Origin of the sequence: Croceicoccus estronivorus (assembly GCF_001625325.1) — a bacterium.
In the GTDB taxonomy this organism is placed as follows: Bacteria; Pseudomonadota; Alphaproteobacteria; order Sphingomonadales; family Sphingomonadaceae; genus Caenibius; species Caenibius estronivorus.
Genome location: NZ_JRQQ01000003.1, coordinates 1 through 230,686, shown reverse-complemented (window position 1 = coordinate 230,686; position 230,686 = coordinate 1). Strand labels below are relative to the sequence as shown.

Here is a 230,686-nt window from a genome sequence, read left to right as displayed (position 1 = left end):
CCCGGTTCGCCATATTCGGCGGCAGCGTTGTGGCGCCCTTGTCAGGCACCGTTGGTTCGGCCGGAGAGTCCACATATTATCCGCGATCGAGCAATTGCCGGTTTGCGATCAGAGCGATCCGCCATCCATATTCGACACCCCGGAAACCACCGGGCAGTCCGCCAAGGTATAATTCGTGCTGCGCGACACGAACCGGGCAGGAACAGCAAACCGGGCCGCCGGGGCCCATGGGACGGATGGGAAAAGCATGGATTTCGAGATCTCCCCCACGCAACAGCAATGGCTGGATCGGGTCAAGGCATTCATGGCCGAACACGTCGTGCCCGCCCGTGGCCGCTATGAAACCGAACTTGCCGAAGGATCGACCCGCTGGAAGGTCTTGCCCGTGATCGAGGAACTGAAAGCCAAGGCCCGGGCGGAAGGCTTGTGGAATCTGTTTCTCCCGCCTTCGGCAGACCATGACAGTGACGACTATCATGGCGCGGGGCTCAGCAATCTCGATTACGCGCTGTGCGCGGAGGAAATGGGCCGCATTCCCTGGGCGTCGGAAGTGTTCAACTGCTCTGCCCCGGACACCGGCAACATGGAAGTGCTCCATCGTTATGGCAGCGATGACCAGAAGGCCCGGTGGCTGCGCCCGCTGATGGACGGTGAAATTCGTTCGGCGTTCGCGATGACGGAACCCGATGTTGCCAGTTCGGACGCCACGAATATCGCGACCCGGATCGAGCGCGATGGCGATCACTATGTCGTGAACGGCAGAAAGTGGTGGATTTCGGGCGCAGGCGATCCACGGTGCGAACTCATGATCGTCGTCGGGCTCAGCAACCCGGACGCAGAGCGTCACCGGCAGCACAGCCAGTTGCTTGTGCCCGTCGGCACCGAAGGTGTGACGATCGGCCGGGCCCTGCCCGTATTCGGTTATGATGACGCACCGCACGGTCATTGCGAGGTCGTTTTCGAGAATGCCCGAGTCCCGGTCGGCAACATGGTGCTGGGCGAAGGGCGCGGGTTCGAAGTGGCCCAGGGGCGGCTCGGGCCGGGCCGCATCCATCACTGCATGCGAGCCATCGGGCTGGCGGAGATGGCACTCGACGAAACTGTGCCTCGCCTGCTCTCCCGAACGGCCTTCGGCAAGCCGCTGTCTGAGCAATCAATCTGGGAGCAACGTATTGCCGAAGCACGCACGCAGATCGAAATGACGCGGCTCCTCTGCCTGAAAGCCGCCGATATGATGGACAAGGTCGGCAACAAGGCCGCCCAGCGCGAAATTGCCATGATAAAGGTGGCAGGGCCAAAGCTTGCCGTGAAAGTTCTGGATGATGCCATTCAGGCCCACGGCGGCGGCGGCGTTAGCGATGGTTTGCCCCTCGCCTCCGCATATGCGCTCGCGCGTACACTAAGGCTGGCTGACGGCCCCGACGAAGTACACAATCGTGCGATCGCGAGACTGGAATACAAGCGCTTCAAGAAGCGCTGACCGGATTCCCCCCCCCGGCCCCCGCTAGGAGGGCCGGGGGGACAGGCAACTAAGCGTTGAGAATCTCGAACGTTTCGCCACGCGCGGCCAGATCCACAAGCAAAGGCGCTGGTTCCCAGGCCCAGCCATGACGGCCAGCCGCATAAGTCCGGATGCTCTCCAGCACGGCGGGCAAGCCGATCACATCAGCATGGAACATCGGCCCACCCCGCTCCCTCGGGAAGCCATAGCCGTACAGATAGATCATATCGACGTCGACCGGACGGTAGGCGATACCCTCCCCAACGATGTGGGCCCCTTCGTTCACCATCGCGAGGACACAACGACTGACAATTTCCTCGTCGCTGATAGTCCGCCGTTCCAACCCGATTTCGGCCGAATACTCGATGATAAGGCGGTCGATTTCCGGATCGGGTTCGGCAGTGCGGCCATCGGGATAGAGGTAAATGCCCTTGCCCGTCTTCTGTCCGAAGCGGCCCATTTCGCAAATGCGGTCAATCACGCCCGAATAAGGGCGGTCGGGCTGCTCAACCGCGCGACGCTTGCGGACGGCCCAGCCGATATCCTGCCCGGCAAGATCCATCGTCCGGCATGGACCCATTGCCATGCCCCATGCCTCCATCGCGGCATCGACCTGCTGCGGCAGCGCACCCTCTTCCAGCAGGAACCATGCTTGGCGCAGATATTCCTCGAAGATGCGATTGCCGATAAACCCGTCGCACACCCCGGCGACAACGCCGACCTTGCCGATCCGCTTGGCGAAATCCATTGCGGTGACCAGCACTTCGGGGGCGGTAGCCTTGCCCCGCACGACTTCAAGCAACCGCATGATGTTCGCTGGGGAGAAGAAATGCAGCCCCACCACGCGAGACGGGTCGCTAACGAACGCCGCGATGGCATCAAGGTCCAGCGTCGAGGTGTTGCTGGCCAGAATGGCCTCCGGCTTGGTGATCCGGTCAAGCGCAGTGAACACTTCTTCCTTTACGCCGATGTCTTCAAACACCGCTTCGATTACGAGGTCCACATCCCCCAGTGCATCGAGGCTGCCAGCCGGGGTAAAAGCGGCCAGCCGCGCATCGGCCTTGTCCTGAGCGATCCGCCCCTTGTCGACGTCGCGTTGAATGGTCTTGGCGATTGTTGCACCGGCCTTTGCCAATGCCTCCTCGCGCAGTTCGACCATTGTCACGGACAGCCCCGCATTAAGCAGCGCGATCGTAATGCCAGTACCCATCAGCCCACCGCCAACGACGCCGACCCGGGCAATGGGCCGCGGCCGCACATCGGAGGAAAGCCCAGGAATACGGGCAACTTTGCGTTCGCCAAAGAACACATGCCGCAGGCCCCGCGACGCTTCCGATGCCATGAGTTCTCCGAACAGCCGCGCTTCGACCGCCAGCCCCGACGCGAGATCATCCGACAGCGCCGCGACGCAATCGACAATGCGCGCCGGTGCCTGGCTCAACGCGCCCGGGCGCAATTTGGCCCGCGCCGCCTCGACAGCCTCCGCCTTGTCCGCCGGGACGGGCAAGGCCCCTGAAGGGCGTACCGGCGGCAATGCCTCGGCCGCAAGAGCAAGTGCGGCTGCCACCACATCGCCTTCCACGACCTTGTCGACGAGACCGATTTCCAATGCCCGCTCGGCAGAAACAGGCTTGCCCGACAGCATCATATCCAAAGCTGCCGCAGCGCCCGTCAGACGCGGCAGGCGTTGGGTTCCCCCGCCGCCCGGCAGAAGCCCCAGAGTGACTTCGGGCATGCCCAGCTTCGTACCTGCCTGCGCAATCCGATAGTGGCCGGCCATCGCCAGTTCCAGCCCGCCGCCCAGTGCGACGCCATGGATCGCCATTATCACCGGCTTGCCGGAATTTTCCACTCCAAGCTGCATGTTCCGAAGGGTATCCAGCGATGCCGGATCACCGTCGAAATCACCGATATCCGCGCCGCCGCAGAACATTCTCCCCTCACCGGCGATGACAATGGCGGCACAGTCCTGATCGGCCTCGGCAGCCGCAAACGCGTCGCCGATCTCAGTGACGAAACCGTTCCCCACCGACAAGGCGTTGACCGGACCGTTCCCGATCCGCAGGACAGTGACGGCACCGGCCGCTTCCTTCGTAACCGACATTCATTTCTCCTCAGAATTGGTGTTCGTTCGCCTGGCCGGACTTTACCAGAAGCCGGCGGATTACAGTGTTCAGGGGCAAGCGCTTCGCCCCCGGATGATCTCCACGGGCCCTTCGGTCAGGAAATTGCGATAAAGGCGTTCGGCCACCCGCCAGCCGGACGGGGTCCGGCGCCAGCGATCGTCATACTGCCCCCAGCAACTGTAGCGCAGGCCTTCGAGGTGTTCCCGGCCGGCATGCACGGCATAGAAATGCGCCTTTGCCGCCGCCTGATCGCCATCCGGTTCGACGCGGATATTGAAGACATTGTGCTGCGTTCCGCCACACAGCGATTGCGGCCCCATATTTCGGTGTAGCCGTTCCACGAGCGGGGCAAGACCCTTTTCCAGAATGCCGTTGGAGCTGCGGTAATCCTGCACCGCATCAGCCATGAACACATCGGCAAGATCGTCGAATGCCTTGGCGTCGATCACCTCGCAATAGCGGAAATAGACCTGCTCGATGGCACGAATATCCCACAGAATATCAAGTCGATCCGTCATGGCCTCCTCTCATGCCGGTCATTGTACGCGAAAGCATGGCAGAGGCCGGGATCGATCACAAAATCGGGATGTTCGGGATCGAACCAGCGGTCGACCTGTCCCCAGTGGCAGGGGGCCATCATGTAGTCCTTTGTCAGGCCTTCCAGACGGTCGAAGCCCTGTTCCCAGACATGACTCCATGCAAATCGCCCACAGCTCTGCGTCACGCGCCCCAGCCGCCAGCCACGTATCGCCGCAATCCGGCGAGGCATGGCCGCGGTTTCCGCTTCGAAAGCCTCAAGACGATCCGCGCTCGCCCGAGGCAAGGCATGGAACAGAGCAGCCCGGTAAACCGGGGAAGCCAGCGGATTGCCTTCGCCGGCCACCATATCGAAAACAGCACCGTCATTGCAGGAAACGGCTGCATCGAGCCGGTCGCCAAGTCCGAAAGACGGATCGGCCGAACCTGCATCCGATACCGTCGTCCTGACAATCAGGTCACCCCCGTTCCGGCCACCAGACAATGATGGGGCAACGAGTGCGCAACTTTCCCGAAGTGATGCAACGATTGCCGCCCGTTCACGAGCCCCCGCCTCATCACGCCAGGTCAACAAGGCCACCAGCTCAGCCACGGGCAAGCACATCGAAACAGGTCTGGTCGGCCATCGTGTCGCGACGGCGCGAGGCAACCCTGCAATCCAGTTCGGCCCACAGTTCATGAACGTCCGGATCGCGGCGGCCAAGATTGTTCTTGGCCCAGAACGCCTCAGCGTCAGCCAGACTCCAGAGAAAGAACAGCCGGTTTGCACCATCGTCCAGCCACAGGGGTGGTGAAACCAGACTATGCACCAATGTCATGCCGCGCGCGATCGCTCCGGGCACGTACCGCTCGTGACAGAACGCATGGAGTGCTTCCCCGTCACCCGGATGCGATTCAAACTGGTCAAGGATGAAAATCATGCCCATCCCTGCTCCAGATCGACAACCAGCTTCCCTCGAACGTGGCCTTCGCGAAGGCGCGCCAGCGCGTTCGCAGCCTCCCGGACAGGCAGCGTTTCGATTGCCGGCAACCGCAGGTCTCCCTCCGCCAGCCTGGCGACAAGAGCATGCAATTGATCCGCCTCCCGCTCGCGATTTGACATTGCAGTGACCATTCGAATGCCGCGCCGTGCGGCCTCCGCTGCTGTAGGGCGGGGTTCATCGGGCACCAATGTTCCGATTGTGACAAAGGCCCCACCATCCCGGACGAGGTCGAGCGGATCGGTCAGGACGCCTTGCCCGACCGTATCGAGCACGACATCGACACCATCCGGAAACATCGTCCACAGGGCCCGTTTCCAGTTTGCCCATCTGTAATCGAGCGGCAATGCTGCGCCCAGATCCGCCAGATAGCCATGATTGCCCACCCGTGCCGTTGCGGCAACGCGCGCGCCTGCCATTACCCCGAGCGAGACTGCGAAACTTCCGGTCCCGCCAGCGCCGCCATTGACGAGAACCGACTGGCCTGGCGCCAGAGCACCCGCACAAAACAGCGCTTCCCAAGCGGTAATTCCGGCAGTCGGCAACGCGGCCGCCTCGATAAAGCCGAGCCCGTCGGGCAAAGGTGACACCAGATGGCCCGGAACGGTAACCAACTCCGCACAGCCGCCGGCCCCACCCCGCCCGACAGCAGTCTTGGCGACCACGCGATCGCCGCTCACAATGCCGCTCACGCCTGCTCCAACGGCCTCGACGACACCCGCCGCATCAAAGCCCAGCGCATAAGGGAATATCGGCGTGAAGACTGGGCTGAGCCATCCTTCGGCCAGCTTCCAGTCGGCAGGGTTGAGCCCCGCTGCATGAACCCGTATCCGCACCTCGCCTTCATTCAGTGCCGGAATGCCCATATCCACGATATGAACACTCTCCATGCCATTGAAACCGGTGATAGCCAGCGCCCTCATCAGTCCTCGCTGACCAGATGCGGCATCAGTTCGGTGCCCGATACCGGCGTCGCTGGATAACGCCATTGCGGCGGCACGGGTGGCGGCAAGGTTTCCCGGCCATCGAGCCCGCGAACGGTCAGGCCTTCGGCTGCGGGATAATGCATGCTGAACGCAGTCAGGCCTGTCCGCTCCGCCGCCGGTCTGTGACATAGCGCAAGGACGGTTTCGGCCAGATATTCCACTCGTTCGGTCGGATAATCGGCAGGCAACAATGCATCCGCACCGGGCGTGCGGATCGCAGTCGATGGGGAGGCCATGTTGACCGCGATATTTTCATCGAGCAACGCAGCGGCCAGTCCCTGCGTGAAGCGCACCAGCCCCGCCTTCAGCGCTGCGTAAACGCAGTCCTGCCCGGCCCGCGATCCGGCAGTAAACGGGATCGCCGGGGGCAACGCGGTAATCGAGCCGATGTTGACGATCCACCCCGCCCCATTGCGCCGCATCACTGGAAGCACGGCCTGGGCAAGCAGGATCGGCGCACGCAGATAGCTGCCCATCATCGCGTCGATTGCAGCGATCGGCAGATCCCCAAACGAGGCATAGTGGGCCGAGCCCGCGTTGTTCACCAGAATGTCGAGCCTGCCGCCCATAGCCTGTACCTGCTCAGGCAAGGCACGCAGGAGGGTATCGTCACTGATATCGGCGGCAATCGGAAAGGCCCGCCCACCCGCAGCCTCGATCAGTGAAACCGTGTTCAGGAGATCGCCTGAAAGACTACGGGCCACCACCGCTACCGTAGCCCCTTCGGCAGACAGCCTCTGGGCTATGGCACGGCCAATCCCCCGGCTCGCCCCGGTGACAAGCGCAACCTTGCCTTGCAAACACCCCGACATCTGCCTCCCTTCGATTCACCGACCGCCATGCTATCGCTACCCGCCTGCGGCGTGGGACATAGTTTCGGCATCACTCGGTTCTCTCCGCGACATGGCGGCGGATCGGGGCATTGAGAAAGGACATTCGAGGCACGTCCCATCCTATTTCGCGACGCAACCGATCACGCGATGGCATCAGGACGCAATCATACGAATAATACACTGATTCTACTTATATTTTTATATCTTCACTTCAGCCATCCATCGCTCCTCTGCTTGTGCCCATTGTCGGCGCGGCGTAGCCAGACCAGAGCAGAATCTGATCAATGCCCATGAGGCAATAATCGCGGCGGGAGAGCCGAATGAACCACGAACAAACGCCTCCTCGAATGAATATCATCGCCCTGTGCGCGTTGATAAGCGGCTCTTTCTTCGTTGGTTCGATGCTGACAATCGTCATCCCGATCCTGCCCGATATCGCGGACGGCCTGTGGGACGGATCGGTTGGCAAACTGCCGGTGCAATTGCTTATCGCCGTGCCGATGGCGGGTCTCGTCTGCGGCGGTCTGCTCTCCACGGTGGTCTTCGCACGCTGGCACGCCAGAACGGTGTTGATCGGCGGGATGATTGTCTTCGGGATTGCGGGTTCGGTCGGGATCTTCGGCAATGCCACGGCATTGGTGGTGTCACGCTTCATCATCGGCGTCTGCTCCGCCTGCATCGCCGCCGCATCGACCAGCCTGATAGGTGAATTCGTAACCGAGGAACGGCGCCCCCGCGTGCTAGGTGCCCAAATGGCTGGCGCGTCAGTGATGGGTGTTCTGGCGATGCTCGCCTCCGGCGCGATCAGCGACGCCTATGGCTGGCGGGCGAGTTTCGCCCTCTTTCCAATGATCGCACTCCTTGGCGTGTCAGGCGCATCGCTGGCGCCGAAAAGTGCGCTGGTGAAGAAGATGCCGCAGGGGCCATCGGGCCCAGGGCTGAGATCGCAATTGCTATCCCTGTGGCCGGTACTGCTGTTTGTCTTCCTGCTGAACACAACCGCATTCACGACCAATTCGCAGGCGACTTTCGTACTCGCCGATCAAGGCATCGGCTCTGCCGGAGGGCGTGCACAGATCATGGGCATCAATCAGGTCATGATCGTAATGGCCGCCATTGCTTTTCCGGTGGTCCGCAAGTGGGTCGGCCAGAAGACAGTGCCGATTGTCGTTCTCTTTCTGATGGGGGGAGGTCTCATCACACTCGGCATCAGTCAGTCGGTAGTGCAGGCGGCAATGGCATTGGGATTGCTCGGAATCGGCAACGGCCTGTTGTTTCCGTTTCAGTCGAGCATGCTTCTGCAACACGCCAGCGCCGAAGCGCGCGGGGCGGGCGCGGGGCTGATGGTGAGCGCACAATTCATCGCCGACGCGATCAATCCGCTGGTGCTCGGCCCGCTCATCCTCTCGATCGGACTGCATGAAACGATCGTGATCGTCGGTATTGCCGCGCTCCTCGCCGCTGGGCTGTGGGGCGGAGGCAGAGGGCTGCGCTGGATAGCCGGCCGGGGCGCGACGCCGCGCGATGCAGTCTGAGACAACAGACTGGTAACACACGGCCGTAGAACACAGGCCACATTGAAAGGTATCACAGACGATGAATGATATTCGCCGGATCGGAAACATGGGCCGCATGAGCAACGCAGTGGTGCACGGCGGCACTGTCTATCTGTCGGGCCAGGTGGCGATCGACAACCGGGGCAAGAGTGCGGAACTGCAAGTCGAAGAAGTCCTTTCGCGGATCGACGCACTGCTTACGGAAGCAGGCAGCGACCGCTCCCGCATGCTCAGCGCGCAGATCTTTGTCGCCGATCTGGCGATTCTTCCCACGCTGAATGCCGCATGGGATCAATGGCTGCCCCAGGGCGCGGCACCGACACGCACGACCATCCAGGCCGTGCTTGCCTCGCCGGCATACCAGCTTGAAATAGCGGTTACGGCCGCGCTCTAGCCGCTTGCGAACTGGCGTGCCGCTGCCTCAGTTCGGTGCAGCAAGGCAAAGGCGCGCCAGTTCGCCAAAGCGCGCCACGCCCTCCGCCGCCTGTTCGGCATCGATCATGGAAAAACTGAGACGGATCGAACGCGCGCAGCCGGGGTCGATCGGATTGGTTTGCGGATGGAACGCCTGGCCCGCGACAACGGAAACCTCCCGTTCCAGAAGCACACGCTCCGCGAATGCGGCTGCATCAAAGCCTTCCGGGAAGGTCACCCACACGTAGAGCCCACCTTCGGGCGAAGTCCACTCGACCCCTGCGGGCATATGCCGGGAGAGCGCAGCCAGCATGGAATCCCGGCGTTCCCGATACGCCTGCCTGACCATCGCGAGATGTTCGTCCAGCCCGCCCTCCAGAACTTCCAACGCCAGCATCTGGTTGAGCGCACTGGTCGCAAGATCCGCCGCCTGCTTTATCAGGACCAGTTTGCGGATCACTTCGGCCGGGCCGGCCAGCCAGCCGATCCGCAATGATGGAGCGATTATCTTGGAAAAGCTGCCCGCATGGAGGAATGGCGATTGCTCCACCCCGCCGCACTGCTGCGCAGCGGTGACGAACAGCGGAGGCAGGGATTCCCCTTCGTAGCGCAGTTGTTCGTAGCACCCGTCTTCAAGCACCGGCATTCCACGCTCTCGCGCAACGTCGATCAGGGACTGCCTATGCTCCGCCGTCATCGACAGACCCGTGGGATTGCAGAATTCCGTGCCGACATAAGCGAACTTCGCATCCCCGGTGTCACGACCGAGCGGGACATAGCGCGGCTCGTAAGCATCGAACGCACGCAGCGCACCGACGAACGCCGGTATTTCCACCATGACCGGATCGCCCGGCGCAAGAAACAACCGCGCCACGAAATCCAACCCTTGCTGTGATCCGTTGGTAATCATCACATTGTCGATGGAACAGGCCGCCCCGCGCCGGGTCTGGTAATCGGCCACCCACTGTCGCAGCGGAGCATGTCCCTCGCTCGGCGCATAGCTCAATGCCTGGCGCGCACGCGCGGAGTCATTCAGGATCGCACTGGCCGCATCAGCCAATGCCGCCTCCGGAAACAGAGCCGGATCGGGCAACCCGCCGCCAAGGTGAATGATGTTGCGCTGCCCGAGCAGTTTCATCTTTTCGCGAATGTCCGAAGCAACGACATTCTTCATCCGCGAGGCATATCGGCCATTCCAATCAATCATCCTCTATCTCCGGATCGGCGCCACTGTCGACGGGCGCTCTATTTTCGCCGTTCCCGACAGGCCCGCATTCGGTCCGTTCCGGGATCGCGTCGATCAAGGGACCATAAATGACAGTGGTGGGCCCGCAATCCGCCAATCGAGCGGATTGGATCGAAAAGCGTCATCGCTTTCATGCCAAGCTGCGATTTGACTGGATCAGCCTGCAAGTCATCCTCATGATGAGCGAAAACCACCAGCTTGGGTGGTCACAAGATATTGAGAGAAAGTGGGGAGAGAATGGCGGGCATTTCAATGGCCGAGGCAGGTACTGCGGAAGCAGAAGAGCCCATGGGGCAAGCCTCCGAGCTTCCCCGGTGGCGGCGTTGGCTGATTATCGCCTTCCTGCTGACCGGCGCGGTGAAGACCACCATGGTATTCACCACAGTGGTACCGGTCCTGCCCCTCATCTCGGACCACTTCAGCGGCAGCGGGGACGATGTCCTCAATGCACAGATCCTGGTTACGATCGGGCCGGTGGGCATCGCCGTATCCGGCATTATCGCAGGCTGGATCGTCAGTCAGGGCAGACTGCGCCTCACGCTCTTCCTCTCGTTGGGAATGTGCTGCCTGACCGGCCTGGCCCAGTTGGTGATCGACAATTTCTATCTCCTGCTGCTCAATCGCTTCTTCCTGGGGCTGGCCGCAGGGTCGAGCGACGTCGCAATAACCAGCATCATGGCAGCCCAGTTTTCGGGCAAGATGCGGTCTCGCCTTATCGGCTTCCGACAGGCTATCGGCTCCGCAGGCACCGTAGGAACGATGCTTCTGGCCGGGTGGCTGGCGGATCATTTTGGCTGGCGAGCCCCGTCATGGATGTTCCTGTTCCCGCTGACGACACTGTTCATCGCGATGATCGCGTTCGACCGGCCTATCGAAGTCATCAAGCGCGCAGTGGCTACGGAGCGGTTTTCACTGCTGCAGCTCTGGCCGATTTTCCTGTTCGTCATGATCATGACCGCAGCCCACACGATGCCATCGTTTCAGATCCCGTTCCTGTTGAGGGAAAACGGCATTACCAGCGCCGTCCTGATTTCGCGGGTGCCGGCGCTTTCCGCCTTCATTTCGATCCTTACCGCGATGGCATTCGGCTTTGTCTACAATGTGACCGGCCGGGGCACGCTGGTCATATCCGCCACCGCCATGGGCATTGGCTTTATCGGCATATCGATGGCTACGACCTATGAGATGATTCTGTTCTGGATCGTTATCGAAGGGATCGGCGCGGGGCTGACCACACCGTTCTTCCTTGCCCGCCTGCTCGATCGCGTGAACGCGGAACAGCGCAGCACTGCCATCGGGTTCAAGATGACGGCAATGTTCCTCGGTCATTTCATCAACCCGCTGGTCGTCGCGCCGCTGCGCCATAACTTCGGCATTCACGGAGCATTCTCGATCATCGGCGGCGTCATGGTGATTGGCGCGAGCCTGTTCCTGGTCCGGATCATACTGACCCGTCACAAGGAAACGATCCTCTAGGAGAGCGACTGTAATCTCATTGCACGGGCAAATGAAAAAGGGGCCGGGCTATCTGAAGCCCGGCCCCTTTTTCGGCCATTATCGGCCAATGGCTATCAGCCCCTGGTCTGCGCCAGAGCCAGTCCAGCAATCCGTTCGAGCTGCTCCACCGCTTCGGCTGCATGCGGCGAACTGGCGTTGCCGCGCAACATACGGCCCTTGATTCCGTGAATGATCGCAGCCAGCCGAAACAGGCTGAAAGCCAGGTAGAAATCCAACCGCTCGATGCCGTCGCGGCCGGTACGGCGGCAATATGCCGCAACGTAGTCCGCTTTGCTCGGGATACCTTGTGCTTTGAGATCCAGCCCCAACAGGCCGGTCGAGAAGCCGGGCGGCATATGGTAAACCATCAGGTGATAGGCGAAGTCCGCAAGCGGATGACCCAGCGTGGAAAGCTCCCAATCGAGCACAGCCAGCACACGCGGTTCCGTCGGATGAAACAGCAGGTTGTCGCAACGATAATCGCCATGAACGATCGCCACGTCGTCACCAGGCGGAATATTCGCCGGCAACCATTCGATCAATTCATCCATCGCGGCCACACGTCCCGCATCGGCGTCGTTGAGATATTGCTGCGACCAACGGCCGATTTGCCGTTCGAAATAATTGCCCGGCCGTCCATAGTCGGCCAGCCCGACGTCCGCCGGACTGATCGTGTGCAACCTTGCGATCACCTCGTTCATCGCGTCGAAATAGGCCGCCCGCTCCTCACGCGGGACTTCGGGGAATGCGGTATCCCAGAATGTCCGGCCCTGCACATGCTCCATCACGTAGAACGGCGTGCCGATCACCTCGCCATCTTCGCACAGACCGAATGGACGCGGCACCGGAAACCCGGTGGGATAGAGGGCGTCGATCAAACGATATTCACGCTCAATCGCATGAGCGCCCTTCAGCAGCGGCCCTGGCGGCTTACGGCGCAGGACATAATTACGCCCTTCCGCCCGTAGCAGATAGGTCGGATTGGACTGCCCGCCGCCAAACTGCTCGACCGCATACAATCCGCCGAAATCCTCGACATTGGTGCGCAGCCACTCTTCCAGACGATGCTGGTCAAAAGCGAACCCTTCCCGGATCGGTCCCGGGCCACGCTCTGCATTAGCCATCGGCTGGCAACCTTGAACGCAGCGCCCGGGCGGCCTGGAACATGGCCGCCTCGTGCTGTGATTGCAGGACTCCGGTTTCGGGGACCATTTCCCCTTCCCGGTCGGACAACTCATCCATCGATGCCAGCAGCCGTTCGGCGGCATCTTCTCCCGAGCCGACGTAAACCCCGCGCGTAAGCGTGATATACGCCCGCTCGAAACTGCCCGCCCCGGCGCACATGATCATGCCGTTAGGAGCCTGAGGCGAAGCCAGCGCGAGTACACCCGCAGACACGCTTTCGGGCGACAGGGCCTCGAAAGTTTCCTCGTCCATGATGTCTTCCGTCATCCGGGTTGCCGCCGATGGCGCGAGGCAATTGACATGAATGCCGTATTTCTGCCCTTCATGGCGCAATGTGTTCATCAGGCCGACCAAGCCGAGCTTGGCCGCACCGTAATGAGACTGGCCGAAATTCCCGTAAAGACCGGATGACGAGGTGGTCATCACCACCCGGCCATAGCGCTGCTCCCGCATGGTTTCCCACACTGCTTTGGTGCAGTTGGTCGATCCCATCAGGTGAACCTCAATCAGTGCACGGAAATCGGCAAGGTCAAGCTTCGCGAATGTACGGTCGCGCAGGATGCCCGCATTGTTTACGAGAATATCGACTCTGCCCCATTTGGCCTTGGCCTGATCGACCATCGCACTGACCTGTTCGAAATCGGTCACGCTGGCGCCGTTGCCGATGGCTTCACCGCCAGCCGCCTCGATTTCGGCGACGACAGCATCGGCCATGGCCGTGCTGCCACCCGTGCCGTCGCGCGCGCCGCCAAGATCGTTGACCACGACCTTCGCCCCCCGGCGTGCAAGCAACAGCGCATGGGCGCGGCCCAATCCTCCCCCGGCGCCGGTGACAATCGCTACCTGCCCCGTCAAATCGATTTGCATAATCCTATCCCCGCTACAGAGCGTTTTCTGGTATTTCCATCAGCAGTTGGCTGCCGGTTTCGACTGGCCGGAGCCAGGCATCTATTTTCGGTATTTCCCTCTCGAAGAAATAGCGGCACGCCCACGGTTTGCCAGCGCGCAGCGCGTCCGCCGGGTCGGCGTCGAGACACAGCAGCGCCCGGTCGAGCCATTGCCAGCCGACGACCACGTGCCCGAAAGCCCGCAGGAAACCGGTTGCATTGGTCGCAGCGGCGACGCTGTCCATCCCGCGCAGCTGCGCAACGACCGTGACGATCCGCCCCCATGCCGCATTGAGCCCCTGCCCCAGATCCGCAAGCGCGGTTCCCGCAGCCCGCGCCGCCACCGCCCGGACACGTTCGTCCAGCATGTCGAATGCGCCTGCCGTATCACGCCGGATCTTGCGCCCGACGAGATCGAGCGCCTGAATGCCGGTCGTCCCCTCGTGAATAGGATTGAGACGGTTATCACGCCACAACTGCTCGACATCGAAATCACGGGTATAGCCGTAGCCGCCGTGGACCTGGATAGCCAGGTCATCGGCGGCCAGCCCCCATTCAGATGGCCAGGTCTTCGCGACCGGGGTCAGCAGCGACAGCAGCGCGTCGTCGGCTTCGTCCTGCTCCGCGGTATCCACCAAGCGGGCGCAATAGAGCACCAATGCGAGAGCGCCTTCGCCATAGCATTTTGCCGCCATGACCATGTCGCGCACATCGGGGTGGCGAATGATCGGGCCGGAGCGTTTGTCCGCCGCCCCCGGGGCGCTGCCCTGCAACCGCTCCTGCGAATAGTGGAGCGCATGGCGATAGCCGCGATAACCCATCGCCGCCGCGCCCAGCCCGACATTGAGCCGTGCCTCGTTCATCATCTGGAACATCTGCGGCAGGCCCTGGCCTGGGGCACCGACCAGCCAGCCGAGCGCGCCCGCGCGCCCATCCGGCTGTTCGGCACCCTCCCCCATGTTGAGCAAACAGTTGGTCGTGCCGCGATAACCCAGCTTGTGGTTAAGCCCGGCAACGGCAATGTCATTGCGTTCTCCCGAAGGCAGAACCTTGGGAACGATGAATAACGAGATACCGCGCGTATCCTGCCCGATCTGCCCGGTTTCGTCAGGAATCTTCGCCAGCACCAGATGGACGATGTTGCCGGAAAGATCGTGGTCACCACCGGAAATCCACATCTTGTTGCCGTGGAGGCGGTAGCGCGCACCCCATTCGTCCTCACCATCCGGCATGGCCCGCGTGGCGACATCCGCCAGGTTGGACCCGGCCTGCGGTTCGGACAGGCACATGGTGCCGAACCATTCCCCCGCAATCTGCGGGCGGGCGAACGTATCCACCTGCGCTTCGGAACCGAAAGTCACGATCAGCCGCGCATTGGCGGTCGTCAGCATGGGATAGGCGGAAACTGCCAGACTGGCGGCAAGGAATTGCGCGAAGGAAGCGCTGGAAAGCAGGGACGGCAGACCAAGTCCGCCCAGTTCTTCCGAGAAGCCGGCGGAAAAGAGGCCCAGCTCCGCATAGCCGCGCAAGGCATGCGCTATCTCGGGCAATGCATGAACCTGACCATTTTCCAGGTATGGTTCACGATTGTCAGACAGCTTGAACAGTGGAAGAAAAGTGTCGGTCGCAACTTTGTGCGAAAGATCCAGAATGGCTTCGGCAGCCTCGCGATCGATATCGCTCCCCTCCGAGGCGAGAAGATCGTCCAGCCGCAGCCAGTCCCACAGCAGAAAGCTCAATTCGTCGGGATTGATCAGAATATCGTTCATCAGCGGCGGGTTGCCGTACTCTCACAAGGGACAAGAGGCAGGACGCTAGGCGAGGCCTCATCGCCCGTCGATTGCCGAAGTCTTATCGAACCGATGATGATACGGCAATTGCCGTCTGGCTCCATCACCTCAACCGTGCAGCGAACAGGGATGCCACAAGGACAAACATGACTCTCCATCCTGATATGCAGGCAATGCTCGACCGGCGTGCCGCACTGAATCTTCCCGGCTTCGCCGAAGGCACGCCTGAGACCGCACGGCAGGCATTTCTCGAAGCGCAGGCTGCCCTGCCAAAGGATCGTGGAGCGGCAGTCCGCTCGATCCGCGACGAAACCGTCGACGGCCCGGCAGGTCCCGTCCCTGTCAGGCGGTATATGCCGCAAGTGGAGCGGCCCGTCGGGCAGATCTTCTATCTCCATGGTGGCGGATGGGTGTTCGGCACGCTGGACGGCTTCGATCCGGCCTGCCGCGAATTGGCGGATGCCAGCGGCTGCGAAGTGATCAGCATCGACTATCGCCTCGCCCCGGAAAGCCGTTTCCCGATTCCGCTCAACGATGGCTGGGCCGTGCTGAGCGCGTTGGCCGAGCCAGCACTGCCGCTGATCGTCGCCGGGGACAGTGCCGGTGGCAATCTGGCGGCTGGGCTGGCGCTTCGCGCACGCGACGAAGGCATGCCGCGCCTCGCCCTGCAGCTCTTGGCATATCCCGTACTCGACCCCGATCTACGCGGTGAATCCCATGAGCGTTATGGCGGAGGCGACTATCTGATCTCAACCGAGGATATGCGCTGGTTCTGGGATCAATACACTGACCCGGCGGACCGCAACCATCCCTATGCCGCGCCTGCGAAATCGGAGGACCTGTCCGGCCTGCCCCGGACGATCCTGCTGGTGGCGGGATGCGATCCCCTGCACGATGAAGGGGTACGCTATGCAGACCGCCTCAAGGCGGCTGGCGTCAAAGTCACCCTCCGCGATCATGCGGACATGGCCCACGGCTTCTTTACACTGGTTGACCTTCTCGAACCGGCCAACGCCGAAATTCGCGTGGTCGGCGCGATGATTGCGAAGGCCCTTGAGGAAGAGATCCAGCCCGATTGACCGGTAGCGGGAGGCGGCGCAAAGCCATGCCTCCCGCACGATGAGGCGGCCGTAACTGCCTCAGGCAGCTTCGACGAGCTGGGCCGATTGCGCGCCTTCGCTCCAGACATCGGATTCCTCGGCAGTATCGACTTCCTCGACGCCTTTCATGCCGATGTGCGCCCGTGCCTCGTCCTTGCTCATACCCAGGATCGGCTCCATCTTGCGCAGGAACCACGGCTCGGATTCCCGGCCGACACGCATGCCATTGGTGATATGGCGGGACATCGCGGGCCAGGTCGAAGGATAATGAATGATTGTGCGCATCAGCGTCGGCAATGCCATGATTGCCAGCAACGTGCTCAGTTCTCCAGCCAGTTCCGGGTCATCGAAATAGGCAAAGTAGGCTTCGATGCGCATGAAAAGCGGGGTCGTTTCGCCCAGGAAATCGAAGCCGGCACCGCCCAGCAGGTGATCGAAATCATGCGTCTGGCCGGTCCTCAGGTCCCAGTAGTCCAGCATGCTGGCCGGGCGCCATTCCGGGTTCATCTCGATACGCGGATCGAGCACGATCTCGAAATTGTTGGCGCTGAGATAATGGTAGTAGATGCCACCCGCCGTGTTCGGGGCATATTGCTTCAGATCTTCGCGCGTATAAGTGGAAATGAACCCCTCTTCGAAGAAGGCTGCCAGTTCAGGCTTGGTCTTGCACTGATCCGCCAACATCTCGTTGATGCGCTTTTCATCGCGAATTTCATAGAGCGCCTGAAACAGCTGCGGCAGCGCATATGTCATCGGAAAGTCGCGGCCGTTGCGGCGCAGGGATTCCTGCATGACATATTCCCGGATCACCGGATGATTCAGGAATTTGGACGAACTGACAAGGCGTGAGGATTCCGTCGGAATATCCTGAAGTCCACGCATGAAATAGGGAATATTATCCTGCATTAAATCCTCCATAGAGCAGTGCCAGCAACCGGTTGGCGCAAGCTGGCCATGTCGGGCAAAGTGGATGTCTGCCGAAAGAATGGGGGGGGAGCGAACGCGAAATCGCTCCCTCGGGTGGGAAAGCCTGTTTCAGCCCCCTTCGACGCTGCCGCCTTGGGAAATAATGTTCGGCATATCCTCTCCTGTTGTATTTTATCGGCAGGGACTCGCACCCGGCAGACCTGAGTATAAAGTTCTGTGATTCCGAATCCACCGAATTGGTCATACAGACCCGCCAGAGACGCAAATTAATGTGCACATGATCTGATCCGGCTTGCATGCACACCGACCTGCGTTTCTATGGCCTTACTTTGCCAGGCGATGAACTGGTTGCCATTGGGGCACGGATTAGGAAGCCGAACTCAATGGACGATAGCCAACGTCATTTATGGGAGAACATGGGAATGGAATGGGAATGCAATTGCCGGCGGCTTGAAGGGAAAGTCGCGATCGTCGCCGGAGCGAGCCGGGGAATTGGCGAAGTGACTGCCAGTCGGCTTGCTGCAGAAGGGGCGGCGGTTGTGGTTGCCGCGCCGGAGCGGGAAAGGGACGCGATCGACGCCGTTGTCGCTTCCATCCGCGATCATGGAGGCGATGCGGCTGGGGCGGTTTTCGATGGGGCTGACGATGCGTCCTTCGCTGCATTATGCGACTTAACGATCAATCAATATGGCGGGCTAGACATCTTTCACGCGAATTTCGCCGATCAGAGCCTGCTGGCAGATGACACCAACATTCTGGACGCGGCACAGGACATTCTCGACCGAACGCTCGATGTAAACCTCAAGGGAATGGCCCGGGCGACCCGCCACGCCCTGCCCCATCTGCTGGCACGGGGCGGCGGCGCCATGATCTACAGTTCGTCTGCCGCCGCGACGATGGGGCAAACCGTGCGCCCGTTCTATTCCATGTCGAAGGCAGGGATCGGCGCGCTTGTCCGGCATGTTGCCAATCGCTGGGGACCAGAAAACATCCGCGCGAATGCCATCTTGCCGGGCTATGTCATGACGCCGGCCATGCAGGTCTCCGTGCCAGAGGAAATGGCTGCCCAATTCCAACGGGAAACGCCTTCAGGCCGACTGGGCCGGTGCGAGGACATTGCGGCAATGGTCGCGATGTTGGGCTCCAGCGACGGCGAATGGATCAATGGCCAGACGATCTCGGTCGATGGCGGCCTGACCATGCGTTGAACGGCCTCCGCGCCCTGTCAGTGCGAACCAGTATCGTGCGGCAGGGCGGGACAAGCATCGACCCGGGCAATCATCCACTGCAAGGTGGCATCATCCATCGGGTTGAAAACCTCGACGCGAAATTCACTTTCGAGATCGGCAAAGAACGTGAAATGGCGGAAACGACACCGCTTCCCGTCCGGCAACCTGTAATCCAGATCACGCGACGTCTTTGACGGCAATTCATACTGTTCCCACAGCTCGCGGAATTCGCTGCTTTCTTCCAGCAAGGTCGTGACCAGATCCTGAAGGTCGGGATCATGCATATTGCGGGCAAAGGCCGTGCGGAACATGGCAACCTGACTGCGGGCGGATTCGATCCAGTCCGGCAAGACCTTGCGCACGGCGTCATCCGTGAACAGCGAAAGCAGCTGGTTGCCGTTGGCGCTGAACTGTTCGAAATTGCCGAAGAAGGCCCTGGCCGCACGATTGCAGGCCACGTAGTCCGCACGAGGTGTCAGGACGAAAGCCGGCGAATAGTGCATCGCATCGATAATCATCTGCACCGAAGGCAGGACTTCGTCCGCGCTCGGATGAATGGGAATCCCGGCCTCATCCAAGCCAAGACGAAGAAGCTGCGTCCGCTCCACCGGAGAGAGGAACAGCACATCGGCGATCTTCCCCAGCAGGCGCGGGGAAGCCGTGACATCCAGCCCCTGCTCCAGTTTGGTGTACCACGACACCGAAACCCCCAGCAGGGTGGCCATTTCCTCTCGCCTGAGGCCATTGGTCCTGCGACGCCCACTACTTAGAATACCGTGGTCTTCCGGGGACAATCTTACGCGCCGCGAACGCAGGAATGTCGCCAGTTCCTTGCGTCTCCATGCTGCGGCGTCGGCCAGCTGCGGATCGATGAGACTGTCACTCTGAGTCATAGGCTGCATTCGCCTACTACACCGCCGTGCCCGAAACATCTACTAAACGGAAGTGAAAGTCCCGGAGTCCAACCGGGACGCCATGGGTGAGGAGCAAACGGATGAGCCATAAGAACGGCCAGAAAGTGGTGAAAATCGGTGGAGCCTCCGGCGCGCTCAACGATAGCGTGATCGCAGTGCCGCAGCTCCTGCGCGTACCGGGCATGAATTACCTGGCCTTCGATTATCTCGGCGAAGGGGCCATGGGCCTGATGCGCCGGTTGAAAGAGGCGGATCCACGTTCCGGTTTTCTCCCGGATTTCGTCAATCTGCACATTGGCCCTTATCTGTCCGAACTGAAAAGCCGCGGGATCAAGGTCATCTCCAACGCCGGGGGGCTGAACCCCGAAGGGCTGGCCGAAATGATCCGCCAGCGCGGACGCGAGATCAATCTCGACATCAAGGTTGCCGTCGTTACCGGCGATGACCTCGACGAGCTGGTGCCGGAATTGCGCGAGAACGGCACGTGCGAAATGTTCGGTGGCGAGCCGTTCCCTGACGGTCCGATCGGCAGCATCAATGCCTACCTCGGGGCCTTTCCCATCGCCGCGGCCCTGGATGCCGGGGCAGACATGGTAATTACGGGGCGCGTGGTGGACAGCGCACTGATCCTCGGCCCGCTGATCCATGAATTTGGCTGGCAGCCCGACGATTTCGACTTGCTGGCGGCCGGTTCGGCTGCCGGACATTTGCTGGAATGCGGCACGCAGGTCACTGGCGGCACATTCACCGACTGGCAGGACGTCCCCGACTGGGCGAATATCGGTTTCCCGGTTGGGGAATGCCACGCCGACGGTACGTGTGTGATTACGAAACCGGATGAGACAGGCGGTCTCGTTTCCGTGGGAACGGTGGCGGAACAGCTGCTTTACGAAGTCAGCGATCCGCAAGCCTACATGCTGCCCGACGTCGTATGCGACTTCAGCACTGTCAAACTCGAACAGATAGGTGAAAACCGGGTCCGCGTTTCCGGAGCGAAGGGGCACCCGCCGACCGATCAGTACAAGGTCTGCGTTACATATGATGCGGGATGGCGCTCCGTCGCTCTGATCCCCATCGTCGGGATCGATGCCGCCGCGAAGGCTCGCAGGACTGGCGAAGCGCTGCTTGAGCGCACATCGAATATTCTGCGGAACCAGAACCAGCCCGATTGGCAGCTGACCCATGTCGAAGTCATCGGTGCAGAGGCAAGCTATGGGGACAAGGCCCGCCCGCTCAATCCCCGCGAGGTGCTGTTGAAGATTGTGGTCGATCATGAGGACCCGGCCTGCGCCGCGATGTTCGGGCGCGAACAGTCCACTGCAATCATGAACATGGCGGTCGGTACATCCATCGCACCGATCGTGGCCGCTCCGCGCGCCTTCCCGCTGACGGAAATGTTCCTGTTCCTGATCGGAAAGGATCGCGTGCAAACGCACGTCACACTGGATGGCAAGCCGATCCCCTTTGAAGAGGCCGATGTGGCGGGGTTCAACCCTGACAGCATCGAACGTCCGGCCACGTCTGCGACAGCCGAGTCTGCCGATACGGAAGTCCCGCTGATCGACCTTGCCTGGGCCCGGAGCGGCGACAAGGGCCGGTTGTTCAACGTCGGCGTCATTGCGCGCAAACCGGAATATCTGCCTTATATTCGCGCGAGCCTGACGGAACAGGCAGTCGCGGATTGGTATCGCGAACAGTTCGACAATCCCGGCAAGGGTCGGGTAGATGCCTACGATGTACCCGGCTGCCATGCGTTGAACTTCGTGGTTCACGATGCGCAGGGCGGTGGCATCAACATGTCGCCACGGTTCGATGCCGCCGCAAAGACGATGGGCCAGCACCTGCTGGAAATGCCTGTCAAAGTCCCGGTTGATCTTGCCCGTTCATTGGCCGGATGATCGCAGGCAGGCCCAAACGACGAAAATGGGAGTGGAAGAAATGCAGGACAACAACGACGTTCCTTACCTGGTGCGCGGCATGCAGGCCGTTACGACCATGAGCAGTACTCTGGTCAGTTCCTCGCCTTATCTGAACGATCCGCGCCTGCGCGACTGGATCGCCACGCACTTTTTGCGGCGTAGCGCCAAGGACCGGCCCACATCGGCGGACGCCTATGCCTTGCATGGCATTCTGCGCGAAGTTCTCGATCTCGACCGGATCGAAACGCTGTTCACCGAACAACGCAAGAAATGGCCCGAACTCGACCAATGGTTCAACGAAGGGTTTTCTTCCACGTTCTCCATCGAAGACCTGCTCGAGTATCCAGAGGACTCGCTCGGCTATACGTTCGGCCGGTACCTCGCCGACAACAACTTCCAGATCGATATCGTGCCGCGTTTCGAGCCTACGTCGCAATTCGAGTATTATTCGCTGCGCAGCGGACAGACACACGATCTGGAACACATTGTCACAGGCGGCAATTTCGACATCCTGGGCGAACTGGTGCCCTATTTCGCCCGCCTGACAAACGTGCCGCGTTTTCTCGATCCGGAACTGGCCGGACTGGTCAACGTCGGGCAGCTTCTCGGCGCCCTGCGGCTCGTTACCCGCACCGGCCTGCATTATCAGGAGTCGTTTCTCTCCGCCCTGACTGCCGCCCAGGCAGGCATGCGTGTCGGCGAACAATCCGGTCCGATCTTCATGGCAAAGTACGAAGACGTGTTTCACCTGCCCATCCCGGCGGCGCGAGAAGCCTTGGGAATCCGGGGCGCCGAACAGATTGACACGGCCAAGGCATCTCTCGTCTGGGAAGAATACGCCTAAGCCGGACATTTACTGCCCACGGCCAATGGACCTGCAACTGGTGCCGGGGGTATTTGGGAAATGGGGAATGGCAGGGCCTACCTGCCATTTTCACTTTTGGGCTCGCCTCAGCCCCATTTCATCGGCCAGCCATCGTCTCCGCTGGCAATCCTCGCCACGATCAAAGCACCGACGCCGGCAGGGGATCGCGGCCGAGGACCATATCGCTGGCCTTTTCAGCGATCATGATGGTCGGGGCATTGGTGTTGCCCGACACGACCTGCGGCATGATCGAGGCGTCGACCACTCTCAGGTTTCGTACCCCGTGGACTTGCAAGGTGGCATCGACCACGCTGTCCTGCCCATTGCCCATGCGGCATGTGCCTGCGGCGTGATGGTCGTTGGTCAGCGCGGAGCGGATATGGGCATCCAGCGCCGCGTCATCGTCAAGATCGCGGATCGGCAGATCCGGTTCAGTGCCATATTCGCGAAAGGCGGGCTGGCGGTATATCTCGACGGCCGCACGAAATGCCGCCCGCATCCGGGCAAGATCGGATGGATCGGCCAGATAGTTGGCGTCGATGAGCGGCAACGCCAGCGGATCGGCGGAGGCAAGGCGCAACCTTCCCCTGCTTTTCGGCACGGTCAATTCGATACGGTTGAGCATTCCGTGTTCCGGCAGGGGATCGCCGGTAACGGGGTCCAGCCGAAGCGGTACGAACTGATACTTGATGTCCGGCACGTCCATTTCCGGCACGGAACGGATCATGCCAACCGCCTCGATGGAACAACCCGCCATGAATCCGCGACGCGCGAAGATGCAGCGCATCATTTCCATTCCGGCGTGTACGGGATTGAGCAATTTGGCTTGGGAAATCGGCGCGGTGCAGGTTGCATGCGCCGTGATGCTGGCATGATCGTGAAGATTGTGGCCTACCCCCGGCAAGTCGACCTGCGTCTTGATATCCAGCGATGAAAGGTGTGCCCCATCGCCAATTCCCGACAGCATCAGGAGATGCGGCGATTGGAAGGCCCCCGCAGACAGGATGACCTCACCAGCCGCATAGGCAGATGTGGTTCCCTCATGGATCAGTTCGATGCCAATCGCCTGCCCCTTGTCCACCATGACGCGCGTAACCTGCGCACCGGTCAGAACGGTCAGGTTCCTGCGTTTACGCGCCGGACGGAGATAGGCTGCGGCGGTACTCCAGCGCCGACCGCGCCAGACAGTCGATTCAGCAGGGCCGAAACCTTCCCGCTGCGCACCGTTTATGTCCTCGTTGTAAGGGTGCCCCGCTTGGACAGCAGACTGAATGAATGCTTGGGCCAGTGGATGTTCGACATTCGAACGCTGGACATGTAACGGGCCGCCCACGCCGTGATAGGGATCTTCGCCACCATCATGGTCCTCAGCGCGTTTGAAATAAGGCAGGACCTCCCGATAGCTCCACCCGGCATTGCCCATCGCGGCCCAGCCGTCGTAATCGGCAGCTGCCCCGCGACAATACAACATGCCGTTCGTTGAACTGGAACCGCCCAGCACTTTGCCCCGCACGTCCCGCAAGACACGGCCATCGACATGGGTCTGGGGGACGGTGGGATAGACCCAGGAAAACTTACCCGGACGATACATGGCAGCGAAAAAGCCCGGCACGTGAATCAAGGGGCTGCGATCCGGCGGCCCTGCCTCCACCAGCAGGACCTCAAGACCGGTGTCATCGCTCAGCCTGTTGGCAAGAACGCACCCGGCAGAACCCGCGCCAACGATGATGACGTCAAAACGCGTGTTGCCAACGGCCACTGCCTCTCTCCCTATATCCCGCGCATCGGCGGACAATGGCTGCTCGGTACCCGACCGTTCGGCATCGGTAAATGACTGTCTCAAACGACAAGCGGGCCCCGGCTCGATACGCCGGGGCCCGCCATGGTCATGCTGCCAACGGATGAAACCGAAACCCGGCAATCACCCCGCTGCAAACATGTGCCTTAGAATTCCAGCTTCACGTCCACGCCATAAGTGCGCGGTTCCGCGAAAACGATACCGGCAAAGCCGAGTGAACCGAAATCGATGCCGGAATAGAGGTAATCCTCATTGGTGATATTCTTACCCCACAAGGCAACAGTCGCACGGGTCGGCCCCATGTCGATCTGCGAAAGCGCCACCCGGGCATCGAAACGCCCGACTGCACCGTCCGAAATATCCCGGTTGAACGGATTCAGACGGTCGAGGGGGTGGAAGTAAATCCGGCTGCGATACGTCCAGTCCAGACGCGCCTGGAACTTGCCGAACGACAGGGGGGTCTCATACTGGATACCCGCATTGGCGGTCGTGCTGGCTGAGTAGTGGAAGCGGGCTTCATCCGCGACGTTGATCAGTTCATCCGTTGCGGAATCGCGAATGATGAAGCTCTGGAACTTCCGGTCCACGTATCCGACCGACGCGTTGAACGTAACGCCACGAACCGGTTCCGCGAGCAGTTCCGCCTCGACGCCCGTATAGGTTGCCTTGCCCGCATTGACCGTGATGCTCGACGCACCGCCGGTGCCGGCGAGGAACTGGCTGACCTGCAGGTCCTTGTAGCGGGAATGGAAACCGGTGAGGTTGAACCGCAGATGGCGATCCAGCAGTTCCGTCTTCAGACCCGCTTCGTACGAGATGATCTTTTCCGGATCGAAGCTGCCACCCACGGACCGCGGATTGAAACCGCCAGCCTTGTAACCGGTCGCCACGCGGGCATAGGCCAGGATGTCATTGCTGAACTTGTAGTCCACGCTGGCCGCCCAGTTAACCTGACTGAACTTCGCGTGAAGATCTCGAACCATCGCCGCGCTCTGATCGAGATGCTTCTTGTCTTCGGTATAACGGATACCGCCAGTGAAGCTCAGCTTGTCAGTGGCATGGAACGTAGCCTGCCCGAACACCGCCATGGATTCCGAAGTGTGGCGATAAGCCAGCTGGGGCGTCAGGTTGACGCCGAACGAATCCGTAGAGAGTTCTCCACCAAGGGGAATCGTGGCAGGTGACGGCAGAACGAGCGTCAGCTGCTGAGGATTGTTCTCTCGCGCTTTCTCCTTGAAGTAGAAGGCACCGAGCACGAATTCGACGTTGTCGCCGGCCTTGCCCAACAGGTTCAGTTCCTGGGAGAACTGCTTCTGCGAACGCACGTTGCTGGCACCGAACAATTCAACTTCGTTGATGCCCTGCGGGATGAAATCGTTCGGCGGTGCGAGGATCGCCGGGCTGACCGTAAAGCCCTGCAGGTTGTCGTTGCCGTCAAGGTCGGTGCGGTCAACGACGTTGTCCCATTTGCGATAGCCAGTCAGCGAACGCAACGTGATGTCATCCGTCACGTCATATTCCACTGTCAGGGTGTGGCCCTGAACCTTGTCTCTCAACTGCCCCTGGTCGAGCTGCAATGTGCTCAGGCGATCGCGTGAATAGTTCAGCGCGGAACCGCCAAGCGCAGGAGAATTCGCGAGGTAGGCCACGATGTCCGGACGAACGGCCGCCAACTGGAACGGCACCGAGTAGCTCTTGCTGTCATTGTAATCGAAAGCGTAATCGATCCTCAGCGGGCCACCCTGATCGAAACGGGCGGCAATGCGGAACGCATCGACGTTGGAAGCACCCGGATCGCGGCGGTTCGGCTGGTTCACGTCGTCTGCGTAACCGTCGCGCTGCTTGTGGAGATAGGAAAACTTGAAGCGCAGGCCACTGTTGCCGACTTCACCCGTATCGATGCTCGTACGGGACTGCATGTAGTCGTAACGGCCATAGCTGAAAGTCTGCGACGCCTTGAAGCTGTCAGCAGGCTTGGCAGTGATGAAGTTGACTGCGCCGCCTGTGGTATTGCGCCCATACAGAGTTCCCTGCGGGCCGCGCAGAACTTCGACACGCTCCAGATCAACGAGGTCGAAGACCGCGCCGGCGGTGCGTCCGATCACCACGCCATCGACATAGATGCCAACCGGGGAGTCCACGGTCAGCACCGGATCGGATTCACCGATACCGCGAATATGCACGGTGATGTTGGTGGTCGATGAAGGCGTGACCGTGGTCGTCAGGTTCGGCGCTGCCGCGCTGATGTCGCTGATGTCGGCGATGCGCCGCGATTCGAGCGTTTCCGCGGTAAGTGCGCTGACGGCGAGCGGCGTATCCTGCAGGTTCTCGCTCCGCTTCTGGGCGGTGACGACGATTTCCTGCAGCCCGCTGTCGCCGCCCTCCTGAGCAGCGGCCGTGCCACCCCACGTAAGCGCAACAGCCGATACACCGGCAAGAGCAGCGCGCATTTTCCAATTATTCATATGGTACTTCATTATCCACCCTGTAACGGTTATTGGTTATAAATATTGTTATTTATCTTATAGTTATTGGAGAAGATCAGCGCGGAGACACTTTGATGCGCGAAATCTTCCCGTTGAACACCGTGCCACCCGGCATTGCGACCACGGTTTCGCCCGTGTCGCGCCCGATATCGAAGGTTTCGCCCAGACCGGCCGTGACGTATGCCGTCCGCCCGATATGCCCGCGGCCAATTTCGGTTCCGTCCAGGCTGATCGTCAACGTGCCGCCCTGGCCGGGAAAACCGCTCAGAGCATAATCATAGGTCAGCGTGTGCGTACCCGCGGGGATGGCCGAATCGGCCTCTACACGGAAAAAGTCTTCCGGCTTTTGCGAGGCGGCATGAACGACGAACGGCTTGCCGTTGTCGAAGCCGAAACTCCAGCCACCGAATTTGCTGCCGCTCGCGATCAACGCACCGCTTGGCCCGCCTTCCGGTATGGTCACGTCAGCCGTGATCGAGAAAGAGCGGAAGTTGATAGGTGGCGCCTTGCTTTGCGCGACACTGATATTCGAACCCCAGTAAACGAAGTCCCGCGGTGAAGGCAGTTTCATTCCCGCGGCGCGCATGATGCCCTGCCGGTCGTCAAGCGGATAAACGTTGTTGGCCTTTGCTTCCTCGTCCCACTCTGCCTGCAACTCGGCCAGCTTTTCGGGGTTGCTCGCTGCAAGATCGTGCGCCTGGCTGAAATCCTTGGTGAGATCGTAGAGTTCCCACTTGTAGTCAGTCGGCAAACCGGCCGATTTGCCCGACTTCCAGGGCAGGCGTCCCGGCGTCGTGCTGGCCATCCAGCCATGATCGTACATCGCGCGATTGCCGATCAACTCGAAGTATTGCCGCACATGCCGTTCGGGCGCTTTCGCGGAATCGAAACTGTACATCAGGCTCACCCCGTCGATCTTCTGCTGGCGGACGCCTTCGACAACGTCAGGCGCCTGCACCCCGACAGCTTCCAGGATAGTCGGCATGATATCGTTAACGTGCGCGAACTGCGTCCGGATGCCGCCCTTGTCCTTGATCTTCGCCGGCCAGGAAATCACCATGCCGTTACGCGTACCGCCCAGATGCGAGCCGACCTGCTTCGTCCACTGGAACGGCGAGTTGGTCGCCCATGCCCAGCCAACGGGAAATACCTGATAGCTGTCGGGCCCGCCCATCTTCGGCATTTCGCTGACCAGCCAGTCAGTGTCTTCCTTCATGCCGTTGGCCAGCGTGCCCAGTTCGTTCATCGAGCCCGTGATGTCGCCCTCGGGGCTGCCGCCGTTATCGCCTTCGATGAAAATGACGAGCGTATTGTCCAACTGCCCCATGCGCTTCAGCTCATTCAGGACCAGGCCGATCTGGTTATCCTGATAGGCAAGCATCCCGGCGAACACTTCCATCATGTGCGCATAGGCCCGGCGCTGATCATCGGTCAGGCTGGACCAGGCGGGAATCCCTTCCGGACGCGGCGTCAACGCCGTGTTCTTCGGCACGATGCCCGCGGCCTTCTGGCGGGCAAGGCTCTCCTCGCGCAACCGGTCCCAGCCCTGATCGAACTTGCCCTTGAACTTTGCGATCCATTCCGGCGGGGCCTGATGCGGCGCATGGGCACTGCCCGGCGCGAGATAGGCAAGGAACGGTTTGTCGGGCGCAGCCGCCTTCTGGCCATGGACCCACTGAATCAGATCTTCAGCCAGATAGTGATCCAGCGTCGTTTCCATCTTGGGAGCCGCCACGGGAGTGGTCCCACGGTAGAGCTTCGGACGCCACTGGTTGGTGTCACCACCGATGAAGCCATAGAAATATTCAAAGCCCAAGCCGGTCGGCCACAAATCGAAGGGCCCCATATTGGAATCGTCCTGCCCCTGCGGGACGTTATGATGTTTGCCGAAGAAGGCCGTGTTGTAGCCATTGAAACGCAGAACGTCGGCCACAGTCGCCGCGGAAGACGGGATCGCTCCCCAGTACCCCGGATAGCCACTTGCCGTATCGGTCACGATACCGCTGCCCACCGCATGATGGTTGCGGCCCGTAAGCAGCGATGCCCGCGTGGGCGAACACATGGCCGTAGTGTGAAAACGCGTATAACGCAGGCCGTTCGCCGCCAATTGATCCAGTGCAGGGGTCGGCACCGGCCCTCCAAAAGTACCGGAGGCGGCGAAGCCCACATCGTCCGTCAGAACCAGCAGAATATTCGGAGCACCTGCAGGCGCCTGAACCGGTTTGGGAAAGGCAGGAGTCGAATCGGCGTAAGTCAGGCCGATCTTGCCTTCAAAAGGCGGCGGCGGGGCTGGCAAGACGACATCGCCACCTTCCGCATGCGCCACGACTGCCACCGAAGACAGCAGGGCGGCACCAGCCACACCAGAAAACACCGCCCTACGCCGCATCAGAAAATCCTCCCCATTCTCGCCGGGAACTATACGGTACAGTTCTTATAGTTGCAACCCGGCAAGGCTTGCGCCAGAAGAGCGTCATGGCCAGACCGTCAGCAGCCCTTGCGCAGAGCGACGATTCCGCAGTGCGGACCCGCCTCCTGAAGGCAGCTCAGGATCAAATTCTTGCGACCGGCTTCTTCGAAGCCAGCCTTGATCAGATCGCGCGCCGCTGCGGTATCAGCAAGCAGACAATCTACACCTGCTTTGATTCCAAGGAGCATCTCTTTCAGGAGGTGCTGAGAATGACAATGGCAGAAGCCAGCGAGTCCAGTGAACTGGATGCGGGCGCGCTCGATTTGAAGGATGCCCTGCGAGCGTATGCGATATGGGTGGAACAGGCGGCCAGCAAACCAAAGAACCTGGAGCTGTACCGCGCGAATATCGCAGCAGCCTCTGCTTTTCCGGAGCTGGCCGCAGACCTTCACCTGCTGCGGCTGGCCTCTTCCAAGGCAGACTTCTTCCTGAAACAGCACCGCGAACGTGACAAGCTGCCCCCCGTTCCCCCAGAAAGGCTGGTGAACTGGCTGGGCGTCCTTGCAATGGGCGGTGCAGCACAACTGCTTGGCTTCATCCCGTCAGAGGAAGAACGCCAGGCACGTCTGGCGGGGATCGTGCAGGCATTCAGCGGCGGCTGGCGGATGCCGGTGGGAAGCATCGCTCTCCCTGACCGGGACACACCCTTCACCACCCCACGTGCCACGATCAAGACGGTTCCCAACGGGCGCTTGTCACCCGAGCGGTGGCAGGATCTGCTGCGGATTGCAGCACGCAGCTTTTGCCAGTCGGGACTGCGTCACACCAGCGTCGAAGAGATCAGCGCTACGGCCGGTATCTCGAAAATGACGATCTATAAGCGGTTCGGTAACAAGCAGGGGCTGTTTGCCGCAGCAATCGAGCAAGCCGTGGCTGACTTGCTGGACGATCGTCAGCCACTCAGGTCACGTGGCGATATTCCAGCCACCCTGGAAACCATTGCACTGGAGCAGGACCGGCGAGCAGCGCGGCCGGAACAGACCCAGTTGCTAAGATTGCTCATCACCGAAGCGCCGGCACAGCCTGACACTGCAAGACACGCATACGAACGCCTGCAGGGCGAGGACAGGGCTGAATTGACCGCGCTGTTGGAAGAATGGCAGGCAGCCGGCCTGATCCACCTCACCAATCCACGCATTGCCGCCACACAGTTCCTCCTTTTGGCGACCCGCGGCAACCGGCGCCTGACGGACACGATCGTCTGGAACGAACAGGATGCGCTAGAACACGCGCGGGACGTCAGGCTGCTTTTCTATCGCTAGCCTGAGCCTGCCCGCCCCGGGCGCGCTTCCCAGCCATGGCAATGAATGGGCGGATTAGGCTACGTCGCTCCGGGCGAATACGTCCCGCAATACCTCAGCCGCTTTGCCGACAGCTTCATCGGCCTCTGCAAGAGTGCCGAACATGCTGACGAAGCCATGAAAGACGCCCGGGTATTCGATATATTCGACCGGCACGCCCGATGCCCGCAGCCGATCCGCATAAGTGTGCCCCTCATCGCGCAAGGGATCGCATTCCGCCGTCATGATCGTGGCGGGAGGCAGGTTTGAAAGGTCCTTTGCACGGGCCGGAGATGCCCATGGGTGCGCACGGTCATCAGCATTCGGCAGATAGGCCGTCAGGCAAAGCTCCGTGAAATCCGCGTCCAGGAAATAACCGTCGCCGAATTCGCGCGACGACGGGAACTCCGTGACCATATCCGCCCCCGGATAGATCAGGATATGGTGGACGATCCGCGGCCCGCCTTCATCGCGAATGCGAGCTGCAACGACAGTGGCGAGCGTCGCGCCGGCACTATCCCCGCCCAGGGCCATCCGTTCCGTATCAAGCCCATGGTCCGCCCCATGCGCTGCAACCCATCGGGCTGCCGCAAGGGCATCGTCAACCGCTGCCGGAAAGACATGTTCCGGCGCCAGACGATAATCGACCGATACCACCGCACATTCACCCAGCCGCGCCAGCCGATGACACAGCCTCTCATGGCTATCGAGCCCGCAGGCGATGTATCCGCCGCCGTGATAGAACACCAGCACCGGTTCAGGCCCGGTCGCCTCCTGACGCCGGTAAATGCGTGCAGGCACGCCGCCCGCATCGATTTCCTGCGTCGAAACACGGTCCTCCGGATCGGCCGGCTGGACCATCTGCGCGCTGTATGCCCGGAACTCCTGCGGAGTCAGCCCGGCCATATCAGGCATGTTGGCAGTCATGTACGCGAGCATGGCGGCGGACGTTTCATTCAACGGCATGGAGCGCATTCCTCGAACAGGCAAAAAACATGGCGGGTCGTGCTCCACCCCCACGGGGCGAAGTACGACCTCATTCGTTCAGGCGACTTTCGCCTTTGCTTCCTTTTCACGGAAGTGAGGAATGATCGTCTCACCCAGATGGCGCAGCGTTTCCATGATCGCTTCGTGCGGGACAGTGCCCATCTGCATGAGCATCAGGCATTCGTCCGCTCCGGCTGCTTCCAGCCGCTCGATATGATTGATCGCATCCTGCGGCGTCCCGTAGGCATGATCGGTGTTGTACATATCCGTCGCCGCCGATGTTACCGGGATCTTCGCCTCGTTGAGGTAGGCCACCATCTCGGCCTCGGCCTGCTTCACTTCTGCGACATGCTGTTCTGCCGGAAGATCCTCCACATCGATTTCCGGCTTCCCGCCGCCACCGTACCAGTGATGGATCGCCTGCGCGAAGAAGCGCTGCCCCCGCAGGCCGATGCGCCGGGCTTCCTCACGATCGTTGCTGACGATAATCGGGCAACCGACCGCAAGATATTCGTTGGGGAAATAGCCGACCTGATCGGCGGGATCACGATTGGCGAAGGCCTCGCGATAGATGCGGTTCAGTTCGGCCGTATCCTCCGGCGTGCTGAAACCCAGGACCATACCGCCAAGGCCGCGAGAACCGGCAACCCGCAGTGATTCCGCCCGGGTCGCCGCCATGAACATCGGCGGGTGTGGATCCTGATAAGGCTTGGGATGAATCGGGCGACGCGGGATCTTTATGTAATCGCCGTCATGTTCGATCTCATCCTCCACCATGATCTTGGGAATGAGATACATGCTTTCGTCGATCATCGGCTGAAGCTCTTGCAGGTCATAGCCGAAAGTGCCCGCTTCCTGCTGGGTACCCCCCTTGCCGATGCCGAAATTGACTCGCCCGCGCGACAAAATGTCGAGAGTGGCGACCCGCTCGGCAACTTTGACCGGGTGGTTCATCGCCGGGGGAAGGCAGATGACGCCATGACCGATGCGAATCCGGTTCGTCTTGCCGGCAACGAACGCCAGAAAGCTCTCCGGAGCAGACATGTGCGCATATTGCGTCAGCGCGTGGTGTTCCACGGCCCACACACCGTCCAGCCCCATTTCTTCGGCGTAAACAGCCTGTTCGACCGCTTCGAAGAACGTCCGCTGTTCCGACTCCCGCGAGGTATCCACCATCTGCGCTTCAAAGCAGACTGAAAACTTCATACGAACCTCTCCCACACATGATTTATCTGGCACTTTTTATATCGCGCTCTAATTTCGAGTCAATCGGAACGCGGTATGGAAAAGGCCGGTCACCGGAACGAGGGATTTGACAATGAAGGTTCGCGCCCACGCAGGAGCAGAACGGAGGAAGCAGACCATTCTGGCCACAGCGCGCGCGATGCTGAATCACGAACCGCTCTCGATGCGACGGCTCGCCGAAGCAGCGGGTGTCAGTCAGGCAACGCCTTACAACCTGTTCGGGACCAAACGGCAGCTGTTCGTGGAACTCTACGCACAGCAGCGCATGACTCTGATCCGCAATCTGGCCGCGAGTGAGCACCCTCATGCCCTGTCGCGCATGTTTCATGCCATCCAGCTGTTTGGAGAGGAATTGAGCGCAGAACCGATGTTCTTTCGGTCGCTGTTCGCGATAATCTACGCCAGCGACCCTGAAGACAAGGCGCAACAATACACCGAACCCGGTGCCGCATTCTGGTTGGATCTGGTGAAGGACATTGTGGCCGAAGGCTTGCTCCACCAATCGGTAAAGCCCGAAGCCTTTGCCACCAACTTCGTCTATCTGCTGAGCGGCGCCACGATCGACTGGGTAAACAACCGCGTCACCATCGAACAATGGAAAGCCGCAGTCGATTACGGCCTGACCCTCTCCGCACTGGCAGTGGCCTCAGACAAGGTCCGCCCCGAACTGGAGGAACGCCTCAAACGCCATGATTGCATGTCTGGCTGAGGCAGGTTGCAAGGCCCAACACACGATTTTCAGCAAAAACCACGGCTTTTCAACTGCCACCGAATAGCTATGTGCAGGAAAATGGCGCCAGCAGAGCAATCAATAAATTGCCATATTATTTTTATAATAAAATCAATATCATAATCCTGAAATTGGTGCCCCAATTTGTATCCCAAGTCAGATACTCTCCGGCCCCCTATTGGACTGCTTATGAGACGTTGTACGACTCTTCGAGCAAGGGCTTGGCCTTCTCGAAATCGGCAAGGGTCGTGATCGTGATTTCCAGGTCGCCGGTTCCGAAGTGCCCGATCGATTTCACGTTGCGGGTGAAGCCCTCCTCCAACTGGATCGAGGTGGGATCGACCTTGACGTAAACGAGCAGCTTGCGCGCCTGATTGCGCAGTTCGACGCTCGCGAAGTTCTTGATGCGCCGAAAGGCAATGTAATACGCGGTCGTCTTCGCTTCGACATCATCGCCCAGCGCCAGCATGAAATCGGCAACCAGATGATAGAGGTCCAGAAGCTCCTGCGGAGCTTCGGCGAGGTGTTCGGTGACCGTTTTGTAATTGGGCTTGGCGCCGGAGCCGGCAGCGGGCGCCACAGGTGCATTGGGTTGCTTGGCGCTGGCCGATGTCAACTGCTCGAGCAGCAGCAGATCGCCCTCGAACCGCCGGTATCGGATAAGGGCGATGTTGCGGTTCATCTGCTTGACCGCATGCTCGTCATACTTGCCGAAATCCCCTGCGATGCAGATCAGCCTCGGGCCGGACCAGTCGACCGCCTTGGCCACGTCCGCGCCGAGCCTTTCGAGAACCAGCCACTCGAAATCCTTGCGATGGCCCATCAGCCAGTCGAGATAATAGAGACCCTGGTTGATGACGTTCTCGTTCGAGGAGCGCTTGTACTCGATCACCACGGGGCTGTTGTTCTCATCGATGCCGAGCGTGTCCATCCGGCCGCCTTCGTTGGTCGAGAACTCGCTGGCGAGGAAGCGCACCCCGATCAGCGCGTCGAGATTTTTCTCGAACACCGTTTGCAGCGACTTTTCGAGCGCCATGGCACCGCCCGCCAACTCGGTGACTTGCGCCGCGCCCAGCCGATAGAGCTTGATGTCGCTCATGCCGCGTACCTCCCATCCTCAAGCCTGCGCGCCATGCCGATTCCCGCAAGCGCCTCCAACACGGGGCGCACGGTCGCGGCGCGCTTGCCCTTGAAGGCACGGGCGACGTCCTGCGGGGCGAGCGGGACGTGCGCGCCGGAAAGGACGGCCTGCACCGCGCTGACCTGTTCGGGCAGCGTACCCGGCCAGGGGATGACGTTGTCGGGCAAAACCACCACCTCTTCGCCCAGATCGAGCGTCTGGGTAACGGGGGCCTGATAATCGGGCGCCTGGAATTCGGGGCGCAGCCAACGGACGAGGCCCTTCGCCTCCTCGGCAGCGCGTTCCTTGTTGAGCGCGACGAGCCGGGTGAGGATCTCCTCGTCCGACAGGTCGGCGGGCCAGCCATAAGCCTCGGCAACCAGTGCATCGATCGCGTCATGATGCTGGCGGATCAGCGTGACGAGCCCGCGATCGTGCATATCGCGCTCGGCCTCCGTCAGCACGCGACCTTCGCGCAAGGCTTCGAGCACGTTGTAGAGCTTGGTGAGCGTCAGGTCCTCGTGTTCGGCGAGCACGCGCTTGCGAAGCGCATCCAGCGCCTCGGCCTCGGTGCGGATGTGGGCCTTAAGCGGTTCGGGGGCATCGGCGGGGAATGGAAAGGGATCGAAGCAGCGCGATTTGCTGTAACGGGGATCGTCGCCCATCCCGAGCCTTCCCCCACTGGCAATGGCCCATGGCACATGGATGCGGCTCGAAAGCACACCAAGGAAGAAGGCATCGTTCAGCGCAACGCAAACCAGCATGTTATCCGGCAGGATCGACATCGGCAGAAACTGGAACGCGCGGTGCTTGGCGGTTTCGATAGTGACGATATAGCGATCCACGCCGCGCAGAGCCTTGCGGAGTTCTGACCTCTGTTCGCCGAACAACCACCAGTTGTCGCGGTAGCTGGCGCGGTTGTTCTGGTCGCGGTGTGGCTTCACCCTTGCCAGCACATGCTGATAGATCGCCGGGTAGCGATCTCGCACATCGACTTCCCCCAAGCCATAAAGGTCGATCACCTTCACGCCGCGCGGACGGGAGGCAAGATCGCGCCCGTTGCGATAATCGAAGATCACGGCATCGGTATCGTCTCCGCCCGTGCGGATGCGGGGATGGCCTTCGCCGGGGCACAAGCCCGCGGCCGCATCAGGCGTCAGGATAAAGCCCTCGCCCATAAGTTGCACGCCGCGAGAAGCCAGCTTTTCGTTCGCCTTCAGCGCCATCGTCGATGTCACATCCGCACCGACCCGCAAGTCACTGCTGATCGCGCCAACCCTCTCGGTGTAAACGAGATGCTCTGGCGCACGGCTTTCATCGACCACGGACCATAGCTGTCCCAAGGCTTTGCCCTTTGCCGCCACCGTCATCGCGATGCGCACGGCGGCTCCGTCCTTCTCATCCACCCAAGGATGATTGGGAATGGCGAACAGCAGACTGACGCGATCCTTGGCGTCCAGGTGCCTCGCGATCACCCGGCGACTGAACACCTGGGTGATGGAATTGGTCGTGACAAAACCGAACCTGCGGGTGCCACCTTTGCGCACGGCCAAGGCAGCCTTGTCCCACCAGTGCATGACGAAGTCCGCACTTTCGGGCACGTCGCAAGTGGCGAACAGTGCCTCGAAATAACCGTCACCCAGCCGCTCGCGCACGTCCTTGCCGCCAATAAACGGCGGATTCCCGACGATGAAATCCGCCTTCGGCCACTTCGCCGCGCGCGGCTTCACATAGCGGTACACCTCAACCCGGGCATCCTCGTCCGGCACCTTGCGGCCGGTAACGGGATGGACCTTCATCGTCTCCCCGTCCCAGCGGGTCACGGGGTGGCCATCCTCATCGCGCTCCAGCACCTTTTCGTCATAGTCGATCAGCGCGTCGCGGTTCTCGATGGTGCGCACGTCGCGCAGGATCGGCTCTGGCGGAGCGCGTTCCGCGCCGTTCACGCGGAAATGCCATTGCAGATAGCCGATCCACAGCACCAGTTGCGCGATCGCGGCGGCGCGCGGGTTGATCTCGATGCCCAGGAAATTCTCGGGCGTGATCGTGTGCCCGGTGATCTCCGCCACGTACTGGTCGTCGCCCAGCTCGACCAGCAGGTCGAGCACTTCACCCTCCAGCTCCTTCATCCGCGCCATGGCGACATAGAGGAAGTTGCCGGTGCCGCAGGCGGGATCGAGCACCCTGGTCTGCGCCAGGCGCGCGTGGAACGCCTCGACATGCGCGCGCGCCTCCCCTGCCTTGCCTTCGTCGATCAGCGTCGCGGCGGCGCCGCGCACCCCGTCCCAGTCGGCGCGCAGCGGCTCCATGATGGTGGGGCCGACCAGCCGCTCGACATAGGCGCGCGGGGTATAGTGTGCGCCCAGCTTGGCGCGCTCCTTCGGGTTGAGCGCGCGTTCCAGCAGAGTGCCGAAGATCGCCGGCTCGACTTCGGTCCAGACGTGCTCGCCTGCCCGGATCAGCACCTCCAATTCCTCGGCATCGATCGGGATCGCGCTGCGGTCCTTGAACAGGTAACCGTTGAACTGCCTGAGCGGCACGCCGAGCGCGGGCGAGAATTCGCCCTTGTCCATCGCCGCCCACAGCGCGGAAAGCTGGTGCTGGAGGTGTTCGGGATGCTCGCGCTGCCCTTTCAGCAAGGTGGTGAAGCTCTTGTTCGGGATCAGCCCCGTATCCTCGGCGAACATCGTGAAGAGCACACGCATGAGGAAACCGCTGGTCGTCTCGGCATTGTAGCCGCGCTTCTCGATCCGGCGCGCGACGGTGGCCAGCAGTTCGGCGATATCGCGGGTGACGCGCGCAGCCTTGGCGGCGGGATCGAGGCTTTTGGGATCGGTCCAGATGGCGCGCAGCCGATCGCGCACATCCTCGTGCCGCAGATCCTCCAGCATGATGCGATAGCGCGCCCGGTCGGGGAACTGGGCATAGGCCTTCCCCGTGCCGGTGAAATCCGCATAGACTTCGATGCAATAGCCGATATCGGCCACAAGCAGGAACGGCGGCCAGCCATGCTCGACCGGCAACGCCTTGGCATAACGCTCGGCCTGCCCCTTGGCCTGGACCATCGCGCGCGCCCAGCCCGGCGTGCCGCGCCTGGCCGTGCCACGCTTCATGCGGGCGCTGGCGGTCTGACCGAAAAGATCGAGGTCATCCTCACCCCGGTCTGCCGCCACGCGGTCGGCATCGCTGCCCTGCTTCGCCTCGAGGATGAAGCTGTCGCGCTTGTAGCAGTCGATCCGGCCGAAGCTCTGCGAGCCGTCGCCATTATCCTGAAAGACGCGGCGTTCGAAGACATAGTCGTTATGTGCATCATCGGCGCGGCTACCGACCGGGGCATCGACGCCTATCAGGTCGCACAAGCCGTTGATGAAGCTCTGCGTATTCGCGAGTTCGGACCCGCCGGTCTCGCGCCAGTGGGCAATAAACCCATCGATCCGCTGCTGTTCGTCTTGATCCCCCTGCATGGTTTCCGTTTAAGCGGCTCGATCCGGACAGGGCAATCGGAAAGCACCGGCATAGGCATCGGAAAAGGTGTGCCTATAGTATTCCGGCACAAGGAAGGCTGCATGGGCAGAAGTCCGGAGCGATGCCAATTTCATGGCAGCCATCGGCCGCAAGTATGACGTCGCGGAACGCGATGCCCAAAACCGCACGCTGGGAAAGCCCGTCGTTCACCGCCGCCGGAAGACACGGAAGTTGAGCCGATCGGTCATGACCGCATCCCGCTCACGGGCGTCGGCCAGCTTTCGACCTTCACACGCATTTGACGTTCTGCCGGACATCAGAGGCTAGCAGCGCGCCGGCAAAATAATGTCCCGAATGGCCGACCCAATAGCGTCATTGCCTTTTGTAATATCTCGTGCGGAATGCCCGCAATCGCGGTTCAATGCCGCCTGACGGCAGACCATTGGCAGCCGCGATATCGATGGATGGTATAGGTAGACCGAGCATCGGAAACTGCACTCTCAGAAACTGGCTTGCCCGAGCCTGCGCGGTTTGGCGAAGGGAAGAGATGTCGAAAGACCACCATCGACGACCAGGGCCTGGCCGTTGATGTAGCTGGCTTCGTCGGAGGCAAGGAACGCAATGGCGCGCGCGATCTCGACCGGTTCGCCGCCGCGCTTGAGCGGATTAAGCTGTCCGATCAAATCTTCACGGCCTTTGGACCGCGCGGCGGTGTAAAGACCCTGTGTCATGCCAGTATCGACCAGTCCGGGACACACCGCATTCACGCGGATACCTGAACCCGTGAGCTGCTGTGCCGCCCCTTGGGCCAGATTGATCACGCCCGCCTTCGACGCCGAATAGGCCAGGCCACCGGCCCCTGCGCGCAGGCCCGCGACCGAGGCGGTGCAGACAATCGCCCCGGTCCGGCCTGCATCGATCATAGCCCGCGCTCCATACTTGATGGCAAGGAACGGCCCGATCAGGTTCACCCGCAAGAGCGTCTGCCAGTCGTCCGCGCTCTGTTCGAAGAGGCCGGCCATGCCGCCGCTGATTCCGGCGTTAGCGCAGATGATATCCAGCCCGCCATGTCGTTCCACAGCGGTGGCCACAATCGCAGCGACCTCCCGCTCGTCGCCAGCGTCTCCCCGGAAGTTCACGATGGACCCGGCACAGGCCGATTCCGTCTCGGCGGCTATATTGAGGTCGACGGCGATCACATCGGCGCCCTCATCAGCGAACAGATGTACGGTCGCCTTTCCAATGCCCGATGCCGCACCCGTTACAAGGACGCTCTTGCCAGCGAAGCGCCCGCTCACAGGATGCCCTTTATCGTGCTGCCGCCATCGATGATGATATTCTGACCGCTCACAAAGGCGCTTGCTTCTGACGCGAGAAAAACCGCAGCGCCTGCGATGTCGCGTGGCTCGCCGATCCGACCGAGCGGCGTCGACTGCTGAAGTTTCGACAGGGCCTCGGGGTCTTCCCACAAGGCGCGCGCGAAATCCGTTCGGATCACTCCGGGCGCTATGGCATTGACGCGGATATTGTGCTGGCCGAATTCAAGAGCGAGGTTGCGAACGAGCTGGAAGTCTGCCGCCTTCGAAATATTGTAGGCGCCTATGACATCCGAACCCATAAGTCCGCCGATCGACGAAACAACGATTATTGAGCCGTCCTGACGTTCGATCATGTCCGGTGCCACCATCTGGATCAGCCAGTGATTGGCCAGAACGTTGTTGTCGAGAACCTTTCGGAATTGCTCGTCGCTGATCCCTCCCATCGGACCATAATAGGGGTTGGTCGCAGCATTGCAGACAAGAATGTCAATTCGACCAAGGCGCCGTCGTGTCTCATCCACCAGCGCCTGGAGCGCGGACTTGTCGGAGATGTTGGCGGCGACTGCAATTGCACGGTGTGCGCCATATTCAGCATTGATGGCGCTGGCGACTTCCTCGCACTTAGACTGCTTCCGGCTGGAGATTACAACACACGCACCTGCTTCGACCAACGCTTCCGCGACGGCTCGTCCGATGCCTCGTGATGAACCGGTTATGAGAGCGACCTTACCGGTCAGATCGAAAAGTTTCATGTGCTTCCCTTCAATTGGTCATGGCCGGCAGATTGGTCTTATCTCCAGGTGTGGCGATCAGAACGCTTCGGCAGGGAGCGCCATAACGGCCGTGCTACCCTCACTGATTGCAGTGGCAAGACTTCGCGTCTGGGGCAGGATGCGTCGTGCGAAGAAGTTGGCCAGAACAATCTTTTCACGGTAGCGCGGAGTTTTCTCCTGTGCAGCTGCCGCTGCCATTCGCGTCCACATCCAGCCCAGGGCGACGAGCGCGAAGAGCCGCAGATATTCGGTCGCTCCGGCATTCGCGGACGAGGCCTCGGCCTGATGGAGCCAGGCAGTCACGTCACGCAGAGTGTTGACGCCGACGCGGGCTGCTTCGGCGATGCCGAGGACCTCGTTGTTTGCGGCAGCTGCATCGATATCAGCAGTCATCCGCTCCAGAAAACTCTCGACGACCGCACCTCCATCGAGGGCCAGCTTGCGGCTCACCAGATCGAGAGCCTGAACTCCATTGGTTCCCTCATAAATCTGGGCGATACGGGCATCCCTTACGAACTGCTCCATACCCCATTCGCGAATATAGCCGTGGCCGCCGAAGACCTGCTGTGCCTGCACCGCACTTTCGAAGCCCAGATCGGTGAATGATGCTTTGATCACGGGAGTTAGCAGCGCGACGAGGTTATCGGCGTTCACGCGCTCCTGCTTGTCTGGATGGCTGCGCGAGCGGTCATGTTGCAGGGCGGTCCAGCCAGCGAGTGCTCGTGCAGCCTCGACAAAGCTACGGATCGAGAGAAGCATACGCCGGACATCTGGATGTTCAATGATCGCGACCGGACCATGGTGACCGTCAGCGCTGCGCCCCTGCAACCGGTCCCTGGCATAGGCCGCCGCCTGTTGATATGCTCCGCCAGCAATGCCGAGCCCCTGAATGCCAACCATGAGCCGTTCAGCGTTCATCATGGTGAACATCGCGTTCAAGCCGCGGTTGGGCTCCCCCACGAGCCAGCCTGTGGCACCGTCATAGTTCATCACACAGGTGGGTTGGGCATGAATGCCCATCTTCTTTTCCAGCGCCCCCACAGACATGGTGTTGCGCAGGGTGAAAGCGCCACTGTCATCGGCTAAAAATTTGGGTACGAGGAAAAGACTGATCCCTTTAATTCCCGGCGGGGCATCGGGCAGCCGTGCAAGTACGAGATGGACTATATTCCCGCCAAAGTCGTGATCGCCCGATGATATGAAGATCTTGGTCCCCGTTATCGCATAGCTGCCGTCAGGGTTGGAAGTGGCGCGGGTCTTGAGGAGTGCGAGGTCGGTTCCGGCATCGCTCTCGGTCAACGCCATTGCCCCTGTCCATGAACCGCTGACGAGATGCGGGAGATAAGTGGCGCGCAGAACCTCGTCGCCATGAGCCGCGATCGCCTCGGACGCTCCTCGCGTCAGGCTAGGAAAGAGCGCGAACGACAGATTCGTCGCGGACATCATTTCATCGAGCCAGAGTTGCAGGACGAAGGGCAGTCCTTGGCCGCCATATTCCGGATCGGCTGACAGTGACGTCCAGCCGCCGGTGGTGAATTTCCGGTAGGCAGCAGCAAAGCCGGGGGGTGTGGTCACAGCGCCGTCCGATAGCCGACTTCCATGCTCGTCCCCCTCGCGATTGAGAGGCTGGAGACATTCGGAGCAGAGCTTTCCGGCTTCTTCGAGCACGGCGGTCGCAAGTTCCGTGTCAACGTCCTTGCCAAGGATCTGCATTTCCGCATCGAAATCGAAGACGTGCTGAAGCAAAAAATGATAGTCGAGGATCGGCGGGCTGTAGATCGCCATATTGGTACTCCGGATGGTGGCCGGCCTGAGCGATGCAAGCGCAGTGGGGTCTCGCTAGCAACACCAAGGGGGGTATTGTTGGCGACCGATATACGCACTGGTGGCGTCTAGTGCGCTGGCTTGGCGCGGCAGATTAAAGGCGTTCTAATTCGGCCCTGGAGGTCAGAAGTGTTTTCGCATCTATGCGTCGAGCCGCAGACTGAGCTTTCGCGAAGAATCAATAGGCAGAGCAGTTTTGTATGTGACCTGCTTCAGCACGACATTAGAGCGGATGCCTGCGACGCCTTCGATCTTGGACAGCTTTCTTGAAATCAGCCACTCGAGTTCATCGACATCCCGGACGACTACTCGAAGAAGAAAATCGCATTCACCTGTCATCCAGTTGCATTCCATGACCTCAGGAAGCATCTCGACGGCTGTCTGGAAATGCTCGAGCGTTGCACGCGGCTGCTTGTCAAGCGACACCTGAATGTAGGCATTGACCTCCAGTCCCATAACCTTCGGGTTCAGAAGCGTTACCCGTCGGGAAATGATGCCGGTCTGTTCCAGCTTTCGTACCCGGGTCAGGCAGGGAGAAGGAGACAGGTTGACCCTGTCCGCCAGCTCCACATTCGTCAGATTTGCCTCCCTTTGCAGCTCATTGAGGATCTTGATGTCTGTTCTGTCGAGCGTGAGCATGTTCATCGTTGCCAGCCTTTCTCCACCTGAAGCGATCCAAACGGCACATCCGGCAGGCAATCGGCATATAATTCCGTGGAACAGTCCATCGCGATTTTCAGCCTTTCGCTTCGTCGGCGTTTTGCCAGAACCACGGCAGAGTATATCCCGGACTGTTCGTGGCAGGATTCATATGATTGCCAATTTATATCGCGAATCTGACAAAATGACGCTATGGCCAAGATGGAAGGAGGCTGGCCGCAATGTCCGAGATGGCGTCGATCACTGGGCACCCCGCCACGAGCAGTGCCGTGAACGCAGAAATCATGAGGCCGTGGAGTGTGGAGGGCCTGCGCGTCAGCTTCGCATCGTTCGACCCTGACGAAATGCCACGGCCGGTGATCTCCACAGAAGTACCGCGCAAGGAGAACGACGACGAGCTTCCGATCCACAAGCACCGCAAAGGCCAGCTCGTGGTGAGCGCCCAAGGCTCGATTGCGTGCAGGACGCTCGATGGCATCCGCATCGTCCCGTCGAACGGGGCGGTATGGGTTCCCGGCGGCGTGGCGCACAGGATATCGATCCCGGATAACGGAAGGTCCTATTGCATGTTCATCGACCCGAAAGTGGCCCCGCTTCCAAACACGTGCGCGACATTCTCCATTAACCCGATGCTGCGCGAGATGATCACGCACATGGCGAAACTGCCCGCGCTCTATCCTCTGGAGAGCCCGACGAGCCGGCTCGCACAAGTCATTCTGGACGAACTGGCCCAGATGAAGGCAGAGCCACTGCACTTTCCCATCACCACGCACCCAAAGGTCCAGTTCATCGCAGCGGCCCTGCTCGAGGCGCCTGACGACCGCAGGACGATTCGGGAATGGGCGGGGAAAGTGGCAACAAGCGAGCGGACATTGGCACGGCTGATCCTGAAGCATACGGGCATGACTTTCGGCCGCTGGCGCCAGCAGCTGCATATCGTCATCGCTGTGCAGAAACTGGGCTCCGGGGCCACCGTACAGGCCATATCGCAGGATCTGGGATATGATTCTCCAAGCGCCTTCACCGCGATGTTCAAGAAATACATGGGCCAGCCTCCCCGCAGATATCTTCAGGATCGTGCCGAGATCGAAGCGGCTTGAATTGGGAGTGGCAATCTCCCGGTGATCGCCCCCTCACGAGATTAGGGTCCTGACAGCCCACGCATTTGGCCTGCTGGAACCGGCGAAAACTGGTCCGGCGCTACTTCCTGCTACTCGCAAGCAACCGCCATTCTCGCACCCGCCCGACTGCGCACTTGCCGCTGCCGAGCAGAGGCTGCGTTCGAAGGGTTTGAAAGACACAACAAAGTTCCGCGTCTCCGGCCCATACCCATTATCTTCGGCAGGTTCTGCCGACAACTTGGTGAGACCATTCACGCATCACAGGAATCGGCGATAAGCCGAAAGGAGCGTTGACGTGTCTATCAAATTTGGGTTCTGGTCTGAGCAGGAAACGCAGGTCGGTCAAAGTTACGCCAGACGGCTGCTTGAGCTCGTTGACGAGGCGGTATTCGCGGAAAAAATGGGTTTCGACCTAGTCGCGTTGTCCGAACAGCATCTCGCCCTGGGCGGTATCTCGAGTTCGGCGCCCGAAGTTGTTTATGGTCACCTCGCAGCCAAGACTTCCCGGATCAAGTTGCGTCCGTCCGTCGTTCTCATGCCGAAAAATTTCAATCATGCGCTGCGCACGGCGGAGCGCGCTGCGGTGACCGACATTCTGTCCCATGGCCGCTTCGAACTCTATTGTGGTCGTGCGAACACTACGATTGCCATGCGTGGCTTCAACGTGGACCCTTCCGAGACACAGGAGCAGATGGAAGAAGGCATGGACCTGATCAGGGAGGCGTTCACGAACGACGTCTTCACATTCAAGGGCAAGCACTATCAGGTTCCCCCGCGCATGCTCGTCCCCAAACCGCTGCAGAAGCCCTATCCGACCATGGGCGTTGCCGCGACGAGCGAGCGCAGCCATGTGTGGGCAGGCCAGCAGGGGCTCGCAGTCATGAGTCACAGCCTTTACAAGGGCTGGGAGGTTCAGGACAAGCTGATCAAGGCCTATAAATCCAGCTGGCAGCGCGATCCGAAAGGGCCTTCGGAGAAGGCGCGTATCGGGATGCCGCTCTTCATCGGGATCGGCAATACGGATCAGGAGGCCTACGACACTTATGCCGGGCCGCTGAAGCACTACGCGCGCATTTCGACCAGCGGTTATCCAAAGCTGGCCCAACTCTCGAAAGACTATGCCTACATGGCCGAGGGCGCAGAGGCGCTGCAGCGTGCGGCCGGCGACTGGGACTATCTGATCAATGAATCGGCCAGCCTTGTATGCGGCAGCCCGGAAACCGTGATCCGTCAGCTGGAGAGATATGTCGACCTCGGGATCGACGAAATCCTCTTCCACCTCGATTCCGTACCCCACAGTGAAATCATGAAGGCGATCGATCTGATCGGGCGCTACGTCATTCCGTATTTCAAGGACCGCAACAACGTCGTGCGCGATTACGACGACGTGCTCGAACAGATCCGAGCCATGCGCGAGCCTACAATCCCTGCCTGATCAGCGTGAAGCATCTGGAGAGTAAAGCTATGAACAACAGCGCCTACGAAGGGTTGCTGGTTGAACGCCGTGATAGTGGCGTGGCGATCATCACCATGAATCGGCCCGAGATCCTCAATGCGATCAGCTGGCCGATGCATTCGGCACTTGAGCAGGCCTTTGTCGATCTCGACAATGATCCCAAGGTCAAGGCCATCGTGCTCACTGGCGCGGGTCGCGGGTTCTGTTCCGGGGGCGATCAGAATTCGCTCGACGATGGTTTGCACGCCATCTCGCCTACCCGTTCAGGCAGGCATCTAATCCGCAACATGCTCGAGCTTGAATCACCTCTGATTGCCGCGGTCAATGGAGTCGCAGTCGGCTTGGGCGCCACCCTCGCCCTTTACTGCGATGTCGTCTTCGCCGATCCCAGCGCCCGCTTTGCCGATACGCATGTGACGGCCGGGGTCGTCGCCGGCGACGGCGGCGCCATCATCTGGCCGATGCTCTTGGGTCCAGTCAGGGCCAAGCACTATCTAATGACCGGCGAATTCATTTCGGCAGAAGAGGCCGTGGCCGCTGGCATGATCAACAAGGTCATCCCGGAGGGCAAGGTTCTCGATCACGCGATCCAATATGCGGAAATGCTGGCCAGCGGGCCGCGAGATGCCATAATCTGGACCAAGTACGCCGTAAACAAGCTCATCAAGGAACAGGTTCACCTTAATCTCGATACCGCGGCCGCGCACGAGATGCTGACGTTCGTCAGTCCGGAGCGGAAGGAAGCGGTGGCGGCGTTCCGTGAAAAACGCAAGCGCTTTGCAGAAGGCGAGAGCTGAAGTGAACAAGGTGCATCCTGCCGCTTTCGACGACGCCACGCTGCCTTCATTGTTGCGGGACCGCCGCGATGCGGTCAGCGACCAAGTTGCATTTTTCCAGAAACGTGCCGGTGAATGGCGTTCTACGACGTGGGGCGACTATGCGGACGAAGTCTCTCGTCTTGCGAGCGCGCTTCTCGATAACGGACTGAGACAAGGTGACTATGTCGCGATCATGGGTGATGTATCACAGGAATGGGCCGTTGCCTTCATGGCGACGGTTTGCGCGGGTGGGGTAGCGGTCGGGATATATTTCACCTCCTCGACGGAGGAGGTGGATTATTATCTTGGAGACTCCGGCGCCAGATTCATGTTCGTCGCCGGGGAGAAGGAGCTCCGCGTCGTTCTTCGCGCCGGTCACGCCGCCGGGCTTGAGAAGATCATCACCTTTGAATCAGGCGTGACATCTGCAGACAACATCGTTTCGCTGCCGGGTTTTCTGGCTTCGGCTTCCAGCTCCTCCACGCTGCTCGATGAGCAGGCGGAGGTGGCAGGACCCGATGACATGGCCTGCATCGTTTATACCTCAGGAACGACCGGCAACCCCAAAGGCGCAATGCTGACCCATCGTTCCCTTATCGAAGGTGTCGCGACCACTCGTTGCTTTTGTCCAGCGCTTTTTACCGAAGCCCAGCGCGTAGTGGTCCACCTTCCCATCTCCCATGTCGTAGGACTTGGGCAAGGGATCGTGCTGCCACTCATCAGCGAGGTCCTTCCCTATTTCGGAGAAACCAGCGCGGATTTCGCCGCGACCATTCGCGAGGTGAAGCCGACTTACTGGATGGTGCCGCCGCGTTTCTATCAACGCTATGCGGCCGAGCTTGCCAGCAAGATCAACGCCTCCAGTCCGGAAAAAAGGAAATCCTACCATCTGGCGATGTCGATCGGTCAAAAGGCACTTGCCGATCGTCAGGCGGCCGGGCCCGGAAGTTCGCTTCTTCAGGCGCTGTTCGAGACGTGCCGCAAGGAGGTTTTCGTGCCGCTGTTGGCAGAGATCGGTCTCGACCAGCTGAAGTATCCCTATACGGCGTCGGCGCCCATGCCGTCCGACGTAATGAAGCTATGGCAGACTTGGGGCTTGAACTTGAAGGAATGCTATGGCCAGACCGAACTGGTCGGCGCGAATGCCGCCCAGCTGAGAGACTGGTCGCAGGCTGGCACGATCGGAGAGGCTATCGCCGATCCGCGCTGGAAAACGAGGGTGGCCGGTGATGGCGAAATGCTGGTCAAGGGGCCAGGTCTCTTCACAGGATATCTGAACAAGCCGGACGACACGCTGGACGCCTTGCATGACGGATGGCTCCATACGGGCGATATCGTGGAGGTGCGGCCCGATGGCCAGCTCGCTCTGATCGACCGGAAAAAGGAGATCATCAATACGTCCGGCGGCAAGTCGATCAGTCCAGCGCAGATCGAGAATGAGCTGCGCCAGAGCCCCTATATTTCCGAAGCGGCGGTGTGCGGTGACGGCCGGAAATATCTCGTTGCGCTGATCGAAGTCGACCGCATCGCGATGATGGATTGGGCAAAGGACCGGGTTAGCACGATCAACAACTATTCAGACCTATGTACGTCAGAGGCTGTTATTCATCTCATCGAAGGCGAGGTCGCGAAAGCCAATCAGAAGCTCGCACAAGTCGAACAGATCAAGGCTTTCCGTATCCTGCATGAAGAACTGACAGTCGAAAATGGTGTAATGACCGCGACACGGAAGAAGCGCCGGAAAAACCTGAACAATCGTTACAAGGAGATGATTGACTCATTGTACGATGATTCAGAGGACGTCCTCATTCGGAAAGCGTTGTCATAGTTCAATGAGCATGCACATGGCAGAGTTCCATTCCAAGCCCCGTGACATCCTTCTGTCGTCCACGACGGAGATAATCGATGAGGCCCGCAACGGCAGGATGTTCATTCTCGTTGATGACGAGGACCGGGAAAATGAGGGAGATCTTGTCATTCCGGCGCAGATGGCAACGCCAACGGCCATCAATTTCATGGCCATGCATGGCAAGGGGCTGATCTGCCTGGCCCTCGACAAAAAGCGGGTCGACCAGCTTGGCCTCGACCTTATGAGCCCGAACAATGGTAGTCGGCACGAGACCGCCTTCACCGTGTCCATCGAGGCGCGTGAGGGCGTATCCACCGGCATTTCGGCGGGGGATCGAGCCCGTACGATCGCGGTGGCTATAGATGGCTCAAAGGGGCCCGAGCACATCGTCACGCCTGGCCATGTCTTTCCCCTGATTGCAAGGCCGGGCGGGGTTCTTGTTCGCGCCGGTCATACCGAGGCAGCGGTCGACGTGGCCAGGCTGGCTGGCCTCAACCCGTCGGGGGTCATTTGCGAGATCATGAAGGATGACGGGACAATGGCCCGCCTGGAAGATCTCATTGCCTTTGCTCAGATCCATGGGCTCAAGATCGGTACGATCCGCGACTTGATCGCTTACCGGCGTCGCCACGACCACGATGTCGAGCGGCTGACCACCGCCAAATTCGAGAGCAAATGGGGCGGGGAATGGACTGCCATTTCATTTCGCAACAAGGCTGTCGAAAGCGAGGCAGTCGCGTTGGTAAAAGGGACCGTCGACCCATGCAAGGCGACATTGGTGCGAATGCATGCGCTCGACATTTTTGCCGATGTCCTGGGTCAGGCGGACGATCGGAGTAGCCTGCTGTCCCGTGCGATGGAGGAGATTGCCTCGAACGGGAATGGCGTCGTTGTGCTGTTCAGCCGCGAGGTGCCGATGTCCCATCTTTTGCGCGTGAAGGCAGGCGAGCCGCTGGCCGACCTGAAGGAACTGCGCGATTACGGTCTCGGTGCGCAAGTGCTCGCCGAACTTGGCATCCACGATATGATCCTTCTTACCAATTCCAGAAATACGCCAATAGCGCTCGAAGGATATGGTTTGAACATTGTCGAGCATAGAGGCATCTAGCGCAATCGGTGAAAATTGAACAATTTCATAGCTGCGTCCTATACCTCGGATCAAGCTTCTGATCGGCGCCTGTCAGAGTAAAGATCCGCCTCTTTATTGCCAGCGCGTGCCTCAAACTTTTGCCTGAGACAGTGCTTCTGCGGGTGATTTCATCGCCGGAAAGACACCGCAATGAATGGCGTTCTGTAAAGCTCGGTTCGATTGTCGTGTAAGGCGGCAGATTGTTCCGCAAATGCCGCCTCACCCCCATAAGATCAGAACCTCATGCCGTGCGATCTGTGTGAATTTTCATGATCGAAAGTTCTTTGGCGCTTGGACCCGAGGTGTGTGTGGCAAGTAACAATTCCATTGCTTCAGAATGTGTCGACCAGTCTGCTTCCAAGGACGTTCTTCGATCGGTTCTCAGAGCTGTTTCGATCGTCGCTACCGGACAGGGTGAGATGAGGCGCGGTCTTACCGTCACTGCGGCGTCTTCTCTGCGCGTCGACCCTACCATGGTCCTTGTCTGCATCAACGGAAACGCGGAAGCCCATGACGTCATTTTGGAAAGCAGGGCCTTCTCGTGGAATGTGCTGTCAGCTGACCAAGTCTCCTTGGCGCAGCGCTTTGCATCGATGGACGGAGTAAGGGTGCGTCGCGCTTCTCATCGGCGGAATGGGGCAACCTCACAACTGGCCGCCCGGTTCTACAGGCCTCGGTGTGCAGCTTTGACTGTCAGGTGCAGAACTCAATCCAAGCAGGGACCTATCCGATAATACTTGGCTCCGTCATTTCTCAAAACGGAAACCCAGGAAAACGACCACTCATATACTATTGCAGAAAATTCTGCACTATTGATTTTCAATTAAATAAATAAAAATAACTTAATAAGTTCGCAGGAAAATCGGCAATTTTTCTTACTCGCAACGCGTATTTGTGAAAAGTTGAAAAATATAGCCGAATAAATGTACGTTTAAGTTTTAGATCTCTGATTATTTTGCAGGACGCCGTTAAATAAGCGTTCCTGTTCGACGAGGAGCGCGACAGAGATCATTGCTTTGCACTATCTGCGATGAAGGGGAGTAACATGAGGAAATATTCAGTCCTGACTTTTTGCCTGTCGACAACGGCGTCGGTCGGAATGCTTGCTTGCGCTGCATCGCCAGCCTGGGCGCAGGAACAGCCAGGTGAACCCAATGCTCAACACAGTGACCCCTCGCCTTCCGGCGAGATTATAGTCTCCGCACGCAAGAGGAACGAGCGCCTTCGTGATGTTCCTGAAACAATCACAGCCTTCTCTTCGGAGGCGTTGACCAAGGCCGGGATCGCAAACGTCGATGACATCGGGCGCCAACTACCAAACGTTGTCCTCAATCGGCGTGGCGACAACGAGCCTAACGCCGTCATCCGTGGCGTCGGCGGTTTTGGCAATACCCAGGGCGTGGGTTTTTATATCGACGACGTTCGCAACGTCACGGATCAATCGGCACGCCTCGTCGATCTGGAACGGGTAGAAGTCCTCAAGGGGCCGCAGGGCACGCTGTATGGGGGCAGCTCGATCGGCGGCGCCATAAAGTTTGTCACCAAGAAGCCGTCGTACGATGGCATCGAGGGGCATGTTACCGTCGAGGGCGGAGGCCAAGAAACCTTGAACCTCGAAGGCGCAGTCAACATCCCCATCACCGATGGCATTGCAGCTATTCGCATCACCGCCTATTCTGACTCGAACGGCGGCTATCTGACCAATCCCTTGATTGTTGATACCCGCCCGGACGAAAGCAAGGAATATGGGGTTCGCGCCACGCTACGCCTTAACCCCGGCGAGGACACGGAAATCCTCACCACTCTTCGTTATATCCGGATGAACAATGGCGGTTACCCATATTATCCGACAAGCGGCCCTTCCGACTATTCATTTGATTCCCCGGGAATAACGAATGGCTTCAACCGCAAGCAAGTTCTGGGCGGCACTGTTTCGATCAATCACGAATTCGAATCAGTTACCCTTACTTCCCTGTCATCGTATACCCGTCGTGAGAACCGTATTCTTTGGGATTTCTCACTTACTGGCGACCCCGAAACGTCGGTTGTTGCATCGCAAGATGACCCGGTCGTATCAAATGTGGTGACGCAGGAGCTGCGCCTCGCATCCAATGGAGACGGTGCGCTCAATTGGTTAGCTGGACTATATTACAGCTCGTACTCGAACTTTGATTTGCTTAGCCAGGTTGACCTGTTCTTTGGCGTGCCCGTAATTGGCGAGCCAAATGTTCCGGACTTCTATGATACCAAAACCATGCAGAGGACATATGCCGGCTTCGCGAATATCGGATATAAAGCAGGCGGGTTCGAAGCCAATGTGGGCGCACGCCTTGACCATTCGACATTCCTAGGCACCGACAACGCCACGGGACAAACTGGCAAGATCAAGAAAACGATCGTTTTGCCGAAGTTGTCATTGGCCTATAAACCTTCAAGTGACCTGATGATCTACGCTTCAGTCGCCAAGGGGTATGAACCAGGAAAAGTTCCGGTTTATGGCGACGGTGCTTTTCAGCCCTATAAGGCTGAAACTTCTCTCAACTATGAAGTTGGTATCAAAGGTGAGACTTTTAATCGGCTTTTCCAATATGAACTGGCAGGGTTCTATATCAAATATAAGGACCGGCAATTTGAAACCCGCGTGAATGAAGACGGCATCATTGTTGAAAAAATCGTAAACGTGGGCGATTCGGAATCCTACGGCGTGGAGTTTTCCGGAACCCTGCGACCAACTGATAGTCTGACCATTTCGGGAAGCGCTGGATATCTTCACTCGACCTGGGAAAAGGGCGTTTACAACTTGGTGGACGTCAGCGGCAACAGGACCCCAAATGCTCCGCGCTTCACCGGAACGCTTAATGCCGATTATTCGCAGCCGGTATCTGATAATCTGAAAATCGGCTTGCGTGCTGACATCACATATAACAGCGGCTTCTATTGGGATATTCCCAACCGAACCCAGCAAGACGACTATAGTCTGGTTGGCTTCAGGCTTTCTCTCGCGGATATCGATGATACCTGGGAGCTTGCCGCACGGTTGGTGAATGCATTCAACGCGAAGTATAATTACGAATACCAGGACCAAATCAATTCAGAGCTCGATCCGGTAACCGGCGCATGCAATCTGTGCAGCAATGCCCGTATCGGTCAACCCCGCCGGTATACGGTATCGTTCTCCTACAAGTTCTGAATTTCAAGGGCGGAGGGGGCATCCGGTGATGCCCCCTCCTGCCGACATGTTCGACTGCCTCAAAAGCAATCCCGTACATATCTACCTGAGTGGATGGGGAATAGAGATGCATCTGATTTCTTCCGGCTTCGCCCGGACTGTGCTTGCGGGCGCCATTTCCACTTATGCTGGCCTTGCCTCGGCGCATGACCTGACCATTTATCCCCAAAGGCAGGCGGATTCAGTCTTGCTGACAATGTTTCTGGGTGATCCAGGTGACTATCAACCGATAGAACAAAGCCAGTTCATCGACCTCAAGTTTTACAAGCCGAAAGCCACTACGCCGGTTGAGATCGGCCCCATCAAGGTTGATGGCAATTGCGCGCGTATCGCCACGAGTTCGGCCGCGTTATCCGATGACGTCGAAGGGACGTATCTCATATCGTCTCATTACGACAACCGATTCGCGGCGTTCGACGCAAATGGCCGTGGCTACGGCACGACAAAGGAGTGGGTGCGCAACAGCACGGACTCCGCGCACTTTATCAAGTTCGCGAAATCGCTTTTCGCCGTTGGACGTTCCGACCGGAGCTATAGCCGTGTACTCGGCGACCGGCTGGAGCTTGTGCCGCTGGCCGACCCGTTCGGAGAGGTCATTCCGGGCAGGACATTGCCCGTCCGAGTTCTTTTCGACCGCCAGCCGCTTGCGAACCACAAGGTGGAAGTCGGAGATGCTGCGGCTGCATCGCTCGGCCAGAATTACCAGACCGATAGCCGCGGCGTAGTTCGGGTGCCCGTCGATCATGACGGATTTTACCGTATCGCCGTCGATATGAGGGCCAAGTCGCATTATCCCGATCTGTACGATTGGGACGATTACACCGCTTCTCTCGTTTTTAGGCGCAAATGACGTGGACTATACTCGAACCTATCGCCGCTACTCGCTCACAGTCCTGTTCCTGATCTACACGCTCAATTTTCTTGATCGGCAAATCGTCAATATTCTTGCGGAGCCGATAAAGCGAGATCTTCATCTTGCCGACTGGCAGCTCGGATCGCTGACCGGCCTGGCCTTTGCGACTTTCTACGCGACCCTTGCACTGCCCATCGCGCGTCTGGCCGAGCGTCATGACCGCGTGAAGATCATCGCGGTCTGCACCATGATCTGGAGCCTTTTCACCGGATTATGCGGCCTTGCCAACAGCTTCCTGCACCTGTTTCTGGCACGAATCGGCGTGGGCGTCGGCGAGGCCGGCTGTACCCCTGCCTCCCATTCCCTGATCAGCGACTATGTCCCTCGGGAGAAGCGGGCATCGGCGATGGCGACCTTTTCCTTGGGCATACCGGCCGGATCACTGATCGGGATGACGATTGGCGGCCTGATCGCGGACAGCTTCGGCTGGCGTGCCGCATTTCTGGTCGTGGGCCTTCCCGGTGTGATTCTGGGCTTGGTCGCCATGTTTACATTGCCCGAGCCCCGGCGCTCGTCGGCCAGCAAAGTCCCAACCGCTTCGTCGCCAAGCCTACGCACGGCCCTGAGCGAGTTGCGTCGGAACCGAACCTATATCTGGCTGACAGCTGCCATGTCGGCCATGGCCTTTGTTACCTATGGCCACTTCGCGTTTCTGGGTTCGTTTTTCCTGCGCAACCACAACAATGGCCTGGTGCATTTCGGGGAGCTGCTGGACAAGGCCCTTGGCCTGTCACTGGGGCCCGTCGGCTTCATGGGGACCGCGCTGGGCCTGATCTTCGGAATATTCGGTGCGGCAGGAACATGGCTTGGTGGCGCATTGACCGATCGGGCGGCGGGTGACGATGCGCGCGCTTATGCGACAGTGCCAGCAATTGCCGCTTTCCTGTTGCCGCTCTCGATGTTCGCGACCTATCTCGCATCCGGTGTGCTGGTGGCCCTGGTTCTCCTGAGCGTACCAATTTTGCTTCAGGCGATTTATTATGGTCCGCTCTTCGCCAGCGTCCAGAGCTTGGTCCAACCGAACAACCGGGCGACAGCGGCCGCGATTTTGCTGTTCTTTGCCAATCTGATCGGCCTGGGTCTGGGCCCGCTCGCTGTCGGTCTGTTGAGCGATCTGTTCGCTACCCACATCGGGAGCGCCAGCGGGTTACGCTGGTCGCTGATTGTCACTTCCTTCGTCTATGTCCTAGCGGCCGGAGCGTTTCTGATGGCACGCCGGACGATTCGCGAGGATATGGTGAGTTGATGGGCCTTTCCCCCGGTTGGCCGGGTGTATTCTGATATCTCAATTGACGGATTGCCCGGCTGAGTAACGCTTCAGTCAGCGTCCGGACGGGCAAAGCCCTCGATCAGAAGCGTTGCGATGCGCTCGATGCAATGTCTGCCGATGGCGACGGTGGAGCCGTGCGGATCCCCCAAAATGCCGTTGGCGCTCACGGCGCGAAGGCCTTCCCGCCACATCAGCTCGAGATCGGATTGCGATAGCAGGCCCAGCTTGCCAGCCTGATAGGCGTGCGGGCGCACCCGATCCGGGTGGATGTCGAGCATTACGGATGTCTCGGCGAGGTCGGCATGGCCGCCGACCTTGACCGGTTCACCACCTGCTTCAGCCACAGCATCCCGCCAGGTTTCGAGCCAAGCGCGGGAGTCCGTGAAAGCCGAAACCCGGCATGACGGGGGCACAGCCGATCGCAACCGGGGCAGCATGTCGGCCAAAGAAGGGCAATTGCCGACATGCGCTGTGAAGATGAGAATTCGTTCGAAGCCATGCCGGGCAAGGCTCGTGCAATAGTCGCGGACGACCATCTCGAATGTCTGCTCCTGCAGCGAGATCGTGCCCGAAAACTCCAGATGATGGGATGAGCAACCGACCCGGATGGTCGGGGCGACCAGGGCCTGTCCAATGCGCTTCGCCAGGAGGATGCCCAGATGGTCGGCATGGTCCGCGTCTACGCTGAGCGGCAGGTGTGCGCCATGCTGCTCCACTGCGCCGCACGGAACGATGACGGTCCGGATACCGCCTTCGACCGCTTTCGCCACCTCAACAGACGTCATGAGCTCAAGGCGAAGGTTCTCGTGTTCTTCTGTCATGCTACTTCGCCTTGCGCCGGAGGAACTGCTCTCTGGCGGCCGCAGTTTCCGACCGGTTCATGTACGCGGCCATATCGTCGATCGTCCGGCTTTCCATCTCGTCGTCGGTCATGCTTTCCGCGTCAGTAAGTGTCCGCTTGATCGCTGCGAAGAGATATACATCCTTGGCGCGGAGTTTTTCCGCCTGCTCCCTCGCGCGATCGTGCAGCTCGCCGAGGCTGACCACCTCGTTGATGAGGCCGATTTCGAGCGCCTTGGCAGCGCCGACAAGTTCGCCGGTGTAGAGCATTTGTTCGGCAACGCGGCGCCCGATGCAGTTCATCGCCCGGCGCATGCCCTTGGCGGCAGGAAGCAGCCCATTGTTGATTTCCGGAAAGCCGAACTGCGCGTTCTCGCTCGCCACGACGTAATCCGAATGGAGGATCAGCTCGATGCCGGCGCCCACCGCATAGCCATTGACCGCACTGATAACGGGTGCGCCGTAGCGCTCCTGCTCGACAAGCAGGCGATGAAAGGCGTGCATCCGCGGGATGGCGATGTCCGGACGCTTCGCGACCTCTCCGATGTCGCCGCCTGCGCAGAAGAAACGCTCACCCGCCCCCGTCAAAACGATGGCGGGAGCGTCGGCTTCGTTGGCGAGTTCGGCGAAGCGGTCGACCAGCTTCCGGAGCAGATCATATGTCAAAGCATTGGCCGGAGGGCGATCAATGGTTAGCCATTCGAGCGTTGGGGTGAGGCGGTCGATTCTCAGCATGGCACATCCTTTTCAGACTTCGCTTTCTAGCTTCTTCCGCGCGACACAATCTGCCGAAGGGCAGTACCGATGAATCCGCCGCGCAGGACGAAATTTCGCGGATCGGTTTCCTGGCAGCTTAGCGTTCGGCAGGTTGGTGGAAGGTACGCCGCACCCCATGCAGGACGTTCCGAATGAACGTAACCAATCGGAGGCATGTGGCCTCTCTCAAGTGGTCACAACACCGCGCAGGCGCCCGCAGATGATCGCCTCTGCCTCGGTCACGATGCGGGTGATGAGTTCCCGACAGGTCGGGATGTCGTGGATCAGGCCCAGCACCTGCCCTGCCCAGACAAGGCCCACCTCCGCATCGCCGGTTTCAAGGGCCTTGCGTCCCAGAGCGCCCGAAACGAGCGGTTGCACGTCGGCGAAAACCGCGCCGGGCATTTCTCCAATCTCGACCACCTTGTCGGACACAGATGATTTGATGACGCGACCCGTGTTCCGAAATGTACGAAAGATCAGATTCGTGGAGCGTTCGTCGCTGTTGACCAGCAACTGCTTGATACTCTCATGGATCGGTGCTTCGACAGTCGCACAGAACCGCGTGCCCATGTTGATCCCATCCGCGCCGAGCGCGAGCGCCGCAACCAGGCCGCGCGCATCGCCGTAGCCGCCGCTCGCAACAATCGGAATCTTCAACTTATCGGCCGCAGCAGGGACAAGCACGAGCGCCGGTATGTCATCTTCACCCGGGTGACCGGCTGCTTCGAATCCGTCGATCGACACCGCGTCGACCCCCATGCGCTCGGCAGACAGTGCATGGCGCACTGCCGTGCACTTGTGAACCACCGTGATTCCGTGCGCCTTGAATTCGTCTACATGCTCCTGCGGCTTGTATCCGGCGGTCTCGACTATCTTCACGCCGCTATCGATGATCGCCTTGCGATAGTCGGCATAGGGCAGAGGCGAGACCGAGGGCAGGATGGTGAGGTTTATGCCGAAGGGCTTGTCGGTCATGTTCCGGCAGCGGTCGATCTCGCGACGCAGGTGGTCGGGGGTGGGTTGAGTGAGTGCTGTCAGGATACCGAGTCCGCCCGCGTTCGACACGGCTGACACGAGCTCGGCACGGCCGACCCATTGCATGCCGCCCTGTATCACGGGATGTTCGATGCCAAACAATTCGGTAATTCGGGTGCGTAGCGCCACCGTCACGGTCCCCCTGAAAATGCTCTAACCCGCCGTCCCGGCGACCGGTCGGTGATCGGCTGAAGGCGACGCGACAAACTGGGCGCGCAGCTTCTTTTTATCGATCTTGCCGACACTGGTTCTCGGGAGTTCCGACACGATGACAAAACGCTCCAGCTTCGCGTAGCGCGTAACCGCACCTTTCGCGATGAGATCCTGTATCGGCGCATTGATCGCCTCGAGCGTGACGCCCTGCCCCACGGCAGGAACAACAACGGCGAGCGGTCGCTCGCCCCACTGATCGTCTGGTACTGCGATTACGGCAACTTCGGAAACGCCGGCCGCACCGGCTATGATGCCTTCAAGCAGGATGGAGTCGATCCACTCGCCGCCGCTCTTGATGATATCCTTCAGGCGGTCGCATATCGTGACATTGCCTTGCCGGTCTATGGTGGCAACGTCCTGTGTGTGAAGCCAGCCGCCGCGCCAGAGCGCCTTGGACCCGGCTTCGTCGCCCACGTAGCAGGGAGTCAGCCAGGGCGCGCGAACCACCAGTTCTCCCCGGGCGCGCCCGTCATTGGGGAGCGTGTTCATATTTTCGTCGACGATCCGGGCTGAGACCAAGGGAATCGGCACGCCTGCGCGGGTCAGGAGATAGCCCTCGTCAGCCGCACCCGCATCGGTTCGCGGTGCGCGACGCGTCACGGTGAGAATGGGCCCGGTTTCGGACATGCCATAGGCACAGACCAGTTCCATCCCCCGCCGGCGCCCTTCTTCGAAAAGGGCTGGCGCCAGGGCGGATCCGCCGATCACCATCATCCATCCCGAAAGGTCGGTATTCGTTTCCTCCGCAGCGGCAAGGATCATCTGGAGTATGGTGGGCACACCGTGGGAATAGGTGACGCCGTGTTGGGTGCGCAGCTTGCAGATCATCGCCGCGTCATAGCGTCCGGGATACACCTGCTTCAGGCCCAGCATCGTCGCGACATAGGGCATGCCCCAGGCATGCACATGGAACATCGGGGTGAGCGGCATGTAAACATCGTCGATGCCAAAGCCCCGGTGCCGCGTGTCTCCCGAATGACCGCACAGGGCCATCGCATGAAGAACCAACTGCCGATGGCTGAAGCAGACTCCCTTGGGGTTGCCTGTTGTGCCGCTCGTGAAGAAGGTGGTCGCTATTGCATTCTCATCGAAATCCCTGAACGGGAAGCCCGCGCTCGCGGCCTCACTCAGCGTTTCATACTCCCCCGCCGCCCATGGCGGCAGTGGCTCGTCGCTTCCGTCCAAAATGGCGACGATCGCGTTCAATCCGGGGACCGCTTTCCGGATATCTTCGACCAGATGGAAGAAGTCCCGATGGACCAGAATGACGCTCGGGTTGGTGTGAACCAGAGTGTAAAGGATTTGCTCGAGAGGCAGGCGGACATTCACCGACTGCAGGACCGCCCCCATCATCGGGACTGCGAAATACGCTTCCAGATATCGATGGCTATCCCAGTCCAGAACCGAGATCGTCGTTCCTTCCTCGCCCCCGAGTGAAGAAAGCAGCGAGGCCAGCCTCCCGACGCGCCGAGCAAACTCCCGGTAGGTGTAGCGAATCTCATCGCGATAGATGATCTCCTGATCCGCCGACGTGATCAGCGCGCGGTCCAGTAGATGGCCGATTGTCAAAGGGTATCGATAAGTCTCTTCAGATCCTTCGGCAAACCGCAAGCCCACATCCATTCTCCGTTCTTTTCACCTGAGCGTTTTCAGCCAGGTCATGTTCGGCCATCCGGATAGTTCTCGGCCCCATCGCAGCACGATGGCGCGTGGCCGGCGAGCGATTACCGAATGATCGATAGGGCGCCCATCGACACGCTGCCGCAATGGAATCCCGAGGAACTGAAGCGAATAGCTGCTGGCCTGAAGGTAGTGCGCACACCGGAAAGTTTCGTTTCAAAAGTGACACGCAAAGCCAGCGATTAAAGCATGATGTAGTGCGTGAGATGGTTTTGCCGGAACGCAATGCCGAATTGCCGGCATCATCTAGATATTTGGCTTGATCGTCTCCAGCGTGACGAACGTCGGTCAGGAGTTTGCAACGACGCAATCCGGGTTGGCGATGTCCGACGGAAGCGCAGTCCGATACACCACCTGCCGCAGACCAAAGCTCGTTGTGACCTGGGAAACGCCAGCAATCCGGGTAAGTTTGTGCCTGAGAAAATGTTCGAAATCGTTGAGAGAGCGAACCAGCACCCGTAGATGGTAATCAGCATCTCCTGACATCAAATAGCATTCCATGACTTCGGCGATCTCTGAAATCTCCTGCTCGAATATGGCGAGATGCTTGTCATCCTGGCTGTCGAGCCGAACGCGAACAAATGCCGTCACTGCCAGACCCAGGGTTTCGGGGTCGACAAGGGCGACATAGCGCGAAATCACGCCACGATCCTCAAGCTGGCGCAGCCGCCGAAGACAGGGGGAGGGTGAGAGACCCACCTTGTCGGAAAGCTCCTGATTGGACATGCGCCCATTTGCCTGAAGTTCGGACAGGATTCGCAAATCTAGTGCGTCTAAACTTAAGTCCAGCATTTTCTGTCTCATAGATCCAAGATAGTGGCATAATCTGCCGATATTCTGTCATCCTGCACAGGTCTTTGCAAGGACATGTCCGTCAAGCGGGCTGTAGATCGGTGCCTGTTCCAGGATAGGATACCGACAATGGCCTCGACCACCTCACGCTCCCGGCAGGACGTCATCAGCGCGCTGGAGCACCTCGACACGCAGCTTCTCTGGCTGTCTTCATGGATGATCCATAACGCCAACCATATTCGGCCGAAACGCGACGGGCTGAAGGTTGGTGGTCATCAAGCCAGCTGTGCCTCGATAACGGCAATCATGGCTGCGCTCTATTTCCATGCCCTGCGCCCGCAAGACAAAGTTTCTGTAAAACCTCACGCTGGCCCGATCCTGCACGCCATCCACTATCTGCTCGGCAATCAGTCGCGTGACCTGATGGAACGGTTTCGCGGTCTGGGCGGTGTTCAGAGCTACCCCTCACGCACAAAAGACCGGATACCGGTCGATTTTTCGACCGGCTCGGTTGGCCTGGGCGTGGCCGTCACTGCCTTCACAAGCCTCGTTCAGGATTACCTGATCTCTCACGGTCAGGTGAAGGTGGAGGATTCCGGACGAATGATTGCCCTAATGGGCGACGCGGAACTCGACGAAGGCAATATCTACGAATGCCTGATCGAGGGCTACAAGCATGACCTGCGCAACTGTTGGTGGATCGTCGACTACAATCGACAGTCACTCGACGCGACAACGGCCGACCGCATGTTCAGGCGTTTCGACGACATATTCGAGACCTGCGGGTGGCGAGTCGTCACGCTCAAATATGGCAAGCGTCAGCGTGAGGCATTCAAGAAGCCGGGCGGTCAGGCTCTGGAAGGATGGATCGATAGCTGCCCCAATGCCGACTTCGCCGCGTTGACCTATCAGGGCGGCCCCGCGTGGCGAGCGCGGCTTCATGCCGATCTTGGCGCCAAGGCACAGACCCGCAAACTGATCGACAGCTATGACGACGAGGGCCTTGCGCGCCTTATGACCAATCTGGGCGGTCATTGTGTCGAAACGCTGATCGATGCCTTTGACGCTGCTCAGGACGAGGTTCCGACACTTTTCATCGCCTATACCGTGAAGGGCCATGGCCTGCCGCTCGCAGGTCACAAGGACAATCATTCAGGCATGATGAACCCGTCCCAGATGGAGCAATTTCGTGCCGGTCTTGGCATTGCCGAGGGTCAGGAATGGGAAAAATGGGCGGGCCTGGGCGACAATGTGGCCGCGGATCTTCAGACCTTCATAGAAGCCAGCCCGATTGCATGCTCTCGCCCGGAAGCGCAGGCGCCCACAGTGGCCGTGCCCCCGCGCCTGCCCGTGCCGGACGGCACAGAGCAGTCGACCCAGGCCGCTTTCGGACGTATTCTCCTCGACCTTGCGAAATCCGGCGAGGAAATGGCCGATCGCATCGTCACGACCGCGCCGGACGTCACCCAGACCACCAATCTCGGCGGATTCGTCAATCAAAGGGGCCTGTTCCGTCGCCAGGAACTGGCGGACGTCTTCCACAACGCCAAGATCCCCTCGGCGCAGCGTTGGTCGCAGCATGCTGCCGGCCAGCACATCGAGCTAGGTATTGCGGAAAACAATTTCTTCATCGCGCTGACATCGCTCGGCCTTGCCGCGCCGCATTTCGGGACCCGGCTGCTTCCCGTGGGAACGGTCTACGATCCGTTCATCGCGCGCGGTCTCGATGCGCTGAACTATGGTTGTTACTCGGACGCGCGCTTCCTGCTCGTCGGCACGCCCTCCGGCATCTCGCTTGCGGCCGAAGGTGGAGCTCACCAGTCGATCAACACTCCGCTGATCGGCATGGGCCAACCGAACCTGGCCTATTTTGAACCTGCCTTCGCGGATGAACTGGCCGCGATGATGCGCTGGGCCTTCGAGCATATGCAAAAGCCCGATGGCAGCTCGGTCTATCTACGCCTGACGACTCGGGCGATATCGCAGGTCGTCCGGGATGACGGAGCTTGGGAAGCCGATGCGCTGAAAGGCGGCTATTGGCTGCGTAAGCCCTCCCAGGGAGCAGAGGCAGCCATCGTCTTCACTGGCGTCGTGGCGCCTGAAGCCCTTGCGGCATGGGAGCAGCTCGCCGAGGATATGCCGGGCCTTGGCCTGCTCAACGTAACGTCACCCGATCTGCTGCATCGCGATTGGTCAGCGCAGCGTGCTGCACGCTGGAATGGAGTGGCATCAAAGCCCTCCCACGCGGAGACTTTGCTATCCGATCTGGCACCTGGCGCGGGACTTGTGACTGTACTCGACGGTTCGCCGGGCGCTTTGTCATGGCTCGGCGGCGTCATGGGCATGCGCGTCAGCCCGCTCGGCACCGACCGCTTTGGCCAGACCGGCGACTTGCCCGATCTTTACCGGACTTATCGTCTCGACAGCGAAGCCATCGTCGATGCGGCGGCCGAACTCTATCTGGGAAACTGACATGAGCATTGAACTCAAAATGCCGGCGCTGTCGCCAACCATGGAGAAGGGTACGCTCGCCCGCTGGCTGGTGACGGAGGGTGACTTGGTGAAATCCGGCGATCTCGTCGCAGAGGTCGAAACCGATAAGGCGACGATGGAAGTAGAGGCGACCGATGCAGGACGCGTCGAGCAACTCGTGATCGCTGCGGGGTCAGAAGACGTGCCAGTAGGTACCGTAATCGCGCTTCTGGTGGACACAGATGCGATGGCGAATCCTGGCCCAAGCGTTTACGATAATGCTTCTGTCATTGATAAATCCGCCGCTACTGCGACGGAGGCTCCCGCGGTGGAGCCATCACGCTCTATACGCTCGCAGCCTGTATTGCTTGAGACTCATAGCCCTAGCCCTAGCCCTAGCCCTAGAAAGTCGCCGGCCGATCGCATCAAGGTGAGCCCGCTCGCTCAACGTATCGCGGACGCCAAAGGCATCGACCTGTCGGCCATCACCGGCACTGGTCCGAACGGGCGAATTACCCGGGCAGACCTCGGATTGTCGCCGGCTTTCGAGCCTGACCCCATTCCGGTCCATTCGGCTTCTGTTTCGACGATCGAGCCAATCGCGCCTCCGCCCGCCGGTGTCCCGGTGGAGACCGTCGGGCTCTCCGGCATGCGCAGGACGATTGCCCGCCGCCTCACCCAGTCTAAACAGACCGTTCCGCATTTCTATCTGACAGCGCGTTGCAACCTCGATCCCCTGCTTAAACTGCGAGCAGAACTCAATGCGAGTCTTGCCGCGCAGGATGCAAAGCTCAGTGTGAATGATATGCTGATAAAGGCGCTGGCCCTCGCGCTCGGCGAAGTGCCCGATGCCAATGTCCAGTTCGGCGGCGACGAGCTGCACCGCTTTGGCCGGGCAGACATCTCCATGGCGGTTGCGCTCGACGGAGGTCTGGTAACTCCGGTCATCAAGGACGCGGGCACGCTCTCATTGTCTGCCATCTCCCGCTCCAGTAAGGAGATGGCCGCGAAGGCGCGTGATGGCAAGCTGCTGCCCGAGGATTATCAGGGAGGGACGGCGTCGATCTCCAACCTCGGCATGTACGGGATCGACGAGATGTTCCCTGTGATCAACCCGCCGCAGGCGCTCATCCTCGGTGTCGGTGCAGGGGTAGAGCAGCCGTGGAAGGTCGACGGCCATATCGCTCTCGCGACCATCATGGCGGCAACCGCGAGTTTCGACCATCGCGCCATCGACGGTGCGACCGCCGCGCAGTTCATGCAGGCCTTGCGCGAGCTGATCGATGTTCCGCTCCGGCTCGTCGCGTAAGCAAGTTGTCAGTGCAGGGCGGCAATCCGTGTGCACTTACCTCGTCTTTCGCGAAGCCCATGCGGCGCAGGGCGGCATTCAGCGTATTTTCGCTCATCGAGCGTCGGCTGGTGTGGAACGCTGGGAAAACCAGTCCGCTCGGCCCGGTCATTGATCTCAATTCTTTGAATAGCGCGACGATCTGCCGAGACAGCAGAACCGAATGCGGACGCCGCGCCTTTATCTTTCCCTCCGGCACTCGCCAGACAGCTGGATCGAGATCGATCTCGTTCCACTCCGCATGGCGCAATTCACCCGGTCGTACGAAGACATGTGACCCGATCCGCAAGGCCAGATTCGTGACCGGCTGGCCGAAATAATCATCGATCGCCCGAAGCAACTCGCCAAGCTTCGGCCCTTCCTGAATGGCGGCGTAATGGCGCGCCTTAGGCGCAATCAATGCGCCCTTCAGCAGATCGGCGGGGTCTTGCTTCGTCCGGGCCGTAGCAACAGCATAGCGGAACACGCGACTGCCGAAACTCCGCGTTTTCTTTGCGGTCTCGTAATTGCCTCTTGCTTCCAACCTCTTGAGGGCAGCCAAGAGCATCTGCGGGTCCACCTCACTGATTGGCAAGTTTCCGATGGTTGGTTTCAAGAGGGAAAGGAACCAGCGCACCTTCACTACTGTCGGCTGGGCTCGCCCGTCCTTCTTCATCTTGGTGAGGTATTCTTCGGCAATGCGCTCAAAGCTGTTTTCCGCACTGACCTTGGCCGCCGCCTTCTCCCGCTTTCTTCTCAGCCCCGGGTCGAGACCTTGCTCGATCAATGCGCGGGCCGCATCGCACCGCTTCCTGGCCTCAGCCAGCGAGACCTCGGGATATGACCTGAGCGCCAGCCGTTTCTCTTTGCCAGCAAAGCGATACTTGAGCCGCCAGAGCTTCGAGCCACTGGGAACTGCTTCAATGTAGAGGCCTTTGCCGTCAGCTTTCTTGAAGGACTTTTCCGTGGCTCAAATCGCCCGGATTTGCGTGTCCTTGAGTGGCATCTGGGGCACCGCCTTTCGCTGAAATGCCCCCAAGCATCAGGTTTGCCCCCAAACATGCCCCCAAATCGCGCGGACTGGTGAGGAACAACTGCGATCACTCAGCAGCTTTGATGGACAGTAAATGGCAGATTTCTGCGGCTTTCTTGATCCATCTAGGGTTATCGGGGGAAAAGCAAATGGTGCCAGAAGAGCTTTCTAGCTGGGCGCCTAAACGGTTGATTTTCTAGCTAAATCATCAACTTAAAAGATCGCCAAGAGCATCTTTAGCACGATCCGACAGCGTGGAAAAGGCTGGATACTTGTGGACGGTTCGCACGAAACGACGGGACAGCCAGCGCTTCAGCTTCTTGCCAAGGAATCTCGCGCCTAGTTTCTTCGCGGGACGATCTCATATTCCAAATCGTGCAAACGAAACCGCTTTGGCTGCTCCTCTTGATGATGGCGGACGGGTGCTCCGACGACGTGCTCACGCAGGATCGCGAAAAGACCGTTCATGGACCTGAGATTGCCCTGCCGTGCGATCATCACCTTTCCAGCGTTGTAGAACTGCATCCAAGTGGCATACGCCACATTCTCGTCTATGACTGCTCCGGCCAGTGGGTAGGCGTGGTGCCTGGCGACAATGAGTTTCCTGACCCTAGATATCTTGGCGCCTCGCGGGAGGCGAAAGGCATTCCGTAGGATGGTCTCATCGGCTGTACCGAGCCAGTCCGCCACAACGTCGAGCCATCCGATGCACTCTCGCAGAAATCGTGGCATTCTCGAATTTTTTGTCTTGAGATCTGGCCCGGGTGTATCCTGGTGCTTGAGCTGAAACAGCATCAGGTCGCCGTAGATGGGGTCGAAGGCAACCAAATCTACGTCTGTCAGCACCCTGCCTCGATGCCGAAGCTTTATGTTGGTGCGGCAGATCACGTCCGGAAAGATGGACTGAAAAAATTCTGTCAGCGCACGCTGAAGTGACGCTTCGCGACCTCTCTGGTTGGATGAATAGTCGGACTGAAAATTCCTTCTAAGGGAATCGAGCAGGAACTCCATTTGACGTGCTCGGCCACTCACCAGCTTCACGATCGAGGTTGATGCGAACTCGACTATTACGGGCAGAGGAGCGTGTGGTCTCGAAGCGACTCCGACATTCTGCCGAGTAAGCGTCACCGTCCTGAACAGTTGCTCAGCTTCACATCGAGAGGTCGGGGTGTAGTGGACAAATCTCTCACCGAACTCCTCCAGAGCACGCCAGAGATCGTCGATGAATTCCTCACGGTCCGCCGATATCGTCAGCACGTTACCCCTTGGGATGTCAGGGTATTTCACGTTCATTGCTGCCGCAAATCGTTCATGTTTTAGAGCAAATGACACAACAATTGCAGCACTCATCAGGTATTTTAGGTAGGTGATTCCGCCAAATTTTTTCAATTCATTGAATGAATCGAATTGAGGAGTTTCGGCGATTTGCCCCCAAGCGATGGTGAAAAATATGTCATCGAGAAATGGATCTGCGTTGTAGCCCATGAACAGATCGCGCCAGACGTAGACATTTTCGAGGCATGATTCCTGAATTTTTTCAGATCTTATTTTACCTTCCGGGGTTTCAAACAAATTGCGCTCAAGCTCAGTCTGCAAGATACCACGATAATGTTCTTCAACCCCCCTCTCGTGAGCCTGCGCGTCGATAACCCTAGGAGGAAACTCAAAGCGATAGAGCTTCGGATCAACCTTCGTGATCGTTGACAGGCCAGACCAGGTCAGCTCGACAACGCGCCTTCCGTGTTCGATGAATCCCAGCATCGTGGCCAGATCAGCAACCCGTCGTGCGAGGTCTTCGGATCGTGGCATCGTGATCGCCGGAAAGGGAAAGTCCGAGTGCAGGCTGAGCATGAGGATAACCAGCCGCCTGAGCCCCATCGATAGAAAATAAAATGAATGCGACAATTCCTCTTCGAGGCCGTTCTCCGCAATGAACGTTTCGTGAAGATCGAGCTCTTTCAGTGCGCCAGCGAGAAGGATGCCCCGATGGTCACGCGCGAGCTGCTGTGAGATTCTGCTCTCCTCTTCGGAGAGGCCCTGCAAGAACTCAACGATCCAAGCCTTCTCATCAGCTGAAAGTACTACGGGTTCGCCAAGTTGAGCCATATTCGCAGCACCAGTAAAGTTGTCGGGGAGCCTTGCTGAAACGCAGGAGCTTTGGGAGCGTAATCGTGATGGAGAATCTGCGCGACTTCTATGATCGGCTCAATGAGGCGGAGCGGCAACTTTCTGTGGAGGTTGCGGCCGACCGAGTGGGCCTCCTCATGCGAATTGCCATCAATGAGCTCGATCTCGATTTCGAAGGCTTCCATCGAGGAACCGCGTCCGATGAGGCGGATCAGGAACGGTCATATATCATCCGCGTTGGCGTTGTGCGGATACTCAAGCTGGCGATGGAGGCGCATCGCGATTTTGAAGCGCCCGCCATAACAATTCAGCGCGATCTCAGATATTCGGGCCCTGTCCTGCAGCTGATCGCCATGGCCGGGACGATCGAACATGGTCGTCGCGTGGCGCAGAGCTTGTCTGCCGTCGGAGGACGCATTGAGAAACTGGAAGACCGCTTTCGGATAACTCTCCCTTCGAAGCTGCCTGATCTCGAACTGCACGAGCGCGAGCTGGAGCGGCTCCATGTCGGAAATCATCGCTCGTTTCTCTCCGAGGGCTACGAGGCGATCATCGGCGAGAAGATCGGTGACGAGGTCAGGACGCTGCTGACCGATCTCGTCTACCCATTCCGGACGCACTTCATCGGCTACGAGGCTGACCCGACGCTGGACTTTTACTTTTTCGGTCATGCCTACACCGACATGCTGCTCGCGAAGGGCTACGACACATTCCACTTCTCGACGACGTTTGGCGGCATCACGTTCTCGAATTTCAAGCTCGCAGCAACCTTCATCGTATCGGTCGGGATGAAGCATCGCGCGTTCGTTCGAGCGCTCATGGAGAAAGTGCCGTCGATCCGGGTCGAGGATGTGCTCACGGTGTCGGTCGAGACACCGGGATTTCTCGAGGGTCTACGCGACTTCCTCAACGAGTATGGCCAGCAGTTCACCGGACATGTGCCGGTCACCGATGAAGATGTCCGCATGGTATTCGACGTGCTGTCGATCAGCAGGCGCAACCTTGCCCTGCTCGAACGGCCGGGCGCACCGATCCCGCCACTGATCCAGTGTTCCGATGGCCACGTCATACGGCCGTTGGCCGGCGCGACCAGCGACGAGGTCATGCTCTTCCTGCTCAACGCGCTGCAGCACAATTTTCCGAAGGATTACGATCGCGCGCAGCGCGCGCGCGAAGGCGTCATGCAGAGGGCACTGGAAAAGGCTGTCCGCGAGACGCTTCCCGAGCTGGAGTATCGAGGAAACATCAAGTTGAGGCAGAACGGAAAGGTACTGACCGACCTTGACCTAGTGATCGTCGAGCCGTCGTCCGATCGTGTCGTCCTCGTCCAGCTGAAGCACCAGGACCCCTACGGCGCTGACCTTGCGACGATGCTGGCACGAACCGGTCGGCTCAATCAGCAGGTCGGCGACTGGCTCCGCAAGGTCCGATCATGGCTCTCGGCCGCAAGCCCGTCCGCGGTTCGAGCAACTCTTCGCCTTCCTTCCGGGTCGTCGACCCCAAAAGTCAGCCTGCTGGTCCTGACGCGGCATTATGCGCACTCGCTCCGCAAGGTGGTCGACGGCGACGATGCCATGTTCGCGAACTGGAACCAGCTCACGACCGCGAGTCTGCAGGAGCCCGGGTCTGGTGCACATGGATTGGATGACCTTCTGGAGAAGCTGAAGGGTCTCAGTGTCCCCGAAGAGGTCGAATATCTGCCCGAACCTTCGAGCAGCTGGGGTGTCGGAAGCCTCCGCTTCACCATCGAACAGGAACGGGATTGAGTCATTCGTCGAAGGAAGGTCGGGCTGCCGGGCGCAGGTCAGTCACGGTACCGGAGACCGCGGGCGGCCAAACGGGGGGCGCACTACGACGTGGTCGACAGCCTCTGACAGGAAGGGCCGACAAGCGCCCAGGCGGCTTCGACGACTTCCTCGAAGGCCAGTTCCTTCAGATCAAGCGATGCAGCGTACGCACGCCATTGCGCTCGTTTGGCATCGTCACCGATCACGGCATCGGACAGCCCGAGCGGTCGTTCCGCCGGGACGGCAGTTCCACGTCGCTCAAAGGTGGCTCGGATCGCTGCATCCAGCTCGTCAGGGGCTATTTCCAGCGCCCGGGGGATCGCCCAGAGGTCGAAATAGTCCTTCATCCGACCGTTGGCGATGCCGAGTGCTACCATCACCTGAAACTTCTCGGCGATGACCGATGCAGGCGGATAGATCCTGATTTCCGGCTCATCCATGCCCAGCATCGAAGGATAGGCCATGGTCCGGGCAGCGTCGGCGAGCGCATCACCGAAGCCGATGTCGATCGTGACGGGTACCCGGCTCCTTTCAAGATAGGCGTCGGCACGCAGTCGCACGCCACCATATTCCATCTCGTCCCTTATGATGGCCGTCCTCAGGCTTCCCATGTCGAAGGCAAGTCCGTCGTCAGTTTCGATCGACAGGACTCCGGCAAATACCTCGCGCAGGTGGTCAGGGTCGGAGTCCCCGTGACCCAGAAAGTCCGCATCTCTCGTCTCGCGCGAGCTGCTTTCGATCCAGAGTGTGACAAGCATGCCTCCCTTCAGAATGAAGGAACCTCGATGTTCCGATATGGAAAGGCGATAGAGCAGCCGCTCGAGGGCATAGCGGACGAGCACCACTTCATAGGCTCGCCCTTCGGCGCGGGCGAGATTCAGCAGCCGCTGCTTGACCGAGGCTGCTATGTTCACCGGCGCCCTAGCCATTGGACGTGAGTGCCTCGAGATAGGGACGCATGATGTTCCATGCGTCGCCCGCCATTGCCGCTTCTGCGATCGATGCCGGTGTTGCCTTGCGCTGATCCAGCGTGGCACGGAGTGCTTCCACCGCCACGGATCGATCGACCAGCTTTCGATTTCGGAAGACGTCTGCGAGGGTCTTCGGAATCGAATAGATCGGAACGCTGGTCCCCGAGATCGTGTGGTACTCGATCCCCTGCTGCATGTATTTGTCCCGGAACTCGACGATGCGGATAGGCGGATAGGACGAAGCGGACGGGCTCCAGTCCTTCACGCTGACCGCCATCCAGACCTTGCGTGGCATCTGATCGGTCAGCTCGTGATATGCCAGCGCAGAGACCATCGCCACGACGCCACGAGGGACCTTCTTCGCCGCCTCTGCCAGTGCCTGATGGGTGTCGATATCGCTGTCCGGTCGCTGATAGAGGCCGCGCGAGATGCGGATCAGTTCACCGGCCGCAACGGCGCGGGAAATGGTCTTGGGATCGATACCCTTGCTGCGAAGCTCGTATGCCCGCACGATCGGCTGCTGCATCAGCAGCTGGGCAAGCAGGGTGCGCTGAGGGCGCTGCGTTTCGTTCATCGGTCACATAACCTGGGTCTGACTGACTTGAGACCCAGGTTATGTGACGTAGCTGCCGTCACATAACCTGGGTTTGTCTGAGATGAGGCCCAGGTTATGTGACATATGCGGATGTTTCAATCGCTTGTTACTCTTGGCCGAACCAGCGCGCTCTCGTAGGCGACATCGTCCGACCGAAGCCACGTCACGATGTCCTCCAGTGTCGACGCCGCATAGGGCTGGCGAAGCCCGCATTCCCAGATGATGGCGGTCCGCCACTCCATCGAATGCAACGTCTCGACGACGGTCCGGTCCCGTTCGACATTGCGCTCGAACTTGCTGCGCCAGAATTCGACATTGCTGGCCGGTGTCGTGCACCAGTGACAACCCTCATGGCGATGCCAGAAGCAGCCGTGCATGAAGATCGCAGCGCGCCGGGAGGCAAACACGATATCGGGCCGCCCGGGAAGCTTCGCCGCGTGCAGCCTATATCTGAACCCGGCACGATGGAGCGCCTTGCGCAGAAAGGTCTCCGGACGCGTGTCCGTGCCGCGGATGCCAGACATCATGCGCGATCGCGTCGCTGCATCGACTACGTCGACCATGGAGAGCGGCCTGTCATTTCGCGTCGATGATGGTAATCATCATCCCTTTGCCTGACCTATAGAAAGCGTGCGAGTCTTGCCAAGATATTCGGTAGTCGACATTTTTGCAGGCCCGGGGGGACTGGCCGAGGGATTTTCGAGCGTTCCCGGTGCCGGCGACGAGCATGCCTTCAGCATCGCCCTGTCGATCGAGAAGGAAACATCGGCGCACGAGACGTTACGCCTCCGCAGCTTCCTGCGACAGTTCGACGAAGTGCTTCCCGCTGTCTACTACGACTTCATCAACGGGAAGATCGCGGAGCCTGACTGGGCTTCGCTGTATCCGGATGAGTGGACGGCTGCGGAAAAGGAAGCCTGGAAGCTCGAACTCGGTAACGAGGACCCTGCAGAACGGCTTGACGCGCGACTGGACGCGATTCGCGAAGAGAGCGGTGGCAATGTCATCTTGATCGGCGGGCCGCCATGTCAGGCTTACTCGCTCGCCGGCCGTTCACGTAACGCAGGCAAGGAGGGCTACGTAGCGCTCGAGGACAACAGGCATTTCCTCTACCAGGAATATATCCGGATCCTAGACCGCCTGAACCCTGCCGCCTTCGTCATGGAAAACGTGAAGGGAATGCTGTCGTCCTCGGTGGACGGTGAAAACCGCATCTTCGATCAGGTCCTCCGCGACCTCCGAGGAGAACGCGAAGGCGGGCGAAAATATCGGCTGATCGCACTTGATCCGCGCCGTCGACAGCAGCTTGATCTTGGCCGCTTCGAGCCGCGCGCGCCCGACTTCATAGTACGTGCCGAGGACTTCGGCGTGCCCCAGGCGCGCCATCGCGTGATAGTGGTCGGACTGCGCTCTGACCTCGCTGAAGACCTGCCGGATCGGGCGCTGGCTGATCTCATGATCCGACACAATCTGAAGACGACAGTCGGCCATGCCCTGTCCGGCATGCCCCGACTGCGAAGCGGCCTGAGCCAGGAGGCAGATGGACCTGACGCCTGGCGCGCTATCGTGCTCACGGCGATGGCCTTTGTAGCCGAGCTGGAGACCAATCTGACGGATGAACAGCACGCTGCCTTCGCCGAACGGGCCAGCGAGTATCACCGCCGCTTTGCGGCGCTGAACGATGTCCCAGGTCGCGAAGGATTTGGTGTCGGGATTTCTGAAAACTGTCCGGCGGATTTGCGGGACTGGCTGACCGATGCGAAGCTGGAAACGCTCCCGAACCATGCGACGCGGAGCCACATGGGTAGCGATCTTGCGCGCTACTTCTTTGCTGCCGTTTTTGCCGAGGTCACAGGCAAATCACCGAAGGCGTCAGACTTTCCGGAGGAGCTGGCGCCGGCGCACGAAAACTGGACATCCGGCAAATTCGCCGACCGATTCAGGGTCCAGCTTGCCACCGGCCCGTCGACAACGGTGACGAGCCACATTTCCAAGGATGGGCACTATTTCATCCATCCCGATCCGCTTCAGTGCCGAAGCCTGACAGTCAGGGAAGCTGCGCGACTGCAGACCTTCCCTGACAACTATCTGTTCAAGGGAAATCGCACGCAGCAGTACACCCAAGTGGGAAATGCCGTGCCACCTCTACTCGCGCGCTGGATCGGCGAGGCTCTGTACGCGATTCTGACCGCCGACCGTGACGAAGTCATGGATGTTGCTGACGAACCACTTCTTACATCGACTGGCTGAGCCCACATCGCCATCCGTCAACGCCGCCAGCGGCCCGCAAGTAGTTCGATCTGCTAGAATAGACTTGTCGCTTCGGTAGTCGCTGTGCACAACGGGAACGAGAGAGGACTCGAACTTTCAGGCTGGGGGACTTCGTGGCATCGGCGACACAGACAGAGGCATTTGCCAGACAGCTGCGTGCGCGCCTCGCAACGGCGGTCGACGTCGATGACGCCGCTCGTCTCGTCCGGGCGGATCTCGAGCCGATCCTTGGCGCCTTCTCGTCCGAGCAGGAGGAAGACTTTGCCGCCGCGATAGAAAGTGTCAGGGCCACGATCCGTCCCATCGAAATCCTTCGCGTCAATTCAATGTTCCGCGTGCGTCAGCAGTGGTATCGTGGTCCCGCAGAGGGCGACCGGCACTGGCCGGCGCTGCGTTCCTACCTCGTGGATTCCAAAGGCTGGTCTGCCGAGACAGTCGACGAGCGGATTGGCGTCGCTTCCAACGAGATCGTCTCGCTGCTCGAAAATCCTGCAACTGAGAGCTTTGCCTGCCGGGGTCTCGTAATCGGTCATGTCCAGTCGGGCAAGACAGCGAACATGACGGCGGTCATCGCCAAGGCGGTCGACGCCGGCTACAACTTGGTGATCATTCTAGCCGGTCTGACGAACAAGCTGCGCCGCCAAACGCAGAGCCGGATGCGCAAGGATCTAGTCGATCGGCTCCGCGACCGATGGGAACTCCGGACCAGCGAGGACGATCAGGGCGATTTCAGAATGCCGCCGAACGGCGGCTTTCCTGCGCCAGCCGAAGGCGTCGTCCAGCTCGCCGTCGTCAAGAAGAACGTGGCTCCGCTCGGTCAGCTTCTCGCAACGCTCGACCGTACCTTGCCGGCCGTGCTGCGCCGGCTCCGTGTTCTCATCATCGACGACGAATGCGATCAGGCCAGCGTCAACACCGCCTCGGGTGAGTATGACATGACCCGGATCAACGAAAATATCCGGTTAATCCTGAAGAAGTTTCCAGCGAACTCCTATGTCGGATACACTGCGACGCCCTTCGCGAATGTTCTGATCAACCCGTTTCCCACAAACGGCGGAGAGCTGGACGATCTCTATCCGAAGGACTTCATCACTGCTCTACCGACGCCGGATGGCTATTTTGGCACGGAACGGCTGTTCGGCCGGCCGCCTGCCGATGCCGACGCGCCCCTGCCGGAGGAAGAGGGGCTCGACATGATCCGCGACATTGCGGAAGACGACACTGCGCTGCTTCAGCCGCCGAGCCGGGCGGAAAAGGACGCCTTTCAGCCGCGTATGCCTTCCTCGCTCGAGGACGCGGTCCTCTATTTTCTCGCTTCATGTGCTGCGCGCCGCTTCCGGGGCCAGGCCGACAGTCACATGTCGATGCTGATCCACACTTCCGCCTATGTGATCATGCATGATCGGCTGGCGACGCTGGTCAAGGCTTGGCTGGAGGTGATCGGCGACCAGCTGACGGATTCCTCGTCGGCGCTGTGCCAGCGGATGCTCGCCTTCTGGGACGCCGAGCAGCTCAGAATTCCCGCGGGTGTTTGCCGCCATCCGCATGTCACGTCCGAGCAGCTGCTTCCGTTTGTGCCGGCGGTGCTCGAAGCGCTCGAAGTGCCCGTCGAGAATGGCGTCAGCGAGGATCGTATCGACTATGACGGGGCCCCGAAGACCTACATCGTCGTCGGAGGATCGATCCTTGCTCGTGGCCTGACGATCGAAGGTCTGTGCGTCAGCTATTTCCTTCGCACCTCCAGCCAGTACGACACGCTGCTGCAGATGGGCCGATGGTTCGGATATCGTCCCGACTACGAGGACATGCCGCGGATCTGGATGACCGAAGCGCTGTCGACTGCGTTCCGGTCACTTGCCCTGATCGAGGCGGAAATTCGGGATGATGTCGCCGAATATGCCATTCGCCACAACACGCCGATGGAATTCGCGGTCCGCGTGCGATCCATCCCCGGCATGGCCATCACCGCCGCAAGCAAGATGAGAGCGGCAGTGCTGACCGACGTGAGCTACGCCGGAAAGCACGTACAGACGATCCGCTTCGACCATCATGATCGTCGGATCGTCCAGACGAACTGGACCGCGGCTGCACATCTCATGACCCAAGCGATTGACCTGGGTCTTCGAGCTGTTGATCCGACGCGTGTCCTCTTCGAGCGCGTTCCCGGCAGGCTGATCGTTCAGTTCCTGCGCGCCTACTCTGTTCAGGCGTCGCACCGCGAACTTTCCGCGGACTTTCTGCTCGGCTATCTCGAGGCGTCCGGCGACAGTCAGAGGACCTGGAGCGTAGGGGTGGTGGAACCGCGTGTCGGCCCTGCTTCTGCCGAGCCTCTTGGCAGTCTGGGGCCGGTCAGACTGTCGACGAGAAGTCGGCTCAACCGGCCGGAAGACTTTGCCGACATCAAGGCGTTGATGTCCAAGCGCGATGTCTTGTTCGACTGCGGCGCGGCCGGGGATGGCATTCCGAACTCGGACTGGAGCGGACTCAAGACAGGACGTGCCGGGATTGTCGGGTCCGTTCCGATGCTGCTGCTCTATCCGATCGATCGAGCGTCGCAGCCCCGACCCGGCTCGACCGAGCGCTCTTCCCTCGATGCCGTCGGCGACCTCGTAGGCTTCGGGATCGTCTTCCCCGGCAGAGCCGAAGGAGCCGGCGGATACTTCAGCGTTCTCCTGGAGCCGCCCTCTGCAGATGATCTCGAGGAGATTGAGGACGAGATCGCCGAGCAGCTCGAGGCCGGACGTGCCCGCTGAGGAGACGGCCGATCATTGGGAGATGCTCCGCCGCGGCGGACAAGCGTCCACGGCGCTCGAGATACCGAGCATCGACACGGGGATCGAGACTGGATCAGGTTCGGTGCGTCTTGCTCTCGGCAGCGAGGGACAGCTCAGACTGCTGCTTCCCGTCCGGCAGAGCGAGAGGATTACAGAAACGCCGTCCAGCGAAACTCTTGGCATCGGCGTCGCGACATATGCCCTCGGCGGCACGCCTATCCGCTATCTAGACATGACATGCCTGATCGGCGCCCTCGACGGTGTGTTTGCCGATGTAGCTGACGAGATCATGGACCGGATCATCGGCGGAGCGTCCCCCGTCGAGGCGTGCCGCACCACGATCGAGGATTTCCGCTCTCTCCTTATCGCGCCTGAAGTGAAAGTGAGCATTCAGGAAATCCGGGGCCTGGTCGGAGAGCTGCTGATGCTGCGCAAGCTGCTCGGCCTGGATTCGAGGGCTTGGAAGCTCTGGCGTGGTCCGCTTCGCGAGCGCCACGATTTCCGCGGTGGAACCGTTGCGACAGAAGTGAAGACGACCAGCCGATCAGCTACGCAAAGTGTGACGATTTCGGCTGTGGACCAGCTTCTGCCTCCGGTTGGAGGCTCCCTGACGCTTGCGGTGTTTCAGCTGGCGGAAACGACAGGTGGAGACATCTCGGTCGCGAGGATTGCAGCCGATGTCATGCGCGCTGCCTCTGACAGGCAGGAAGTCGCGCGCCTCGTCTCGAGCTATGGCTGTGCCGATCCTGAATCCCGGGAATGGAACCGGTGCCGGTTTCGACTGGAAGAAGAAGACCACTATCTGATCGACGCTCAGTTTCCCCGGGTCATTCCCGAAAGCTTTGCGGGCGGTGTCGTCCCGAGCGGCGTCGAACAAATCTCCTATGTCGTGAACCTTGGCACGGCGGAACATTGCCGTCTGAGCAACCAGGGCGTCGAAGCCCTAAATGCGGAGCTGGTCGCATGCCTCGACCACCTCTGACGCTTCACTCCGAAGCCTATTCGGCATCCGGCAACCTAGCAGCCGACGGCTATCTCAAGCTCCTTGGCGCACCATCCATCGACCTTGTGCAGACGGTCGTGCGAGAGGCAGTCCAGAACAGCTGTGATGCGGCGCTTTCCGACGGTGGCGCTGAGGTTCATTTCCGCGTCAGAGTCCTCCAGTCGTCCGAACTCGATGCGCTCCGCGAAACACTGCTGGCCGATCGGCCGCGCGACGAAAGCGCTGCGGAGCCGCTCGAAGCCTTTCTAACGAAGCCCACTCCGCATGTTCTGGAAATATGTGATTTCGGGACCGTCGGACTTGCAGGCCCCACGCGTGCGGATGTGGCAGCGACGAAGGACGAGCCTACCGACTTTGTCGACTTTCTGAGGAATGTCGGTTCCCCGCGAAACACGACGCATGGAGGCGGGACCTACGGTTACGGGAAGACCTCTCTGTATCTTGCCAGCCGCTGCTCGACGATCGTCATCGACAGTCAGACGACTCATGCTGGAGCACCTCGGCGGCGAGTCATTGCGGCGCAGCTGGGTTCGGCGTTCAGCGCAACTGATGCTGACGGCACTCGCCGCCGCTTTACCGGACGACACTGGTGGGGCCAGGCGTCGGGTGATGGCGAATACGTCGATCCGGTCGAGGAGGAGGAAGCGGTCGAGCTCGCGGACGCGCTCGGCTTCCCGGCGAGATCGCCGGAGCACAGCGGTACATCGATCATGATCCTCGATCCGCAGTTCGTGGAAGAGGACCGCGAGCGTGCAGTCGACCTGATCGAGGAGGCCCTGCTCTGGTTCTTCTGGCCTCGACTGCTCGAGGGTACGCCCGAGAACAGGATGATGCACTTTCGGATCTTCGTAGACGGCGAGGAGCGATTACTTCCTCGCCCTGAGGATTTCCCGCCGCTCGATCTCTTCGCTCGCGCGATGAAGGGGCTGCGCTCTGATCCGCCTGGCGGAGATGTCGTGCGATCTCTTCGCCCGAAGCGCGATCTGGGGCGCCTGAACTTTGCTCGCGGTCTTCGTGCCGAGCGCGTGGCGCCTGCGGGTCGCGAGGGCAGTCTCTTTCCCGAGCGATCGGCCGCGATCGCCGTGATGCGCCCGGTCGAGCTGGTCGTCCGATATTTTACGGGGACGCAGATTGCGGACGATCGCTTCGAATGGGGCGGTGTGTTTGTCGCGTCCGATGACGATACCGTCGAGGAGGCCTTCGCCAAGGCAGAGCCTCCGGCTCATGATGACTGGCAATACGAGGCACTCTCCGACAAGGCTGCTCGCAGCATCGTCAAGATAGCGGTGGATCGCATTCGTGCAGCCGTGCTGGAATATGCAAACCCGGTATCGGCGCCGGCGCCGGACGGAGAGAGAGGACCGTCGCTGGCCAGCGTTGCAGGACTGTTCGGCAGAGCACTGGAGGGTGATGGCGAAGGAGCCGGCCCGCGTCGCGACCCACCTGGGCGCGGTGGCGGCGGCCGCACGGGACCGTCCGTTACGCGACCTGCCTTCGTTCGACTCGAGCTCGGCGAAACCGGGCCTGTCGCTGTTTTCGAACTCGTCGTACGCGGCGAAGGGCCGGCCCTCTCGCTCCACCTGGATCCACTATTGGTCATGGATGGCGGAACGGCATCCGAATCCTCGACTGCCGAGCGGCCGACTATCATGCGCGTTGTCGATGAACATGGAGAGGCGTTGGCGGTCGACCGCACCGTTGCCCTTGGGGGCCGTCGGGGCAGGTTCCAAGTGTCGGTTCGCATGCCGGAAGACTGTGCGGTTACGATGACCGCGCGCATAAGCTCTGACGAGGTTGGCTGATGGGGAGGATCGCATTTCCGTTTCTGACCCTCGACCATACCGCGATAAGCCCCGAACCCTGGGTGTTGCTCGAGGATGGCGTGGAAACGCCGATCGCCGACGCTTGGCTGCCCGACTGGGACGCTGCAAGGGATCTTCGCCTACGACGCATCGTGACCGCGGATCTCGCTCGCGCCGCTGAGCTGCTCTCGATGTCGATTGACGATGGGACGCTCGAGCTCGTCGTCAGGATTGGAACCGGCATTGGCAATATGCCGCGACGAATAATTGCAACCTCGAACCTGCCATTGAAGCGGATGGAGCCGACGGTTGTCGTCGACGTGCTTGTGTCCGGCCGTAGTCTTTCTCAGAGACTGCTCGTCGATACTCTCGTCCTCCTGCGCCAGCCGCACGATGGTTCGCCACTGTCGCCCGACCGTGCCGGGTCGAAGCTCTGGTCAGATCAGCTGGATCTGCGGCTGGAAGGCGAGGAACCGCGCTTCCCGATGGAGGCTGTCAGCTTTCTCGAACGCTTTCCGGGGCGTCCGGAGGCTTACGCGCCGTGGCTACTGCACTGGACGCCCGGCAACTTGCATCGCGACTTCGGTGGAAGTGTTCGACTGTATCTCAACAGCGACCGCGCCGATGTGACTGGTCGCCTGCTGGCCGGCGATCGCGCCACTACCCAGGTGGTCCTTGCGGATGTCATGACCCAGATCATTTCTGCCTCGCTGCGTCAGAGCGACTTCGAGCGGCTCGCCGCGGATTCCGATCCCTGCTCGATTGCCGGACGGGCGGCCCACTGGATTGACCTCGCCTTCCCCGGCCAAGATGTTGCCGCAGTCCGCAGCATGATCGACCTCCGCCCGTCGACATTCCACGCCGGTATTCTCGCCATAGCCGACATCGTCAGTCTGGAGGACAGCGCGTGATCGTGCAGTTGTTCCCCCGGCTCGATCGTCTCGCTGTCGACGCGCTCTTGGCCAACCGTGCCGACGACACGAGGTATCCTGAGCCAGTTGTCGACGCCGACAGCTTTCCCGTCGAAACCCGCTACGCTGCGAGCGGCGGTAGTCCGATCAGGCATGACGTCCTCGTCGATCTTCGCGCTGGCCTCCAGAAGATCGCAGCAGACTGCGGATTCCCGGATCGAGGAAGCGCAGTTGATCGCGCGCGGTTCGATGAGCGCGCGTCGGCCTTTCTTGCCCAGCGGGACGAGCTCGACAGCGGCGAGGCCCTGCGCGACGACGTATGGGCGTTTCTGGCCTGTGTACTTCTTTCCGATCTGGTGGCTTGGCGATTTTCGGATCGGCCGGCAGAGCGTTTCCACGGAGGTGTGCGCAATACGTTCCAGCGGCTGTGGATGCGGGGGCGAATCCTGGATCGAGGTGCCTCGGCAGAAGCACGATGGGAGCTGCTCGGCACGCTCACTGAAGACGCGCTGGTCCAGATCACGGAACGCCCGTCGGTCGGAAACGACGCCCGACTCGCACGAGCGCTGGCCGAGGGTTGGCTGCGTGCTTCGAAGCGGCTCGGGCGTTCGGCAATGGAAGATGCCATGCGCGAGGCTGTTATTCGTCTGAGGCTTCGTAATCAGGTTCAGCTCCTGTCTGAACTCGATGATCGGGAACTTGAAAATGCGGTCGACGGGTTCTTTGCGCAGTCGCCCGCAGTTGGTGAGCCACCGCATCGATCGTGGACAGACCGTTTACTGGGCCGCGGCAGATGAAAGGGCGGCAGGGTGGATGGCGGCCCTCATGACTTCGCCCAGAGCTTGGTCGTTTCTCACGGTTGAAGGTGCTCGCCAATACGGCGGCAATGCGGGCTACGCCGACAAGCCTTCCGCCATGTATAGGTACGACAGTGACGTCGCCAACCACCGCAGTGTGCGCAGCGGTGACGTCGCGGTAATTCGTTCGCGCGTCGCGGTTCTTGGCATCGCTACGATCGAGAATGTGGTTGAAGGCACGGGGCCGAAGGCTCGTCAGCGTTGCCCGACATGCAGCGCTGTCAACGTCAAAGCTCGTACGACGCAGAGCCCTCGTTGGCGGTGCACGTCCGGACACCTTTTCGACGAACCAGTCGAGGATGTCGTGCAGGTGACGACTTTCGAGGCGCACTACGGAGCTACGTTCACGCAGTGCCCGTCGGACATCACACTCGACGTGCTGAACGGCGCTGTCATGCGTCCGAACGACCAGATGTCAATCAAGGAGATCGACCTTGCGCGCCTTGAGGCGTTCCTGCTGTCCAGTCCCGCCGCGACTGCGATTGTCCGTAACCACGTGCGCAGGCTTTCGATCGTAGCGACGGGAGGCACAGACCGTCAGCGCTCGGGTTCGATCATCGAAGAGCGGCGGCGTGTCCTGAAGGAAATCGCGCTTCGTCGCGGTCAAGTCCGATTTCGAAAGCGTCTGATCCGACGGTACGGTGCTTCCTGTCAGGTCAGCGGCTGTGCGTTCCCCGGACTGCTGGAGGCCGCGCACGTCAACCCCTATGCGCTGTCAAACGACAATAGCGAGGAAAATGGTCTGCTCCTGAGGAGCGACCTGCACACCCTTTTCGATCTCGGGCTGCTTGGCATCGATCCGAGATCGATGAAGATTACTGTCCACCCTCAGGCCAGACTTGCCGGATATGAACAGTTCGATGGAGCAACGCTGCTGCTCAACGGGACTTCGGGCCCTGATCCGCAAGCGCTCGAAGAGCGATGGACTTTCTATCAGGGCCAGCTGATTTCGGGAGGTAGCACTGATTAGCGGCCTTCTCACTGTTCATCCGCCCGCGCCGAGTTTTGGCAGCTCTACCGATGGGTTACACACCACGTGACAACCAGAGGAGGCCGAGAGGACTGAAGCGATGGCGTTACTTCCAAAAAAGTTCACCGTCAGTACGGTCGCAGCCACCTGGCCTGGCAAGAAGCTTCCACCGCGGTTCCCGGTTCACCCTCGAACCTATGAAAGCGACATGGCCGAGGTTCTGCTGCTGATCGGACGTCTGACGACACCGGTACTCGCATCGGGGGCTTCGCTTGCAGAATTCTGGGCGTACGCACGCTATATCTTTGCTTGGCGCAACGAGCATCAGCTAACCCTGTCCCCAGAGTTTGCCGAGCTCGATGCACATCAGAAAACAATACTCAGCGACGACATCGGGATGGGGCTGCCGATTCACTGGATCAGCAGGCGCATGAACCTGATCGGCATCTGCGACGGCCGCTACTTCATTGAACGCTATCTGGCGACCTATGGCGGGACATATACGGGGAAAGCCGCCAAACGAGGTCCAGGGAAGGCACCCGATTTCATCTGTGTCAGCCGAAACGGCAAGTTTCACGTCGTCGAATGCAAAGGTACACAGACCTCGACCGCCTACCGTGACGAACAGCTTGGCCTGCCAACCAACAAAGGGCTTCGGGGCGGCAGAGCACAGAAACGAACCGTTACATTTCCAACCCATGTTGCCGGAGAAAGGCTCGCCTGCGGTACCTTCATCTCGAGCGATCTCAATGAGCATTCGTCATTGAAAATCATCGATCCGGAGGAGCCGCCCCTGCTGGAAGTCGGCGACGAAAATGCACCGATGGCATTTGACCCCATTGCTCGAGGCACACTGGCACAGATGTTCCGCGCCTCCGGGTTTCCAATGACCGCAAATCTTGCGGCCTTTCCTGAAGGCCGGCCGCGTGGGATCGAAGGTGAGAGATACGTATTCGCACCGATCGAAGAGCGAGCCGAGCGATTTCAGGAGGCACGCGAGGAAATGGTGGGACGGCCCCGCGCCGAGGATCTCACAAGCGATCGCGGCCCCCTTATTGGACGGCGCACCGTGATCGAATTGCCGGCCCCGCTCCTTCTCAATGACAAGCTCGTCCGCCGCCTAGAGCTCCGGCAGGGGATTAGCCCCGAACTTTTATCTGATGACGCCGTAACGCTGATGGAAGAGCGTATAATCGAGCGAAAGGAAGACCCCGGCATTCTCGCTCCGACAAAGTTCGAGAGCGATACGGACGAGGTGGTAATGAATGTCGGAAAGCTGTTCCGAAGCGAGCTGAAGCTTCTTTATTGAATGCTGTGGGGAGCAGCCAAACGACGGTTCGGTCATCCTCGCGCTCCCTCCTTCCTGGCTTCAGTTCTAGCTGATCGACGGGCCCGATCGTTCGCGACCAAATTGCCAACTGACGCCGTCCGTGCGCATGATCCCCGACGCGGCCTTGCCGATGTTGCGTTCGAGTACATCACGCCAAGGCACGAGCGTGAAGTCGCGCGACCGTTCGACCAGCGCATAGCTACCGCTTTCGAGATCCACGCGGCGGGCGATCACGCCTTCGACTCGTTCGCCAATCCGGGCGGGCTCGAACCGCTTGCCGAACTGCTCGGAAAGTCGGACGCCGGCGCTGTCCAGTTCGCGTTGCCGCAGGTTCTCCAAAGCGTGGGCGCGCAGGTGGAAACTTTGACCATCGCCGTCTGCTAGTTGCTGTTCGATCAGCCACTGACGCCGCGCTGCCAATGCGCTGCGCATCTCGCGTCCGAAACCAGCATCGCGCGCTGCACTGGGTGCGCTGGAAGCCAGTTCGTGATCGAGCCAAGTCGGTGCTTCGATTGCGGTCAGATCTCCGACGGGCCGGGACGAGAGGATCGACAGCGCAATTGGGCGGTCGCGCTGCTGCCGTTGGGCGAAGGCTTCCGCCCGGGCTAGATGGTCGCTCGGGATGGTCCAGCTGCCGTCCGCCTGCCGCTCCGGGCCCGCGCCCACCCGCCGCATGGCTTCCAGCCGTCGCACATGGCTCGTGGCATAGGCTTCGCTTGCCTGCGCATCATGCGCCAGATGGAGGTCAACTGAGTAGTGCCCGCCATTGGCCCGGGCGACTGCGTGGATGGTGCGATCGGCTTGGGTCACCTCGGTCTGCCTTGTCGCAACCCGGACTGTCGCGCCCTCGGGCACAGATGGGGTCGCATCCCCTCGCCCGATATCGACGTAGTGGACGCGGCCATCAATGCCGTCGATCATCATGTAGTGCCGATCGCGGTGCTCGTCAGAGATGCCCCGGCTGATCACGCGTCCCACGACGGGCTCGCGGAGCTGCGACGAGATCACCTGCTCGACACCGGCCCGGTTGAGCCGGCGCTGGGTGAGTTCGCGCTGCATGAGGCGGATGATGTCACCGCGCTCTCCCATCCGCCGCAGCGTATCCTCAAGCCCGTCAGCAAGCCGATAGCGGCCCTCACCGATGTCATCCGCCAAGTCCATGGCTTTCAGCTTGCGCAGCCGGCCTACCGCGATCGAATGCTGGAAGGAATCATTGTCCGCCGGCGACACTGTTCGGTCGCTATCCATTCTCCGCAGCAGGCGCCGGTCGATCGTGGTCAGCCTTTCCTGATCGACATCGTGGCGCAGGCGCGCCTCGATCTCGCGATCGGTGCGAGGCCCAAGGTCGAGCGTCACCAACTCGGACGCGCGCTCGCGCAGCCCGTGCGAAATATACTCACGCGCTATGATGAGATTGTCGCCGCGATCATCCACCCCGCGCAGGACGATATGGGTGTGCGGACGCTCGGTGTTGAAATGGTCAACCGCGACCCAATCCAACTTGGTACCGAGATCGTGCTCGACCTGCATCATTAGCCGCCGGACGTAGGGCTTGAGATCGGGATATTCGGCGCCGTCCTCGGCCGAGACGATGAACCGGAACTGGTGCCGATCACCGGCGGTGCGCTTGAGGAAATCGTCGCCGTCGGCGCGGTCGGTTTCCGGGCCGTAGAGTTCCCCCGGCAGGCCCTCGCGCGTCACCCCGTCGCGCTGGATGTAGCGCATGTGGGCGCGGGCGACCTGACCGGCCTTGCCTTGCAGGCGGATCAGGTTCGCCTTGACCACCGCCCGGCGCCCCCGAAAGCCGGCCAGCCGGTCACGGCTGGAAAGCAGACGCCCGATGCTCGCGCCGCGCCCGATCCGGCTGCCATCGAACCGGCGCGACCGGACGCCTGTCTTGGTGCCCGCGAGCCGGGCCGCGGCAACGATGCGGCCGCCATATTTGACGACGCGCTTGCCGTCCTTGCCGCGCTTCTGGCCGAGCTTCGGTGTAAAGTCGTCGTCAGACATGACCAAGGCCTAAGGTCTCGCGATTTCGAACAGAAAATGGCGGATTTCCTCCATTCGCGCGTATCATGTCTCGCGCCGAAGCTCGCCTGTCTCGTAAGAAAAGGATGTGCAGACAAAGGCTTGCGGCATGCCGAGAGACACTGCCTTTATCTTGTTTCCTCTCTCTTCCCTCCTCGCCATCATTTTGGTTCAAAAAATGGGGAGAGACGAACGCCTTCCGACGCCGCCTCTCCCCGCGGACCTTGCTGTGATCAGTGCGCATTGAGCATTGCATCCCGCGCGCCGATCAACGAGTTGAACAGACGGCATCCAATCATCCCATGGGCCTGGCCATCGCCATTCACGAGCACGGTGGCGCAGAACCATTTGCCGTCCAGTCGTCCAAAAATCGCGACCCGATCCAGTTCGAATTCCTCGTCGTCAGGCCTTTCGTAGGCGCCGATCCAGCGCTCCTCGACCCGTGCATCCCAGCAGAAATCCGCTTCCTCGGCCGCCAGAAACCGATGTGCCAATTCTTCCCCGGCACCGCGCCCGAACTCCAGTTCAAGGCCAGATAACAGCGCCGCCATCACGCGATCCACGACATTAGCCGACGCCGTCCCGATGCTCTGATCCATGCTCATTGTGACCTCCAACGCTACCGTCCTCACCATCGAGAACGGCGTCCGAGGGACAGGTGGCGGAGCGGCTGTCAGGGTCGCGGAGCGAAGCGAAGCGCCGCCAAGCGGACGTGGGGGGAGCCGATTTTCGAAGAAAATCGGGGGGTACCCGCGGGCCTTGAGAGCCGCTCCGCCACCTGTCATGCTGGGTCTGTAGAGACGAGCTTCCTTCCTCCCAGCCACGCACGACATCACCGTCAATCCGCATTAGACAGCGCGACGAACAGCGTCGATGTCGTTGTGTCAGAAGAAGTATCGGGCACGTTGCGCCGTACCGCGAAGATCGACTGTTGCGGTGCGGGCCTGGCAGTCATGATCATGCTTTTCGCTGGCGAGGGAGCCATCGCAGCGAGGTAGCCCACCGTCTCGCTCGGAAGTGCGCGACGCCCCGACAGATGCTCGGCGTAGCGCCCGGGACCGGCATTATAGGCCGCGAACATGCTCGGATAGCCAAAGCGATCGTACATCAGTCGCAGGTAGAACGTGCCGGCGAGGATATTATCGCGGGGATCATCCGGGTTGCTACCGAGACCTAGCCGCATGCGCATGTCGGCCCAGGTCGCGGGCATAAGTTGCATGAGCCCCATGGCGCCTGCAGACGAACGGATGGGGCGGCCTTTCCATTGGGTTTTGCCGCCGCTCTCGGCGCGCATGACGCGCTCGATCCATTCGCTGGGGATACCGAAGCGCAGCGATGCCTCGCGGATAAATGGCTGCCAGGTTGCCACCGATTCAGCGTGGGCGGGCGTCGCACAGGCGATTGCCAGTGCGATGGCGGAGCGCTTCACCGGCGCCACAGCAGCTTTGCCTTTCCGATGACGTCGGCGCCTTCGGTGGGGCCGAAGTAGCGACCGTCGAATGAGGACGGATTGTCCATCAGCAGGAAAAGCTGGCGCCCGCGCAGGACAAGGCAGCCAGTCCACGATGGCATGGACCGTCCCGTTGCATCGGCTTCCCGGCGCTCGGCAGCCCATCGCCCGTTGATGAAGATGTGGCTCCCGAGTGCGCAGATCTCGTCGCCGGCATAGGCTGCGACACGCTTCACGAGCGGTACGTTCAACGGCAGGTAGCGGCGAGAAGCAGCGAGATGCCGATAGCGCTGCGGGACGCGTGCGATTGCCATGTCGCCAGGCTCGAGCATGGCTCCCGGCTCCACGAAATAGAGGCCGACCGGCGCGCTGGCGCTGGCATTCCAGACGAGACGTGGGGTCGGTGGAAGCATGGCCGAGAGGAGCACCATTCCGATCCCCGCACTCACCGCGAGGACATGGCGCCGAAGCCGACTGCGCTGCGTTTTTCGAGTGCGCAAAGCTTCGCCCCACGCCAGGAGGGGTGCGACATCCGACCGGTTGCGGTGCCCGCTCACCGGTCGATTTCCCGCGCGCTATGCTCGCTCGACCACGTGTCGAGGTCATCGATATGATACTGCACGAAGCGGCTATGGCGGCGGAAGACGGGCCCCTTTCCAGCCCGGCGCAGGCGTTTCAGGAGTCGGCTCGACATCTTGAGATAGGCAGCCGCCTGGTCGGTATTAAGGAAGGGCGAGCCGCGCTTGGCGTGGTTCGCCCGCGTGATTTCGTCGTCGGTGTTCATGGAAAGTCAATATCCTTGCAGCCGCGACCGCCCCGTGCGGTCGCGGCACCCGGCTTGCCGGGCAGGACACCGCCTGATCAGTGTCGAATTCGCGGTTGCGGCTTTCGACACCGTTGAAGGGAGCCCCGCGCCTTGCCGGCGCGGGGCCGAGGCTCACCGGGACCAGATGAGCTTGTGCTCGCCATTGTCGCCCTGGGTGAGGGTCGCGTAAATCGGTGCGGGGAAGGACGGATCGTCGAGTTTGAGGCTGAGGTATTCCGCTCCGGTCTCGCGCGCCGCCTTGGTCCAGCCCGCGCCGAACTCGACGCCGCCAGCGTTGACGCGGTGGTCCGGCGCCTTGTCGTGCTCGCGTTCGACGGGCCGGATCGTGGCCTTGACGCGGAGTGTCAGGGTGCGGATTTCGCCGTTGTAGACGCCGTCTTCGTTGCGGATGAAGCTGCCGATTTGTGCCATGATAACCTCCATGTTCGTGTGTCGATGCCGCCCCATGCGGCCTCGATGCGGTTGTCAGGCCGCGGGCCGGACGACGCGCACCTTCAGGCCGCAGCGAAGCGGAGGACGGCCCGAGCCGGGCTTCTTGCCTCGCGAGGAAGGCGCGGGCACCGCGCCGGGGAAGAAGGTCGGCGAAGCCGTTGCGCGGCGGAGGAAGGCTTGTGGCAGACCGCTATCGATCAAGGCCGCCGGGGTTGCATCACCCGAAAGGAGGGTGGCCGAAGCACACGGATCGTCACGCTTCGCTGCGAAAATGGGGGGTGCGATGGCGACCGTGATGGACCGTCCACGTCTCGCATTGGCCTTCCGTCCGGTGTGGGCTAGACCGCCGGCAAGGAGTTGTGATGACGGTTCTGGATCAGGTTCGCCGGTTGCTTGAGCGGCTGTCGCCGGACCCGATCTGCAGCGGAAAAAAGATCGCCATCCGGAAGCGCTGATCGCGTGGAATCTGGCTGGCCAGGACGACAGAGGAGTAACCGTGGCCGACGAGATGTCGTTCGACGAACAACTGAGGCTCGAGCGGAAGGGTGCCGATGCGGGGCTCAATCCGATGTTCGGTGAATGGCAGCACCGCTTCGACTTCCCGCCTGTGCCCTATGGGAACGGTGCCGTCCAGCGCGGCGAATTTCGCGCCGCCATCCAGGCGGAGCTCAAGAACCGCTGGCTCTATTCCAACGAAATCCATCTCGAAATCACGCTGCATGTAGATGTCCAGACGACGCTGGAAACCGACGAGGCCGCCGATCTCGACAATTATGCCAAGGCGATACTGGACGGTCTGAAGGGGCCGAACGGGATCATGATCGACGATACCCAGGTCCAGGCGCTGACGATCAGCTGGATCGACGGCTACGGACCGCCGGCCTTCACGATTGCCGCCAAGGGCTCGCCTGACGACTTCGTGCTGAAGCCGCAGGAATTCTACGAGATGCCGGATGGCCTCTGGTATCCGCACGGTCGCTATCTGTGGAGCCAGGGCGGCAGCGAACCCTGCGACGACTTCAACCACTTCGCTGGCCTCTCCATCATGGAACTGATGAGCTCGACGAGGCGAAGAGCGCGGGCCGAGATGCGCAAGGGCGGCGCCGACAGGCTCCGGGCCTATCAGCAGGCGATGTATCTTTCGAACAGCGCGCGGGGTTTCCATCGCAGCCGGATCGAGGACGGGTTTCCGATGCATGGAAGGCGAGAATGGCAGGCGGAGCGCGCCCGCTGGGCCGAAGCTGACCCGGAGCGCTCGACCATGATTGAGGAGTCGCTGCGGGGCATCCGTGATGGCCACGAAAGATTGATCGAGACCATGGCGAAGCTCGGATGAATTCCGCGCGCCGACGCCGGAACGGCGGAGGCGCGCCGATTTTTTCGGGTCCGGTAAACGGGCGGGCCAGAGCCCGCCCGTCTCATGTCATGCAGCCTCGGCGAATGGTACTTCCATGGTTCCAGCGTCCGGCTGCACCACCTGATCGCGCGCCGCCATCATCTTGTCGTGGGCCGCGACGGTGCCGACGCCACCTCGTTTCGTATAGGCGCTTGGCGGGAACTGCATCCATCGCGGCACCCAGTTCTCGACCTTTTCGCGTCCGTCATTGCCCGCCAAATGGTCGGCAATGATGCGCTTCAAGGTCTTTGCCTTCTCGCCAGAATTGGCGCTGGCGACCGTCTCACCGGCCACTTCGCCGACCATTCGTCCCAGCACCTCGCGGTCGCGCAGCAACGAGAACATGGCATCATCGGCTTGCCACCACTCGGCCATGGCGATCCCGATTTCGCTGCCAACCGCCTCGACTGCGGCGCTTCCGGCAGCAAGAGTCTCGCCGATGACAACGGCGATGATGCGGGTCACATCCTCATCGGTCAGTGCAATCAGGCGAAGGAATACCCCCACGACGCCATAGTCGTCGCCATTGCCGCCGGTAACGCTCGGCTCCTCGGACGAAAAGCCGAGCAGGTCGAGCGCGGCGCGCCGATGTTGGTCGAAGACGGCCTCGCCGCGGCAGGTCTCGATGCTTTCGCGCACCTCGTCATTGCGCGTCGATTGTGGCTCGGGACGCACGGTCCATAGCTGCGACCCGACGATTGCATGGGCCACCATGAGCCGCAATGCGACGCCGGGATGGTCGAGCATGGCGGCGCGCACGGCGGCATGGCGATGCAGGTCGACATAGGTCTGGAGTGTCGAAGTCAGTTCAGGGCGTTGCGGCTTCTGCCCTTCGGGCGCTTCACCACATGCTGCGCGCCGGGCTTCCTTGCGGGTGACATAGCCCTCATGGAACGTCACTTCCCCGGTGCCGCGCACATCGACATAGACGCGCCCGCCCTTGCGCTTCGGAGCCTTTTCATACTCCCAGGAATGGAAGTGGTCCGATGGTGGAACGATGACGACATCGCTCCAGCCTTGCTCCAGATAGGCAGAGCGCGCGGCCTCGATGGCCGCATTCTGCGCGGTCCAGAATGCGTCGGGATCAGCGAAATAGCGGTCCTCGCCGAACAGGTCGGCGATGGTCGCTCCGGAGAAATCGCCAAGGTTGAACAGCGCGAACCGGGCGGGGATCGACTGCCCCCCGAACAGCCATGCCTTCAACTGGTGCCCGGTCGGCACATAGCTGTCAGGATCGTCGTAGAGCGCCAGCCATGCCTTTTGCTGGCTCTTGCTGGCAAGGGTCAGGTGGCGGACGGTGGCGCGATCGATCTTCTCCGAGCGGTAGAGGTCGCGGATACGCGGCAACAGGTTGCCCAGCGCAAGGACACGGCGGATGGTAATGTCGGGCAGGCCGAAGGTTGCCGCGATCTCGTCCACCTCTCGGCCTTCCTTGACCAGCCGGGTAAAGCTTTCCCACTGGCGAACCTCGTCCGCATCGAGCCGCGCCATGTTCTCGATCATCGAGGCCTCGATGGCGGCGGCATCGTCGCCTGCCTCAAGGATGCCGCAAGGCAGCAGCAGGCTTTCAGGATCGACTTCGCCCGCCACGCGCCGCTCATTGGCGACAACAAGGCTGGCATGAAATCGGCGGCTTCCGGCAACGATGCCGAAGCAGCCATCGGCATTTGCAGGGCGAACCAGCAGGGTCTGGATGACACCGCGCGCGCGGATGGTCGGCAGGATATCCGACATGTCGGGTGCCTGCCTGCCGTGGCGCATGTTCGTCCGGTCAACGAAGAGCTTGTCGAGGGGGATATATTCGAGTTTCATGGAAATCACCTTTCAAAGGTGCCGGTCCCGTCGTTCGTGCAAGTCTGGCGGGATCGGCTTTTGATGGCGGCGAGACGCGCCGCCTCGCGTCATTCCGCCGTCAAGCTGGCGGAATCTCTGGAGCCGTGCCGCTGGAGGCAACACGGCGGAACAGGGCCTCGGCGTGGATGATCGAACCGGCGCGGCGCGACCAATCGGCCCAGGCCGAAAGCGGGTGCGATGTCCGGAACCCGAGGTCGCGCTCGATGGCGAGGCCGAACGGCAGCCGGACGGAGGCAATCTCCGACAGGCTGAACCAGCCAAGCTCGGGGCACCCAAAGCCCAGATCAGCAAGGCCGAACAGCGCGTCGCCGTCCTCGGCAAGCTCGGTCGCGAGCCAGGTCGCCGCGCCCACGGGATTGAACAGCTTGATCACGGGCAAGGGATCGAACCGTTCGCCGCGCGTCTCCACTACGTGTCGATTGGCGTAGTTGTCGCGCAGGGCCTGTTGGAGCTCTGGGGTGAGGAGGATCATGCCGCGATCCTCCCCTCGGTTTGCGCGGCACATGCCTCGCGATGGCGAGACAACAGCCAGTCGGCGGCCTTGCTTGCGGCGCTTGCCGCCCGGAAAATCGCGCGATTGTCCTCCCGCAGGACTTCAAGCCATGCGCCGATATAGTCGGCATGGCGTACGGTCGGGGTGATGCCGAGCGCGGCGCAGAGGAAGGCCGATCCCATTTCCGCGACCAGTTCCTCGCGGGCGTAGTCTTTCGATCCGAAGGCGTTGACGAGGTTGCGCCCCAGCCGGTTCGGGTGCCCGGTGGCGTGGGTCAGTTCGTGAAGGCAGGTCCGGTAGTAGTTGACCTGCTGGAAGAAGGCGGGCTGCGGCGGGACCTGCACATAGTCGAGCGAGGGCACGTAGAAGGCCTTGTCCCCGCCGATCCGGAAATCGACGCCCGAGGCTGCGATCACCTCCTCGGCCAGCGGCACGACCTCACGTTCGGGCAGCGGCGCCGGGTCTGAGGCAAGGCCTTCGCGCAAGCCTTCGCACTGCGCGACATTGAAGACGGTGAACCGCTTGAGGAATGGCACCGCCTTGGCCTCGCCCCCATCACGTTCGGCCCGCTGCTTTTCGGCCTCGGGGGTGAAGCGGTCGGCATAGACGACGCACTGCCCCCGCTCGCCCTTGCGGACGCAGCCGCCTGCTTCCTGAGCTTGCCGGAAGGTCAGCCACGATTGCGACGGCCAGCCGTTCTCGATGACCGCGCCCCACAGGATCAGGATGTTCACGCCCGAATAGGGACGCGCGGTCAGTGCATTGCGCGGCAGGCCGGGACCGATCCCGCCGGTCGTGCCCCAAGGCTGGACCCATGGCAGGCGTCCGGCCTCAAGCTCGAACAAGATCCGCTGGGTCACCTCGTCATAGAGATTGCCCCGGCTTTCCTCCCTTTCCTTCGCAACCTCCCGGCTGGCGCTACGCTTGATATTCCTCGGCATGGCTTGTCCTCCACTCAGCCCAAAAAAAGCCCCATGGCTTTCCCGCAGAGGCGGGGGTGGGCGGCAAGCCGCGACCAAGAGGCCCGGCTCCAGCGGCCAGCGCACCGCAGGGCGAAAGGAACTGGAGCACCCCGAGCAAAAGCGAAGGGGTTGCGCTGGCCGCGACGGGCCTAGCCGGAAGCGCCGCCCGCACCCGCCGATACGGGAAGGCCACCAGCTACGCCGCCGCGCCAAGCGGCGACCATCAGCCGGTCGCTAGACCGGCCCACGCCAGGGATCGAAGCCGAATGGACGAGACGCCAAGGCGGCTCGGCGGCACAGCCGCGAGAGCGCGGTCGTGCGCGCAGCGCTCGAGGCGCACGCTATCTCGCTTCTGCGACCAGGATCAGTCGGTTGATGTTCCGAAGGCCTCAATTGCCTGGCGGAGGCCGTCGCCTATGATCCATCTCGCTCGCTCAAGATGAGAATGCCAGCATTGCTCGGACCCCTTCTCGTCGGGATCCAGCCGCATCAGTCGCGTTGTAACTTCGCGCCAATGCATCCCGGTTGCTGCCGCATCGATTAGCGCCGCATAGAGGGCGAGATGTTCCTGATCATACGGCGTTACATCGCCGGTGGGAGCTACGGACTGGAGCACGATATGCCATTTGGACTTATATAAAGGTCGTTATGACCTATATATAAAGTGGTCAGGGGAGGCGCAAGCGGGCTCAAACTCCGCTATGTCGAGCCGAGAAACGCTTGCCCGAAATTTGCGCATATTGAGGGTTGCAAGAGGACTGTCGCAGGAGGCTTTGGCTGATGGTGCGACAATTGCGCGCAGCTATGTGAGCGCGTTGGAGCGCGGGCAATCTAGTGCAAGCGTCGATCGTCTCGATAGGCTCGCCAGAGAACTCGGTGTAGAAACTTACGTTCTGCTGATGAAGGACCTGCCTCCCGAGGCGCTGAAGGCGTAAATACGACGAGCACTGGGATGCCATCCTAGTCACCCCAGTAGCTTCCGATAGCCGCCCGCCGCCATGTCGCGGGCCATGGCGATCAGTCGCCTGCACTGGGACTTGAGGGCCTCTCCCGCCCATTCGTCCCGGACCCGCTCAAGGCCGAAGAGCATCACGCCGACGTCCCGAATGCTTGCACCTGCGACGAGCGCGTCATGGACGCGCAAGGCCAGCACCTGCCGCCGCATGCGCTGGCTGGCATGCGGGACTTCCATGAGATGCCCAGTGCGCTGGAAATCCAGGAACCGGCGAAGCGGGGCCAGCGTAGGCTCAAGGTCCACGACCCGGGACAGGTCGTGCATCAAGGATACAGGCCCTTCCAGCAACGAACCGCCCGCTACGTCGAGGCGAATGCCGCCAGCGCCAGAGCCAAGCAGGACATGCTGGCGGTTCCCCCCGCGGACGACCGTAGCCCTGACCTCACTGCGGACGAGATCAAACGGCTCGGTCTGCCGGTCCATAACCGGCACGGCCACTACTTGGAGGACAGAGGCATCCACCGCAGCGCTCCACAGGACCGGGGCCTCCATCCATCCCAGGCTGGCATCGGGCGTGGCCAGGCAGCCCCAGCGCGCAATGCAGTCGGCGGACGCGGACTCAAGGAACGTCACGTTGCCAAGGGCAACGGCAGAAGTGCCGGCAACCGAATGGTAGGCGGGATCCCGCCGCAGCCATTCCCAGGCAAGCCCCGCTGGACCGGCGTGGTCAAGGTAGCGATAGGATGCGGCGGCTGGCCAGGCATCTGGCAAGGCCGCCGGCATCGCGCGTTACCCGAGCCCGGTCCGGCCTCAGCCCATCTCGCCCATTTGGCCGCGAACGAAGGCGGCGACGGCGGCCTCCTGGTCGGGCCGCAAGGCATCGACGGCCGGCAGGCAGTCCGGCAGGTCGCCGCGCAGCAAGATCGAGGGACATTGCCCCTCGACGTTTCCGAGGTTCGGTCGGTGCTGGGCGTAGCCAACTAGTGCCGCGAGCTCGGGCGAAAATCCCCGGGCAATGGCTGGCGGATAGACGAGCCACTGCAGCTCGAAGGGCTTCAGCCAGCCAAGGCAGTAACTGACGATAATGCCGCGCCGCGGCGCCAGGCTGCTGTTCCTGCCGCCGCCGTGCAGGGTCGAGCCCAGGAAGACCAAGGCATCGCCTGGCGACAGGCGGGGCACGATTGCTTCCGCCTCGTCCAGGTCGACGAGGTCCGGATCGACGTGGCTGCCCGGCCAGAGCCGGGTCCCGCCGTTCTCCCGGGTGAAGGGATCGAGCGGCCACATCACGTTGACGAGATATTCGAGCGTGCCCTTGGGCCTGGCCCACATGTCCTGGTCGCGATGCGGCAGTTGCGGTAGCGCGCCCGGATGGATCTCGATTGCCTGGGTGAGGTTCAAGGCGATCCTGTCGCACCAGGGCAGGAGTGCGGATTCGGCAATAGCAAGAATACGCTGGTGCATAACCAGCCTCGCCACGTCGGGCGAGCGGCGCAGCAAGGCCCCGAACCGCTTGGTACGGGCGCCGTAGAAGCCGCCTTGGCACAGCGGCGTCGCTCCAAAGCGGGAATCCAGTCCGGCATTGATGCCCGCGACCAGCGCCGGATCGACGGCACGCTCGAGGATGCAATAGCCATCGCGCGCCAGCGCAGCGCTCTCCCGGTCGATGCGCGCGCTCATGCCGCCACCGCCTGGGCCGTGCCCACGTAGGTGCCCGACCAGCGCAGCCGATCAGGCGCATCCTGCCCCACATGGGCGGCGAAGGCGCCGACCAGGCCGCCGTCGATGCGCACCGCCGGGCCAAGGGGCTCGGCCGCCCAGCCCATGGCGAGGACTTCCTTGCGGAAGGCATCGGGCAGGACGCCGGTCAGGCAGGTGATCCCGCGCTGCAGCGCGAAGTCGACCATAGCGGAGATCAGGCGGTTGCGAAGCTCGCGTCGCCGCACGGCGCCATGGCGCTGGGGCAGGCACAGCCGCGTGCTTTCCCAGATGGTCGGCCCGACCGGAACGCCGAAGGGGCAGAGATGGGCGAAGATGTCGCGCAGCATGTGCGGGCGCGTGGATGGCATCAGCCGGATCGAGGCGTCGTGTTCGCCGTTCGCATCTGCGCAGATGATGTAGACCGTGCCGGAGGTATCGAACTGGTCGACTTCGAACAGGCCATCGACGACGGGCACGTCCCATCCGAAAAGGTCGACGAACAGGCGCTTGCGATCGGCGAACATGGTTTCAAGGAGCTGGCGGCTCCCCGGCGCGAGGTGGTTATCAACGATGTGGATCATGTGGTTCTCCCGGTTTGCGGACAGCCGCAAGGGAAGCACCGGGACGGCCTCGAAACAGGCCGAGTGATTACTCGGGTTGACGAGCCACGAGTTCGTCGAGCCCGATTTCGCCGGCGAAGATTGCGCTCACGACGAGTTCGGTGCGGCCATGGGCGCCGAAGAGCTCGCGCGCCTCGGTCATGTAGCCATCGACGGTGCGCGGGGTGAGCGAGAGGGTTCGCGCGATTTCCTTGTTGGACATGCCGCGTCCGGCAAGGATCACGCAGTCGCGCGGACGGGGATGGAGGCGCGGCGTCGGGCGTGGCTGGCGCTGCCCGATGACCAGGCGGCGTGCTGCCTGGAAAGCAAAAATACCGATCATCTGGACGGGGCCGAGCAGGCGAACTGCGCGCTTCGGCGATTTGATCCCGGCGAAGGTGCACGAGCCCATGCAGTCCCCGAGCAGCACGGACGGCACGGTGATACCTTCGTTCAGCCCTTCGGCCTGGCCTGCCTCGAGACAGCGGCGGTCTTGGCGGTCGAGGTGGATGATCCGCTCGAGCTCTGACCAGAGAAATGCGCCGTCGGCGAAGGCACAGGCCCGGATGACCGGATCGCGGCGATACCGTCCCTCCTCAATGATCCGGGCAGCAATTGCCGCGGGATAGTGGCGGACATCGACCCGGCCTTGGGGCGAGCCGCGCAGGTCGGCGTGATGGATGAGCGCGTAGTAACGAAAGCCCAGGTCGGCGGTGACCGCCTCCATCAGCAGGGCAAGGTCGCCGGGCGACGCTGCCGCCCGGGCGGAGCGAATGAAGGCGTCCGCCAGGGCTACGCTTGGCGCCAGCCGCGACCGCCATCGGTCGGCAGGCATTCTCGGTTTTTCCTCTCCCGCCGGGCCAACCCGGCAACCAGACCTTTTCCTTTGAAAGCTCGCATATGACCATGGTTCGCCATGGCCCTGAGTCACTGGTTGGTGGGGCCCCTATCCAGCCACCTACTTAATTGGCGATCGACCGCTGCTGGTGCGTATCAACGGGATGCCGGGCTACCCTGGCCACGAACATGCTGGATGAATTGCCATGCCGTCCGCCCCGATCGCGATCCCCTTGCAAGGGCCCATTCCCTAGCCGCCTGGGCGAGATCCGCGCGGTCGATGCCGATACCCAGCCGATCCGCATAGGATGCCACGATGTCGAGATATTCGGTCTCCACCATCGCGTGGAAACCCAGCCAAAGGCCGAAGCGGTCCGACAGCGAGACTTTCTCCTCGATCGCCTCCCCCGGATGGATAGCCGTCGCGCGTTCGTTTTCGACGATGTCGCGGGCGAGAAGGTGCCGGCGATTGGACGTCGCATATATGATCACGTTTGACGGGCGCCCCGCTATGCCGCCGTCGAGAAGCGCTTTCAGCGACTTATAGTCTCCTTCCCCATGGTCGAACGAGAGATCGTCGCAGAAGAGGATGAAGCGCCTGTCATGCTCGCCAGCCAGAATCGCCAGCAGCTTGCCCAGGCTGCCAATGTCTTCCCGCTGCACTTCGACCAGCGCGACAGGCGCCGTTTGGCCATCCAGTGCGCGATTGACTTCGGCATGGACCGCCTTGACCAACGAACTCTTTCCGGTGCCGCGAGCCCCCCATAGCAAGGCATTGTTGGCCGGCTGCCCCTCGGCGAATGCCCGCGTATTGGCGAGCAGTGCGTCACGCTGGCGCTCAATGCCTCTTAAAAGGTCGAGGTCAACGCGCGCGATGGTGGCGACAGGATCCAGCGCGAGGGCGTCCGCGCGCCATACATAGCCTTCAGCCTCGGGCGCGATTGCGACACTGCGCGGAGGTGGCGCAAGCCGCTCGAGAGCCTCGACCAGACGGACGAGGAGATCCTGATTGGCAACATTGTTCATCGGGCTTCTCCCCAGCTTCCAGCCGGCTCCCTTGCGAGAGGGCGAGAAAAGACTTGTGCGCAGGCCACGCCGGCGAGGATCGTTACTCCACCGAGAATATGGTAGAGCCGTATTGGTTCGCCTAGCAGCAGGAAGGCAAACGCCGCGGTAAAGACCGGCAATAGATTCATGAAGATCGAGCACCGGCTGGGGCCAAGCTTCTCCACGCCCCTGATCCAGAGAAAGGGCAGGAGAACGGAAGCGAAGGCACCAGCATAGCCGATGAGCGGCAAGGTGCGCGCATCCAACTGGCGAAGCTCGGGTGGCGTTGCGAGGAATGCGGGAAACATGATCGCGAGAGCGCACAGGGCCTGGCCATAGGTCGATTGCCAGCCCGGCAGGCCGACATTCCACCTCTTGAGAAGGATGCCGTAAAGCGCATAGATCGTCGCCGCGATCAGCATCAGGAGATCGCCTGCATGAACGCCGTTCCTGAAAATCTGTCCGGGCTCCCCACCGCTGACGAGGTACAGGATGCCTCCGAGCGACAGGATGCCTCCAAACACAAGACCTGTGGTCGGCGCCTCCCCGAGGATTGGGATGCTGAGCGCCACCGTCAGCAGAGGTACCAGCGCCGTGAAAACGGCCATGTTGGTAGCGCTGGTCGTTTCGGCAGCGAGGTAGGATAGGCTCTGGAACAGGCACATGGCCAGGAACCCGAGAACGGCCAGCTGCCCGAAATGGCGCCAGAAGACGGCGCGGTTGCGCCATGTGGGTGCAGCAACAAAGGAACTGAGAAGTATTACGGCCAGCGCCAGTCGGTAGAAGGTTATCGCCTGGGGCCCGATGACATGGGCCGAAAGCCGCGAGACGACGACATTTCCCGCCCAGAGCAGGATGGCCAGTGTCGGATAGATAAAGGAAAGATGCCGCATGGAGGCTCCAAGGTTTGGTCCTCCAACTTTGTAGGTGCTTCCGGGATCGGCAGTATCACGATATAGCGACACAATGTATAGCCAAAGCGACAATCTCAATCGCTTGCTGGAGCAGCATGAGCAAAGCGAGCGAGCGGTATCGGCACTTGTGGCTGATTACCCGGACGGAGCCAGTACCGGCGAGCATGCGCATGCTCGCGCGCAGCTGCTCTATGCCATTTCCGGCGTCATGGTTGTGCGATCGGCCACGGGGCATTGGGTGGTCCCGCCCACACGCGCCGTCTGGCTGCAACCGAACGTGGTCCACGAAGTACGCATGTGCGGGCCGGTACAGATGCGCACCGTCTTCGTCGCCAGCGATGCGCATGACGAACTGCCGCGCTCGAGCTGCGTCGTTTCGGTGGCGCCGTTGCTGCGGGAATTGATCGTCGCAGCCTGCAAGGTCCCCCTGAATTATCCCGAAGATTCCCGGGATGACCGGTTGATGTTGCTTCTGCTTGATGAGCTCCGGACCACATCGACCTTGCCGCTTCATCTGCCGCTTCCCGCCCATCCGGGCATCGGGAAGGTCTGCCAGTTGCTGATGGAGGACCCCGCCGACGGTCAAGCGACTGAACGTTGGGCGCGACTGGCGGGCATGACGACCCGCACGTTCCAGCGGACCTTCATGCGGGAGACGGGCGTCACCTTCGGACAATGGCGGCAGCAGGTACGCCTGCTGGCCGCCCTTGAGCGTCTGGCTCGGGGAGAGCGGATCATCGATGTCGCCTTCGACAGCGGATATTCAAGCCAGAGCGCGTTTACCGCCATGTTCCGACGGCAATTCGGAGTGCCGCCCAGCGCGTTCTACGAGTAGCCTGCCTGTCGCAGGTCTCTTCGGCACTCGGCCATCGCGCTAGACATCCTGCTGCCTCGCGAGAGCGGACGCCGACCAAGTCAGGCCGGCGCGGTCCTAGGTCGCAGCGCGCCTTCTGCTGCTGGCGAACTTCAGGTCGATAAAATTGCATGACACCAGAACGGCACCTCGCGGCACTCGCTGGTGACTGATGCCGGGAGGCGGTTAGCCCGATGCTTGGGGCTGCCCGCCACCGAATGAGTCGGCGGCGGGCGGAGGCCCGCATGACCCCGACCAAGCTGCTCATAGGACAGATCCTTGTCGTGCTCGCGATCATCGTCGCAGGCATCTGGTCTGCCACCCAATGGGCGGCGGCAGCCCTCGCATACCAGCCGCAGCTTGGCGGACCCTGGCTCCTTTTCCTCGGAATTCCGGTCTATCGACCCTGGTCGATCTTCGTCTGGTGGTTCCAGTTCGACGCCTATGCGCCGGTCATCTTCGACGAGGCTGGTGCAATCGCGGCGGCAGGTGGCCTCGTCGGCTGCGGAGCTGCCATCTTCGGATCGGTCTGGCGCGCGCGCCAGTCGGGCAATGTAACGACCTACGGCTCGGCGCGCTGGGCTGGCCTGCGGGATATTGCCGCCGCCGGCCTGCTGGACGAGCGCGGCGTGATCCTTGGCCGGCTTGGTGCGCGCTACCTGCGCCACGACGGTCCCGAGCACATCATGGCATTCGCGCCGACCCGTTCGGGCAAGGGCGTGGGCCTCGTCGTACCCACGCTGCTCGGCTGGACCGGTTCGGCCGTGATCCACGACATCAAGGGCGAGAACTGGCAGCTGACCGCCGGCTGGCGCCAGCGCTTCTCCCACTGCCTCCTGTTCAACCCGACCGATGCCCGCTCGGCCCGCTACAACCCGTTGCTCGAGGTCCGCCGCGGCATCGACGAGGTTCGCGACGTCCAGAACATCGCCGATATCCTGGTCGATCCCGAAGGCGCGCTCGAGCGGCGCAACCACTGGGAAAAGACCAGCCATTCGCTGCTCGTGGGCGCGATCCTTCATGTCCTCTATGCGGAGGAGGAGAAGACGCTCGCCCGGGTCGCCACCTTCCTTTCGGACCCCCAGCGCCCGTTCACCGCGACCTTGCGGCGCATGATGGCCACCAACCACCTTGGCAGCGAAGCCGCGCCGCGCGTGCACCCGGTCGTCGCCTCGGCCGCGCGCGAGCTCCTCAATAAGAGCGAGAATGAGCGCTCGGGCGTCCTCTCGACCGCCATGTCCTTTCTCGGGCTTTACCGCGATCCGACCGTCGCCGCCGTGACGAGCGCCTCGGACTGGCGGATCGCCGACCTCGTCGAGGCCAGGAATCCGGTCTCGTTGTACCTTGTCGTGCCTCCGTCGGACATCAGCCGCACCAAGCCGCTGGTGCGGCTCATCCTCAACCAGATCGGCCGCCGGCTGACCGAGGAGCTGCAGGCGGAGGTCGCCGCGGGCCAGGCCACCATGCGCGGCAACCGTCATCGGCTTCTCATGATGCTCGACGAATTCCCCGCGCTGGGCCGCCTCGACTTCTTCGAGACGAGCCTCGCCTTTCTCGCCGGCTACGGGGTGCGCGCATTCCTCATCGCTCAGAGCCTCAACCAGATCGAGAAAGCCTATGGCGAGCACAACGCCATCCTCGACAACTGCCATGTCCGCATTGCCTTCGCCAGCAATGACGAGCGCACGGCGAAGCGCATCTCGGATGCCCTTGGCACTGCCACCGAGCAGCGGGCCATGCGCAACTATGCCGGTCACCGCCTCGCACCTTGGCTCGCCCACGTCATGGTCAGCCGCCAGGAGACCGCCCGCGCGCTGCTGACACCTGGCGAGGTCATGCAGCTCAGCCACAAGGACGAACTCGTGCTGGTCTCGGGCCATCCGCCAGTGCGCGCCAGCAAGCTGCGCTACTATGAGGACAGTCGCCTTGCCGCCCGCGTGCTGCCTGCACCCGCGCTGGCTCCTGGCGCGTACCAGGACCTCCCGCCGCAGCGCGCCGACGACTGGGCTGGCCAGGTCCGCAGCGCTGACGAACGGCTCGGCGGCCGCCTCGACCTTGATGACGGCGCCGATGCCGGCGGGCTCGAGCAGGCTCGCCACCCCGCGCACGAGATCGAGGTCGTCGCATTACCGGACGCAGAGCTCGCCGATCCCCTCGGCCTGGCCGACGACGATGGTGACCAGGCCGCCGAGCGCCGCGCCATGGACCGGGTCCAGGCGCTCGGAGCGGCGCGAGCCATCTATGCGCTCGATGCCGGGACGCCGCGTCCCGACGACCTCCAGCTGGATTTTTGATCATGGAGAAGGTTCGGCACCAGCTCTTCCTTCCGAGGCCGCTCAGCGACAGGCTCGAGGCGCTGGCCGCGAAGCCCGGAGCGACCAAGTCGGCTATCCTGGTCGATGCCTTGACCGCGTGGCTCAATCGCCGCGGCGCGTCCGAGCTCGAGGAACGCTTCTCGATCCGGCTGGACCGTCTGACCCGGGCGATCGGCCGGGTCGACCGGGACACCTATGTTATCCTCGAGACGCTGGCCCTTTTCATCCGCTTCGAGCTCGCGATCCAGACACCGCTTGCCGAGAATGACCAGGCTGGTCGCGCGCTGGGCGCCAAGCGCTTCGAGGCCTTCGTCAACCAGGTGGGCCGCCAGATCGCGACCGGTCGTCGGACGCTGGGATCGGAGGCGGGCGAGTGGGCGCGCTGAATGATCCCGCGACGCTTTCGAGCGTGCGACGCCGCGCGATGCTCAGGACCGCGATGGGTCCGGAGATCGCCTCGGCGCTCGCCGATCCCCGGACCCAGGAGATCATGGTTAACCCGGACGGCGCCTTGCGGCTGGACCGCCTTGGCGAAGGGCGCATCGACACAGGCGTGCGGATCCCACCCGCGCAAGTCGAGCGCATCATCCGCCTCGTCGCCAGCCATGCCCGCGCCGAGATCCATGGCGACAGGCCGGTGATCTCGGCGGAGCTGCCGCCCCATGCCGAAAGGCGTGCCGGCGAACGCTTCGAAGGCGTGCTGCCGCCTGTTTCCGAGGCTCCATGCTTTTCCATTCGCAAGCCTGCCGAGCGGTTGCACCTGCTCGACGACTATGTCGCCGAGGGCATCATGCCGGCTGAGGCCGCAAGGCTGCTGCGCGCGGCGGTGGCCGACCGGCTCAACATCCTCGTCGCCGGCGGCACCAGTTCGGGCAAGACGACGCTCGCCAATGCGCTCCTAGCCGAGATGGCCAGTGTCGATGCCCGCGTCATCCTCATCGAGGACACCCGGGAACTGCAATGCCCCCTGCCTGATACGGTCGCGCTGCGGACCAGGGCGGGCGCCGCGTCGATGACCGACCTCGTGCGCTCGACGATGCGCCTGAGGCCCGACCGGATCGTGGTTGGCGAAGTGCGCGGACCAGAGGCGCTCGACATGTTGAAGGCGTGGAACACCGGGCACCCTGGCGGCATCGCCACGGTGCACGCCAACTCGGCCCGCGCTGCGCTCACCCGGATCGAACAGCTCGTCCAGGAAGTCGTGGTCACCGTGCCGCGGCAGCTCATCGCCGAGGCCATCGACATCATCGTCTTCATCGCTGGTCGCGGCGCTGGCCGCCGGGTGGCCGCGGTCGTGCGGGTCGCCGGGTTGGACCCTCGCACCGGTGCCTACGACCTTGCCGATCTTCTCAATCCCCAATCCGAAGGAGATGCTTCATGACCAAGCCCACCCGTTTCCCGATGCCGTCCGCGCTGGCTGCGGTTGCTGCCCTCGCCACGTCCCTTATGGTCTCGGCGCAGGCGCATGCGGCGGGTTCCGGCATGCCATGGGAAGAGCCGTTGCAGCAGGTGCTGGAGTCGGTGCAGGGCCCCGTCGCGAAGATCGTTGCGGTGATCATCATCATCGTCACCGGTCTCACGCTTGCTTTCGGCGAGACGGCCGGCGGCTTCCGCCGCCTGATCCAGATCGTCTTCGGCCTGTCGATCGCCTTTGCCGCGTCGAGCTTCTTCCTCTCCTTCTTCAGCTTCGGCGGAGGGGCCCTCATCGCATGAGCGGCATCGTCCACCATTCTGCCGGCGGCCACGTCGAGGGCTTCGAGGCGCCAATCCATCGCTCGCTTGGCAGCCCGATCCTGCTCGGCGGCGCCCCGCGCGGCATCGCCATCGTCAACGGTACGCTCGCTGCGGCCGTCGGGCTGGGCCTCCAGCAATGGCTGGCCGGCCTGGTGCTCTGGGCCGCGGGGCACAGCCTCGCCGTCCTCGCCGCCCGGCGTGATCCCGACTTCGCCCCGGTGCTCGTCCGACACCTGCGGCAGAAAGGCTACCTCGCATGCTGAACCTTGCCGAATATCGGCCGCGCGCCGACCGGCTGGCCGATCACTTGCCGTGGGCGGCCCTGGTCGGGCCTGGCATCGTGCTCAACAAGGACGGAAGCTTCCAGCGCACGCTCGCCTTTCGCGGTCCAGACCTTGAGTCCGCCACCGAGGCTGAACTGATCGCCGCCTGCGCGCGTGCAAACAATGTCCTCAAGCGCCTTGGCAGTGGCTGGGCGATGTTCTTCGATGCCGAGCGGGTGGCCGCGCCCGGCTATCCCGCAAGTCGGTTCCCGGATCCGGCCAGCGCTCTTGTTGATCGCGAGCGCCGCGCTGCGTTCGAGGCGGAGGGCGTGCATTTCGAGAGCCGCTACCACCTGACCCTCCAATGGCTACCTGCCGCCGATGCCATGGATAGTGCCGGGCGCAGGCTCGTCGACCGGCCACATGCCGACGGGGCAAGGGACTGGCGCGGGGCGCTGTCGGGCTTCGCGGCCGAGACCGACCGCGTGGCAGACCTCCTGTCGGGTTTCATGCCCGAAGTTCGTGCACTGGACGACAGCGAGACGCTGACCTTCCTCCACGGGTGCATTTCGGAAAAGCGGCATCCGGTCTCCGTGCCAGAAACGCCGGTCTACCTCGACGCGCTGCTGGTCGATACGCCGCTGACCGGTGGGCTCGAGCCGATGCTCGGGGCAAGCCACATGCGAACGCTGAGCGTGCTCGGCTTCCCGAACATGAGCCGGCCGGGCATCCTTGACGCGCTCAATCACCTTGGCCTGCCTTATCGCTGGGTCACGCGCTTCATCGCGATCGACAAGGCAGAGGCAACCAGGACGCTGACCGGAATTCGCCGGCAGTGGTTCAACAAGCGCAAGTCGGTCAGCGCCCTGCTGCGCGAGGTCCTCTACAACCAGCCGACGCAGTTGCTCGACAGCGATGCGGATAACAAGGTCGTCGATGCAGACGAAGCCCTTCAGGTGCTCGGGCAGGACCATGTCGCATTCGGCTACCTGACCACGACGATCACGGTAAGCGACCGGGACCGGGGCGCAGTCGAGGAGAAGCTCCGCGCCGTCGAGCGCATCGTCAATGGCCTTGGCTTCACGACCATTCGTGAAGGCGTGAATGCCGTCGAGGCGTGGCTCTCCTCGCTTCCCGGCCAGTCCTACGCCAACGTCCGGCAACCGCTTGTCCATACGCTCAACCTTGCGCACCTCATGCCGCTTTCGAGCACCTGGGCTGGCCCTCGCCGGAACGATCATCTCGACGGGCCGCCCCTGCTCCTCGCCAGCACGGCGGGCTCGACGCCGTTCCGCATGTCAACGCACGTCGGGGATGTCGGCCATATGCTGGTCGTGGGGCCCACCGGAGCTGGCAAGTCCGTGCTCCTCGCCACCCTTGCGCTTCAGTTCCGGCGCTACGAGGGCGCGCAGGTCTATATCTTCGACAAGGGCTTTTCCGCTCGCGCCGCCGTTCTTGCCTGCGGCGGCATGCACCATGCCCTGGGCAGCGACGAGGGCAAGGCGCTCGCCTTCCAGCCGTTGGCCGGAATCGACCGGCCCCTCGATCGCAGTTGGGCAGCGGAATGGATCGCGGCCCTGCTCGAGCACGAGAAGGTCGCGGTCACCCCGGACGTAAAGGACATGCTGTGGTCGGCGCTGGGCAGTCTCGCCACCGCACCGGCTGAGCAGCGGACGATGACCGGCCTCGCGCTGCTGCTCCAATCCAATGCCCTGCGCACGGCCTTGCAACCCTACACGCTGGACGGCCCCTATGGGCGTCTGCTCGATGCCGCCGAGCAGGGCCTCGAGCTTGCCGACATGCAATGCTTCGAGACGGAGGCCTTGATGGGCCAGGCCGGCGTGGTCGCGCCGGTGCTGTCCTATCTCTTCCACCGCCTCGAGGAGCGGTTCGACGGCCGCCCGACGCTGCTCATCCTCGACGAGGCCTGGATATTCCTCGACCATCCACTGTTCGCAGCCCGGATCCGGGAATGGCTCAAGGTCCTGCGCAAGAAGAACGTCTCGGTGGTCTTCGCCACGCAGAGCCTTGCCGATATCGCGGGGTCGTCGATCGCACCCGCCATCATCGAAAGCTGCCCGCAACGCATCCTGCTCCCCAACGACCGGGCGATCGAACCGCAATCCCGGAGCATCTACGAGCAATTCGGCCTCAATGACCGGCAGGTCGAGCTGGTCGCGAGGGCAACGCCCAAGCGCCAGTACTACCTCCAGTCTGCCCGTGGGAACCGCCTGTTCGAGCTGGGGCTCGGCCCTGTGGCGCTTGCATTCTGCGCTGCCTCTTATCCCGCGACCCAAGCCCGCATCGACGCGCTGCTAGAGGCGGGCGGCGCTGACCACTTCGCGGCCCGCTTCCTACGCACCGCTGGCCTCGACTGGGCGGCTGACCTCCTGGCCCAGGCACCCGAATCCTTGTCCCCCGAAGAAGGAGAATCCTGATGCGAATCCCTGCCCCCGCCCATGCCGTCGCATGCAGCCTTGCCCTGGCATCGGTCTCCGTCACGGGCGCCATACTCGGCCTGCCCGCAGCGCCCGCCCAGGCACAGATCTCGGTCTTCGACCCGAGCAACTACGCCCAGAACATCCTGACGGCTGCGCGCACTCTCCAGCAGGTCAACCAGCAGATCAGGCAACTCCAGAACGAGGCGCAGATGCTGGTCAACATGGGCAAGAACCTCTCCCGGATCGATTTTCCCCAGCTCGACGCCCTTCAGCAGAAGCTCGCCCAGATCGATCGCCTCATGGGCCAGGCCCAGGGTATCGATTTTCGGGTCGACCAGCTCGACGACCGGTTCCGATCGCTGTTTCCGCAGGACTTTGCGACAGCCCTTCGAACCGACCAGCGCGTGCAGGGCGCCCGCGGCCGGCTCGAGGCCAGCATGGATGCCTTTCGCCAGACGATGACGGTCCAGGCGCAGGTCGTCGAGAACGTGCGGGACGACACCCAGGCGCTCGCCGACATCGTCTCGCGGAGCCAGGGCGCCGAGGGCTCACTGCAGGCGCAGCAGGCGACTAACCAGTTGCTCGCCCTGACGGCAAAGCAGCAGTTCCAGATCCAGCAGATGATGGCCGCCCAGTTCCGGGCCGAGGCCCAGGAACAGGCCCGCCGGGCGACGCAAGGGGCCGAGGCGCGCGCCGCAACGAAGAAGTTCCTCGGTTCCGGGTCGGCCTACACGCCGCAGTAGCCCCACGCGGCAGAAAGCCGACCCGGCCATGGCGGCAAGGCGAGCCTCCCGCGCCTGCCGCCGCCCGCGGGGCGTGGCCACCCCCAGTCACGCCCCGCGGCATCCAATCCATCCAGGAAGACCACGCCCGTGAACGACCTCAATGTCATCGACCGCTTCATGCAGTCGTTCATCACCTACATCGACAGCGGGTTCGGGCTGCTCGGCCCGGACGTGGCCTTCCTGACGTCCGTGCTCATCGGCATCGATATCACGCTCGCCGGGCTGTTCTGGGCGATGGGCGGCGAGGACAATGTCATCGGCCGCTTCCTCCGCAAGATCCTCTACATCGGCACGTTCGCATTCATCCTGAACAGCTTCTCCACGCTCGCCGACATCATCTTCCGGTCTTTCGCGCAGGCAGGGCTCACCGCTGGCGGGGGCACGCTCGTTGCCGGTGACTTGCTCAAGCCGGGGCGGCTCGCAGGGACCGGGTTCGAAGCAGCCTGGCCGCTGCTCAACCAGGCAAGCGAGATGGTCGGTTTCACAACCTTCTTCGACAATTTCCTGACGATCATGGTGCTGCTGTTCGCGTGGGCCCTGGTGATCATCGCCTTCTTCATACTCGCGGTGCAGATGTTCGTCACGATCATCGAGTTCAAGCTGACGAGCCTTGCTGGCTTCATCCTCGTGCCGTTCGCCCTTTGGAATCGAACCAGCTTCCTCGCCGAGCGCGTTCTCGGCAACGTGGTCTCCTCGGGCATCAAGGTGATGGTGCTCGCGGTGATCGTCGGCATCGGATCCAATTTCTTCGCCGAGTTCACGGCTGCCCTCCAGGGCCAGGAGCCAGACATTGGTCAGGCCATGAGCCTTGTGCTGGCGAGCCTGTCCCTGTTCGGCCTCGGAATCTTCGGCCCCTCGATCGCAAGCGGCCTTGTCTCGGGCGCTCCCCAGCTTGGCGCTGGTGCAGCCTTCGGCACGGCGGCTGGGGCGGCGGGCATCACCATGGTGGCAGGCGGCGCGGCCGTGGGCGGTGCGCGCGCGCTCGGCGGGGCAGCGCTGGGAGCGGTCCGTTCCGGCACGGCCATGGGTTCGGCAGCAAGCACGGCCTATGGCCTTGGCCAGGAGGCGGCGGGCAACTCCTCGGTTAGCGCTGGCCTTGCGGGGGTAGGGAGAGCCGCAGGCAATGCAGTTCGGGCCAAGGCATCGGATGCACTGGGCCTCGGCGAAGCTGCGTCGAACGGACGCCAGGCCGCCTGGAATGCGCTCCACGACACGAAAACGAACCCTGCACAGGCCCAGGCAGGAGGCGACAACGAGGCGGCGCCCGCCTGGGCGCGCGCCATGCGGGCCGAGCAGTCCTCGCGGCATCGCCGGCAGCTGGCCCTTCATGCCCTTCAACAGGGCGACCGAGGCGGCGGAGCCGCCACGCCCGACATCAAGGAAAGGAACGACTAGGCCATGATCTTCAAGCGCAGCGTCCAGCGCTATGGACGCACCCCAATTCCGGAGACGCCATACCAGCGTGCGGGCCAGGTCTGGGATGACCGGATCGGCTCGGCCCGGGTGCAGGCACGCAACTGGCGCCTCGCGGCCTTCGTGAGCCTCGGCCTCGCCGCAAGCCTGTCGGGCGGACTTGTCTGGCAGTCCCTGCAGAGCCGGGTGGTACCCTATGTGGTCGAAGTCGATCGACTGGGCGAAGCCCGCGCCGTTAGCGAGGCGTCGGCCGGCTACCAGCCAACCGATCCGCAGATCGCCTGGCACCTTGGCCGCTTCATCACGAACGTACGCTCGGCGTCGCTCGACCCTGTCCTGATGAAGCGGGGTTGGCTCGAGGCCTACGATTTTGCGACACGGCGCGGGGCCCAGTTCCTGGGCGACTACGCCCGCAGCAATGATCCGTTCGCACGTATTGGCGAGCGAACGGTATCGGTCCAGGTCACCAGCGTCGTGCGGGCTTCCGACACATCGTTCCAGGTCAAGTGGACCGAGACCGTGTTCGAGCGCGGTTCACGGGCCGGGAGCAGCCGTTGGACGGCCATCCTCACCATCGTGGCCAAGCCCCCCGTCGATGCCGACACGCTCCGCCGCAATCCGCTCGGCATCTACGTCGACGCGATCGACTGGAGCCGCGAGCTCGATGGCGACCCGCAATCCCCATCACCTTCGAGGCCAGTTCCAATGGCCACGCCAGCCTCGAACCTGCCGCTCGGCTCGCCGCTCGATCCCGGCCTAGCGGCACCTGCCACCCAGAACGCCAAGGAGGTCCAGCCATGATCATCCGCTCCATGCTTTTCCCCATTGTCGCGCTTGCCTGCGTACCGGCCCAGGCCCACGAAGGTGCATCGCCCCTGCGCCGAGTGGCCGTCGCCAATCGCAGCGCAACCGAGCAACCGGCGGCGCAGGGATTCATCAACGCAACGCAGGTCTATGCCTTTTCCGAGGGGATGATCTTCCAAGGCTACACCGCGCCAGGTGCAGTGACCGACATCGCATTGCAGCCGGGCGAGGCCCTCGTGGCCGTGGCGAGCGGTGACACGGCGCGCTGGGTTATCGGCGATACGACCAGCGGGAGCGGCGATACCCGGCGAACGCACATCCTTGTAAAGCCGTTCAACGCTGGGCTCATCACCAACCTCGTCATTACCACCGACCGGCGGACGTACCACCTGCGCCTCGCCAGCACGGCACGAACGCCAATGGCGGCGATAAGCTGGACCTATCCCCAGGACGAACTGCTTGCGCTCAAGCGGCAGGCGGAAGCTGCCCGGTCCGCGACGCCGGTCGCAGCGGGCCTCGATGTGGACCAGTTGCGCTTCGACTATGCCTTGTCAGGGGACCGTCCTGCATGGCGACCGCTGCGTGCGTTCGACGACGGACAGAAGACATATATCGAGTTTCCCTCCGGCCTGTCGCAGGGCGAGGCGCCGCCATTGTTCGTGCTTGGGGCCGACGGAAAGGCCGAACTCGCCAACTACCGGGTGCGCGAGCGCTACTACATCATCGACCGACTGTTCGATGCGGCCGAGCTGCGGCTCGGTCTCAAGAAGCAGCAGGTCGTCCGGATCACCCGCGGGGCCCGGGCGAAGCATCGGAGGGGCGCATGACGGCCGAAAACGCCGGGCAGCCGGCTACGCCAGCCGCCAAGGTCGATCCCGAGACGCTGGTCCTGCGTGCGAGTCCCGCACGGGCCATCCGGTTTCGGCGGGGTGCGATCATTGGCATTGCCGCACTGGGCTCAGCCAGCCTGATGGGCATTGCCTGGATGGCGCTAAAGCCCCAAATCTTCCACCGGCAAGCCCAGGAAAGCGAGTTGGCGCAGCCGTTGGGCAAGACCTCGACCGACGCACTTGCGGCCTTGCCGTCAAGCTACGGCGATGCTCCAAGGCTGGGGCCGCCATTGCCAGGCGACCTTGGCCGACCGATCCTGCGCGCGCAGCAGCAACAGCTCTCGCCGGTGGACGGCGCTGCGACCGCCCGGACAGGCGCCGACACTGCCGAGGCAGAGAGGATGGCGCGCCTCGCGGAGTTCAAGGCTGCGCGTCAGTCGGGGCTCATGGTCCAGACGAGGCCTGGCGATTCCGCGCCATCGGCAACCGAAGCCAACTCGGCCGGCCAACCGCTCGTCCCGGCAGCAGCGGCGGCCCCGCAGGATCGCAAGACGGCATTCGCCGAGCGGGCGGACCCGGGGGGCGATGCCAATCCGCACGTGCTGATGGCCCCGGCTTCTCCCTACATGCTGTCCGCGGGAAGCGTCATCGCGGCCAGCCTCATCACGGGTATCAATTCGGACCTGCCAGGCCTGGTCACTGCCCAGGTCACACAGAACGTGTTCGATAGCGCAACCGGTCGTTTCCTGCTGGTGCCGCAAGGAGCCCGGCTGGTCGGCAAGTATGACAGCGTCGTCGCCTTCGGCCAGCGCCGCGCGCTGGTAATCTGGCAAAGGATCATCTTGCCCGACGGCAGCTCGCTGCGCCTCGACAACATGCCTGCGACCGATCCGTCGGGCTATGCGGGTCTCGCGGACAAGGTCGATTTCCATAGCTGGGCACTGCTCAAGGGCGTCGCCATGGCGACCTTGCTTGGGGTGGGTTCGGAACTGTCGATCAAGGGCGAGAGCGACCTCGTCCAGGCGATCCGCGAGTCCACGCATCAGAACGTATCGCGCGCTGGCGACCAGTTGACGTCCCGAAACCTCGACGTCCAGCCGACCATCACGATCCGCCCTGGTGCACTAGTACGGCTGCTGGTGAGCCGGGACCTCATCCTCGCGCCCTGGCGCGACAATATCGGAGGATAGCCATGGCCGAACTGAAGCTTGCCAAACTGCCGGACCGCACGCCGGTGAAGCTTGCGATTACCATCACGCCCGACCTGCAAGGCGCTTTGCGTGAATATGCCGCCATCTATGCGGCGGCCTATGGCAGCGAAGAGCCCATCGCCGAGCTGATTCCGGCGATGCTGGCGTCCTTCCTCGAGAGCGACCGGGTTTTCGTCCGGGCTCGCGAGGCAGCGCAGAGGGGGCGTACATGATGGACCACATGGCAGAGCAGGCATTGCAGCCGCTGACGGTCCGTGTCGCCACGGCGGTGCGCATCACGGGTCTCAGTCGCTCGCGGATCTACGAATTGATCCAGTCCGGGGACCTTGAAACCATCAAGGTCGGGCGAGCGACGTTGATCCAGTTCCAGAGCCTTAGGAAGCTGACCCAGACCTAGCCGACGAAGCGACGGGGCCTTGGTCTTCGACAAATGCTATGCGCTGAGCCGTTGGATCGGCATCCGTCTCATGAGCAGTGTTCGGCTCCAGCCAAATTTTGCTTCTGCGGCATTTGGTCCATCCTAGGCGCGCCAAATCACGCATTATCGAAATCGGATTGGAAGGCTGAATGCCGCAATCGGCAGATAATGCTGGCCTCGTTAGGTCTGACGGCGATGGACCAGAGCTGGTCGTTCGTACCATCTCTGGATAAAGTCCTGTCCGGCATGACGCCGCGGATGTCATTTGATGGAGATGTGACAGAACGTGCCGTGCTTATGCCGGAGAATACTCAAATCTGACAGCCGGCAGGCGGATACTTCCACCCATCTTCCTTCCCAGCGCCCAGCTGGTGCCGTTGCTTCATGCCTTCGATGTCGTCGATCTCGAAAAAGGAAATTGTTGCCTGGGGCTGACCATGGGTGTGGAACACTTGGCGTTGATAGGCTTCCCCCTTCGGTACGTGGGCATTGCTGCCCCCATAAGCTCCGTTGTTCGCGATCAGCACTAGCTGGAACATGTGATAGTGTAGCGCCTGAGCCATCTGATCGAAGGTGCCGACGTCCAGGTTCAGCGCTGGGATTGCAAACACGTCCGAGCGATCACGAAGATCGCTCGCTAACTTCAGGTCAGTTGCGTCGTAACAGATGGACGCCGTTAGCCACAGCGCGTCATTCGCCGGATTGTTTGACCATTCATACCCCACGAGCCACTGGCACGGGCGGAATCCGGTGATCAGTTCGACCGGTTTGACGTATTTCTGCTCCATTGGGGAGAGGTGCTGCTTTCCCTGCCGCCTAATCACCGTTTGCAGGCCCATACCTTGCACCATCCTCGGGATAATCCATAGGGCCGAATTGATCAGCGGCTGTCCCGGGACGACTTGTTCATAGGCCATGCCGACCAGAATCGCGGTCTTGAACGCCCGCGCGAACGGCACGAGGTGGGTGGCAACGTCATCTGGGTGGACAGACAGTTCCGGCAAGATAAGCCAGTCGAGACGCTTGCTTGCTGGTTTATGGGTCTCGCGTAGATCCAGCATCTTCTCGACCGCGGCCAACGCAGTGGACAGATGTTTACGGTGTTTTCGTCGAAGCGCCGGCGAGTTCATCTCCAGATCGGCGGCCGAGAAATCCTCGGCTTCTGGCATGACCGACTGGACGACGCACGCCCGAAGCGGGCGGCCCTTTGATGTGGTGCCTGGTATCGGCGCATCAACCTTGAGCATCAAGGTGCCTGTTGCCGGGCCGATTGCCGCGTCGGCTTCGACGAGCGCAGCGCGGATTCGAGCGGCCGTTTCAGCTAGCGACAATTGGTCAACATCCGGGCTGCTTGTACGGCAGCCGGGCCAGATGAGCAGATCGAAGAGGAGATCCTGAGTGGACTGCGAGATAGGAAGCCAGTCGTCCCCGAAGGCCTCATGCCCATTGTAGAAGCCGTATTGCCGCTGAAACCAGTGACCCCTCGTGGGCCGGTAGATGGGCTCGCCTTCCTTCCAAGATGGCGACCTGACCGGGAGGCTGAAGTCTATTCTGGCCGTGAGGATGAAGCGAAGGAGATAACCGAGCTGAAAGCGCCAGCGTTGAGATTCCGGCGCCCAAGAGGGGGCGGTATAAATAGAGCGGTAGGTCGGCGTGGTCTGTGCCGCTCTGAAGATTACCTGCTCGACGCGGACATAGTTTCCTACCTGCCGCACAGCTATCTGCGTCGTCGAAGGCGTCACGACTTCAGGCAAATTCCCTTGCTCGATATGCGCGATGAATTTCTCTGCGAAGCTAAGGACGCCAATCTCATTTCGCAGCGGATTCAGGGGGCCCTTGTCCTGTACATAGGATTGTAGTGAGTGCATTTCCGTCGAGTTAGACCATTCGGCGATCCCCAGATCCTCCGCGATGCCCGCCGGAACGGTGAGTTTTCGGTCGACCGCGCGAAAGAGGTCGCGGGCGAATTCGATGTCTCGAGCAGCCACCTCCGCGAACCGCTCTGGCGTCAGCATCCGACCGACTAGGTTCACGGCTTGGTCCTTCGAAAGAAACGACCTACGGCTAACCACCGCGGCTATTGCAAATTCACGGTCAGACGAGATGTCGCGCTCTCCTGTCAGAAATGAAAGAAAGCGCCAATAGGATCGATTGGTCCGTGGAGCCCCTTGGGCTTGGATAGCCCGGGGGTCATGGACCGCGATGTATAGCAGTGCCTGTTGCGCGAGATACCACGGGACGCGTTCGGCCGCGCCCGTGGCCACTCGGATCGCAGCATCCAGAAGCAGAGATCTGTAGGCCGTGAGGTTGATCCCAGCGGGAAGGCACTCTGGATCGTCGATGAAGCCCGTCTCGGTCGCCCCGGCTCGAAATATCTCGGCGAGGCAGTAGTACGCGACTTGTCGGCTGGTCACCGCCCTGATTTGACCGCAAAGATAGGGCTCGAAGAGCTTCAGTACCTCCTCGAGCAGTTGGCGGGACGGCCAGAGGTCGAGCGCGACGCGCAGTAGCCGCACGTTGGAAGGATCGCGTATCCACCGCTCGATTAAGACGAGCGCGAAGGCACGTGCTTCTTCGTCCAGTTCCGACTGCGAGAGCCGGGTGCGACGAAAGGTTTCCTCCCCGAATTCAGCGATTTCCATGTAAGGTCGATCGTCGAGGAGCGGCCTGAGTGAGCGAAAGGTTTTTCTGAATCGACCAGCAGCGAAACGACCGACAGTCTCGTCCTTGACATCAGGCACCGCTCTTAGGCCCGGAGGGGTCGATGTTCCTTCGGCCTCGTTGATCGTTAGCTGGGACCGGACGAGAGCTTCGATCGCCTGGATCACCTCCTCGCCACCGCCCGCATCGAACCCGCCGGAAATCGCAGTCTGGATTCGCTCCATTTTTCGGGATTGGCGGACTAGCGGCATCTGCTCGCCGCCCACGGACGCGGTCGACGTCTTCTCCGGAGCAAATTCCAAGCCCGGACAGATCCCCGTCAGGACTTGCCCAAGCCACGCCATTACGCGCGCCTGAGCTTCTTTCGGATCAACCCCTGGTGCCGTGGTGATGGTCAGCCTGATGTCATCGACGTATCGACAGGCATCCCGGAGCCACACACCATTGGTGACCTCTCGGCCGATCTGGCTAATGACGGTCCGATCAAAATCCAGCAACACGACGTTCGAAAAGAAGCCTGCTGCAACCAAGCCTTGGGGAAGAGCGACGCCATCGAACTCGGGAATGCCTGCACGCTGCTTGAAGCGGGCGAATTGACGCTCGTCCTTTTCCTCCCAGGACCAATTGAGAACATTGCCTGCTAGGTCGAAGAACGCCCCGTCGTCATCGGGCGTCTGGAGTAAGCGCACCTTGGAGAGGAGCAAGTCTGGTGTCACTCGGTCGTAGAACTGTTTGAGGTCAGTCTGAACGATTAAGACTCGGTCATCCGCGCTAAGTGCTGCGGAGACTGCCTCTGGCCGTTGGAGAAAGGACCGATAATCTTGGAAATAGGCTCGGTAAAGTTTGGAGGAGCCCCAGCGGTGGATGAGACCGCCTCCTTCTCCAGCCCTATCGCAGAAGAGACGGTTTCCGTAGGACATGACCGACCTGCGCACATCGGGGGATTCGAAGCTGCCAGTTGGGTCGCCTTGCGCACTTTCGACTCTTTCGCTGAGGCAGAGCATGAGAGCCGTGGCCGCGACCTGATCGGATAGAGCGACGTGAGCAAGCGGTCGGATCTTGGTGGGGCCCGATTTTTCAGGCCTCCAGAGCCCTTCGGCGTCAACTTGCCAGCGTTGGCTCTTCGGCGCGGGAACTAGCTTCAGTTCCTCGGTTTCATATTGACCCGAACGCAATCGCTGCGAGAGTCGAGAGATGAACCTCGGAAGATCGGCAGCTGTGCGGTCCAACTCCAGAGTATCGGAGAACCAGTTGTGGTACCTGATGTACGACGCGGTCTTCTTCCATGCCTGAACGAGCACGTATTCTTGGGAAACCTGGTCCAGCGTTGGGATCAGCCGTTGCACTTGCTCACCTGTTCTATGCCCTGCGCGCCCCAGCGTGAGGGTTCACTGGTCGGACCAGCACCTCTTACCGTGGTATATCGCGCCGAACCGCGAGGCGAGCGTTTGTGTCGACAAGTTGCAAATAGTTGTCGCTCGCCGAGAACGACGGCTTTGTCCCGAGGCTGTGTAAAAACGCCGGAATATGCTATGGTTCTCTCGCGTTTCGGGAGGCTTTGGAATGGGTCGTTTCATCCAAGGTGAAGACCGCCGGCAGGATTATCTGCTGCCTGCATCGCTCGATGATTACGTGTCGGCAGATAACCCGGTTCGAGCGGTCGAGGCGTTCATCGATGCGCTGGATCTGAAGGCGCTGGAGTTCGGGGGAATGACGCCGGCCGAGACCGGCCGTCCCGCCTACCATCCGGCGACGATGCTCAAAATCTACCTTTATGGCTATCTGAATCGGACCCAGTCGAGCCGGCGGCTCGAGCGTGAAGCACAGCGCAACGTGGAATTGATGTGGCTGACCGGGCGATTGGCGCCCGACTTCAAAACGATCGCCAACTTCCGCCAGGCCAATGGCGCTGCGATCCGGGGCGTGTGTAGCCAGTTCATTGTTTTGTGCCGGCAATTGGGACTGTTCACGCGGGCGGTTGTCGCGATCGACGGCAGCAAGATGAAGGCGTTCAACAACCGCGACAAGAATTACACCGCTGCAAAGGTCGCCTCGCGGATGAAGCAGGTGCAGGACAATATCGATCGGTATCTCGACGCGCTTGATCGTACCGATCGCGAGGAAAGCGACATTGCCGAGCCGAAGGCGAAGCGATTGACGGAGAAGATCGCCCGGCTGCGTGCGCAAATGCGCGATCTTGCCGCGCGTGAAGAGGAAGTTCGCAATGCGCCGGATCAGCAGGTGTCGCTGACCGATCCCGACGCACGCGCCATGACGAGTGCGGGCCGCGGCACGAGCATTGTCGGCTATAATCTGCAGGCGGCCGTCGATGCCGAGCACCACCTCATTGTCGCGCACGAACTGCTGAACATCGGCAATGACCGCGGCCAGCTTTCCTCCATGGCGGCGCAAGCTAAGACAGCTATGGGCGTCGAGGCTTTGGATGCCATTGCCGACAAAGGCTATTTTAAGGGCGAGGATATCCGGACCTGCGAGAGCATAGGCGTCACCGCCTTTGTGCCCAGACCGCTGACCTCCGGGGCAAAGGCACAAGGCCGCTTTGGCAAACCGGACTTCATCTATCTGGAGCAGGAAAACGCCTATCGATGCCCCGCTGGCGAAGATCTGACCTATCGTTACACGTCGATCGAGGACGGCCTGACGACACATAGTTACTGGAGCTCGAACTGCCAGACGTGCGCGCTCCATGACCAATGCACGACCGGCAAGGAACGGCGGGTCAGAAGATGGGAACATGAAGCAGTCGTCGAAGCGATGGAGCGGCGCCTGGATCGTGCGCCAGAGGCGATGCGGATCCGTCGACAGACGGTGGAGCATCCGTTCGGCACGCTGAAATCCTGGATGGGCTCGACGCACTTTCAAATGAAGACACTCAAGCACGTCAGAACGGAGGCCAGCCTCCATATCCTCGCTTATAACTTCAAAAGACTGGTCGCCATCCTCGGCGTCCCGGCGATGATCGCGGCAATCAGGGCCTGAGAGTTAACACCCAACCTTCGCGTCGCTCCAAAATCCTGTGGCATATTCCGCAAACACGTTTTTACACGGCCTGTCCCACAATCAGTCGTTAGCCTTGATGCGGACCATTGAACGCGCTGGCGGTCAGCGACCGCCAGCGCGTGGCGGTGTGTGATTTAGGACGCGCGTCGTGCCGCCGGGAAGGTGGGCCGGAGAATTTTGCCGCCGTCGCGCAGTTCGTCGAGATAGTCCGACCAGCGCTGCATCATCTGCACACGCTCGTCCCAATATTCACCGCGGGCGTAGGCCCGCCGCACTTGGTTGGTATCGACATGCGCGAGTTGCCGCTCGATCGCGTCGGGGTTCCATTCGCCCATCTCATTGAGAAGGGTGGCGGCCATTGCCCGGAAGCCATGCGCCGTCATCTCGTTTGTGGTGTAGCCGAGCCGACGCAAACCTTGGTTTACCGCATTCTCGGACATCGCCTTTCGTGGCCTGCCCAGGCAGGGGAAAAGATATTTCCACCAATGCGTGTGCTCGTGCAGTTCCTTCAGCATCGCGATCACCTGTCGTGACAGTGGCACACGGTGGGGCCTGCGCATTTTCATCCGTTCGGCGGGGATGAACCAGATGGCTTCATCGAAGTCGATGTCGGACCATTCGGCCTGCCTGAGCTCGCCAGGGCGCAGTAGAACGTGCGGAGACAGGCGCATGGCCATTACCGTCACCTTGTGCCCGGTATATCCGTCGATGGCCCGCAATAGGGCCCCCACTTCGGAGGGCTTGGTGATGGCGGCGAAGTGCTTGACCTTCGGCGCGGCGATTGCCCCCCGCAAATCGGCTGCGACATCCTTGTCGCATCGCACTGTCGCGACGCCATAGCGGAAGACGCGGCTCAGGACGCTCCGCATGCGCCGAGCGCTTTCATAGGCTCCGGTAGCCTCGACCTTGCGCAAGACGGCGAGCGCTTCATGCGGTGTGATTTGCGCGATGGGGATGGTGCCGATCACTGGGTACGCCTTGGCGAGCAGCCAGCGGATCTTGTCGACGGTCACCGGCGCGAGGCCGTCCCGCTCGCATTTGACGAGCCATTCCTGCGCGACCGCCTCGAAGGTATTTGCCGCAGCATATTTGGCAGCGATCCGCGCGCGCTTCTTTTCAAGCGCAGGATCAATCCCCTCAGCAATCTTCTTCTTGGCTTCGTCGCGCCGTACACGCGCCTCCGCGAGGCTTATGGTTGGCCACCCTCCGAGATGAAGCTTCTTCTGTTTGTCCAGAAAACGGTAGTTGAAGCGCCATAGCTTCGAGCCGTTGGGCTGGATGACGAGGTAGAGGCCCTGAGAATCGGAAAGGTTCCAAGCCTTCGCTTTCGGCTTGGCGGCATTGATCTGGATGTAGGTCAGCATGGTCGTTTTCCCAGCAAGGCCGGGTCGATCCGAGGGCAACAAAAAGAGCAACAATTTGTGGTCGCTGCTGTTGCCCTTAGCCGGATTTCGCCGGACGGTGTCTGGCGATTCTGGGTCAAGAAATGCTGTAAAACCAGCCGCTTACTGGACGTCTCTGGACGTCGCCAGAGACAGTAGTGGTGCCCAGAAGAGGACTCGAACCTCCACGCCCTTGCGAGCGCCAGCACCTGAAGCTGGTGCGTCTACCAATTCCGCCATCTGGGCACGGGCCGCGCAGTCATCGGATGCTGTGCGGCGGGTAGGGGCGGGCCGATAGCGCCCATCCGGTACGCTTGTCAACGCTTCTCGCACGCAAGGCGAAAACACTGTGCAAGGCACGCCTTGCGATGTGCCGCAGCTTGCGGCATGGCGGTGCCCTACTCTACAACTTCGATCACAGGCTGGACCTGCATAACTATGGCAAAGACGGACCCGCTGGACGGCAAACTGGTAGTGCTTCTGGGTGGCAGCGGCATGCTCGGTTCGCATGTCGCTCAAGAACTGTTGGCTCGTGGCGCAAGGCTGCGCATCGCTTCACGCCATCCCGAACGCGGTTTCCGCCTGAAACCTCTCGCCAAGCTGGGACAGATTCAATTTGTCCGGTGCGATGTGGCCAAACCGGCCAGCATCTTCCCGCTAATGAACGGAGCAGACGCCGCCGTTTACCTGGCAGGCACTTTTGACGGCGATCTCGACGCCGTTCACGCTCATGGTGCAGGAAACGCAGCACAAGCGGCAGCGCAAGCCGGTGCAGGCGCATTCGTTCATATTTCGGCGATCGGTGCGGATGGCGAATCGGACGTCCGCTATGCCCGGACCAAAGCCGATGGCGAAAAGGCCGTGCGCGCGGCCTTCCCCAAGGCAACCATCCTGCGTCCTTCCATCCTGTTCGGGGAGGACGATCATTTCATCAACATGTTCGCCGGATTGATTGCGGCCCTGCCCGTCATGCCCGTTTTTGCCCCCACCGCGAAAATCCAGCCCCTGCATGTGGACGATGCGGCCCGGGCGATAGTTGAAGCCCTGGTCGATCCGACCAAACATGGCAGCAAGACCTACGAAATTGCCGGGCCCGAAGCGTATGATATGGCGAAGCTGAACCGGATGATCGCGTCCTCACAAGGGCGCGAACGCATGTTCATGGAATTGCCCGATGCCGTGTCAGGCGCAATCGCGGCGTTGACCGGCTGGCTGCCAGGCGCACCGCTGAGTACCGATCAGTGGAAGCTGCTGAAGGCCGGGAATGTACCGTCAGGCCAGTTGCCAGGCCTGCAGGCGCTGGGCATTGCCCCGCGCCCGCTGGAATTGTTCCTTGATCGCTGGATGCTACGCTACCGCAAGCACGGTCGCTTCGGAACCAGCACCAACGCCGCCTGATCCGGTTATTCGACCGGTTCGACCAGCAACACCGCCCCGTCACTGCCAGTGATGCGGACCCGCACGCCAGGGGCCGCATCCGGACCGCGAGCCAGCCACTCGCTGTCGCCATGGCGAATCCGGCCGCTTCCGCCGACGATAGCCTGTGTCACGACGGCGGTTTCTCCGGCCAGCCTCGCACCGCGGTGGTTCATTTTCGGGTCGGCTTCTTCCACCGGATTGGCCCGCAGGTAATTGCGCCCGGTGAAAACGGCCAGAATTGCCAAAAGCGCGAAGATCACGATCTGGATCGGCAACCCGATGGGCAAGAGCCATGCCACAACGCCAGTGACGAGCGCCGCCCCGGCAAGCCAGATAAGGAACACGCCGGGAACGGCCATTTCCGCTGCCGCAAGTATCAGGCCAATCGCCAGCCACGCCCAATGGGGGTCGAGGTTGTCGAGCCCGTCCATCACTGCCCTCCGGCCGTGGGCGGCACGGTCGACCGGGGTGTAACCGTCCTGCGCGGAGCCGTGGGACGGGCACCGCCGTTACCATCGCCATCGCCCAATGCATCCTTGACCAGCTCTCCGATGCCGCCGAGCGTGCCGATGAGATTGCTTGCTTCGACCGGGAAGAGGATCGTCTTGGCATTCGGCGATGTGGCGAACTTGCCGACCGCCTCGGTGTATTTCTGCGCGACGAAGTAGTTGATTGCCTGCGCACCGGATTCGGCAATCGCGTGGCTGACCATTTCAGTCGCACGCGCTTCCGCTTCGGCTTCACGTTCGCGCGCCTCGGCATCGCGGAAGGCAGATTCACGACGCCCTTCCGCCGCGAGAATTTGCGACTGCTTCAACCCTTCCGCGCGCAGAATTTGCGAGGCGCGTTCGCCCTCTGCCTCAAGGATTTCGGCACGCTTCAGGCGCTCCGCCTTCATTTGGCGCGCCATCGCTTCGGATATGTCCAGCGGGGGGCGAATGTCCTTGATTTCGACACGCGTGATCTTGACGCCCCAGGGCGAGGTCGCATGATCGACCACCGAAAGCAGCCGGGCATTGATCTCGTCACGCTTGGACAGCGTCTCGTCGAGATCCATCGAACCCATCACCGTACGCAGGTTCGTGGTCGTGAGCGCCATGATCGAAGCGTAGAGATTATGTACTTCGTATGCCGCCTTGCCTGCGTCGAGCACCTGGAAGAACACCACCGCATCGACACCGACCATCGCGTTGTCCTTGGTGATGATTTCCTGGCCGGGGATGTCGAGCACCTGCTCCATCACGTTCACCTTTTGCCCGACCCGGTCGATGAAAGGGATAATGAGGTGCAGACCGGGCTGAGCAGCGAGCGTGAACTTGCCGAGCCTCTCGATCGTGTAAACGTAACCCTGCCGGACAACCCGCACGCCCATCAGCAGGAAAATCACGACAACGAAGACAAGCGCTACTAGAAACCCACCCATCGGGCCCTCCCAAGAAAAATCAAGGCCGCGGTGCGACCAACCGATGGTAGCCGGGCATTGCAGTTCCGGAAACCACTATTCAGTAAAATCGGTCATGGGCCAAAATGCTTGCAAATTTATGGAAATTTCCCTGTACCTCTGAAAAACGCCTGTCGGAGGGAAGGATAGATAGTGGCCAGTTTTGTCCTGATACATGGTGCCTTCCATGGCGGTTGGTGCTTCGACCCAGTAGTGGAAATCCTGCGAGAACAGGGTCACGAGGTCGTTGCGCCGGATCTGCCCGGAATGGGCGGTGACGAGCAGGCCTTGCGAGAGGCCAGCCTGGACGCATGGGCCGATTTTACCGCGGATCTCTGCCGTGATCTCCGTTCGCGGGCTGATGGGCCCGTGATTCTGGCCGGGCACAGCCGCGGCGGCCTCGTCATCAGCGCAACTGCGGAAAAATATCCCGACGCCATGTCCGGTCTCGTCTATATCGCCGCCCTGATGTGTCCCGACGAGAACGGCCTTGAGGCATTTCACGCAGCGGCACCGGGGCATGACGATATACTGGCTGCAATGCAGCCGGAGGCCAATGGCGCCGGACTTGCCTTTGCACCCGACTTCGCGCCTGAAGCCTTCTACCACAGGAGTCCGGCCAATCTTGCTGAGGCAGCAGTCAGCAAGCTGGTCACGGAACCTGCGGCCACGCTGGCATCGAACGTTCCCGTAACGGCAGATCGCTGGGGACGTATTCCGCGGACCTATATCGAATGTACGGACGACAGGACGCTCGACATCGCATTTCAGCGCGCGATGATCGGGCTGTCACCGGGCACACAGGTCGTCACTCTGGATGCCGATCACAGCCCCTTTTATTCCGCAACCGAAGAGCTGGCGGAAGCGCTGCTATCGCTGGCCTAAAGCCACACTAGCGGCGGGAAAGAGCGGCTTCGCTTTCCTGCATCAGTTGCGCGATAATATCCGCGACGGGTTCTTCCTTGCTCACCATGCCGACCGACTGGCCCGCCATGAGCGAGCCATTCTCGACATCGCCGTCGATCACCGCCCGTCGCAGCGCTCCGGCCCAATAGTGCTCAATCTCCAGCTGCGCCTCACCCATTTCCACTTTGCCGCTGTCGAGCAATTGGGCAACTTCGCGTTGCTTGGCAGTGAAAAGCTCCGTCCCGCTGTTCTTGAGCGCCCTTACGGGGATCACGGGCAAGCGCGGATCGACCTGGACACTTGCCACTGCGTCGCGGGCATTGGCGCGAAAAAATGCCTTCTTGAAATCGGGATGGGCAATCGATTCCGTCGCGCAGGCGAAGCGAGTGCCCAGTTGCACACCGGCAGCCCCCATTTCGAGATAGCCGGCCATCGCCTCACCCCGTCCGATACCGCCGGCCACGAACACGATATAGTCTTCCGCCAAAGCAGGGAGAAATTCCTGCGCCAGCACACTGGTCGCAACCGGGCCGATGTGCCCCCCTGCTTCCATCCCTTCGATGACCAACGCATCGCCGCCGGACCGAAGCAATTTCTTCGCCAGCGCCAGCGTCGGCGCGAACACGATCACTTTCGCGCCAAAGGCCTTGATCGCTTCCACACTGCCCTTGGGCGGAATACCGCCTGCCAGCACGACATGGCCAACGGCATGCCTTGCACAAACGTCGATCAGATCGAACAGTTGCGGGTGCATGGTAATGAGATTCACACCGAAGGGCTTGTCCGTCAGCGCTTTCGTTCCGGCGATTTCCGCATCCAGCAGTTCCGGCGTCATCGCCCCACAGGCAATGACCCCGAAGCCCCCGGCATTGGAAATTGCCGAGACGAGATTGCGTTCCGAGACCCAACTCATCGCGCCGCAAAGGATCGCATGTTCGCTGCCGAGGAATTCGGCGCCACGGCGCATCAGGGTGGAAGTCTTGGGATGGACGCTCATCGGGGCTCCGGTGCTTGGCAATTTTCAGGGCAGGACGCCTTAGATGCCCATCTGCCGCCCGACAAGCAACGACCGCGCCATGATGACGCTTTTCTGCGGGCGTACACGCGGCGGTAAAGAATCCTCTTTAACAACCCCAAGGCACATAGCCCGCTTCATTTAATCGCAAAACTCGATGATAGTGAAATACATAATCGGTTTAGACGATTTTTGTTTGAAGGGTAGTGTCTCAGGCAGGGCTCAACTGGATCGTTTGATCCTGCCGATCGAGCGAAGGAGGAGATGTTATGAACGCCGAAAGCAAATGCCCGGTCATGCACGGGGCAGCCACATCCATGAGCACGTCGAACATGGAATGGTGGCCCAATGCGCTGAACTTCGACATTCTGCACCAGCACGATGCCAAGACCAATCCGATGGGGCCGGACTTCAACTATCGTGAAGAGGTCAAGACACTCGATTTCGAGGCGCTCCGGAAAGACATGGTCGACCTCATGACCGACAGCCAGGAATGGTGGCCAGCTGACTGGGGGCACTATGGCGGCTTGATGATCCGCATGTCCTGGCACGCCGCGGGTTCCTATCGCGTGGCCGATGGCCGCGGTGGCGGCGGCACTGGCAACCAGCGTTTCGCTCCGCTCAATTCCTGGCCCGATAACGTCAGCCTGGACAAGGCCCGCCGTCTCCTGTGGCCGATCAAGAAGAAATACGGCAACAAGGTCAGCTGGGCGGATCTCATCATCATGGCCGGCACGATCGCCTACGAAACCATGGGCCTCAAGACCTTTGGCTTCGGCTTTGGCCGCGAGGACATCTGGCATCCCGAAATCGACACCTACTGGGGGTCGGAAAAGGAATGGCTGGGCAAGGACCGCTACACCGACAGCAATGATGAGGGCTCGCTGGAGAACCCCCTGGCCGCGGTGCAAATGGGCCTGATCTACGTCAATCCCGAAGGGGTCGACGGCAAGTCCGATCCGCTGAAGACGGCGGAGGCCGTGCGCGTGACTTTCGAACGCATGGCCATGAACGACGAGGAGACGGTTGCCCTGACCGCTGGCGGTCACACGGTCGGCAAGTGCCACGGGAACGGCAACGCCGAACTGCTCGGCCCCGATCCCGAAGGCGCCCCGGTGGAAAACCAGGGCTTCGGCTGGAAGAACCCCAACGGCAAGGGCCTGGGGCGCGATACCATCACCAGCGGGATCGAAGGCGCCTGGACGACCCACCCCACCGTATTCGACAACGGCTATTTCTATCTGCTTTTCAATTACGATTGGGAGCTGAAGAAAAGCCCTGCCGGGGCCAATCAGTGGGAACCGATCAACATCAAGGAGGAAGACAAGCCCGTTGATGTCGAAGATCCGTCGATCCGCTACAATCCGATCATGACCGATGCCGATATGGCGATGGTCAAGGATCCGATCTATCGGAAGATCTCGGAGCGGTTCTATAGCGACCCGGAATATTTCCGCGAAGTCTTCGCGAGAGCCTGGTTCAAGCTGACCCACCGCGACATGGGGCCGAAGGCCCGCTACATCGGGCCCGACGTTCCGGCAGAGGATCTGCTCTGGCAGGATCCGGTTCCGGCAGGCAATGCCTCGTATGATGTCGATGCAGTCAAGGCCAAGATCGCCGCCAGCGGACTCTCCATCGCGGAGATGGTCTCTACCGCATGGGACAGCGCACGGACCTATCGGCAATCGGACATGCGGGGCGGCGCCAACGGTGCACGTATCCGGCTCGCCCCGATGAAGGATTGGGAGGGTAACGAACCCGAACGCCTTGCCAAAGTACTGTCCGTACTCGAACCGATCGCGGCGGCGGCCGGTGCCAGCGTAGCGGACGTTCTCGTGCTGGCCGGCAACGTCGGTGTCGAACAGGCGGCCAAGGCTGCGGGCTTCGATGTGACCGTACCTTTCGCGCCAGGCCGGGGCGACGCCACGGACGAGCAAACCGACGCCGAAAGCTTCGAGCCGCTGGAGCCGATCCACGACGGTTACCGCAACTGGCTGAAGAAGGATTACGTCGTCAGCCCGGCCGAGCTGATGCTCGACCGCACCCAGCTGATGGGTCTGACCGCACCGGAAATGACTGTTCTGGTCGGTGGCATGCGGGTCCTCGGCGCCAACCATGGCGGTACTGCACATGGCGTGTTCACCGACCGGAAGGGGGCATTGACGACGGACTTCTTCGTCAATCTCACCGATATGGCGAACGTCTGGCAACCGTCAGGCAGCGGGCTTTACGAGATCCGGGATCGCAAGACCGGCGCAGTCAAATGGACTGCAACCGAGCTTGATCTCACTTTCGGGTCGAACTCGATCTTGCGGGCCTATGCCGAGGTCTATGCCCAGGACGACAACAAGGAGAAGTTCGTGAAGGACTTCATCGCCGCCTGGACCAAGGTCATGAACGCCGACCGTTTCGACCTCGACTGAAACCCGGCGAATTAAGCCGCGAACGAAAAGGCCTCCCCCTGCACTGGCAGGGGGAGGCCTTGCTATCTATCGGTCAGGCATGAGCCCCGGAGGTTTCACCCTTGTTCCATGTGATAATTCGAAGGGCCGAAATAGGCGTCCATCCTGCGGATGAGGCCGTCATCACCAAATTCCATCACGTCGAGCGTTTCGACCCGCATCACCGTTTCGTGATTGTGAGTGCGCACGATCAGGGCCCCGGCGGCGAGATGACCAGCGATGCGCACCGCGCCTTCCAGCTTCATTTCCATGCCGCCTCCCATCGAGTCGAAGGCGGATTGGTACCAGGCACGGATGTTTTCCCGCCCCTCTACCGCTGGTGACGTAACCGGATCGCGAACCACCGCGTCTTCGGCATAAAGAGCCGCGATCCCATCGGTATCGCCCACCGTAAACAGTGCTGCGTAGCGTTCGAACACGCGACGGATGTGGTCCGCAGAGGGGCCGCCAACCTGTTCCTTGAGCTGCTGGCGCGCACTATCGGGAAGTTCAGTCATGCTCTCTCTCCACTTCTGATCCGCCCGTATCGGGTCAGATATACCCCCGGCGTACGTCCGTTTCAGCCTGCGTCGGTTGCGTCCAGCCCATAGGCGGTGTGCAACACGCGAACGGCCAGTTCCGTTTCATCGGCGTCGATCAGCACCGACACCTTGATCTCGCTGGTCGAGATAGCCTGGATGTTGATGCGACGATCGGCCAGAGTCTTGAACATCGTCGCTGCGATGCCCGCATGACTGCGCATACCAACGCCGACGACACTGATCTTGGTCACCTTGCTGTCGGTGATCATGCGATAGAAACCGATGGTTTCCTTCTGCTCTTCGAGCAAGGCCTGCGTCCGGTCGAGATCGGCCTGCGTGACCGTGAAAGTCACATCCGTCTCGCCCTTATCCTTGGCGACGTTCTGGATAATCATGTCGACATTGATGTTGGCTGCGGCCAGCGGACCGAAAATGCTCGCCACCGCGCCGGGCCGGTCGGCCACACGTGTAAGAGTAACCTTCGCCTCGTTCTTGTCGGCGGCGATGCCGGTGATCAGCTGGTGCTCCATTTCAAGTCCTTCCAGTTCCTCGTCGCTCACGATCATCGTGCCCGGCAGGTCGTCTGCCAGCGGGGCATCATCGTCGACAAAGGATGACAAAACCTGCACCCGCACGCCTTCCTTCATCGCGAGGCTGACGGAGCGCGTCTGCAGAACCTTTGAGCCGACCGAGGCCAGCTCCAACATTTCCTCGTACGTAACGCTGGGCAGCTTCCGCGCCTTGGCGACGATGCGAGGATCGGTGGTGTAAACCCCGTCCACGTCGGTGTAGATGTCGCACCGGTCGGCCTTCACTGCCGCCGCGACGGCAACTGCCGACGTATCCGACCCGCCGCGACCCAGCGTCGTCACCCGTCCAGCGGGATCCAGACCCTGGAACCCCGGGATCACCGCGATTTCGCCTGCCTGCATCGAAGCCACCAGCGCATCGGAATCGATATCCTCGATCCGCGCCTTCGCATGGGCATCGTCCGTCTTGATCGGCAACTGCCACCCAAGCCAGCTGCGGGCCTTGCAGCCCATCGCCTGCAGGGTCAGCGCCAGAAGGCCCGACGTGACCTGTTCGCCCGCAGCGACGACCACGTCGTATTCAGCCGGATCGTAAAGAGCGTTGGCTTCACGGCAGAAACCGACCAGACGATCCGTTTCCCCGGCCATCGCCGAAACGACCACTGCCACTTCATGCCCGGCCGCCTGCTGGCGGCGAACGATGTTGGCGACACGGCGGATCCGCTCTGTCCCCGCCATCGAAGTACCGCCGAATTTCATTACAATGCGAGCCAAGCTCAAAGCTCCTGCTGCTGGAATCAGGTTCGGCGCGCTGTTAGGGGTGTGGCATGACGATTGCAACTCCCGGCACAAATGCCGACCTCGCAGACCAGGCAACTATTCGCCCCGAAGAAGCCGCCCACTTCGGGCGGCTGGCTGCCGACTGGTGGGACCCGGATGGGTCTTCCGCCATGCTCCACAAGCTCAATCCCGTTCGGCTTGCCTTCCTGCGCGATGCAGTGAACGCCCACTGGGGGAAAGACCCGCAATCGCTGAAACCGCTGGCTGGCAAATCCGCACTCGACGTCGGCTGCGGCGCAGGCCTGCTGGCGGAACCGCTCGCTCGGCTGGGGGCAAGCGTCACAGGGGTGGATGCAGCAGCGGAAAACATCGCCGCCGCCCGCGAACATGCCGCAGGGTCGGGCCTTGCCATCGACTATCGCGACGGCGAGTTGGAAGCGCTGGGTCTCGGGGCATTCGATCTCGTCACCGCGATGGAAGTGGTCGAACATGTCGCAGACAAGCAGGCCTTCATCCACGGACTGGCCCGTCACCTTGCGCCCGGTGGCCTGATGCTGCTCTCCAGCCCCAACCGCACACCGCAATCACGCCTGCTGATGGTACAACTGGCCGAAGGGCTCGGTGCAATTCCCAAGGGCACGCACAACTGGGACGATTTCATCACACCGCCAGAATTGCATGATTTACTGGCCGATGCCGGGCTGAAAATGGGCGATCCGTGCGGAATCGCCTATTCACCTGCGAAAGGCCTGCACCTGTCGAACAATCTCGCGCTCAACTTTATCGTAACCGCACGCCAGGCCTAGACCCGGCGTTCTTCCGGATCGTCATCCGCAGGCAGTTCAGGGTCCAGCGCTGCGATCATCGGCGTAGTGCGGGGTAGTATCTGGAAGGAATGCTGCTCCTCGCCCGGGACCGGCAGAGCCACGAACTGACGCCAGATACCAAATGCGAAAGCCAGCGCCGCGACTGCTCCGATGAACAGGTAGAGCCCACCCGGACCGGCGACAGTCATCGCAAGGGCGCTGGCAAGCGGCCCCACGGCCGCCCCCGCCGAATATGTCAGGATCAGTCCCCCGGTCGCGCCGGTGCGTTCATTCGCGGCAAGGTGATCGTTCGTATGGGCCACGCACAAGGGATAGAGCGCAAAGGCAAAGCCGCCGAACAGCACGCCAAGAAACGTGAAAATGCCCGGATCAGTCACGAGGGTCATCGCCCCGCATATCAAGGCAGTCAGAGCGAAGCAGATGACGATAACCATGCGCCGGTCGAACCGGTCCGACAGCCGACCCAGCGGCCATTGCAGAATTACGCCTCCGGCAATCACGCTGGCGATCAGGCTGGCAATCGCGAGATTGGACATGCCTATGCGCTGCGCATGAATGGCTGCCATCGCATAAAATGCCCCCAGCATGAGCCCGGTAGCCATTGCGCCGACAAGGCCCAATGGCGAGGCCGCATATAACCGGCGAAGCGCGAACGGCTGCTGATCCTCCGTCGCGGGCGCGACCATGCGTGTCAGCGCGACCGGAATCACGGTAAGCGACAGGATCAGCGAGGCGATGACGAAAGGCAGCCTGGGATTGCCCATTTCCACGCTGAGCAATAGCTGGCTGAGCGCCTGCCCGCCGTACAGCGCCATCATATAGAAAGCGAGAGTGCCCCCCCGGCGTTCCGTTTCCGCCTGATCGTTGAGCCAGCTTTCCAGGCACACGAATACGCCGGCGACACAGAAGCCATCGACGAAGCGGAGCACGATCCACAAGGGAATCGCCTGAACGATCGAATAGGCAAGTGCGCTGGCGGAGAACAGCGAAACGAAGACGGCAAAGGCCCGGATATGCCCAACACGGCCCACCAGCCGCAAAATGACGACGGAACCCACCGTGAGGCCGACGAAATAGCTGGTGCCGACCAGGCCGATCAGCGGTGTCGCATAACCAGCGTGATCGAGCCGGACGCCCAGCACCGCAGGCAGGGCCCCGCTGCCGGACATGAACATGAATATGGCGACGAGTAAGGTAACAACGGGAAACAAAGCACGCATCAATCGGTTCAGCGCCGCAAGGCGCCTGCTACTCCTTTCACTATGGATATGCCGGAATTGGCTGCCCGGCATTTAGACCAGTTTGCCGCAAGCAACTCAAGGGCACCCTGGCAAAAGCGTGTGTAATCAGTGCGTTTACCCTTACGATGCGCTGTTTTCAGAGATTGCGTTGCAATGCAGCAAAGAATTAACTCTCATCCCGTTATGGAGATTCCACACTCCCAGAGGATGGAAGAATGACAGCCAACACTGCCCCATCGGTCACATACACGCCTGCGAGCTTTGGAGATCTCGAAACGCTGCGTGCTGCGAAGGAGGCCGCCGACCGTGCCGAACGGCGTCTGCGCGAAGCAATCGACGTCCTGCCCGAAGGCATCGTGTTTCTCGACCCCGAAGGACGCTACATCCTCTGGAACCAGAAGTACGCGGAAATATACGCAAAATCCGCGGATCTGCTGGAACCTGGCGCCAGACTGGCGGATACCCTGCGGATTGGCGTGGAACGCGGCGACTATCCCGAAGCGGCGGGATGCGAGGAAGAATGGCTTTCCCATCGTCTTTCGCTGATGGAAAACCCCGGCGTGCGCCACGAACAGCGGCTGTCCAACGGGCGCTGCATCATGATCGAGGAGCGCAAGACTCACGACGGCGGCACCATCGGGCTGAGAGTGGACATAACCGACCTCAAGGATCGCGAGGAATCCTTCCGCCTGCTCTTCGAAGGCAATCCCGTTCCGCTGCTGGTCTATGATCCCCGGCGCGAGTGCATCCAGGCCGCGAATGACGCCGCGCTCGAACATTTCGGTTATGCGAAGGACGAAATGGAAGGCCTGCCTGCCAGTCGCCTGTTCGCGGACGACGAATGGCAGGAAGCACGGACGGTCCTGGCGACGAACTGTTCCGAGAAAGATCGTTTCTGGCGGCAGCGCAACAAGGAGGGTAGCCGTCTGGAATCCGTCCTGTTCACGCGGCAATCCGTGCTTTCAGGCGAAAAGGCGACGATAATTTCCGTGTTCGACGTGACGGAGCGTCGCCGCGTGGAAGCCCGCATGGCCCATATGGCCCGGCATGACGAATTGACCGGACTGGCCAACCGAGCCCATTGCCGGGAACGGCTCTATGACCTGCTCGTGCAGGAAGAGAAACCGGAAGATCTCACGATCTCCCTGGTCGATCTGGACCACTTCAAGGCCGTCAACGATACTTATGGCCACCTGGTCGGCGACGCCCTCCTCGCCGAGGCGGCCCGACGCATGATGGCCCAGATCCCGAAGCGGGCCCTGCTTTGCCGGATCGGAGGAGATGAATTCGCCATCATCTTCCGCAACGCCAGCCATGATCAGGTCGAACTGGTGGCCAAATCCATCATCACCGCGCTGTCGACCCCGTTCTTCATCGGGGATCATTCGCTGCATATCGGGGCCACCATCGGCAGCGCCAGTTCGATGCGCGACAGTGCCGATCCGGAAACCCTGCTGCGGTATGCCGATCTGGCCCTTTACGCTGCCAAGGCCACCAAGCGCGGCACCTATCGCCGCTTCGAACTGGCCATGGACACGGCCGCCCAGCAAAGGTCCAAGCTGGAAAACGATTTCCGGGACGCTGTGCAGAAAGGCACGCTGCAGGTTCACTACCAGCCGATGATCAATCTGTCCGGCGGAGAGCTGGAAGGATACGAAGCCTTGCTGAGATGGACCCATCCCGAATGGGGTGCCATTTCGCCGGAAGTGTTCATCCCGCTGGCGGAAGACCTCGGGCTGATCGAAAACCTCGGACAATTCGTCCTGCGCACAGCCTGCATGGAAGCGACCAAATGGGGCGATGACATCCTGCTGTCAGTCAATGTTTCCCCCCTGCAATTCCGTAGCGGCAACTTGCTCAATTCCGTCCTGCAGGCCCTGTCCGGTTCAGGCCTCAGGGCCGAGCGGCTCGAACTGGAGATCACCGAAGCCGTCCTCATGGACCGCAACCCGCAAACGCTCTCGGTCATCCGAAGCCTGCGCATGCTGGGGGTCGGGCTGTCGATGGACGATTTCGGCACGGGATACAGTTCCTTGCGCTACCTGCTCAGCTACCCCTTCACCAAGATCAAGATCGACAAGTCCTTTATCATGAGCCTCGATGAAGAGAGCAACTCCCGCGCAGTCATCCGGGCAGTGATCGGTCTCGGCAGCAGTCTCGGCATGAAAGTGACCGCCGAAGGGATCGAGCACGAGGCGATCCGCGATTATCTGAGAGACGAAGGCTGCGCGCAGGGTCAGGGCTATCTCTTCGGCGAAGCCCGGCCTGCCCACGAACTCGAAACGAAGATCGAACAGCGGCGTATTGCCTAGCACATCCGCCCCCCCGGCCTTGCGCCCCGCTCAGGGCGCGCAGGGCCGGAGACGCCTCCATCAGCACACATCGATCCTGCCGCTCGCATGGGGATGCCACCGGAACAGTGCCCTTCCCGGTCGATGCGCCCTGCCGGAATCGGCGAGGAAGCCGAGACGTTCAAGCAGCGCCCGTGACCGGACGTTGCCTGGCAGGCATTCCGCCAGGATGAGCCGGTCCGGATAACGCAGGGCCAGCATGGCTACGACCGCACGAACGGCCTCGTCGGCAAGCCCCTGTCCCCGTGCCGCAGCGGCAAACCAGTAACCGATCTCCACCGCGCGCGCGCCTCTTGCGTGAATGCCGACCACGCCGTGCAGACGCGCCAGATCCTTGTCCCACACGCCAAGAAAGCGATTGTCCGGGTTCATCCCCGCAATCAGCGTTTCGGCTTCGGCCAATGTGAACGGTTCGGGCAGGAAATGGACCCGGGCAGTCACCGACGCGTCGGTTATCGCCGCCAGGGCCCCGGCATGATGCGGTTGCAAAGGGCTGATGCGACAGCGCGCGGTACGTATATCGTCGAAAGGATGAGTCATGATGGTCTCTTCAAGAGGCCGCCGTGACAAGTGACAATGCTGAAAAATGACAATGCGCACCGAACACGGCGGCATTTGTCACGAATGATGACGACTTGCCGCTCCTTAAAAGGAACGCCAATAAAACGAGCGGAACGTGTTTACGGTGTCAGTCATCGCGGCACCCATTGGCACATTTGCAGGCGGCAGGCAATCGCCTGCACGCCGGGACAGCAGAAGCGTATCAACCCAGGGCAGCCGCCCATTCCGCTTCCTTGAAACCGACCAGCAGTCCGTCAGGATATTCGACCACCGGCCGTTTGATGGCAGACGTATGCTCGGCCATCAGCTTCACGGCCTTGTCTGCGTCGATCCCTTCCTTGTCCGCATCCGGTAGCTTGCGGAACGTCGTTCCCCGGCGATTGAGAATTTCTTCCCAGCCCTTTGCCCCAACCCAGGCCTCCAGCTTCCCAGCATCGGCACCTTCCTTCTTGTAGTCATGAAAGCGGTAACCGATTCCCTGCTCATCAAGCCATTTGCGCGCCTTTTTCACTGTGTCGCAATTGGGAATGCCGTAAAGGGTAATGCTCACCTGGTTCTCCTATCTCACCGTTCCGAGATGGGCGTCGGCAATCGCGACGGCAAGGGCATCCGCAGCGTCCGCCCCGGCAATCGCCGCCCCCGGCAACAGGATTTTCAGCATCGCCTGAACCTGCGCCTTTTCCGCAGCGCCCGTTCCCACCACTGATTTCTTCACGCTGCGTGGTGAATGTTCATGCACAAGCAGGGATGCACGCCCACAGGCGGCCAATACGGCCCCGCGCGCCTGGGCCAGCTTGAGTGTCGACTGCGGGTTCTTGTTGACGAAGACTTCCTCGACCGCAGCGCGATCTGGTTCGTACTGCCCGATCACCGCGTAAACCGCATCCAACAGATGCAGCAGGCGTTCGGGCAACGACGCCTTCGCATCGGTGGCCACCTGCCCATTGGCGATGTGCGACAGCCGCGCGCCCTCGCTGCGGATAATACCCCAGCCGGTGCAGGACAACGAAGGGTCGAGGCCGAGGATAATCATCGCCCCGGCCTAGCGGGATAGATCCCGCAGCGAAAGGGAAACGATCAGCGGTGGTGAGGCCGCGCGTGCATATCCGGCCGTTGCACGTTCCAGACCAGCCCGAGTTTTTCCAAGGCATAGATGACCCATGCGCTGGCATCGATTTCGTACCACCTGACACTGGTCGAAACACCGCGTGGGTGGGCGTGGTGGTTGTTGTGCCACCCCTCGCCCAGCGTGAGATAGCCGAGAAACAGGTTGTTGCGCGCTTGGTCCAGATCCTTGAAGTTCTGATAGCCATAACGGTGGCCGAAGCTGTTGACTGCCGCGATCATGTGAAGCGCCAGCGCCAGGCGGAGAAAGCCTGCGACCATGATCGTGCCCAGTACGGCGCCCGGTCCACCGAACGCCAGACCCCACAGCCCCGGCGCGATGACGGCCGACACCGCGAACCAGAAGTAGCGCGTCTTGTGCGCCCATTCGATCACCGGATCGCCGACGATCCCTTTTCCGTACATGTCGGGATTGGTGGTCGCTTCGCCGTAAGCCCAGCCGAGATGGGCATGCTTGAGACCTTTCCGCCCCGCAAGCGGGCGGCCATAATCATCCACATAGGGGCTGTGGATGTCACCGGGCTGATCCGACAGCGTATGGTGGCGGCGATGGTCCATGCACCAGCGCTTGAGCGATCCGTACACACCCATTTGTGCCAGGGCCCCGAACGCATAGCGCATCGGCTTCGACGTCTCGAACGCCTTGTGCGTGAAATAGCGGTGATAGCCGATCGACATGCCCAGAATATTGAGCACGTAGAAGAACGCGAATCCGGACCACTCGACCCAGCTTGTCGGCTGAAGCACGATATAAGCAAGCGCGGCCAATGCCCCCCCTTGCTTGATCGCCGCATAGACGAGGTGTTCACGCCGCCGCTCCGCCGCTTCGGGCCCGCCGAAACGGACCGCGGAACGCCAACGCTCGATAATCAGGTCTTCGTAGGTTTTCCCACGTGCCGGACGGGCGACGACATCCGCGTCCCTGCCGGGAACGAGCGGCACATCCGCACGCCCAACCGCGTCCTGCACGGGATCATCAATCAGCTTCGTTTCCATTGCCTGCACCCCCAAGAGCCGGGTCAAGCAATAAAGCTACACGAAATATTAACTATGGTAAAAGGCTAAAACCCTAAGGTGTAATAGTTAACGAGCCGAGCCCTCCGGTGTGCGCGCAAGCCCTGGCCAGGCAGGTCAGGCCCAACAGCAATTGCGCCGGAAAGGCAGAAGCCCCCGGCGCAATTGCAATTCAGCGTTAAAATATCGGCGCAAACCGGCCTACGTCAGCCCCGGCCATCCAGCCGGGCACGTATCCGCGATGCAGGCTTAGCCCAGATTCGCCATCACTTCGTCAGAGACATCGTAATTGCCCCACACGGTCTGCACATCGTCATCGTCGTCGAGCGCATCGATCAGCTTGAACAGGGTCTGCGCCTCTTTTTCAGCGACATCGACTGTCAGATTCGGTTTCCAAGCCAGCTTCACACTCTCAGCCTCGCCCAGCGCCTTTTCCAACGCGCTGGCGACTTCGTGAAGAGCTTCCATCTCGGTCCAGATCGTGTGGCCGTCTTCCGTGCTTTCCACATCGTCGGCCCCGGCTTCGATGGCCGCTTCGAGGACTTTCTCCTCATCCCCTGCGCTGACGGGATATTCGATCAGTCCCTTACGCTCGAAACCGTGACTCACCGCCCCGGATGCCCCGAGATTACCACCGTTCTTGGAAAAGGCCGTACGAACATTGGTAGCCGTGCGATTGCGGTTGTCCGTCAGTGCCTCGACAATCAGAGCGACGCCGCCCGGTCCGTATCCTTCGTAGCGCACTTCTTCGTAATCGTCGCCTTCGTTGGCAGACGCCTTGTCGATTGCGCGCTGGATATTGTCCTTGGGCATCGATTGCGCCTTGGCATTGTTGACTGCCAGGCGCAGGCGCGGATTCATATCCGGATCGGGTGCCCCCATTTTCGCCGCAACGGTGATTTCGCGGCTGAGCTTGGAAAACATGGCCGAGCGCTTTTTATCCTGCGCGCCCTTGCGATGCATGATGTTCTTGAATTTGGAATGGCCTGCCATGGCTCTCGTCTTTGTCTCTAGCTTTGGAAAATCGATGGGCGCCCTTACACCGGGCAGGCGCATGAGGGCAACCGCCGCCGCGAGAGCGCACGAATCGACTTCGTTGCCCGGCGCGATTTACACGATGACGGCGGTCCCGCTGGCGCTGACCATCAGCATCGAACCGTTCTGGCCCAGCACTTCATAATCGAGATCGACCCCGATTACGGCATTGCCACCCATCTCAGCCGTTCTCATGCGCATTTCACCAATCGCCTGCTCCCTCGCCCGCGCAAGGACATCCTCATACTTGCCCGAACGCCCACCGACGATGTCGGTTATCGAAGCGAAGAGATCGCGAAAGAGATTGGCGCCGACGATCACCTCACCCGTCACAATACCGAGATATTGCCTGACCGGCCGCCCTTCGACCGATGGGGTCGTGGTCACGATCAGTTCGCTTCCGTTCCTGTCCCAGGGATTGGCCATTGCAAGCTGCTCCGTTTCGTCTGGGGGACAGGGCTATCTCCCCGTCCCCGGGAGGTGGGCAAGATCAGCCGAGGCCGAGCGCTGACTTGTAGGTATCGAGGATCGCTTCCATTTCAGCCCGGTCATCGGGCTTCATCTTCCGCAACCGGACGATCTGACGCATGATCTTGACATCATAGCCAACGGCCTTCGCCTCGGCATAGACGTCGCGGATATCGTCAGCGATGCCTTTCTTTTCTTCTTCGAGGCGTTCGACGCGCTCGATCAGGAGGCGCAGGCGGTCATCGGTGGCTTCGGCCATCGGGAAATGCTCCGGTCAGTTGAGAATCACGAGATCAGGCTGATAGCGATGCCAGCGCCACTGGTGAAGGCGGTGTCGCGCCTTATCCCATATCCACGTTCTTCTTCAGGCTTTCCTCCATCCGCGCGACCTGTTCCGGGCTTGCCTCGCTCTGGTATCTGTCCTTCCATTCTCCGGCCGGCATGCCGTGGATCACTGCGCGAGCCGTTGCCTTGTCCAGCCCCGCTCCCGCTTCGTTGATCCAGTCGGCCAGGCAATTGCGGCAAAATCCGGCCAGCCCCATCAGGTCGATATTCTGCGCATCGTGGCGCATACGCAAATGCCGCACCAAGTGCCGGAAGGCAGTGGCGGCCACGTCATCGGGCAGCTGGTCCAGCGGGTCGATTTTATTCGTCATAATTTTATACCTATTCCTCTCTGTCCTTGAGTTGCCGCAAAGCTGTGCCATAGCGCACGGCCATGGCAAAACTCGAACCACGCGGCCGCAAGGTCAAGATTCTCGCAACGGTCGGTCCGGCCAGCCGCGAGCCCGAAATGCTCCGCAAGCTGTTGCTCGCCGGGGCTGACGCCTTTCGTATCAACATGAGCCACGGCGATCAGGCGACTCATGCGGAAACGATTGCCGCTATCCGCGCGCTGGAAAAGGAATTTCATCGGCCGATCGCAATCCTGTGCGACCTGCAAGGCCCCAAGCTACGCGTCGGAACATTCAAGGACGGGCAGGCGGTAATCCGTCACAGCGCCCATTTCACGCTCGACCGCAATCCCGAACCCGGCGATGAGAATCGCGTCTGCCTGCCGCACCCGGAATTGTTCGAGTTGCTCGACAAGGGGCAACGGCTGCTGATCAATGACGGCAAGATCCGTCTGCGCGTCATCAGGGCCGATTCCGATGCGATCCTCTGTTCGGCGGAAGTCGGCGGCGTGATTTCCGACCGCAAGGGCGTGAACATTCCCGACGCGGAAGTGCCAATCCCTGCCTTGACGGAAAAGGACCGCAAAGACCTGGCCTTTGCAGTCCAACATCGTGCGGACTGCATCGCCCTGTCGTTTGTCCAGCGGCCGGAAGACCTTGCCGAAGCGAGGCGGTTGATGGGTGGCTACGGCGCGCTCTGCGCCAAGATCGAAAAGCCTCAGGCGGTGCAGCGTCTTTCCGAGATCATCGAATTGTCGGACGCCGTGATGGTGGCCCGCGGCGATCTGGGCGTAGAACTAAACCCGGAAGAAGTGCCTCCGCTGCAAAAGCGGATCGTCAATGCCGCGCGCACGCAAGGCAAACCGGTGATCGTGGCAACGCAAATGCTCGAATCGATGATCGAAAGCCCTGCCCCGACACGCGCCGAAGTCTCCGACGTGGCCAACGCCGTCTATGACGGAGCCGACGCCGTGATGCTTTCGGCTGAAACCGCGGCAGGCAGCTGGCCGGAGGAAGCCGTTGCGATCATGCATCGTATCGCCAGCGAAGTGGAACGCGATCCTGGCTACAAGGCCCGCGTGCATTTCCTTGAAACGATGCCCGATCCCACCACTGCCGACGCTCTCAGCCATGCCTGCATGACGATTGCGGAAAACATGCCCATTACCGCAGTGGTCGTGTTTACCGGTTCGGGTTCGACCGCCCGCCGTGTGGCCCGCGAACGCCCCGGCGTGCCCGTCCTCGTGCTGACACCCTCGATCGAGACCGCACGGCGCATGTGTCTCGTCTGGGGCGCACAGGCCGTACCCACGCGCGATATCGGCAGTTTCGAGGAAATGATCGCCAAGGGCAAACGCATGGCCTTACGTCATGGGTTCGGCAAGGCCGGGTCGAAACTGATTGCTCTGGCCGGCGTGCCTTTCGGCACACCGGGATCGACCAACCTGCTGCATATCGTCACCCTTTCGGGCCACGAACTGGACCGGAAAAAGGCTTGATCAGCCCGCCGCCCGTTCCAACCGGGCGCGGGCTTCGCTCTCCCCTATAAGCGGCAGCAAAGCCGCCATGTCGGGCCCGTGATCGCGCCCCGTAAGTGCCTGACGGAGCGGCAGGAACAAGGCCTTGCCCTTGCGCCCCGTTGCCTCTTTCAGGGCGCCGGTCAAACTGCGCCACGGATCTTCGCTCCATGCGAGCGACTGCGCCGCCTGTCCGAGATAGACTTGCGTTTCGGCGTCGAAATCGGGCTGAGCAATCGGACCGGTTACTACCTCCCACCAGTCTGCCGCTTCAGCAACGTGGGCCAGGTTGGGACGGATGGCTTCCCAACCCGCTTCGTCCATCCCCGAGGGAAGGCGGCCTTTCACTTTGGCAAATGGCAGTTGGTGGACCACTGCGGCATTCAACCGTTCCAGCTCCGCCTCGTCGAAACGAGCCGGGGCCCGTCCGAATGTCAAAAGATCGAAGCCCGCAATCAACAGCGTGGGATCGACGACAGGTTCGACCGGCTGCGACGTGCCCAGCCGCGCCAGCAGTGCAACGAGTGCTTCCGGTTCGATACCCTGTTCGCGCAATGCATGCGCACCGAGGGCACCGAGGCGTTTCGACAACTTCCCTTCACTACCGACCAGCAACGCTTCATGCGCGAAGCGGGGAGGTTTCGCCTGAAGCGCCGTAAACATCTGGATTTGCACGGCAGTGTTCGAGACGTGATCTTCGCCGCGGAGGACATCCGTCACACCCATTTCGACATCGTCGACTGCACTCGGCAACATGTAGAGCCATGAGCCGTCGGCCCGGCGGATGACCGGATCGGACAGTTGCGCCGCATCGAATTGCTGCGGGCCGCGAATGCCGTCCTCCCAGGTGATCGGTTCTTCCCGGTCCAGTTTGAAGCGCCAGTGCGGGGCGACGCCTTCTGCGGCTTTCTCTGCATGGTCCGCTTCCGTCAGAGCCAGGGCGGAACGATCGTAAATTGGCGGCAACCCCCGCCCGAGGAGGATCTTGCGTTTGAGGTCCAGTTCCTGCGCGGTTTCATAACAGCGATAGATCCGCCCGGCGTCGGCCAATCTGGCGAATGCCGCCTCGTAATGCGTGAAACGTTGCGACTGCCGTTCTTCGCCGTCCGGCTCGATCCCCAGCCATGCGAGATCTTCGCGGATCGCATCGACGTATTCTTCGCGGCTGCGTTCGCTATCGGTATCGTCGATCCGCAGGAGGAAACGCCCGCCCTGCTTTTTCGCAAGCAACCAGTTGTGGAGCGCGGTACGAATATTGCCGACGTGGAGCCGCCCGGTGGGCGACGGAGCGAAACGGGTAATGACTGTCATGGCTCTGCCGTTAAAGCATCGTGTGAAAAAGTGGGATCCCGTTTTTCAAAAACGGCAATCACCCGTCATTTCGTCCAGGCACGGCTTCCCACCGTGCCGTGTAACGGCATCCTAGCCGCTGCGAAACTTGTGCGTGATCGGATAACGCCGGTCACGCCCGAAATTCCGCGCGCCCAGCTTCACTCCCGGCGGAGCCTGGCGCCGCTTGTATTCAGCAAGATGCAGCAGCCGTTCGATCCGCACCACCGTGTCCCGATCATGCCCTTCCGCGACAATCTGTTCCACGCTTTTTTCATGATCCACCAGACCCAGCAGAATGTCGTCCAGCACAGGATAGGGCGGCAGGGAATCCTCATCCTTCTGATCCGGCCGCAATTCGGCGCTGGGCGGTTTATCCAGGATATTCTGGGGAATCACCTCCCCGCCCGGCCCCATGCCGATCTTTGACTTGTGCTTGTTGCGCCAGTCGGAAACGGCAAACACCGTCATCTTGTAGGCATCCTTCAGCGGGTTATAGCCACCTGCCATATCGCCATAGATCGTGGCGTAGCCGACGCTCATCTCGCTCTTGTTGCCGGTGGTCATCAGCATCGGCCCGAACTTGTTCGACAATGCCATCAAAGTCACACCGCGAATGCGCGATTGAATGTTTTCTTCCGTAAGCCCCGCTTCCGTTTCGGCAAACTCGCCCGCCAGCATCGCGTCGAACCCATCCACCGCAGGTTGGATCGGGATAGTCGAATAACGGCAACCAAGCGCTTCGGCACAGGCCTTCGCATCGTCCAGGCTCGACTGGCTCGTATAGCGGCTGGGCAACATGACGCACCACACGCGGTCAGCCCCCAGGGCATCGACCGCAATGGCCGCGCAGGCCGCCGAATCGATCCCGCCCGACAGGCCGAGTACCACGCCGGGAAAGCCGTTCTTGTTGACGTAATCACGCAGGGAAAGGACCATCGCGCAATAGACATCCTCCGGATGGTCGGCGAGCGGTTCAATCGTTCCCCGGTCACAGTTCCAGCCGCGTGCGGTGCGGGTCCAGTTCGTGCGCGTTTCGCGCACTTCCCAGTCGGCCAGTTGGACAGCCAGCCGCCCATCTCCATTGACCACGAAGCTGGCACCGTCAAACACCAGTTCGTCCTGCCCGCCGACGCGATTGAGATAGGCGAGCGGCAAACCGGTATCCGCAGCCCGGCGTTTGGCCACGCCTTCGATCCGCAGGACATCCTTTTCGATTTCATACGGGCTGCCGTTGATGCAGACGAACAATCCTGCTCCGAAGTCGGCCAGATGACGGCATACGTCCGGATGCCAGATATCCTCGCAGATAGGCAGGCCGAGCATCGCACCGCGGAACAGCACCGGTTCCGGCAAGGGGCCGGGAGCGAACAGGCGCTTTTCATCGAATGTACCGTAATTCGGCAGTTCGTGCTTGAAACGCACGGCAGTGACCTTGCCGCCATCCAGCACTGCCACCCCATTGTGCAATGCGCCATCGCGTACGAACACGCTGCCCACCAGCATGCCGGGCCCACCGTCATTGGTGACTTGCGCCAACTGTTCCAGTTCGGCCTGCGCCCGTTCGATCAGCGACGGCTTGAGGATCAGATCCTCCGCCGGATAACCGATCAATTGCATTTCGGGGAAGGCGACAAGGTCAACCTTGCCGGCGCGAGCCCGCATGGCCAGCATTTCGCTGGCGTTGCCAGCAATGTCACCCACGGACTGGTTTACCTGGGCGAGCGTGATCGAGAGTGTATCGGTCATTCTGCTCGTCTAGGAGGCGCTGCCCCGGTGGGGAAGGAAAAAACGGGGCTCAGGCCATCATCCTGGCATTCCCATGCTTGCGGGTGCTGCCCATGCCGCTTGCAGTTTCGGTTTCACTTTCATAGAGAGGCTGTCTGTCATCTGGGGAGTAGCCAGCCGCCGACAGGCGGGCCTGCATGTCAACATACTTGGCCGAGAGGTCATGGCATACAGGGAGCGGGACACCGTTCGGGCGAGACCAATGGCGTTGCACCTCCGCCTGGCTGGGCGGGAGGGGCGATGTCATTGTCTTGTTGTTCGCCCGGCCCGGAGTATCATTTCATGGAAGCCCTGCTCACCTCCACAGCGGTGGTCGCGCTCGCCGAAATCGGCGACAAGACCCAATTGCTGGCCATCGTGCTGGCAACCCGGTTCAAGCGGCCTGTGCCCATCATCTTCGGCATCTTCGGCGCGACACTGGCCAATCACTTCCTCGCTGCACTGGTCGGTGCGCAGGCGGCATCGCTGATTGATGGCCAGTGGTTTCGCTATCTCGTGGCGATCTCTTTCATTCTCATGGCAGGCTGGACACTGATTCCCGACAAGCTGAAGGAAGACGAACAAAAGCCATCCCGCTTTGGCGCCTTCGTCACCACCCTGATCGCATTCTTCTTTATCGAGATGGGCGACAAGACGCAGATCGCAACCATCGCTCTGGGTGCGCAGTTCCACAGTGTGCTTGCGGTCATGACGGGAACCACCATCGGCATGATGATCGCAAACGTGCCTGCGGTGTTCCTTGGCAACGAACTGATCAAACGTGTCCCGCTGACCACGGTCAGAATCGTGACCGCATTGCTGTTCCTCGCCATCGGGCTGTGGCTGCTCCTGCAAACTGCCGGAATTATCTAGGATAAGCCAGGTCCCGGTATGTCCGGGGCGACATCGGTCGAGCCTAACAGAAACCCCGCCGAAAGCCATGCTTCCGGCGGGGTCTGCATATCAGCTATGAGCTGGCGAAAGTGACGGGAACCTTATTCCTCGCCGCTTTCCTCCACCGAACTGTCGCCATCCTTGACCAGATAATCGCCGGCATCCGCATCGAGACCGTGGGTTTCCCCCTCGACACTGGCGATCGGATCGTTGCCCATCGCCACTTCCGGCCCCTGAGCCAGTTCCGCCTCATGCTCTTGCGCGGCGGTTTCCGGCGCAATCAGCGATTCCTGCAGCTTGCGGTACTGCGCACGCAGTGCCGCATCGCGGCTGGAAGCAGCAACGCGAACGCGATTCATCGCCGCACCCGTACCTGCCGGAATCAGACGACCGACGATCACGTTCTCCTTGAGACCGATCAGGGAGTCGCGCTTGCCCTCGACCGCAGCCTGGGTCAGCACGCGAGTGGTCTCCTGGAACGATGCCGCCGAAATGAAGGAACGGGTCTGCAAGCTCGCCTTGGTAATACCAAGCAGCACGGGATTGCCCTGTGCCGGTGCCTGGTTCTTGTTGAGCTTGGCGTTGATCTCGTTCATTTCCTCCAGATCGACCTGCTCGCCCGGCAACAGCGTGGTGTCGCCACCATCGGTGATCTCAACCTTCTGCAGCATCTGGCGAACGATCACTTCGATGTGCTTGTCGTTGATCTTCACGCCCTGCAAGCGGTAGACTTCCTGGATTTCCGCGACGAGATATTCCGCCAGAGCAGCAACGCCGAGAACTTCCAGAATATCATGCGGATCAGGTGAGCCCGCGACCAGCTGGTCACCGCGCTTCACATAGTCGCCTTCCTGAACGTCGATCACCTTGGCCTTGGGGATCAGGTACTCGACCGGATCGCCTTCTTCCGGAATGATCGCGATCTTGCGCTTGGCCTTGTAATCGCGAACGAATTCCACCCGGCCGCTGATCTTGGCGATGATCGCATTGTCCTTCGGCTTGCGGGCCTCGAACAATTCGGCAACGCGCGGCAGACCACCGGTAATGTCGCGGGTCTTGGCGGCTTCGCGCGAAGCACGGGCAAGGATGTCACCTGCTTCGACCTGCTGCCCATCCTCGACCGACAGCGTCGTGCCCGGCGCCAGCATGTAGCGGGCTGCTTCCGTTTCGTCCGAACCTTCATTGAGAAGGGTCAGGCGCGGACGCAGGTCTTCCTTCTTCGACCGGCCAGCGGAACGGTATTCGGTAACGACGCGCTGGGCGATGCCAGTCGCTTCGTCGATCCGTTCTTCCAGCGTCTTGCCGTCGCTCAGATCCTGATAACGAACGATACCGGACTGTTCCGTGATGATCGGCAAAGTGAACGGGTCCCACTCGGCCAGACGGTCGCCCGCCTTCACTTCGCCACCGCTCTCGAACATCAGAACAGTACCGTAGGGCACCTTGTGGATTTCGCGCTCACGCCCTTCGGCGTCGATCACCGCGATTTCGCCGTTACGAGCCAGCGAGAGACGGCGGCCACGCTTGTCAGTGATCGTCGGCATATCGCGCAACTCGATCGTACCGGTCGAAATCGCTTCGAGGTGCGAGGTTTCGTTGACCTGCGCAGCGCCGCCGATGTGGAAGGTACGCATCGTCAGCTGCGTGCCCGGTTCACCGATCGACTGGGCGGCGATAACGCCAACCGCTTCACCGATATTCACCGGCGTACCACGGGCGAGATCGCGCCCATAGCAAGTCGCGCAGACGCCCTGCTCCGCTTCGCAGACCAGCGGGCTGCGGATCTTCGCAGACTGCACTTCTGCTTCCTCGATCGCCTTGACCATCGGTTCGTCGATCAGAGTACCGGCTTCGACAATAACTTCGCCGGTCTTGGCGTTGACGAGATCCTCTGCCGTGGTGCGGCCGAGAATACGTTCGCCCAGCGAGGCGATGGTCGAACCACCCTGCACGATGGCGCGCATTTCGAGGCTGTTCGTCGTCTTGCAGTCCGTTTCGACAATGACGCAATCCTGCGACACGTCGACCAGACGGCGGGTCAGATAACCGGAGTTCGCCGTCTTCAACGCGGTATCGGCCAGACCCTTACGAGCGCCGTGAGTCGAGTTGAAGTATTCAAGAACGGTCAGACCTTCCTTGAAGTTCGAGATGATCGGCGTTTCGATGATCTCGCCCGACGGCTTGGCCATGAGGCCGCGCATACCCGCCAGCTGCTTCATCTGTGCCGGGCTACCACGAGCGCCGGAGTGGCTCATCATGTAGATCGAGTTGATCGGCGCCAGACGGCCCGTTTCCGGGTCCTTCGGCGTCGCCTTGATCTCGTCCATCATGGCCGCGGCAACCTGGTCACCGCAACGGCTCCAGGCGTCAATCACCTTATTGTACTTTTCCTGCTGGGTGATCAGACCGTCCTGATACTGCTGCTCATAATCGGCAACCAGCGCCTTGGTCTGATCGACCATCTCGATCTTGCTGTCGGGGATGATCATGTCGTCCTTGCCGAACGAAATACCCGCGCGGCAAGCATGACGGAAGCCGAGCGCCATGATCGCGTCAGCAAACAGCACCGTGTCCTTCTGGCCGGTGTGGCGATAGACTTCGTCGATCACGTCGCCGATGTCCTTCTTGGTCAGAAGGCGGTTGACAACGTCGAACGGCACTTTGTGGTTCTTGGGCAGGCATTCGCCGATCAGCATGCGGCCCGGCGTGGTTTCGTAACGAACCATCCGTTCCACACCGTCCTCACCCGTCTGCGGCACACGGCTGACGATCTTGGAGTGCAGCGTCACCGCACCGACATGAAGCGCCTGGTGCACTTCCGCCATATCCGCCAGCAACATGCCTTCGCCGGGTTCGCCTTCGCGATCCATCGAGAGGTAATAGAGGCCCAGCACCATGTCCTGCGACGGAACGATGATCGGCTTGCCGTTGGCAGGCGAAAGGATGTTGTTGGTCGACATCATCAGCACGCGCGCTTCGAGCTGGGCCTCGAGGCTCAGCGGCACGTGGACGGCCATCTGGTCACCGTCGAAGTCGGCATTGAAAGCCGAGCAGACGAGGGGGTGCAGCTGAATCGCCTTACCTTCGATGAGGACCGGCTCGAAGGCCTGGATGCCCAGACGGTGCAGCGTCGGCGCACGGTTCAGAAGAACCGGGTGCTCGCGGATCACCTCATCCAGGATGTCCCAGACTTCCTTGCGTTCCTTCTCGACCCACTTCTTGGCCTGCTTGAGAGTCATGGACAGACCCTTGGCGTCGAGGCGGGCGTAGATGAACGGCTTGAACAGTTCGAGCGCCATCTTCTTCGGCAACCCGCACTGATGCAGCTTGAGTTCCGGGCCGGTCACGATGACCGAACGGCCCGAATAGTCGACGCGCTTACCCAGAAGGTTCTGGCGGAAGCGGCCCTGCTTGCCCTTGAGCATGTCGGACAGCGACTTGAGCGGACGCTTGTTGGCGCCGGTGATGACACGGCCACGGCGACCGTTGTCGAACAGCGCGTCAACAGCTTCCTGCAGCATGCGCTTTTCGTTGCGCACGATGATGTCCGGTGCGCGCAATTCCATCAGGCGCTTGAGACGGTTGTTACGGTTGATGACGCGGCGATAGAGATCGTTGAGATCCGATGTCGCGAAACGGCCGCCGTCCAGCGGCACCAGCGGACGCAGTTCCGGCGGAATGACCGGCACGACTTCGAGGATCATCCATTCCGGGCGGTTGCCCGAATCGATGAAGCTTTCGACGACCTTCAGACGCTTGATGATCTTCTTCGGCTTGAGCGTGGACTTGGTTTCCTCAAGCTCCTTGAGCAGGTCCACACGTTCCTGTTCAAGATCGAGGTCCATCAGCATGATCTTGACCGCTTCGGCGCCGATCCCGGCGCTGAATGCGTCTTCGCCATACTCGTCCTGCGCATCGAGCAGTTCGTCTTCGGTGAGGAGCTGGAACTTCTCCAGCGGGGTCAGGCCCGGCTCCGTGACGATGTAGCTTTCGAAGTAGAGCACGCGCTCAAGCTGCTTGAGCTGCATGTCGAGCAACAGGCCGATGCGCGAAGGCAGCGACTTGAGGAACCAGATGTGCGCGACCGGCGCAGCCAGTTCGATGTGGCCCATACGCTCACGGCGCACCTTGGTGACGGTGACTTCGACGCCGCACTTTTCGCAGACGACGCCCTTGTACTTCATGCGCTTGTACTTGCCGCACAGGCACTCGTAGTCCTTCACAGGACCGAAGATGCGGGCACAGAACAGGCCATCGCGCTCCGGCTTGAAGGTCCGGTAGTTGATCGTTTCCGGCTTCTTGATCTCGCCAAAAGACCAGGAGCGGATCCGCTCCGGGCTGGCAATACCGATCTGGATTTGATCGAAGGTTTCCGGCTTTGCGATCTGGTTGGTGAATTTTGTCAGGTCGTTCATTTTTTCACATCCCTAAACGGGTGAAATCGTCGTGGTGAAGAAGGAAGCGGGCGATCTGCGGACCGCCCGGCTGATCCTTATTCCGCCGCCTCCGGCCATTCGCCTTCGCCATCCTCATCATCTTCCAACGACGAGAGTTCGACATTGAGGCCGAGGCTGCGCATTTCCTTCACAAGCACGTTGAAGCTCTCCGGAATACCGGCCTCGAAGGTGTCGTCACCCTTGACGATCGCTTCATAGACCTTCGTACGGCCGACAACGTCGTCCGACTTGACCGTGAGCATTTCCTGCAAGGTGTACGCTGCGCCGTAAGCCTGAAGTGCCCAGACTTCCATTTCCCCGAAGCGCTGGCCACCGAACTGCGCCTTACCACCCAGCGGCTGCTGGGTAACGAGCGAGTACGGGCCGATCGACCGGGCGTGGATCTTGTCGTCCACCAGGTGGTGCAGTTTCAGAACGTATTTGCAGCCAACCGTCACCTTGCGGTCGAATGCCTCGCCGGTACGACCGTCGAACAGCGTAACCTGCCCGGATTCATCGAGCCCGGCCAGGCGCAACATGGCTGTCACATCGGCTTCCACCGCGCCGTCGAACACCGGAGAACCCATCGGCACGCCGTTCTTGAGGTTGCCTGCCAGTTCGACCACTTCTTCGGTCGTGCGGCTGTCGATCTCGGCGTGGTACTGCTCGCCATAGATTTCCTTGAGCTTCTCGCGAACGGCATCCGGCGGAGCACCGGCTTCCGGGTTAGGATTGGCTTCACGCCATTCCTCGAGCGCTTTCGTCACCTGCTGGCCCAGACCGCGCGCGGCCCAGCCCAGGTGGGTTTCAAAGATCTGCCCGACGTTCATGCGCGATGGCACGCCCAGCGGGTTGAGCACGAAGTCCACCGGAGTACCGTCTTCGAGGAAGGGCATGTCTTCCTGCGGCAGGATGCGGCTGATGATGCCCTTGTTGCCGTGACGGCCGGCCATCTTGTCGCCCGGCTGCAGCTTGCGCTTCACCGCGACGAACACCTTGACCATCTTGAGCACGCCGGGGGCGAGTTCGTCGCCGCGTTCGAGCTTTTCCTTGCGGTCCTCGAACTTCTCCTGAATGCCTTTTACGGCTTCGTCGTACTGGCCCTTGAGAGCTTCGAGCTGCCCCTGAACCCTGTCATCCGCAACCGCGAACTTGAACCATTCGTGGCGCTCGACTTCTTCCAGCAGATCCCCGGTGATTTCCACACCCTTCTTGACGCCCTTCGGCGCGGCCGAAGCAACCTGACCGGTCAGCATCTCACGCAAACGGTTGTACGTTGCGCGATTGAGGATCGCCCGTTCGTCTTCGCTATCCTTCTTGAGGCGTTCGATTTCCTCGTTCTGGATCGCCCGGGTACGATCGTCGATTTCGATACCGTGGCGGTTGAATACGCGCACTTCCACGATCGTGCCGGCAACACCCGGAGGCAGGCGAAGCGAAGTGTCACGCACGTCGCTGGCCTTTTCACCGAAGATGGCGCGCAGCAGCTTTTCTTCCGGCGTCATCGGGCTTTCGCCCTTCGGAGTGATCTTGCCGACCAGAATGTCGCCCGGATGCACTTCCGCACCGATATAGACGATGCCCGCCTCGTCGAGGTTGCGCAGCGCTTCCTCACCGACGTTGGGAATGTCACGGGTGATGTCTTCCGGCCCGAGCTTGGTATCGCGAGCCATGACTTCGAACTCCTCGATATGGATCGAGGTGAAGACGTCTTCCTTCACGATCCGTTCGGAGATCAGGATCGAGTCTTCGTAGTTGTAGCCATTCCAGGGCATGAACGCGACGAGCACGTTGCGGCCCAGCGCCAGCTCACCAAGATCGGTCGATGGACCATCGGCAAGAATATCGCCAGGGTTGATCGCATCGCCAACCTTCACCAGCGGACGCTGGTTGATGCAGGTATCCTGGTTGGAACGCTGGAACTTCTGCAGGGTGTAGATATCGACGCCCGACTGTCCGGCTTCGATATCGCCCGATGCACGGATCACGATACGGGTCGCATCGACCTGATCGACGATGCCGCCACGCAAAGCCGTAATCGCGGCGCCGGAATCGCGGGCCACGGTTTCTTCCATACCGGTGCCGACAAAAGGCGCTTCCGCCTTCACCAGCGGCACAGCCTGACGCTGCATGTTCGATCCCATCAGCGCGCGGTTCGCGTCGTCGTTTTCCAGGAACGGAATCAGCGAAGCGGCCACAGAGACGAGCTGCTTGGGGCTGACGTCCATCAGGGTGACCTGCTCACGCGGGACCATGACGAACTCACCCGCTTCACGCGCGGAAACGAGATCTTCCACGAAGCCGCCATCGTCGTTGAGCTCAGCCGAGGCCTGGGCGACCGTGTGCTTCTGCTCTTCCATCGCGGAAAGGTAAACGACTTCGCCGGTCACCTTGCCGTCCAGCACCTTGCGGTACGGCGTTTCGATGAAACCGTATTTGTTCACCCGGCTGAACGAGGCCAGCGAGTTGATCAGGCCGATGTTCGGCCCTTCCGGCGTTTCAATCGGACAGATACGGCCATAGTGCGTCGGGTGAACGTCGCGAACCTCGAAGCCGGCGCGCTCACGAGTAAGACCGCCCGGCCCGAGCGCCGAAACACGGCGCTTGTGCGTCACTTCCGACAGCGGGTTGGTCTGGTCCATGAACTGCGAAAGCTGCGACGATCCGAAAAATTCACGGACAGCGGCAACAGCCGGCTTGGCGTTGATCAGGTCGTTCGGCATGACCGTGGACACGTCCACGCTGCTCATCCGTTCCTTCACTGCGCGTTCCATGCGCAGCAGGCCGACGCGGTACTGGTTTTCCAGCAGCTCGCCCACTGAACGGACACGACGGTTGCCGAGGTTGTCGATGTCATCGACTTCGCCCTTGCCGTCCTTGAGATCAACCAGTTCCTTGACCACGGCGAGAATATCCTCGGTCCGCAGGGTCGTAATGGAATCGTCGGCATCAAGGCCCAGACGCATGTTCAGTTTCACGCGACCCACGGCCGACAGGTCATAACGGTCGGCATCGAAGAACAGGCCCTGGAACAGCGCTTCGGCCGTTTCCTTCGTCGGCGGTTCACCGGGGCGCATGACCTTGTAGATCGCTTCCAGCCCTTCATCACGATTTTCGGCCTTGTCGACCTTCATCGTGTTCCGGATCCACGGACCGGTATTGACGTGGTCGATATCGAGCAGCTCAAGCGCGTCGATACCTGCGTTGTCCAATGCTTCCAGATTTTCCGGAGTCACTTCATCGCCGGCTTCGATCCAGATGCGGCCGGTCGATTCATCGATCATGTCGTTCGCCGCATAGCGACCGAAGATTTCCTCGGTCGGGATCAGCAGCGTGGTCAGGCCATCCTTGCCCGCCTTGTTGGCCGCACGCGGAGAAATTTTCTGCCCGGCGGGGAAGATCACTTCACCCGACACGGCATCGACGATGTCGAACGCAGGCTTCTGGCCACGCCATGCTTCCACTACAAACGGGAGCTTCCAGCCTTCGCCACCCCGACCGGCGGCCCGTTCCCACGTAACCGTCTGATAGAAGTGATGGAGGATTTCCTCGCTGTTCAGACCAAGGGCATAAAGCAGCGCAGTGACCGGCAGCTTACGCTTGCGGTCGATACGGACATTGACGATGTCCTTCGCGTCGAACTCGAAGTCGAGCCACGAACCGCGATAAGGGATCACGCGGGCGGCGAAGAGATATTTACCCGACGAGTGGGTCTTGCCGCGGTCATGGTCGAACAGCACACCCGGCGAACGGTGCATCTGCGACACGATCACGCGTTCAGTGCCATTGATGATGAACGTGCCGTTCTCCGTCATGAGCGGCATGTCGCCCATGTAGACATCCTGCTCCTTGATATCGAGCACGGAGCGGGTTTCCGTTTCCTGATCGACCTCGAACACGATCAGGCGCAAGGTCACCTTCATCGGAGCCGCATAGGTGATGCCACGCTGACGACATTCGATCGTGTCGTACTTGGGATCTTCAAGCTCGTAATGGACGAAGTCCAGCTCGGCAGTGCCGGCGAAATCACGGACAGGGAAGACCGAACGCAGCGTCTTCTCAAGACCGGAGACATATCCTGTCGACGGATCGGAACGCAGGAACTGTTCGTAACTTTCGCGCTGCACCTCGATCAGGTTCGGCATCTGCACCACTTCGTGGATGTCGCCGAAAATCTTGCGGATACGCTTCTTCGCAGTACCGGAAATGGCCGGAGCTTTCGCCTTGGTCGCCATGAATAATCTCGCCTTGCTTCAAATATCTGGAGCAGCGCATCAAACGACAAAAGCCACAGGATCACATGATCCCGCGGCTAACAGCGTCGCCTGATTCATTACCCTTCCCACTATTCGACCGGCCAACCGCGCTATTTCTGGCCATTTCCCGTGGAGACAGGGTTGGATTTGTCCAACTAGGCTTCGCCCTTCCGGTTGTCAAGGAATACGCCTTTCACGGCGCCGGGCCTATCGACCGGCGCTGAAATGCCCGCAAGGCCGTCTTTGTCACGTAATACACCGATTCTTGCAAAGTCTCCGACCAGGAATGCAGCGAAACGTGGCATTGCCTGCTTCAACCCGCGATTGATCGTCAGAATCGTAGCGCAAACCAGAATTGGCGCACCAATCCAGTACAAGGGGTAAGGGAACGGTTCGCCCATCATCTGATAGGCAATATATGTCGCGAGAAGAACCGGCCCATGCGAAAGGAAGAGGAAGAAACTGTCGCTGCCCCGGCGCTTCAGCCAATTGCCGACTGCAGAGCCCGTGAGCGGGGCGGCGGCCACCCATACCAGCGGCGGTGAAAGCAGCCGGAACCACTCGACATTTTCGATACCTCGAAGCGCGATGACAGCAGAAGCCGCGATCAGGGCAGAGAGAGCGAGCGGCCACAATCTGTCCATCCGGTCGAGTTTCCAGTGATACACGGCAGCCATTCCCCCGACATAGAAGCAAACGGGCATTGTGCTCCGCAGGATCAGCAAACCGTCCCAGTCGTTCAGGAATATCGCCGCGACTGCCAGCAAGCCGATCCATGGCGCCTTCCGGATCAGCCAGAGGAAGATCGGAGAGAGCAGGAAGATGACGAACAGGTCCCGCAAGAAATCCAGCGGATAGTTCACCGGCGCATTCGTCAAGGCCAGGGCCGCGTCTGCGAACACTTTCAGATCGAATGGAACCAGTTCCAGCCGGAAATCATGGCCTAAAAGCCCCGCACGCTGAATCAGATAGAGCAGGGCCGCAAGCGGCACGTTCCACAACAGGAAAGGAAACAGGATACGCCGGGCCTTGCCTGCCACTGTCCGCCGGTAGTCGAACCGGGCCGCATCGCAAAACAGCAGATAGCCCGAAATGCAGGTCAACACCGGAACCGTGGCCCTGAACAGACCACGGGAGACGCCATACTTGAACAGATTGAAGGGGTCGTGCCCAATATCCGAGGCCATCAGCGCCGGCGGCACGTGCAACAGGACGATGCCGAAAATCAGCAGCGTCCGCAAAATCTCCATGCGCTCGCTTATGCGTTGATCAATCTGCTTCATCGTCCGGCGCGCTAACGACTTTTGATAAAATTGTGGTGAACAGCCAACCGACGAGTTGTCGCTGGGCGAAGCGATCCATAGCCAGCCCGCCTGCCCGGAATGCTTGACTTCGCAAGCCGTTTACGTCAATGGCCCGGCCGACCGAACAGTGTGCGATACATCACACGCCGTGCGGTCATCCGTCCGAGACAGTCGGTGAGGGCAATTTGGCCTTCTTAATTTCCGGCCTAGACGGGGAAAAGAGATTTTCATGGGTTGCCCCGGTGGCACCCGTAATCGCGCCGTTGGCGCTCCTCCTTCCCCTTCAACGGACTCGCCCGTGTCGTTTTCGGCTTGCGCCGATGCGGCAAGGACAAACGTAGCCGGTCGTCCGGCCCGAAATCCGGGCGGCCATAGTGAAGGAGTACGGCATGGATCGTTCGCAGAAAACCGAATCGGTCGCCCAGCTCAATGCAACTTTCAACGAGGCCGGCGTGGTGGTTGTCACCCGTAACCTCGGCTTGTCCGTGGCCCAGTCCACCGACCTGCGTTCGAAGATGCGTGATGCCGGCGCGTCCTACAAGGTTGCGAAGAACAGCCTCGCCAAGCTCGCCCTGAAGGACACTCAGTACGAAGGCCTCGAAGAATACCTCTTCGGCCCGACCGCGCTCGCCTATTCGGTGGACCCGGTTGCGGCGGCCAAGGCTGCAGTGGAATTCACCAAGACCAACGACAAACTCGAAATCGTCGGTGGTTCCATGGGTGGGCAGATGCTCGACGAAACCGGAATCAAGGCACTCGCCTCGATGCCGTCGCTCGACGAGCTGCGTGGCAAGCTGGTGGGTCTGATCAACGCCCCGGCGACGAAGGTCGCTCAGGTCGTCAATGCACCCGCAGCAAAGCTCGCCCGCGTCTTCGGTGCCTATGGCGCCAAGGAAGCGGCGTAAGCAGTTTTACGCAAACGCGAATTTTGGGGCGCCAGAATCCCTCTGGGCCTCAGCCAGTTATTTTTGGAGTGTTGAACAATGGCCGATATCGCCAAGCTTGTTGAAGACCTTTCCGCCCTGACCGTCCTTGAGGCGGCTGAACTCGCCAAGGCCCTGGAAGAAGCATGGGGCGTCAGCGCCGCTGCTGCCGTGGCCGTGGCCGCCCCTGCTGCTGGTGGTGACGCCGGTGGCGCCGCTGCTGAAGAGCAGACCGAATTCGACGTCATCCTGACCGGTGACGGCGGCAAGAAGATCCAGGTCATCAAGGAAGTCCGCGCCATCACCGGCCTGGGCCTGACCGAAGCCAAGGGTCTCGTCGAAGGCGCGCCGAAGCCGCTCAAGGAAGGCGTCAGCAAGGCTGAAGCCGAAGAAATCAAGGGCAAGATCGAAGCCGCTGGCGGCACCGTCGAGCTCAAGTAATCCGCTTCACCGGATTATTCGATCTTCTTACGAGAGATCAAACGAAGGGCGGCCCCGCAAGGAGCCGCCCTTTTCTTGTGTCTGCCAGAAAGACTCAGATCGTTTTCAGATAGGCAATCACCGCCTGGCGCTTCGCTTCGTCCTTCAAACCCGGAAAGATCATCTTGGTGCCGGGGATCGTTTCGCGCGGAGCCTGAAGATACGTGTCGAGCGTGGCCTCGTCCCAGACCAGACCCGATTCCTTCATCGCGGCACTGAAATTGTAGCCCGCAACGTCGCCAGCCTTGGTCCCGAAGATGCCCGCCAGGCTCGGCCCCACCATCTGCCTGCCCGGTTCCACCGAGTGACAGCTACGGCATTGCGCGAATGCCGGTGGCGGTTGAGTCGCGGCCACTTTCGGAGCCGCCTGTTCTGCTGAGGCCGTCTCCGATCCGCCTGCTTGCGCGGACACGTCCGCCGGTTCTTCAGCCGTTTCGCCAATAGCGGTAGCCGTATCCGCCGTGGGCTCTGCGTTTTCGGAAGCTGCCGGTTCCTGCCGGCTTTCCCCACCTCCGCAGCCAGCCAGCACGAGAGGAAGAAGGGCCAACCAGGGCGCCCGACGCCAGTTCCGACTCACGTTCATGTTATCCTGCCTTTCCATTTGCACCGGAGCGGCCCTTCCTAACCCGTCAGGACCACTGCGACCATCCGTGCGGTAGCCCAACCGCGTGACGAGCCGCAATCCCGGTCGGCACATACGATGCCGCAAAAAAATGTGCTGCCCGTCTCTTGACGCTGCCTGGCACCCCTACCATATGCCCGCCGCTGGCACTCTCATGTCGAGAGTGCCAAGATCAGATCAACCCAATTGGAAGAGGTCAGACACATGGCATTCCGTCCGTTGCACGACCGCGTTCTTGTCCGTCGCATCGAAGCCGAGGAAAAGACCGCCGGCGGCATCATCATCCCCGACAGCGCAAAGGAAAAGCCGAGCGAAGGCGAAATCGTCGCCGTTGGTTCGGGCGCCCGTTCGGAAGACGGCAAGGTTACCCCACTGGACGTCAAGGCTGGCGACCGCGTGCTGTTCGGCAAATGGTCCGGCACCGAGGTCAAGGTCGATGGCGAAGACCTGCTGATCATGAAGGAAAGCGACATTCTGGGCGTGATCGCCTGATCGCACCCGACGCTTTCTCCCATTCAGGAATTTTCTAGAGAGGAATACTCACAATGGCTGCCAAGGACGTGAAATTTTCGCGCGACGCACGCGAACGCATCCTCGCCGGTGTCGATACACTGGCCAATGCCGTAAAGGTCACGCTGGGCCCCAAGGGCCGCAATGTCGTGATCGACAAGAGCTTCGGCGCTCCCCGCATCACCAAGGACGGCGTAACTGTCGCCAAGGAAATCGAACTCAAGGACAAGTTCGAGAACATGGGCGCCCAGATGCTGCGCGAAGTCGCCAGCAAGGCTAACGACGCGGCAGGCGACGGCACCACCACTGCCACCGTTCTTGCTCAGGCGATCGTCCGCGAAGGCATGAAGTCCGTCGCCGCCGGTATGAACCCGATGGATCTGAAGCGCGGTATCGATCTGGCTGTCGGCAAGGTCGTCGAAAACCTCAAGGGCCGTTCGAAGGACGTTTCCGGTTCCTCCGAAATCGCCCAGGTCGGCATCATCTCCGCCAACGGCGACCGTGAAGTCGGCGAAAAGATTGCCGAAGCCATGGACAAGGTCGGCAAGGAAGGCGTGATCACCGTGGAAGAGGCCAAGGGCCTCGAATTCGAACTCGATGTCGTTGAAGGCATGCAGTTCGACCGCGGCTACCTGTCGCCCTATTTCGTGACCAACCCCGAAAAGATGACCGTGGAACTCGAGGATCCCTACATCCTGATCCACGAGAAGAAGCTGTCGAACCTGCAGTCGATGCTGCCGATTCTCGAAGCAGTGGTGCAGAGCGGCCGTCCGCTGCTGATCATCGCGGAAGATATCGAAGGCGAAGCGCTGGCCACTCTGGTGGTCAACAAGCTGCGTGGCGGCCTCAAGATCGCTGCCGTCAAGGCTCCGGGCTTCGGCGACCGCCGCAAGGCCATGCTGCAGGACATCTCGATCCTGTCCGCCGGTGAGATGATCAGCGAAGATCTCGGCATCAAGCTGGAAAGCGTTACGCTGAACATGCTTGGCCAGGCCAAGAAGGTCACCATCGACAAGGACAACACGACCATCGTCGATGGCGCCGGTTCGGCTGACGACATCAAGGCACGGGTCGAACAGATCCGCTCCCAGATCGAAACCACCACCAGCGACTACGACCGCGAAAAGCTGCAGGAACGTCTTGCGAAGCTCGCAGGCGGCGTTGCAGTCATCAAGGTTGGCGGCGCTTCGGAAGTGGAAGTGAAGGAACGCAAGGACCGCGTCGACGACGCCCTGCACGCGACCCGCGCCGCAGTGGAAGAAGGCATTGTCCCGGGCGGCGGCACGGCTCTGCTCTATGCCACCAAGGCTCTCGAAGGCGTGAAGGGTGAAAATGACGACCAGACTCGCGGTGTCGACATCGTGCGTCAGGCGATCATGGCCCCGGTTCGCCAGATTGCGACCAACGCCGGCTTCGACGGCGCTGTCGTGTCGGGCAACCTGCTGCGTGAAGACGACGAAACGCAGGGCTTCAATGCCGCGACCGACGTTTATGAAAACCTCGTTGCCGCTGGCGTTATCGACCCGACCAAGGTCGTCCGCACCGCTCTGCAGGATGCAGCTTCGGTTGCCGGCCTGCTGATCACCACCGAAGCGGCAATCGCTGAGAAGCCGGAAGACAAGCCGGCTGCTCCGCCGATGCCTGACATGGGTGGCATGGGCGGCATGGGTTTCTAAACCCCTCGTCCTGACGATACCGAAAACGGGGCCGGAAGAGCGATCTTCCGGCCCTTTTTCATACCTGCAACACAGGTGCCTTTCCGCCCACTCCCCCCACCCTGCAGCACAATTGGAACTACAGGCAGTGGGCTTGCCCCGTGCAAAATGCTAATAAGGGTGCATGGCAAGCGGTCATATAAATGACTCCGCAGGGCCTGATCGCCCTGTCTCCCACCGGGCTGCTCCGAAAGCCCGAAAGCGCCAGACCCCGGTAGTCCGCATGGGGAAAATTTTGCGCAGGCCCGTCAATCGTTGGCTGGCAAAGCAATCCATGATCGCGGATACCCCCTTCGTCGATCCCGCCGCCATCGAGGGCCTTGGCGATTTGCAACGGCACTGGCGGGTCATCCAGACTGAGGCCATGCACCTGATCGACACAAGAGAGGTGATCCCGCCACTTGGCGAAATCTCGCCCGATCACCGCAGGATTGCCCGCACAGCCGCCTGGAAGAGCTTTTTCTTCCAGGGCTACGGCTTCCGGTCGGATGCCAACTGTGCCCGCTGCCCCCACACGGCGGAGTTGATCGATCGGGTTCCCGGAGTGGTCGTGGCTTTCTTTTCCATCATGGAACCTGGAACGCATGTCCCCCTACACCGGGGCCTCACTAAAGCCTGGCTTAATTGCCACCTGCCGCTGATGGTACCTGACAGCGATAAACGCTGCGAAATCGAAGTGGCCGGGACGGGCGCACAGTGGCGCGAGGGGAAATGGCTGGTCTTTGACGAAACCTATCCGCACGAGGTGTGGAACGATACCGACCAGTTGCGCGTCGTGCTGTTTTTGCAGGTTCGGCGCCCCATGCGGCCAGCCGGGCGTCTCGCAAGCCAATTGATCTACCAGGGTGTCCGTATGTCGAGCTTCGTGCAGGATGCCCGCCGCGCAATTGGGGCGCGATAGCCCGCACCGACAGGCAGGGATGGACCGCAGCGGCTCAATTCCCGCAAGAAATCAGTTACATCTGACGGACATACCGCTCGGTTCACCGCATTCGCACGACCACCTGATTGGCCCCGGCTTGTCTAAAACACGCGGTTGGCGTTATGTTTCCGCTAACCAAGGACGGGTAGGATAGGCATATGATGCGCAAGACAATCGGACGATTGGTAATGGCGCTGGGCCTTGGCATGTTGGCCGCCCAGCCGCTGCAGGCAAACCCTCAGGACTATGGCGCCAGCTTCGATGCGGTGCTCGGAACCGAGTTCCGCGTCCCCAAGGATTTCAACGAAGGCTATGCAAATCCGTTCGAGGCGCAGATTGCGCGCCTTGCCAACGGAGCGCAGGGAAGGATCGGGGTCGCGGCAGTCGATCTCTCCGACGGCCACGAAGTTGCCATTCTGGGGGATCAGCGCTTCCCCATGGCGAGCACCAGCAAAATCGCGATTGCCGCCACTTTTCTGGATGGCGTGGACAACGGGCGCTGGAGCCTGACAAGCGAATATCCGCTGCTGATCCCGGTACGGTCTCAACCCTTTTCAAGCGCAACCGCCCCGGTTCGCAAAGGGGCCTATTTGCCCGCCCACGATCTGATCGAGCGGATGATCACGCGGAGCGACAATAATGCGACAGACGCACTGCTGGCCGTCATCGGCGGGCCGGAAGCGGTCAATCGCTGGGTCCGCAAGGCAGGCATCAAGGATTTCCGGATCGACCGCGATATTGCCACGCTGGTCCGCGATGACGGCGAATTCGATCCCGCATCGCATATCGATCCGCGCGACAGCGCAACGCCCCATGCCATGGTCCAGTTGCTGAGCGGATTGTACAAGGGCCGCTGGCTGAGCCAGGCAAGCCGTGACGTCCTGATCGGGGCGATGGAACGGTGCATTACCGGCAAGCGGCGCATCCGCGCCCTGTTGCCGGAAGACGTTCAGGTTGCCCACAAGACCGGATCGCTGAACAACACATCCAGCGACATCGGTATTATCAAGACATCGGACGGGCGGGCCTATGCTGTCGCCATCTATGTCACGGGGCAAGGGACCCGCCTCGCTCGTGAACATCGCATCGCAGAAATCGCGAAGGCTATATATGACGGTTACACGCAGCTGGCTGCGAACGACAACACCCACTGGGTGAACGCGCGCTACTGACGGGTAAGGAGAAGCGGTTTCGCGGGTCCTACCGCGTCACCGCTACCTGTTTGTTAGGCGATTGTGACCGCGATCCGCAGCAGCCGGCTTGCAACCGGTACCATGTGTTAGAGATACGAATCAGGCAGATACAAAAAGGGCGCGACCATCAGGTCGCGCCCTTTCCGTTTCCGAATGGATCAGAAGATCACTCGGCCGCCGGAGCGTCAGCAGCCGGAGCTTCAGCCGGAGCAGCAGCGTCAGCGGCAGCGTCGGTGGCTTCAGCAGCGGCGTCAGTAGCGTCAGCAGCGGCGTCGGTCGCGGTGTCAGCAGCAGCTTCCGCGTCGGCCATTGCCGAGTCAGCGGTATCAGCAGCAGCTTCTTCGGTCTTTTCCGAGCAAGCCGCGAGAGTCAGAGCACCAGCGGCAGCGGCGGCAGCGAGAACGATCTTGCGCATGTATAGCAATCCTTGAACAGCGAGTGGAATACGCAGGCCTTATCGAGCCATACGTAAAGCCTCCCCCCTAGGGCAGACTTCGCGCGCACAAATAATCGTCATTGAGAGACGATGCAAGCGTGTTCGCGGTACGGCACTTTTTCACACCGGACCACATCGCCTCGTTCGCCAATGGCCTTGGCGCAGGATTACGACATTTTAATGACATCATCCCGAACGAACTGAAACCGGCTGACCGATGGCCAAGGCGCTGCTACGAAGCCGCATGGCCGACAAGCAACATCTCTACATCATCGACGGTTCCGCCTACATTTTCCGGGCCTATCACCGGCTTCCACCCCTTACCAACCCGGAGGGCACGCCTGTTGGTGCGGTCTATGGATACACGTCCATGCTGTGGAAACTGGCGAAGGATCTGCATGAGGCGGACGGCCCCACGCATCTGGCCGTGATTCTCGACAAATCGGGCACTTCGTTCCGCAACGAACTTTATGAACATTACAAGGCCAACCGCCCGCCCCCACCCGAAGATCTGGTTCCGCAGTTCCCCCTGATTCGCGATGCGACCAAGGCATTCAGCCTGCCCTGCATCGAGGAAGAGGGGCTGGAAGCCGACGATCTGATCGCATCCTACGCGCGCGAAGCCGCCCGTAATGGCTGGGATGTCACCATTGTGTCGTCCGACAAGGACCTGATGCAGCTCATCGGCGATAGCGACGGCGGCGGCCATATCGACATGCTGGATACGATGAAAAACCAGCGAATCGACGTACCTGAAGTGATGGAGAAATTCGGCGTCCCGCCCGAAAAGGTCGGCGATGTCCTCGCGCTGATGGGCGATTCGGTCGACAATATTCCCGGCATCCGGGGAATCGGCCCCAAGACGGCAACCAAGCTGATCCAGGAATACGGCGACCTCGAAAGCACCCTGGCCGCGGCGGAAGGCATGAAACCCTCCAAGATGCGGGAAAGGCTGATCGATGAGGCAGAAATGGCGCGTCTCAGCCGCGTTCTGGTGGAGCTGAGGCAGGACTGCGATCTTCCCTTGTCGCTGGAGAGCTTCAAATTGGGCGAAATCCCGCCCGATCCGCTCGCGGCCTTTCTCAAGCACCATGGTTTTTCCAGCCTGCTTCGGCGGCTGGACACAACGGCAGGCAAGGCGCCCTCTTCGAATCAGTCCGATTCGGCGGCAACCGGAAATGCCGGGAAACCATCCTCCGGCGCGTCGCAAGGCAGCCGGCAGGACTTGCCGGAAATGCCGCCAGTCGATCGAACGGCTTATCGCTGCGTCCAGACCCTGTCCGACCTTGAAGACTGGATTTCCCGCGCATTCAATGCACGCGCAGTCGCTGTCGATACGGAAACCAGCGCGCTTGACGCTATTCAGGCCGATCTCGTCGGCGTGAGCCTTGCTCTCGGGCCGAACGAAGCCTGCTATATACCTTTGGGCCATGGCGGCTCGGACATGTTTGCCGAAAAGCCTCAGCAAGTCCCTCTGGATGAGGCTATCGCCAGGCTCAAGCCTCTACTCGAAAGCGAGGCCGTCCTGAAAATCGGGCAAAATGTGAAATACGACATCAATGTGCTGGCCCGACATGGCATTGCCATGGGCCCGGTCGACGACACCATGGTGATGAGCTTCGATCTGGACGCGGGCCGTGCGGAAGATGGCATCGGCGGCCACGGCATGGACGAACTTGCCGAACGGCATCTCGGCCACACCACGATCAAGTTCAAGGAAGTCTGTGGAACCGGCAAGGCTGCGATACCTTTTGGCGAGGTTCAGCTGGACAAGGCAACCGAATACGCTGCCGAAGATGCCGACATCACCTGGCGGCTCCACCGCATCCTGCGTGACCGGATCGCGCAGGAGGGCGGCACCCGGATCTACGAACGGGTCGACCGCCCGCTGATCCCGGTGGTCGCCCAGATGGAGCGGCACGGAATCAAGGTTGATCGCGAACAGCTCGCGCGTCTATCGACCGAGTTTGCCGACCGCCTCGGCGCACTGGAACAGGAGATTCACGGCCTTGCCGGCCAGGAATTCACCATCGGCAGCCCCAAGCAGCTGGGAGAGATCCTGTTCGACAAGCTGGGCTACAAGGGCGGGCGCAAGGGCAAGAGCGGCCAATATTCCACTGACCAGTCGATGCTGGAAAAGCTGGCCGGTCAGGGGGCGGAAATCGCCACCAAAGTGCTCGACTGGCGCCAGTTGGCAAAGCTGAAGTCGACCTATACCGACGCCTTGCAAGCTGCGATCAATCCGCAAACCGGGCGAGTACACACCAGCTACAGTCTGGTCGGTGCCCAGACAGGGCGGCTTTCGTCGACCGACCCCAATTTGCAGAACATTCCGGCCCGCACGGAAATCGGCCGCCGGATACGGGAGGCTTTCGTCGCGGAAGAGGGCAATATCCTGCTTGCCGCAGACTACAGCCAGATCGAATTGCGACTGGCTGCGGAACTCGCCAATGTCCCGGCATTGAAGGATGCCTTCGCCAAAGGTGAGGATATTCACGCCCGCACGGCTGAGGAGATGTTCGGCCATGTGGATCGCGACACGCGCGCGCGGGCCAAGACGATCAATTTCGCGATCCTCTATGGCATCTCGCGCTGGGGACTGGCTGGAAGGCTCGGCGTCGATGCCGACGAAGCGCAAGCGATGATCGACCGCTATTTCGAACGCTTTCCCGGCATTCAACGCTACATCGTGACCACGCTGGAACAGGTGCGGGAACGCGGCTATTCGGAAACGGTCTTTGGCCGCAAGACATGGTTTCCCCGCATCAACTCGAAAAACCAGGCCGAAAGGCAGGGCAGCGAACGGGCTGCGATCAACGCACCGCTGCAGGGCGCTTGCGCCGATATCATCAAACGCGCGATGATTCGCATGATGCCCGAACTCGATGCGGCAGGCCTTGGCCATGTCCGCATGCTGCTGCAGGTGCACGACGAACTTGTCTTCGAAGTTCCCGAGAAGGACGTCGAAGCGGCCTCAGCCGTAATTGAACGAGTGATGGACGATGCCGCCGGGCCGGCTGTAACACTGGAAGTGCCGTTGGGCGTTGCCATCGGCACCGGAGTAAACTGGGATGCCGCCCATTGAATCATCTCAACCCAGCGCTGTAACCAGCGTCCCCGCCACTGTGGGCCAACGGATCGCCGCAGCTTTTCGGACGCTGTCGGGGCGGCCGGGCAGCGCGCCCCTGCCGCAGCTCGTCCTGTTCGCCCTGATCGGGATTTCCCTCGTCGCGGCGGTCATCCTGATCATCTCGACCATCGATGCCGAACGTGACCAACGCGCGCAGGCCAGCAAGACCAGCGAGATCCTGCTGGAATTGCGTAATGTCGGCCACGCCGCGATCAATGCCGAAACGGGCGAACGCGGCTATTTCATCACGCTCGACAAGCGGTACCTCGCCCCATACCGGCTCGGACACGAACAGTATCGTCCCGCTCTCGACCGCTTGAGACAGTTGATCGACGGCCAGGCCACGGAACGGCAGAAGGAACTGCTGACCGAAATCGACCAGCTCACATCGGCAAAGTTCGCGGAGATCGACGATTCGGTCGGGATGATCGAACGTGGAGAACTGGCCGACGCACAGGCCCGCTTCCTGAGCGACGAAGGTCAGGAGGTGATGGACAGGCTGCGCCGCGCGCTGGGTGAGATGGAGCGCATCGAACAGAACGTGCTGGCAGAGGCAACGACCCGCTCAGCCGTGGCAGAGGCCCGCGTTCTGCCTATGCTGCTGCTGCTGCTGGTAATGCTGCTGGGCGCTCTCGCGCTTGGGTGGCGGCAGGCTGTTCAGGCCGCGCGAGCTGAGGCTGCAGAAGCGCATGCCGCCGATCTGGCTGAAGCACGCGACCGCGCAGACCTGCTGGCAAAGGAACTCAATCATCGGGTGAAGAACCTGTTCGCAGTCATTCTTGCCATCGTGAGGTTGAGCGTTCGCAGTGCGCCCCAGGCAAAGCCTGTGATCGAGAGTATTGCCGATCGCATACAGGCTCTGCTGATCGCGCACGAAGTCACCCAGGGGAACACGACCAGCCGCAAGGCGGCGGATCTTTCCGATCTGATCGAAACGACGCTGGCCCCTCACCGGTCCGAACACACCGGCTGCTCGATCGCAGGGCCGACTGTGCCATTGCCGCCCGCCAAGGTGCAGCCGCTGGGTCTCGTCCTCCACGAACTGGCCACCAATGCCGTCAAATACGGCGCGTGGAGCCAGGATGGGACATTGAAGATCGCATGGACTCTCGACGAGCAAGGGCAACACCTCTCGCTCGAATGGGAGGAGCACTGCCCACAGGGCTGCGCCCCAAGCGAACGGAAGGGTTTCGGCAGCATGCTGATGGACAGTTCCGCCCGGCAATTGCAGGGATCAATCGAGCGGACTTTCACGCCCAACGGTTGCCAGGTCTCGATTGCTTTCCCTCTGGACTGACGTTTCGGCCCCTTGCACCTGCAGGTTGGGGCCCATACTCTCTCGCGATGGCCGATTTTCTCCACGAATTGTCATCGCGAATGTCCAGCTCCATTGAAATGCTGTGGTGGGCAGCGGTGACTCTCGCCATTGCCATACTGGCCGCATTGGTGCTCCACCGGATCGTCTTTCGCATCCTGCGCCGGATCGCCAAGGCCAGCGACAATGCAGCCGACGACATCGTTACTGCCAGACTGGCACGCCCCACGCGCTATGCACTGGTGGCTCTGGCCATCGTGCTTGCCGCGCGCGAGACGCCGGCCCTCGAACACGTCTGGCAACGTGTCGCCGGGTTCATCATGCCTGCATTGGTCGGCTGGATCGCGCTCGCGATCCTGCATGCGCTGGTCAAGACGGTGGAACTGCACAACGACATCAGCGTGCCGGACAATCGTAATGCGCGCAGGCGGCGCACACGGCTGGCCATTCTCTCACGCATTGCCAGCTTCGTGATCATCTTCGTCACCGTCGGGCTGATGCTGCTTTCCATACCGGGCGTGCGCGATATCGGTGTTACTCTGGTGGCGTCGGCCGGCCTTGCCGGTCTGGCGGTCGGCGCCGCAGCCCAGCCCGCGCTCAAGTCGCTGATCGCGGGGTTCCAGATGGCCCTGACCGAGCCGATCAGTATCGACGACGTCGTGATTATCGACGGGGAATGGGGCCGGATCGAGGATATTCGCACAACTTATGTTATCGTGCGGACGTGGGACGAACGGCGACTGGTCGTGCCGACACCCAAGTTCCTCGAAGAAACTTTCCAGAACTGGACCCGGGAAGGTGCCGCCTTGCTGGCCCCGGTGCTGCTCTACCTTGATCCGATGACCGATATCGCCCCCTTGCGCACGGAATTCGAGCGGCAGGTGAAGGCTCACGAGTTATGGGATGGCCGCGTGCAGGTATTGCAGGTGACGGACGCCACAGCGACTTCGATCGAAGTCCGGCTGTTGATGAGCGCGAAGGACGCCTCGCAGGCGTTCGATCTGCGTTGCGACATTCGCGAAGCCATGCTGGCGTGGGTGCGTGAAAATCAGCCAGGGGCCATTGTGCGTCAGCGGTTTGAGGCTAACGGCCTGCCCGCTCTCACGCCAGCCACCGACGCCTGATCACCCCTGCCCGATAGTGACGGCTGCCCCACACCCGGATGGATCGCCCGGATGTGGGAACAGTGGTCAGTCGTGCTTCTTTTCCCGTGTCGGTTCGACCATGCCATCGTAGATGAACCCGATCGGACGGACTTCGGCCGCACGTTTCTTCAATTCGCCTTTCATCTTGGCATATTCGGTTTCCATTGCCGCCGTCACAGTCGCGCGTGAATCCTCCAGCGCCTGGGCGAAATCGCCCGCCGTGACAGTATCGGCATTCTCCCCGGACCGGCGGATGGCGACAAGGCCAGCGCGGCGCACCACATCTTCCAGATCCGCGCCGGTAAACCGTTCCGTCTGCGCGGCAATCGCGGCCAGATCGACATCGTCCGCCAACGGCATGTCGCGCGTATGGATCTTGAGGATATGGACCCGGCCGCCTTCATCCGGCGTACCGACATAGACCAGTTCATCAAAGCGGCCTGGGCGCAGCAACGCCGGATCGACCAGAGTGGGCCGGTTCGTGGCACCAATCACGACAACGGACTGGAGATCTTCCAACCCATCCATTTCGGCAAGGATCGTATTGACGACGCGAGCCGTAACCTGCGGTTCTGCGTCGCCCGAACCACGCGCCGGAACGAGGCTGTCGATCTCGTCGATGAACACGACGCAAGGGGCAACCTGCCGCGCGCGCGCAAACAGACGGCTGATCTGCTGTTCGCTTTCACCGTACCACTTGCTGAGCAGGTCGGAACTCTTGATCGAAATGAAGTTGGCTTCCGCCTCCTTCGCGACAGCTTTGGCCAGCAGGGTCTTGCCCGTACCCGGCGGGCCATAGAGCAGAAAGCCCTTGGCCGGACGGATACCGAGCCGGCGGAACGCCTGCGGATTGCGCAGCGGCAATTCGACGCCTTCCTTCAGCTTGTCCTGCGCTTCGCCCAGTCCGCCAATATCGGACCAGCCGACGTGAGGCTCCTCCACCATCACCTCGCGCATGGCGCTCGGCTGGACACGCTTGAGCGCGGCGACGAAATCGTCCCGTTCCACGCATAGTTCATCCAGCACTTCGGGCGGAATGGTCCGTTCGTCCAGGTCAAGCTTGGGCATGATTCGCCGCACCGCATCGATCGCGGCCTCGCGCGTCAGGGCCGCAATATCGGCCCCGACGAAGCCGTGCGTAGTGCGCGCCAGTTCCTTGAGATCCACTCCGACGCCCAGCGGCATGCCACGCGTGTGAATCGCAAGAATTTCACGCCTGCCGGATTCGTCCGGCACGCCAATCACGATTTCGCGGTCGAACCGGCCCGGCCGGCGCAAGGCTTCATCAATCGCATCCGGCCGATTGGTTGCCGCAATCACGACCAGATTGGTACGGGCGTCGAGCCCGTCCATCAAAGTGAGCAGTTGCGCGACAAGGCGCTTTTCCGCTTCGCCGGGGACCTGGCTGCGTTTCGGCGCGATCGAATCGATTTCATCGATGAAGACGATGGACGGCGCGACTCGTGCCGCTTCCTCGAACACTTCCCGCAGGCGCTTTTCACTCTCACCATATCCGGAACCCATGATTTCGGGCCCGTTGATAGTGAAGAACTCCGCATCGCTTTCATTCGCGACAGCCTGCGCCAGCCGCGTCTTGCCCGTGCCTGGCGGGCCATGCAGCAGAACGCCCTTCGGCGGATCGACACCCAGCCGGGTGAACAGCTCCGGATAGCGCAGCGGCAATTCGACCATTTCGCGCAACTGGCGAATCGTCTCTCCCATGCCGCCGACGTCGTCGTAATTGACCGTTCCACGCCCGTCGCGCGGCTCCTCGAACTCGGCACGGAGCTCGACTTCGGTATTTTCGTCGATGTGAACGATGCCCTTCGGGGCAGTCGATACGACCTGCAGGCGAATCTGCGTCAATGCGTAGGCGGGGGCATTGAACATGCGCCGCACTTCCTGAGGCATGTCAGTGACCGGCTGTTGCCCGGTAGTCGCGACAAGGTCCCCCGCAACCAGCGGCTTGCGGAAGAAATTTCGCTTCAACGCATGGGTTGGCCCCTGCAAGCGCATTTCCCGCTGGGCCGGAGCGAATACAACCCGTGTTGCGGGGCGCGATTCGCCCTTGCGAATCTTGACGTGTTCGCCCGAACCGATTTCGGCGTTGCCCCTTTGCAAGCCATCCAGCCGGACGACATCCAGATCCTGGTCCTCTTGATAGGCAGGAATTGCAATGGCCGCGGTGGACCGCTTTCCCGAAATTTCGACAACATCGCCTTCGGTGATGCCGAGGGCGGCAAAGGCTGATTTCGGCATGCGGGCAATGCCCTGGCCGCTTTCCTCCTGCCGCGCTGCGGCAACTTGCAGCCTTACCGATTTGTCCTTAACCGCCGCTTCCGCATCAGCCATGACGCGTTCTCCTGTCCTCGTTGTTCAGCGAAGCTAGGTACGCACATGGAGGATTGCAAACGAACGGCGGAGGAGATGTTCTGCGCACGGGCGGAATTGTGCCTTGCGGCAAAGTGCCGAAAGGGCAAAAAAAGGGCCCGGTCGTTGCCAACCGGGCCTTGGAAGTTTTGGGAGAGGATGCCTGAAAGGCACTGTCTTTATGGCTCTGAGCTTGTTTTTTCGCAAGTGCGAAAACCTCATCCAATGTTGCAAATTTTGCAATTACGATTTTTTGCATTGATTCTAATTGATTTTTTTAAATTTCATTTCGCATTTGCACACCTGAATCGCACCATAAGCGCTCAAATGCCGTATAAATTGCTGCATCGCACAATTGGGTGGCAGGCACGAAATGCCTCCCGGCTTACCAAAACCTTCCCGCAGGATGACAGCCTCGTCCCAAGCGGTTATGTGCATTGCAACATCCCGCCCATTCCATCGGAAAGGATACGATGAACAAACTTTATCCCAGCGCAGAGGCTGCATTGGATGGATTGCTCACTGACGGCATGTTGATTGCCGCCGGGGGATTCGGTCTGTGCGGTATCCCCGAACGCCTGCTCGACGCAGTCCGCGACAGTGGGGTGAAGGATCTGACTTTCGCTTCCAACAATGCCGGCATCGACAACGAAGGCATCGGCAAGCTGCTGCGCACACGCCAGGTGAAGAAGATGATCGCCAGCTATGTGGGGGAGAACAAGGAATTCGAACGCCAGTTTCTCTCCGGCGAACTCGAAGTGGAATTCTGCCCCCAGGGCACACTGGCCGAACGCATGCGCGCCGGCGGGGCGGGCATTCCGGGTTTCTACACCAAGACCGGCGTCGGTACCGCTGTGGCCGAAGGCAAGGAAGTGAAAGTCTTCGACGGAGAGGAATATATCCTCGAACGCGGAATTTTCGCCGACCTCAGTCTCGTGAAGGCGTGGAAGGCCGATGAAACCGGCAATCTCGTGTTCCGCAAGACGGCGCGCAATTTCAATCTCCCCGCCGCCACCTGCGGCAAGGCCTGTGTGGTCGAAGTGGAAGAAATCGTGCCCAAGGGCTCCCTGGATCCCGACTGCATCCACCTGCCGGGTGTCTATGTCCAGCGCATGATCGTTGGCGCGCCTTACGACAAAAAGATCGAATTCGTTACCACCCGCACGAGGGAGGCTGCCTGATGACCGCTCACGACCACCTCGCCAAGGGCTGGACCCGCGACCAGATGGCCGCTCGCGCCGCGCGCGAACTGCAGGATGGCTTCTACGTCAATCTCGGCATCGGCATTCCGACGCTAGTGGCCAATCACGTGCCGGAAGGTATCGAGGTCACGCTGCAGTCGGAAAACGGGATGCTCGGCATCGGCCCGTTCCCCTATGAAGGCGAAGAAGACGCCGATCTGATCAATGCCGGCAAGCAGACCATCAGCGAGCTGGCCCATTCGGCCTATTTCGACAGCGCACAGAGCTTCGCCATGATTCGCGGTGGGCATATCGACCTGACCGTGCTGGGCGCAATGGAAGTGTCGGAGGGCGGCGACATCGCCAACTGGATGATTCCGGGCAAGATGATCAAGGGCATGGGCGGGGCGATGGACCTCGTCGCCGGGGTCAAGAAAATCATCGTGGTGATGGAACATGTGTCCAAGAACGGCGACCCCAAGTTCATCCCGGCCTGCACCCTGCCGCTGACCGGCCGCAACGTGGTCGACATGATCGTGACTGACCTCGCCGTCTTCCAGCGCCCCGACCACACTGCACCGTTCAAACTGATCGAGCTTGCACCCGGCGTCACCAGGGACGAAGTTAGAGAGAAGACCACGGCCCAATACATCGAATAGGGCCGCCAGATATCAATCGGGAGAGAGAAACATGGCCACTGATATCACTGCAATTCCGCTGACCCGCCTCGACGGCAGCGGCGACAGCCTTGCCAACCATTCGGGCAAGGTCCTGCTCGTCGTGAATGTCGCCTCGCAATGCGGCCTTACGCCCCAATATGAAGGGCTGGAAAAACTGTTCGGCCAGTACAAGGACAAGGGTTTCGAAGTGCTGGGCTTCCCGGCGAACGACTTCGGCGCCCAGGAACCCGGCTCGAACGAGGAAATCGCCCAGTTCTGTTCTGCAAACTATGGCGTCACTTTTCCCATGTTCAGCAAAGCCGACGTTACCGGCGACGCCAAGCAGCCGCTCTATGCCGCGCTGACCGAAGCGATGCCTGACAAGGAAGGCGATGCGGAAAGCTTCCGCGAACGGCTGCGGGGCTTTGGCATGACGCCGACGCAGGACCCCGACGTCTTGTGGAACTTCGAGAAGTTCCTCGTCGGCAAGGATGGTGCGGTCGTAGCACGCTTCGCCCCGACCGTCGCGCCGGATGATCCGATGCTGGTTTCCGCCGTGGAAAAGGCATTGGCCCAGTGATGTTCTGCTGACGCCTCGTCGTGTGACGGTGGGGCGTCAGCGTTTTGCGAAGGCAAGCAAACTGGCCGATACTTCCGCCCATGCATTGCTTGCGCAGATACGACGGTCGCTCCACGGCGCGGTGGACGTACACCCGCAGACAATCGAATGCGCCCCTCCGCAGAAAGGAGCCTATTTGCTCCTGATGCGGTTCGAAGCGCCCGCAGTCTTTTCGCACAAGCGCGCCGCAACCACCCTTCCTGCCGGCTGGTATGCCTATTGCGGCAGCGCCTATGGTCCCGGAGGGATAAGAGCGCGGCTACGCCGCCATTTCCGGCGCGACAAGACCTTGCACTGGCATGTCGATCACCTCACCGTTCTGGCAGAGCCAATCGAGGCACTGGCCATCGCCCAGGGTTCCGAATGCGCAATCGCCGCACACCTTACCCGGACACGGCTGTTCGGGCCGGCATTGCCGGGCTTCGGCAGTAGTGATTGTACAACCTGCCCGTCGCATCTCCTGCGCTGGCAAAGCTGACCACCCGGCACCACAACAAAAGGCGCGACGGGTCAGCGCTTCGTCAGCCCAGTGCCGCTTTCAATGCATCGCCGAGATCGGTCCGTTCCCAGGGGAACGTATCGCCTTCGGGCTTGCGCCCGAAATGGCCGTAAGCGGCCGTCGTGCGATAGATCGGCTTATTCAGGCCCAGACCTTCACGAATACCGCGGGGGGTCAGCCCACCAAGTTTGTCCTTGGCGACCGCGGCAACCGCCTGTTCGAGTTGCTCGTCAGGAACCGAGCCCGTGCCATGGGTGTCGACATACAAAGACAGCGGTTCCGACACCCCGATCGCATAAGCGACCTGTATCGTGCACCGTTTCGCAAGGCCCGCCGCGACAATATTCTTTGCCAGATAGCGGGTTACATAGGCGGCGGAACGATCGACCTTCGTCGGGTCCTTGCCTGAGAAAGCCCCGCCGCCATGGGGCGATGCGCCGCCATAGGTGTCGACGATGATCTTGCGCCCCGTCAGCCCGGCATCTCCATCCGGACCGCCAATCTCGAAAGTCCCGGTCGGATTGATGTGATAGACCGTTTCGTCCGAAAGCAGCTCCGCCGGCAGAATGTCGGCCACGACCTGCTTCACGTAGGCCTTGAGCTCGGCTTCCTTTTCCCCATCGTCATATTCCGGCGCATGCTGAGTCGAAACGACAATCGCGGTCGCGGCGACCGGCTGGCCATTTTCAAACCGCAAGGTTACCTGGCTCTTGGCGTCAGGTTCAAGGAAGGACACTTTCGCAGCGTGCCGGTCGGCGGACAATCGCTGCAGGATCTTGTGGCTGTAATCCAGAGTCGCAGGCATCAGGTCTGGTGTTTCGTCACATGCGAAACCGAACATGATCCCCTGGTCTCCAGCCCCTTCGTCCTTGTTTCCGCTCGAATCGACGCCCTGGGCAATATGAGCGGACTGGCCGTGCAGGTAATTGGAAAATTCCAGCGTTTTCCAATGGAAACCGTCCTGCTCGTAACCGATGTCCTTCACCACGGCGCGAACGGTCTCTTCAATCTCTTCTTGCGCACCGGGTGCCCAGAAGCCGTTGGCTTCCCATTCCGGCTTGTCTTCGTCGTACATCGGCTTGCAGCGAATCTCGCCGGCCAGCACAACCCGGTTGGTGGTGGTCAGCGTTTCGCAAGCGACGCGGGATTCCGGATCCTTGCTGAGCATGAGATCCACAATGGCATCGGAAATCTGGTCGGAAACCTTGTCCGGATGGCCTTCAGAAACGCTTTCGGAAGTAAACAGGTAATTGGCGCGCATGCGGCGTCGGTCCTTCCCCAAACTCTGGGATGAAATCTGGTTCGCGCGGTCTAGCCGCGCCCGATTCGTCTGGCAACCAGCGCGATGAGCAGCAGGGCGATTGCCCACCCAAGCGCCAGCCTGTTCCCCCACTGTGCGAACAGTGTCGGCGGGAGTGCCTCCGGTACGTATGTGTCGATCCGCTCGGCCCGGTGCCTGGGGACATGGTGGCGCACGATCCCGTGCGCATCGATCACCGCACTGATGCCGGTGGTGGTGGCGCGCAGGACCGGCAAGCCTTCCTCGATCGCCCTCAGGCGCGCCTGCGCGAGATGTTGGGGCGGGCCCCAGCTTCCGAACCAGCCATCGTTCGACGGGTTGAAGATATAGTCCGGGCGGGCCGCGGGATCGGTCACTTCACCCGAAAACGTGATTTCGTAACAGATCTGAATCCCCGCCTTGCCCCAACGGCCAAGGTCGAGTGTCCGCGGCCCCGGACCCGGCCAGAAATCAAGTGCCCCTGCGACCAGACGAGTCGCCCCCAGCGGTTCGAGCAACCACCGCAGGGCGAGATATTCACCGAACGGCACCAGATGCGCCTTCGCATAGCCGGCCCGAATGTGCCCTTGCCCGTCGATCGCCGTCACCACGTTACGTGCTCCGGCAACTTGCCCGTCAGCGATTTCGAGATCGACCGCGCCCGTCATAAGCAGGCTCTGCGGCCCGATCACCCGGCCGATACGGGCACGGGCATAGGCAGGATCGCCACCTGCCGTCATCTGTTGATAGAAACGCTGGGGATATCCGTCGCGCAAGTAATCCGGCACTCCGGATTCGGGCCACAGGACCAGCCGGGTCGCATCCCGGCGTTCAGGTATGCTCAAGCTGGCAATGCGGGCGAATTGCGCTTCGAAACGGCGCGGATCGTTCAGCTCCTCCTGCCGGACATCGGGCTGCACCAGCGTCAGCGCGAGCTTGCCGGGCCGCTCCGCCGGAGCCGGCAGAAACCAGCCCGCGATCACGACCGCCACCGCGGCGGCAAGGGGCAGCAGTTGCTTGCGCGCCGCCAACACCGCCCCGCCTGCCGCAATCAGGGCCGCCATACCCGAAAGCGCGTAAGTACCGAGCCAGGGAGCGAGAAACGCCAGCCCTTGCGAATCAAAGTTGCCCAACAGAACCACGCCCAACGGGTTCCATGCGTAACCGGTAAAGACCCAGCCGCGCAGCCATTCGGCAACGATCCAGCAGCCGGCGAAAGCAAACGCCAGCGACCAGCCGCCACTCTTGCCCGCAATCGCTTTGGCGGCGGCGGCAGCAAGCCCCGGATAGACCGCGAGATAGAGCGCCAGCAATGGAACAGCCAGCCAGCCCAGCAGAGCAGGCATTTCGGCCTGGTAGGTAAAGGCCGTCGCGATCCAGTTGTTGCCAAGAGTGAAATGCGTCCAGCCGAACAGCCAGCCGAGCGTCCATGCATCGCGAATCCGGCCGGTTCCCGCGATCAGCAGGAACAGGACGCCGACCGCAATCAATGTCAGCGGCCAGAGTGCGAGAGGTTGGAAACCCGTTGCGGAAATGGCGCCGAGCAGCAGCGCCAGCCAACGTGGGTGACGTGCAAGTCGTTCGGGAAGAAGGCTGGCCGCACCCATCGCACGACATGTGCCGCGCGATGGAGAGCAGTGCAAGCCGATTAGCCGCAGTTTCGACTACACCGGGCCAAATAGGCACGCGCGCATCGGGAGAACCCCGTTTGCCGCACCGGTGTAACGAACGTCAGCTAACCTTCTGCAGCGTTTCGTCGTCGCCCTTGGGGCTGCTGTCCTTCGCCGCGTCATCCTTGGCGGCCGGCTTGGCGCGCGTGGTCCGGCGACGGCGGGGTGCAGGGGCCGGTGCCTCTTCCGCTTCATCGCTGCTCGAACCGATGGACGGCGGCAGCACGGCCGGATCGAGGCTCGGCTCTGCGCTGCGGCGAGATTTCCTGCCGCTTTCAGCGCTATCGCCGTCGTTGCTCTCGTCCTCGCTGGCTTCCTGCCGGGGCTTGCGTGGACGGCGCGTGGCGGGCCGTTCGCGATTACCGCGCGTGAAGGGATTTGGCTGCGGTTCGTATTCGCTGCCGCCTTCCTGCCGCTCGCTCTCGCTATCCGTATTGCTATTGCTGTCGTCGGACTGCGTCTCTTCGCGTTCCTGGCGGCGGCCACGGCCACGATCAGACGAACGGCTGGAGAAATCCTCGTCATTGTCTTCGTTGTCGCCGGACTGCTCGCGCTGTTCGTCACGGCGGGCACGCTGTTCGTCCTGACGGGCCTTGGTATCCGCTATCACCCGGAAGTAGTGATCCGCGAACTGCAGATAATATTCCATCTGGACGCGGTCGCCGTTGAGCGAGGCATCGTGGGCCAGCTTCTTGTATTTTTCCAGCAGTTGCGGTGCATTGCCCCGCGCCCGGCTGTCGATACGGTTGATCTGGTTGCCGCCCTGCGGACGATTGTTGCCACGGCCCCTGCGGCGATTGCTGCGATTGTTGTTCAAGGGAAATATCATCCTCAATCGTGACCGGGAGGGCGCCCCGCACCCATTTGGTCGCATAATCCCGTCCATGCGAAGGACTTGCCGAATGCATGGTCCCTCCATCTGCATGACTGCATGACCTTCAGGCCCTGCGAGCATGTGCAAATTTTGGAGCGCGACCTGCCAGTCGGGAATTTTCATCCGACCGGCGGTCTCGGCGTGGTTAGCGAGGTTGCCCCGCCTTGCCAAGCCCAAATCGTAACACCAATACGCGCGGCCTGCCTCCAAGGTCATGTTGCAGCCGGGCGTCGAAACCTGCCGCTTCGGCAATGGCCCGCACATCATCGGCCTGCGCGGCGCCGATCTCCACCAGTACCACACCGCTCTCGTCCAGCATGGCAGGCAACTGCGCCAGCAGCACACGATAGGCCGCCAGTCCGTCCGGCCCGGCAAACAGCGCCCCTGCCGGTTCATAGTCGCGCACAGAGCGCGAAAGGCACGCGTCCATCTCGACATAGGGGGGATTGGCAAGGATCAGCCCGAATGGGCCGAGCCCGTCACTCCAGCCAGGCATGTCCCAATCCCGCCGCAGCATCCGCACCCGGTGCGCGAGCCCCAGCCGCGCCGCGTTCGCCGCCGCAACAGCCAGCGCGCCCAGCGACCGGTCGATCCCGACGCCGTTCAGATCCGGTCTTTCCGCCAGCACCGACAACACCAACGCGCCGGAGCCCGTTCCGCAATCGAGCACTCTGCGGGCATCCGGCGCTTCGCCCAATGCCGTTTCGACCAGCACTTCGCTGTCTCCGCGCGGAATCAGCACTTCCGGCGTCACGAGAAAGTCCCGCCCGTAAAATTCCTGATGCCCGACCACATAGGCGACCGGTTCATGCCGCATACGCCGGGCAACGAAGTCTGCGAAACAGTCGGGGACCCCGTCGCCCATATGCCGCAACAGCAAGTCGGAGCGGGAAACCCCCAGCGCGCCGGCCATCATCACTTCGGCGTCGAGCCGTGCCGTGTCGGAAACAGCCGCCAACGCGCCCGCCGCATCGCGCAGGGCCCGCGCCACCTGCATGTCAGTCCCCCATAGCCGCGAGACGCTTGGCCTCGTCCTCGGCGATCAGCGCGTCGATCAATTCGCCCAGTCCGGGTCCCTCGAGAATTTCCGGCAGTTTGTGCAGAGTCAGTCCGATCCGGTGATCGGTCACGCGGCCTTGCGGGAAATTGTAGGTTCTGATGCGTTCCGACCGGTCGCCCGATCCGACCATGGCCTTGCGCGCTTCCGCTTCCGCACCATGCGCTTCGGCGCGCTTGAGATCGAACAACCGCGTGCGCAGCACTTGCATAGCCTTGGCGCGGTTCTTGTGCTGGCTACGCTCGTCCTGCTGGATGACGACCAACCCTGTCGGCAAGTGCGTGATGCGCACGGCCGAATCGGTCGTGTTGACGTGCTGACCGCCGGCGCCGCTGGCACGATAGATGTCGATCTTGAGATCCTTGTCGTCGATCTGGACATCGACTTCGTCCGGTTCGGGCAACACGGCAACTGTCGCGGCAGAGGTGTGTATGCGCCCGCCGCTTTCCGTCACCGGCACCCGCTGCACCCGGTGGACGCCGCTCTCGAACTTGAGCTTCGCGAACACGCCCTGCCCCGTAATGTTGGCGACCACTTCCTTGAAACCGCCAATGTCGGAAGCATTGGCGCTGATCATCTCGACACGCCAGCCCTGCTCCGCTGCGTAGCGTTCGTACATGCGGAACAGGTCGGCCGCGAACAGTGCCGCTTCGTCCCCGCCCGTTCCGGCGCGAATTTCCAGCATCGCAGGGCGACTGTCCGCCGAATCGCGCGGCAACATGGCCAATGCCAGCCGCCGTTCCGCTTCGGGAAGTTGCTTGCGCAGCCGGGCCGCTTCCTCTTCGGCCAGCGCTCTCATCTCCGGATCGCTGTCGTCCAGCGCGGCAAGTTCAGCCAGTTCCCCGCGCATTTCGCGCACTTCTTCCGCCACTTTGGCAACGGGTTCCAGTTCGGCGTAATCGCGACTGACGGCGACGAAAGCTTCCCCTTCCAGAGTGCCGGATGCCAGCCGCGCTTCCAGTTCCGCAAAACGCGCGGCCAATTGGGCCAGGCGCTCGTCAGGGATGATCATGCGCTACCTGCGAAGAATGCTTCGAACACCGCGTTCAGCGCTGCCGCCTTGGCCGTATTCTCATTCAACAGCTTGAGGCTGCGCGACTCTGTGCCATCGCGCACATCCAGCGAAACGATCGCTTCCGGCCCCGCCTTGCGCGCCCGGTCAAACCGCTTGCGCGGACTGCCGGTGGCGTAAAGCTCCGATACGATCCCCGCACGACGAAACGCGGTGACGAGGCCCTCTGCCGCCAGTTCCTGCTCCCGATGTTCGGCAACGACCGCGACTTCCAACGGCGCTTCGCCCGTGTCGTCGAGCAGCATGGCCAGCCGCTCTATCCCTGCGGCCCAGCCGACGGCTGGCGTGTGCGGCCCGCCCAATGCCTCGATCAGCCCGTCGTAACGACCACCGCCGAGAACGGTGCCTTGCGCACCGAGCCGGTCCGTCACGAATTCGAATGCGGTATGGCGGTAATAATCCAGGCCACGCACCAGCGAAGGTGCCCGCGTCCAAGCCACGCCTGCGACCTGCAATCCGTCGGTGACCTTGCCGAAAAAGTCCTGCGCTTCGCCGGAGAGAAAATCGTCGATCTTCGGCGCGTCCGCAGTGAACGGCTTGTCGCGCGGATCCTTGGAATCAAGAATGCGCAGCGGGTTGCGCTCCAGCCGGTCCTGGCTGTCTTCGGACAAGGAAGCTTTGTGGTCCTGGAAATATTCCACCAGCGCATCGCGCCATGCCTCACGGCTCAAGGCATCGCCCAGCGTATTGAGCTGCAGTGTCACCCCATCGGCCACGCCCAGCTCTTTCAGCAACTGGTCCGCCATGACCAGCAGTTCGACATCGGCCTGAGGCTCGGCAGCGCCGATCACTTCCGCGTCGATCTGGTGGAACTGGCGGTAGCGCCCCTTTTGCGGACGCTCATAACGGAACAACGGCCCGTGAGTCGCGACTTTCAGCGGCGCGTATTGCTGCCAGCCGTCAGTAAGGAAGGCGCGCGCGATACCGGCGGTGAATTCCGGCCGCAGCGTCAAGGAGTCCCCGCCGCGATCTTCGAACGAATACATTTCTTTCGAAACCACGTCGGTCGTTTCCCCCAGCGAGCGGGAGAAGACCGCGGTCTTTTCAAACACCGGCATTTCCACCCGGCGGAAACGATAGAGCCTGCGAATGCGTTCGAATGTTTCCACCACGCGTGCGAAGGCTTCGGCTTCTGCGCCAAAAATATCCTGCGTGCCGCGGATGGCCTGGGGTGTCTCTTTCGCCATGGGCCGCGCTTAGAGCGTGATTACCGTAAATTGAAGCGGGGAATGGTCATTTTACGATGCGAATTGGGCTCTGCCCGCCACGCAGAATGTCGGCGGCGCCACGAAAATGTCCCGCCACGCCCGCCAGGAGTGGCGCAAACGACCCGCCTGGCCATTTTTTGTGCGTCGCACCAAGGTCTATATTGGCGAAGGCGATTCCTGCCGCTAGAGGCTCGCGTCATGCAAATCGACAAGATCCCTACGGGTGACAATCCGCCCGAGAGCCTCAACGTCATCATCGAGGTGCCGACCGGTGGCGAACCCGTGAAATACGAGTTCGACAAGGCGTCGGGCGCCCTGTTCGTCGACCGCATCCTCCACACCCCGATGCGTTACCCGGCGAATTACGGTTTCGTCCCGCATACGCTGTCGCCCGACGGCGACCCGCTGGACGCGCTGGTTGTGGCCCGCTCCCCCTTCATTCCGGGTTGCGTCGTTCGTGCCCGGCCGATCGGCGTGCTCAATCTGGAAGACGAACACGGCGGAGACGAGAAGCTGATCTGCGTCCCCGTGGACACGACTTTCCCCTATTACACCGATGTCGGTGAACATAAGGATCTGCCCTCGATCGTGCTTCAGCAGATCGAGCACTTCTTTACCCATTACAAGGACCTGGAAGCCGAAAAGTGGGTCCGTATCGGCCAGTGGGGCGATGCGGCTGAAGCGCGGCAGGTGGTCGTGGAAGCAATCGAACGCGCAAAGGCCGCGAAAGCCTGAACAGTCATTCCACCGGGCGGGAAGGATCGAGCAGATCCTTTTCCCCGGCAGGGGTCGACCTTTCCTGATCGACCATCCGCGCCACTTCGTTTTCCGGCCGGGTATCCGATGCCGTACCCGCATCCGCCCGACGGCGACGGGGCGGCGCAACAGGTGGTTTTTCGCTCGCCTGTTCCCCCTGCCCCTGAGGCAGCAGAGGGAAACCGGCATCGAACCGCAACCGGTATATCGGTTCCGGCAATGCGAATCCCGCTTCCTCCAACGCATCCTTCACGGCCGGAATCGCGCGGCTTCGCGCCTTGTAGAAATCGGTTTCCCGCTGGTCGATCCACGCCAGGAAGCGAAGCACGATATTCGAATCCCCAACCTGATCGACCCGCCCCGTTGGTTCCGGCTCTTTCAGAACGTAGGGCAACCCGCGCAGAACCTCGACCCCCACCCGCGTGGCCTCGGTCGGATCATCATCCGCATCCACGCCCAGTTCGAACGTAAACTGACGCTGCGGATTGCGCGTGTAGTTGAGAATCACCGCCTTGAAGACAGCGGAATTGGGGATCCGCAAATGGTTGCCGTCCATTGTCATCAGAATGGTCGCACGGCTGGTCAAACGGATCACACGGCCTTCGTGACTGTCGATCACCACATGGTCGTTGGGCCGAAATGGCTGACGCAAGGACAGCATCAGCGAAGCAACATAGTTTTCAATCGTGTCGCGCATCGCAAAGCCCAGAGCGATGCCAATCACGCCGGCACCGCCCAGAACCGCGCCGAGGAGCGCGCTCGCCCCCAACATATCGAGAGCAATCACCAGCCCGCCGACAATGAACACGAAGCGAATCGCACTGGCGATCAGTTCCGCCAGGAAGGAATTGCGCGCCAGCCGCTGCCAGACCCCTGCGGGGGCCGCGATCAGATAACCCAGCGCGGCAACGGCCAATGCCAGAGCCGCCGCCGCGCCCAGCAACGGCAGCATCGACACCACTGCATCGACTTTCGCCTTCAGCTTGGTCAGGCCATCGAGCCCGTCATTGACGGATACCTTGCGTTCGATCTCGTTCCGGACCGTCACCACCCCGCTGACGCGCGCGGCGATCGCCTCCGCACGGGCGCTCGCCCCGGTCTCCGAAACGGTTCCCGACAGCGTGACCACGCCAGCCCGCGCGCCGACCACGACATTTTCGAGGCCCGGGAGTTCGGAAAATATCCCCCGTATCCGCGCCGCGATCCGCGCGTCGGCACCGGCATCGCTGCTGGTGTCGATCTCTTGCGCGGGCTGTCCGGCCTGCGCTGGGACGGTATCGGCGGGATTGGGGAGAATGGCCGCAGCAGGCGCCAGCGGGACCAGCAGGCACAATCCCGCCAGCAAGGGCAAAATCCGCGACCGGGCCTCAAACCACGCCAAAAGCTCAATCTCCCGCTACGGTCATCCCGTCGATTCGCAGCGTCGGCACATTGATGCCACGATGCATTTCCAGATCGTTCGCAGGCACCAGCGCCGCGAACATGTCCACCAGATTGCCGGCAATCGTGAATTCCGCAACCGGCCCGGCCAGCGCGCCGTCGACAATCCGGTAGCCCGATGCGCCCCGGCTGTAATCGCCAGTCACGGCATTGACGCCATGGCCGAACAATTCCGTCACCAGAACGCCTTCGCCGATGTCGGCCATCAATTCCTCGGGCGTCACCGAACCGGCTGCCAGATGGACGTTGCTGGCCGATACGCCCGGCGCACCGCCCCCGCCGCGCGACGCGTGGCCGGTAGGCGCAATTCCCAGTTGCCGGGCAGAGGCGCTGTCGGCCAGCCATCCGGTCACCTTGCCTCCTTCGACCAGAGCGCGCGGGGCAGTGGCCAAGCCTTCCCCATCGAACGGGCGTGACCGCAGGCCGCGCACACGATGCGGCTCTTCCAGAATATGCACGGACGAATCGAACAGCGCCGTATCCAGCCGGTCGAGCAGGAAACTGGCGCGACGGGCAATTGCCGGGCCTGCCATGGCGCCGATCAGATGGCCGATCAGGCCATTGCCCACGCGCGGATCGAACACCAGCGGCATGACCTTGCTCGGCAAGCGGCCCGGCCCGAGACGAGCAACCGCCCGCTCCCCAGCCAGACGGCCGATATCGGCAGGTGAGATCAGATCCCCGGCGTGGCGTGCCTGCCGCCAGGCATAGTCGCGCTGCATCCCGCTGCCCGTGCCCGCAACCACGCTGGCACTGAGGCTGTGAGTCGTCGCGCCATAACCGCCGGAAAATCCATGGCTGGTGGCCAGTGCAACGATCGAGCGTCCGAACCCGGCACTGCCACCTTCGCTGTTGGTCACTCCGTCGACCGCACGGGCGGCATCTTCCGCTTCCTCGGCCATGGCGCGCAACTGTTGCGGGCTCGGTTCGGCCGGATCTTCCATGTCGAGATCGGGGAAAGGCCCACGCGTGAGCAGCTCTTCGGGGGCCAGGCCGGCGAACCTGTCTTCCGGAGCGGCTTTGGCCATGGCAACGGCACGCTCGGCCAATTCGGCCAGCGCATCGTCGGAAAGGTCGGTGGCATGGATCGAGGCAGAACGCTGTCCGACGAAAACGCGCAGGCCCGCCGATTCACTTTCTGACCGCTCGACATCTTCGAGCGCGCCGAGCCGGACATGCACACTTTCCGACATATCGCCGATCGCAACGGCATCGGCAGCATCGGCGCCGAACCGCCGCGCGAGCGCAATCAGCGTGGCGCAGCGCTCTTCAGCGCGGGACAAATCAAACATGGAGGGCCTTTCGCAACGGAATTTGCGTCAAGCCGTCGCGCGATCAGATCAAGGCGTCAAGGACCTTGAGCAGCAATGTAAGGACGAACGGCAGGCCGATAGCCAGCGTCCAGATCAGCCGACGGTCACGGCGAAAGGCGGGTTCGAGGGCAGGATTGGCAGCTTCGTCACAGCTCAGCCGTTCCCATCTTTTTTCCAGAGCGCTGAAGCCGGGAAGAACCGCGCCGACCAACAGCGCAAGACCGAGATAAGGAAGAATGGAACCGCCCGGCCCCTTGAGCACGGCAACTGTCATGAAAATCTGGAGACTGGTATAAACCCACAGCGCATAGGCGACATTGTCGCTCATCCAGCGGCGCCAATCACAGGGTTTCCCTTCCCTGCCGGAAATCATGCCGGATCTCGACCAGCCCGTTTTGGGCGCGGCTTCTGCCATCCAACCTCTCCATGTTTTACGGGACTTTCAGCCCTTCGTTATCTTGCAGACTATATCCGCCTTCGCCCGGCAATCAAGCCCGCTAACGATATCTTGATCCGCGCCCGGATAAGGGTGCGAACATGACAGTCATGCACAAAGCCTGCCAATTGTCTGAAGCTGGGGCTTTTCTGCCGGGCCGCACATGGTAAAGCGTGAGATCATGAACGTACTGGACGATCCCGGCATGGCCGAATCCGCCGAACATGCCCACGACGTTCCTGCGACTCCGCAGGGCGGACTGGAAGTAATCTCCATTGCCAAGAGCTATGACAAGCGGGCGGTTCTGACCGATATCTCGCTTTCTGTCGGCAAGGGCGAAGTGCTCGGCCTGCTCGGCCCGAATGGTGCGGGCAAGACGACCTGCTTCTATTCGATCATGGGGCTGGTGCGACCCGATTCGGGGCGAATCCTGATGGACGGCGTCGATGTCACGCGATTGCCGATGTATCGTCGGGCGATTCTGGGCATTGGCTATCTGCCGCAGGAAACATCCATCTTTCGCGGCATGACTGTCGAACAGAATATCAATTGCGTGCTCGAAATGGTCGAGCCGGACGATACCGTGCGCAGCGCGGAACTGGAACGGCTGCTGGGCGAATTCGGTCTGGCGCATCTGCGCGACAGCCCGGCCATGGCGCTTTCCGGCGGGGAACGCCGGCGGTGCGAAATCGCCCGGGCACTGGCGGCCAAGCCGTCGATCATGCTGCTGGACGAACCTTTCGCCGGGATCGACCCGCTTTCGATTCAGGACATTCGCCATCTCGTCATCGATCTGAAAGAGCGTGGCATCGGCGTGCTGATTACCGACCATAACGTGCGCGAAACGCTCGACATCGTCGACCGCGCCTGCATCATCTATGGCGGGCAGGTGCTGTTCGCCGGCAGCCCGGAAGCGCTCGTCGCCGACGAGAACGTGCGCCGCCTCTATCTGGGTGAGAACTTCACGTTATGACTGCCGGGCCTCTTGCGACATTGTCGCCAGGGGCCATGGCTGGTGGCCGTAAGCGGCCCGAACTCCTCCGGCAGGGGGGCTGTCGCTGATGGCCCTGGGGCCCCGCCTCGATATTCGGCAGACGCAGCAACTGGTGATGACGCCCCAGTTGCAGCAGGCGATCAAGCTGCTCGCGCTGTCCAATCTCGAAATCGAAACCTTCATTGGCGAGGCTCTGGAAGCCAACCCACTGCTCGACATCGGCGGCGAAGCGGAAACAGTCGCTCCGGACACGGAAGAAAGCCCCGCACGGGAAGAGGGCGCAGTCGACCGGATGATCGGCGAAGGTCAGGGAGAAGCCGACCAGCCGCTCGATATCGATCCCGCGGCGATCGACCGCGATCGCGATACCGGTGACGGATCGTTGTTCGGCACCGACACCGGAGGGAATTTCGAAGGCGGCGGCGAAGCACCTCAGATCGAGGAGCATGGCGGCGAGGAAGCCAGCCTGGTGGAACACCTCGTGGCGCAGATCGGGGCGGCCGCACCCGATGAACGTCTGGCCTTCGTCGCGGCCCACATCGCCGGCCTGCTCGACGAGGCCGGTTATCTGCCCGTACCCTTGCGCGAAGTGGCAAACGACCTCGGCGTCACTCTTGCCGACGCGGAAGCCGCGCTGGCCGTGGTCCAGTCACTCGATCCGACAGGTGTCGGCGCGCGCGGCCTGAGCGAATGCCTCGCCCTTCAGGCGAAAGAGGCCGACCGCTACGATCCCTGCATGGCGCGATTGATCGACAATCTCGATCTTCTGGCCAAGGGCAATATCAAACAGCTCAAACGTATTTGCAGTGTCGATGACGAAGATTTCGCCGACATGATGGCGGAATTGCGCGGCTATGACCCGAAGCCCGGATTGCGGTTCGGCAATAGCGGCGGCAACCGGGCGATCGTGCCGGACATCCTGCTGCGCGCCAGGGCGGATGGCGGATGGGACATTGCCCTCAATCAGGCCACTCTGCCCCGGCTGGTGGTCAATCGCAGCTATTATCTCGAACTGCGCAAGGCCTGTGACGACAAGGAAGCCCGCAGTTGGTTGAGCGAGAAGCTGACCGACGCCAACTGGCTGATAAAGGCGCTGGACCAGCGCCAGAAGACGATCCTGAAAGTCACTGCCGAAATCGTGAAACAGCAGGACGGCTTTTTCCGCCACGGAGTGTCCGAACTTCGGCCGCTGACTCTCAAGGCAGTGGCCGAAGCGATCGACATGCATGAATCGACCGTCAGCCGGGTGACCGCGAACAAGTACCTGCATTGCGAACGAGGAACGTTCGAACTGAAGTATTTCTTCACCAGCGGAATCGCGTCCGCCGATGGGGGCGAGGCCATTTCCGCCGAAGCCGTGAAGGCACAGATCAAGGCCCTGACCGAAGCGGAAGATCCCAAGGCGATCCTTTCCGACGATGCACTGGTCGAACTGCTCCGCCAGAAAGGCTTCGATCTCGCCCGCCGGACAGTGGCCAAATATCGCGAAGCCATCGGCATTGGCAGCTCCGTGCAGCGCCGCCGGCAAAAGGCTCTGGAAGCCGTCCGCTAACAAGGTTTACGCAGGGTCGTTGGACACCGGGCCATGTGGGGCAATCGGGGCTGCGTCACTAACCAGGATAGTCGCGAATCTTAATCGCGCCGGTTGAACGAAATACGCAGAATCCCGCTAGGCGCGCGGCACGAATCTCTCCTCCCAGACCTCGCGACTCACGGTTGGAGGCCGGTTTACGACAAATTAACCTTTTCTGTTCAGAAGTTCCGTGGTTAATATTGGTCAACATCCCTTACGGGGAAGTTACCGACCAGCACACGGGGCAACGAGGGGGGACCACCCATGCGCGTTCTGTTGATTGAAGACGAGCCGACAACGGCCAAGGCCATCGAGCTGATGCTCACGACCGAAGGGTTCAACGTCTATTCGACGGACCTGGGCGAGGAGGGTCTCGATCTTGGCAAGCTGTACGATTACGACATCATCCTGCTCGACCTGAACCTGCCGGACATGCATGGCTATGACGTGCTCAAGAAGCTTCGCGTGGCCAAGGTCCAGACTCCGGTCCTGATCCTGTCCGGGATCGCGGAAATGGATTCGAAGGTCCGCAGCTTCGGCTTCGGCGCCGACGATTACGTGACCAAGCCGTTCCACCGTGATGAGCTGATCGCCCGTATCCACGCCGTGGTGCGCCGGTCCAAAGGGCATTCGCAATCGGTCATCCGCACCGGCAAGCTGGCAGTCAATCTCGATGCCAAGACGGTCGAGGTCGATGGTGCGCGCGTTCACCTGACCGGCAAGGAATACGCCATGCTGGAGCTGCTTTCGCTCCGCAAGGGGACGACGCTGACCAAGGAAATGTTCCTCAACCACCTTTACGGCGGGATGGACGAACCGGAACTGAAGATCATCGACGTCTTCATCTGCAAGCTGCGCAAGAAACTGTCGCTGGCTTGCGATGGCGAAAACTACATCGAAACGGTATGGGGCCGCGGCTACGTGTTGCGCGATCCGGAAGACAAAGCGGCAGAAGCCGCCTGATCTCCTGAGTTTTAAAGGCGTCCGTGCGGCCAACCGGGCCGCAGCCGTCCATGCCGTCTGGCGGGTGGGACACAGACGCACTGCTGACTACACGCCGCGCGCGGACCAAGGGCGCGACCGGGGTATGGAACCCCATGCTTGAGGCGAAAGCAAAACACTTCTAAGCGCCCCGGCCATGACCGCATACAAACCCGGCGACCCCACTACGCTCAACCGTCTCTACGGGCGCTCCCAGGGGCGTAAACTGCGCAAGGGCCAGCAAGACCTGGTCGACAGATTGCTGCCGCAGATCAGCGTACCCGAAGAAGGCGCCGTCACCGCACGGGCGCTATTCGGGCAGGATGCGCCGCTTCATTTCGAAATCGGTTTCGGCGCCGGCGAACACCTTGCCTACCGGGCCGATATGCTGCCCGATCATGCTTTCATCGGCTGCGAACCTTTCGTGAATGGCGTAGTCGGGGCCCTTGCCCACGTGCGCGACATGGCGCTGACCAATGTCCGCCTGCACATGGGCGATGCGCTGGAAGTGCTGACGCGCATACCCGACGGGGCGCTGTCGTTCGTCTATCTGCTTCACCCCGATCCCTGGCCCAAGGCGCGCCATGCCAAGCGCCGGATGATGAACGACGGGCCGATCAACATGATCGCCGCCAAACTGAAACCGGGCGGGGAATTTCGCTTCGGAACGGACCACCCGGTCTATCTGCGCCACGCGCTGATGGTAATGCGCCGTCACACGGACCAGTTCGAATGGCTCGTCGAAGGCCCGGCAAGCTGGCAAAACCGCCCGGGAGGCTGGCCAGAAACCCGGTATGAAGCCAAGGCGCGGCAACTCGGCCATGAAGTCTGGTATTTTCGCTTCCGCCGCCGCTAAAGTTCCTCTTCGCGCCCCTTTCCAAAAACTGCCTTCCTTGCCGCCCCTTCACACGGCAACGGGCAGTCATGCATTTCGGGACATTTGACATTGCCGCCCTGCTGCCGTTCATCGCGGTAGGCTTTGCCGCGCAATTGGTGGATGGCGCACTGGGCATGGCCTTCGGGGTCATTTCCAACGCATTGATGGTGGGTGTCCTGGGCGTCCCCCCGGCGCTCGCTTCCCAGCGGGTCCATGTCGTCGAATGCTTCACCACCGCGACTTCGGGCATCAGCCACCTGTTGCACGGGAACATCGACCGCAGGCTGTTTTTCCGCCTGCTCCTGCCCGGCCTCGCCGGGGGGATTGCCGGAGCCTATCTGCTGAGTTCCCTCGACGCGAGCATTATCAAGCCGGTCGTGCTGGCCTATCTTTCAGGCATCGGGCTGTACCTGCTGTGGCGCGGGCTCGGCCATCCGCCCAAGCCACGGGATGCGAAATATGTCGCGCCGCTGGGGCTGGTGGGCGGCTTCCTCGACGCGGCAGGCGGTGGCGGCTGGGGCCCGGTCGTCAGTTCCAACCTGCTGGTTCAGGGCGCCGAACCGCGCAAGGTCGTGGGCACTGTCAACTCGGTCGAATTTTTCCTGACCATCGCCGTGTCGGCGACATTCATCTGGCACCTCGGTATCGCGGACCTTGCGGGTGCGACGCTCGGCTTCCTCATCGGCGGGGTCGCCGCCGCGCCGTTCGGTGCATTCGCCGCCAAGCATTTTCCCGCGAAATTAATGCTGATCCTGGTCGGAATCGTGCTGACGATTACCAGTACATATGGCGTCTATGCGGCAGTGACCGGCTGACTAATGCGGAACATGTAGCGGGACCATGGGTTGTTTTTCCTGAGAAACGGAAAGGATAACCAATGGCACGCAACCTTATCGCGGCCCTTGCACTGGGCCTGTTTTCGCTGACGGTGACCGCCTGCAACACGGTGGAAGGCGCAGGAGAAGATCTCCAGTCCGTATCCCGCGACGTTGACGACGCGACCTGACGCGGAGCCGGCCGGGCAGGCGCATCCCATGGATGCCCCCACCCGGCCAGCTGATTTCCGACTAGCCTACCACCCCGGCGGCGGCGAGCACGGCAAGCTGCAACAGGTCGGGCGCGATGGATGTCATCGGCGCGATCTGCACCGGCTTTTCCATTCCGATCAGCATCGGCCCGATCGTGGCGTTGCCGCCCAGTTCACGTAGCAATTTGGCCGAAACGTTGGCCGATTGCAGGCCGGGCATAATCAGCACGTTCGCCGGCTGCGACAGACGGCTGAACGGATAGTTGGCCATGACCTTGGGGTTTAGTGCGGCATCGGGCGCCACTTCGCCTTCATATTCGAAACCGGGCTTTTCCGCGTCGAGGATAGCGACCGCTTCGCGAATCGGTTCGAGCCACTTGCCCGACGGATTGCCGAACGTCGAAAAGCTCAGAAACGCCACGCGCGGCTCATGGCCCAGACGGCGGGCCACCGCTGCGGTTTCCTTCGCGATATGCGCCAGTTCCGCCGCACTCGGCCGTTCGTTGATGGTCGTGTCCGCCAGGAACACGGTATAATCCTTGCCGATCATCAGGTGGATGCCGAACGGCACCTGCCCCTGTTTCGGATCGATCACCATCTGCACTTCGCGCATGGTCTGGGCAAAGGGCCGGGTCACGCCGGAGATCATTGCGTCGCCATGGCCGAGAGCAACCAGCAGCGAGGCGAAAATGTTCCGTTCCTGGTTGACCATCCGGCGCACGTCGCGTTCCATGTAACCGCGCCGCTGAAGCCGCTTGTAGAGATAGTCGACCATTTCCGGGACGTAGATCGACGTCGCCGAATTCTGGATCTCGTAGCTTTCGGGATCCTCGATCCCCAATTCCACCAGCTTGTCCAACACGGCCTGCGTCCGCCCGACGAGAACGGGCGTGCCATAGCCGAAATCGCGGAACTGGATCGCGGCGCGCAGGACGACTTCGTCTTCCGCCTCCGCAAAAACGACCCGCTTGGGGTTGCGCTTCAGTTCCTCGAATACCTGCGACAGAACACTCGTGGTCGGGTTCAACCGCACTTTCAGCGCATGGCGATAGGCATCGAAATCCTTGATCGGGCTCTGCGCCACGCCGGAATCCATCGCCGCCTTGGCGACTGCAGACGACACCCGCTCTATCAGGCGCGGATCGAACGGTGCCGGAATGATATATTCCGTACCGAACTGCTGGTTCTTGCCATAGGCGGCAGCCACTTCTTCCGGCACGCGTTCGCGGGCCAGTGCAGCAATCGCTTCGGCAGCGGCAATCTTCATCTCTTCATTGATCGCGGTCGCCTGAACGTCCAGCGCGCCACGGAAGATGAACGGGAAGCCCAGCACATTGTTGACCTGGTTCGGATAGTCCGACCGACCGGTAGCGATGATCGCATCAGGCCGCACTGCCCTGGCTTCCGGCGGTGTGATTTCCGGATCGGGATTGGCCATGGCGAAAATGATCGGCTTGGGCGCCATCTTCTTGACCATCGGTTGCGTCAGCGCACCCTTGACCGACAGGCCGAGGAACACATCGGCCCCTTCGATCGCCTCTTCAAGCGTGCGTGCATCGGTATGCGCCGCATGGGCCGACTTGAACTGATCGACATTGTCGCGACCGATGTAGATCACGCCCTTGCTGTCGCACATGACGACATTGTCGTGACGCACGCCGAGCGACTTGATGAGCGACGTACAGGCAATGGCCGAGGCACCCGCCCCATTCACCACGACCTTGACTTCGTCCATCTTGCGCCCGGTCAGGTGGCAGGCATTGATGAGACCGGCTGCGGCAATGATCGCCGTGCCGTGCTGGTCATCGTGCATGACCGGGATTTTCATCCGTTCGCGCAGGGCCTGCTCGATGATGAAGCATTCCGGAGCCTTGATATCCTCCAGATTGATCCCTCCGAATGTCGGCTCCATCAAGGCGACGGCATTGATGAACGCTTCGGGATCTTCGGTCGCCAGCTCAATATCCATCGAGTCGACATCGGCAAAGCGCTTGAACAGAACGGCCTTGCCTTCCATCACCGGCTTGGACGCCAATGCCCCCAGGTTGCCCATGCCGAGAATGGCCGTGCCATTGGAAATGACAGCGACGAGATTGGAGCGGGCCGTATAGATGGCCGCCTTTGCCGGGTCTTTCGCGATGGCTTCAACGGGGGCCGCAACACCCGGAGAATAAGCCAGGCTCAGATCGCGCTGTGTCGCCATCGGCTTGGATGCGACGATCTCGATCTTACCGGGCCGGATCGTCTCGTGGTAGAAAAGCGCCTCGCGCTCCGAAAAACTCACTTTGTTGCCGTCGCCGGACAAGGGCAGTCTCCTTTCGTTGTTCAGCCGATAACCGCAGAACGGCAAAAGGGATAGGGGAAAGCTGCGTAGCGACGCTTCCCGAATCATGTGAGGGACAGCTACCGGGAGAAAATGGCTGGCAAAGCATCACCGATGATGGCGCAATATCACGTTCTGAAGGAACGTGCCGACGATTGCCTGCTGTTCTATCGCATGGGCGATTTCTTCGAATTGTTCTTCGACGATGCCCGTGCCGCGGCCCAGATCCTCGACATCGCGCTGACCAGCCGGGGCGAACACGATGGCAAGCCGATCCCGATGTGCGGCGTGCCGGTCCATTCCGCCGAAAACTATCTCGCGCGGCTGATAAAGGCCGGTTGCCGCGTGGCCATCGCGGAACAGGTCGAAACGCCTGAGGAAGCGAAGAAGCGTGGCGGATCGAAAGCCCTCGTCGCGCGCGACATCGTCCGCTTCGTCACCGCGGGGACGCTGACCGAGGAAGCCCTGCTGGAACCGCGCCGCGCGAATGTTCTGGCCGCAGTATGCGAAGTGCGCGGCACTGTCGGGATTGCCGCATGCGACATTTCAACCGGGCGGATGGAGCTGGAAGAATGCGCGCCTGAACGCATGGGCGCAGCGCTCGCCCGGCTGGGGGCGAGCGAGCTGGTCGGGCCCGAGGACTGGAACGAGGCGCCCGACAACCTCATCGCCCGCCCGCGCACCGATTTCGCCAGCGAGGAAGGGGAAACGCGCCTCAAGACCATCCATGGCGTTGCGACGTTGGACGGGTTCGGCCATTTTTCGCGCCCGATGCTGGCCGCGGCAGGCGGGCTTGTCGCCTATCTCGACCATGTCGGCTGCGGCAAGCTGCCCCTGCTGCTGCCCCCGGTCGAACGGGCCGGCGATGCCCGGCTGGCGATGGACGAGGCGACACGCGGCAGTCTGGAGATTCTCGAATCCCAGCAGGGCGGCCGCAAGGGCAGCCTGATTGCCGCAGTCGACCGCTGCGTGACCGGCGCTGGCGCGCGATTGCTGGCGGACGACCTGTCCGCCCCGCTGACCGATGCCGACGCGATCCACGCCCGGCTGGCGTTCGTCGGCTGGCTGCACGAGGACCCGTTGCTACGGGCCGACTTGCGATCCGTGTTGCGTGCCCTGCCCGACATCGGCCGCGCGCTGGGCCGCGTCGTTGCCGGACGCGGCAGCCCGCGCGATCTCGGCCAGATCCGGGACGGCCTGTCCGAAGCACGGCGCATTCGCGATCACTTGCAGGGCAAACCCGATCTGCCGCGATTGCTCGAAGGACTGATGCCCGCATTGGGCGGCCATGGTGCGCTGGTCGATCTCTATACCCGTGCGCTGGTTGCATCCCCGCCCACGGAACGTAGCCAGGGCGGCTTCATCGCCGAAGGGTACGACGCATCGCTGGACGAATTGCGGCGGACCTCGGGCAATGCCCGGCGCGCCATCGCCGCGTTGGAAGCGAAATATCGCGAAGAGACCGGGATCGCCGCGCTAAAAATCAAGCATAACGGCGTGCTGGGGTATTTCATCGAAGTGCCCGCCAGACATGCCGATGCGCTGATGGCCCCCGACAGCGGGTTCACTCATCGCCAGACCATGGCTGGCGCCGTGCGTTTCAACTCGCTGGTCCTGCATGAGGAGGCAAGCCGCATCGCCGAGGCAGGCGGCCATGCACTGGCCGCGGAAGAAGCCCATTTCGAGGAACTGATCGCCCAAGCGGTAGCCGAACGGCACGGCATCGCCGCCACTGCCGACGCCCTTGCCCGGATCGACGTGGCCGCCGGATTGGCGGAACGCGCGGCGGAAGGCGGATGGGCCCGTCCCGACATTGTCGAGGACCGCAGCCTGCAAATCGAAGGCGGGCGGCATCCGGTTGTGGAAGATGCGCTGGCAGTCACCGGCGATCGCTTCGTTGCCAATGACTGCCTGCTTGCTCCGTCCGACCGGCTGTGGCTGATCGGCGGGCCGAACATGGGCGGCAAATCGACGTTCCTGCGGCAGAACGCCCTGATCGTGCTGCTCGCCCAAGCGGGGAGCTACGTACCCGCCACGCGCGCCTCCATCGGGCTGGTCGACCGATTGTTCAGCCGCGTCGGCGCGGCCGACAACCTTGCCCGCGGACGCTCCACGTTCATGGTCGAAATGGTCGAAACGGCGGCAATTCTGTCGCAGGCGACAGAGCGGAGCTTCGTCATCCTCGACGAAGTGGGGCGCGGCACCTCGACTTACGACGGGCTGGCGCTGGCCTGGGCCGTGGTGGAGGCGGTGCACGAAACCATCCGCTGCCGCTGCCTCTTCGCCACGCACTATCACGAACTGGCCCGACTGGCCGAGAGCTGCGACGCGCTTTCGCTCCACCATGTTCGCGCGCGGGAATGGAAAGGCAATCTCGTGCTCCTGCACGAACTGGCGGAAGGCCCCGCCGACCGCAGCTACGGCCTGGCAGTCGCGCGGCTGGCCGGCGTCCCGCCGCCCGTTATCGCGCGCGCCAAGACCGTGCTCGACCGGCTGGAAAAAGGCCGTGCCGAAACCGGCGGACTGGCCGCTGGCCTTGGCGAATTGCCACTGTTCGCCGCCGCGGCGGAGGCCGAAGCCGAACAGAACGACGCCTTGCACCAGCGATTGCGGGACCTAGATATCGACGCGCTGTCCCCACGCGAAGCGCTGGATCTGCTGTATGATTTGAAACGCGAGGCCGGGACGGACGTTTAACCGGGCAGGAGGCACGCCTATGGCCGATACGGACAATGACGATCCCCTGGCGGAAGCACGCACCGACCTTGCCGAAGACCGCACGGTACAGGCCACTGAACGAACTTTTGCCGGTTGGCTGCGAACGGCCTTTGCCGCAATCGGCATCGGCCTGGCCTTTCGCGCGGTGTTCGGCGATTTCGATCCGCCGTGGCTCGCGCGGGCGATCGCCACCTTGTTCGTGCTGTTGGGCGCGGCAATCGCCTACACTGCCGAACAGCGCGCATGCCGCAGTTTCAACCGGCTGAAGGCGCATCGCGTGGCGCCGCCGGACCTGCCCAATATCCGCTGGGTCAGCCTGTCGATCATCACCGGCGCCTTGCTGCTGGTGGCGGGATTCTGGATCCTGAACGACCGGGTTCTGGCTGGCTGAAAAACACGCCGGTCAGGCCACGGACCGTTAACCCCCGCCGGCTATAGCAGGCGGCCATGTACCGGAAACTGTTCACCGACTGGCGGATCGCGCTGGCATTCGTGGCCGTGACCGCCATTTCCGCGGTCCTGTTCGTGGGAACCGAGGAAGACGGCGGCGCGCTGACTCAGGCGACGCAGCAGGTTCACGGCCAGAAGCAGGATTTTCAGCGCAAGATCGATTCCGTCAACAACGGCCCGGAAGTCTATCCGGAACCGGAAACCAGCGAATTCATGCCGGACGAGGAATTGCTGGACGATGCCTCCGGCTTCGATCCCTCGCCTCGAGACGAAGCCCCGATGATGGGTGACGGGAACGACGGGAATCCGCCGGGTTTCGAACCGCGGCCGCCGGATGCCGATTACGACAACTATTAACGGGTCGGAACCGGCTCCGGGCCGGAATAGTCGTAGAAGCCGCGTCCGCTCTTGCGGCCAAGCCAGCCTGCTTCGACGTATTTGCGAAGGATCGGTGCGGGGCGGTACTTCGGATCGCCTGTGCTCTCGAACAGGACGTTGACGATTTCCAGACAGGTATCGAGCCCGATGAAGTCCGCCAATTCGAGCGGCCCCATCGGGTGATTGAGCCCGAGACGGCAGCCCCGGTCGATATCCACCACATTGCCGGTGCCGTCGCCAAGAACGAAGGCTGCCTCATTCAACATCGGGACGAGGATGCGGTTGACGACAAAACCCGGTTCATCGCCCGCTTCGACCACGGTCTTGCCGATCTGGGCGGCAAACGCCTTAACTTTTTCAATCGTCGCGGCACTGGTCGCGAGGCCGGGGATCACTTCCACCAGCTTCATCACCGGCACCGGGTTGAAGAAGTGGACCCCGATGAAACGCGTGGGATCCGGGCTCCCCGCCGCCATCCGGGTGATCGGAATGGAACTGGTGTTGCTGGCCAAAATCGCATCGGCGGACAGCACGTCGCCGACAGCTGCGAAAATCTTGCGCTTGATCTCTTCCCGTTCGGTCGCGGCTTCGATCACGAGGTCGGCGTCCGCCATCGGAGCGTAATCGGCAATCGTCACGATCCGGCCCAGCGCAGCCTGCGCATCGGCGGCGGCGATCTTTTCCTTTTCGACCAGCCGGCCCAACTGCTTCTCGATCCGGGCCTTGGCCTTGTTTGCAATGGCGATGTCGACATCGCACAGGACGACATCCAGACCCGCCTGAGCGACAGTCTGGGCAATCCCGGTACCCATCAGTCCCGCACCGATTACCGCGATTTTCTGCATGGCCGACTCCTTCGCAATTGCAGCAACGCGCGCTGCCTAGCGCCGCGAACAGGGGTTGGCTAGAGGATCGTCGCGTCTATCGGGATATCTGCCGGAATCGCCAGTCGCAGGCAGCCGGGCCGCCTGCCTAGCGGTTCTGCCCCGGAACCCACAGGACATCGCCACCCGCCGCCGCATTGACTGCGCGGGACAGCACGAAAAGGTAGTCCGACAGGCGGTTGATATAGGCCAGAGCTGCCGGATTGACCGCTTCCTCCGCCGCCAGTGCCGTCATGCACCGCTCTGCCCGGCGGGCCACGGCCCGGGCCAGATGGATGCGCGCGGCGGCTTCGCTGCCACCGGGCAGGATGAAGCTGGTCAACGGGGCCAGCCCGTCGTTCACACCGTCGATGGCCTGTTCCAGCCAGTCGACCTGTGCCTGCACGATCCGCAGGACCATTTCCGAAGGGGCGAAATCGTCCGGCCCGCTGGCCGGTGTGGCGAGATCGGCGCCGAGATCGAACAAGTCGTTCTGAATGCGGGTCAGCGCCCCGGCATGGTCATCGTCGCCAAGCGCGGAAACGGCCAGACCAATCGCACTGTTCGCTTCGTCCACCGTGCCGATGGCTTCCATCCGTGCGGCATGCTTTGCGCAACGCGAACCATCGACCAGCCCGGTCGTACCGCCGTCACCCGTACGGGTGTAGATCTTGTTGAGTTTTACCACTGGAAGGAATCAGCGTGCGACAGCGAGAATGATCGCGACCACGACAATCGCCAGCGCCTGATACTTGATGCGGGCGAACATCATCTGGTTCTGTTTGATCTGCATCTCGGTCGCGCCGCTGCCCGGATCGCGGTCCAGATCGGTTTTCGTGCTCTGGATGAATGCCACGATCCCGCGAACCAGCGATACGACCACCATCACCATCAACACGATCAGCAGGGGAATGAGAATATAGTTCATGCCAATTATCCTACGCCTTCGCCGAGCGAAATACCAGCGGGGAAGTCGCCGGCCCGCAGCGCCGCAGCCAACGCCAGCCCGTCTTCCCCGGCCGTCCGCCTGTCTTCCAGCGACGGAGAGCCACGTCGCTTGGCCAGCTTGCGGCCCTGCGCGTCGACCAGCAGCAGGTGATGGTGCCAGCGCGGCACCGGCAGGCCCAGCAAGGCCTGCAACAGGCGGTGGATATGCGTCGCGGCGAACAGGTCCATGCCGCGGGTGACCAGCGTCACGCCATCCGCCGCATCATCCAGCGTCGCGGCGAGATGATAGCTGGCGGGCGCTTCCTTGCGCAGGATCACCACATCACCGAACAGATCCGGCCGTGCGGTTTGCGGGCCGGCCAGCGCATCCTCCCAGACAAGCGCACCGGTATGCGCCAGCGCACGGTCCACATCCAGCCGCCAGGCAACCTCGCCTTCCACCGGTTCGACACGCCGGCCACGGCAGGTCCCCGGATAGATTGGCCCGTCCGGCCCCATCTTACTGGCCGCAGCGGCAATCTCGGCGCGCGTACAGCGGCAGGGATAAAGCAGACCCATTGCCTTCAACCGTTCCCCCGCCGCCGCGTAACGGTCCAGATTCGCAGATTGCGCCGATTCAGCATCCCATTGCAGACCCAGCCATTGCAGGTCGGCCCGAAACGCCTCGGCCAGTTCCGGGCGCGATCGCGCACCGTCGATATCCTCGATCCGCAACAGAAACTGCCCGCCCGCCTCGCGCGCCAGATCGTGCGCGACCACAGCCGCATAGGCATGGCCGAGATGCAGCGGGCCATTCGGGCTGGGGGCGAAACGCGTGCGGATCGTCATTCGGGGCACCTTCGCGGCGCCAGCATGCGAATCGTGAAAATCCCTGTGGATTCAGTTTGTGTCACAGACTTGACGCCTTTTGCTGCAAATGCTCCCATGACGTCATCGGGGAGGGCATTCAATGTTCAAGGCCGAACTGATTGAAAGGGTGGCACGCTTCCGCAGCGCGGATGACGATCCGTTGCGCGATCCAGCCAGTTGCCCTGCACTTATTCTCAATGCCGACTACACGCCCCTGTCCTATTACCCGCTGAGCCTCTGGCCGTGGCAAACGGCGGTCAAGGCGGTTTTCCTCGAACGGGTGGACATTCTCGCCACGTATGAGCGAGCGGTGCATTCCCCCTCTCTCGATATGAAGATTCCGTCAGTCATCGCACTGCGGCAATTTGTAAAGCCAAGCGAATTTCCTGCTTTCACCCGCTTCAACGTGTTCCTGCGCGACCGTTTTTGCTGCCAGTATTGCGGATCGCCCAAGCATCTGACTTTCGACCATGTCGTGCCCCGCCGCCTGGGTGGGCGGACAACGTGGGAAAACGTCGCCACTGCCTGTGCCCCGTGCAATCTGCGCAAGGGCGGACGCACACCGGAACAGGCAAAAATGCCTCTGGCCGTTCCACCGATTCGCCCCACCAACTGGCAATTGCAGGAACGCGGCCGCGCATTTCCGCCCAATTATCTCCACGAAACCTGGCGCGACTGGCTTTACTGGGACGTCGAACTGGAAGCCTGATCCCTTTCGTGGAGCTTCTGCATTTCCTGCATTTCCGGCGCGGCTTTTAGCTGTCGATTACCCGGCTGGCGGGATGATGCTTGTCGAGATGGCGCTTCACGATCCTGAGATTGCGGGAATTGGAACGGAACAGGAAGTCGAACAGATCGCCCGCCAGCGGCACGGCTCCCAGCACGGTATCGACGGCAATGTTGCCCGCCATACGCCACAGTTTCCATTTCGACAGGCCGAGATTCCGCGCTTCCCAGACGATATAGGCACCCATCGCGGCGCCGATCACGTCACCTGCCACCGGCACCAGCCCGATAATGGCATCCAGACCGATCGGGCGGTTGATGCCGGGAACGACGAAGCTGCGCTCCATCACTTTTTCCATCGCTTCGATCCGCTGGCGGACCGAATGCGGGTCGCTGCCGATCGGGATCTGCATCCCCATCCTTGCGGGGCGGGCCGCACGGGCGGCATCGCGTTGCTGCATCCGGGTCTCCTTTCCCCCGGTTGGGGGGAAACTCTATCTGGGGGCGAGCGCCAGCGCGGACAAGGGGTGCATGCCCCAGATGTTGGGTTCGAACCCCTTCACGTTGCCGCGCACCAGCGACCAGCGCAGCGGCGCACCGAACGGGATATAGACATTGGCCGACGCCAGTTCCGCTTCCGCCTCGGCCCGCAAGGCAGCGGCACTTGCCGCATCCGGCGCCGTCAGCGATTCACGCACCCGCGTATCGGCAACCGATGAGCACAGCCCCAGCTTCAACGAACAATTGAACTGGTTGAGGAACCAGCTTGCCCCGGCATAGCGGGCTTCGCGGTCGATCATCGCAAGCTGCGCCTTTTCATCCGGCCCGACCCGTTTCGCGACAATCCCAGCCGCAGCCAGATCCCCTTTCAGACCTGCGAAGATCAGGTCCGCACCGGGGCCCTGAGGCATCGCGATGGTCAGCGACACGGCCTCTCCGCCGTTGTCAGCCTGCCAGGCCCGCACCCGCCGCGCGGCTTCGGCCTGGCGCTGTTCGATCGACAACCCTTCCCAGCGTTCGCCGTTGGTCCCGAGATCGCCCGGCATATCGGGCGCGACTATGCGCGTCGTTGCCTGCCAGCCGCTGACATTGAATGGCTTCACCAGCGCTTCCCGGTCGATCGCCATGGAGACGGCTTCGCGCCTCGACGGTTCGGCCAGAAATCCGTCGCCGGAGCGGACCTGCAGCCCGAACAGGCCATAGACCCGGTCCATCCTGACCGTCCCGCGCGACAACGGCCCCGTATCGGCCAGCGGCAGATCCTCGACATGGCCGCCCAGGACGACATCGACCCCGCCATCGTCGAACAGCGCGATGGCTTGCCGCGCGGGCAAAGCATGCACTTCGAGCTGGCGCACGCCTTCGGCCCATCCTTCGACAGCCGGCAGACCGCGCTTGTCCGGGGCCACCGGGGTCAGCCGGGCAACGCCGCCGTCCTGTTCGAATGCCAGCAGCCCGCTGCCCTTGCCCTTGCGGTACAGCGCGAGCTCCGGCTGGGCGAGCACTTGCAGCAGGTCCGGCATCGGGCTGGACAGGCGGATTTCCACCACGCGCCCGGCCATCGCCCTGATTTCCGCGATCCCGGCAAGATCAAGCCCGAGCGAAGTCCCGCGCAGGCCACGCAAGGTGCGGCGCAACGCATCGCGAACGCTTTCCCCGGTCAGTTCGCTGCCATCCGGCCAGGTGCCTTCACGCATCCGGAAGATGTAGCTTTTGCCGTCGTCCGTCACGATCCAGCGGTCGGCCAGCGCTGGCGTGACCTGCCCCGCTGCATCGAAGCTGACCAGCCCGTCCACTGTCGCCGCGCGCAATTGTTGCGCTGCGGGGGAAAGCCGCACGCCCTTCTGGAACATTTCCTCGGGCGTGCCGATCAACGCGATGCCGAGAGTGCCGCTGTCGCCCGTCCAGCCGCACGCGGTGGCCAGCAATGCCAGCGCAAGGATGCTACGGGACTGGAGGGAACGGCGCGCCATCGAAATTGCCTAAGCCGTAAACAGCCGGGCAGCAAGCAGAGGCCAGACGCCGTCCGCCCGACAGGCCATCAAATCTTGCGCAGCTTGTCCGGCGATGGCGGATTGAACACCTGCATCGGCGTGCGCGTATAGCGAGGGGCATGATCGTCCGACGATCCCGACACCGGCAGGCGAACCCGCTTCGCGTCGATTTCGTCGCTGAAGGCAATCCCGAAACGGTTGTCCTGCACCCAGGCGACCGAACCTTCGACCCAGCCGACATTCCGCAATTCCACCGAGACGAGCAGGCCGCGTTTCGCGCGGACATCGCCTTCGGCCATCATCCCGCGGGCGGACAGGTTGCGCACCTTGACGCGGCGCGGCTGCGTATCGCCTTCCAGCTGCACATTGGCCAGCAGGAACAAGCTGTCTCGCGGTATCTGGCGGGTGTCGACGCTGCTCATTGGTCCAGTTGCGATTGTGGTACGGTTATCCCCGTGCCTCCCGGCACGCGGAGCCCCGGATATATTCCGGGGGAGGTAAACAAACCTTCAACCAATCCGCCCGAAGCAGATGGCTCAGTCGTCCCGCGACACTTTCTCGCGCCGCTCATGGGCTTCCTGCGCCTCGACCGTCATCGTGGCGATCGGGCGGGCAATCAGCCGCCTGATACCGATGGGATCGCCGGTGACCTCGCAATAGCCGTATTCACCCTCTTCGATCCGGCGCAGGGCCGAATCGATCTTGGCAATCAGCTTACGCTGCCGGTCGCGCGTGCGCAGTTCGATCCCCCAGTCCGTCTCGCTCGACGCCCGGTCGTTCAGATCGGCTTCGCGAATCGGCCCATCCTGCAACGACTGAAGCGTGCCGGCGGACGCCGACAGGATCAGTTTCTTCCATTCTGACAGCAGCCGGCGGAAATAATCCTGCTGCGACTGGGACATATAGTCTTCGTCTTCGCCCGGCAAATAGTCCCCGCCGATAGCGCGACGCGCCTTGGCAAGGATGTCGATATCGTCACTCAGTACCGTAACCATACGGACCTCCGCATCCAAATCATCCTCCAACCCGGCGCGATTTTCCTGCGCCACCTCGAGTTTTCCCGATGGTGCGGCCGGTCCGGTTGAAGGCGCCTATAGGGATGCGCCAATTCCCGCACAAGCGCCATTCTCGCCGTTGTCTTATCCCAAGCTGATTAAGCGTGGCCGAACGCCCACCGCCCTGCCCGGCAAATCCCGAAATGGCCCCATTTTGCATCGTTAACTCTTTATTGACCATAAATGAGGAAGTTCGTGGTCAGGCGGACTGGCTCCGCCGGAACAGGGGACTGACCATGAAATTGGTAATCGACAACCAGATGGCCGACATGGCCGCAGCGGGCGGAATGCAAACCAGCCCATTCGTCGCCGACTGCCTCGCCGCGGCGGGCCAGGGCGACATCGCCGCCTACTTCGATCTCGGGGTGGCCTTTTCGACCGGCAGCCACGGTGCCGCCGTGGACCTGATCGAGGCACACAAATGGTTCAACCTCGCCGCTGCGAAAGGGCACGAGGAAGCATCGTGGGTCCGGGCCGACCTCGCTGACGAGATGACCGCACGGGAAGTGGCCGAGGCCCAGCGCCGCGCCCGCGAATGGCTCCGTCATACCGGCCTGAAAGCCGCCTGACCGGCCTCATCCATCCGGCACTTCCGCCAGGGTTCATCCTTTGCGGAACGGGGTGTGCCGGCCGAGATGAAGCTGATCCAGAGTAATCCCTTCGCGTTCCCGTTCGAGATAGTCGGCCACCGCCTCGCGGAAGCCCGGATCGACGATCCAGTGCGCCGACCACGTCTTGACCGGTTCGTACCCGCGAGCGAGCTTGTGCCCGCCCTGCGCCCCCGCCTCCACGCGTTTCAGGCCCAACCGGATCGCCGCGTCGATCGCCTGATAATAGCATAGCTCGAAGTGGAGGAACGGCTTGTCCCGCGTACAGCCCCAATAGCGGCCGTACAGCGCCTCTTCCCCAATGAAATTCAACGCGCCTGCGATCGGTTCGCCCGCCTCGTTGCCTTCCTCATACGCCAGCACCAGCAGAATGCGGTCGGCCATCCGTTCGCCCAGCAGCGTGAACGCCTCGCGCGTCAGATAGGGCCTCCCCCATTTGCGCGCGCCGGTATCCTGATAGAATACCCAGAACGCATCCCAATGTTCGGGGCGAATATCCGCGCCTGTCAGGTTGCGAATGACCACACCGTCCTGCGCGGCGGCCCGTTCCTTGCGAATCGCCTTGCGCTTGCGCGAGGCGAGTTCGGTCAGAAAATCGTCGAACGCGGCGTAACCGCGGTTTTCCCAGTGAAACTGGATGTCGCTGCGCATCAGCCAGCCGGCCCGCTCGAACAGGGGGACCTGTTCCGGTTCGATGAATGTCGCATGCGCAGACGATAGCCCCTGGGCGGCGCAGACATTCTCCGCCGCCTGCAGCAGTGCCGCTGCCAGCCCTTCGTCATGGGCCAGCAGCCGCGGCCCGGTGGCAGGGGTGAACGGCACCGCAATCTGCAGCTTGGGGTAATAGTTGCGCCCGGCGCGATGCCACGCATCGGCCCAGGCGTGGTCGAACACATATTCGCCCTGGCTGTGCCCCTTGAGATAGGCCGGCATCGCGGCCAGCAGCGCGCCGTCCGGCCCTTCGATCCCCAGCGGCGCAGGCGCCCAGCCGCTGCCCGGCCCGACACTGCCCGATTCCTCCAGCGCCAGCAGGAAAGCGTGGCTGACGAAGGGATTGCCCGGCCCGGCCAGAGCATCCCATTCCCCGGCATCGAGCGATCCGACCGAGCCGAACATGCGGATGGTCAAAGGATCGCGATCGCTCACGCTGCGCCCTCCAGCCCTGCCCCCTCGGCAATCGGCGCATCGGCATAGTCACCGGCGCGGCCCGCCAGTTCGGCATTGCGAACCGTCCAGGTCAGCACCGGCAGGCCCCGCTTGCGCTGCGCCTCCGGAAAGGCACTGGGCAAATCGCGCACGTCGTAGGCGAGAAAGTCCGGTTGCGCATGCCACAGCGCCAGCCGCCTGCGCAGCCGCCCGCCCACCGTCCGGGCATTTTCCTCGGTCATGACAAGGCCACGCACCGTGTGTGGGGAATGAATCGCGAACCAGCGCGAAACGCGTGGGTCGAAGCTCATTACCGCATGGGGCCCGCGATACCCCTCCAATACCCGGCGCACGGCAAGGCACAGGGCGTTGACGTGACGGTCGCCGCGCGATTTCACTTCGATCAGGATCGGAACCTTACCGCGCACCAGGGCAAGTGTCTGGGACAGCGTGGGGATTGTCTCCTCGCTCCCGCTCAAGACGATCTTGCCCAGTTCCGCTGCGGAGAGATCCCCGACAGGGCCACTGGCCCCGGTCAGCCGTTCAAGTTCCCAATCGTGGAACACCATGGCGTGCCCGTCGCCGCTGCGCTGGACATCGCATTCGATGCCAAACCCTTTGGCCACAGCCGCTGCAAACGCGCCGCGTGAATTTTCCGGCAGGCCCGCGCCATGCAGGCCGCGATGGGCATAAGTATGCCGGGCCAGCCATGCGACCTTGGCAGGCGGCGGTGCCGGAGCCCGCCAGTGGTCAATCGCCGCGAATAGCAAGGACCGCATCCACCTCGACCGCCGCCCCGAGCGGGAGCACCGGCACGCCCACCGCGCTGCGGGCATGGCGGCCGATATCGCCGAACACTTCGGCCATGAGTTCGGACGCCCCGTTGGCGACCTTTGGCTGATCGGTGAAAGCGCCGGTCGAATTGACGAAAGCCCCCAGCTTCACCACCCGCTCGACCCGGTCGAGCGAACCGAGCGCCGCCTTGACCTGCGCCAGGATCATCAGCCCACAGGCCCGCGCAGCGGCAGTGCCCTGTTCCAGCGAGACATCCTCGCCCAGCCGCCCGGTCACGAGTTGCCCGTCAATGAAGGGCAATTGCCCCGAAACGTGCGCCAGCCCGCCATGGACCACGACCGGGACATAGGCGGCCACCGGGGCGGCGGGTTCGGGAAGGACGATGCCGAGTTCGGCGAGTTTGCTGTCGATGCTCATGGCGTTGTCCCATGCAATTTTTCGCGCAGCCATGGCAAGGCTTCTTCCCACCGGTCGATTCGCGCATGGGCATGGCCCTGGACATGCGCACAGGGCATGTGCGGTGCGACAGTCGGCTCGCCCACCATGTGCAGCCGCACCACTCCCGGCACTTCCCCGGCCGCCGATTCGTGATGCTGCGCCAGATCGTCGATGAAGGCCGTCCGGGTCGGGCTGTATTCCTCTATGATCGCGCGCAGGGCGGGACCTTTCGGACCCTGATTGGTGAAAACCCGCGCATGGATACCGTGGTCGGCAAGCTGGCGGATGCGGTCTTCCCGCCGATGATCGGGCAGATTGGTGAGAATCACCACATCGGCATCCTGTGCCAGCGCGTTCAGCGCCTCGACCGCGCCTTCGATCGCCGTCTGGCGGTGCATTTCATTGTCGAAGAACTGGTTGAACAGCGGCCAGATATCTTCCAGCTCCAGCTTGCGGCCATCCTTGTGGCGCATGGAATTGGCGAAATCATGCCCTTCCAGCCGGAACTCGATATCGAGATCCTCGTCCAGCCATTGGCGGAAATGGGCGATCATGTGCAGCAGCACTTCATCGCAATCGGATACCAGCAACGGGCGGCTCATCGGGCCAGCTCCCTTCCGGCCAAGGCCAGTGTTTCCGGCTGAACCCCCAGGGTTTCCGCGGCTGCCACCAGATCGGGTTCGTGCGCGGCAAGGAAATCCATCACTGCCCCCAGTACTGCGGAATCGCCCAGCCCGCCGCGCAGGGCATCGGGCGTGAGGCCGGTCAACGCGAGCAACCGGTCCGCCCGCGCCTCATCGGACAATATCCAGCCCAGCGCCGCCAATGCCAGCGCCTGCGGGTCCGCCGCGCCATGTTGCTTATCGTAAATGATTTGTCACCGCCTTTCAGGACACGTAAACCGCCTGCGACGCTCCCGACATGGGGGCGGGAAGCGACAGGGGCAAGATGATGAAACGTATCCTCGTTGTCGAGGACAACGATCTCAACAGGAAATTGTTCTGCGACGTACTCGCCGCCAACGGTTTTTCTGTCGAGCCCGTAGCCGACGGGGAAACCGCCCTGCCGCGTGCGCGCGATTTCGTGCCCAATCTCGTCATCATGGACATCCAGCTGCCGAATGTTTCCGGGCTCGACCTGATTTCCGAAATGAAGCGCGACACCGCCTTGCGCAACACCCCGGTGCTGGCCGTGACCGCCTATGCCGGCAAGGGAGACGAAGAGCGGATACGCGAAGCCGGGGCCGAAGGATACCTGGCCAAACCGGTGTCGATCGGCCCGTTCATGACGGCTGTCCGCGGGCTGCTGGAAGGGCGCGGACAGGAAGCCGCCGCTTGACAATTCGCGCACATCGCCCCTTTTGCGCCGCATTCACCTGTTTCATAGCCATCGCGTCGTTTTCGCCGTCAAACCGGCTCCCACTTTTCGGGACGATGCTTTAGGAGCCCTCCGCATGGACCGTGCCCAGACCGACACCCGCATCCGCGGCCTGATCGAACCCTTCAACAAGAAGGGAGTCGCGATTGACGACACCACCACTTTTGCCGGCGATCTCGAATTCGACAGCCTGACGGTGATGGATTTCGTCGCCGCGATCGAAGATGAATTCGACATCATCATCAGCATGAACCAGCAGGCCGAAATCGAAAATTATGGCCAGCTGGTCGACGCCGTATGCAAGTTGCAGGGCGACTGACCGGGAAATGACCGACCTCTTTTCGAAATTCGACCCGTTGATCCAGCAGCGCGAAACCCTGCTGGCCAGCGGGGTGGAAGACCCGTTCAATCTGGTGATGGAGAAAGTCCTCTCCCCCACGCGGGCGATCTGCAACGGGCGCGAGACGATTCTGCTCGGCACCTACAATTACATGGGCATGACGTTCGACCCGGACGTAATCCAGGCGGGCAAGGATGCGCTGGACAACTTCGGCTCCGGCACCACCGGCAGCCGCGTGCTCAACGGGACCTATCAGGGCCACCGTGAAGTGGAAGACGCGCTGAAGGAATTCTACGCCATGGATCATGCCATGGTGTTTTCCACCGGTTACCAGGCGAATCTGGGGATCATTTCCACCATCGCCGGCAAGGACGATTACATCGTTCTCGACATCGACAGCCATGCGTCCATCTGGGACGGCTGCTCCCTCGGCAACGCGCAGATCGTGCCGTTCAAGCACAACGACATCGAAGCCATGGAAAAGCGGCTGCGCCGGATCCCCGAAGGCGCGGGCAAGCTGGTCGTGCTGGAAGGCGTCTATTCGATGATGGGTGACATTGCTCCGTTGAAGGACATGATCGCCGTGGCGAAGGCAAACGGCGCGATGGTGCTGGTGGACGAAGCGCACTCGATGGGTTTCATCGGGCCCAACGGCCGCGGCGTCGCAGAGGATCAGGGCGTGCTCGATCAGGTCGATTTCGTGATCGGCACCTTTTCGAAAAGCGTGGGGACCGTCGGCGGCTTCTGCGTCTCGAACCATCCGAAATTCGAAATCATGCGGCTGGTCTGCCGCCCCTACGTCTTTACTGCCAGCCTGCCGCCCAGCGTGGTCGCCACGGCCGCCACCTCGATTCGCAAGCTGATGCACGGCAGCAACAAGCGCGCCCACTTGTGGGAAAACTCGCGCACGCTGCACGCCGGATTGAAAGCGCTCGGTTTCCAGCTCGGGACCGACGTGCCGCAAAGCGCCATCATCGCGGTCATCATGCCGGATCTGGAACGCGGCGCGGGAATGTGGGAAGCCCTGCTGAGAGAGGGGCTTTACGTCAATCTTGCCCGGCCCCCGGCCACGCCCGCGAATATGACGCTGCTGCGCTGTTCGCTCTGTGCCGAACATTCGTCCGAACAGGTGCAGACGATTCTCGCCATGTTCGAACGCGCCGGGAAAGCCACAGGGATCATCTGATCCGGGAACATTCGCTGGTCTGACGCATCTCTTTCCATGACAGAAGGAGACACGACCATGGCGATCACAAAGACCGGCAGTGCAACTTACGAAGGGCTCGGCAAGGGCGGGGCAGGCCACGTTTCCACCGGGTCCGGCGTGCTGTCCGATCAGCCCTATGGCTTCAAGACACGGTTCGAGGACGGTGCCGGGACCAACCCGGAAGAACTGGTCGCTGCCGCCCATGCGAGCTGTTTCACCATGGCGCTGTCCTTCGCGCTGGAACGCGCGGGGTTTACTGACGGAAGGCTGGAAACCAAGGCGAAAGTGACGCTGGACAAGGATGGGGACGGCTTTTCCGTCACCCGGTCCGACCTGACCCTGACCGCGAAAGTACCGGGCATCGAGCGCGCGAAATTCGACGAAATCGCCAGTGGAGCCAAGGCAAATTGCCCGATTTCCAAGCTGCTGAATGCCGAAATTTCGCTGGAAATCGCCTCATTCGAAGGGTGATTAATCCCCGTCCGGCCGCCGTGCGCAGCCGTTCAGGAAACGGTCCACCCGGTACTGCGCCATCACGGCGATTTCCGAAGGCTCCGGCGCTGTCTCGTTATAGGCGAGCGCCTGATCGGTATAGAAGACCATCTGGAAGAACGTGACCGCGTCCCGCTCGTCCACGGTCCCCAGTTCGCCCGCGTCGGCCCTTGCCTGCAGGTAAGCGGTCAGCGGGCGAACGCCGCTGTCGCGATAGGCGGCGATGAAATCGCGCATCACTTCGGGCCGCTCGAAACCTGCCGCGATCATCAGTCTGGCCACCTGATAGAACGGCAGCCCACCTGCGAAGGGGCGATACATCGCCTGGATATAGGATTGCGCGAATTGCGTCAGCATTTCCCGCGCCGGCCGCGCAGGATCGAGCGCCACACCGCAGGCTGAAATCATGTGATCGGCGGCATGGGCCATCACGGCGTCCAGCAATCCGGCCTTGTCGCCGGTCATGCGGTACACGCTCGCCTTGCCCACCCCCGCCGCCAGAGCGATTTCCTCGACCGTCGCCGCTTCGAAACTGCGTTCGATGAAAATGCGGGTCGCATGGTGGATCACCCGCATGCGCCGTGGCTCGTCGAGAATTTCCGGTCCTGCCAAACCTTCCCTCCCTGCGGCGCGGGGCGGACCCGCCGGTTCCCGTGGGCTGTGCCAGCCCATCCGGCCCGCTAACCATGCATCCGAGGATAGCTATGGAGGAGAGGGCAATGAACATGCAAGCCGAACGGGTCCGCATCGCCGCATTCGATGCGAGCGACGATGCCAGCGCCATTTCCAACCGTATTCTGGCCGATGGGGCGGTGATCGTCCGCAATGTGCTGGGCCGCGAGACGATCGACGCTTTCAACCGGGAAATAGACAGCTGTCTCGACTGTCTCGACGCGCACGACGCGTCCGCCCGCACATACATGAACGACGCGGTGACTCAGTTCTTCGGGCCGCAGACCCGGCATCTGGCCGGAATGGCGGGCAAGTCCGCCGTGTTCCGCCGCGACGTGCTGTGCCACCCGGTACTGATGGGCCAGTGCGAACGGCTGCTGCGCCCCAACTGCGCCACCTATCAGCTCAATTTCGCAGATGTGATGGATCGCGGCCCCGGCGCGAAAGCGCAGATCTTCCACCGTGACGACGGGATATGGCCCTATCTGCCCCGGCTCGATTTCCCGCTGGAATTCGCCACCATGATCGCGCTGGGCCCGTTCACGCCGGAAATGGGCGCGACATTGATCGTGCCGGGCAGCCACACCTGGGACAAGGACCGCCAGCCCTGCCCGGAAGAGGTCGTGGCCGCCGAACTCGAACCAGGTGACGCCGTGTTCTATCTCGGATCGACTTTGCATGCGGGCGGGGAAAACCGGACCGACCTGCGCCGCCGCGGCATGCATCTCAGCTATTGCCTCGGCTGGCTGCGCAGCGAGGACAACAATTATCTCAGCACCCCGCTGGAACTGGCGCGGACATTGCCGCGCGAACAGCAGGCGATCCTGGGTTACGCGCTGCATGACGGGATCGAAGTGAACGGCGGGTTCCTGGGTGCCGTGGACTGGCGCAATCCGCTGGACCTGATCGAGGAAGGATTGCTTTAGCCGCGGGCACGCCCCGGCGCGCGGCTTGCGTCAGCGCAACGATTCCATCGTTGCCGTCTCGCACTTGTCGCGCGCCTTTTCCCCGCCGCCGCCGAGCAGCGAAATCGCCAGGAAACCGCCAACCAGGAGAACGACGAAACCGGCAGTCACAAGGCCAAGGTACTTGTCGATGATCGCCTTGATCCGCACCCCGAACAGGCGGAACAGCACGCCTACCGCCATGAAGGTCATGCCCCGCCCGACAATGCTGGCGAGCAGGAACGGGATCAGGGCCATTTCGATGAACCCGGCCGTGATCGTCAGCAGCTTGAACGGCACCGGCGTCGCCCCGGCGAGCAGCACCACTTCCCAGTCGTATTCCTTGAGATAACACGCCGCCTTGGGGAAGCTGTCCGTCAGGCCCAGCCCGGATATGATCGCCGCGCCCAGCGATTCGTACAGGAAATAGCCGATCGCGTAACCGAACAGCCCGCCCATCACCGATGCGACAGTGAGAATCAGGGCGAAGCGGACGGCCTTTTTCGGTTCGGCAAGGCACATCAGGCCCAGCAGCGGGTGCGGTGGAATGGGGAAGAAGCTCGATTCGGCAAAGCCGATCAGGGCCAGCCACCATTCCGCATGGGGGTGGGCCGCCTTGGCCATGGTCCATTCGTACAACCGCCGCAACCAACCCATGCCTTGTCCAACTCCACAATCGTCATTGCGGGCGGCCGGGACAGGCCGCGCGGCAATCCAGTAATGGGTCTGCGGCCCTGCAACGCCGCGCCGCTTCGCCCCGCGCGATACCGGCGCGAAGGTTCCCTGCCCTCTAATTCAGCCCCGCCCGGCCCGCAACCGGAAAGCATTTAACCTATTTGGCACTTTTATATTGACATCGTAACGCTATTTGGTTAGTGAAGCAGAACATCGCGATAAAGCGAGTCGGGCTGCAAACGCCCCTTCCCCCTCAAAGGACATCCACCATGACCCAACCGCCATCCGGCGCGGCCTCTGCGCGCCGTCGATCCCGCACGCCCAGAGACTGGCGCGACACTTTCATCGCCGCATTGGGCGAAACCTCCAACGTGGCCGCCGCCGCACGGGCCGCGCGGATCAGCACTGGCTGGGTTTACAAGATCCGGCGCGAGGACGCGGAGTTCAGGCGGCGCTGGTTCACTGCCCTGTGCGAAGGGTACGACAATCTCGAAATGGACCTGCTCTGCTGGTTGCGCACCGGCAGGTTGGGGGAATCGGGCGCTGGCGGCGCCGAGCGCAAGTTCGATGCCGCCACGGCCCTGCGCGTGCTGGCCGCGCACCGGGAGGCGGTGGGCAAGGAACGCGGCCGTCAGTCGATGGAAAGCGAGGCAGAGATCATCGCCTCGATCAATGCCAGGATCGACGCCATGCGATCCCGCGAGCAGGCAGCCGCCCGCCTGCTGACGGATGGCCGCGCCAGCGGGACCGGTACCCATGCCGGCCGATGATGAACGCGCCGGATGGTTCACCACGCTCGATTCGCCGCAGCAGGCCGATTTCCTCGCCACGCTGGATACCGCCCAGTGCGACGCGATACGGTGGCACTGGGAACAATGGGCCAGGCCCGAGCAATTGCCGCCTGCCGGTGCGTGGCGCACCTGGCTCGTCTGTGCCGGGCGCGGGTTCGGCAAGACCCGCAGCGGCGCGGAATGGGTCCGCCAGATCGCCCGCGCCTGCCCCACCGCGCGCATTGCGCTGGTCGCCGCTTCGCTGGCGGAAGCGCGCGCTGTCATGGTGGAAGGCGAAAGCGGCATTCTCGCCTGTTGTTCCCCTGCCTCCCGCCCGCTGTTCGAACCATCCCTGAAACGGCTGACATGGCCCAATGGCGCACAGGCCTTCCTCTATTCCGCGGCAGAGCCGGAGAGCCTCCGCGGGCCGCAGCACAGCCACGCGTGGTGCGACGAAATCGGCAAATGGGACATGGCCGGAAACCGCGCGATGCGCGCGTGGGACAATCTCCAGCTCGGCCTGCGACTGGGCGACGATCCACGCGCCGCCGCCACTACGACTCCGCGCGCCACGCCGTTGCTGCACCGGCTGCTGGCAGGTGAGAAGGATGGCGAAACCGCCGTCTGCCGTGGTTCGACTTTTGCCAATCGGGCCAATCTGCCCACGCCGTTCCTCGCCGCGATGCAATGTGAATTCGACGGCACCGCTCTCGGGCGGCAGGAACTGGGCGGCGAGCTGCTGACCGATATCGAAGGCGCGCTATGGACCCGCGCCTTGCTCGAACGCTGCCGGGAAGCCGCCTCACCCCCGCCCGCGCGGCGGGTGGTGGTCGCGGTCGACCCACCGGCCAGCGCGCATGGCGACGAATGCGGCATCGTCGCGGTCGCACTGGGCGAGGACGGCATAGGCCGCGTGATGGCCGATGCCTCCGTCGACAAGGCAGGCCCCGAACGGTGGGCCCGCGCGGTCGCGGCCACTGCCGCGGCATGGCAAGCCGATCGCGTGGTGGCGGAAGCCAATCAGGGCGGGGCGATGGTCGAATCCGTGCTACGCGCCGCCGATTGCGCGATGCCCGTCCGGCTGGTCCATGCCAGCAGGGGCAAGGCCGCTCGTGCAGAGCCTGTCGCCGCGCTCTACGAATCCGGGCGCGTGCGGCACTGCGGGCTGTTTCCCCGGCTGGAGGACCAGCTCTGCGGGATCATGGCCGGCGGGGCCTATCACGGGCCGGGCCACAGCCCCGACCGGGCCGACGCCCTGGTATGGGCAATGACCGAACTGATGCTTTCCCGGCGCAGCGAACCGCGCGTGATGCGGATGTAACGCCGCCCTCCAACCGAACCGTACATTTTTGAAAGGAACCCCATGTCCTTCCTCTCCACCCTTGCCTCCGCCTTCAAGGGCGGCGGGGGCGATCGCGTGCCGTTGGCCCGCGGTTTCGTCTCACCCTGGCAATATGCGCACGATCCCGGCCCCTCGTTTCCCCCATACGAATATTGCCGGTCGGTCACGCGGGCCTTCATCGACAATCCGGTCGCCCAGCGGGCCGTCCGGCTGGTGGCCGAAGGGGTCGCCAGCGCGCCTCTGGCGTCCGGCGATGCCGACCTGCTCACGCTGGTCGGGGCCAGCAGCGCGGGGCAGTCGCTGCTGGAAACGCTGGCAGCGCAGTTGCTGCTGCACGGCAATGGCTTCGTCCAGATCATGAAGGACGGACGCGGCAGGCCGGTCGAACTGTTTGCCCTGCGGCCGGAACGGGTCGCGATCCAGCCCGGCCCAGACGGATGGCCCGCCGCGTTCCGCTATCGCGTGGGCGAGCACACGGTGACTCTGCCGCTGGAGGATGAAGACGGATGGCCCGGTGTCATCCACCTGAAAGGCTTCCACCCGGCGGACGACCATTATGGCGCCGGATGCCTTGCCGCTGCCGAACAGGCCGTGGCGATCCACAACGCCGCAAGCGCGTGGAACCGGTCCTTGCTGGAAAACGCGGCGCGGCCATCCGGCGCGCTGGTTTACGACACCGGCGACGGTGGGACGCTGTCCCCCGATCAGTTCGCCCGCCTGCGCCACGAACTGGCCGATGCCTTTGCCGGGCAGCCCAACGCCGGCAGGCCCATGCTGCTGGAAGGCGGGCTGACCTGGCAATCGCTGTCGCTAAGCCCGGCGGACATGGACTTCGCCGAACTGAAAGCCGCCGCCGCGCGGGACATTGCGCTTGCATTCGGGGTGCCGCCGATGCTGCTCGGTCTGCCGGGGGACAACACCTACGCCAATTATCGCGAGGCGAACCGCGCGCTCTGGCGCCTGACGCTGCTGCCGCTGGCAGGCAAGATCCTCGGCGCCTTGCGCGAAGGGCTCGCCCCCTGGTTTCCCGATGCGCGGATCGCGGTCGATCTCGACCGGGTTCCCGCACTGGCCGAAGACCGTGAACGGCTGTGGACGCAAATATCCGCCGCCGATTTCCTCGATCCTAATGAAAAACGCGCCCTGTTGGGCCTCACCCCGAAAGGAGACACGTAATGAACGGAGAAGACATGCTCGCGCGGCTGGTCGCGCAGGCGCAGGCCGATGGCGGCGATCTCGTCACGCTGCGCGCCGTGGTCGAAGAAGCCAGCGAACTGGGTGCCGCGCGCACGTTGGCTCGGCTGGGCCTGGCCGACGCGGACGCACAGCAGGACATCGACGAGTTGCGCGAACTGTTACAGGCTTGGCGCGATGCCAAGGCCAGCGCATGGCGCGCGGCAGTGGACTGGACCGTGCGCGGCCTGCTCGCCCTCCTGCTGATCGGTATCGTGTTTCGCATCGCACCCGGCGGGATATGGCGATGACTGGCACGCACCGGGATACCGCCTGCACGCCGTTGCGGCTTGCCGGATATGCGGCGCTGTTCGGTATAAGGGACGGCGGCGGCGATACGATCCGCAAGGGCGCTTTCGCCCGGACTCTGCGCGAACGGGCCACTGGGCGGCTGGGCCCCCTGCCCCTGTTCTGGCAGCATCGGCCCGGCTGTCGGATCGGCTGGGTCGAACATGCTGGCGAAGATGCGCGCGGGTTGCAGGTCATCGCCCGGATCGACCAGCCCGCCAGCCGCGCCGCCGCCGCCCTGCATCGGCGGACTATCTGCGGGCTGAGCTTCGGCTATCGCGTGTGCCGCCACTGGCCGGTGCCGCGCGGGCGCTTGCTGGAAGATCTCGAACTATTCGAAATCAGCCTTGTCACGCATCCGATGCAGCATGGCGCGCGCGTCCACCTCGTCCGCTGAATCCCTGCCCCACTCATTCACCGAAAGCCGCCGCTCCGGCGGCTTTTTTCGTGCCCGATCCCCTCAAGACCAATCCCCCCTCAAGAAAGGTGACTGCCCGATGGATATGGAACTGGAAAACGAAACCGAAGTCCTCGCCGCATCGTTCGACATCGTCGCGCGGCAGGATACGGCCGAAAAGGCCATCACTGTCCTGCGTTCTGACGTTGACGAAGTGAAGGCCCGGCTCGACCGCGTCAGCCGCGCCGCCGCCCGGCCCGTGCTGGGCGGCCTGCACGGCAGCGTCGAAGTGAAAGGCTTCGTCGATGGCTATTTGCGCCAGGGCCGCGAGAGTGAAGTGAAATCGCTCAACGGCGCAGCACCGGGCGATGGCGGTTATGCCGTCCCGCGCGAAATCGACGCCCTGATCGCCAGCGAGATGAAGCAGATCAGCCCGATCCGCAATCTCGCCCAGGTGGTTCAGGTGGGCAGCGCAGGCTATCGCAAGCTGGTCGCCACTGGCGGCACCGCTTCCGGCTGGGTCAGCGAAACGGCGGCCCGTCCTGAAACCGGCACGCCGCAATTCGCGGAAGTGTCACCGCCTTCCGGCGAACTCTACGCCAATCCGGCGGCCAGTCAGGCGATGCTGGACGATGCGGCATTCGATCTCGAAAGCTGGCTGGCCAGCGAAGTGGCGATGGAGTTCGCCCGCGCCGAAGGGGCTGCCTTCATCAACGGCACCGGTGTCAATCAGCCACTCGGCTTTCTGAACGCGCCCCGTTCTCTCGCAAGTGACGCGACACGCCCGTTCGGCACACTGCAATATGTGGCGAGCAGCGATGCGAACACGCTCGGCACGATGATGGAAATCGTGCTGATCGACCTCGTCCACACGATGAAGGCCGGGCACCGCCAGGGGGCAAGCTGGGTCATGAATTCCGCCACTCTGGCCGAAGTGCGCAAGCTCAAGACCGCGGACGGCGCTTTCCTGTGGCAACCGGGGCTTGTCGAAGGCCAGCCGGACCGGCTGCTGGGCTATCCGGTGGTCGAAGCGGAAGACATGCCCGATATCGCCGCAGGCAATGTTCCGATCGCCTTCGGCAATTTCCGGGCCGGCTATCTGATCGCGGAACGCAGCGCGACCACGATCCTGCGCGACCCGTTCACCAACAAGCCGTTCGTCCATTTCTATGCCACCCGCCGCGTCGGCGGGCAGGTGCTGGACAGCACGGCGATCAAGCTGCTGCAGATCGAAGAGGAAGCATAAGCGCGCGGGCAGCGCACGCGCCCCGTCGCGTGTGCTGCCTCGCACCGCCCCCCACGAACCCACCGCAAAGGAAACCCCCGATGCAGCGGACGATCCTCTCGCCTGCCACATTGCCTCCAGCCGCGCTTGACGAACTGAAAGACTGGCTGGCCATCACGACAACCGCCGAAGACCCGCCGCTGGAACGGCTGCTGCACGCATCGCTCGACCTGTGCGAGGGCTTTACCGGACAGATGCCTCTGGAAACCGCCTGCGAGGAAATTCTGCCTGCCAGCGGCAACTGGCAGGGGCTCGCCACCTCCCCGGTGCAGGCAATCACCGCTGTCGAGGCGATTGCACCGGACGGAACGCGCAGCCCTCTCGCGCCGGAACGCATGGCCATCGACCTCGATTTCGCAGGCGGCGCACGCGTGCGCGTGGCCCGATCGCCGGCACTGGTCCGCATCGCAGTGCGCTTCATTGGCGGCATCGCACCTGACTGGGCCACTCTGCCCGCTGCCCTGCGCCACGGTATCGTCCGCCTCGCCGCAGAGCTTTACCGCGACCGCACCAGTGCCGGTGGCCCACACACACCGCCTGCCGCCGTCACCGCCCTCTGGCGGCCATGGTGCAAGACGAGGCTCGTATGATCACGGCCAAAGTGCGCCACACGGCAAACCTCGCTGCCCACCTTTCCAGGCAGGCGGGCCGTCTGGCGGCCGCCCATGCCGAGGAACGGCTGCGCGCGAACCGCGACGACCCCGGCCGCTGGCGTATCGCGCACTTGCTCTGGCCGCTTCAAACGAAAGGCCGATAGCCATGGAAACCGCTCTGCGCGCCGCCCTGATCCGCTGGCTCGCCAGTGATCCCGCATTGGCCGCGATCAATGTCGTGGCCGAGGAAAGCCCGATCCGCGCGCCCGTTCCCTGGCTGGGCATCGCAGCCAGTACGAGTACCGACTGGAGCACCAAGGACCGCATCGGACGCGAAATCCGTGTGGCTTTGGAACTCCACACACGGGGCGACGACCCGGCCAGCGCCGCATCGCTTGTCCGCACGCTGGAAGGCCGGATTGCATCCCTGCCTGCAGCCCAGCCGGAATTCACTGTCGTCACCGCGCAATTCCTGCGCGCCCGCGCCGAACAGCGCCCCCGCAACACGCGGGCGATGCTGGTCGAATACCGTTTCCGGGTGCTCGCCAACTGACCCGGATTTCCTCATTTTCAGGAGCCTATCATGACCGCCCAGAAAGGCAGTGCCTTCCTTCTCAAGATCGGGAACGGCGATGCGCCACCCGCCTACGATACCGTCGCCGGACTGCGCACGACCCAGATGTCGATCAACGGCGACACAGTGGTCGTCACCAACAAGGGGTCCGGCGGCTGGCGCGAACTCCTGTCCGGTGCGGGAACCCGATCGGTCAGCGTCAATGCCGCCGGGATATTCCTCGGCAGCACGGCGGAAGAGACGATTCGCGCCAACGCACTGTCCGGCGCACTGGGCGACTACGAACTCGCGTTCGAAGGCGGCGAGAAATTGCGCGGCCGGTTCCTGGTTCAGCGGCTCGACTATGCCGGGGATTTCAATGGCGAACGAACCTACGCCATAGTGCTCGAAAGCTCCGGCCCGGTGGTGCCCGCGTGATGGCCGGCAGCGCCAATCCGCTGCGCGGCGAAGCCTCGCTTGCCATTGTGGGCCACCCCCACCGGCTGCGCCCCAGCTTCACCGCACTGGTCGCGGCGGAGGAGGAACTCGGTCCGCTATTCGCCCTGGTAGAACGGGCGGGCGACGGCCGGTTGCGGCTGAATGAAATGGCCTGCCTGTTCTGGCACTGCCTTGTCCCGCCCCACGCCTTAACCCGCGAACAGGTGGGCGAAGCGGTGGTCGCGGCAGGTCTGGCCGGATGCGCCGCCCCCTTGCGCATATTGCTGGGCCAGATCCTGCAAGGGCGGGAATGATGCAACCGGCGGCGCGCGGCACGTTTGCCTCCGGGGCTTTGCGGTTGGCTGGCATGGCCATGCGCATGCTCGGCTGGCGACCAGACGATTTCTGGAATGCCACACCGGCGGAACTGGCCGCAATCCTCATCCCCGACGGCAATACGCACGTCCCGCCGCTCGGTCGGGCGGAGCTAGAGCGCATGATGGAGCAAGAGCATGAACGACGATCCGATTGACACCCTGCTGGTCGATGTCCGCGCCGGCACGCAGGGTTTCTCCGCCGATATCGAGCAGATGCGGCAGAACCTCGACAACTCGCTGGTCGATGGCTTCGCCAGGGCCGGGACAGTGCTCGAACACGGGCTGCTCTCCGCCGTGCGGCGCGGCAGCCTCGGCTTCGATGACCTGAAACGGATCGCACTGCGAACGATGGACGAGATTGCCGCACAGGCGGCACAAGGCGGCGCAGGAATGCCGTTCATGTCATCCAGCATGGCACCGGGCGGGCTGGGCGCAACGCTGGGCAGCGCCCTGGGCTCGGTGTTCGGCCTGCCCGGCAGGGCAACCGGCGGCCCTGTCGCACCGGGGCGCGGCTATCTCGTCGGGGAGCGCGGACCCGAGCTGTTCGTGCCGACCTCTGCCGGAAGAGTGGAAAGCGGCCTGTCCGGCAGCGGGACCGCCCCGCGCGAAGTGCGTGTGGCGATCCAGCTTGCACAGCCGAAGGGCGCATCTGCCCCTGTGGCCCTGCAACGATCCGCCCGGCAAGTGGCCAGTACGGTCAGACGGGCGCTGATCGCCGGATAGCGGCAGCGACCAAACTCCCCACCAACTTCGCACAAGGCAACCGGGACATTCGCCAACCGCGACTTCCCGGCAATCCGAAGGACACCGATATGGCATTCTGGCTCGCCCGAAAGCGTGAAGGGCAGGATTCCGACTGGATCCAGCGCTTCGACCCGCGTTTCTGGACCGTCAATTTCCCTCGCCCGATGATGGCCTGCGTCACGGCTACGGGGCCGGATTCCCTGCGCGTCGATGCCGAATTCCACCGGCAGAGCGATCTGGCCGGGCTGATCTGGGAAAGCGAGGACAGGCACGATCATCCCCTGCTCGCCTATGCTACCGACCGCGACTATTCCCGCACGGTCCTGCGGTTTCACTGGAAGTCGGCCGGGCTCTTGCCGCTCGACGCACCGGATGGCCCGGCCCTGACCATTGAGGGTCGCGATGCGCACGGCGTACCGGCGAGCTGGTACGTGCGCTTATGGAACTATGCCGAAGGCACGCCCGAAGAGGCGGACATCGCGATCCCCTTTTCCGGTATCGTTTCCGGATGGTCATCCAGCGATCCGGGGGCCACCGCAGTGCATCCGGCGGATATCGACCGCATGTTCATCTCCCTCACGCCGCCGGGATTTCAGCCCGGCAACGATAACCCGCTTCCGGCGCGGGCCGATGGATGGGTCGAGCTGACCGGCATGATCTGCGAGGGGTATCGCCCCATGCTGGAAGTGGGGGACGTCTTGCTGCCCCCGCACGGGCTGCACGCCGCAACGGCGTATGACGACAGCTATCACCTCTCGCCGCACAGGGTGCTCCGCAATATGCGCGGCCTCGGTTATCGCGGACGGATCGCGCACTATCTGGGCATGAGCCATTTCCCCCGGCTCGTGCCCGATGGGGAGACGATGCTGGCCGATCCCGCAGGCACTGTCTGCGGCCCGGCGCAAGCATGGCACACCGCGTTCTTCGCCGCCTGCGCGGCAATGGGCTATGAAGCGATCGCCTCCCTTTCCTACGAATTGCTGGCCGCACACTGCCCCGCAGACTGGCAGCAGCGCGCCTTCGACGGGGAACCCGCGCGCACGGGATGGGACCCACCATCGGCTCTGTTGTCGCCAGCCCATGCCGGGGCGATGGGCTGGCTACGCTCGGTCGCGGCGCAGTTCGTCACCATGCAGGAACAGGCGGGTTTGCCGGTCCTGTTCCAGATCGGGGAGCCATGGTGGTGGACAATGCCTGACGGGCGCATCTGCCTGTATGACGATGCAGCGCGGGCCCTGTTCGGGGGCCACCCTCCCCCGATTCCCGACCTGCGAAAAACTCTGGGCATGGCACAGCGTGGCTTGCTGGACGAAGCCGGGGCGCTGCTCGCACAATCGACAGCAGATCTTGCCGCGGCGGTTCGCGCAGCGGCCACTGGCCCCGCAGAAGTGATGCTGCTGCTGTTCACGCCAACCGTGCTCGACCCCGCGATGCCGGAACTGCACCGGGCCAACATGCCATCCGGCTGGGCCTGGCCCGCATTCGACCGGCTGCAACTGGAAGATTACGACTGGCTGACGGCAGGGGCGGACGGCCTGCGGCGCGCGGCCTATGCCACGGTCGGGCAGCGGCTCGGCTATCCGGCCGACCGGCAGGACTATTTGGCGGGTTTCGTGCCTGACACGGCAGATGCCACAGACTTCTGGCCAAAAATCGATGCAGCACTGGATGAAGCGGCGGCACGCGGCGTGACGCAACGCTTCGTCTGGGCCCTGCCGCAGATCACGCGCGACGGCTACACCCGCCTCCCCCCTGTCAAGGATGATGCCATGCAGGCTTTCGACGACGTTCCCTATCCGCTGGCGCTGGGCCGCGATGCATCGGTCATGCCTGAATTTTCCACCTCCGTCGCCGTGACCTCATCCGGCCATGAACGGCGCGGCAGCCTGTGGGCCGATGCCCGGCTGCGCTTCGATGTCGGGCCGGGTATCCGTTCGGAGGAAGAGCTGGGCACGCTGATCGCGTTCTTTCGCGCCCGGCGCGGGGCCGCGCGCGGATTTCGCCTGACCGATCCGTTCGACTTCAGCTCCAACGGGATGACAGGAGCGCCAACCCTGTTCGACCAGCCACTCGGCACGGGCGACGGGCACCGCACCGTATTCCAGCTCACCAAGCACTATGGCGAGGGCCCAGAGCCGCAGGTCCGCACGATCACCCGCCCGCGCCCCGGCACTCTGCTGATCGGCATCGACGGCACGGCCAGTACCGGCTGGACTCTCGGCACCAAGGGCCAGGTGATTTTCGACAGCGCACCAGCCGCCGGAGCGCACATTCGCGCCGGCTTCCTGTTCGACGTGCCGGTGCGTTTCGCGGAAGACAGGCTCGACGTATCGGGCGCGAATTTCCTCGCAGGCGAAGCGCCCAGCGTGCCGCTGATCGAAGTGCGGGAGGCATCATGAGCCGGGTATTCTTCGCCCGGGAACTGGAAGCCACCGCGACGTTCTGGCGCATCCACCGCCGCGACGGCGTAACGCTGGGTTTTACCAGCCATGATCGCGACCTCTGGTTCGATGGCGTGCTGCATCGTGCCGCCCCCGGCATGGTTCCTTCCGCAATCCGCCGTTCAGCGGGGATCGAAGCGGATACTGCGGACGTCCGGGGAGTGCTCGCGCATGATGCGATTGCTGCCGACGCTCTGGCCGAAGGGCGCTTCGACGGGGCGGGCGTAGCCATTGGCGTGGTCGATTGGGAATCCTGCGAGAATGCGATCCTCTATCGCGGCGCGATCGGTGCGGTGGACCAGGAAGCCAATGCATTTTCCGCTGAATTGCGCTCCGCCAAGGCCGCACTCGAAACAGACCCGGTGCCGCGAACCAGCCCGACATGCCGGGCCGCATTCTGTGGCCCCGGTTGTACACTGCCTGCCAGCCGTTTCACCCACGATGGTACGGTCAGTCAGATCGATTTCGACGGGAATTCCATCGCCTTGACCGGCGCGACCCCTGCCAGCCGGTTTCGTGACGGATCGCTGCGCTGGCTCGATGGGCCGCAAGCGGGCCTCGCCATGGAAATAACCGGCGTGACGGGCGCATCGCTTGTGCTCGACACACAGCTTGACCCCGCGCTTCAGGTCGGGGCCCGCGCACTTGTGCGCGAAGGGTGCGACCATACCATCGGCACCTGTCATGACCGCTTCGGCAATGCGGTCAATTTCCAGGGCGAGCCCTTCCTGCCGGGGAACGATCTCCTCGCCCGCTATCCGGCGCCACAAGCATGAACGATCCGGGTTTCTCCCTGGCAATGGCGGCGAAGCGTCTGGTGGGCACGCCTTTCCGGTTGCATGGCCGCGATCCGGCCACCGGGCTCGATTGCCTCGGGGTGGTCTTCGCCGCGCTGCAAGCCTGCGGCCATGCCACGCCGCCGCCATTCGCCTATGCCCTGCGCAATCGCGATATTTCACCCATGCTCGACCAGGCCCGCGCAATCGGGCTGGAGGCGGCGGACGGCCCCATGCAGGCGGGCGATATTGTGATGGCCACCACTGGCGCGGCTCAGTTCCATGTTCTGATTGCGGTTACCGCCCAGCGTTTCGTCCATGCCCACGCCGGACTGCGCCGTACGGTCGCAACGCCCGCTCCCTTGCCCTGGCCGACGCTGCGCCACTGGCGGCTCTCCCCCGACATCTGAGGAAAGACACATGGCAACTCTCGTTTTCACGGCTGCGGGCACTGCGTTCGGCGGCCCGCTGGGCGGCGTGATCGGCGGCCTCGCCGGGCGGCAGGTCGATGCCGCGCTGTTCGGGCCAGCTTCCCGCCATGGCCCTCGCCTCGACGATCTGAGAATTTCCACCTCCAGCTACGGCAACGCGATCCCCCGCCATTTCGGAGCCGTCCGCATGCCCGGCACAGTGATCTGGGCAACCGATCTGGTCGAACACAGCCAATCGCAAAGCGGCGGCAAGGGTAGCCCGTCCGCGACGACTTACAGCTACAGCGTATCGCTGGCCGTGGCGCTGGCCAGCCGCCCGATCCTGCGCATTGGGAAGATCTGGGCGGATGGCAATCTGCTGCGCGGCGAAGAAAGTGATCTCAAGGCCGGAGGGCAGTTGCGCGTCTATTCCGGCCATGGCGACCATGGGCCGGACCCCTTGCTCGCCTCTGCCGAAGGGGCCGGCTGCCCCGCCTTTCGCGGCTTGGCCTACGCCGTGTTCGAGGATCTCGACCTGTCTGGCTTCGGCAACCGCATTCCGGCCTTGAGTTTCGAAATCCTCGCGGATGAGGGGCCACTGACGCTCGCCCCCATGCTGGCTGGCGCGGTCGATCCAAGCAGCATTGCCCGCCCGCTGCCCGGCCTTGCGGGATTCAGCTGCGCAGGGGGACCACTGACAGACGTTCTCGCCACCATTGATGCAGCCTACCCTCTCGCGTGCGATGCCAGTGGGCAGCAATTGCGCATTTTCGATGCCGAAGCGCGGCCTGCCAATGCACCGCTTCTTCCCGAGCCCACGGTGACAGAGGAAGAGGGAAGCTTCGGTCAGGCCAATGGCCGGAAACTGCAACGTCAGGCAGGGGATGGCAACGTGCCCATGGCCATACGCTATTTCGATAGCGCGCGAGATTACCTGACCGGTATGCAACGCGCAGACGGGCGCGCCCGGTCGGGCCGCGAACTGGTCATGGAATTCCCCGGTACGCTCAAGGCTGCGGACGCGCGCCGTCTGGCCAACGAATCGGCCAGCCGCGCGGCCCGCTCCCGCGAAACGATGGCCTGGCGCGTGGCGGAACTCGATCCCGCAGTTGGTCCAGGCAGCGTGGTCCGCGTGCCAGGCCACTCAGGATATTGGCGAATAACAGGCTGGGAATGGCGCACTGATGGCATCGAACTGGAACTGATGCGCCTGCCGCATGGGTCCGCCCGCAAGCAGGCGACGGAGCCGGGACGAAACAATCCCGCGCAAGATCTTCCCGCAGGGACGAGCGAACTGGTGGCATTCGATTTGCCATGGGACGGTTTGGGCACTGGCGACATGCCCCATATTCATGCAGCACTTTCCTCCCCCTCCCCCGGCTGGGCCGGCGCACAAATCCTCGTCGAACGGAGCGGTTCGTTCATCCCGCTGGGCAGCAGCCGCAAACGTGCATTAATCGGTCAGACCTTGACCGCGCTTCCACCGGCGCCCGCAATTATCCTCGATCGGCAAGCTCGCGTCACGGTTCGGCTGACCGCAGCAGACCTGGCACTCGATTCGGTCACTCTGGAACAGCTTGCTGGCGGGGCCAATTGCGCGCTGATCGGCACCGAATTGCTCCAGTTTGCCAGCGCCACTGCGCTCGGCAATGGCGAATGGTTGCTGGAAGGCCTGTTGCGTGGCCGCGGCGGGACTGAATGGGCCGCTCTCACAGGGCAGAGCGCCGGATCGCATTTCGTCCTGCTCGATCACCGGCTGACGCCGCTCGATCTGCTGCAATCGGATGCCACACCGGAAACCGTGATCGCGGCAATCGGGCTTGGTGACAGTGAGCCGGTCACCACGACACTCGTGAATGCCGGGCTCGGGCAACGTCCGCTGACGCCAGTCCATCCCCGCTGCTTGCACCGGCCCGACGGGGAAATGATTCTGACATGGGTCCGTCGGGCACGCGGTGCATGGGAGTGGCGCGACGAAGTGGATGTCCCACTCAACGAGGACGACGAAGCCTACGCCGTGGGGCTGGGGCCAGTCGATAACCCGATCATGCGTTGGGAAACCACCCAGCCACGCCTGGCGATTGGTCCGCCGACTGCCGCGGCCATTGCACTCGATCATGCGGGGCAACCGCTCTGGGTCCGCCATACCGGTCGCTTCGCGCAATCCGATCCCTTGCTCATCACCATCATCTGAGGATCTGCCATGCCTGCACCGATCAGCTTCCTGTCCGCCAGCCCCCGCTTCGGCCTTCCGCTACTGTTCGCCGGACAGTCGCAGAAAGAGTTCACTGTGAACGAGGGTTTCGCATTGACCGATGCCCTGCTCCACCTCGCTGTAGAGGGGGAGGCCAGCGATCCACCGAACGATCCGGCGGATGGCGATTGCTGGTTGATCGACACGGCGGCGACCGGCGACTGGACAGGACGCGACGGCATGATCGCCTGCCATCAAGCGGGCACTTGGCTGTTTGTTGCCCCGCGCGATGGGATGCGGGCCTTCGACCGGGCAACAGGGCAGGATCGGCGCTATGCCGGTGGATGGCAGATTGCCTCCCCGATTCCCGCACCTGCGGGCGGCGCGACTGTCGATACCGAGGCCCGCGCTGCGATAGGGGCCATGCTACAGGCGCTTGGAACGGCAGGCGTGCTGCCGTCCGACTGAATGCGATCAGGCCGAAGCGGCCAGCATATCCATGAGTTCGCGAATCGGGCTTACGTCGTAACCACCTGCTGCTGCGGCGGCGGCGATTTCGTCCACTTTGCGGCCCTTGCTGGCCTGGGCTAGAGACCACAGTAGCGTGGAACGCGTGCCGGACCGGCAATAGGCCAGAATCGGACCGTCGGCTTTCGCCAATGCGGCCGCCATGGCCTTGACCTGCCCTTCGCTAAAACCGGCATGTGTCACCGGAATTGCGAGATAATCCATGCCAGCGGCACGGGCGGCGGCCTCAATCTCCGGTCCCGGTGTCTGGTCGGGCGATTCGCCTTCGGGCCGGTTGTTGATGACCAGCGTCACCCCGAGTTCTTTCGCGTGCGCGATATCGGCCAGGTCGATTTGCGGGCTGGCGAAGATGCCATCCTCAAGCTTGCGGAAATCGCTCATTGCACAGTCTCTCCTTCCACGCCCGCACGTCTTGCCCGGCGATTGCGGCCAACCATGTTGAGCATTTCAACCGCCACGGAAAAGCCCATGGCCGCATAGATATAACCCTTCGGCACGTGAAAGCCGAAACCATCGGCAATCAGGACCAGGCCAATCATCACCAGAAAGGCCAGCGCCAGCATGACCAGCGTCGGATTCTTTTCGATGAACCGGGCCAGTGGATCCGCCGCCACGAGCATCAGCGAAACCGTAATGATGACCGCCGTGACCATAATCGGCACATGGTCCGTCATCCCCACCGCAGTGAGGATCGAATCGATCGAAAAAACAAGATCGAGTGCCACGATCTGCGCGATCGCCGCCGAGAATGTGATCTGCGCAACGCCTTTCTTGGGATCGAGCAAAGTGCCGCTCGCCGGTTCGGGATCGATGTTGTGGTGAATTTCCTTGGTCGCTTTCCACAACAGGAAAAACCCGCCAGCCAGCAGAATCAGATCGCGCCCGGAAAACGCCGTCTCGAAACTCGGTTCACCATGGGGACCAGTGGCCCCCTGTATTCCAAAGTCGAACAGCGGGGTCTGCAATGTGACGATCCAGCCGATCAGCATCAGCAGGCCGATCCGCATGACAAGCGCCAGACTCAGCCCGATCCGCCGCGCCATCGCCTGTTCGCTGGGCGGCAGCTTGTTCGACAGGATCGCGATGAAAACGAGATTGTCGATCCCCAGCACCACCTCGAGGACGATGAGAGTCAAGAGAGCCGCCCAAGCGGCAGGGTCTGACAGAAGGGCAAGAATTTCCATGCGGTCTCTCTGCCCAAGCATGCCCCGCCAAGCAAGCGAGCATAGGTCCTGACGCTCGATTGGGCTGTAATTTTTCGAAGCGGAGGTGCATTGTTGTGAAGTTACAACAAGACATCTTTTGAAATCATTCGCGCATACACCGATTCTGCGTTATGACTGGCGTCATACGTTAGAAGGTCGGCAGCTATTTCTGCTGTCTGCTTTCATATCCGGCGCGATTCGTCCGCGCTGCCGGGTGATGATTTTGGGCGAAACGAAGGTACGTTAAGCTTTATGGGTTTTGATAGAGGGCGTCGCGGCCGGGGACGCGACAAGCGCGACGGTTTTGGAGAAGACGGTTTCGATCCCTTCGCCGGCGGCGATAATTTTGGTGGTCGTGATCGTTTCGGCGGCGGTGACCGATTTGGTGGTGGCGACCGCTTCGGTGGTGGTGACCGATTTGGTGGTGGCGACCGCTTCGGCGGCGGCGGCCCCCGTGGCGGCGGTGGCGGTGGCGCCCCGCGCGGCGGCGGTATGCCTGCCCAGGTCGTTGGCACCGGCCGGGGAACGGTGAAATTTTTCAATTCGAACAAGGGCTTCGGCTTCATTCAGCGCGAAGATGGCGGTGAAGATGTGTTCGTGCACATCAGTGCCGTCGAACGCGCCGGACTGGAAGGTCTGGCCGAAGGGCAGGGTCTCGAATTCAATCTGGTCGATCGTGGCGGAAAAATCTCTGCCGCCGATCTTCAGGTCGTAGGGGATGTCATCCCGGTCCCGCAGAAGGCAGCCGCACCGCAGCGTGAACTCACCGGCGAAAAGGCAACTGGCACGGTAAAGTTCTTCAACTCGATGAAGGGCTTTGGATTCATCACACGTGATGACGGTCAGCCCGACGCCTTTGTGCACATCAGCGCTGTCGAACGTTCCGGCCTGCGGGAGATCAACGAAGGCGACCGACTCGAATTCGACCTTGAGGTCGATCGACGCGGAAAGCATTCGGCTGTCAACCTGGTGCCGCTCAACGGCTGATCTGCCAGGCCGCCGGACAAACAACCTCCAGTCCGGAAGAATTGACCGGCGGCCCGCAGAGTCATAAATGAACTTTTACGGCGGCCCTTCGCAGGGCCGCCTTTGTCTTTTTGGCGCGGCCTTCCTTTTTGCCGCTTTCCTTTCAGGGAGTCCCCTTCGATGGCGATTGACCCGCTGATGCCTGTATATCCCCGGTGCGACGTGCGGCCGGTGCGTGGCGAACATTGTCACCTCATCAGCGAGGATGGGCGCCGCTTTCTGGACTTCGCCGCAGGCATTGCCGTCAATATCCTGGGCCATTCCCATCCCGGCCTGATTCGCGCCATTCAGGAACAGGCCGCCACATTGATGCATGTGTCGAACCTCTATGGCAGCCCGCAGGGTGAACGGCTCGCTCAACGACTGGTCGATCTGACTTTCGCGGATACGGTATTTTTCACCAATTCAGGTGCCGAAGCCGTGGAATGCGCGATCAAGACGGCGCGTGCCTACCATCAGTATGAGGGCAACGAGGAACGCTTCGAACTCATCACGTTCAGCAACGCCTTCCATGGGCGGACGATGGGCACGATCAGCGCATCCAATCAGGAAAAGATGCACAAGGGCTTCCGGCCTCTGCTGCCCGGCTTCAAATACGTCGAATTCAATGACCTTGCAGCGGCAAAGGCTGCAATAGGTCCGCACACTGCCGGTTTTCTCGTGGAACCGATCCAGGGCGAAGGCGGTATTCGCGCGGCCACGGATGAATTCATGCTTGGGCTGCGTGCACTGGCGGATGAGTTGGACCTTCTCCTTATACTCGACGAAGTGCAGACCGGCGTAGCCCGGACCGGCAATTTCTACGCCTATGAGCAATACGGGATCGAACCCGATATTCTCGCGACCGCCAAGGGCATTGGGGGCGGCTTTCCGCTCGGCGCATGTCTCGCCACGGAAAAGGCCGCACGGGGCATGGTCCCCGGCACTCATGGATCGACCTATGGCGGCAACCCCCTCGCGATGGCGGCTGGCAACGCGGTCCTCGATGCGGTCGCCAATGAGGAGTTCCTCGCATCCGTCCGCGAGAAGGGTGAGCGCATCCGGACCGGATTGGAACAATTCATCGGCAATTATCCCGACCTGTTCGAACTGGTCCGGGGCAGCGGCCTGATGCTCGGCCTCAAGATGAAAACGGAAAGCCGGCCCTTCGTCGCCCACTTGCGCGACAATCATGGCCTCCTGGCCGTTTCGGCCGGAGACAATACGATTCGGCTCATTCCGCCGCTGGTCATCGGTGACGCGGAAATCGACGAATTCTTTGACAAGCTTTCCGCCGGCGCCGCGAGTTACGCAGTGACGGAGGCAGCCTGATGCCCCGGAATTTCCTCGATCTTTCAGATGCCGGTGGCGACGCGATCGCCGCGATGATCAACGACGCAATGGACCGCAAGGCGGCGCGCGCCGATCGCCCCAAAGGCGCTGCGGACAATGACGCGCCGTTGGCAGGCCGTGTGCTCGCCATGATCTTCGAGAAGAATTCGACTCGTACGCGAGTCAGCTTCGACATGGCCATGCGCCAGCTCGGCGGCAGCGCTATCGTCATGGAGTCCGGCACCACTCAATTGGGTCGAGGCGAATCGCTGGCCGACACGGCGCGGGTATTGAGCCGTATGGTCGATGCCATCATGATCCGCACGGACGACCATGGCAAAGTAGAGGAAATGGCGCGGCATGCCACTGTCCCCGTTATCAACGGTCTGACCGACCGCTCCCACCCCTGCCAGATCGTTGCCGACCTGCTGACGATCGTGGAGCACGGCAAGCCTTTGCCGGGGCTGGAAGTCGCCTGGGTAGGTGACGGCAACAATGTCTTGAGCTCGATCCTGGAAGCTGCCGGACTTATGAAGTTCAATGTCCGCGCGGGCACGCCTGAAGGTTATGAGCCGGAACCGGAATTCGTGCAGATGGCTCGCGCCGGGGGCGCGAACGTCACTTTGACTCACGACGCCGTCGAAGCGGTAAAAGGTGCCGATGTCGTCGTCACCGATACGTGGGTTTCAATGGGCCAGGAACACGCGGTAGGCAAGTTGGCCGCTATGGCCCCGTTTCAGGTAAACGACGCGCTGATGTCGCATGCCAAGCCCGATGCCATGTTTCTCCATTGCTTGCCCGCCCACATCGGCGACGAAGTAACCGAAAGCGTATTCGAAAGCGCACAATCGGCAGTGTTCGACGAAGCTGAAAATCGCATCCATGGGCAGAAATCTGTGCTGCTCTGGTGCTTTGGCGCGATCTGATAGCTCCGACGACCTTCTCATTCAGCTTCATGCCCCCATATAGTCGGCAATGACGGAACAACTCGAAGAGACCTACAGTGACAGGCTTCTCGCCTTCACGTTGCCGGAACGCGACGTGCGCGGACGCGTTGTCCGGCTTGATGGCGTGCTGGAAACCATTCTTTCGGCACATGACTATCCCGACCCGATAAGAGATCTCCTCGCCGAAGCCTTGGTCTTCGCCGCGCTGGCGGGCGGTCTGCTCAAAGGGGAAGGTAGCCAGCTTACCATTCAGGCACAGACCGACGAAGGTATCGTCCAGCTACTGGTCTGCGACTACCGCGACGGTGAATTGCGGGGATATGTCCAGTTCGATGAGGACCGGCTGGGTCAGGCCGGTAACGATACCTCGCTGGAGACTCTGTTCGGCAAAGGCTTCCTTGCGGTCACTTTCGATCTCGCAACGAATGGGCAGCGTTACCAGGGTATCGTTCCCCTGGAAGGCAACTCGATCACGGCTGCTTTCGAAGCCTATTTCGGACAGTCCGAACAAGTGCCCACTCTGATCCGTGTAAGTGTGGACAGCAATTCCGGGCGCCCCACGGCCGGCGGTATCCTGCTGCAACATCTTGCGGAAGGCGAAGAGGGGCGCGAACGGCTACATGTGCGAATGGACCATCCCGAATGGGAACATATTGCCATCATTGCCGACACGGTGAGGCCGGATGAGCTCGTGGATCAGTCTCTTTCGCTGGAGGCGTTACTGTGGCGCCTGTTCCACGAGGAAAACGAAATACGCGTAGAACAGGGCGCTCCCTTGACCCGTGGCTGCCGTTGCACCACCGTTCATTTTGAAACGGTTCTTGCGCGCTTCCCCTCGGAAGAAAGGGCGAAGATGCGCAATGATGACGGCGTTATCATGGTCGATTGCGCATTCTGTTCACGCCTGTTCCCCATTCAGGATTGATGCAGCTCATCGCTTGTATGGTGCGACTTATCGTGCAAAATAGAGGAGGTCGCTCGGGTCGCTACCGGAGTTATCCGAATGCGAATATTAGGTAAAATCGATCGAAACTGGATGCCGCGAATTGCAGCAGCACTTCTTTGCATCTTCAGTATTCCCGCTTTGGCGCAGCAGCCAGAGCTGGCCGCGCTCGACAAACTCAAGCCGGGCAACTGGGAGATTCGTTTCCGCTCCGACAATACGCGGCAACGGATATGCCTGCGTGATGGTCGCGAACTGATTCAATTGCGGCATACGGCTTCCGGATGCAGCCGCTTCGTTGTCGAAGACACCGCTGATCGCGTCACAGTGCAGTACACTTGTCGCGGGCATGGTTATGGCCGAACCCATATCCGGCGTGAATCTGCCCAAATCGCGCAGATCGAAAGCCAGGGAATTGTTGATGGCCTCCCCTTCCAGTTTTCCGCTGAAGCCCGATGGGTCGGTCGTTGTGGCGGGTAATGCGCGCTTGAAAGGCGGCCTCCGCCTATGTAGCGGCATGCCATGAGCACACGCGAAACGACCGGGAGACAAGCAGTCGTCTTACTATCGGGCGGGCTGGATTCGATGGTTTCCGGGGGCCTTGCCCGGGAACAGGGTTACTGCGTCAATGCCCTTACCATCGACTACAACCAGCGCCACCGGCGCGAGATCGATGCTGCCCGGGAGATTGCCCGGATTCTCGATGCTGAACGCCATGTCATTCTGCCATTGGATCTCCGTAAATTCGGCGGTTCCGCGCTGACTGACGACATTCCCGTACCGAAGGATGGTGTCGGCGCGGATATCCCGGTCACCTACGTGCCCGCTCGCAATCTAGTGTTCCTGTCGCTTACCTTGGCATGGGCGGAAGTGATCGGCGCCAGCGATATCTTCATTGGTGTGAACGCACTCGACTATTCCGGCTACCCTGATTGTCGACCGGAATTTATCGCTAGTTTTGCGGAAACCGCACGGCTGGCAACCAAGGCGGGAGCGGAAGGTTCTCCTTTCACGATCCACGCCCCTCTGCAGCATCTCGGGAAAGCCGATATTGCGCGCGAGGCGGCCCGGCTCGGCCTCGATCCCGGTCTCAGCTGGTCGTGCTATGATCCGCTTGAGGACGGCAGAGCATGTGGTGCCTGTGACAGCTGCCGCCTCCGCAGGGCCGGCTTCGCACAAGCGGGGCTAGAGGATCCCACACCTTACGCCGTGTGATCCTCTTCCCAGCGACAGGGGGGATCAGATACGTTTGAACACACCGCATGCGATACGACCGCCAGCGTTGCCCGCAGGATCAGACATGTAATCGTCGGGCCCGGCATGAACCACAATCGCGGTCCCGTCTGCATCGAACATGTCACTCATCAAGGAAGCCGGTTCACCATTCAACGGAACGGTCATGCTGGCCGTTCCGTCGGCTGCAACGTTCATGTTGGGCAAATCGCCGAGATGGCGGCCTTTCGGGTTTTCCATCCCATGCTCTTTGTGCGCGGGATTCAGATGCCCCCCCGCTGACTTGAAGTCAGGTGCCTCACACTTGCCGACGGTATGGAGATGAGTGCCGTGCAGGCCTGGTGAGATACCCGTCAATGCGATCTTGAGGGATAGGGTATCCCCTTGCCCGACCAGTTCAGCTGTTCCCGCTGGTTGCCCACTTCCCGACAGGATCGTTGCGGAAGCAATGCGCTCCACCGGCAACTCACCTACGGACGCACATGCGGCAAGCGCAATCGGCATCATCGCGACGAATGCTTTACGGATCATCAAGCTTCTCCCTTTTTGCTAATGCTTTCTTCAACGCAAAAGGGGCCGGATTGCTCCAGCCCCGATTGGATGTCCCGCTATTTCTTTCCGGCGATTGCATCCACCAGCGGTTGAAGGCCAGGGCCATACTTCTTCCACCGTTCGACGGAGGTCTTGTATATTGGCTTGCGAACCTGAGCCACGCTGGCAGTTTTGACCGGGCGCTTCGACTTGTGAAAGGCCAGACAGGCTTCGTCCCAATCGAGACCGATGAAATCGATCAGTTCACGGGCACTGGTTTCCGTTTCGGCGACGACCTGCTCATATTCGACGACCTTGATGGTTCCCTTGGGCAGCACCTTCTCCCAATGTTTCATCAAGGCGTCGTATTGGCGATAGTAACGCCCCAGTTCGCCGAGATCATAGCTATGGGGCATGTCGTCCTTGAACAGCTTGGTGAAGCCCGACAGACAGGTATCGACCGGATCGCGGCGCGTGTTGATGAATTTCGCGTTGGGGAACAGCAGGTGCAGTACTCCAACGAAGAAATAGTTGGTCAGCAGCTTGTCAGTGACACGCTTGGCACCGTCAGCCGACGCAGTGAGAGCTCGGAGATAATCGTCGCCGAGAATCTCGAACTGCTTTGGAGACAATTCGCTGACCATGTCAGGGTAACGCGAAAGCGCGGGGAAGCGATCACGTAAGCGGTGTAGCGCATGGGAGAAGTATTTGACCTCGCCAGCACCATATATGTCTTTGTGACTGGAAATAATTTGCTCGACCAGAGTTGACCCTGACCGCGGCATACCGATTATGAACAAAGGACGTTCATCGGAAATCCCTTCAAACGGCCGATCCTTGAAGACCTTGGCCGGAAACGCTTTCTTGATGGATGAGAAGAACGCAAACGTGTCCTTTTCGACATAGTTTAGCTGAGCCCGCTTCATCTGGCCGCCGGTGATGTAATGTTCCAGCGCCTTTTCATGCTGGCCATTGTCGTCAAGCGCCTTGGCATATGCGAAATGGAGCGGCAACAAACTGCCCATCCGTTGATCTTCGACAGTTTCCATGATGGTTTCCATCTTGCCGAAGAGTTCTTTTTCCTTCGAGAAATCGACGAGATCATTCAGGTTTGCGTATGCTCCGTACATGGAGCCGTTGATCTCGAGCCCTTTGAGAAGCTGTTCACGCGCCTCGTCCAGTCGACCTACAGACTTAAGCGCAATACCATAATAATTCCTCGCTTCCGGCGCATCGGGACGCAACTCGACCGCCTTGCCGAGCAATTCGATGGCTTCATCGTATTTATCCATCTCATGCTTGACTGTGCCGAGCACTGTCAGGGCCTCGGAGTTTTGAGGATCTTGGGCAAGGACGAACTGGCAGGCCTGCTCCGCTGCGGTCGTGTTGCCACGGCGTGACTGAATACGGGCCGTCAATAGAAGGCTGCGCGCATTCTTCGGCTCTACCTTCAATGCTTCCGAGAGCTGCCTCAGCGCATCGACATCCCTGTTTTCGGCGTGATAAATCGCTGCAAGGTTATTGTATGCTTCCACATAGCGAGGGTTCTGCTGAATTGCCTTACGAAGCGCATGCTCGGCCTGTTCGGGCTTATGCAGTTCTCGAAGCAACGTACCCAGATTATTGTAAGCTTCCGGATATATTTCGCGCAGTCCAAGTGCATGCTGATAAGCATCCGCTGCAGCTTCGAGTTTAGCGACTTTTCTCAGCGCGTTTCCAAGATTATTGTAAGCTTCCGGAAAACGCGGGTTTGCCTCTATAGCCTTGCGATAGCATTTGATGGCCTCATCGTAATTCCGGCCTTCAAAGCGAACGATGCCAAGGTTGTTGTTAGCCTGGGCATTTTTGGGGTCGAGTTCGATCGCCTGCTGGAGAGAAATCGTCGCATCCGCCAGGTTGCCATCCTGACGATAGATCTCGCCCAAATTGGAATGATAGCCCGCAACCTTGGCGTTGGATTTGATCGCTCGCTTGAGCGCCGCAATGCCCTCTTGGCGTTTCCCCATCGCCGCTAGCGACACCCCCAGAATGCTATGCGCATCAGACAGAGATGGTTTGTGTTTGAGCAGCTGATTGCAAACATTCACCGCTTGTCCATAGCGATGGCGGCCATAGAGCTTGCCCGCGATTGCCAAAGCATCCTGTTCCGTCATCCGGAGGCTGCCATTTTGCACCTTCGCGATCATTTCGTCGAAACGGGCATCATCCTTCGTTTGCTGCATAGCGGCACTTCCATTGATTTATCTGCGTGTGGGAGGCGGACAATAAAACGCCGTCGGGGTCAAGAGGCCCGTGCAGCTTTATCGCCACACACCCTTGGTTCATTGTGGTTTGTTGGTTTAATTTTGCGGTAGCGAACGACAAAGGGG

At 61.7% G+C, this 230,686-nt stretch carries 210 protein-coding genes, 1 tRNA gene, 2 pseudogenes and 1 riboswitch; of the genes and pseudogenes, 110 read left to right on the top strand and 103 right to left on the bottom strand.

Going from position 1 to position 230,686, the window contains the following annotated elements; genetic code table 11:
- Positions 1-247 precede the first annotated feature (247 nt).
- The gene (locus tag MB02_RS07375; protein ID WP_067534774.1) at positions 248-1,480 is read left to right on the top strand and encodes an acyl-CoA dehydrogenase family protein; all 1,233 of its coding nucleotides are present in this window, start codon (positions 248-250) and stop codon (positions 1,478-1,480) included.
- 49 nt (positions 1,481-1,529) lie between these two features.
- Here MB02_RS07375 and MB02_RS07370 read toward each other — a convergent pair whose 3' ends face one another.
- From MB02_RS07370 to MB02_RS07345, 6 genes are all read right to left on the bottom strand, one after another.
- Positions 1,530-3,605 carry a 3-hydroxyacyl-CoA dehydrogenase NAD-binding domain-containing protein gene (locus MB02_RS07370; protein ID WP_067534771.1) on the bottom strand — a complete coding sequence of 692 codons (2,076 nt, stop codon included), beginning with the start codon at positions 3,603-3,605 and terminating at the stop codon, positions 1,530-1,532.
- A gap of 69 nt (positions 3,606-3,674) precedes the next feature.
- Positions 3,675-4,145 (bottom strand): nuclear transport factor 2 family protein, encoded by a 471-nt coding sequence (locus MB02_RS07365; protein ID WP_067534768.1) that lies wholly within the window; start codon positions 4,143-4,145, stop codon positions 3,675-3,677.
- Positions 4,142-4,756, bottom strand: coding sequence for a Dabb family protein (locus MB02_RS07360; RefSeq protein WP_082826032.1), 615 nt, complete (start codon positions 4,754-4,756; stop codon positions 4,142-4,144). The genes MB02_RS07365 and MB02_RS07360 overlap by 4 nt, the downstream gene beginning before the upstream one ends.
- Complete coding sequence (locus MB02_RS17790) at positions 4,749-5,084, bottom strand: hypothetical protein (protein WP_170304667.1); 336 nt, start codon at positions 5,082-5,084, stop codon at positions 4,749-4,751. Before MB02_RS17790 ends, MB02_RS07360 begins: the two co-directional genes overlap by 8 nt.
- Positions 5,081-6,067: an NADP-dependent oxidoreductase gene (locus MB02_RS07350; RefSeq protein WP_067534761.1), complete on the bottom strand. Its 987-nt coding sequence runs from the start codon at positions 6,065-6,067 to the stop codon at positions 5,081-5,083. Before MB02_RS07350 ends, MB02_RS17790 begins: the two co-directional genes overlap by 4 nt.
- Positions 6,067-6,942, bottom strand: a complete 876-nt coding sequence (locus tag MB02_RS07345; RefSeq protein ID WP_067534758.1) for an SDR family NAD(P)-dependent oxidoreductase — start codon at positions 6,940-6,942, stop codon at positions 6,067-6,069. Before MB02_RS07345 ends, MB02_RS07350 begins: the two co-directional genes overlap by 1 nt.
- Before the next feature lie 341 nt (positions 6,943-7,283).
- Between MB02_RS07345 and MB02_RS07340 the strand changes: the two genes are divergently transcribed.
- Both MB02_RS07340 and MB02_RS07335 read left to right on the top strand, forming a co-directional pair.
- A complete protein-coding gene (locus tag MB02_RS07340) occupies positions 7,284-8,498 on the top strand; it encodes an MFS transporter (protein ID WP_067534755.1) in 1,215 nt (404 codons plus the stop codon).
- Positions 8,499-8,559: 61 nt separating this feature from the next.
- Complete coding sequence (locus tag MB02_RS07335) at positions 8,560-8,913, top strand: RidA family protein (protein ID WP_067534752.1); 354 nt, start codon at positions 8,560-8,562, stop codon at positions 8,911-8,913.
- 27 nt (positions 8,914-8,940) lie between these two features.
- Here the strand turns inward: MB02_RS07335 and MB02_RS07330 are convergent, their stop codons facing one another.
- Positions 8,941-10,140: an aminotransferase-like domain-containing protein gene (locus tag MB02_RS07330; RefSeq protein ID WP_067534749.1), complete on the bottom strand. Its 1,200-nt coding sequence runs from the start codon at positions 10,138-10,140 to the stop codon at positions 8,941-8,943.
- Positions 10,141-10,416: 276 nt separating this feature from the next.
- Here MB02_RS07330 and MB02_RS07325 point away from each other — a divergent pair, with 276 nt between their 5' ends.
- On the top strand, positions 10,417-11,655 hold the full coding sequence (locus MB02_RS07325) for an MFS transporter (protein WP_067534746.1): 1,239 nt from the start codon (positions 10,417-10,419) through the stop codon (positions 11,653-11,655).
- A 95-nt stretch (positions 11,656-11,750) separates the two neighbouring features.
- On the opposite strand, the gene MB02_RS07320 is transcribed toward MB02_RS07325, so the two are convergent.
- From MB02_RS07320 to MB02_RS07310, 3 genes are read right to left on the bottom strand one after another with little or no spacing between them, the layout of a single operon-like run.
- A complete protein-coding gene (locus tag MB02_RS07320) occupies positions 11,751-12,800 on the bottom strand; it encodes a phosphotransferase family protein (RefSeq protein ID WP_067534743.1) in 1,050 nt (349 codons plus the stop codon).
- Positions 12,793-13,728 carry an SDR family NAD(P)-dependent oxidoreductase gene (locus tag MB02_RS07315; protein ID WP_067534740.1) on the bottom strand — a complete coding sequence of 312 codons (936 nt, stop codon included), beginning with the start codon at positions 13,726-13,728 and terminating at the stop codon, positions 12,793-12,795. The genes MB02_RS07320 and MB02_RS07315 overlap by 8 nt, the downstream gene beginning before the upstream one ends.
- Positions 13,729-13,741: 13 nt before the next feature.
- On the bottom strand, positions 13,742-15,517 hold the full coding sequence (locus MB02_RS07310) for an acyl-CoA dehydrogenase (protein ID WP_067534737.1): 1,776 nt from the start codon (positions 15,515-15,517) through the stop codon (positions 13,742-13,744).
- A gap of 167 nt (positions 15,518-15,684) precedes the next feature.
- On the opposite strand from MB02_RS07310, the gene MB02_RS07305 reads away from it, so the two are divergent.
- Positions 15,685-16,617, top strand: a complete 933-nt coding sequence (locus MB02_RS07305; RefSeq protein WP_067534734.1) for an alpha/beta hydrolase — start codon at positions 15,685-15,687, stop codon at positions 16,615-16,617.
- Between the two features lie 60 nt (positions 16,618-16,677).
- Here the strand turns inward: MB02_RS07305 and MB02_RS07300 are convergent, their stop codons facing one another.
- The gene (locus MB02_RS07300) at positions 16,678-17,544 is read right to left on the bottom strand and encodes a hypothetical protein (protein WP_067535072.1); all 867 of its coding nucleotides are present in this window, start codon (positions 17,542-17,544) and stop codon (positions 16,678-16,680) included.
- A 404-nt stretch (positions 17,545-17,948) separates the two neighbouring features.
- On the opposite strand from MB02_RS07300, the gene MB02_RS07295 reads away from it, so the two are divergent.
- Positions 17,949-18,773, top strand: coding sequence for an SDR family NAD(P)-dependent oxidoreductase (locus MB02_RS07295; RefSeq protein ID WP_206598576.1), 825 nt, complete (start codon positions 17,949-17,951; stop codon positions 18,771-18,773).
- 17 nt (positions 18,774-18,790) lie between these two features.
- Here the strand turns inward: MB02_RS07295 and MB02_RS07290 are convergent, their stop codons facing one another.
- The gene (locus MB02_RS07290) at positions 18,791-19,687 is read right to left on the bottom strand and encodes a helix-turn-helix transcriptional regulator (RefSeq protein WP_067534731.1); all 897 of its coding nucleotides are present in this window, start codon (positions 19,685-19,687) and stop codon (positions 18,791-18,793) included.
- Between the two features lie 101 nt (positions 19,688-19,788).
- Here MB02_RS07290 and MB02_RS07285 point away from each other — a divergent pair, with 101 nt between their 5' ends.
- Both MB02_RS07285 and MB02_RS07280 read left to right on the top strand, forming a co-directional pair.
- Positions 19,789-21,606 (top strand): acyclic terpene utilization AtuA family protein, encoded by a 1,818-nt coding sequence (locus tag MB02_RS07285; RefSeq protein WP_067534728.1) that lies wholly within the window; start codon positions 19,789-19,791, stop codon positions 21,604-21,606.
- A 40-nt stretch (positions 21,607-21,646) separates the two neighbouring features.
- The gene (locus MB02_RS07280) at positions 21,647-22,471 is read left to right on the top strand and encodes a Coq4 family protein (RefSeq protein ID WP_067535065.1); all 825 of its coding nucleotides are present in this window, start codon (positions 21,647-21,649) and stop codon (positions 22,469-22,471) included.
- 160 nt (positions 22,472-22,631) lie between these two features.
- On the opposite strand, the gene MB02_RS07275 is transcribed toward MB02_RS07280, so the two are convergent.
- From MB02_RS07275 to MB02_RS07265, 3 genes are all read right to left on the bottom strand, one after another.
- Positions 22,632-24,251: a GMC family oxidoreductase gene (locus MB02_RS07275; protein WP_067534725.1), complete on the bottom strand. Its 1,620-nt coding sequence runs from the start codon at positions 24,249-24,251 to the stop codon at positions 22,632-22,634.
- Between the two features lie 185 nt (positions 24,252-24,436).
- Positions 24,437-26,755: a TonB-dependent receptor gene (locus MB02_RS07270; protein ID WP_067535062.1), complete on the bottom strand. Its 2,319-nt coding sequence runs from the start codon at positions 26,753-26,755 to the stop codon at positions 24,437-24,439.
- A gap of 76 nt (positions 26,756-26,831) precedes the next feature.
- Positions 26,832-29,165 (bottom strand): arylsulfatase, encoded by a 2,334-nt coding sequence (locus MB02_RS07265; RefSeq protein ID WP_067534722.1) that lies wholly within the window; start codon positions 29,163-29,165, stop codon positions 26,832-26,834.
- An 86-nt stretch (positions 29,166-29,251) separates the two neighbouring features.
- On the opposite strand from MB02_RS07265, the gene MB02_RS07260 reads away from it, so the two are divergent.
- A complete protein-coding gene (locus MB02_RS07260) occupies positions 29,252-30,508 on the top strand; it encodes a TetR/AcrR family transcriptional regulator (RefSeq protein WP_067534719.1) in 1,257 nt (418 codons plus the stop codon).
- Positions 30,509-30,562: 54 nt separating this feature from the next.
- On the opposite strand, the gene MB02_RS07255 is transcribed toward MB02_RS07260, so the two are convergent.
- The gene (locus MB02_RS07255; RefSeq protein WP_067534716.1) at positions 30,563-31,492 is read right to left on the bottom strand and encodes an alpha/beta hydrolase; all 930 of its coding nucleotides are present in this window, start codon (positions 31,490-31,492) and stop codon (positions 30,563-30,565) included.
- A 78-nt stretch (positions 31,493-31,570) separates the two neighbouring features.
- A complete protein-coding gene (locus MB02_RS07250; protein ID WP_067534713.1) occupies positions 31,571-32,719 on the bottom strand; it encodes an LLM class flavin-dependent oxidoreductase in 1,149 nt (382 codons plus the stop codon).
- Between the two features lie 112 nt (positions 32,720-32,831).
- On the opposite strand from MB02_RS07250, the gene MB02_RS07245 reads away from it, so the two are divergent.
- Positions 32,832-33,467, top strand: coding sequence for a TetR/AcrR family transcriptional regulator (locus MB02_RS07245; protein WP_067534710.1), 636 nt, complete (start codon positions 32,832-32,834; stop codon positions 33,465-33,467).
- A gap of 208 nt (positions 33,468-33,675) precedes the next feature.
- Here MB02_RS07245 and MB02_RS07240 read toward each other — a convergent pair whose 3' ends face one another.
- The 6 genes from MB02_RS07240 to MB02_RS07210 all read right to left on the bottom strand — a co-directional run bounded on the left by MB02_RS07240 (position 33,676) and on the right by MB02_RS07210 (position 42,634).
- Positions 33,676-34,587, bottom strand: a complete 912-nt coding sequence (locus MB02_RS07240) for a DUF5655 domain-containing protein (RefSeq protein WP_067534706.1) — start codon at positions 34,585-34,587, stop codon at positions 33,676-33,678.
- Positions 34,584-38,072: a class I SAM-dependent DNA methyltransferase gene (locus MB02_RS07235; RefSeq protein ID WP_067534703.1), complete on the bottom strand. Its 3,489-nt coding sequence runs from the start codon at positions 38,070-38,072 to the stop codon at positions 34,584-34,586. Before MB02_RS07235 ends, MB02_RS07240 begins: the two co-directional genes overlap by 4 nt.
- 501 nt (positions 38,073-38,573) lie before the next feature.
- Entirely contained in the window at positions 38,574-39,371 is a 798-nt protein-coding gene (locus MB02_RS07225) for an SDR family NAD(P)-dependent oxidoreductase (protein WP_067534697.1), read from the bottom strand.
- On the bottom strand, positions 39,368-40,144 hold the full coding sequence (locus MB02_RS07220; RefSeq protein WP_067534694.1) for an SDR family NAD(P)-dependent oxidoreductase: 777 nt from the start codon (positions 40,142-40,144) through the stop codon (positions 39,368-39,370). Before MB02_RS07220 ends, MB02_RS07225 begins: the two co-directional genes overlap by 4 nt.
- 57 nt (positions 40,145-40,201) lie before the next feature.
- Positions 40,202-41,950, bottom strand: a complete 1,749-nt coding sequence (locus tag MB02_RS07215) for an acyl-CoA dehydrogenase C-terminal domain-containing protein (protein ID WP_067534691.1) — start codon at positions 41,948-41,950, stop codon at positions 40,202-40,204.
- Between the two features lie 180 nt (positions 41,951-42,130).
- A complete protein-coding gene (locus tag MB02_RS07210) occupies positions 42,131-42,634 on the bottom strand; it encodes an Lrp/AsnC family transcriptional regulator (RefSeq protein ID WP_067534688.1) in 504 nt (167 codons plus the stop codon).
- Positions 42,635-42,870: 236 nt separating this feature from the next.
- On the opposite strand from MB02_RS07210, the gene MB02_RS07205 reads away from it, so the two are divergent.
- The 10 genes and pseudogenes from MB02_RS07205 to MB02_RS07170 all read left to right on the top strand — a co-directional run bounded on the left by MB02_RS07205 (position 42,871) and on the right by MB02_RS07170 (position 54,410).
- Complete coding sequence (locus MB02_RS07205) at positions 42,871-43,749, top strand: AraC family transcriptional regulator (protein WP_082826029.1); 879 nt, start codon at positions 42,871-42,873, stop codon at positions 43,747-43,749.
- A gap of 316 nt (positions 43,750-44,065) precedes the next feature.
- Complete coding sequence (locus tag MB02_RS07200) at positions 44,066-45,205, top strand: LLM class flavin-dependent oxidoreductase (RefSeq protein WP_067534685.1); 1,140 nt, start codon at positions 44,066-44,068, stop codon at positions 45,203-45,205.
- Between the two features lie 29 nt (positions 45,206-45,234).
- Entirely contained in the window at positions 45,235-46,023 is a 789-nt protein-coding gene (locus MB02_RS07195; RefSeq protein WP_067534682.1) for an enoyl-CoA hydratase/isomerase family protein, read from the top strand.
- A gap of 1 nt (position 46,024) precedes the next feature.
- A complete protein-coding gene (locus tag MB02_RS07190) occupies positions 46,025-47,872 on the top strand; it encodes an AMP-dependent synthetase/ligase (protein ID WP_067534679.1) in 1,848 nt (615 codons plus the stop codon).
- A 16-nt stretch (positions 47,873-47,888) separates the two neighbouring features.
- Positions 47,889-49,001, top strand: a complete 1,113-nt coding sequence (ribB, locus tag MB02_RS07185) for a 3,4-dihydroxy-2-butanone-4-phosphate synthase (protein ID WP_235829452.1) — start codon at positions 47,889-47,891, stop codon at positions 48,999-49,001.
- Positions 49,002-49,291: 290 nt separating this feature from the next.
- Positions 49,292-49,630: pseudogene (locus MB02_RS18180) on the top strand (flavin reductase family protein); the annotation flags it as partial.
- Entirely contained in the window at positions 49,612-49,857 is a 246-nt protein-coding gene (locus MB02_RS18175) for a flavin reductase family protein (RefSeq protein ID WP_407919333.1), read from the top strand. The pseudogene MB02_RS18180 and the gene MB02_RS18175, both read left to right, overlap by 19 nt.
- A 210-nt stretch (positions 49,858-50,067) precedes the next feature.
- Entirely contained in the window at positions 50,068-52,212 is a 2,145-nt protein-coding gene (locus tag MB02_RS17955) for a TonB-dependent receptor (protein WP_067534676.1), read from the top strand.
- A gap of 28 nt (positions 52,213-52,240) precedes the next feature.
- Positions 52,241-53,101 carry a DUF4198 domain-containing protein gene (locus tag MB02_RS07175; RefSeq protein ID WP_067534673.1) on the top strand — a complete coding sequence of 287 codons (861 nt, stop codon included), beginning with the start codon at positions 52,241-52,243 and terminating at the stop codon, positions 53,099-53,101.
- A gap of 1 nt (position 53,102) precedes the next feature.
- Positions 53,103-54,410: a spinster family MFS transporter gene (locus tag MB02_RS07170; RefSeq protein ID WP_067534670.1), complete on the top strand. Its 1,308-nt coding sequence runs from the start codon at positions 53,103-53,105 to the stop codon at positions 54,408-54,410.
- A 71-nt stretch (positions 54,411-54,481) separates the two neighbouring features.
- Here MB02_RS07170 and MB02_RS07165 read toward each other — a convergent pair whose 3' ends face one another.
- From MB02_RS07165 to MB02_RS07150, 4 genes are all read right to left on the bottom strand, one after another.
- On the bottom strand, positions 54,482-55,255 hold the full coding sequence (locus MB02_RS07165) for a creatininase family protein (protein WP_067534667.1): 774 nt from the start codon (positions 55,253-55,255) through the stop codon (positions 54,482-54,484).
- Between the two features lies 1 nt (position 55,256).
- Positions 55,257-56,009, bottom strand: coding sequence for an enoyl-CoA hydratase/isomerase family protein (locus tag MB02_RS07160; protein ID WP_067534664.1), 753 nt, complete (start codon positions 56,007-56,009; stop codon positions 55,257-55,259).
- Between the two features lie 207 nt (positions 56,010-56,216).
- Complete coding sequence (locus MB02_RS07155) at positions 56,217-57,197, bottom strand: NAD(P)H-dependent flavin oxidoreductase (RefSeq protein WP_067534661.1); 981 nt, start codon at positions 57,195-57,197, stop codon at positions 56,217-56,219.
- Between the two features lie 24 nt (positions 57,198-57,221).
- Positions 57,222-58,904, bottom strand: coding sequence for a long-chain-fatty-acid--CoA ligase (locus MB02_RS07150; RefSeq protein ID WP_067534658.1), 1,683 nt, complete (start codon positions 58,902-58,904; stop codon positions 57,222-57,224).
- 108 nt (positions 58,905-59,012) lie between these two features.
- On the opposite strand from MB02_RS07150, the gene MB02_RS18060 reads away from it, so the two are divergent.
- Entirely contained in the window at positions 59,013-59,147 is a 135-nt protein-coding gene (locus MB02_RS18060) for a hypothetical protein (RefSeq protein ID WP_268872956.1), read from the top strand.
- A 102-nt stretch (positions 59,148-59,249) separates the two neighbouring features.
- Here MB02_RS18060 and MB02_RS07145 read toward each other — a convergent pair whose 3' ends face one another.
- Complete coding sequence (locus MB02_RS07145) at positions 59,250-59,753, bottom strand: Lrp/AsnC family transcriptional regulator (protein ID WP_082826051.1); 504 nt, start codon at positions 59,751-59,753, stop codon at positions 59,250-59,252.
- Positions 59,754-59,882: 129 nt separating this feature from the next.
- Between MB02_RS07145 and MB02_RS07140 the strand changes: the two genes are divergently transcribed.
- On the top strand, positions 59,883-62,225 hold the full coding sequence (locus MB02_RS07140) for a transketolase (protein ID WP_067534655.1): 2,343 nt from the start codon (positions 59,883-59,885) through the stop codon (positions 62,223-62,225).
- A 1-nt stretch (position 62,226) separates the two neighbouring features.
- A complete protein-coding gene (locus MB02_RS07135; protein WP_067534651.1) occupies positions 62,227-63,534 on the top strand; it encodes a pyruvate dehydrogenase complex dihydrolipoamide acetyltransferase in 1,308 nt (435 codons plus the stop codon).
- Here the strand turns inward: MB02_RS07135 and MB02_RS07130 are convergent.
- From MB02_RS07130 to MB02_RS07125, 3 genes and pseudogenes are all read right to left on the bottom strand, one after another.
- Positions 63,482-64,252 (bottom strand): tyrosine-type recombinase/integrase, encoded by a 771-nt coding sequence (locus MB02_RS07130; RefSeq protein WP_407919332.1) that lies wholly within the window; start codon positions 64,250-64,252, stop codon positions 63,482-63,484. The two genes, MB02_RS07135 and MB02_RS07130, sit on opposite strands and share 53 nt — an antisense overlap.
- 54 nt (positions 64,253-64,306) lie before the next feature.
- Positions 64,307-64,501, bottom strand: a pseudogene (locus MB02_RS17950) (Arm DNA-binding domain-containing protein); the annotation flags it as partial.
- Between the two features lie 423 nt (positions 64,502-64,924).
- Positions 64,925-66,691: a hypothetical protein gene (locus tag MB02_RS07125; protein ID WP_067534645.1), complete on the bottom strand. Its 1,767-nt coding sequence runs from the start codon at positions 66,689-66,691 to the stop codon at positions 64,925-64,927.
- 65 nt (positions 66,692-66,756) lie between these two features.
- Between MB02_RS07125 and MB02_RS07120 the strand changes: the two genes are divergently transcribed.
- Entirely contained in the window at positions 66,757-68,478 is a 1,722-nt protein-coding gene (locus MB02_RS07120) for a hypothetical protein (RefSeq protein ID WP_156495445.1), read from the top strand.
- A gap of 83 nt (positions 68,479-68,561) precedes the next feature.
- On the opposite strand, the gene MB02_RS07115 is transcribed toward MB02_RS07120, so the two are convergent.
- The 3 genes from MB02_RS07115 to MB02_RS07105 form a co-directional block, all read right to left on the bottom strand.
- Positions 68,562-69,413, bottom strand: coding sequence for a nucleotidyl transferase AbiEii/AbiGii toxin family protein (locus tag MB02_RS07115; RefSeq protein ID WP_206598574.1), 852 nt, complete (start codon positions 69,411-69,413; stop codon positions 68,562-68,564).
- Between the two features lie 7 nt (positions 69,414-69,420).
- Entirely contained in the window at positions 69,421-70,044 is a 624-nt protein-coding gene (locus MB02_RS07110) for a type IV toxin-antitoxin system AbiEi family antitoxin domain-containing protein (RefSeq protein WP_067534636.1), read from the bottom strand.
- A 116-nt stretch (positions 70,045-70,160) separates the two neighbouring features.
- Positions 70,161-70,592, bottom strand: a complete 432-nt coding sequence (locus MB02_RS07105; protein ID WP_235829451.1) for a very short patch repair endonuclease — start codon at positions 70,590-70,592, stop codon at positions 70,161-70,163.
- A gap of 112 nt (positions 70,593-70,704) precedes the next feature.
- Between MB02_RS07105 and MB02_RS07100 the strand changes: the two genes are divergently transcribed.
- From MB02_RS07100 to MB02_RS07065, 8 genes are all read left to right on the top strand, one after another.
- Positions 70,705-72,315, top strand: a complete 1,611-nt coding sequence (locus MB02_RS07100) for a DNA cytosine methyltransferase (RefSeq protein WP_067534630.1) — start codon at positions 70,705-70,707, stop codon at positions 72,313-72,315.
- 134 nt (positions 72,316-72,449) lie between these two features.
- On the top strand, positions 72,450-75,089 hold the full coding sequence (locus MB02_RS07095) for a Z1 domain-containing protein (protein ID WP_067534627.1): 2,640 nt from the start codon (positions 72,450-72,452) through the stop codon (positions 75,087-75,089).
- Positions 75,079-76,092: a PD-(D/E)XK motif protein gene (locus MB02_RS07090; protein WP_067534624.1), complete on the top strand. Its 1,014-nt coding sequence runs from the start codon at positions 75,079-75,081 to the stop codon at positions 76,090-76,092. Before MB02_RS07095 ends, MB02_RS07090 begins: the two co-directional genes overlap by 11 nt.
- Positions 76,074-77,915, top strand: a complete 1,842-nt coding sequence (locus MB02_RS07085) for a hypothetical protein (RefSeq protein ID WP_067534620.1) — start codon at positions 76,074-76,076, stop codon at positions 77,913-77,915. Before MB02_RS07090 ends, MB02_RS07085 begins: the two co-directional genes overlap by 19 nt.
- Positions 77,915-78,826: a hypothetical protein gene (locus tag MB02_RS07080; RefSeq protein ID WP_067534617.1), complete on the top strand. Its 912-nt coding sequence runs from the start codon at positions 77,915-77,917 to the stop codon at positions 78,824-78,826. The genes MB02_RS07085 and MB02_RS07080 overlap by 1 nt, the downstream gene beginning before the upstream one ends.
- A complete protein-coding gene (locus MB02_RS07075; RefSeq protein WP_067534614.1) occupies positions 78,823-79,623 on the top strand; it encodes a DUF6339 family protein in 801 nt (266 codons plus the stop codon). The genes MB02_RS07080 and MB02_RS07075 overlap by 4 nt, the downstream gene beginning before the upstream one ends.
- Before the next feature lie 28 nt (positions 79,624-79,651).
- Positions 79,652-80,653: an HNH endonuclease gene (locus MB02_RS07070; RefSeq protein WP_170304664.1), complete on the top strand. Its 1,002-nt coding sequence runs from the start codon at positions 79,652-79,654 to the stop codon at positions 80,651-80,653.
- 208 nt (positions 80,654-80,861) lie between these two features.
- Positions 80,862-81,962: a hypothetical protein gene (locus tag MB02_RS07065; protein ID WP_170304663.1), complete on the top strand. Its 1,101-nt coding sequence runs from the start codon at positions 80,862-80,864 to the stop codon at positions 81,960-81,962.
- 66 nt (positions 81,963-82,028) lie between these two features.
- On the opposite strand, the gene rlxS is transcribed toward MB02_RS07065, so the two are convergent.
- The 6 genes from rlxS to MB02_RS07035 all read right to left on the bottom strand — a co-directional run bounded on the left by rlxS (position 82,029) and on the right by MB02_RS07035 (position 86,698).
- On the bottom strand, positions 82,029-83,993 hold the full coding sequence (gene rlxS / locus MB02_RS07060; RefSeq protein ID WP_067534608.1) for a relaxase/mobilization nuclease RlxS: 1,965 nt from the start codon (positions 83,991-83,993) through the stop codon (positions 82,029-82,031).
- Between the two features lie 251 nt (positions 83,994-84,244).
- On the bottom strand, positions 84,245-84,616 hold the full coding sequence (locus MB02_RS07055) for a hypothetical protein (RefSeq protein ID WP_235829450.1): 372 nt from the start codon (positions 84,614-84,616) through the stop codon (positions 84,245-84,247).
- Between the two features lie 233 nt (positions 84,617-84,849).
- Entirely contained in the window at positions 84,850-85,449 is a 600-nt protein-coding gene (locus MB02_RS07050; protein WP_067534602.1) for a lytic transglycosylase domain-containing protein, read from the bottom strand.
- The gene (locus tag MB02_RS07045) at positions 85,437-86,018 is read right to left on the bottom strand and encodes a S26 family signal peptidase (protein WP_067534599.1); all 582 of its coding nucleotides are present in this window, start codon (positions 86,016-86,018) and stop codon (positions 85,437-85,439) included. Before MB02_RS07045 ends, MB02_RS07050 begins: the two co-directional genes overlap by 13 nt.
- On the bottom strand, positions 86,015-86,245 hold the full coding sequence (locus MB02_RS07040) for a helix-turn-helix domain-containing protein (protein ID WP_067534596.1): 231 nt from the start codon (positions 86,243-86,245) through the stop codon (positions 86,015-86,017). Before MB02_RS07040 ends, MB02_RS07045 begins: the two co-directional genes overlap by 4 nt.
- Before the next feature lie 153 nt (positions 86,246-86,398).
- Complete coding sequence (locus MB02_RS07035; protein WP_067535048.1) at positions 86,399-86,698, bottom strand: DUF736 domain-containing protein; 300 nt, start codon at positions 86,696-86,698, stop codon at positions 86,399-86,401.
- A 517-nt stretch (positions 86,699-87,215) separates the two neighbouring features.
- On the opposite strand from MB02_RS07035, the gene MB02_RS07030 reads away from it, so the two are divergent.
- Positions 87,216-88,055, top strand: a complete 840-nt coding sequence (locus MB02_RS07030; protein WP_067534593.1) for a RusA family crossover junction endodeoxyribonuclease — start codon at positions 87,216-87,218, stop codon at positions 88,053-88,055.
- An 87-nt stretch (positions 88,056-88,142) separates the two neighbouring features.
- On the opposite strand, the gene MB02_RS07025 is transcribed toward MB02_RS07030, so the two are convergent.
- The 3 genes from MB02_RS07025 to MB02_RS07015 all read right to left on the bottom strand — a co-directional run bounded on the left by MB02_RS07025 (position 88,143) and on the right by MB02_RS07015 (position 91,403).
- Entirely contained in the window at positions 88,143-89,927 is a 1,785-nt protein-coding gene (locus MB02_RS07025; protein WP_067534590.1) for a ParB/RepB/Spo0J family partition protein, read from the bottom strand.
- Between the two features lie 100 nt (positions 89,928-90,027).
- Entirely contained in the window at positions 90,028-90,441 is a 414-nt protein-coding gene (locus tag MB02_RS07020) for a DUF2958 domain-containing protein (protein WP_067534587.1), read from the bottom strand.
- Positions 90,438-91,403, bottom strand: coding sequence for an ArdC family protein (locus MB02_RS07015; protein WP_067534584.1), 966 nt, complete (start codon positions 91,401-91,403; stop codon positions 90,438-90,440). Before MB02_RS07015 ends, MB02_RS07020 begins: the two co-directional genes overlap by 4 nt.
- A 722-nt stretch (positions 91,404-92,125) precedes the next feature.
- Here MB02_RS07015 and MB02_RS07005 point away from each other — a divergent pair.
- Positions 92,126-92,359 carry a helix-turn-helix domain-containing protein gene (locus tag MB02_RS07005; protein WP_067534578.1) on the top strand — a complete coding sequence of 78 codons (234 nt, stop codon included), beginning with the start codon at positions 92,126-92,128 and terminating at the stop codon, positions 92,357-92,359.
- A 29-nt stretch (positions 92,360-92,388) separates the two neighbouring features.
- Here the strand turns inward: MB02_RS07005 and MB02_RS07000 are convergent, their stop codons facing one another.
- From MB02_RS07000 to MB02_RS06975, 6 genes are all read right to left on the bottom strand, one after another.
- Positions 92,389-93,162: a DUF2285 domain-containing protein gene (locus MB02_RS07000; protein ID WP_067534575.1), complete on the bottom strand. Its 774-nt coding sequence runs from the start codon at positions 93,160-93,162 to the stop codon at positions 92,389-92,391.
- Positions 93,163-93,189: 27 nt separating this feature from the next.
- Positions 93,190-94,056 (bottom strand): phytanoyl-CoA dioxygenase family protein, encoded by an 867-nt coding sequence (locus MB02_RS06995; RefSeq protein ID WP_067534572.1) that lies wholly within the window; start codon positions 94,054-94,056, stop codon positions 93,190-93,192.
- Complete coding sequence (locus MB02_RS06990; protein WP_067534570.1) at positions 94,053-94,658, bottom strand: acyl-homoserine-lactone synthase; 606 nt, start codon at positions 94,656-94,658, stop codon at positions 94,053-94,055. The genes MB02_RS06995 and MB02_RS06990 overlap by 4 nt, the downstream gene beginning before the upstream one ends.
- 67 nt (positions 94,659-94,725) lie before the next feature.
- On the bottom strand, positions 94,726-95,511 hold the full coding sequence (locus MB02_RS06985; RefSeq protein WP_235829448.1) for a LuxR family transcriptional regulator: 786 nt from the start codon (positions 95,509-95,511) through the stop codon (positions 94,726-94,728).
- 158 nt (positions 95,512-95,669) lie between these two features.
- A complete protein-coding gene (locus tag MB02_RS06980) occupies positions 95,670-96,539 on the bottom strand; it encodes an ATP-binding protein (RefSeq protein WP_067534567.1) in 870 nt (289 codons plus the stop codon).
- A complete protein-coding gene (locus tag MB02_RS06975) occupies positions 96,536-97,453 on the bottom strand; it encodes a DMT family transporter (protein ID WP_067534564.1) in 918 nt (305 codons plus the stop codon). Before MB02_RS06975 ends, MB02_RS06980 begins: the two co-directional genes overlap by 4 nt.
- Positions 97,454-97,526: 73 nt before the next feature.
- Here MB02_RS06975 and MB02_RS06970 point away from each other — a divergent pair, with 73 nt between their 5' ends.
- From MB02_RS06970 to MB02_RS06905, 14 genes are all read left to right on the top strand, one after another.
- Positions 97,527-98,309 (top strand): AraC family transcriptional regulator, encoded by a 783-nt coding sequence (locus MB02_RS06970; RefSeq protein WP_067534561.1) that lies wholly within the window; start codon positions 97,527-97,529, stop codon positions 98,307-98,309.
- Positions 98,310-98,572: 263 nt separating this feature from the next.
- Entirely contained in the window at positions 98,573-100,621 is a 2,049-nt protein-coding gene (locus MB02_RS06965; protein WP_067535042.1) for a conjugal transfer protein TraG, read from the top strand.
- 2 nt (positions 100,622-100,623) lie between these two features.
- The gene (locus tag MB02_RS06960; RefSeq protein WP_170304662.1) at positions 100,624-101,028 is read left to right on the top strand and encodes a CopG family transcriptional regulator; all 405 of its coding nucleotides are present in this window, start codon (positions 100,624-100,626) and stop codon (positions 101,026-101,028) included.
- Between the two features lie 38 nt (positions 101,029-101,066).
- Positions 101,067-102,023, top strand: a complete 957-nt coding sequence (trbB, locus tag MB02_RS06955) for a P-type conjugative transfer ATPase TrbB (protein WP_067534557.1) — start codon at positions 101,067-101,069, stop codon at positions 102,021-102,023.
- Positions 102,024-102,043: 20 nt separating this feature from the next.
- Positions 102,044-102,355 carry a TrbC/VirB2 family protein gene (locus tag MB02_RS06950; protein WP_067535036.1) on the top strand — a complete coding sequence of 104 codons (312 nt, stop codon included), beginning with the start codon at positions 102,044-102,046 and terminating at the stop codon, positions 102,353-102,355.
- Positions 102,352-102,639 (top strand): VirB3 family type IV secretion system protein, encoded by a 288-nt coding sequence (locus MB02_RS06945; RefSeq protein WP_067534554.1) that lies wholly within the window; start codon positions 102,352-102,354, stop codon positions 102,637-102,639. Before MB02_RS06950 ends, MB02_RS06945 begins: the two co-directional genes overlap by 4 nt.
- Positions 102,633-105,077, top strand: coding sequence for a conjugal transfer protein TrbE (trbE, locus tag MB02_RS06940; protein WP_067534551.1), 2,445 nt, complete (start codon positions 102,633-102,635; stop codon positions 105,075-105,077). The genes MB02_RS06945 and trbE overlap by 7 nt, the downstream gene beginning before the upstream one ends.
- The gene (gene trbJ, locus MB02_RS06935; protein ID WP_067534548.1) at positions 105,077-105,823 is read left to right on the top strand and encodes a P-type conjugative transfer protein TrbJ; all 747 of its coding nucleotides are present in this window, start codon (positions 105,077-105,079) and stop codon (positions 105,821-105,823) included. The genes trbE and trbJ overlap by 1 nt, the downstream gene beginning before the upstream one ends.
- A 129-nt stretch (positions 105,824-105,952) precedes the next feature.
- Positions 105,953-107,260, top strand: a complete 1,308-nt coding sequence (gene trbL, locus MB02_RS06930; RefSeq protein ID WP_067534545.1) for a P-type conjugative transfer protein TrbL — start codon at positions 105,953-105,955, stop codon at positions 107,258-107,260.
- A gap of 3 nt (positions 107,261-107,263) precedes the next feature.
- Positions 107,264-108,079: a conjugal transfer protein TrbF gene (trbF, locus tag MB02_RS06925; RefSeq protein WP_067534542.1), complete on the top strand. Its 816-nt coding sequence runs from the start codon at positions 107,264-107,266 to the stop codon at positions 108,077-108,079.
- Complete coding sequence (trbG, locus tag MB02_RS06920; protein WP_170304661.1) at positions 108,076-108,909, top strand: P-type conjugative transfer protein TrbG; 834 nt, start codon at positions 108,076-108,078, stop codon at positions 108,907-108,909. The genes trbF and trbG overlap by 4 nt, the downstream gene beginning before the upstream one ends.
- On the top strand, positions 108,906-110,102 hold the full coding sequence (locus MB02_RS06915; protein ID WP_067534539.1) for a TrbI/VirB10 family protein: 1,197 nt from the start codon (positions 108,906-108,908) through the stop codon (positions 110,100-110,102). The genes trbG and MB02_RS06915 overlap by 4 nt, the downstream gene beginning before the upstream one ends.
- A gap of 2 nt (positions 110,103-110,104) precedes the next feature.
- Complete coding sequence (locus tag MB02_RS06910) at positions 110,105-110,335, top strand: DUF2274 domain-containing protein (RefSeq protein WP_067534536.1); 231 nt, start codon at positions 110,105-110,107, stop codon at positions 110,333-110,335.
- Complete coding sequence (locus MB02_RS06905) at positions 110,332-110,520, top strand: helix-turn-helix domain-containing protein (RefSeq protein ID WP_067534533.1); 189 nt, start codon at positions 110,332-110,334, stop codon at positions 110,518-110,520. The genes MB02_RS06910 and MB02_RS06905 overlap by 4 nt, the downstream gene beginning before the upstream one ends.
- Positions 110,521-110,852: 332 nt before the next feature.
- On the opposite strand, the gene MB02_RS06900 is transcribed toward MB02_RS06905, so the two are convergent.
- On the bottom strand, positions 110,853-114,548 hold the full coding sequence (locus MB02_RS06900; RefSeq protein WP_156495443.1) for an RNA-directed DNA polymerase: 3,696 nt from the start codon (positions 114,546-114,548) through the stop codon (positions 110,853-110,855).
- Positions 114,549-114,765: 217 nt separating this feature from the next.
- Between MB02_RS06900 and MB02_RS06895 the strand changes: the two genes are divergently transcribed.
- Entirely contained in the window at positions 114,766-116,202 is a 1,437-nt protein-coding gene (locus MB02_RS06895; protein WP_067534527.1) for an IS1182 family transposase, read from the top strand.
- A gap of 155 nt (positions 116,203-116,357) precedes the next feature.
- On the opposite strand, the gene MB02_RS06890 is transcribed toward MB02_RS06895, so the two are convergent.
- Complete coding sequence (locus MB02_RS06890; RefSeq protein ID WP_067534524.1) at positions 116,358-117,587, bottom strand: tyrosine-type recombinase/integrase; 1,230 nt, start codon at positions 117,585-117,587, stop codon at positions 116,358-116,360.
- Positions 117,588-117,764: 177 nt separating this feature from the next.
- A tRNA-Leu gene (locus MB02_RS06885) sits at positions 117,765-117,851 on the bottom strand.
- 192 nt (positions 117,852-118,043) lie between these two features.
- Between MB02_RS06885 and MB02_RS06880 the strand changes: the two genes are divergently transcribed.
- Positions 118,044-119,003, top strand: coding sequence for a complex I NDUFA9 subunit family protein (locus MB02_RS06880; RefSeq protein WP_170304660.1), 960 nt, complete (start codon positions 118,044-118,046; stop codon positions 119,001-119,003).
- 5 nt (positions 119,004-119,008) lie between these two features.
- On the opposite strand, the gene MB02_RS06875 is transcribed toward MB02_RS06880, so the two are convergent.
- Both MB02_RS06875 and MB02_RS06870 read right to left on the bottom strand, forming a co-directional pair.
- Positions 119,009-119,455: an NfeD family protein gene (locus MB02_RS06875; RefSeq protein WP_067534521.1), complete on the bottom strand. Its 447-nt coding sequence runs from the start codon at positions 119,453-119,455 to the stop codon at positions 119,009-119,011.
- On the bottom strand, positions 119,455-120,447 hold the full coding sequence (locus MB02_RS06870; RefSeq protein ID WP_067534518.1) for an SPFH domain-containing protein: 993 nt from the start codon (positions 120,445-120,447) through the stop codon (positions 119,455-119,457). The genes MB02_RS06875 and MB02_RS06870 overlap by 1 nt, the downstream gene beginning before the upstream one ends.
- Before the next feature lie 171 nt (positions 120,448-120,618).
- Here MB02_RS06870 and MB02_RS06865 point away from each other — a divergent pair, with 171 nt between their 5' ends.
- The gene (locus tag MB02_RS06865) at positions 120,619-121,350 is read left to right on the top strand and encodes an alpha/beta fold hydrolase (RefSeq protein WP_170304659.1); all 732 of its coding nucleotides are present in this window, start codon (positions 120,619-120,621) and stop codon (positions 121,348-121,350) included.
- 7 nt (positions 121,351-121,357) lie between these two features.
- On the opposite strand, the gene MB02_RS06860 is transcribed toward MB02_RS06865, so the two are convergent.
- Positions 121,358-122,368: an NAD(P)H-dependent flavin oxidoreductase gene (locus MB02_RS06860; RefSeq protein ID WP_067534512.1), complete on the bottom strand. Its 1,011-nt coding sequence runs from the start codon at positions 122,366-122,368 to the stop codon at positions 121,358-121,360.
- A gap of 287 nt (positions 122,369-122,655) precedes the next feature.
- On the opposite strand from MB02_RS06860, the gene katG reads away from it, so the two are divergent.
- Positions 122,656-124,809, top strand: a complete 2,154-nt coding sequence (gene katG / locus MB02_RS06855; protein ID WP_067534509.1) for a catalase/peroxidase HPI — start codon at positions 122,656-122,658, stop codon at positions 124,807-124,809.
- Positions 124,810-124,904: 95 nt separating this feature from the next.
- Here the strand turns inward: katG and MB02_RS06850 are convergent, their stop codons facing one another.
- On the bottom strand, positions 124,905-125,345 hold the full coding sequence (locus tag MB02_RS06850) for a nuclear transport factor 2 family protein (protein ID WP_082826023.1): 441 nt from the start codon (positions 125,343-125,345) through the stop codon (positions 124,905-124,907).
- 62 nt (positions 125,346-125,407) lie between these two features.
- The gene (locus MB02_RS06845; RefSeq protein ID WP_067535023.1) at positions 125,408-126,673 is read right to left on the bottom strand and encodes an aspartate kinase; all 1,266 of its coding nucleotides are present in this window, start codon (positions 126,671-126,673) and stop codon (positions 125,408-125,410) included.
- Positions 126,674-126,726: 53 nt separating this feature from the next.
- On the opposite strand from MB02_RS06845, the gene ubiG reads away from it, so the two are divergent.
- Positions 126,727-127,485: a bifunctional 2-polyprenyl-6-hydroxyphenol methylase/3-demethylubiquinol 3-O-methyltransferase UbiG gene (ubiG, locus tag MB02_RS06840; protein WP_067534506.1), complete on the top strand. Its 759-nt coding sequence runs from the start codon at positions 126,727-126,729 to the stop codon at positions 127,483-127,485.
- Here ubiG and MB02_RS06835 read toward each other — a convergent pair.
- Positions 127,482-128,729: an MFS transporter gene (locus tag MB02_RS06835; RefSeq protein ID WP_067535020.1), complete on the bottom strand. Its 1,248-nt coding sequence runs from the start codon at positions 128,727-128,729 to the stop codon at positions 127,482-127,484. The two genes, ubiG and MB02_RS06835, sit on opposite strands and share 4 nt — an antisense overlap.
- A gap of 233 nt (positions 128,730-128,962) precedes the next feature.
- Between MB02_RS06835 and MB02_RS06830 the strand changes: the two genes are divergently transcribed.
- Positions 128,963-131,059 (top strand): putative bifunctional diguanylate cyclase/phosphodiesterase, encoded by a 2,097-nt coding sequence (locus MB02_RS06830; RefSeq protein WP_067534503.1) that lies wholly within the window; start codon positions 128,963-128,965, stop codon positions 131,057-131,059.
- A gap of 60 nt (positions 131,060-131,119) precedes the next feature.
- Here the strand turns inward: MB02_RS06830 and MB02_RS06825 are convergent, their stop codons facing one another.
- From MB02_RS06825 to MB02_RS06790, 8 genes are all read right to left on the bottom strand, one after another.
- Positions 131,120-131,638, bottom strand: a complete 519-nt coding sequence (locus MB02_RS06825) for a GNAT family N-acetyltransferase (protein ID WP_082826049.1) — start codon at positions 131,636-131,638, stop codon at positions 131,120-131,122.
- Positions 131,639-131,861: 223 nt separating this feature from the next.
- On the bottom strand, positions 131,862-132,209 hold the full coding sequence (locus MB02_RS06820; RefSeq protein ID WP_067534499.1) for an ArsC family reductase: 348 nt from the start codon (positions 132,207-132,209) through the stop codon (positions 131,862-131,864).
- Positions 132,210-132,218: 9 nt separating this feature from the next.
- On the bottom strand, positions 132,219-132,692 hold the full coding sequence (ruvC, locus tag MB02_RS06815; protein ID WP_067534496.1) for a crossover junction endodeoxyribonuclease RuvC: 474 nt from the start codon (positions 132,690-132,692) through the stop codon (positions 132,219-132,221).
- Between the two features lie 44 nt (positions 132,693-132,736).
- On the bottom strand, positions 132,737-133,780 hold the full coding sequence (locus tag MB02_RS06810) for an acyl-CoA desaturase (RefSeq protein ID WP_170304658.1): 1,044 nt from the start codon (positions 133,778-133,780) through the stop codon (positions 132,737-132,739).
- A 267-nt stretch (positions 133,781-134,047) separates the two neighbouring features.
- Complete coding sequence (locus MB02_RS06805; RefSeq protein WP_067534490.1) at positions 134,048-134,791, bottom strand: YebC/PmpR family DNA-binding transcriptional regulator; 744 nt, start codon at positions 134,789-134,791, stop codon at positions 134,048-134,050.
- Positions 134,792-134,908: 117 nt separating this feature from the next.
- The gene (locus MB02_RS06800; protein ID WP_170304657.1) at positions 134,909-135,259 is read right to left on the bottom strand and encodes a heavy metal-binding domain-containing protein; all 351 of its coding nucleotides are present in this window, start codon (positions 135,257-135,259) and stop codon (positions 134,909-134,911) included.
- A gap of 64 nt (positions 135,260-135,323) precedes the next feature.
- A complete protein-coding gene (locus MB02_RS06795) occupies positions 135,324-135,560 on the bottom strand; it encodes a DUF2312 domain-containing protein (RefSeq protein ID WP_067534487.1) in 237 nt (78 codons plus the stop codon).
- An 82-nt stretch (positions 135,561-135,642) separates the two neighbouring features.
- Positions 135,643-135,957, bottom strand: coding sequence for a DUF1244 domain-containing protein (locus MB02_RS06790; RefSeq protein ID WP_067534484.1), 315 nt, complete (start codon positions 135,955-135,957; stop codon positions 135,643-135,645).
- A gap of 62 nt (positions 135,958-136,019) precedes the next feature.
- Between MB02_RS06790 and pyk the strand changes: the two genes are divergently transcribed.
- Entirely contained in the window at positions 136,020-137,474 is a 1,455-nt protein-coding gene (gene pyk / locus MB02_RS06785) for a pyruvate kinase (RefSeq protein WP_067534481.1), read from the top strand.
- On the opposite strand, the gene gltX is transcribed toward pyk, so the two are convergent.
- A complete protein-coding gene (gene gltX, locus MB02_RS06780; protein ID WP_067534478.1) occupies positions 137,475-138,803 on the bottom strand; it encodes a glutamate--tRNA ligase in 1,329 nt (442 codons plus the stop codon). It abuts the gene before it with no gap.
- Positions 138,804-138,914: 111 nt separating this feature from the next.
- Entirely contained in the window at positions 138,915-140,570 is a 1,656-nt protein-coding gene (locus tag MB02_RS06775) for an NAD+ synthase (protein WP_067534476.1), read from the bottom strand.
- A 130-nt stretch (positions 140,571-140,700) separates the two neighbouring features.
- Positions 140,701-140,879: riboswitch (yybP-ykoY riboswitch) on the top strand.
- 12 nt (positions 140,880-140,891) lie between these two features.
- Here MB02_RS06775 and MB02_RS06770 point away from each other — a divergent pair.
- Complete coding sequence (locus MB02_RS06770; protein ID WP_067534473.1) at positions 140,892-141,461, top strand: TMEM165/GDT1 family protein; 570 nt, start codon at positions 140,892-140,894, stop codon at positions 141,459-141,461.
- 122 nt (positions 141,462-141,583) lie between these two features.
- Here the strand turns inward: MB02_RS06770 and rpoC are convergent, their stop codons facing one another.
- The 3 genes from rpoC to MB02_RS06755 form a co-directional block, all read right to left on the bottom strand.
- Positions 141,584-145,897: a DNA-directed RNA polymerase subunit beta' gene (gene rpoC / locus MB02_RS06765; protein WP_067534470.1), complete on the bottom strand. Its 4,314-nt coding sequence runs from the start codon at positions 145,895-145,897 to the stop codon at positions 141,584-141,586.
- 77 nt (positions 145,898-145,974) lie between these two features.
- Positions 145,975-150,153 carry a DNA-directed RNA polymerase subunit beta gene (gene rpoB, locus MB02_RS06760; protein ID WP_067534467.1) on the bottom strand — a complete coding sequence of 1,393 codons (4,179 nt, stop codon included), beginning with the start codon at positions 150,151-150,153 and terminating at the stop codon, positions 145,975-145,977.
- 176 nt (positions 150,154-150,329) lie between these two features.
- Positions 150,330-151,424 carry an acyltransferase family protein gene (locus MB02_RS06755; RefSeq protein ID WP_170304656.1) on the bottom strand — a complete coding sequence of 365 codons (1,095 nt, stop codon included), beginning with the start codon at positions 151,422-151,424 and terminating at the stop codon, positions 150,330-150,332.
- Positions 151,425-151,867: 443 nt separating this feature from the next.
- On the opposite strand from MB02_RS06755, the gene rplJ reads away from it, so the two are divergent.
- Positions 151,868-152,383, top strand: a complete 516-nt coding sequence (rplJ, locus tag MB02_RS06750) for a 50S ribosomal protein L10 (protein ID WP_067534461.1) — start codon at positions 151,868-151,870, stop codon at positions 152,381-152,383.
- A gap of 78 nt (positions 152,384-152,461) precedes the next feature.
- On the top strand, positions 152,462-152,842 hold the full coding sequence (rplL, locus tag MB02_RS06745) for a 50S ribosomal protein L7/L12 (RefSeq protein ID WP_067534458.1): 381 nt from the start codon (positions 152,462-152,464) through the stop codon (positions 152,840-152,842).
- Positions 152,843-152,936: 94 nt separating this feature from the next.
- On the opposite strand, the gene MB02_RS17420 is transcribed toward rplL, so the two are convergent.
- On the bottom strand, positions 152,937-153,464 hold the full coding sequence (locus MB02_RS17420; RefSeq protein WP_170304655.1) for a c-type cytochrome: 528 nt from the start codon (positions 153,462-153,464) through the stop codon (positions 152,937-152,939).
- A gap of 243 nt (positions 153,465-153,707) precedes the next feature.
- Here MB02_RS17420 and groES point away from each other — a divergent pair, with 243 nt between their 5' ends.
- The 4 genes from groES to bla all read left to right on the top strand — a co-directional run bounded on the left by groES (position 153,708) and on the right by bla (position 157,822).
- The gene (gene groES, locus MB02_RS06735; RefSeq protein ID WP_067534455.1) at positions 153,708-153,995 is read left to right on the top strand and encodes a co-chaperone GroES; all 288 of its coding nucleotides are present in this window, start codon (positions 153,708-153,710) and stop codon (positions 153,993-153,995) included.
- Positions 153,996-154,048: 53 nt separating this feature from the next.
- Positions 154,049-155,689: a chaperonin GroEL gene (gene groL, locus MB02_RS06730; protein ID WP_067534452.1), complete on the top strand. Its 1,641-nt coding sequence runs from the start codon at positions 154,049-154,051 to the stop codon at positions 155,687-155,689.
- 313 nt (positions 155,690-156,002) lie between these two features.
- Positions 156,003-156,629 carry an aspartyl/asparaginyl beta-hydroxylase domain-containing protein gene (locus tag MB02_RS06725; RefSeq protein ID WP_170304654.1) on the top strand — a complete coding sequence of 209 codons (627 nt, stop codon included), beginning with the start codon at positions 156,003-156,005 and terminating at the stop codon, positions 156,627-156,629.
- 179 nt (positions 156,630-156,808) lie between these two features.
- Positions 156,809-157,822, top strand: a complete 1,014-nt coding sequence (bla, locus tag MB02_RS06720) for a class A beta-lactamase (RefSeq protein WP_067534446.1) — start codon at positions 156,809-156,811, stop codon at positions 157,820-157,822.
- Positions 157,823-158,009: 187 nt separating this feature from the next.
- Here bla and MB02_RS06715 read toward each other — a convergent pair whose 3' ends face one another.
- Complete coding sequence (locus MB02_RS06715; RefSeq protein ID WP_067534443.1) at positions 158,010-158,258, bottom strand: hypothetical protein; 249 nt, start codon at positions 158,256-158,258, stop codon at positions 158,010-158,012.
- 265 nt (positions 158,259-158,523) lie between these two features.
- On the opposite strand from MB02_RS06715, the gene polA reads away from it, so the two are divergent.
- The 3 genes from polA to MB02_RS06700 all read left to right on the top strand — a co-directional run bounded on the left by polA (position 158,524) and on the right by MB02_RS06700 (position 163,848).
- A complete protein-coding gene (gene polA, locus MB02_RS06710) occupies positions 158,524-161,364 on the top strand; it encodes a DNA polymerase I (RefSeq protein WP_067535010.1) in 2,841 nt (946 codons plus the stop codon).
- Entirely contained in the window at positions 161,351-162,706 is a 1,356-nt protein-coding gene (locus MB02_RS06705) for a sensor histidine kinase (protein WP_082826021.1), read from the top strand. Before polA ends, MB02_RS06705 begins: the two co-directional genes overlap by 14 nt.
- Positions 162,707-162,786: 80 nt before the next feature.
- Positions 162,787-163,848, top strand: a complete 1,062-nt coding sequence (locus tag MB02_RS06700; RefSeq protein WP_067535004.1) for a mechanosensitive ion channel family protein — start codon at positions 162,787-162,789, stop codon at positions 163,846-163,848.
- 66 nt (positions 163,849-163,914) lie between these two features.
- Here the strand turns inward: MB02_RS06700 and MB02_RS06695 are convergent, their stop codons facing one another.
- On the bottom strand, positions 163,915-166,221 hold the full coding sequence (locus tag MB02_RS06695; protein ID WP_067534440.1) for a CDC48 family AAA ATPase: 2,307 nt from the start codon (positions 166,219-166,221) through the stop codon (positions 163,915-163,917).
- A 491-nt stretch (positions 166,222-166,712) separates the two neighbouring features.
- Between MB02_RS06695 and MB02_RS06690 the strand changes: the two genes are divergently transcribed.
- From MB02_RS06690 to MB02_RS17650, 4 genes are all read left to right on the top strand, one after another.
- Positions 166,713-167,420 carry a CoA transferase subunit A gene (locus MB02_RS06690; RefSeq protein WP_067534437.1) on the top strand — a complete coding sequence of 236 codons (708 nt, stop codon included), beginning with the start codon at positions 166,713-166,715 and terminating at the stop codon, positions 167,418-167,420.
- The gene (locus tag MB02_RS06685; protein WP_067534434.1) at positions 167,420-168,079 is read left to right on the top strand and encodes a CoA transferase subunit B; all 660 of its coding nucleotides are present in this window, start codon (positions 167,420-167,422) and stop codon (positions 168,077-168,079) included. Before MB02_RS06690 ends, MB02_RS06685 begins: the two co-directional genes overlap by 1 nt.
- Before the next feature lie 31 nt (positions 168,080-168,110).
- Entirely contained in the window at positions 168,111-168,659 is a 549-nt protein-coding gene (locus MB02_RS06680; protein WP_067534431.1) for a glutathione peroxidase, read from the top strand.
- 184 nt (positions 168,660-168,843) lie between these two features.
- Positions 168,844-169,176, top strand: a complete 333-nt coding sequence (locus tag MB02_RS17650; protein ID WP_082826047.1) for a DUF123 domain-containing protein — start codon at positions 168,844-168,846, stop codon at positions 169,174-169,176.
- Positions 169,177-169,219: 43 nt separating this feature from the next.
- Here MB02_RS17650 and metK read toward each other — a convergent pair whose 3' ends face one another.
- The 6 genes from metK to hisS form a co-directional block, all read right to left on the bottom strand.
- Positions 169,220-170,458, bottom strand: a complete 1,239-nt coding sequence (metK, locus tag MB02_RS06670; RefSeq protein WP_067534428.1) for a methionine adenosyltransferase — start codon at positions 170,456-170,458, stop codon at positions 169,220-169,222.
- Between the two features lie 50 nt (positions 170,459-170,508).
- Positions 170,509-172,083 (bottom strand): apolipoprotein N-acyltransferase, encoded by a 1,575-nt coding sequence (gene lnt, locus MB02_RS06665; protein WP_082826020.1) that lies wholly within the window; start codon positions 172,081-172,083, stop codon positions 170,509-170,511.
- Positions 172,084-172,207: 124 nt separating this feature from the next.
- Positions 172,208-172,963 carry a DUF4167 domain-containing protein gene (locus MB02_RS06660; RefSeq protein ID WP_235829447.1) on the bottom strand — a complete coding sequence of 252 codons (756 nt, stop codon included), beginning with the start codon at positions 172,961-172,963 and terminating at the stop codon, positions 172,208-172,210.
- Between the two features lie 202 nt (positions 172,964-173,165).
- Entirely contained in the window at positions 173,166-174,017 is an 852-nt protein-coding gene (prmC, locus tag MB02_RS06655; protein WP_067534425.1) for a peptide chain release factor N(5)-glutamine methyltransferase, read from the bottom strand.
- Position 174,018: 1 nt separating this feature from the next.
- Positions 174,019-175,089 (bottom strand): peptide chain release factor 1, encoded by a 1,071-nt coding sequence (gene prfA / locus MB02_RS06650; RefSeq protein ID WP_067534421.1) that lies wholly within the window; start codon positions 175,087-175,089, stop codon positions 174,019-174,021.
- Positions 175,086-176,336: a histidine--tRNA ligase gene (hisS, locus tag MB02_RS06645; RefSeq protein WP_067534418.1), complete on the bottom strand. Its 1,251-nt coding sequence runs from the start codon at positions 176,334-176,336 to the stop codon at positions 175,086-175,088. The genes prfA and hisS overlap by 4 nt, the downstream gene beginning before the upstream one ends.
- Positions 176,337-176,555: 219 nt before the next feature.
- Between hisS and ppa the strand changes: the two genes are divergently transcribed.
- Positions 176,556-177,092, top strand: a complete 537-nt coding sequence (gene ppa, locus MB02_RS06640; RefSeq protein ID WP_067534415.1) for an inorganic diphosphatase — start codon at positions 176,556-176,558, stop codon at positions 177,090-177,092.
- Positions 177,093-177,096: 4 nt separating this feature from the next.
- On the opposite strand, the gene MB02_RS06635 is transcribed toward ppa, so the two are convergent.
- Genes MB02_RS06635 through MB02_RS06625 form a run of 3 tightly spaced genes read right to left on the bottom strand, consistent with a single transcriptional unit; the run spans position 177,097 to position 180,281 of the window.
- A complete protein-coding gene (locus tag MB02_RS06635) occupies positions 177,097-178,494 on the bottom strand; it encodes a mechanosensitive ion channel family protein (RefSeq protein WP_235829446.1) in 1,398 nt (465 codons plus the stop codon).
- A gap of 4 nt (positions 178,495-178,498) precedes the next feature.
- Positions 178,499-179,845, bottom strand: coding sequence for a TldD/PmbA family protein (locus MB02_RS06630; protein ID WP_067534412.1), 1,347 nt, complete (start codon positions 179,843-179,845; stop codon positions 178,499-178,501).
- Between the two features lie 43 nt (positions 179,846-179,888).
- A complete protein-coding gene (locus MB02_RS06625) occupies positions 179,889-180,281 on the bottom strand; it encodes a hypothetical protein (protein ID WP_235829445.1) in 393 nt (130 codons plus the stop codon).
- Between the two features lie 226 nt (positions 180,282-180,507).
- Here MB02_RS06625 and lptB point away from each other — a divergent pair, with 226 nt between their 5' ends.
- The 6 genes from lptB (at position 180,508) to MB02_RS18055 (ending at position 185,733) form a co-directional block, all read left to right on the top strand.
- Positions 180,508-181,275, top strand: coding sequence for an LPS export ABC transporter ATP-binding protein (gene lptB / locus MB02_RS06620; RefSeq protein ID WP_067534977.1), 768 nt, complete (start codon positions 180,508-180,510; stop codon positions 181,273-181,275).
- A gap of 88 nt (positions 181,276-181,363) precedes the next feature.
- A complete protein-coding gene (gene rpoN, locus MB02_RS06615; RefSeq protein WP_067534409.1) occupies positions 181,364-182,848 on the top strand; it encodes an RNA polymerase factor sigma-54 in 1,485 nt (494 codons plus the stop codon).
- A 285-nt stretch (positions 182,849-183,133) separates the two neighbouring features.
- Positions 183,134-183,832 (top strand): response regulator transcription factor CtrA, encoded by a 699-nt coding sequence (gene ctrA / locus MB02_RS06610; protein WP_067534406.1) that lies wholly within the window; start codon positions 183,134-183,136, stop codon positions 183,830-183,832.
- A gap of 175 nt (positions 183,833-184,007) precedes the next feature.
- Positions 184,008-184,706, top strand: coding sequence for a tRNA (guanine(46)-N(7))-methyltransferase TrmB (gene trmB, locus MB02_RS06605; protein WP_067534403.1), 699 nt, complete (start codon positions 184,008-184,010; stop codon positions 184,704-184,706).
- A gap of 68 nt (positions 184,707-184,774) precedes the next feature.
- Positions 184,775-185,542, top strand: a complete 768-nt coding sequence (locus MB02_RS06600; RefSeq protein WP_067534400.1) for a sulfite exporter TauE/SafE family protein — start codon at positions 184,775-184,777, stop codon at positions 185,540-185,542.
- Positions 185,543-185,604: 62 nt separating this feature from the next.
- The gene (locus MB02_RS18055; RefSeq protein WP_156495439.1) at positions 185,605-185,733 is read left to right on the top strand and encodes an entericidin A/B family lipoprotein; all 129 of its coding nucleotides are present in this window, start codon (positions 185,605-185,607) and stop codon (positions 185,731-185,733) included.
- Between the two features lie 61 nt (positions 185,734-185,794).
- On the opposite strand, the gene MB02_RS06595 is transcribed toward MB02_RS18055, so the two are convergent.
- Positions 185,795-188,059, bottom strand: a complete 2,265-nt coding sequence (locus tag MB02_RS06595) for an NADP-dependent malic enzyme (protein WP_067534974.1) — start codon at positions 188,057-188,059, stop codon at positions 185,795-185,797.
- 111 nt (positions 188,060-188,170) lie between these two features.
- Here MB02_RS06595 and mutS point away from each other — a divergent pair, with 111 nt between their 5' ends.
- Genes mutS through MB02_RS06580 form a run of 3 tightly spaced genes read left to right on the top strand, consistent with a single transcriptional unit; the run spans position 188,171 to position 191,602 of the window.
- Positions 188,171-190,774, top strand: coding sequence for a DNA mismatch repair protein MutS (mutS, locus tag MB02_RS06590; protein ID WP_170304650.1), 2,604 nt, complete (start codon positions 188,171-188,173; stop codon positions 190,772-190,774).
- A gap of 19 nt (positions 190,775-190,793) precedes the next feature.
- Positions 190,794-191,186, top strand: a complete 393-nt coding sequence (locus tag MB02_RS06585; protein WP_067534397.1) for a YidH family protein — start codon at positions 190,794-190,796, stop codon at positions 191,184-191,186.
- A 56-nt stretch (positions 191,187-191,242) separates the two neighbouring features.
- A complete protein-coding gene (locus MB02_RS06580) occupies positions 191,243-191,602 on the top strand; it encodes a hypothetical protein (RefSeq protein ID WP_067534390.1) in 360 nt (119 codons plus the stop codon).
- On the opposite strand, the gene MB02_RS06575 is transcribed toward MB02_RS06580, so the two are convergent.
- The 4 genes from MB02_RS06575 to gluQRS form a co-directional block, all read right to left on the bottom strand.
- Positions 191,599-192,468, bottom strand: coding sequence for a 3-hydroxybutyryl-CoA dehydrogenase (locus MB02_RS06575; protein WP_067534388.1), 870 nt, complete (start codon positions 192,466-192,468; stop codon positions 191,599-191,601). The genes MB02_RS06580 and MB02_RS06575 overlap by 4 nt on opposite strands.
- A gap of 127 nt (positions 192,469-192,595) precedes the next feature.
- Positions 192,596-193,174: a cob(I)yrinic acid a,c-diamide adenosyltransferase gene (locus tag MB02_RS06570; RefSeq protein WP_067534383.1), complete on the bottom strand. Its 579-nt coding sequence runs from the start codon at positions 193,172-193,174 to the stop codon at positions 192,596-192,598.
- A 9-nt stretch (positions 193,175-193,183) separates the two neighbouring features.
- Entirely contained in the window at positions 193,184-193,414 is a 231-nt protein-coding gene (locus MB02_RS06565; protein WP_067534381.1) for an HIG1 domain-containing protein, read from the bottom strand.
- A 5-nt stretch (positions 193,415-193,419) separates the two neighbouring features.
- The gene (gluQRS, locus tag MB02_RS06560) at positions 193,420-194,262 is read right to left on the bottom strand and encodes a tRNA glutamyl-Q(34) synthetase GluQRS (RefSeq protein WP_067534379.1); all 843 of its coding nucleotides are present in this window, start codon (positions 194,260-194,262) and stop codon (positions 193,420-193,422) included.
- A gap of 121 nt (positions 194,263-194,383) precedes the next feature.
- On the opposite strand from gluQRS, the gene MB02_RS06555 reads away from it, so the two are divergent.
- Positions 194,384-194,992, top strand: a complete 609-nt coding sequence (locus tag MB02_RS06555) for an HNH endonuclease (RefSeq protein WP_067534378.1) — start codon at positions 194,384-194,386, stop codon at positions 194,990-194,992.
- Between the two features lie 46 nt (positions 194,993-195,038).
- Here the strand turns inward: MB02_RS06555 and MB02_RS06550 are convergent, their stop codons facing one another.
- The 4 genes from MB02_RS06550 to dksA all read right to left on the bottom strand — a co-directional run bounded on the left by MB02_RS06550 (position 195,039) and on the right by dksA (position 197,998).
- Positions 195,039-195,470, bottom strand: a complete 432-nt coding sequence (locus MB02_RS06550) for a DUF4112 domain-containing protein (RefSeq protein ID WP_235829444.1) — start codon at positions 195,468-195,470, stop codon at positions 195,039-195,041.
- Positions 195,471-195,503: 33 nt separating this feature from the next.
- The gene (locus tag MB02_RS06545; protein WP_067534377.1) at positions 195,504-196,982 is read right to left on the bottom strand and encodes an ABC transporter substrate-binding protein; all 1,479 of its coding nucleotides are present in this window, start codon (positions 196,980-196,982) and stop codon (positions 195,504-195,506) included.
- Between the two features lie 68 nt (positions 196,983-197,050).
- A complete protein-coding gene (locus MB02_RS06540; protein ID WP_067534376.1) occupies positions 197,051-197,425 on the bottom strand; it encodes a PilZ domain-containing protein in 375 nt (124 codons plus the stop codon).
- Between the two features lie 114 nt (positions 197,426-197,539).
- Positions 197,540-197,998, bottom strand: a complete 459-nt coding sequence (dksA, locus tag MB02_RS06535; RefSeq protein ID WP_067534965.1) for an RNA polymerase-binding protein DksA — start codon at positions 197,996-197,998, stop codon at positions 197,540-197,542.
- A 320-nt stretch (positions 197,999-198,318) separates the two neighbouring features.
- Between dksA and MB02_RS06530 the strand changes: the two genes are divergently transcribed.
- Positions 198,319-198,627: an SEL1-like repeat protein gene (locus MB02_RS06530; RefSeq protein ID WP_407919331.1), complete on the top strand. Its 309-nt coding sequence runs from the start codon at positions 198,319-198,321 to the stop codon at positions 198,625-198,627.
- Between the two features lie 33 nt (positions 198,628-198,660).
- Here MB02_RS06530 and MB02_RS06525 read toward each other — a convergent pair whose 3' ends face one another.
- The 5 genes from MB02_RS06525 to MB02_RS06505 are packed head-to-tail and all read right to left on the bottom strand — an operon-like array spanning position 198,661 to position 201,871.
- Entirely contained in the window at positions 198,661-199,782 is a 1,122-nt protein-coding gene (locus tag MB02_RS06525) for a GNAT family N-acetyltransferase (RefSeq protein ID WP_067534958.1), read from the bottom strand.
- Between the two features lie 26 nt (positions 199,783-199,808).
- Positions 199,809-200,591 carry a glycerophosphodiester phosphodiesterase family protein gene (locus MB02_RS06520; RefSeq protein ID WP_067534373.1) on the bottom strand — a complete coding sequence of 261 codons (783 nt, stop codon included), beginning with the start codon at positions 200,589-200,591 and terminating at the stop codon, positions 199,809-199,811.
- On the bottom strand, positions 200,563-201,024 hold the full coding sequence (locus MB02_RS06515; RefSeq protein ID WP_067534370.1) for a RidA family protein: 462 nt from the start codon (positions 201,022-201,024) through the stop codon (positions 200,563-200,565). The genes MB02_RS06520 and MB02_RS06515 overlap by 29 nt, the downstream gene beginning before the upstream one ends.
- Positions 201,021-201,647, bottom strand: a complete 627-nt coding sequence (locus tag MB02_RS06510; RefSeq protein WP_067534367.1) for an HAD family hydrolase — start codon at positions 201,645-201,647, stop codon at positions 201,021-201,023. Before MB02_RS06510 ends, MB02_RS06515 begins: the two co-directional genes overlap by 4 nt.
- Positions 201,644-201,871 (bottom strand): DUF3572 family protein, encoded by a 228-nt coding sequence (locus tag MB02_RS06505; RefSeq protein WP_407919330.1) that lies wholly within the window; start codon positions 201,869-201,871, stop codon positions 201,644-201,646. Before MB02_RS06505 ends, MB02_RS06510 begins: the two co-directional genes overlap by 4 nt.
- A 122-nt stretch (positions 201,872-201,993) precedes the next feature.
- Here MB02_RS06505 and MB02_RS06500 point away from each other — a divergent pair, with 122 nt between their 5' ends.
- The 4 genes from MB02_RS06500 to MB02_RS06485 all read left to right on the top strand — a co-directional run bounded on the left by MB02_RS06500 (position 201,994) and on the right by MB02_RS06485 (position 204,440).
- Entirely contained in the window at positions 201,994-202,383 is a 390-nt protein-coding gene (locus MB02_RS06500) for a response regulator (protein WP_067534955.1), read from the top strand.
- A gap of 115 nt (positions 202,384-202,498) precedes the next feature.
- Positions 202,499-202,741 (top strand): acyl carrier protein, encoded by a 243-nt coding sequence (locus tag MB02_RS06495; protein WP_067534362.1) that lies wholly within the window; start codon positions 202,499-202,501, stop codon positions 202,739-202,741.
- A gap of 7 nt (positions 202,742-202,748) precedes the next feature.
- Positions 202,749-203,948 (top strand): serine palmitoyltransferase, encoded by a 1,200-nt coding sequence (spt, locus tag MB02_RS06490; protein ID WP_067534357.1) that lies wholly within the window; start codon positions 202,749-202,751, stop codon positions 203,946-203,948.
- Between the two features lie 57 nt (positions 203,949-204,005).
- Complete coding sequence (locus tag MB02_RS06485; RefSeq protein ID WP_067534951.1) at positions 204,006-204,440, top strand: OsmC family protein; 435 nt, start codon at positions 204,006-204,008, stop codon at positions 204,438-204,440.
- On the opposite strand, the gene MB02_RS06480 is transcribed toward MB02_RS06485, so the two are convergent.
- Positions 204,441-205,073: a TetR/AcrR family transcriptional regulator gene (locus MB02_RS06480; RefSeq protein WP_170304649.1), complete on the bottom strand. Its 633-nt coding sequence runs from the start codon at positions 205,071-205,073 to the stop codon at positions 204,441-204,443.
- Positions 205,074-205,180: 107 nt separating this feature from the next.
- Between MB02_RS06480 and MB02_RS06475 the strand changes: the two genes are divergently transcribed.
- The gene (locus tag MB02_RS06475) at positions 205,181-206,059 is read left to right on the top strand and encodes a phytanoyl-CoA dioxygenase family protein (protein ID WP_170304648.1); all 879 of its coding nucleotides are present in this window, start codon (positions 205,181-205,183) and stop codon (positions 206,057-206,059) included.
- Positions 206,060-206,089: 30 nt separating this feature from the next.
- Here MB02_RS06475 and MB02_RS06470 read toward each other — a convergent pair whose 3' ends face one another.
- The gene (locus MB02_RS06470) at positions 206,090-206,734 is read right to left on the bottom strand and encodes a YqaA family protein (protein WP_067534352.1); all 645 of its coding nucleotides are present in this window, start codon (positions 206,732-206,734) and stop codon (positions 206,090-206,092) included.
- Positions 206,735-207,021: 287 nt separating this feature from the next.
- Here MB02_RS06470 and MB02_RS06465 point away from each other — a divergent pair, with 287 nt between their 5' ends.
- The 18 genes from MB02_RS06465 (at position 207,022) to MB02_RS06385 (ending at position 221,061) form a co-directional block, all read left to right on the top strand.
- Positions 207,022-207,522: a hypothetical protein gene (locus MB02_RS06465; RefSeq protein WP_067534349.1), complete on the top strand. Its 501-nt coding sequence runs from the start codon at positions 207,022-207,024 to the stop codon at positions 207,520-207,522.
- Positions 207,509-208,843: a DNA-packaging protein gene (locus tag MB02_RS06460; protein ID WP_067534346.1), complete on the top strand. Its 1,335-nt coding sequence runs from the start codon at positions 207,509-207,511 to the stop codon at positions 208,841-208,843. Before MB02_RS06465 ends, MB02_RS06460 begins: the two co-directional genes overlap by 14 nt.
- A gap of 42 nt (positions 208,844-208,885) precedes the next feature.
- Entirely contained in the window at positions 208,886-210,040 is a 1,155-nt protein-coding gene (locus MB02_RS06455) for a phage portal protein (protein ID WP_067534343.1), read from the top strand.
- Positions 210,040-210,348 carry a DUF6127 family protein gene (locus tag MB02_RS06450; RefSeq protein ID WP_067534340.1) on the top strand — a complete coding sequence of 103 codons (309 nt, stop codon included), beginning with the start codon at positions 210,040-210,042 and terminating at the stop codon, positions 210,346-210,348. The genes MB02_RS06455 and MB02_RS06450 overlap by 1 nt, the downstream gene beginning before the upstream one ends.
- On the top strand, positions 210,345-210,782 hold the full coding sequence (locus tag MB02_RS06445) for an HK97 family phage prohead protease (protein WP_067534944.1): 438 nt from the start codon (positions 210,345-210,347) through the stop codon (positions 210,780-210,782). Before MB02_RS06450 ends, MB02_RS06445 begins: the two co-directional genes overlap by 4 nt.
- A 100-nt stretch (positions 210,783-210,882) precedes the next feature.
- The gene (locus MB02_RS06440; protein WP_156495438.1) at positions 210,883-212,028 is read left to right on the top strand and encodes a phage major capsid protein; all 1,146 of its coding nucleotides are present in this window, start codon (positions 210,883-210,885) and stop codon (positions 212,026-212,028) included.
- An 80-nt stretch (positions 212,029-212,108) separates the two neighbouring features.
- Positions 212,109-212,657, top strand: a complete 549-nt coding sequence (locus MB02_RS06435) for a head-tail connector protein (protein WP_067534337.1) — start codon at positions 212,109-212,111, stop codon at positions 212,655-212,657.
- A complete protein-coding gene (locus MB02_RS17640) occupies positions 212,654-212,824 on the top strand; it encodes a hypothetical protein (RefSeq protein WP_156495437.1) in 171 nt (56 codons plus the stop codon). The genes MB02_RS06435 and MB02_RS17640 overlap by 4 nt, the downstream gene beginning before the upstream one ends.
- A 2-nt stretch (positions 212,825-212,826) precedes the next feature.
- Complete coding sequence (locus MB02_RS06430) at positions 212,827-213,213, top strand: DUF3168 domain-containing protein (RefSeq protein WP_067534334.1); 387 nt, start codon at positions 212,827-212,829, stop codon at positions 213,211-213,213.
- A 30-nt stretch (positions 213,214-213,243) separates the two neighbouring features.
- Positions 213,244-213,651: a phage tail tube protein gene (locus MB02_RS06425; RefSeq protein WP_067534331.1), complete on the top strand. Its 408-nt coding sequence runs from the start codon at positions 213,244-213,246 to the stop codon at positions 213,649-213,651.
- The gene (locus tag MB02_RS06420; protein WP_067534326.1) at positions 213,651-213,965 is read left to right on the top strand and encodes a gene transfer agent family protein; all 315 of its coding nucleotides are present in this window, start codon (positions 213,651-213,653) and stop codon (positions 213,963-213,965) included. Before MB02_RS06425 ends, MB02_RS06420 begins: the two co-directional genes overlap by 1 nt.
- Positions 213,962-214,183 (top strand): phage tail assembly chaperone, encoded by a 222-nt coding sequence (locus MB02_RS06415; RefSeq protein ID WP_067534324.1) that lies wholly within the window; start codon positions 213,962-213,964, stop codon positions 214,181-214,183. Before MB02_RS06420 ends, MB02_RS06415 begins: the two co-directional genes overlap by 4 nt.
- Positions 214,164-214,751 carry a tail tape measure protein gene (locus tag MB02_RS06410; RefSeq protein WP_067534321.1) on the top strand — a complete coding sequence of 196 codons (588 nt, stop codon included), beginning with the start codon at positions 214,164-214,166 and terminating at the stop codon, positions 214,749-214,751. The genes MB02_RS06415 and MB02_RS06410 overlap by 20 nt, the downstream gene beginning before the upstream one ends.
- 89 nt (positions 214,752-214,840) lie before the next feature.
- Positions 214,841-217,171, top strand: a complete 2,331-nt coding sequence (locus MB02_RS06405) for a DUF2460 domain-containing protein (protein ID WP_067534319.1) — start codon at positions 214,841-214,843, stop codon at positions 217,169-217,171.
- Positions 217,168-217,989, top strand: coding sequence for a DUF2163 domain-containing protein (locus tag MB02_RS06400; RefSeq protein ID WP_067534316.1), 822 nt, complete (start codon positions 217,168-217,170; stop codon positions 217,987-217,989). The genes MB02_RS06405 and MB02_RS06400 overlap by 4 nt, the downstream gene beginning before the upstream one ends.
- The gene (locus tag MB02_RS06395) at positions 217,986-218,399 is read left to right on the top strand and encodes an NlpC/P60 family protein (RefSeq protein WP_067534305.1); all 414 of its coding nucleotides are present in this window, start codon (positions 217,986-217,988) and stop codon (positions 218,397-218,399) included. Before MB02_RS06400 ends, MB02_RS06395 begins: the two co-directional genes overlap by 4 nt.
- A gap of 10 nt (positions 218,400-218,409) precedes the next feature.
- Positions 218,410-220,593: a phage tail protein gene (locus tag MB02_RS06390; RefSeq protein WP_067534302.1), complete on the top strand. Its 2,184-nt coding sequence runs from the start codon at positions 218,410-218,412 to the stop codon at positions 220,591-220,593.
- Between the two features lie 9 nt (positions 220,594-220,602).
- Positions 220,603-221,061 (top strand): DUF2793 domain-containing protein, encoded by a 459-nt coding sequence (locus tag MB02_RS06385; protein WP_067534299.1) that lies wholly within the window; start codon positions 220,603-220,605, stop codon positions 221,059-221,061.
- Positions 221,062-221,067: 6 nt separating this feature from the next.
- Here MB02_RS06385 and MB02_RS06380 read toward each other — a convergent pair whose 3' ends face one another.
- Positions 221,068-221,502: a TIGR01244 family sulfur transferase gene (locus MB02_RS06380; protein WP_067534296.1), complete on the bottom strand. Its 435-nt coding sequence runs from the start codon at positions 221,500-221,502 to the stop codon at positions 221,068-221,070.
- Positions 221,499-222,305: a TerC family protein gene (locus MB02_RS06375; protein ID WP_067534293.1), complete on the bottom strand. Its 807-nt coding sequence runs from the start codon at positions 222,303-222,305 to the stop codon at positions 221,499-221,501. The genes MB02_RS06380 and MB02_RS06375 overlap by 4 nt, the downstream gene beginning before the upstream one ends.
- A 273-nt stretch (positions 222,306-222,578) precedes the next feature.
- On the opposite strand from MB02_RS06375, the gene MB02_RS18115 reads away from it, so the two are divergent.
- From MB02_RS18115 to queC, 6 genes are all read left to right on the top strand, one after another.
- On the top strand, positions 222,579-223,313 hold the full coding sequence (locus MB02_RS18115) for a cold-shock protein (protein WP_067534290.1): 735 nt from the start codon (positions 222,579-222,581) through the stop codon (positions 223,311-223,313).
- 159 nt (positions 223,314-223,472) lie between these two features.
- Complete coding sequence (locus tag MB02_RS06365; RefSeq protein WP_067534287.1) at positions 223,473-224,663, top strand: aspartate aminotransferase family protein; 1,191 nt, start codon at positions 223,473-223,475, stop codon at positions 224,661-224,663.
- A complete protein-coding gene (gene argF / locus MB02_RS06360; protein WP_067534284.1) occupies positions 224,663-225,589 on the top strand; it encodes an ornithine carbamoyltransferase in 927 nt (308 codons plus the stop codon). The genes MB02_RS06365 and argF overlap by 1 nt, the downstream gene beginning before the upstream one ends.
- Positions 225,590-225,638: 49 nt before the next feature.
- Complete coding sequence (gene hslO / locus MB02_RS06355; RefSeq protein ID WP_067534280.1) at positions 225,639-226,535, top strand: Hsp33 family molecular chaperone HslO; 897 nt, start codon at positions 225,639-225,641, stop codon at positions 226,533-226,535.
- A 111-nt stretch (positions 226,536-226,646) separates the two neighbouring features.
- Complete coding sequence (locus MB02_RS17415) at positions 226,647-227,033, top strand: DUF3617 domain-containing protein (RefSeq protein WP_082826016.1); 387 nt, start codon at positions 226,647-226,649, stop codon at positions 227,031-227,033.
- Positions 227,034-227,075: 42 nt separating this feature from the next.
- A complete protein-coding gene (queC, locus tag MB02_RS06345; protein ID WP_067534275.1) occupies positions 227,076-227,768 on the top strand; it encodes a 7-cyano-7-deazaguanine synthase QueC in 693 nt (230 codons plus the stop codon).
- Between the two features lie 24 nt (positions 227,769-227,792).
- On the opposite strand, the gene MB02_RS06340 is transcribed toward queC, so the two are convergent.
- Positions 227,793-228,317: a superoxide dismutase family protein gene (locus MB02_RS06340; RefSeq protein ID WP_067534937.1), complete on the bottom strand. Its 525-nt coding sequence runs from the start codon at positions 228,315-228,317 to the stop codon at positions 227,793-227,795.
- Positions 228,318-228,394: 77 nt separating this feature from the next.
- The gene (locus MB02_RS06335) at positions 228,395-230,539 is read right to left on the bottom strand and encodes a tetratricopeptide repeat-containing sulfotransferase family protein (protein WP_067534272.1); all 2,145 of its coding nucleotides are present in this window, start codon (positions 230,537-230,539) and stop codon (positions 228,395-228,397) included.
- Between the last annotated feature and the right edge of the window lie 147 nt (positions 230,540-230,686).

Bases quoted from the DNA above. Each gene is read 5' to 3' on its own strand.
- metK (WP_067534428.1), bottom strand. From the start codon at position 170,458: ATGCGCGCCAATTACCTGTTTACTTCCGAAAGCGTTTCTGAAGGCCAT.
- MB02_RS07040 (WP_067534596.1), bottom strand. From the start codon at position 86,245: ATGAACACCGACGACGAAATCACGCGGGCGAACCACGCCAAGCGCGGC.
- MB02_RS06850 (WP_082826023.1), bottom strand. From the start codon at position 125,345: ATGACTGAACTTCCCGATAGTGCGCGCCAGCAGCTCAAGGAACAGGTT.
- MB02_RS06980 (WP_067534567.1), bottom strand. From the start codon at position 96,539: ATGAACAATGTTGCCAATCAGGATCTCCTCGTCCGTCTGGTCGAGGCT.
- lnt (WP_082826020.1), bottom strand. From the start codon at position 172,083: ATGGGTGCGGCCAGCCTTCTTCCCGAACGACTTGCACGTCACCCACGT.
- MB02_RS06680 (WP_067534431.1), top strand. From the start codon at position 168,111: ATGGCCACTGATATCACTGCAATTCCGCTGACCCGCCTCGACGGCAGC.
- bla (WP_067534446.1), top strand. From the start codon at position 156,809: ATGATGCGCAAGACAATCGGACGATTGGTAATGGCGCTGGGCCTTGGC.
- MB02_RS07370 (WP_067534771.1), bottom strand. From the start codon at position 3,605: ATGTCGGTTACGAAGGAAGCGGCCGGTGCCGTCACTGTCCTGCGGATC.
- MB02_RS06915 (WP_067534539.1), top strand. From the start codon at position 108,906: ATGACGGCCGAAAACGCCGGGCAGCCGGCTACGCCAGCCGCCAAGGTC.
- MB02_RS07280 (WP_067535065.1), top strand. From the start codon at position 21,647: ATGCAGGACAACAACGACGTTCCTTACCTGGTGCGCGGCATGCAGGCC.
- gluQRS (WP_067534379.1), bottom strand. From the start codon at position 194,262: ATGACGATCCGCACGCGTTTCGCCCCCAGCCCGAATGGCCCGCTGCAT.
- MB02_RS07260 (WP_067534719.1), top strand. From the start codon at position 29,252: ATGGCCAGACCGTCAGCAGCCCTTGCGCAGAGCGACGATTCCGCAGTG.
- MB02_RS06625 (WP_235829445.1), bottom strand. From the start codon at position 180,281: ATGGCAGAAGCCGCGCCCAAAACGGGCTGGTCGAGATCCGGCATGATT.
- MB02_RS07000 (WP_067534575.1), bottom strand. From the start codon at position 93,162: ATGCCGGCGGCCTTGCCAGATGCCTGGCCAGCCGCCGCATCCTATCGC.
- MB02_RS06795 (WP_067534487.1), bottom strand. From the start codon at position 135,560: ATGGCCGAAGCCACCGATGACCGCCTGCGCCTCCTGATCGAGCGCGTC.
- MB02_RS06420 (WP_067534326.1), top strand. From the start codon at position 213,651: ATGGCCGGCAGCGCCAATCCGCTGCGCGGCGAAGCCTCGCTTGCCATT.
- MB02_RS06690 (WP_067534437.1), top strand. From the start codon at position 166,713: ATGAACAAACTTTATCCCAGCGCAGAGGCTGCATTGGATGGATTGCTC.
- MB02_RS07195 (WP_067534682.1), top strand. From the start codon at position 45,235: ATGAACAACAGCGCCTACGAAGGGTTGCTGGTTGAACGCCGTGATAGT.
- MB02_RS06895 (WP_067534527.1), top strand. From the start codon at position 114,766: ATGGGTCGTTTCATCCAAGGTGAAGACCGCCGGCAGGATTATCTGCTG.
- MB02_RS07125 (WP_067534645.1), bottom strand. From the start codon at position 66,691: ATGGCTCAACTTGGCGAACCCGTAGTACTTTCAGCTGATGAGAAGGCT.
- MB02_RS06890 (WP_067534524.1), bottom strand. From the start codon at position 117,587: ATGCTGACCTACATCCAGATCAATGCCGCCAAGCCGAAAGCGAAGGCT.
- MB02_RS07240 (WP_067534706.1), bottom strand. From the start codon at position 34,587: ATGAGCGACATCAAGCTCTATCGGCTGGGCGCGGCGCAAGTCACCGAG.
- MB02_RS07020 (WP_067534587.1), bottom strand. From the start codon at position 90,441: ATGATCCTCCTCACCCCAGAGCTCCAACAGGCCCTGCGCGACAACTAC.
- MB02_RS06585 (WP_067534397.1), top strand. From the start codon at position 190,794: ATGGCCGATACGGACAATGACGATCCCCTGGCGGAAGCACGCACCGAC.
- MB02_RS06455 (WP_067534343.1), top strand. From the start codon at position 208,886: ATGTCCTTCCTCTCCACCCTTGCCTCCGCCTTCAAGGGCGGCGGGGGC.
- MB02_RS06470 (WP_067534352.1), bottom strand. From the start codon at position 206,734: ATGGGTTGGTTGCGGCGGTTGTACGAATGGACCATGGCCAAGGCGGCC.
- ubiG (WP_067534506.1), top strand. From the start codon at position 126,727: ATGACGATTGCAACTCCCGGCACAAATGCCGACCTCGCAGACCAGGCA.
- MB02_RS06465 (WP_067534349.1), top strand. From the start codon at position 207,022: ATGACCCAACCGCCATCCGGCGCGGCCTCTGCGCGCCGTCGATCCCGC.
- MB02_RS07300 (WP_067535072.1), bottom strand. From the start codon at position 17,544: ATGCAGGATAATATTCCCTATTTCATGCGTGGACTTCAGGATATTCCG.
- MB02_RS06580 (WP_067534390.1), top strand. From the start codon at position 191,243: ATGTACCGGAAACTGTTCACCGACTGGCGGATCGCGCTGGCATTCGTG.
- MB02_RS07375 (WP_067534774.1), top strand. From the start codon at position 248: ATGGATTTCGAGATCTCCCCCACGCAACAGCAATGGCTGGATCGGGTC.
- MB02_RS06875 (WP_067534521.1), bottom strand. From the start codon at position 119,455: ATGGACGGGCTCGACAACCTCGACCCCCATTGGGCGTGGCTGGCGATT.
- MB02_RS06400 (WP_067534316.1), top strand. From the start codon at position 217,168: ATGAGCCGGGTATTCTTCGCCCGGGAACTGGAAGCCACCGCGACGTTC.
- prfA (WP_067534421.1), bottom strand. From the start codon at position 175,089: ATGATCATCCCTGACGAGCGCCTGGCCCAATTGGCCGCGCGTTTTGCG.
- MB02_RS06970 (WP_067534561.1), top strand. From the start codon at position 97,527: ATGTATAGCCAAAGCGACAATCTCAATCGCTTGCTGGAGCAGCATGAG.
- MB02_RS06905 (WP_067534533.1), top strand. From the start codon at position 110,332: ATGATGGACCACATGGCAGAGCAGGCATTGCAGCCGCTGACGGTCCGT.
- MB02_RS06555 (WP_067534378.1), top strand. From the start codon at position 194,384: ATGTTCAAGGCCGAACTGATTGAAAGGGTGGCACGCTTCCGCAGCGCG.
- MB02_RS07165 (WP_067534667.1), bottom strand. From the start codon at position 55,255: ATGACAGAAGAACACGAGAACCTTCGCCTTGAGCTCATGACGTCTGTT.
- MB02_RS17420 (WP_170304655.1), bottom strand. From the start codon at position 153,464: ATGAACGTGAGTCGGAACTGGCGTCGGGCGCCCTGGTTGGCCCTTCTT.
- MB02_RS06770 (WP_067534473.1), top strand. From the start codon at position 140,892: ATGGAAGCCCTGCTCACCTCCACAGCGGTGGTCGCGCTCGCCGAAATC.
- MB02_RS07235 (WP_067534703.1), bottom strand. From the start codon at position 38,072: ATGCAGGGGGATCAAGACGAACAGCAGCGGATCGATGGGTTTATTGCC.
- MB02_RS06375 (WP_067534293.1), bottom strand. From the start codon at position 222,305: ATGGAAATTCTTGCCCTTCTGTCAGACCCTGCCGCTTGGGCGGCTCTC.
- rplJ (WP_067534461.1), top strand. From the start codon at position 151,868: ATGGATCGTTCGCAGAAAACCGAATCGGTCGCCCAGCTCAATGCAACT.
- MB02_RS17415 (WP_082826016.1), top strand. From the start codon at position 226,647: ATGCCGCGAATTGCAGCAGCACTTCTTTGCATCTTCAGTATTCCCGCT.
- ribB (WP_235829452.1), top strand. From the start codon at position 47,889: ATGGCAGAGTTCCATTCCAAGCCCCGTGACATCCTTCTGTCGTCCACG.
- MB02_RS06755 (WP_170304656.1), bottom strand. From the start codon at position 151,424: ATGGAGATTTTGCGGACGCTGCTGATTTTCGGCATCGTCCTGTTGCAC.
- MB02_RS07315 (WP_067534740.1), bottom strand. From the start codon at position 13,728: ATGCAAATCGATTTGACGGGGCAGGTAGCGATTGTCACCGGCGCCGGG.
- MB02_RS07350 (WP_067534761.1), bottom strand. From the start codon at position 6,067: ATGAGGGCGCTGGCTATCACCGGTTTCAATGGCATGGAGAGTGTTCAT.
- MB02_RS06950 (WP_067535036.1), top strand. From the start codon at position 102,044: ATGCCGTCCGCGCTGGCTGCGGTTGCTGCCCTCGCCACGTCCCTTATG.
- trbG (WP_170304661.1), top strand. From the start codon at position 108,076: ATGATCATCCGCTCCATGCTTTTCCCCATTGTCGCGCTTGCCTGCGTA.
- MB02_RS06460 (WP_067534346.1), top strand. From the start codon at position 207,509: ATGCCGGCCGATGATGAACGCGCCGGATGGTTCACCACGCTCGATTCG.
- MB02_RS07005 (WP_067534578.1), top strand. From the start codon at position 92,126: ATGTCGAGCCGAGAAACGCTTGCCCGAAATTTGCGCATATTGAGGGTT.
- MB02_RS06445 (WP_067534944.1), top strand. From the start codon at position 210,345: ATGACTGGCACGCACCGGGATACCGCCTGCACGCCGTTGCGGCTTGCC.
- MB02_RS06960 (WP_170304662.1), top strand. From the start codon at position 100,624: ATGGAGAAGGTTCGGCACCAGCTCTTCCTTCCGAGGCCGCTCAGCGAC.
- MB02_RS17650 (WP_082826047.1), top strand. From the start codon at position 168,844: ATGCGGTTCGAAGCGCCCGCAGTCTTTTCGCACAAGCGCGCCGCAACC.
- gltX (WP_067534478.1), bottom strand. From the start codon at position 138,803: ATGACAGTCATTACCCGTTTCGCTCCGTCGCCCACCGGGCGGCTCCAC.
- MB02_RS06510 (WP_067534367.1), bottom strand. From the start codon at position 201,647: ATGAGCCGCCCGTTGCTGGTATCCGATTGCGATGAAGTGCTGCTGCAC.
- MB02_RS06340 (WP_067534937.1), bottom strand. From the start codon at position 228,317: ATGATCCGTAAAGCATTCGTCGCGATGATGCCGATTGCGCTTGCCGCA.
- MB02_RS07215 (WP_067534691.1), bottom strand. From the start codon at position 41,950: ATGGCGATCTACAGCCCGCCGATCCTCGACTATCATTTTTTGCTTCAG.
- MB02_RS06910 (WP_067534536.1), top strand. From the start codon at position 110,105: ATGGCCGAACTGAAGCTTGCCAAACTGCCGGACCGCACGCCGGTGAAG.
- MB02_RS06380 (WP_067534296.1), bottom strand. From the start codon at position 221,502: ATGAGCGATTTCCGCAAGCTTGAGGATGGCATCTTCGCCAGCCCGCAA.
- MB02_RS17790 (WP_170304667.1), bottom strand. From the start codon at position 5,084: ATGATTTTCATCCTTGACCAGTTTGAATCGCATCCGGGTGACGGGGAA.
- MB02_RS07310 (WP_067534737.1), bottom strand. From the start codon at position 15,517: ATGAACGATATTCTGATCAATCCCGACGAATTGAGCTTTCTGCTGTGG.
- MB02_RS07035 (WP_067535048.1), bottom strand. From the start codon at position 86,698: ATGGCACAAATCGGCAGCTTCATCCGCAACGAAGACGGCGTCTACAAC.
- MB02_RS07290 (WP_067534731.1), bottom strand. From the start codon at position 19,687: ATGACTCAGAGTGACAGTCTCATCGATCCGCAGCTGGCCGACGCCGCA.
- ruvC (WP_067534496.1), bottom strand. From the start codon at position 132,692: ATGATTATCCTCGGCCTCGACCCTTCGTTGTCCTGCACCGGCTGGGGT.
- MB02_RS07285 (WP_067534728.1), top strand. From the start codon at position 19,789: ATGAGCCATAAGAACGGCCAGAAAGTGGTGAAAATCGGTGGAGCCTCC.
- MB02_RS17640 (WP_156495437.1), top strand. From the start codon at position 212,654: ATGATCACGGCCAAAGTGCGCCACACGGCAAACCTCGCTGCCCACCTT.
- trbJ (WP_067534548.1), top strand. From the start codon at position 105,077: ATGCGAATCCCTGCCCCCGCCCATGCCGTCGCATGCAGCCTTGCCCTG.
- MB02_RS07110 (WP_067534636.1), bottom strand. From the start codon at position 70,044: ATGAACGAAACGCAGCGCCCTCAGCGCACCCTGCTTGCCCAGCTGCTG.
- MB02_RS06335 (WP_067534272.1), bottom strand. From the start codon at position 230,539: ATGCAGCAAACGAAGGATGATGCCCGTTTCGACGAAATGATCGCGAAG.
- hslO (WP_067534280.1), top strand. From the start codon at position 225,639: ATGACGGAACAACTCGAAGAGACCTACAGTGACAGGCTTCTCGCCTTC.
- MB02_RS06975 (WP_067534564.1), bottom strand. From the start codon at position 97,453: ATGCGGCATCTTTCCTTTATCTATCCGACACTGGCCATCCTGCTCTGG.
- MB02_RS07015 (WP_067534584.1), bottom strand. From the start codon at position 91,403: ATGCCGAGGAATATCAAGCGTAGCGCCAGCCGGGAGGTTGCGAAGGAA.
- MB02_RS06985 (WP_235829448.1), bottom strand. From the start codon at position 95,511: ATGCCTGCCGACCGATGGCGGTCGCGGCTGGCGCCAAGCGTAGCCCTG.
- rplL (WP_067534458.1), top strand. From the start codon at position 152,462: ATGGCCGATATCGCCAAGCTTGTTGAAGACCTTTCCGCCCTGACCGTC.
- MB02_RS06790 (WP_067534484.1), bottom strand. From the start codon at position 135,957: ATGACGAATAAAATCGACCCGCTGGACCAGCTGCCCGATGACGTGGCC.
- MB02_RS06685 (WP_067534434.1), top strand. From the start codon at position 167,420: ATGACCGCTCACGACCACCTCGCCAAGGGCTGGACCCGCGACCAGATG.
- MB02_RS07080 (WP_067534617.1), top strand. From the start codon at position 77,915: ATGGGGAGGATCGCATTTCCGTTTCTGACCCTCGACCATACCGCGATA.
- lptB (WP_067534977.1), top strand. From the start codon at position 180,508: ATGGCCGAATCCGCCGAACATGCCCACGACGTTCCTGCGACTCCGCAG.
- MB02_RS06500 (WP_067534955.1), top strand. From the start codon at position 201,994: ATGATGAAACGTATCCTCGTTGTCGAGGACAACGATCTCAACAGGAAA.
- MB02_RS06705 (WP_082826021.1), top strand. From the start codon at position 161,351: ATGCCGCCCATTGAATCATCTCAACCCAGCGCTGTAACCAGCGTCCCC.
- mutS (WP_170304650.1), top strand. From the start codon at position 188,171: ATGGCTGGCAAAGCATCACCGATGATGGCGCAATATCACGTTCTGAAG.
- MB02_RS06630 (WP_067534412.1), bottom strand. From the start codon at position 179,845: ATGTTTGATTTGTCCCGCGCTGAAGAGCGCTGCGCCACGCTGATTGCG.
- MB02_RS06775 (WP_067534476.1), bottom strand. From the start codon at position 140,570: ATGACCGATACACTCTCGATCACGCTCGCCCAGGTAAACCAGTCCGTG.
- MB02_RS06695 (WP_067534440.1), bottom strand. From the start codon at position 166,221: ATGGCTGATGCGGAAGCGGCGGTTAAGGACAAATCGGTAAGGCTGCAA.
- MB02_RS07305 (WP_067534734.1), top strand. From the start codon at position 15,685: ATGACTCTCCATCCTGATATGCAGGCAATGCTCGACCGGCGTGCCGCA.
- MB02_RS06425 (WP_067534331.1), top strand. From the start codon at position 213,244: ATGACCGCCCAGAAAGGCAGTGCCTTCCTTCTCAAGATCGGGAACGGC.
- MB02_RS07345 (WP_067534758.1), bottom strand. From the start codon at position 6,942: ATGTCGGGGTGTTTGCAAGGCAAGGTTGCGCTTGTCACCGGGGCGAGC.
- MB02_RS06415 (WP_067534324.1), top strand. From the start codon at position 213,962: ATGATGCAACCGGCGGCGCGCGGCACGTTTGCCTCCGGGGCTTTGCGG.
- groES (WP_067534455.1), top strand. From the start codon at position 153,708: ATGGCATTCCGTCCGTTGCACGACCGCGTTCTTGTCCGTCGCATCGAA.
- MB02_RS06385 (WP_067534299.1), top strand. From the start codon at position 220,603: ATGCCTGCACCGATCAGCTTCCTGTCCGCCAGCCCCCGCTTCGGCCTT.
- MB02_RS07335 (WP_067534752.1), top strand. From the start codon at position 8,560: ATGAATGATATTCGCCGGATCGGAAACATGGGCCGCATGAGCAACGCA.
- MB02_RS06565 (WP_067534381.1), bottom strand. From the start codon at position 193,414: ATGAACTATATTCTCATTCCCCTGCTGATCGTGTTGATGGTGATGGTG.
- trbB (WP_067534557.1), top strand. From the start codon at position 101,067: ATGCTCAGGACCGCGATGGGTCCGGAGATCGCCTCGGCGCTCGCCGAT.
- MB02_RS07145 (WP_082826051.1), bottom strand. From the start codon at position 59,753: ATGCTGGACTTAAGTTTAGACGCACTAGATTTGCGAATCCTGTCCGAA.
- MB02_RS06545 (WP_067534377.1), bottom strand. From the start codon at position 196,982: ATGGCGCGCCGTTCCCTCCAGTCCCGTAGCATCCTTGCGCTGGCATTG.
- MB02_RS06800 (WP_170304657.1), bottom strand. From the start codon at position 135,259: ATGGCCAATCCCTGGGACAGGAACGGAAGCGAACTGATCGTGACCACG.
- MB02_RS06715 (WP_067534443.1), bottom strand. From the start codon at position 158,258: ATGCGCAAGATCGTTCTCGCTGCCGCCGCTGCCGCTGGTGCTCTGACT.
- MB02_RS06390 (WP_067534302.1), top strand. From the start codon at position 218,410: ATGGCAACTCTCGTTTTCACGGCTGCGGGCACTGCGTTCGGCGGCCCG.
- MB02_RS06405 (WP_067534319.1), top strand. From the start codon at position 214,841: ATGGCATTCTGGCTCGCCCGAAAGCGTGAAGGGCAGGATTCCGACTGG.
- MB02_RS06410 (WP_067534321.1), top strand. From the start codon at position 214,164: ATGAACGACGATCCGATTGACACCCTGCTGGTCGATGTCCGCGCCGGC.
- MB02_RS06870 (WP_067534518.1), bottom strand. From the start codon at position 120,447: ATGGGTGGGTTTCTAGTAGCGCTTGTCTTCGTTGTCGTGATTTTCCTG.
- MB02_RS06485 (WP_067534951.1), top strand. From the start codon at position 204,006: ATGGCGATCACAAAGACCGGCAGTGCAACTTACGAAGGGCTCGGCAAG.
- MB02_RS06995 (WP_067534572.1), bottom strand. From the start codon at position 94,056: ATGAGCGCGCGCATCGACCGGGAGAGCGCTGCGCTGGCGCGCGATGGC.
- MB02_RS18115 (WP_067534290.1), top strand. From the start codon at position 222,579: ATGGGTTTTGATAGAGGGCGTCGCGGCCGGGGACGCGACAAGCGCGAC.
- MB02_RS06520 (WP_067534373.1), bottom strand. From the start codon at position 200,591: ATGCGGTCCTTGCTATTCGCGGCGATTGACCACTGGCGGGCTCCGGCA.
- MB02_RS17955 (WP_067534676.1), top strand. From the start codon at position 50,068: ATGAGGAAATATTCAGTCCTGACTTTTTGCCTGTCGACAACGGCGTCG.
- MB02_RS18060 (WP_268872956.1), top strand. From the start codon at position 59,013: ATGATCGATAGGGCGCCCATCGACACGCTGCCGCAATGGAATCCCGAG.
- MB02_RS07065 (WP_170304663.1), top strand. From the start codon at position 80,862: ATGGCCGAGGTTCTGCTGCTGATCGGACGTCTGACGACACCGGTACTC.
- trbF (WP_067534542.1), top strand. From the start codon at position 107,264: ATGATCTTCAAGCGCAGCGTCCAGCGCTATGGACGCACCCCAATTCCG.
- MB02_RS06495 (WP_067534362.1), top strand. From the start codon at position 202,499: ATGGACCGTGCCCAGACCGACACCCGCATCCGCGGCCTGATCGAACCC.
- MB02_RS06515 (WP_067534370.1), bottom strand. From the start codon at position 201,024: ATGAGCATCGACAGCAAACTCGCCGAACTCGGCATCGTCCTTCCCGAA.
- spt (WP_067534357.1), top strand. From the start codon at position 202,749: ATGACCGACCTCTTTTCGAAATTCGACCCGTTGATCCAGCAGCGCGAA.
- MB02_RS07270 (WP_067535062.1), bottom strand. From the start codon at position 26,755: ATGAATAATTGGAAAATGCGCGCTGCTCTTGCCGGTGTATCGGCTGTT.
- MB02_RS06435 (WP_067534337.1), top strand. From the start codon at position 212,109: ATGCAGCGGACGATCCTCTCGCCTGCCACATTGCCTCCAGCCGCGCTT.
- MB02_RS06810 (WP_170304658.1), bottom strand. From the start codon at position 133,780: ATGGAAACGAAGCTGATTGATGATCCCGTGCAGGACGCGGTTGGGCGT.
- MB02_RS07220 (WP_067534694.1), bottom strand. From the start codon at position 40,144: ATGAAACTTTTCGATCTGACCGGTAAGGTCGCTCTCATAACCGGTTCA.
- polA (WP_067535010.1), top strand. From the start codon at position 158,524: ATGGCCGACAAGCAACATCTCTACATCATCGACGGTTCCGCCTACATT.
- dksA (WP_067534965.1), bottom strand. From the start codon at position 197,998: ATGGTTACGGTACTGAGTGACGATATCGACATCCTTGCCAAGGCGCGT.
- MB02_RS07320 (WP_067534743.1), bottom strand. From the start codon at position 12,800: ATGGCTAATGCAGAGCGTGGCCCGGGACCGATCCGGGAAGGGTTCGCT.
- MB02_RS06440 (WP_156495438.1), top strand. From the start codon at position 210,883: ATGGATATGGAACTGGAAAACGAAACCGAAGTCCTCGCCGCATCGTTC.
- groL (WP_067534452.1), top strand. From the start codon at position 154,049: ATGGCTGCCAAGGACGTGAAATTTTCGCGCGACGCACGCGAACGCATC.
- MB02_RS06430 (WP_067534334.1), top strand. From the start codon at position 212,827: ATGGAAACCGCTCTGCGCGCCGCCCTGATCCGCTGGCTCGCCAGTGAT.
- MB02_RS07085 (WP_067534620.1), top strand. From the start codon at position 76,074: ATGCCTCGACCACCTCTGACGCTTCACTCCGAAGCCTATTCGGCATCC.
- rpoN (WP_067534409.1), top strand. From the start codon at position 181,364: ATGGCCCTGGGGCCCCGCCTCGATATTCGGCAGACGCAGCAACTGGTG.
- prmC (WP_067534425.1), bottom strand. From the start codon at position 174,017: ATGCAGGTGGCGCGGGCCCTGCGCGATGCGGCGGGCGCGTTGGCGGCT.
- trmB (WP_067534403.1), top strand. From the start codon at position 184,008: ATGACCGCATACAAACCCGGCGACCCCACTACGCTCAACCGTCTCTAC.
- MB02_RS07205 (WP_082826029.1), top strand. From the start codon at position 42,871: ATGTCCGAGATGGCGTCGATCACTGGGCACCCCGCCACGAGCAGTGCC.
- MB02_RS06550 (WP_235829444.1), bottom strand. From the start codon at position 195,470: ATGCAGCAACGCGATGCCGCCCGTGCGGCCCGCCCCGCAAGGATGGGG.
- MB02_RS06805 (WP_067534490.1), bottom strand. From the start codon at position 134,791: ATGGCAGGCCATTCCAAATTCAAGAACATCATGCATCGCAAGGGCGCG.
- hisS (WP_067534418.1), bottom strand. From the start codon at position 176,336: ATGGCGAAAGAGACACCCCAGGCCATCCGCGGCACGCAGGATATTTTT.
- katG (WP_067534509.1), top strand. From the start codon at position 122,656: ATGAACGCCGAAAGCAAATGCCCGGTCATGCACGGGGCAGCCACATCC.
- MB02_RS06395 (WP_067534305.1), top strand. From the start codon at position 217,986: ATGAACGATCCGGGTTTCTCCCTGGCAATGGCGGCGAAGCGTCTGGTG.
- MB02_RS06540 (WP_067534376.1), bottom strand. From the start codon at position 197,425: ATGAGCAGCGTCGACACCCGCCAGATACCGCGAGACAGCTTGTTCCTG.
- MB02_RS07140 (WP_067534655.1), top strand. From the start codon at position 59,883: ATGGCCTCGACCACCTCACGCTCCCGGCAGGACGTCATCAGCGCGCTG.
- MB02_RS07175 (WP_067534673.1), top strand. From the start codon at position 52,241: ATGCCCCCTCCTGCCGACATGTTCGACTGCCTCAAAAGCAATCCCGTA.
- MB02_RS07265 (WP_067534722.1), bottom strand. From the start codon at position 29,165: ATGCGGCGTAGGGCGGTGTTTTCTGGTGTGGCTGGTGCCGCCCTGCTG.
- MB02_RS06600 (WP_067534400.1), top strand. From the start codon at position 184,775: ATGCATTTCGGGACATTTGACATTGCCGCCCTGCTGCCGTTCATCGCG.
- MB02_RS07255 (WP_067534716.1), bottom strand. From the start codon at position 31,492: ATGCCGTTGAATGAAACGTCCGCCGCCATGCTCGCGTACATGACTGCC.
- MB02_RS07365 (WP_067534768.1), bottom strand. From the start codon at position 4,145: ATGACGGATCGACTTGATATTCTGTGGGATATTCGTGCCATCGAGCAG.
- MB02_RS06575 (WP_067534388.1), bottom strand. From the start codon at position 192,468: ATGCAGAAAATCGCGGTAATCGGTGCGGGACTGATGGGTACCGGGATT.
- MB02_RS06825 (WP_082826049.1), bottom strand. From the start codon at position 131,638: ATGACTCATCCTTTCGACGATATACGTACCGCGCGCTGTCGCATCAGC.
- MB02_RS07325 (WP_067534746.1), top strand. From the start codon at position 10,417: ATGGCGGGCATTTCAATGGCCGAGGCAGGTACTGCGGAAGCAGAAGAG.
- MB02_RS06830 (WP_067534503.1), top strand. From the start codon at position 128,963: ATGACAGCCAACACTGCCCCATCGGTCACATACACGCCTGCGAGCTTT.
- queC (WP_067534275.1), top strand. From the start codon at position 227,076: ATGAGCACACGCGAAACGACCGGGAGACAAGCAGTCGTCTTACTATCG.
- MB02_RS07070 (WP_170304664.1), top strand. From the start codon at position 79,652: ATGACTTCGCCCAGAGCTTGGTCGTTTCTCACGGTTGAAGGTGCTCGC.
- MB02_RS07105 (WP_235829451.1), bottom strand. From the start codon at position 70,592: ATGATGTCTGGCATCCGCGGCACGGACACGCGTCCGGAGACCTTTCTG.
- MB02_RS07150 (WP_067534658.1), bottom strand. From the start codon at position 58,904: ATGGATGTGGGCTTGCGGTTTGCCGAAGGATCTGAAGAGACTTATCGA.
- rpoB (WP_067534467.1), bottom strand. From the start codon at position 150,153: ATGGCGACCAAGGCGAAAGCTCCGGCCATTTCCGGTACTGCGAAGAAG.
- MB02_RS06525 (WP_067534958.1), bottom strand. From the start codon at position 199,782: ATGTTCGGCTCGGTCGGATCGCTCGATGCCGGGGAATGGGATGCTCTG.
- MB02_RS07025 (WP_067534590.1), bottom strand. From the start codon at position 89,927: ATGAAACTCGAATATATCCCCCTCGACAAGCTCTTCGTTGACCGGACG.
- MB02_RS07295 (WP_206598576.1), top strand. From the start codon at position 17,949: ATGGACGATAGCCAACGTCATTTATGGGAGAACATGGGAATGGAATGG.
- MB02_RS07160 (WP_067534664.1), bottom strand. From the start codon at position 56,009: ATGCTGAGAATCGACCGCCTCACCCCAACGCTCGAATGGCTAACCATT.
- argF (WP_067534284.1), top strand. From the start codon at position 224,663: ATGCCCCGGAATTTCCTCGATCTTTCAGATGCCGGTGGCGACGCGATC.
- ppa (WP_067534415.1), top strand. From the start codon at position 176,556: ATGCAAATCGACAAGATCCCTACGGGTGACAATCCGCCCGAGAGCCTC.
- rlxS (WP_067534608.1), bottom strand. From the start codon at position 83,993: ATGTCTGACGACGACTTTACACCGAAGCTCGGCCAGAAGCGCGGCAAG.
- MB02_RS06860 (WP_067534512.1), bottom strand. From the start codon at position 122,368: ATGAGCGTCCATCCCAAGACTTCCACCCTGATGCGCCGTGGCGCCGAA.
- MB02_RS06700 (WP_067535004.1), top strand. From the start codon at position 162,787: ATGTCCAGCTCCATTGAAATGCTGTGGTGGGCAGCGGTGACTCTCGCC.
- MB02_RS07055 (WP_235829450.1), bottom strand. From the start codon at position 84,616: ATGAGCATGGATCAGAGCATCGGGACGGCGTCGGCTAATGTCGTGGAT.
- MB02_RS06990 (WP_067534570.1), bottom strand. From the start codon at position 94,658: ATGATCCACATCGTTGATAACCACCTCGCGCCGGGGAGCCGCCAGCTC.
- MB02_RS07330 (WP_067534749.1), bottom strand. From the start codon at position 10,140: ATGATTGATTGGAATGGCCGATATGCCTCGCGGATGAAGAATGTCGTT.
- ctrA (WP_067534406.1), top strand. From the start codon at position 183,134: ATGCGCGTTCTGTTGATTGAAGACGAGCCGACAACGGCCAAGGCCATC.
- MB02_RS06475 (WP_170304648.1), top strand. From the start codon at position 205,181: ATGAACATGCAAGCCGAACGGGTCCGCATCGCCGCATTCGATGCGAGC.
- MB02_RS06450 (WP_067534340.1), top strand. From the start codon at position 210,040: ATGAACGGAGAAGACATGCTCGCGCGGCTGGTCGCGCAGGCGCAGGCC.
- MB02_RS06965 (WP_067535042.1), top strand. From the start codon at position 98,573: ATGACCCCGACCAAGCTGCTCATAGGACAGATCCTTGTCGTGCTCGCG.
- MB02_RS07245 (WP_067534710.1), top strand. From the start codon at position 32,832: ATGAAGGTTCGCGCCCACGCAGGAGCAGAACGGAGGAAGCAGACCATT.
- pyk (WP_067534481.1), top strand. From the start codon at position 136,020: ATGGCAAAACTCGAACCACGCGGCCGCAAGGTCAAGATTCTCGCAACG.
- rpoC (WP_067534470.1), bottom strand. From the start codon at position 145,897: ATGAACGACCTGACAAAATTCACCAACCAGATCGCAAAGCCGGAAACC.
- MB02_RS07210 (WP_067534688.1), bottom strand. From the start codon at position 42,634: ATGAACATGCTCACGCTCGACAGAACAGACATCAAGATCCTCAATGAG.
- MB02_RS06945 (WP_067534554.1), top strand. From the start codon at position 102,352: ATGAGCGGCATCGTCCACCATTCTGCCGGCGGCCACGTCGAGGGCTTC.
- MB02_RS06365 (WP_067534287.1), top strand. From the start codon at position 223,473: ATGGCGATTGACCCGCTGATGCCTGTATATCCCCGGTGCGACGTGCGG.
- MB02_RS07250 (WP_067534713.1), bottom strand. From the start codon at position 32,719: ATGAAGTTTTCAGTCTGCTTTGAAGCGCAGATGGTGGATACCTCGCGG.
- MB02_RS06725 (WP_170304654.1), top strand. From the start codon at position 156,003: ATGATCGCGGATACCCCCTTCGTCGATCCCGCCGCCATCGAGGGCCTT.
- MB02_RS07340 (WP_067534755.1), top strand. From the start codon at position 7,284: ATGAACCACGAACAAACGCCTCCTCGAATGAATATCATCGCCCTGTGC.
- MB02_RS06880 (WP_170304660.1), top strand. From the start codon at position 118,044: ATGGCAAAGACGGACCCGCTGGACGGCAAACTGGTAGTGCTTCTGGGT.
- MB02_RS06530 (WP_407919331.1), top strand. From the start codon at position 198,319: ATGGCCGACATGGCCGCAGCGGGCGGAATGCAAACCAGCCCATTCGTC.
- MB02_RS07135 (WP_067534651.1), top strand. From the start codon at position 62,227: ATGAGCATTGAACTCAAAATGCCGGCGCTGTCGCCAACCATGGAGAAG.
- trbE (WP_067534551.1), top strand. From the start codon at position 102,633: ATGCTGAACCTTGCCGAATATCGGCCGCGCGCCGACCGGCTGGCCGAT.
- MB02_RS18055 (WP_156495439.1), top strand. From the start codon at position 185,605: ATGGCACGCAACCTTATCGCGGCCCTTGCACTGGGCCTGTTTTCGCTG.